This is a genomic window from Pseudorhodobacter sp. W20_MBD10_FR17, from assembly GCF_052119765.1.
Lineage (GTDB): Bacteria > Pseudomonadota > Alphaproteobacteria > Rhodobacterales > Rhodobacteraceae > Pseudorhodobacter.
Genome location: NZ_JBGQOQ010000005.1, coordinates 1 through 171,604, shown reverse-complemented (window position 1 = coordinate 171,604; position 171,604 = coordinate 1). Strand labels below are relative to the sequence as shown.

General features: G+C 58.4%; 167 protein-coding genes, 1 tRNA gene and 1 pseudogene. 78 read left to right on the top strand and 91 right to left on the bottom strand.

What is annotated here, in order from left to right; all coding sequences use genetic code 11:
* From ACEN2J_RS05455 to ACEN2J_RS05430, 6 genes are all read left to right on the top strand, one after another.
* A partial coding sequence (locus ACEN2J_RS05455; RefSeq protein ID WP_082525877.1) for a hypothetical protein occupies window positions 1-81 on the top strand: 81 nt, incomplete at its 5' end.
* A gap of 79 nt (window positions 82-160) precedes the next feature.
* Window positions 161-469 carry a 30S ribosomal protein S10 gene (rpsJ, locus tag ACEN2J_RS05450; protein ID WP_050521166.1) on the top strand — a complete coding sequence of 103 codons (309 nt, stop codon included), beginning with the start codon at window positions 161-163 and terminating at the stop codon, window positions 467-469.
* Window positions 470-480: 11 nt separating this feature from the next.
* Window positions 481-1,326, top strand: coding sequence for a 50S ribosomal protein L3 (gene rplC / locus ACEN2J_RS05445; protein ID WP_442103930.1), 846 nt, complete (start codon window positions 481-483; stop codon window positions 1,324-1,326).
* Entirely contained in the window at window positions 1,316-1,936 is a 621-nt protein-coding gene (gene rplD, locus ACEN2J_RS05440) for a 50S ribosomal protein L4 (protein ID WP_442103919.1), read from the top strand. Before rplC ends, rplD begins: the two co-directional genes overlap by 11 nt.
* Window positions 1,933-2,229, top strand: coding sequence for a 50S ribosomal protein L23 (locus tag ACEN2J_RS05435; RefSeq protein ID WP_137192966.1), 297 nt, complete (start codon window positions 1,933-1,935; stop codon window positions 2,227-2,229). The genes rplD and ACEN2J_RS05435 overlap by 4 nt, the downstream gene beginning before the upstream one ends.
* Before the next feature lie 401 nt (window positions 2,230-2,630).
* On the top strand, window positions 2,631-3,131 hold the full coding sequence (locus tag ACEN2J_RS05430) for a YbjN domain-containing protein (protein ID WP_442103918.1): 501 nt from the start codon (window positions 2,631-2,633) through the stop codon (window positions 3,129-3,131).
* Window positions 3,132-3,328: 197 nt separating this feature from the next.
* On the opposite strand, the gene ACEN2J_RS05425 is transcribed toward ACEN2J_RS05430, so the two are convergent.
* Complete coding sequence (locus ACEN2J_RS05425; protein ID WP_442103917.1) at window positions 3,329-4,357, bottom strand: NADP-dependent oxidoreductase; 1,029 nt, start codon at window positions 4,355-4,357, stop codon at window positions 3,329-3,331.
* A gap of 150 nt (window positions 4,358-4,507) precedes the next feature.
* Here ACEN2J_RS05425 and proC point away from each other — a divergent pair, with 150 nt between their 5' ends.
* The 4 genes from proC to ACEN2J_RS05405 all read left to right on the top strand — a co-directional run bounded on the left by proC (window position 4,508) and on the right by ACEN2J_RS05405 (window position 7,396).
* On the top strand, window positions 4,508-5,311 hold the full coding sequence (gene proC / locus ACEN2J_RS05420; protein WP_442103915.1) for a pyrroline-5-carboxylate reductase: 804 nt from the start codon (window positions 4,508-4,510) through the stop codon (window positions 5,309-5,311).
* Window positions 5,308-5,640 carry a tRNA-binding protein gene (locus ACEN2J_RS05415; RefSeq protein WP_442103914.1) on the top strand — a complete coding sequence of 111 codons (333 nt, stop codon included), beginning with the start codon at window positions 5,308-5,310 and terminating at the stop codon, window positions 5,638-5,640. Before proC ends, ACEN2J_RS05415 begins: the two co-directional genes overlap by 4 nt.
* Before the next feature lie 26 nt (window positions 5,641-5,666).
* Window positions 5,667-6,590, top strand: a complete 924-nt coding sequence (locus ACEN2J_RS05410) for a 2-hydroxyacid dehydrogenase (RefSeq protein ID WP_442103928.1) — start codon at window positions 5,667-5,669, stop codon at window positions 6,588-6,590.
* 131 nt (window positions 6,591-6,721) lie between these two features.
* Window positions 6,722-7,396, top strand: coding sequence for a sulfotransferase family 2 domain-containing protein (locus ACEN2J_RS05405; protein ID WP_442103912.1), 675 nt, complete (start codon window positions 6,722-6,724; stop codon window positions 7,394-7,396).
* 30 nt (window positions 7,397-7,426) lie between these two features.
* Here ACEN2J_RS05405 and ACEN2J_RS05400 read toward each other — a convergent pair whose 3' ends face one another.
* The 9 genes from ACEN2J_RS05400 to ACEN2J_RS05360 all read right to left on the bottom strand — a co-directional run bounded on the left by ACEN2J_RS05400 (window position 7,427) and on the right by ACEN2J_RS05360 (window position 15,850).
* Window positions 7,427-9,628, bottom strand: a complete 2,202-nt coding sequence (locus tag ACEN2J_RS05400) for an FAD-dependent oxidoreductase (RefSeq protein WP_442103910.1) — start codon at window positions 9,626-9,628, stop codon at window positions 7,427-7,429.
* Window positions 9,625-10,092: a hypothetical protein gene (locus ACEN2J_RS05395; protein ID WP_442103908.1), complete on the bottom strand. Its 468-nt coding sequence runs from the start codon at window positions 10,090-10,092 to the stop codon at window positions 9,625-9,627. The genes ACEN2J_RS05400 and ACEN2J_RS05395 overlap by 4 nt, the downstream gene beginning before the upstream one ends.
* Before the next feature lie 62 nt (window positions 10,093-10,154).
* Window positions 10,155-10,625, bottom strand: coding sequence for a cupin domain-containing protein (locus ACEN2J_RS05390; protein WP_442103906.1), 471 nt, complete (start codon window positions 10,623-10,625; stop codon window positions 10,155-10,157).
* Between the two features lie 21 nt (window positions 10,626-10,646).
* Complete coding sequence (locus ACEN2J_RS05385; RefSeq protein ID WP_442103904.1) at window positions 10,647-11,858, bottom strand: acetyl-CoA C-acetyltransferase; 1,212 nt, start codon at window positions 11,856-11,858, stop codon at window positions 10,647-10,649.
* Between the two features lie 71 nt (window positions 11,859-11,929).
* Window positions 11,930-12,565 (bottom strand): glutathione S-transferase family protein, encoded by a 636-nt coding sequence (locus ACEN2J_RS05380; protein WP_442103902.1) that lies wholly within the window; start codon window positions 12,563-12,565, stop codon window positions 11,930-11,932.
* 275 nt (window positions 12,566-12,840) lie between these two features.
* On the bottom strand, window positions 12,841-13,053 hold the full coding sequence (locus tag ACEN2J_RS05375) for a hypothetical protein (RefSeq protein WP_442103901.1): 213 nt from the start codon (window positions 13,051-13,053) through the stop codon (window positions 12,841-12,843).
* 59 nt (window positions 13,054-13,112) lie between these two features.
* Window positions 13,113-14,888 carry an acyl-CoA dehydrogenase C-terminal domain-containing protein gene (locus ACEN2J_RS05370; protein ID WP_442103899.1) on the bottom strand — a complete coding sequence of 592 codons (1,776 nt, stop codon included), beginning with the start codon at window positions 14,886-14,888 and terminating at the stop codon, window positions 13,113-13,115.
* A gap of 35 nt (window positions 14,889-14,923) precedes the next feature.
* Window positions 14,924-15,340 carry a MerR family transcriptional regulator gene (locus ACEN2J_RS05365; protein ID WP_442103897.1) on the bottom strand — a complete coding sequence of 139 codons (417 nt, stop codon included), beginning with the start codon at window positions 15,338-15,340 and terminating at the stop codon, window positions 14,924-14,926.
* A 144-nt stretch (window positions 15,341-15,484) separates the two neighbouring features.
* Window positions 15,485-15,850, bottom strand: coding sequence for a MerR family transcriptional regulator (locus tag ACEN2J_RS05360; RefSeq protein WP_442103895.1), 366 nt, complete (start codon window positions 15,848-15,850; stop codon window positions 15,485-15,487).
* 131 nt (window positions 15,851-15,981) lie between these two features.
* On the opposite strand from ACEN2J_RS05360, the gene ACEN2J_RS05355 reads away from it, so the two are divergent.
* From ACEN2J_RS05355 to ACEN2J_RS05345, 3 genes are read left to right on the top strand one after another with little or no spacing between them, the layout of a single operon-like run.
* Complete coding sequence (locus tag ACEN2J_RS05355; RefSeq protein WP_442103894.1) at window positions 15,982-16,416, top strand: PaaI family thioesterase; 435 nt, start codon at window positions 15,982-15,984, stop codon at window positions 16,414-16,416.
* A complete protein-coding gene (locus ACEN2J_RS05350; protein WP_442103893.1) occupies window positions 16,413-16,967 on the top strand; it encodes a PaaI family thioesterase in 555 nt (184 codons plus the stop codon). The genes ACEN2J_RS05355 and ACEN2J_RS05350 overlap by 4 nt, the downstream gene beginning before the upstream one ends.
* A 4-nt stretch (window positions 16,968-16,971) precedes the next feature.
* Window positions 16,972-18,303 carry an MATE family efflux transporter gene (locus tag ACEN2J_RS05345; protein ID WP_442103891.1) on the top strand — a complete coding sequence of 444 codons (1,332 nt, stop codon included), beginning with the start codon at window positions 16,972-16,974 and terminating at the stop codon, window positions 18,301-18,303.
* Here the strand turns inward: ACEN2J_RS05345 and ACEN2J_RS05340 are convergent.
* The 11 genes from ACEN2J_RS05340 to uraH all read right to left on the bottom strand — a co-directional run bounded on the left by ACEN2J_RS05340 (window position 18,289) and on the right by uraH (window position 27,816).
* Window positions 18,289-19,068 carry a TIGR02186 family protein gene (locus tag ACEN2J_RS05340; protein ID WP_442103890.1) on the bottom strand — a complete coding sequence of 260 codons (780 nt, stop codon included), beginning with the start codon at window positions 19,066-19,068 and terminating at the stop codon, window positions 18,289-18,291. The genes ACEN2J_RS05345 and ACEN2J_RS05340 overlap by 15 nt on opposite strands.
* Window positions 19,065-19,985, bottom strand: a complete 921-nt coding sequence (locus ACEN2J_RS05335; RefSeq protein WP_442103889.1) for a sulfite exporter TauE/SafE family protein — start codon at window positions 19,983-19,985, stop codon at window positions 19,065-19,067. The genes ACEN2J_RS05340 and ACEN2J_RS05335 overlap by 4 nt, the downstream gene beginning before the upstream one ends.
* A gap of 172 nt (window positions 19,986-20,157) precedes the next feature.
* Complete coding sequence (locus ACEN2J_RS05330; RefSeq protein WP_442103888.1) at window positions 20,158-20,964, bottom strand: purine-nucleoside phosphorylase; 807 nt, start codon at window positions 20,962-20,964, stop codon at window positions 20,158-20,160.
* On the bottom strand, window positions 20,948-21,913 hold the full coding sequence (locus ACEN2J_RS05325) for an ABC transporter permease (RefSeq protein ID WP_442103886.1): 966 nt from the start codon (window positions 21,911-21,913) through the stop codon (window positions 20,948-20,950). Before ACEN2J_RS05325 ends, ACEN2J_RS05330 begins: the two co-directional genes overlap by 17 nt.
* Window positions 21,913-23,007 carry an ABC transporter permease gene (locus ACEN2J_RS05320; RefSeq protein ID WP_442103885.1) on the bottom strand — a complete coding sequence of 365 codons (1,095 nt, stop codon included), beginning with the start codon at window positions 23,005-23,007 and terminating at the stop codon, window positions 21,913-21,915. Before ACEN2J_RS05320 ends, ACEN2J_RS05325 begins: the two co-directional genes overlap by 1 nt.
* Window positions 23,004-24,572: an ABC transporter ATP-binding protein gene (locus ACEN2J_RS05315; protein WP_442103883.1), complete on the bottom strand. Its 1,569-nt coding sequence runs from the start codon at window positions 24,570-24,572 to the stop codon at window positions 23,004-23,006. The genes ACEN2J_RS05320 and ACEN2J_RS05315 overlap by 4 nt, the downstream gene beginning before the upstream one ends.
* Complete coding sequence (locus tag ACEN2J_RS05310) at window positions 24,573-25,568, bottom strand: BMP family lipoprotein (protein ID WP_442103882.1); 996 nt, start codon at window positions 25,566-25,568, stop codon at window positions 24,573-24,575.
* A gap of 176 nt (window positions 25,569-25,744) precedes the next feature.
* A complete protein-coding gene (locus tag ACEN2J_RS05305; RefSeq protein WP_442103880.1) occupies window positions 25,745-26,167 on the bottom strand; it encodes a GNAT family N-acetyltransferase in 423 nt (140 codons plus the stop codon).
* Window positions 26,164-26,832 carry a tRNA (adenosine(37)-N6)-threonylcarbamoyltransferase complex dimerization subunit type 1 TsaB gene (gene tsaB / locus ACEN2J_RS05300; RefSeq protein ID WP_442103878.1) on the bottom strand — a complete coding sequence of 223 codons (669 nt, stop codon included), beginning with the start codon at window positions 26,830-26,832 and terminating at the stop codon, window positions 26,164-26,166. Before tsaB ends, ACEN2J_RS05305 begins: the two co-directional genes overlap by 4 nt.
* Window positions 26,822-27,382, bottom strand: a complete 561-nt coding sequence (locus ACEN2J_RS05295; protein WP_442103877.1) for a NifU family protein — start codon at window positions 27,380-27,382, stop codon at window positions 26,822-26,824. Before ACEN2J_RS05295 ends, tsaB begins: the two co-directional genes overlap by 11 nt.
* Before the next feature lie 74 nt (window positions 27,383-27,456).
* Window positions 27,457-27,816: a hydroxyisourate hydrolase gene (uraH, locus tag ACEN2J_RS05290; RefSeq protein WP_442103876.1), complete on the bottom strand. Its 360-nt coding sequence runs from the start codon at window positions 27,814-27,816 to the stop codon at window positions 27,457-27,459.
* Between the two features lie 152 nt (window positions 27,817-27,968).
* On the opposite strand from uraH, the gene puuE reads away from it, so the two are divergent.
* The 4 genes from puuE to ACEN2J_RS05270 all read left to right on the top strand — a co-directional run bounded on the left by puuE (window position 27,969) and on the right by ACEN2J_RS05270 (window position 32,394).
* Window positions 27,969-29,384, top strand: coding sequence for an allantoinase PuuE (puuE, locus tag ACEN2J_RS05285; protein WP_442103875.1), 1,416 nt, complete (start codon window positions 27,969-27,971; stop codon window positions 29,382-29,384).
* Window positions 29,381-30,214 (top strand): bifunctional allantoicase/(S)-ureidoglycine aminohydrolase, encoded by an 834-nt coding sequence (locus ACEN2J_RS05280; protein WP_442103874.1) that lies wholly within the window; start codon window positions 29,381-29,383, stop codon window positions 30,212-30,214. Before puuE ends, ACEN2J_RS05280 begins: the two co-directional genes overlap by 4 nt.
* An 82-nt stretch (window positions 30,215-30,296) precedes the next feature.
* Entirely contained in the window at window positions 30,297-30,821 is a 525-nt protein-coding gene (locus tag ACEN2J_RS05275; protein WP_442103872.1) for an ureidoglycolate lyase, read from the top strand.
* An 85-nt stretch (window positions 30,822-30,906) separates the two neighbouring features.
* A complete protein-coding gene (locus ACEN2J_RS05270; protein WP_442103871.1) occupies window positions 30,907-32,394 on the top strand; it encodes a nucleobase:cation symporter-2 family protein in 1,488 nt (495 codons plus the stop codon).
* 172 nt (window positions 32,395-32,566) lie between these two features.
* Here the strand turns inward: ACEN2J_RS05270 and ACEN2J_RS05265 are convergent, their stop codons facing one another.
* Both ACEN2J_RS05265 and ACEN2J_RS05260 read right to left on the bottom strand, forming a co-directional pair.
* Entirely contained in the window at window positions 32,567-32,869 is a 303-nt protein-coding gene (locus tag ACEN2J_RS05265; RefSeq protein ID WP_442103870.1) for an AzlD family protein, read from the bottom strand.
* Window positions 32,862-33,539, bottom strand: a complete 678-nt coding sequence (locus tag ACEN2J_RS05260; protein WP_442103868.1) for an AzlC family ABC transporter permease — start codon at window positions 33,537-33,539, stop codon at window positions 32,862-32,864. Before ACEN2J_RS05260 ends, ACEN2J_RS05265 begins: the two co-directional genes overlap by 8 nt.
* Before the next feature lie 79 nt (window positions 33,540-33,618).
* Here ACEN2J_RS05260 and ACEN2J_RS05255 point away from each other — a divergent pair, with 79 nt between their 5' ends.
* Both ACEN2J_RS05255 and metG read left to right on the top strand, forming a co-directional pair.
* Window positions 33,619-34,179 carry a helix-turn-helix domain-containing protein gene (locus ACEN2J_RS05255; protein ID WP_442103866.1) on the top strand — a complete coding sequence of 187 codons (561 nt, stop codon included), beginning with the start codon at window positions 33,619-33,621 and terminating at the stop codon, window positions 34,177-34,179.
* 73 nt (window positions 34,180-34,252) lie between these two features.
* Window positions 34,253-35,962, top strand: coding sequence for a methionine--tRNA ligase (gene metG / locus ACEN2J_RS05250; RefSeq protein ID WP_442103865.1), 1,710 nt, complete (start codon window positions 34,253-34,255; stop codon window positions 35,960-35,962).
* 37 nt (window positions 35,963-35,999) lie between these two features.
* On the opposite strand, the gene mnmH is transcribed toward metG, so the two are convergent.
* The 4 genes from mnmH to ACEN2J_RS05230 form a co-directional block, all read right to left on the bottom strand.
* Window positions 36,000-37,055: a tRNA 2-selenouridine(34) synthase MnmH gene (gene mnmH / locus ACEN2J_RS05245; protein WP_442103864.1), complete on the bottom strand. Its 1,056-nt coding sequence runs from the start codon at window positions 37,053-37,055 to the stop codon at window positions 36,000-36,002.
* Between the two features lie 202 nt (window positions 37,056-37,257).
* Window positions 37,258-38,412: an acetylornithine deacetylase gene (gene argE, locus ACEN2J_RS05240; RefSeq protein WP_442103862.1), complete on the bottom strand. Its 1,155-nt coding sequence runs from the start codon at window positions 38,410-38,412 to the stop codon at window positions 37,258-37,260.
* A 67-nt stretch (window positions 38,413-38,479) separates the two neighbouring features.
* Window positions 38,480-40,999: an ABC transporter permease gene (locus ACEN2J_RS05235; protein WP_442103861.1), complete on the bottom strand. Its 2,520-nt coding sequence runs from the start codon at window positions 40,997-40,999 to the stop codon at window positions 38,480-38,482.
* A complete protein-coding gene (locus ACEN2J_RS05230) occupies window positions 40,996-41,688 on the bottom strand; it encodes an ABC transporter ATP-binding protein (protein ID WP_442103859.1) in 693 nt (230 codons plus the stop codon). The genes ACEN2J_RS05235 and ACEN2J_RS05230 overlap by 4 nt, the downstream gene beginning before the upstream one ends.
* On the opposite strand from ACEN2J_RS05230, the gene ACEN2J_RS05225 reads away from it, so the two are divergent.
* Both ACEN2J_RS05225 and ACEN2J_RS05220 read left to right on the top strand, forming a co-directional pair.
* Entirely contained in the window at window positions 41,687-42,379 is a 693-nt protein-coding gene (locus tag ACEN2J_RS05225; RefSeq protein ID WP_442103858.1) for an arylesterase, read from the top strand. The two genes, ACEN2J_RS05230 and ACEN2J_RS05225, sit on opposite strands and share 2 nt — an antisense overlap.
* 78 nt (window positions 42,380-42,457) lie before the next feature.
* Window positions 42,458-43,873, top strand: a complete 1,416-nt coding sequence (locus tag ACEN2J_RS05220) for an FAD-binding oxidoreductase (protein WP_442103857.1) — start codon at window positions 42,458-42,460, stop codon at window positions 43,871-43,873.
* Here the strand turns inward: ACEN2J_RS05220 and ACEN2J_RS05215 are convergent.
* Window positions 43,870-44,595, bottom strand: a complete 726-nt coding sequence (locus tag ACEN2J_RS05215; protein WP_442103855.1) for a serine/threonine protein phosphatase — start codon at window positions 44,593-44,595, stop codon at window positions 43,870-43,872. The two genes, ACEN2J_RS05220 and ACEN2J_RS05215, sit on opposite strands and share 4 nt — an antisense overlap.
* Window positions 44,582-45,538 (bottom strand): hydroxymethylbilane synthase, encoded by a 957-nt coding sequence (hemC, locus tag ACEN2J_RS05210; protein WP_442103853.1) that lies wholly within the window; start codon window positions 45,536-45,538, stop codon window positions 44,582-44,584. Before hemC ends, ACEN2J_RS05215 begins: the two co-directional genes overlap by 14 nt.
* A 110-nt stretch (window positions 45,539-45,648) precedes the next feature.
* On the opposite strand from hemC, the gene hemE reads away from it, so the two are divergent.
* The 3 genes from hemE to ACEN2J_RS05195 all read left to right on the top strand — a co-directional run bounded on the left by hemE (window position 45,649) and on the right by ACEN2J_RS05195 (window position 49,123).
* On the top strand, window positions 45,649-46,680 hold the full coding sequence (hemE, locus tag ACEN2J_RS05205; protein ID WP_442103851.1) for a uroporphyrinogen decarboxylase: 1,032 nt from the start codon (window positions 45,649-45,651) through the stop codon (window positions 46,678-46,680).
* Between the two features lie 80 nt (window positions 46,681-46,760).
* A complete protein-coding gene (locus ACEN2J_RS05200; RefSeq protein ID WP_442103850.1) occupies window positions 46,761-47,456 on the top strand; it encodes a YoaK family protein in 696 nt (231 codons plus the stop codon).
* Window positions 47,457-47,530: 74 nt separating this feature from the next.
* Complete coding sequence (locus ACEN2J_RS05195) at window positions 47,531-49,123, top strand: alpha-amylase family glycosyl hydrolase (RefSeq protein WP_442103848.1); 1,593 nt, start codon at window positions 47,531-47,533, stop codon at window positions 49,121-49,123.
* A 65-nt stretch (window positions 49,124-49,188) separates the two neighbouring features.
* On the opposite strand, the gene cueR is transcribed toward ACEN2J_RS05195, so the two are convergent.
* Window positions 49,189-49,578: a Cu(I)-responsive transcriptional regulator gene (cueR, locus tag ACEN2J_RS05190; RefSeq protein ID WP_442103846.1), complete on the bottom strand. Its 390-nt coding sequence runs from the start codon at window positions 49,576-49,578 to the stop codon at window positions 49,189-49,191.
* Complete coding sequence (locus tag ACEN2J_RS05185) at window positions 49,575-52,016, bottom strand: heavy metal translocating P-type ATPase (RefSeq protein WP_442103844.1); 2,442 nt, start codon at window positions 52,014-52,016, stop codon at window positions 49,575-49,577. Before ACEN2J_RS05185 ends, cueR begins: the two co-directional genes overlap by 4 nt.
* Window positions 52,017-52,148: 132 nt before the next feature.
* On the opposite strand from ACEN2J_RS05185, the gene ACEN2J_RS05180 reads away from it, so the two are divergent.
* Together ACEN2J_RS05180 and ACEN2J_RS05175 are read left to right on the top strand one after the other, a co-directional pair.
* The gene (locus ACEN2J_RS05180) at window positions 52,149-52,346 is read left to right on the top strand and encodes a heavy-metal-associated domain-containing protein (protein ID WP_442103843.1); all 198 of its coding nucleotides are present in this window, start codon (window positions 52,149-52,151) and stop codon (window positions 52,344-52,346) included.
* Between the two features lie 87 nt (window positions 52,347-52,433).
* Window positions 52,434-53,819, top strand: coding sequence for a bifunctional enoyl-CoA hydratase/phosphate acetyltransferase (locus tag ACEN2J_RS05175; RefSeq protein WP_442103841.1), 1,386 nt, complete (start codon window positions 52,434-52,436; stop codon window positions 53,817-53,819).
* A gap of 192 nt (window positions 53,820-54,011) precedes the next feature.
* Here the strand turns inward: ACEN2J_RS05175 and ACEN2J_RS05170 are convergent.
* Window positions 54,012-54,110, bottom strand: a pseudogene (locus ACEN2J_RS05170) (phosphate acetyltransferase); the annotation flags it as partial.
* Between the two features lie 202 nt (window positions 54,111-54,312).
* Between ACEN2J_RS05170 and ACEN2J_RS05165 the strand changes: the two are divergent.
* The 6 genes from ACEN2J_RS05165 to ACEN2J_RS05140 all read left to right on the top strand — a co-directional run bounded on the left by ACEN2J_RS05165 (window position 54,313) and on the right by ACEN2J_RS05140 (window position 58,922).
* Complete coding sequence (locus ACEN2J_RS05165) at window positions 54,313-55,302, top strand: type I glyceraldehyde-3-phosphate dehydrogenase (protein WP_442103840.1); 990 nt, start codon at window positions 54,313-54,315, stop codon at window positions 55,300-55,302.
* On the top strand, window positions 55,299-55,901 hold the full coding sequence (locus ACEN2J_RS05160; RefSeq protein WP_442103839.1) for a nucleoside triphosphate hydrolase: 603 nt from the start codon (window positions 55,299-55,301) through the stop codon (window positions 55,899-55,901). The genes ACEN2J_RS05165 and ACEN2J_RS05160 overlap by 4 nt, the downstream gene beginning before the upstream one ends.
* A gap of 100 nt (window positions 55,902-56,001) precedes the next feature.
* Window positions 56,002-57,045 carry an aldo/keto reductase gene (locus tag ACEN2J_RS05155; protein ID WP_442103837.1) on the top strand — a complete coding sequence of 348 codons (1,044 nt, stop codon included), beginning with the start codon at window positions 56,002-56,004 and terminating at the stop codon, window positions 57,043-57,045.
* Between the two features lies 1 nt (window position 57,046).
* On the top strand, window positions 57,047-57,541 hold the full coding sequence (locus ACEN2J_RS05150; protein WP_442103836.1) for a hypothetical protein: 495 nt from the start codon (window positions 57,047-57,049) through the stop codon (window positions 57,539-57,541).
* On the top strand, window positions 57,529-58,020 hold the full coding sequence (locus ACEN2J_RS05145; protein ID WP_442103834.1) for a lipocalin family protein: 492 nt from the start codon (window positions 57,529-57,531) through the stop codon (window positions 58,018-58,020). The genes ACEN2J_RS05150 and ACEN2J_RS05145 overlap by 13 nt, the downstream gene beginning before the upstream one ends.
* A gap of 2 nt (window positions 58,021-58,022) precedes the next feature.
* Window positions 58,023-58,922, top strand: a complete 900-nt coding sequence (locus ACEN2J_RS05140) for a DMT family transporter (RefSeq protein ID WP_442103832.1) — start codon at window positions 58,023-58,025, stop codon at window positions 58,920-58,922.
* Here the strand turns inward: ACEN2J_RS05140 and ACEN2J_RS05135 are convergent.
* Both ACEN2J_RS05135 and ACEN2J_RS05130 read right to left on the bottom strand, forming a co-directional pair.
* The gene (locus ACEN2J_RS05135) at window positions 58,919-59,614 is read right to left on the bottom strand and encodes a DNA mismatch repair protein MutT (protein WP_442103831.1); all 696 of its coding nucleotides are present in this window, start codon (window positions 59,612-59,614) and stop codon (window positions 58,919-58,921) included. The genes ACEN2J_RS05140 and ACEN2J_RS05135 overlap by 4 nt on opposite strands.
* Complete coding sequence (locus ACEN2J_RS05130) at window positions 59,607-59,999, bottom strand: DUF983 domain-containing protein (protein WP_442103829.1); 393 nt, start codon at window positions 59,997-59,999, stop codon at window positions 59,607-59,609. The genes ACEN2J_RS05135 and ACEN2J_RS05130 overlap by 8 nt, the downstream gene beginning before the upstream one ends.
* Window positions 60,000-60,212: 213 nt before the next feature.
* Between ACEN2J_RS05130 and ACEN2J_RS05125 the strand changes: the two genes are divergently transcribed.
* From ACEN2J_RS05125 to ACEN2J_RS05110, 4 genes are all read left to right on the top strand, one after another.
* Complete coding sequence (locus tag ACEN2J_RS05125) at window positions 60,213-60,863, top strand: EF-hand domain-containing protein (RefSeq protein WP_442103828.1); 651 nt, start codon at window positions 60,213-60,215, stop codon at window positions 60,861-60,863.
* 78 nt (window positions 60,864-60,941) lie between these two features.
* Window positions 60,942-61,541, top strand: a complete 600-nt coding sequence (locus ACEN2J_RS05120; protein WP_442103826.1) for an RNA polymerase sigma factor — start codon at window positions 60,942-60,944, stop codon at window positions 61,539-61,541.
* Between the two features lies 1 nt (window position 61,542).
* Window positions 61,543-61,896: a dihydroorotate dehydrogenase gene (locus tag ACEN2J_RS05115; RefSeq protein WP_442103825.1), complete on the top strand. Its 354-nt coding sequence runs from the start codon at window positions 61,543-61,545 to the stop codon at window positions 61,894-61,896.
* 3 nt (window positions 61,897-61,899) lie between these two features.
* Window positions 61,900-62,418 (top strand): periplasmic heavy metal sensor, encoded by a 519-nt coding sequence (locus tag ACEN2J_RS05110; protein ID WP_442103823.1) that lies wholly within the window; start codon window positions 61,900-61,902, stop codon window positions 62,416-62,418.
* 16 nt (window positions 62,419-62,434) lie between these two features.
* Here ACEN2J_RS05110 and ACEN2J_RS05105 read toward each other — a convergent pair whose 3' ends face one another.
* On the bottom strand, window positions 62,435-63,820 hold the full coding sequence (locus ACEN2J_RS05105) for a diguanylate cyclase (protein WP_442103822.1): 1,386 nt from the start codon (window positions 63,818-63,820) through the stop codon (window positions 62,435-62,437).
* 142 nt (window positions 63,821-63,962) lie between these two features.
* On the opposite strand from ACEN2J_RS05105, the gene ACEN2J_RS05100 reads away from it, so the two are divergent.
* The 4 genes from ACEN2J_RS05100 to ACEN2J_RS05085 all read left to right on the top strand — a co-directional run bounded on the left by ACEN2J_RS05100 (window position 63,963) and on the right by ACEN2J_RS05085 (window position 68,222).
* Window positions 63,963-64,244: a DUF3572 domain-containing protein gene (locus tag ACEN2J_RS05100; RefSeq protein WP_442103820.1), complete on the top strand. Its 282-nt coding sequence runs from the start codon at window positions 63,963-63,965 to the stop codon at window positions 64,242-64,244.
* A gap of 52 nt (window positions 64,245-64,296) precedes the next feature.
* Window positions 64,297-64,995 (top strand): HAD family hydrolase, encoded by a 699-nt coding sequence (locus ACEN2J_RS05095; protein ID WP_442103819.1) that lies wholly within the window; start codon window positions 64,297-64,299, stop codon window positions 64,993-64,995.
* Between the two features lie 104 nt (window positions 64,996-65,099).
* Window positions 65,100-66,641 carry a trimethylamine methyltransferase family protein gene (locus tag ACEN2J_RS05090; RefSeq protein ID WP_442103818.1) on the top strand — a complete coding sequence of 514 codons (1,542 nt, stop codon included), beginning with the start codon at window positions 65,100-65,102 and terminating at the stop codon, window positions 66,639-66,641.
* A gap of 138 nt (window positions 66,642-66,779) precedes the next feature.
* Window positions 66,780-68,222: a DUF6880 family protein gene (locus ACEN2J_RS05085; RefSeq protein WP_442103817.1), complete on the top strand. Its 1,443-nt coding sequence runs from the start codon at window positions 66,780-66,782 to the stop codon at window positions 68,220-68,222.
* A gap of 30 nt (window positions 68,223-68,252) precedes the next feature.
* Here the strand turns inward: ACEN2J_RS05085 and ACEN2J_RS05080 are convergent, their stop codons facing one another.
* The 7 genes from ACEN2J_RS05080 to ACEN2J_RS05050 all read right to left on the bottom strand — a co-directional run bounded on the left by ACEN2J_RS05080 (window position 68,253) and on the right by ACEN2J_RS05050 (window position 74,703).
* Window positions 68,253-68,525: a hypothetical protein gene (locus ACEN2J_RS05080; RefSeq protein ID WP_442103815.1), complete on the bottom strand. Its 273-nt coding sequence runs from the start codon at window positions 68,523-68,525 to the stop codon at window positions 68,253-68,255.
* 56 nt (window positions 68,526-68,581) lie between these two features.
* Complete coding sequence (locus ACEN2J_RS05075; protein WP_442103813.1) at window positions 68,582-69,253, bottom strand: PspA/IM30 family protein; 672 nt, start codon at window positions 69,251-69,253, stop codon at window positions 68,582-68,584.
* A 96-nt stretch (window positions 69,254-69,349) separates the two neighbouring features.
* Window positions 69,350-69,985 (bottom strand): TetR/AcrR family transcriptional regulator, encoded by a 636-nt coding sequence (locus tag ACEN2J_RS05070; RefSeq protein WP_442103811.1) that lies wholly within the window; start codon window positions 69,983-69,985, stop codon window positions 69,350-69,352.
* 80 nt (window positions 69,986-70,065) lie between these two features.
* On the bottom strand, window positions 70,066-71,298 hold the full coding sequence (locus tag ACEN2J_RS05065) for a mandelate racemase/muconate lactonizing enzyme family protein (protein WP_442103809.1): 1,233 nt from the start codon (window positions 71,296-71,298) through the stop codon (window positions 70,066-70,068).
* A 95-nt stretch (window positions 71,299-71,393) separates the two neighbouring features.
* Window positions 71,394-72,617: a TCR/Tet family MFS transporter gene (locus tag ACEN2J_RS05060; RefSeq protein ID WP_442103807.1), complete on the bottom strand. Its 1,224-nt coding sequence runs from the start codon at window positions 72,615-72,617 to the stop codon at window positions 71,394-71,396.
* A complete protein-coding gene (locus ACEN2J_RS05055; RefSeq protein WP_442103805.1) occupies window positions 72,614-73,408 on the bottom strand; it encodes an alpha/beta fold hydrolase in 795 nt (264 codons plus the stop codon). Before ACEN2J_RS05055 ends, ACEN2J_RS05060 begins: the two co-directional genes overlap by 4 nt.
* A gap of 314 nt (window positions 73,409-73,722) precedes the next feature.
* Entirely contained in the window at window positions 73,723-74,703 is a 981-nt protein-coding gene (locus ACEN2J_RS05050) for a threonine ammonia-lyase (protein ID WP_442103803.1), read from the bottom strand.
* Window positions 74,704-74,824: 121 nt separating this feature from the next.
* Between ACEN2J_RS05050 and ACEN2J_RS05045 the strand changes: the two genes are divergently transcribed.
* Window positions 74,825-75,523, top strand: a complete 699-nt coding sequence (locus ACEN2J_RS05045; protein WP_442103802.1) for a hypothetical protein — start codon at window positions 74,825-74,827, stop codon at window positions 75,521-75,523.
* Here the strand turns inward: ACEN2J_RS05045 and ACEN2J_RS05040 are convergent.
* Together ACEN2J_RS05040 and ACEN2J_RS05035 are read right to left on the bottom strand one after the other, a co-directional pair.
* Window positions 75,495-76,340, bottom strand: coding sequence for an alpha/beta fold hydrolase (locus ACEN2J_RS05040; protein WP_442103801.1), 846 nt, complete (start codon window positions 76,338-76,340; stop codon window positions 75,495-75,497). The two genes, ACEN2J_RS05045 and ACEN2J_RS05040, sit on opposite strands and share 29 nt — an antisense overlap.
* Window positions 76,337-77,023, bottom strand: coding sequence for a haloacid dehalogenase type II (locus ACEN2J_RS05035; protein WP_442103799.1), 687 nt, complete (start codon window positions 77,021-77,023; stop codon window positions 76,337-76,339). Before ACEN2J_RS05035 ends, ACEN2J_RS05040 begins: the two co-directional genes overlap by 4 nt.
* A 132-nt stretch (window positions 77,024-77,155) precedes the next feature.
* Between ACEN2J_RS05035 and ACEN2J_RS05030 the strand changes: the two genes are divergently transcribed.
* The 3 genes from ACEN2J_RS05030 (at window position 77,156) to ACEN2J_RS05020 (ending at window position 81,590) form a co-directional block, all read left to right on the top strand.
* Window positions 77,156-78,940, top strand: coding sequence for an ABC transporter transmembrane domain-containing protein (locus tag ACEN2J_RS05030; RefSeq protein WP_442103797.1), 1,785 nt, complete (start codon window positions 77,156-77,158; stop codon window positions 78,938-78,940).
* Window positions 78,941-79,084: 144 nt separating this feature from the next.
* Window positions 79,085-79,525 carry a peptidoglycan-binding protein LysM gene (gene lysM / locus ACEN2J_RS05025; RefSeq protein WP_442103796.1) on the top strand — a complete coding sequence of 147 codons (441 nt, stop codon included), beginning with the start codon at window positions 79,085-79,087 and terminating at the stop codon, window positions 79,523-79,525.
* A gap of 169 nt (window positions 79,526-79,694) precedes the next feature.
* Window positions 79,695-81,590, top strand: coding sequence for an acyl-CoA synthetase (locus ACEN2J_RS05020; protein ID WP_442103794.1), 1,896 nt, complete (start codon window positions 79,695-79,697; stop codon window positions 81,588-81,590).
* A gap of 81 nt (window positions 81,591-81,671) precedes the next feature.
* Here ACEN2J_RS05020 and dtd read toward each other — a convergent pair whose 3' ends face one another.
* From dtd to ACEN2J_RS04975, 9 genes are all read right to left on the bottom strand, one after another.
* A complete protein-coding gene (dtd, locus tag ACEN2J_RS05015) occupies window positions 81,672-82,115 on the bottom strand; it encodes a D-aminoacyl-tRNA deacylase (protein WP_442103792.1) in 444 nt (147 codons plus the stop codon).
* Window positions 82,112-83,032, bottom strand: a complete 921-nt coding sequence (locus ACEN2J_RS05010; protein WP_442103791.1) for a carbohydrate kinase family protein — start codon at window positions 83,030-83,032, stop codon at window positions 82,112-82,114. The genes dtd and ACEN2J_RS05010 overlap by 4 nt, the downstream gene beginning before the upstream one ends.
* A gap of 71 nt (window positions 83,033-83,103) precedes the next feature.
* Complete coding sequence (locus tag ACEN2J_RS05005; RefSeq protein ID WP_442103790.1) at window positions 83,104-84,060, bottom strand: phosphoribosylaminoimidazolesuccinocarboxamide synthase; 957 nt, start codon at window positions 84,058-84,060, stop codon at window positions 83,104-83,106.
* A 203-nt stretch (window positions 84,061-84,263) separates the two neighbouring features.
* Complete coding sequence (locus ACEN2J_RS05000; protein ID WP_442103789.1) at window positions 84,264-85,370, bottom strand: primosomal protein N' (replication factor Y) - superfamily II helicase; 1,107 nt, start codon at window positions 85,368-85,370, stop codon at window positions 84,264-84,266.
* 3 nt (window positions 85,371-85,373) lie between these two features.
* Window positions 85,374-86,483, bottom strand: coding sequence for an SPFH domain-containing protein (locus tag ACEN2J_RS04995; RefSeq protein WP_442103788.1), 1,110 nt, complete (start codon window positions 86,481-86,483; stop codon window positions 85,374-85,376).
* Window positions 86,484-86,492: 9 nt separating this feature from the next.
* On the bottom strand, window positions 86,493-87,545 hold the full coding sequence (locus tag ACEN2J_RS04990; protein ID WP_442103787.1) for a DUF2927 domain-containing protein: 1,053 nt from the start codon (window positions 87,543-87,545) through the stop codon (window positions 86,493-86,495).
* Window positions 87,511-88,695 (bottom strand): toxic anion resistance protein, encoded by a 1,185-nt coding sequence (locus tag ACEN2J_RS04985; protein WP_442103785.1) that lies wholly within the window; start codon window positions 88,693-88,695, stop codon window positions 87,511-87,513. Before ACEN2J_RS04985 ends, ACEN2J_RS04990 begins: the two co-directional genes overlap by 35 nt.
* Window positions 88,696-88,731: 36 nt before the next feature.
* Window positions 88,732-89,607: a 5-bromo-4-chloroindolyl phosphate hydrolysis family protein gene (locus ACEN2J_RS04980; protein ID WP_442103784.1), complete on the bottom strand. Its 876-nt coding sequence runs from the start codon at window positions 89,605-89,607 to the stop codon at window positions 88,732-88,734.
* A gap of 237 nt (window positions 89,608-89,844) precedes the next feature.
* Window positions 89,845-90,927 (bottom strand): pseudouridine synthase, encoded by a 1,083-nt coding sequence (locus ACEN2J_RS04975; protein ID WP_442103782.1) that lies wholly within the window; start codon window positions 90,925-90,927, stop codon window positions 89,845-89,847.
* Window positions 90,928-91,072: 145 nt separating this feature from the next.
* On the opposite strand from ACEN2J_RS04975, the gene ACEN2J_RS04970 reads away from it, so the two are divergent.
* Window positions 91,073-91,525, top strand: a complete 453-nt coding sequence (locus ACEN2J_RS04970; protein WP_442103780.1) for a nucleoside deaminase — start codon at window positions 91,073-91,075, stop codon at window positions 91,523-91,525.
* A 227-nt stretch (window positions 91,526-91,752) separates the two neighbouring features.
* On the opposite strand, the gene ACEN2J_RS04965 is transcribed toward ACEN2J_RS04970, so the two are convergent.
* Window positions 91,753-92,445 carry a metal-dependent hydrolase gene (locus tag ACEN2J_RS04965; protein WP_442103778.1) on the bottom strand — a complete coding sequence of 231 codons (693 nt, stop codon included), beginning with the start codon at window positions 92,443-92,445 and terminating at the stop codon, window positions 91,753-91,755.
* A gap of 144 nt (window positions 92,446-92,589) precedes the next feature.
* The gene (locus ACEN2J_RS04960; protein WP_442103777.1) at window positions 92,590-93,501 is read right to left on the bottom strand and encodes a pirin family protein; all 912 of its coding nucleotides are present in this window, start codon (window positions 93,499-93,501) and stop codon (window positions 92,590-92,592) included.
* Window positions 93,502-93,672: 171 nt separating this feature from the next.
* Here ACEN2J_RS04960 and ACEN2J_RS04955 point away from each other — a divergent pair, with 171 nt between their 5' ends.
* Window positions 93,673-94,167, top strand: coding sequence for a hypothetical protein (locus tag ACEN2J_RS04955; protein WP_442103776.1), 495 nt, complete (start codon window positions 93,673-93,675; stop codon window positions 94,165-94,167).
* Between the two features lie 71 nt (window positions 94,168-94,238).
* Here ACEN2J_RS04955 and ACEN2J_RS04950 read toward each other — a convergent pair whose 3' ends face one another.
* From ACEN2J_RS04950 to ACEN2J_RS04940, 3 genes are read right to left on the bottom strand one after another with little or no spacing between them, the layout of a single operon-like run.
* Entirely contained in the window at window positions 94,239-94,802 is a 564-nt protein-coding gene (locus ACEN2J_RS04950) for a TadE/TadG family type IV pilus assembly protein (RefSeq protein ID WP_442103775.1), read from the bottom strand.
* 11 nt (window positions 94,803-94,813) lie between these two features.
* Window positions 94,814-95,380 carry a TadE/TadG family type IV pilus assembly protein gene (locus ACEN2J_RS04945; protein ID WP_442103774.1) on the bottom strand — a complete coding sequence of 189 codons (567 nt, stop codon included), beginning with the start codon at window positions 95,378-95,380 and terminating at the stop codon, window positions 94,814-94,816.
* Window positions 95,377-96,984, bottom strand: a complete 1,608-nt coding sequence (locus ACEN2J_RS04940; protein ID WP_442103773.1) for a VWA domain-containing protein — start codon at window positions 96,982-96,984, stop codon at window positions 95,377-95,379. Before ACEN2J_RS04940 ends, ACEN2J_RS04945 begins: the two co-directional genes overlap by 4 nt.
* A gap of 472 nt (window positions 96,985-97,456) precedes the next feature.
* Here ACEN2J_RS04940 and ACEN2J_RS04935 point away from each other — a divergent pair, with 472 nt between their 5' ends.
* The gene (locus ACEN2J_RS04935) at window positions 97,457-98,887 is read left to right on the top strand and encodes a Glu/Leu/Phe/Val family dehydrogenase (RefSeq protein ID WP_442103771.1); all 1,431 of its coding nucleotides are present in this window, start codon (window positions 97,457-97,459) and stop codon (window positions 98,885-98,887) included.
* Between the two features lie 66 nt (window positions 98,888-98,953).
* On the opposite strand, the gene msrB is transcribed toward ACEN2J_RS04935, so the two are convergent.
* Window positions 98,954-99,439: a peptide-methionine (R)-S-oxide reductase MsrB gene (gene msrB / locus ACEN2J_RS04930; RefSeq protein WP_442103769.1), complete on the bottom strand. Its 486-nt coding sequence runs from the start codon at window positions 99,437-99,439 to the stop codon at window positions 98,954-98,956.
* 171 nt (window positions 99,440-99,610) lie between these two features.
* Between msrB and ACEN2J_RS04925 the strand changes: the two genes are divergently transcribed.
* The 7 genes from ACEN2J_RS04925 to rpoD all read left to right on the top strand — a co-directional run bounded on the left by ACEN2J_RS04925 (window position 99,611) and on the right by rpoD (window position 110,029).
* Window positions 99,611-100,861 carry a sarcosine oxidase subunit beta family protein gene (locus tag ACEN2J_RS04925; RefSeq protein WP_442103767.1) on the top strand — a complete coding sequence of 417 codons (1,251 nt, stop codon included), beginning with the start codon at window positions 99,611-99,613 and terminating at the stop codon, window positions 100,859-100,861.
* Window positions 100,862-100,881: 20 nt separating this feature from the next.
* Entirely contained in the window at window positions 100,882-101,181 is a 300-nt protein-coding gene (locus ACEN2J_RS04920) for a sarcosine oxidase subunit delta (RefSeq protein ID WP_442103766.1), read from the top strand.
* The gene (locus ACEN2J_RS04915; protein WP_442103764.1) at window positions 101,178-104,087 is read left to right on the top strand and encodes a sarcosine oxidase subunit alpha family protein; all 2,910 of its coding nucleotides are present in this window, start codon (window positions 101,178-101,180) and stop codon (window positions 104,085-104,087) included. The genes ACEN2J_RS04920 and ACEN2J_RS04915 overlap by 4 nt, the downstream gene beginning before the upstream one ends.
* On the top strand, window positions 104,080-104,580 hold the full coding sequence (locus ACEN2J_RS04910; RefSeq protein ID WP_442103762.1) for a sarcosine oxidase subunit gamma: 501 nt from the start codon (window positions 104,080-104,082) through the stop codon (window positions 104,578-104,580). Before ACEN2J_RS04915 ends, ACEN2J_RS04910 begins: the two co-directional genes overlap by 8 nt.
* The gene (locus ACEN2J_RS04905) at window positions 104,574-105,728 is read left to right on the top strand and encodes an amidohydrolase (RefSeq protein WP_442103760.1); all 1,155 of its coding nucleotides are present in this window, start codon (window positions 104,574-104,576) and stop codon (window positions 105,726-105,728) included. The genes ACEN2J_RS04910 and ACEN2J_RS04905 overlap by 7 nt, the downstream gene beginning before the upstream one ends.
* 140 nt (window positions 105,729-105,868) lie before the next feature.
* The gene (gene dnaG / locus ACEN2J_RS04900; RefSeq protein WP_442103758.1) at window positions 105,869-107,839 is read left to right on the top strand and encodes a DNA primase; all 1,971 of its coding nucleotides are present in this window, start codon (window positions 105,869-105,871) and stop codon (window positions 107,837-107,839) included.
* A gap of 201 nt (window positions 107,840-108,040) precedes the next feature.
* Complete coding sequence (gene rpoD / locus ACEN2J_RS04895) at window positions 108,041-110,029, top strand: RNA polymerase sigma factor RpoD (RefSeq protein WP_442103757.1); 1,989 nt, start codon at window positions 108,041-108,043, stop codon at window positions 110,027-110,029.
* Between the two features lie 416 nt (window positions 110,030-110,445).
* On the opposite strand, the gene ACEN2J_RS04890 is transcribed toward rpoD, so the two are convergent.
* Window positions 110,446-111,021 carry a DedA family protein gene (locus ACEN2J_RS04890; protein ID WP_442103756.1) on the bottom strand — a complete coding sequence of 192 codons (576 nt, stop codon included), beginning with the start codon at window positions 111,019-111,021 and terminating at the stop codon, window positions 110,446-110,448.
* 89 nt (window positions 111,022-111,110) lie between these two features.
* Between ACEN2J_RS04890 and ACEN2J_RS04885 the strand changes: the two genes are divergently transcribed.
* Window positions 111,111-111,527, top strand: a complete 417-nt coding sequence (locus tag ACEN2J_RS04885) for a secondary thiamine-phosphate synthase enzyme YjbQ (RefSeq protein WP_442103754.1) — start codon at window positions 111,111-111,113, stop codon at window positions 111,525-111,527.
* A gap of 3 nt (window positions 111,528-111,530) precedes the next feature.
* Here ACEN2J_RS04885 and yghX read toward each other — a convergent pair whose 3' ends face one another.
* On the bottom strand, window positions 111,531-112,418 hold the full coding sequence (yghX, locus tag ACEN2J_RS04880; protein ID WP_442103752.1) for a YghX family hydrolase: 888 nt from the start codon (window positions 112,416-112,418) through the stop codon (window positions 111,531-111,533).
* Between the two features lie 264 nt (window positions 112,419-112,682).
* Between yghX and nrdR the strand changes: the two genes are divergently transcribed.
* From nrdR to ACEN2J_RS04860, 4 genes are all read left to right on the top strand, one after another.
* Window positions 112,683-113,150, top strand: a complete 468-nt coding sequence (gene nrdR, locus ACEN2J_RS04875) for a transcriptional regulator NrdR (protein WP_442103750.1) — start codon at window positions 112,683-112,685, stop codon at window positions 113,148-113,150.
* Window positions 113,147-114,229, top strand: a complete 1,083-nt coding sequence (gene ribD / locus ACEN2J_RS04870) for a bifunctional diaminohydroxyphosphoribosylaminopyrimidine deaminase/5-amino-6-(5-phosphoribosylamino)uracil reductase RibD (RefSeq protein WP_442103749.1) — start codon at window positions 113,147-113,149, stop codon at window positions 114,227-114,229. Before nrdR ends, ribD begins: the two co-directional genes overlap by 4 nt.
* 108 nt (window positions 114,230-114,337) lie before the next feature.
* Complete coding sequence (locus ACEN2J_RS04865) at window positions 114,338-115,672, top strand: 8-oxoguanine deaminase (RefSeq protein ID WP_442103747.1); 1,335 nt, start codon at window positions 114,338-114,340, stop codon at window positions 115,670-115,672.
* Window positions 115,673-115,747: 75 nt separating this feature from the next.
* Entirely contained in the window at window positions 115,748-116,068 is a 321-nt protein-coding gene (locus ACEN2J_RS04860; RefSeq protein ID WP_442103746.1) for a ribonuclease E inhibitor RraB, read from the top strand.
* Window positions 116,069-116,178: 110 nt separating this feature from the next.
* On the opposite strand, the gene guaD is transcribed toward ACEN2J_RS04860, so the two are convergent.
* The gene (gene guaD / locus ACEN2J_RS04855) at window positions 116,179-117,459 is read right to left on the bottom strand and encodes a guanine deaminase (protein WP_442103745.1); all 1,281 of its coding nucleotides are present in this window, start codon (window positions 117,457-117,459) and stop codon (window positions 116,179-116,181) included.
* Between the two features lie 129 nt (window positions 117,460-117,588).
* Between guaD and mgtE the strand changes: the two genes are divergently transcribed.
* Window positions 117,589-118,959: a magnesium transporter gene (gene mgtE, locus ACEN2J_RS04850; RefSeq protein ID WP_442103743.1), complete on the top strand. Its 1,371-nt coding sequence runs from the start codon at window positions 117,589-117,591 to the stop codon at window positions 118,957-118,959.
* Window positions 118,941-119,489, top strand: a complete 549-nt coding sequence (locus tag ACEN2J_RS04845) for a 5-formyltetrahydrofolate cyclo-ligase (RefSeq protein WP_442103926.1) — start codon at window positions 118,941-118,943, stop codon at window positions 119,487-119,489. Before mgtE ends, ACEN2J_RS04845 begins: the two co-directional genes overlap by 19 nt.
* A gap of 41 nt (window positions 119,490-119,530) precedes the next feature.
* On the opposite strand, the gene ACEN2J_RS04840 is transcribed toward ACEN2J_RS04845, so the two are convergent.
* From ACEN2J_RS04840 to ACEN2J_RS04780, 13 genes are all read right to left on the bottom strand, one after another.
* Window positions 119,531-120,847, bottom strand: a complete 1,317-nt coding sequence (locus ACEN2J_RS04840) for an ATPase (protein WP_442103742.1) — start codon at window positions 120,845-120,847, stop codon at window positions 119,531-119,533.
* A 69-nt stretch (window positions 120,848-120,916) separates the two neighbouring features.
* A complete protein-coding gene (locus tag ACEN2J_RS04835; RefSeq protein WP_442103740.1) occupies window positions 120,917-121,402 on the bottom strand; it encodes a prepilin peptidase in 486 nt (161 codons plus the stop codon).
* Window positions 121,402-122,256, bottom strand: a complete 855-nt coding sequence (locus tag ACEN2J_RS04830; protein WP_442103739.1) for a tetratricopeptide repeat protein — start codon at window positions 122,254-122,256, stop codon at window positions 121,402-121,404. The genes ACEN2J_RS04835 and ACEN2J_RS04830 overlap by 1 nt, the downstream gene beginning before the upstream one ends.
* 35 nt (window positions 122,257-122,291) lie before the next feature.
* A complete protein-coding gene (locus ACEN2J_RS04825) occupies window positions 122,292-122,858 on the bottom strand; it encodes a tetratricopeptide repeat protein (protein ID WP_442103737.1) in 567 nt (188 codons plus the stop codon).
* A 37-nt stretch (window positions 122,859-122,895) separates the two neighbouring features.
* Window positions 122,896-123,870 carry a type II secretion system F family protein gene (locus ACEN2J_RS04820; RefSeq protein ID WP_442103735.1) on the bottom strand — a complete coding sequence of 325 codons (975 nt, stop codon included), beginning with the start codon at window positions 123,868-123,870 and terminating at the stop codon, window positions 122,896-122,898.
* 13 nt (window positions 123,871-123,883) lie between these two features.
* On the bottom strand, window positions 123,884-124,852 hold the full coding sequence (locus ACEN2J_RS04815) for a type II secretion system F family protein (protein WP_442103733.1): 969 nt from the start codon (window positions 124,850-124,852) through the stop codon (window positions 123,884-123,886).
* A 9-nt stretch (window positions 124,853-124,861) separates the two neighbouring features.
* Complete coding sequence (locus ACEN2J_RS04810; RefSeq protein ID WP_442103731.1) at window positions 124,862-126,322, bottom strand: CpaF family protein; 1,461 nt, start codon at window positions 126,320-126,322, stop codon at window positions 124,862-124,864.
* A gap of 35 nt (window positions 126,323-126,357) precedes the next feature.
* Window positions 126,358-127,644 carry an AAA family ATPase gene (locus ACEN2J_RS04805; protein WP_442103729.1) on the bottom strand — a complete coding sequence of 429 codons (1,287 nt, stop codon included), beginning with the start codon at window positions 127,642-127,644 and terminating at the stop codon, window positions 126,358-126,360.
* Window positions 127,645-127,928: 284 nt separating this feature from the next.
* A complete protein-coding gene (locus ACEN2J_RS04800) occupies window positions 127,929-128,567 on the bottom strand; it encodes an OmpA family protein (protein WP_442103727.1) in 639 nt (212 codons plus the stop codon).
* 4 nt (window positions 128,568-128,571) lie between these two features.
* Window positions 128,572-129,993: a type II and III secretion system protein family protein gene (locus tag ACEN2J_RS04795; RefSeq protein WP_442103725.1), complete on the bottom strand. Its 1,422-nt coding sequence runs from the start codon at window positions 129,991-129,993 to the stop codon at window positions 128,572-128,574.
* Between the two features lie 204 nt (window positions 129,994-130,197).
* Entirely contained in the window at window positions 130,198-131,046 is an 849-nt protein-coding gene (gene cpaB / locus ACEN2J_RS04790) for a Flp pilus assembly protein CpaB (protein WP_442103723.1), read from the bottom strand.
* 34 nt (window positions 131,047-131,080) lie between these two features.
* Window positions 131,081-131,275 carry a Flp family type IVb pilin gene (locus ACEN2J_RS04785; protein ID WP_442103721.1) on the bottom strand — a complete coding sequence of 65 codons (195 nt, stop codon included), beginning with the start codon at window positions 131,273-131,275 and terminating at the stop codon, window positions 131,081-131,083.
* Window positions 131,276-131,548: 273 nt separating this feature from the next.
* Window positions 131,549-131,761, bottom strand: coding sequence for a Flp family type IVb pilin (locus ACEN2J_RS04780; protein WP_442103719.1), 213 nt, complete (start codon window positions 131,759-131,761; stop codon window positions 131,549-131,551).
* A 379-nt stretch (window positions 131,762-132,140) separates the two neighbouring features.
* On the opposite strand from ACEN2J_RS04780, the gene ACEN2J_RS04775 reads away from it, so the two are divergent.
* Complete coding sequence (locus tag ACEN2J_RS04775) at window positions 132,141-133,013, top strand: lytic transglycosylase domain-containing protein (protein WP_442103718.1); 873 nt, start codon at window positions 132,141-132,143, stop codon at window positions 133,011-133,013.
* A 177-nt stretch (window positions 133,014-133,190) separates the two neighbouring features.
* Here the strand turns inward: ACEN2J_RS04775 and ACEN2J_RS04770 are convergent, their stop codons facing one another.
* Both ACEN2J_RS04770 and ACEN2J_RS04765 read right to left on the bottom strand, forming a co-directional pair.
* Window positions 133,191-133,820, bottom strand: coding sequence for a 3-oxoacid CoA-transferase subunit B (locus ACEN2J_RS04770; protein ID WP_442103717.1), 630 nt, complete (start codon window positions 133,818-133,820; stop codon window positions 133,191-133,193).
* A gap of 2 nt (window positions 133,821-133,822) precedes the next feature.
* Entirely contained in the window at window positions 133,823-134,539 is a 717-nt protein-coding gene (locus ACEN2J_RS04765) for a CoA transferase subunit A (RefSeq protein ID WP_442103716.1), read from the bottom strand.
* A gap of 278 nt (window positions 134,540-134,817) precedes the next feature.
* Here ACEN2J_RS04765 and ACEN2J_RS04760 point away from each other — a divergent pair.
* The 13 genes from ACEN2J_RS04760 to ACEN2J_RS04700 all read left to right on the top strand — a co-directional run bounded on the left by ACEN2J_RS04760 (window position 134,818) and on the right by ACEN2J_RS04700 (window position 149,672).
* Window positions 134,818-134,904: transfer RNA gene (locus tag ACEN2J_RS04760), tRNA-Leu, on the top strand.
* A 346-nt stretch (window positions 134,905-135,250) separates the two neighbouring features.
* Complete coding sequence (locus ACEN2J_RS04755; RefSeq protein WP_442103925.1) at window positions 135,251-136,489, top strand: imelysin family protein; 1,239 nt, start codon at window positions 135,251-135,253, stop codon at window positions 136,487-136,489.
* Between the two features lie 87 nt (window positions 136,490-136,576).
* Window positions 136,577-138,085 (top strand): di-heme oxidoreductase family protein, encoded by a 1,509-nt coding sequence (locus ACEN2J_RS04750; protein WP_442103715.1) that lies wholly within the window; start codon window positions 136,577-136,579, stop codon window positions 138,083-138,085.
* A gap of 1 nt (window position 138,086) precedes the next feature.
* Complete coding sequence (locus ACEN2J_RS04745; protein ID WP_442103713.1) at window positions 138,087-139,061, top strand: imelysin family protein; 975 nt, start codon at window positions 138,087-138,089, stop codon at window positions 139,059-139,061.
* A gap of 1 nt (window position 139,062) precedes the next feature.
* On the top strand, window positions 139,063-140,106 hold the full coding sequence (locus ACEN2J_RS04740) for a DUF1513 domain-containing protein (protein ID WP_442103923.1): 1,044 nt from the start codon (window positions 139,063-139,065) through the stop codon (window positions 140,104-140,106).
* A gap of 104 nt (window positions 140,107-140,210) precedes the next feature.
* Window positions 140,211-141,524 (top strand): acetylornithine deacetylase/succinyl-diaminopimelate desuccinylase family protein, encoded by a 1,314-nt coding sequence (locus ACEN2J_RS04735; protein ID WP_442103712.1) that lies wholly within the window; start codon window positions 140,211-140,213, stop codon window positions 141,522-141,524.
* Complete coding sequence (locus tag ACEN2J_RS04730) at window positions 141,525-143,000, top strand: ABC transporter substrate-binding protein (protein WP_442103711.1); 1,476 nt, start codon at window positions 141,525-141,527, stop codon at window positions 142,998-143,000.
* Window positions 143,001-143,104: 104 nt separating this feature from the next.
* Complete coding sequence (locus ACEN2J_RS04725) at window positions 143,105-144,052, top strand: ABC transporter permease (RefSeq protein WP_442103921.1); 948 nt, start codon at window positions 143,105-143,107, stop codon at window positions 144,050-144,052.
* Window positions 144,049-144,870 (top strand): ABC transporter permease, encoded by an 822-nt coding sequence (locus ACEN2J_RS04720; protein WP_442103709.1) that lies wholly within the window; start codon window positions 144,049-144,051, stop codon window positions 144,868-144,870. Before ACEN2J_RS04725 ends, ACEN2J_RS04720 begins: the two co-directional genes overlap by 4 nt.
* A complete protein-coding gene (locus tag ACEN2J_RS04715) occupies window positions 144,867-146,477 on the top strand; it encodes an ABC transporter ATP-binding protein (RefSeq protein WP_442103708.1) in 1,611 nt (536 codons plus the stop codon). Before ACEN2J_RS04720 ends, ACEN2J_RS04715 begins: the two co-directional genes overlap by 4 nt.
* The gene (locus ACEN2J_RS04710; protein WP_442103706.1) at window positions 146,467-147,915 is read left to right on the top strand and encodes an aldehyde dehydrogenase family protein; all 1,449 of its coding nucleotides are present in this window, start codon (window positions 146,467-146,469) and stop codon (window positions 147,913-147,915) included. The genes ACEN2J_RS04715 and ACEN2J_RS04710 overlap by 11 nt, the downstream gene beginning before the upstream one ends.
* 4 nt (window positions 147,916-147,919) lie before the next feature.
* Window positions 147,920-148,657, top strand: coding sequence for a glucose 1-dehydrogenase (locus ACEN2J_RS04705; RefSeq protein ID WP_442103704.1), 738 nt, complete (start codon window positions 147,920-147,922; stop codon window positions 148,655-148,657).
* Complete coding sequence (locus ACEN2J_RS04700; RefSeq protein WP_442103703.1) at window positions 148,641-149,672, top strand: P1 family peptidase; 1,032 nt, start codon at window positions 148,641-148,643, stop codon at window positions 149,670-149,672. Before ACEN2J_RS04705 ends, ACEN2J_RS04700 begins: the two co-directional genes overlap by 17 nt.
* Here the strand turns inward: ACEN2J_RS04700 and ACEN2J_RS04695 are convergent.
* The 11 genes from ACEN2J_RS04695 to ACEN2J_RS04645 form a co-directional block, all read right to left on the bottom strand.
* A complete protein-coding gene (locus ACEN2J_RS04695) occupies window positions 149,644-150,879 on the bottom strand; it encodes an NAD(P)/FAD-dependent oxidoreductase (protein WP_442103702.1) in 1,236 nt (411 codons plus the stop codon). The genes ACEN2J_RS04700 and ACEN2J_RS04695 overlap by 29 nt on opposite strands.
* A 9-nt stretch (window positions 150,880-150,888) precedes the next feature.
* Complete coding sequence (locus ACEN2J_RS04690) at window positions 150,889-152,049, bottom strand: iron-containing alcohol dehydrogenase (protein ID WP_442103700.1); 1,161 nt, start codon at window positions 152,047-152,049, stop codon at window positions 150,889-150,891.
* Window positions 152,046-153,434 carry an aldehyde dehydrogenase family protein gene (locus ACEN2J_RS04685; RefSeq protein WP_442103698.1) on the bottom strand — a complete coding sequence of 463 codons (1,389 nt, stop codon included), beginning with the start codon at window positions 153,432-153,434 and terminating at the stop codon, window positions 152,046-152,048. Before ACEN2J_RS04685 ends, ACEN2J_RS04690 begins: the two co-directional genes overlap by 4 nt.
* 84 nt (window positions 153,435-153,518) lie before the next feature.
* Window positions 153,519-154,898 carry a glutamine synthetase family protein gene (locus ACEN2J_RS04680; RefSeq protein WP_442103697.1) on the bottom strand — a complete coding sequence of 460 codons (1,380 nt, stop codon included), beginning with the start codon at window positions 154,896-154,898 and terminating at the stop codon, window positions 153,519-153,521.
* Between the two features lie 145 nt (window positions 154,899-155,043).
* Window positions 155,044-155,976 (bottom strand): 2-hydroxyacid dehydrogenase, encoded by a 933-nt coding sequence (locus ACEN2J_RS04675; protein ID WP_442103696.1) that lies wholly within the window; start codon window positions 155,974-155,976, stop codon window positions 155,044-155,046.
* 131 nt (window positions 155,977-156,107) lie between these two features.
* On the bottom strand, window positions 156,108-157,247 hold the full coding sequence (rodA, locus tag ACEN2J_RS04670; protein WP_442103695.1) for a rod shape-determining protein RodA: 1,140 nt from the start codon (window positions 157,245-157,247) through the stop codon (window positions 156,108-156,110).
* Window positions 157,244-159,184 carry a penicillin-binding protein 2 gene (gene mrdA, locus ACEN2J_RS04665; protein WP_442103694.1) on the bottom strand — a complete coding sequence of 647 codons (1,941 nt, stop codon included), beginning with the start codon at window positions 159,182-159,184 and terminating at the stop codon, window positions 157,244-157,246. The genes rodA and mrdA overlap by 4 nt, the downstream gene beginning before the upstream one ends.
* Entirely contained in the window at window positions 159,181-159,720 is a 540-nt protein-coding gene (locus ACEN2J_RS04660; protein ID WP_442103693.1) for a rod shape-determining protein MreD, read from the bottom strand. The genes mrdA and ACEN2J_RS04660 overlap by 4 nt, the downstream gene beginning before the upstream one ends.
* On the bottom strand, window positions 159,720-160,631 hold the full coding sequence (gene mreC / locus ACEN2J_RS04655; RefSeq protein ID WP_442103692.1) for a rod shape-determining protein MreC: 912 nt from the start codon (window positions 160,629-160,631) through the stop codon (window positions 159,720-159,722). Before mreC ends, ACEN2J_RS04660 begins: the two co-directional genes overlap by 1 nt.
* Window positions 160,632-160,692: 61 nt before the next feature.
* A complete protein-coding gene (locus tag ACEN2J_RS04650; protein WP_442103690.1) occupies window positions 160,693-161,730 on the bottom strand; it encodes a rod shape-determining protein in 1,038 nt (345 codons plus the stop codon).
* 269 nt (window positions 161,731-161,999) lie between these two features.
* Window positions 162,000-163,577: a 2-isopropylmalate synthase gene (locus ACEN2J_RS04645; RefSeq protein ID WP_442103689.1), complete on the bottom strand. Its 1,578-nt coding sequence runs from the start codon at window positions 163,575-163,577 to the stop codon at window positions 162,000-162,002.
* A 297-nt stretch (window positions 163,578-163,874) separates the two neighbouring features.
* On the opposite strand from ACEN2J_RS04645, the gene ACEN2J_RS04640 reads away from it, so the two are divergent.
* Window positions 163,875-164,540, top strand: a complete 666-nt coding sequence (locus ACEN2J_RS04640; RefSeq protein WP_442103688.1) for an SDR family NAD(P)-dependent oxidoreductase — start codon at window positions 163,875-163,877, stop codon at window positions 164,538-164,540.
* A 10-nt stretch (window positions 164,541-164,550) separates the two neighbouring features.
* On the opposite strand, the gene ACEN2J_RS04635 is transcribed toward ACEN2J_RS04640, so the two are convergent.
* Window positions 164,551-165,975, bottom strand: coding sequence for a 2-isopropylmalate synthase (locus ACEN2J_RS04635; protein ID WP_442103686.1), 1,425 nt, complete (start codon window positions 165,973-165,975; stop codon window positions 164,551-164,553).
* A gap of 169 nt (window positions 165,976-166,144) precedes the next feature.
* On the opposite strand from ACEN2J_RS04635, the gene ACEN2J_RS04630 reads away from it, so the two are divergent.
* The gene (locus ACEN2J_RS04630; RefSeq protein WP_442103685.1) at window positions 166,145-167,803 is read left to right on the top strand and encodes an NAD+ synthase; all 1,659 of its coding nucleotides are present in this window, start codon (window positions 166,145-166,147) and stop codon (window positions 167,801-167,803) included.
* A gap of 23 nt (window positions 167,804-167,826) precedes the next feature.
* Here ACEN2J_RS04630 and ACEN2J_RS04625 read toward each other — a convergent pair whose 3' ends face one another.
* Together ACEN2J_RS04625 and ACEN2J_RS04620 are read right to left on the bottom strand one after the other, a co-directional pair.
* Window positions 167,827-168,783: a 1-phosphofructokinase family hexose kinase gene (locus tag ACEN2J_RS04625; protein WP_442103683.1), complete on the bottom strand. Its 957-nt coding sequence runs from the start codon at window positions 168,781-168,783 to the stop codon at window positions 167,827-167,829.
* A gap of 137 nt (window positions 168,784-168,920) precedes the next feature.
* On the bottom strand, window positions 168,921-169,844 hold the full coding sequence (locus ACEN2J_RS04620) for an MBL fold metallo-hydrolase (RefSeq protein ID WP_442103681.1): 924 nt from the start codon (window positions 169,842-169,844) through the stop codon (window positions 168,921-168,923).
* A 159-nt stretch (window positions 169,845-170,003) separates the two neighbouring features.
* Here ACEN2J_RS04620 and gltX point away from each other — a divergent pair, with 159 nt between their 5' ends.
* A complete protein-coding gene (gltX, locus tag ACEN2J_RS04615; RefSeq protein WP_442103679.1) occupies window positions 170,004-171,338 on the top strand; it encodes a glutamate--tRNA ligase in 1,335 nt (444 codons plus the stop codon).
* The last annotated feature ends 266 nt before the right edge of the window (window positions 171,339-171,604 follow it).

The following is a 171,604-nucleotide window of genomic DNA, read 5'->3' as shown; positions in this document are numbered from 1 at the left end:
ATGGAAGAAAAACTGCGCTTCGCCATCCGTGAAGGCGGCCGTACCGTCGGCGCTGGCGTGGTATCGAAAATTATCGCTTAATTATACTGGCAGAGGGGTCGGGCCCGGTGTTGCAAAACATCGGGCCTGATTTCCCGCCAAGCCTAAAGGGCACATAACTATGTCAAGTCAAACGATCCGTATCAGGCTGAAAGCCTTCGATTACCGGGTGCTGGATGCCTCCACACAGGAAATCGTAAACACTGCGAAACGCACTGGCGCCACCGTGCGCGGTCCGATTCCACTGCCAAACAAAATTGAGAAATTCACGGTTCTCCGTGGTCCACACATCGACAAAAAGTCGCGTGACCAGTGGGAAATCCGGACGCACAAGCGTCTTCTCGATATTGTCGACCCGACACCACAGACCGTGGACGCGCTGATGAAGCTCGACCTCGCTGCTGGCGTTGACGTCGAAATTAAAGTATAAGGGGGCATCAGATTATGCGCTCTGGCGTTATTGCAAAGAAGCTGGGCATGACCCGGCTGTTCCTCGAAGACGGCAAACAGATTCCTGTAACCGTTCTTCAACTCGACAACCTGCAGGTTGTGGCACAGCGCACAGCTGATCGCGACGGTTATACCGCCGTTCAGTTGGGTGCTGGTTTGGCCAAAGCCAAGCGGACCACTGCTGCGATGCGCGGCCATTTTGCCAAGGCTAACGTTGAGCCGAAGCGTAAAATTGCTGAATTCCGCGTCACACCGGACTGCATGCTGGACGTGGGCGAAGAGATCATTGCTGACCACTACTTTGAAGGTCAGTACGTCGATGTCTCGGGCACCTCGATCGGTAAGGGTTTCCAAGGTGCTATGAAGCGTCACAACTTTGGGGGTCTTCGGGCGTCTCACGGTGTGTCGGTTTCGCACCGTTCGCACGGCTCTACGGGCCAGTGTCAGGATCCTGGCAAGGTTTTCAAAGGTAAGAAAATGGCGGGCCACATGGGTTCGGCACGTATTACCACGCAAAACCTGCAAGTTATCAAGACTGACAGCGACCGTGGGATCATCATGGTACGGGGCGCTGTGCCCGGTTCCAAAGGTGGTTGGGTCACGATCAAGGACGCGGTAAAGAAAGCCGTTTCCGAGAACGCGATTTTCCCGGCGGCGTTGCGTTCGGCAGCAGCAGTAGCAAAGGCTGCGGCTGAAGCAGCAGCAAATGCAGCAGCTGAAGAAGAAGCAGTACGCGCAGCAGCTTTGGCAGCAGAAGCGGCAGCAGCCGAAGAAGCAGCGGAAGCAGCAGCAGCAACGGATGCTCCAGCTGAAGGAGGCGACAACAATGAAGGCTGATGTCATCAAGCTGGACGGCGGCACTGCCGGTTCCATCGATCTGAATGATGCGCTGTTTGGTCTTGAGCCACGCGCCGATATCTTGCACCGTGTTGTGCGTTGGCAGCGGGCCCGTGCCCAAGCTGGCACACACTCGACGCTGGGTCGTTCGGACGTAAGCTACTCGACCAAGAAGATTTACCGCCAAAAAGGCACCGGTGGCGCACGTCACGGTGACAAAGGCGCGCCAATCTTCCGTCACGGTGGTATCTACAAGGGCCCGACACCGCGCAGCCATGCGCATGATCTGCCCAAGAAGTTCCGTGCGCTTGGTTTGCGTCACGCGCTGTCGGCCAAGGCCAAAGCGGGTGAGCTGATCATTCTCGACACTGCCACGATGACAGATTCCAAAACATCTTCGCTTGCCAAAATGGCGAAGGAGTTGGGTTGGAAGCGTGTTTTGATCATCGACGGTGCCGAAATCGACGGTAACTTCGCTCTTGCAGCGCGCAACATTGACTCGATCGATGTTCTGCCAAGCATGGGTGCAAACGTCTATGATATCCTGAAACGTGATCAGCTGGTGATCACCAAAGCAGGTATCGAAGCACTGGAGGCTCGTTTGAAATGAGCGTGAAAGCAAACCACTACGACGTGATCCGCAAGCCGATCATCACTGAAAAAGCAACCTTGGCTTCTGAAGCCAATGCGGTTGTTTTCCAAGTGGCGATGGACGCAACCAAGCCGATGATCAAAGAAGCTGTTGAAGCTGTCTTTGGCGTTAAAGTGAAGGCCGTGAATACGACCATCACCAAAGGCAAGGTAAAGCGGTTCAAAGGACGCCCAGGCGTTCGTTCCGACAAGAAAAAAGCCTATGTGACGCTTGAAGAAGGCAACACGATCGACGTATCGACCGGCCTTTGATTGCCATAGACTGACACTAGAAAGGCCCTGCATTTGCGGGGCCTTTTGCTTTGGGGCGCGCGCGCTCGCCTCCTGACAGAACGCACCTAGATGTTCCACCTAGGCGCGAGTTGCCTCTAAGGGGTGAGGCTGACGGCGCGGTTTTATTGTCCTCAAAAACGCGCTGGCGAAATGTCGGCTTTCAAGCCTTGAAAAGCTGCGTGGCGCGCCACGGCATAACAATTCTGACTTGTCCACAGAAGAATTGCTAAAATTTCCTTTACAGGGTTTCGTTCTTCAAACACTATATCTAGTAAGAGGCCTGTTGGCAAAACGCTGTTCCTTGCCAAACACCCAGCTTCTTGTGGCAGGCCTTTGTATTGCGGGCATTGCGGCGAGGGGTATAAAAAACGAGGCAGAGCATGTCGCTTTCAGAAGACTATAACGCAGACGATGTCCACCCTATCGACATCGTAGAAACGCTTGCCGAGCACCACGCTTGGGAGTTTGACCGCGTTACCGATGATCAAATCGCTATGGCGGTTGAGGGACAGTGGCGCACCTATTCTCTGACGTTGGCATGGTCGGCACAGGATGAAACCCTGCGCCTGATCTGCACGTTTGAGATGGAACCACCTGCAAACCGGATGTCCGAGCTTTATGACGTTATGAACCGCTGCAATGATATGGTTTGGACCGGCGCGTTTACGTGGTGGGGCGACCAAAAACTGATGGTCTGGCGCTATGGGCTGTGCCTTGCGGGCGGGCAAATTGCCGGACCGGAACAGATCGATCGCCTGATTTCCAGCGCTGTCATGGCGGCAGAGCGGTTTTACCCCGCGTTCCAATTGGTCACATGGGCCGACCACACCCCCGAAGCCGCGATGAAAGTCGCGATTGCCGAAGCATACGGGCGGGCCTAACGGCTTAAGCGTGCTCTGCCTGACGGGTGCGTGTTGGTACGTTTCTTTGTAAGCAACAACAGGCTGCGCAGCGCCTTTTGTCGCCCAACAAAATCTTCAACAACATGTTCCGTTTTGAACGGGGTTTGTGGAACCGCCGCTCTATACAAATTTTAAACAGCGTGCAGTGCCCCGTTGCACGCCACGCCGTAGCAGCCCTACAACCGCACCACCCGCTTGCCAAAGCTGCGCCCGTCCAGCAGGCCGTAAAGCCCTTCGGCGGCGTTTTCCAGACCGTCGATCACCTCTTCGGTATAGTGGATGTCGCCTGCCTCTAACCACCCCGTCATATCGCGCACAAACTCGGCATAAAGGCTGCGGGGAAAGCTGTCGAAGATGATAAAGCCTTGCACTTTTACCTTCATCCGCAGGATGGTGCCCATAATTGCAGGGCCCATATCGGGGCCATCGGGCAGGCTGGGCAGGTTGTACCACGACACCACGCCACACACCGGCATACGGGCAAAGGCGTTCAGCAGCGGCAGCACGGCATAAAGCACCTTGCCGCCCACGTTTTCGAAATACACATCAATCCCCATAGGGCAGGCGGCGCGCAGTTGCTCGGCAAAATCGGGGGCTTTGTGGTCGATGCAGGCGTCAAAGCCCAGCACATCCACCACATGGGCGCATTTCTCAGGCCCGCCCGCAATGCCCACCACACGGCAGCCCTTGAGCCGCGCAATCTGCCCCACCGTGGCCCCAACTGGCCCCGAGGCCGCAGCAACGACCACCGTTTCGCCCGGCTTTGGGTCGCCTATCGTTAGCAGCCCCGCGTAAGCAGTATAGCCGGGCATCCCCATGATCCCCAGCGACCACGACGGCCGCGCGGGCGTTGGCCCAAGGTTCAGCACCTCTGCCCCGTCAGACAGGGCGTAATCTTGCCAACCACTGCCCGCCAAAACATGATCGCCCGGCGCAAAGGCGTCTAGGTTCGACAGCACCACCTCGGCCACCACTTGCCCCGTCATCACCCCACCTAAGGCCACCGGCGTGGCATAGGATTTCGCATCATTCATTCGCCCACGCATATAGGGATCAAGCGACAAAAACACCGACCGCAACAGCATTTGCCCCGGCCCAGGCGTTGGAATAGCGCCCTCCTCTAACCGCAATGTATTGGCATCGGGGGCACCCTTGGGGCGTTGGGCCAGCACGACACGGCGGTTGATCTGATCATTTTGCGGCATGGGGCGTCCTTTGGTGTGATGGATTTCCAGCAGCATAGGGCGGATTGAGCGCGGAAAACAGGGGGGGCACGTAATCGCCCCTGCGCATAAAAAAGGGATACAGCTTTCTGATTTTACAGGCTAACCTTAACCCAAATCGCAGGGGGTTATATGAATTTGGACGAAATCAACACGCGTGGGCTGGTCTTACTGGGCTGTGGCAAAATGGGTTCGGCGATGCTGCAAGGCTGGCTGGAAACCGGCATCGCGGCGCAAAGTGTTTGGGTGAATGACCCCAACCCAAGTGATTGGCTAAAGGCCACAGGCGTGCATTTAAACGCAGGCCTGCCCGTCGATCCGGCGATCGTTTTGGTGGCGGTAAAGCCGCAGATGATGGGTGCAGCCTTGCCCAGCCTTGTCGCTTTGGGCAATGGAACGACCCTGTTCCTCTCGGTCGCCGCGGGTGTGACGCTTGCGCATTATGCGCAGGTTTTGGGGGCGCAAACGCCGATTATCCGCGCGATGCCAAATACCCCTGCTGCCGTGTCACGCGGCATCACGGCGATGTGCCACAACCTCCATGCAACCGAGGCGCATCTGCAACTGGCCGAGGCCCTGCTGGGTGCGGTGGGGCAGGTGGTGCGGCTGGAAGGCGAGCATCAGATGGATGCAGTCACCGGCCTGTCCGGCTCTGGCCCCGCCTATGTGTTCCACATGATCGAGGCGATGGCGCAAGCGGGTGAGGCCGTCGGTCTTGCGCCCGACTTGGCGATGACATTGGCGCGCGCGACCGTTTGCGGCGCCGGCGAGTTGGCCCACCAAGCGCCCGAAACGGCGGCCCAGTTGCGCATCAACGTCACGTCTCCGGGAGGCACAACGGCGGCAGGGTTGGCCGTACTGATGGCGGAATTGCCCGACCTGATGACCCGTACCGTCACCGCAGCATGTGACCGCAGCAAAGAGCTGGGCGAATGATCACCTATGATGACTTTGCCGCCGTTGATATCCGTGTTGGCACCATAACCCGCGCCGAACCCTTCCCCGAGGCCCGCAAGCCTGCGTATAAGCTTTGGGTCGATTTCGGGGGCGACCTCGGCGAAAAACGCTCTTCCGCGCAGATCACTGCACATTACACGCCCGAAGCGTTGATCGGGCGGCAAGTGCTGGCCGTCGTCAACTTTCCACCGCGCCAAATCGGCAAAGTGATGTCCGAAGTGCTGGTGTTGGGCGTGCCCGATGCCGCTGGCGAAGTTGTGCTTATCGGCCCCAGCCACGACGTCCCACTAGGGGGGAAACTGTTTTGAAACCCGAAGTCTTCATCACCCGCCCGATGCCCGATAAAGTGATCACCGAGGCCATCCGCCATTTTTCGTTGACAATCCGAGAAGATACCACGCCCTTGTCACCGCAAGCCTGCATCGATTGCCTGCACCAATATGACGCGGTTCTGCCGACACTGGGCGACCCCTTCACGGCCGATGTCTTTGCCCAAAGCCACGCCGCCCGCTGCCGCCTTTTGGCGAATTTTGGCGTGGGATATAATCATATCGACGTCGCTGCCGCCAAGGCCGCCGGTATCCTTGTCACCAATACGCCGGGCGCGGTGACCGATGCCACCGCCGATATCGCCCTAACCTTGATGCTGATGACGGCCCGCCGCGCTGGCGAAGGCGAACGGATGCTGCGGGCAGGCGACTGGCAAGGCTGGCATCCGACGCAACTGCTCGGCACCCATATGAGCGGAAAAACCCTTGGCATCATCGGGATGGGCCGCATCGGCAAAGCCATCGCAAAGCGGGCGCATTATGGCTTTGATATGAACGTGCGCTTTTTCAACCGTTCGCCTGTGCCCAACCCGGGCGCGCCCGCCGAACAAGTCGATTTCGCGCAGGCTCTTGGTGCCGATTTCGTGGTTATCGCTGTACCCGCAAACCTCGACACCTATCACCTGATCGATGCCGCGGCGCTGTCACAGATGCAGCCCACCGCCTTTCTGATCAACATCGCCCGTGGTGATATCGTTGACGAAAACGCGCTGGTTACAGCCCTGAAAACCAAGGTGATTGCAGGTGCTGGCTTGGACGTTTACGAGCATGAACCCCAAATCGCACCCGAGTTGATCGCCATGCAAAACACAACCCTATTGCCCCATCTCGGCACGGCCGCCCTCGCGGTGCGTGAAGATATGGGTCTGATGGCCGTCTCCAACCTGCTTGCGTTTTTTGAGGGTAAACCCCTTCCAAATCTTGTCTAGGCCATGGCTTTCTGTTCGGTCCAAATATCCTCGCCGAAGGCCCTGACCTATGTGCCAACCCGCCCTTGCAGGCGAGCGCCCCCACGCTACGGCTGGGGGCTCAATGCCCCCAATCGTGGCGCGCGCCTAAGATGATTATGTCGCGCGGGCGCAACTACGTTTTTGTGCATATCCCCAAGACCGGCGGCACGGCGTTGACGCTTGCCCTCGAAGCAAGAGCGATGAAAGACGATATTTTGATAGGCGATACGCCGAAAGCGCAGGCGCGCAAAGGGCGGCTGCGCGGCCTTAATACGGCGGGGCGGCTTTGGAAGCATTCAACCCTCGCCGATATTGACGGGCTGGTCACGCCCAACGATCTCGCCGCCATGTTCACGCTGACACTGGTGCGCAACCCTTGGGATCGCGCGGTCAGCTATTACCATTGGCTGCGCCACCAAGCCTTTGCTCACCCTGCCGTGACGCTGTCTAAGGTTTTGAACTTTAGTGATTTCTTGAATCACCAGCAAACCCAATCCGCTTTCAAATCATGGCCCGCCAGCGCCTATATGCGCGATGCCGGGGGGCAAGAGCGGTGCTCATTATATCTACGGCTGGAACATATTGAGGATGATATCGCGCCGTTTGAGGCGCATCTTGGATTTGCCTTAACCCCATTGGCGCGGGCGAATGCGTCAACGCGCGATGCCGATTGGCGCAGATATTATTCTGATGCTGATGCAGGCCTGTTGGCGACGCTTTGCGCCGAGGATATTGCGCGCTTTGACTATGGGTTCGATGATAAGGTAAAGGGCAGCCCCCGCTAAAGGGCTGCCCTTGCTCTACCAAAACGCGTTTCAGGCCGCCTTCTTTTGCGGGGCAAAGCGGCTGTAGAAACCGTCACCTTTGGCCGCCATATCACGCAGCAGGGCAGGCGCCTTAAACCGCTCACCAAACTCGGCCGTCAGCGCATCGCAAATCTCAACCGCGCGGGGTGCGCCGATCATATCCAGCCAAGACAGCGGCCCCCCAGACCATGGCGCAAAGCCCCAGCCTAGAATGGCGCCCACATCGCCTTCGCGGATGTCCATCAGCACGCCATCTTCCAATGCGCGCACGGCCTCCAGCACTTGGGCCATCAGCAGGCGGTGTTGCACCAGCGTCAATTCGGGTTGCTCCTCGGTCACCGGATAGGCGGCTTCCAAGCCGTCCCAAAGCCCTGCGCGCTTGCCTTTGTCGTCATAGCTATAAAAGCCGGCGTTGGATTTTTTGCCCAAACGCCCTTGGTCGGCCATGGCAAACAGCACCTCATCCACCGCGCCGTCAGGATAGGCATCGCCCATCGCCAACCGCGTGGCCTTGGCGATTTTCACGCCCAAATCGATCGAGGTTTCATCGACCAATTGCAGCGGCCCCAGCGGCATACCCACCAGTTTCGCGGCGTTTTCGATCAGCACGGGTTCAACCCCTTCGGCAACCATGCGGATGCCTTCGTTGATATAGGGGATGATGCAGCGGTTCGCATAAAAGAAGCGTGCATCATTGACCACAATCGGCGTCTTGCGGATTTGCCGAATGAAATCAAGCGCCTTGGCAACGGCGCGGTCGCCCGTCGCCTTGCCGCGAATAACCTCGACCAGCAGCATCTTATCAACAGGTGAAAAGAAATGGATGCCGATAAACTGATCCGGGCGCGCGCTGGCATGGGCCAAGTCGGTAATCGGCAAAGTGGATGTGTTGGTCGCGAAAATGCAGTCAGGGCCAACAATCGCTTCAACCTTTTTTGTCACCTCGGCCTTTACGCCCATATCTTCAAACACCGCCTCGACGATCAGATCACAACCTGCAAGCGCTGCATAATCGGTGGTGGCGGTGATGCGGGCCAGCACTTCGGCCTTTTTCTCTTCGGTCACCTTTTTGCGGCTGATGCCTTTGTCCAAAATTCCCGCAGAATAGGCTTTGCCATGGTTCGCAGACTCTTGCTTGGCATCAATCAGCACGACCTCAATACCCGCATTGGCCGCGACATATGCAATGCCTGCGCCCATCATGCCCGCGCCAATAACACCAACCTTTTTAATGGTTTGGTCGGGTTGTGCGGGCCGAACCGCGCCCTTTTCCAGCGCCTCTTTGTTGATGAACAGGCTGCGGATCATCGCACTGGACGATGGGTTCATCAGCACCGAGGTAAACCACCGCGCCTCAATTTTCAGGGCGGTATCAAACGGCACCATTGCGCCTTCATACACCGCCGACAGCAGCGCCTTGGCGGCGGGGTAAACGCCCATGGTTTTGCTGTGCACCATCGCCGAGGCGCCGACAAAGGTCATAAATCCAGCCGGGCTGTAGGGCGCGCCGCCGGGCATTTTATAGCCCTTGGCATCCCACGGTTTTACCAAATCGGCATCCGATGCGCCCAAAACCCATTCTTTGGCGCGGGCCAGAAGCGCGTCGGGGGCGACGACCTCATCAATCAGCCCTGCATTTTTGGCGGCTTTGGGGTCTGACAGCTTACCTTCCAGCAAAAAGGGGGCCGCCATCATCGCGCCCATTTTGCGCACAAGCCGCGTTGTGCCACCCGCACCGGGGAAAATGCCAACCATGATTTCAGGCAGGCCGATCTTGGCCTTGGGGTTATCGGCCGCAATTATGCGGTGACACGACAGCGGAATTTCCAACCCAATCCCGAGCGCTGTGCCCGGCAAGGCCGCGACAATCGGCTTGCCCCCTTTCAGGGTTTTTGGGTCCATGCCCGCGCGTTCAATCTTGCGCAGAATGGCGTGCATGCCCATGACACCGTCGAACACCGATTGTGCAGGGTTATCGCCGCCGTCCTCTTTCATCTTGGCGATCACGTTCAAATCCATCCCGCCTGCGAAATCCTTTTTCGCCGAGGTGATGATGATGCCTTTAACCGCCGTATCGCCAAGTGCGCGATCGACAAATCCGTCCAGCTGCATGAACGCCTCTTGCGACATCACGTTCATCGATTTTCCAACGGTGTCCCAGCTTATCGTCGCCACGCCGTCTGCATCTTGGGCATAGGTAAAGTCGCTCATTCTATCGGTCCTTCGTTCGGGGATATTTCGGCTGTGGGGTCTGTCTCGGCGACTTGAATGCCAACAAAGGGCCAGCGTGAATTTGCCAGCGAATTGGTGATAGAGACGGCGCGCCAAACGCCGCCGTGTCGCCGCAGCGTCATTTGTGAGGTATAGGGTGGCAGGATCCGGTGTGCGCCTGCCATCAGATGCGAAACATAGCGGCCGGTAATCAGATCTTGGTCAAGCCGTTTGGCTGTTTCGACCAATCGGACGTAATGGGTCACCTTTTGCATCTGCAAGGTTTGACAAAACGCTTCAAACCCCGCGCGCAGCTCTTCGGGGGTTGCGACGTTGATGTTTGCGGTATGGGTGATCAGTTGCAGCGGCAGCATGATCTTGCCTTGATAGGCCTCCCAATCTTGGGCCATCACCGCATCCGAGATAACGTCGAGGTATTCCTGAAGGATTTCATCCGCGTCCATTTATGCCTCCTGTTCGTTTGGGCATTTGCGCAGGCTTTGTACCGGGGGCGGGCTTTGTCGGGTCATTTGGGGCCCGACCAATCTGTGCCGTCCTTATGGGTAAACCGGGCGGTGCCGGCATCTAGGCGGACAACCATATCAATATCACTATAGGTGGCCACCTCATGCCGGGCCTTGGTGCCGACAACTAAAAAACGGACCTCGGCGTCGGTGTGGTTGATGAAATGATGGCCATCGGTACTGCCCGCCGGAAAGGCCGCGCAATCGCCCACTGTCATTGGGGTTTCACCAGCATCTTGCACAAGCGTGCAGGCGCCCTTTGTGATCATCACAAACTCGTCTTCATGCAGGTGCCAGTGGCGCAGACTTGATTTCGCGCCGGGGGCCAAGATAACCAAATTGGCCCCGAATTGCGTCAGCCCACCTGCATCGGCCAACCGCAGGCTAGACCGCCCCGTCATCTGGCTTGCATAGGGTTCAGGATAGATCGAACCGGTTTTGACCGGCACTTTGGTCAGATCAAGTTTTGGCATTCTGCACCTCTGTTTCTGGTTTTAAACCCGCTCAATAATCGTTGCGGCCCCCATGCCCGACGCGATGCACAGCGTGGCAAGGCCGACTTCTTTATCTGCGCGCTCCAGCTCATCCAAAAGCGTGCCGATGATGATAGCGCCAGTGGCCCCCAAAGGGTGGCCCATCGCGATAGAGCCGCCGTTGACGTTGACGATCGCGGGATCGACGTTAAACGCCTGCTGAAACCGCAAGACGACGGCAGCAAAGGCTTCATTCACCTCAAACAAATCAATGTCGGAAATGGCCATCCCGTGATCGGCGAGGATCTTTTGCGTCACAGGCACGGGGCCGGTTAGCATGATCGTCGGGTCTGTGCCGATTTTCGCCGTGGCCCGAATGCGGGCGCGGGGTTTCAACCCGTAGCGTTCGCCAAATTCCTTATTGCCGATCAGCACGGCAGCCGCGCCGTCAACAATACCGCTGGAATTGCCGGCGTGGTGGATATGGTTGATCTGCGCCAGATGCGGGTATTTCATCATGGCAATTTTGTCGAAACCGGGCATCACCTCACCCATATCCTTGAACGCAGGCTTCAGGCCGCCAAGGCTTTGCATATCGGTGGCGGGGCGCATGTATTCGTCACGGTCCAGAATGGTCAGGCCGTTCTGATCCTTGATCTCAATTATTGATTTGGCAAAGCGGCCCTCGGCCCAAGCCTGCGCTGCGCGCCATTGGCTTTCAACCGCCAAAGCATCGGCCATTTCACGGGTAAAGCCGTATTCAGTAGCGATAATATCCGCGGAAACACCTTGTGGAACGAAATAGGTTTTCATGGCAAGGCTGGGGTCGACGGCAATCGCCGCCCCGTCACTGCCCATCGCCACTCGGCCCATCATTTCCACGCCGCCGGCGATATACCCCATACCAGCTCCGCCACGAATTTGGTTGGCGGCAAGGTTCACCGCCTCCATGCCGCTTGCACAAAAGCGGTTGATCGCAAGGCCGGGGATGCTTTGGTCCAGATCCGAGGCCAACACAGCCGAGCGCGCAAGGCAGCCACCCTGTTCGCCGACTTGGGTCACATTGCCCCAAATCACATCCTCAACCGCGTGGCCCTCTAAACCGTTGCGCGCCTTTACCGCATTCAGCACCTTGGCCGATAGCGCGACCGAGGTTACTTCGTGCAAACTTCCATCGGCACGGCCCTTGCCACGGGGCGAGCGAACGGCGTCATAAATATAGGCTTCGGTCATATGGGTTTCTCCCGGTCGTAGACTGTATAGGTCACCTGTTTGGTGGCCGCAGCATTGCGTTGAGGTTAGGATCAGGCGCGGTCAGACGGATTGCCGGGCATCATGTCATAGGGGTGTTTCCAGCCCGGCAGCGCCGCAATTTGATCAAGCCAGCGGTCGATATTGGGCCAGTCGGCGCGATCAAAGCCAAAAGGCTCTTTGTAAAACAGGTAGCCGCAGCACGAGAGGTCGGCGATCGTAACCTGATCCCCAACGATCCAATCGGACTTGGCCAGATGGTCGTTTAAAATGCCATAGGCTGCCTTTAGCCGCCCTTGGTTAAACGCGATCACTGCCTCGGGCCGCTTATCCGCGGGCAGGAAGTTCATCAAGAACCGCGTGGCACCGGCCACGCCCGAAAGCTTGTGATTGTCCCAAAACAACCAGCGCAAAACCTCGCGCCGCTCGGCCGCAGAACGCCCGCCCAGCTTGCCAGTTTTGGAACTTATGTAATCTAGGATGACGCCCGACTGCGACAGGGTGACATCGCCATCGATCAGTACAGGCACTTCGCCCATTTCATTGATCGCACGAAAGGCAGGGGTTCGGCTTTCGCCATTGAAAAAGTCGACATAGACGGGGTCCCATTCCATATCGGCCAAGGTGAGGGCGAGTGCCGCCTTGTAAGCGTTGCCGCTTTCGCCAAAGCAATAGAGTTTCGCAGACATAGGTTCAGTCTCCTTTTGATGGGGCGGACGGGGGTTTCACACCCCCGCACCCCCGTGAGGTATTTGCGCCAAGATGAATAACGAATTGTTAACCATGGCGCGATAGCGTTGTTTTTGCGGTACAGGCTGAGGAGCCGATGACCGCCCAAGGTGAAGTCGCCCCGGTCTTGATGTGAAGAACTCACCGACGCTGGACCGATCCCCTGAACCGGGGCGCATTCTTGGGTATTTCATCTTGGCTCAAATACCTAAAAACGGTTGCCCCATGCCAAGCGTTATTTTTTGCGGGCCTCCAGCTCTGAGTTGAACAAGCGCATGCGGTGGGTCAGCGTATTATGGTCGATCACCGAGTTGAAATTTTCAAATAGAAACGACAGCGCTTCGCCTTCATCCAGCCCCGCCTCATTTGCGAATTTCTTGAGCCGACGATAGCCATCTTCGGTCATGGCGACCGGAAAACGGCGGGTCAGACGAAAGCGTTTGGGCATAGAGAACTCCAATATCGGCAGGCCGTAGGGGGTGCTTTAGCGCACCGCACTACCTTACCTTAGAACGCCTCGGCGGCCAGCGCCATTACAGGTTCGGCACCAGATTCTATGCGGGCCAGATGCATAGCGGTCGCGGGCAATTGGCGTGCCATATAGTAGCGGCCCGTGGCGATTTTGGCCGCCAAGAAGCCTGCGTCGCCGGTGCCTGCATCTTGCGCGGCAAAAGCAGCTTTGGCCATCCGCGACCACATGAACCCAAGGCAGACATGCCCCATCAGGTGCATGAAGTCATAGGACCCCGACAGGGCATTGTTCGGGTTTTTTACGCCATTTTGCATGAAATACATCGCCGCGGCCTGCATGTCTTTGGACCCTGATTTCAGCGCATCGGTGAACGGCTGCATCCGCGCATCATCTTGGTTTTCCTTGATAAAGCCTTTGATCATCTCAAAGAAGGCCATCACATGCTTGCCGCCGTCCTGCGCCAGTTTGCGGCCCACAAGGTCAAGCGACTGAATGCCGTTCGCGCCTTCATAGATTTGCGCAATACGGGCATCGCGGACAAACTGGCTCATGCCGTTTTCCTCAACATACCCATGCCCGCCCCAAACCTGTTGCGCTTGCACGGCCATCTCAAACCCTTTGTCGGTTTGGAAGCCTTTGATCACCGGTGTCAGCAAGGAAATCAACCCTTCGGCCTTTTCGTCGCCCATGCGCACCGAGCGGTCGATCAGATGCGCGCCCCAGAAGGTAAAGGCCCGCGCGCCTTCAACAAAGCTTTTCTGATCCATCAGGTTGCGGCGAATGTCGGGGTGTACGATCAGCGGATCGGCAGGGCCGCTGGGGTTTTCAACGCCCGTTACCGCACGGCCTTGCAGGCGGTCATGTGCATAGGCCACGGCGTTTTGATAGGCGGCTTCGGCCACGGCATAGCCTTGCAGGCCCACGCCCAAACGCGCCTCGTTCATCATGGTGAACATGGCCTTCATGCCTTTGTGCAGGTCGCCCAACAGCCAGCCTTTGGCCCCGTCATAGTTCATCACGCAGGTCGCGTTGGCGTGGATGCCCATCTTATGTTCAATCGAGCCGACAGACACGCCGTTGCGCTCGCCCAAGCTGCCGTCGTCATTCACCAAAAACTTGGGCACGATGAACAGCGACACGCCTTTAATGCCATCCGGCCCACCAGCCGCGCGGGCCAACACCAAGTGGATGATGTTTTCCGCCAAGTCATGCTCACCCGCCGAGATGAATATCTTTTGCCCTGTGATCGCATAAGACCCATCGTCTTGCGGGTCGGCCTTGGTGCGCATCAGGCCCAGATCGGTGCCGCAATGCGGCTCGGTCAGGTTCATCGTGCCGGTCCATTCGCAGGATACCATTTTGGGCAGATATTTGGCTTTTTGATCATCCGTGCCATGCACGTGGATCGCCGAATAGGCGCCATGCGTCAGGCCTTGGTACATGTTGAACGCCATGTTGGCCGAGACGAAAATCTCGCCCACCGCAGTTCCCATCAGATAGGGCAGGCCTTGGCCACCATAGTTCGGGTCACAATCCAGCGCGGTCCAACCGCCGTCTTTCATCGCCTTGAACGCCGCGTCAAACCCCTTGGGCGTGGTCACAACACCGTTTTCCAGCGTGCAGCCCTCTTGGTCGCCCGACAGGTTCAGGGGCGCCAGCACATCGCGGGCTACTTTGCCTGCCTCTTCCAATACCGCGCTGGTGAAATCGGCTTCCAGCTCTTCATACCCCGGCACGCCAGAGTCTGTGACGTGCAAAACATCTTGCAACACAAACTGAATGTCTTGGACGGGGGCATTATAGATCGGCATCGGACTCTCCATAGGTATCTTTTGGATGCGGCCGCCTAGGCCGCAGATTTTGTCTGCGGTGCGGGCGGGGTGGAATAGCTGTGGAACATCTCGGCTCCGTTGGCCAATTCGGTTTTCAACTCGGCAATCGCCTCGGTCAGCTCATCGCGTTGCTGTTCCATCTGCGCCAATCGCTCTTGGGCCAGTGTATAGGTGCGCAAATATTGCGACCGTTCCGACCCTTCGAGGTCATACAGATCAAGCAACTTGCGGATATCTTCGAGGCTAAAGCCAAAACGCTTGCCGCGCAGGATCAGTTTCAGGCGCACACGGTCGCGTCGGCTAAACAGCCGTTTTGTTCCCTCACGTTTCGGGAAAATCAGTTCTTTTGCTTCATAGAACCGCAGCGTGCGCGGCGTTACGTCAAACGCATCACACATTTCGCGGATGGTCATTTCTTCAATCACGGTCATCGTCTCTCTCACATTTGCCTAGGGAAATGGATTCCCTTCCTCTAGGTCACATGGGATTATTCAGATGATGTTACCAGACTAATTGACGTTAACGTCACCATAACGTGACGTCAATTTTGTAGTGACGTGGTGTCAGCCCTGAAATTACAGTTCTTTGGCGGCGGTTTCACGCAAAGCGCGTAAATCGCTTAGCGTCAAATCGAGCTCGACGCGTTGGCGTTCAAGCTCGGCCAATTGGCGGTCGGCAAGGTCAACCCATGCCTGCAACTGCGGTTTATTACCCTTTTGGCGGTAAATCATCAGCCATTGGCGAATTTCTTCAAGGCTGAACCCAAACCGCCGGCCGCGCAAAATAAGCGTCATGCGCGCCACTTCACGCGAGCCGTACCAACGCGAGCGGCCATCTTTTTCCGGCTCTAGCAGCTCAATATATTCGTAATACCGCAATGTGCGCGGCGTTACATCAAACTTTCCGCACATTTCTTTAAAGCTGAGGCGTGTGTCGGTCATTTGCTCTCTCCCGTTAGGTATAGGATAGGCCGATGCGGGGGCCAGTGCAATTGCCCGAACGCGACGTTTCGGCGGGGGCTTGCAGCTTTTGGCCCAATCGGGAACAAAGGCATGAAATAAGGGCGGGCCGCATGACAGATAGTGAACAATTCGCGCAACAGTTTATTCAAGCCTTGCCGCATTCGCGCGCCTTGGGGATGGAGCTTGAGTCGCTGAAAGACGGCGTTGCTGTGATTTCCATGCCCTATGACACGCGGTTTATCGGTGACCCTGCGACGGGGGTTATCCACGGCGGCGCGGTATCGGCTCTGATGGATACGGCCTCGGGGGCGGCGGTGATGTGCCACCCGTCGCATCCCAGATCTACAGCGACGCTTGATCTGCGCGTCGATTACATGCGCCCCGCCACGCCAAACCAACGCATCACCGCGCGGGCCGAATGCTATCACGTCACGCGCTCTGTTGCCTTTGTGCGCGTCACCACCACGGATGAGGATACGACCCGCCCCGTGGCCACGGCAACCGGTGCCTTTACCATAGACCTCGGCAAAGGAGAGCCAGCATGACCCCCCGTATGCCTGACCGCGCCCGCCCCGAACCTGTCCAAGTGGTGAAACAGCGCCGAGATGCCGCCCTGCGCCGCCTTGTGACCGGTGTGCCTTATATCCAGTTTCTCGGCATCCAGTTTGATCGCCGCGGGGATGAGCTAACGGCCGTGCTGCCCTTTGATGAAAAGCTGATCGGCAACCCGATGCTGCCCGCCATCCACGGGGGCGCTACGGCGGCTTTCCTAGAGGTGGCGGCGATTATCGAGCTGAGCTGGTCAACCCTGTGGGAAGATATGGAGCAGGGCCGTTTCGATGTGGCCGAGACCGAGGTTCACAGCCCAATGCGCCTGCCGAAAACCATTGATTTCACGGTTGATTTCTTGCGCTCTGGCCTGCCGCGTGATGCCTATGCGCGGGCGCGGATCAACCGGTCGGGCAGGCGTTATGCCTCGGTGCATGTCGAAGCATGGCAAGACAATCGCAGCCGGTTGTTTGCCCAAGCCACGGGCCATTTCCTGATGCCCGACCTACAAGCCGAAGGCGCTGCGACTGCGCTAATGGCCACCTGACCCGATGGTTGAAATCAGCCACGCCCGCGTTTTGAAACTGGCTGTGCCGATTGTGCTGGCGAATGTGACCGTGCCGCTTTTGGGCGCGGTTGATACGGCCGTTGTCGGGCAAATCGGGCTGCCTGCGCCCATCGGCGCGGTGGGGCTGGGGGCGATTATCCTGTCCTCGGTCTATTGGATTTTCGGCTTTTTGCGCATGGGCACCACGGGCCTTACCTCACAGGCCTTTGGCGCGGGCAACACTGCCGAGGGCACAGCGATTTTGCTGCGGGCGCTGATTATCGGCGGGGCCGCAGGCGTATTTTTTATCATTGCGCAAATCCCGCTGTTTTGGGCCGCACTTTGGCTGTCGCCCGGCAGCGAGGCGGTTGAAAGCCTTGCCCAAGACTACCTGACCCTGCGCATCTGGGGCGCGCCTGCCACGATTGCGCTTTATGCCGTCACGGGTTGGCTGATCGCGACCGAACGGACGCATTCGGTGTTGGCCCTGCAATTGCTGATAAACGGCACCAATATCGCGTTGGACCTGTGGTTTGTGCTGGGCCTTGGCTGGGGTGTCGAAGGTGTTGCGATTGCGACACTCATCGCGGAATGGGCGGGCCTCGGCTTTGGCCTGTGGCTGTGCCGCGCAGCCTTTGGCGCGGCTTTGGCCCCAGCGTTGGCGCGGCTGCGCGATGCAAAGGCGCTGGCCGAAATGGCCGTTGTGAACGGCGATATCATGATCCGTTCGATCTTGTTGCAAGTTAGCTTTACCAGCTTTCTGTTTCTTGGCGCGGGGCAGGGTGATGTAACCTTGGCCGCCAACCAAGTGCTGATGCAGTTCCTAACGATTGCCGCCTTTTTCCTCGACGGTTTCGCCTTTGCAGCCGAGGCGCTGGTGGGCAAAGCCGTCGGTGCAGGCTCGGTTTCGGGCGCGCGCCGGGCATCTGTTGTCAGCACGCAATGGGGTGTGGCTGCGGTGGCCTGTCTGTCGCTGTGCTTTCTGGTCGGGGGGCCTGCGCTGATTGACCTGATGACCACAGCCCCCAACGTTCGCCTTGTTGCGCGTGACTATCTGCCGTGGCTGGTCGCCGCGCCTATCGTCGGTGTGTGGGCGTGGATGCTGGATGGCATCTTTATTGGCGCCACCTTAACCCGTGAAATGCGCCAAACCATGCTTGTGTCTGTGCTGGCCTATGCCGCCGCCCTGATGGTGCTGATCCCGCTGTGGGGCAACCACGGGCTTTGGGCGGGTTTGATGGTTCTGAATATCATGCGCGGCATCGCCATGTGGCGCAAATGGCCAATGGTCGAGGCCAAAGCCCGCGCCGCCAAAGACCGCCTAGCGCCGCAGTAACCCAAAGGCCGCCGAGGCCCCCCAACCCGCCACAACCGCCAAGAAAAGGGCCAGCAGCCCGTAAATCAACGAATGTTCATGCGCGAGGTTAAAGATCCAGCGCTCCAGCCCGTCTTTGTTGACGGTGATACTTTCTTCGTGCACATCAACGACCGCACCATCGCGGGTAATGAACAGCCGCACCTTATACTCGCCTTCGGTCAGGTTGGCGGGCAGGGCCACATCGGCCCGAAACAGCGTCGATTCCAAAAGCTTGACCGAGTTCTCGCTCAGAACATAGTCGTGGCTTTCTGTGCGCAGGCGGATCAAGGATTCCAAGAACACAGGCGCATCCGGAGCCTCGGCTGCAATGCCAACTGCGCGAATGGCGCTGGGAATTGTGACCTGATAGCGCAGGTTTTCCGTTTCAGACAACGCCTGCGCCAATGGCGCTGACGATGCAATCGCGTAAAAGCTGGGCGCGCGGGCAATGTTGACCGAGTCCACATTCATCCAAATGCCAAAACGCCGTTCCTTGCGGCGCACGGTCAGCGGGCCAGATGGCCCTTGGATCGTTGCAATCACCTCAAGCGGGGCACCGGCCGGAATGGCCTGTTCGCGCTTTACCGCGCCATAAATCAGAATTTCTGATCCGGTAAAATTGGTGGTAATCGACACAAGGTTCTGGCTAAGGCCAGCGACGATCGTTTCACCCGTCGGGGTTTTGGCCTCTTGCGCCTGCAAGGGCATGGCCAAGGCGATAAGGCACAAAAGCGCGCGGATCATGGGAACCTCCCCGGCGCGATGGAATACAGCTCATCCGGGGTCAATAGCAGGCCAAGCCCAATGCGCAGACATACGGCCAGCACCATCAGCGCCAACAAAATCCGCAACTGTTCTGCCCGCAGCATCAGCCCGATTTTAGACCCGATTTGCGCCCCGATAACGCCGCCGATAATCAGCAGCAGCGCCAAGACCATATCGACGGTCTGGCTGGAAACGGCGTGCATCACCGTTGTAAACGCGCTGACAAAAATGATCTGCAACAGCGAGGTGCCAACCACAACCTTGGTAGGCATACCAAGCAGGTAAATCATCACGGGCACCATGATGAAGCCGCCGCCAACGCCCATAATAGCTGATAAAAACCCGACGGCCGCCCCAGCCATCATCGGCGGGATCACGGAAATATACAGGCCAGAGGCACGGAATTTCATCTTGAACGGCAGTTTATGTACCGAATAATGCACATGCGAACGCCGGATCGGCCCGCCGGGCTTGCGCGACCGTAGCAAGGCACCAAGGCTTTCCTTGAACATCATCGCACCGACGACACCCAAAAACAGCACATAAGACAGCTGCACAAATAGATCAATCTGGCCCAAGGTTGTCAGCCAAGCAAACACCACGATGCCCGCACCAGACCCCATAAGGCCGCCAATCATCAAGATCATGCCCATGCGGAAATCGACGGCTTTGCGTTTTAGCTGTGCCAGAACCCCCGAAACGGACGAGGCCACAACCAGATTGGCCCCTGTGGCGACCGCAACCGCCGGCGGGATGCCCATAAAAAACAACAAAGGGGTGATGATGAACCCACCGCCAACCCCGAACATCCCAGATAATATGCCCACAATGCCGCCCAAGCCAAGCAATGCTAAGGCGTTTACGGAAAGTTCAGCAATTGGCAGGTAAAGCTGCATATCAGGGCAATCAATATGGAGTTTTAATCAATTCAGCAAAGGAGCAAGTCACAATGCAACGGGCGGGATGATAGGCAGGTCATATCTTAACGATTGCGCCGCTTGGTCGGGGATGTCAAACGCTCTGGGGTGATTATTGCGCAAAAGGTTTGAAATTTTTTCGGGTGTTGCTTTAAGCCATATATCGCAGCATCGCCCGTAAAATCTTCTCCAGCTTGGCCGCGCCCAGTGGTGCCATCGCCTTGGTATGCTCATGGCTGATGTTTTCATCCGACAGACCCGCCGCCATATTGGTGATGGTTGAGATCGCCGCAACCTTTAGCCCCAAGAACCGCGCCAAAATAACCTCGGGCACCGTGCTCATCCCAACGGCATCGCCGCCTAAAATCTTAATTGCGCGAATTTCGGCAGGGGTTTCAAAGCTGGGGCCGGAGTACCACGCATAAACGCCCTCGGGCAGGGGGATGCCTTGGGTCACGGCTGCCGCTGTAAGCGCCGCCCGCAACGCAGGGTCATGCGCGTCTTTCATCGGCACAAACCGCGCATCGGTTTTCTCACCGATCAGCGGATTCAGGCCGGAGAAGTTGATGTGATCGGACAGTAGCATCAAATCGCCGGGCTGAATATCCGACCGCAGCGACCCCGCCGCATTGGTCGCGATCAGGGCCTTGGCCCCCAGCGCGCGCAGCACCTCTAATGGCAGGCGCATCGCCGCCGGATCGCCGCTTTCATAGTAATGCGCCCGTCCGCCAAAAACGGCCACGCGCACGCCCTCTAGATCGCCAATTACCAAATTCGGGTTGTGCCCCGATACGCCCGCATGGGGAAATCCGGGCAGGTCGGTATAGGGAATGGCCACGCCATCCACCGCGCCCGCCAAATGCCCAAGGCCCGACCCAAGGATCAGCCCCATCTGCACCGGCGCATCGCCCGCCTTTTCGCGGATCAGCGCCGAAAGGTCATTAACGTTCTTTGACATAGGGTTCCCCGCCTGCGCGTGGTGGCCGCGCCTTGCCGATAAAGCCGGCGAGGATAACCACGGTGATGATATACGGCAGCGCCTGCACGAACTGCGATGGGATCGCGATCGGCCCCAACTCGATCGTGGGGAAACGGTTGCCGACGGCCTCAAGAAAGCCAAACAGCATCGTCGCGCCCAGTGCATACCACGGCCGCCATTTCGCAAAGATCAACGCCGCCAGCGCGATGAACCCGCGCCCTGCCGTCATTTCCTTGCCAAAACCGGCCGCCAGCCCTAGGGCCAGATAGGCCCCCGCAAGCCCGCACAGCACGCCGCAAATCGCCACTGCGCTATAGCGGATGCCGATAACTGAGATGCCCGCCGTATCAACCGCCGCCGGATTTTCACCCACGGCCCGCAGCCGCAATCCAAAGCGCGTACGGTACAACAGCCAAGCCGAGGCCGGGACACAGGCAAACCCCAGATAAACCAGCGCCGAATGGCCAGAAATTAGTTCAGCATAGATCGGGCCAATAAACGGAAGTGGCGCAATGGCATCGGCAAAGGGCAGGGTGATCGTTTCAAACCGTCCATCACCCGTTAGTGGCGGCGTGCGCCCCCCAAGTCCAAACCACTTTTGCCCCAGCAGCACAGTCAGCCCCGAGGCCAGAAAGTTAATCGCCACGCCCGAAATCAACTGGTTGCCACGGAACGTAATCGCCGCCAGCCCGTGAATGCCCGACAGCAGCAATGACGCAAATATCCCCGCTAAAACGCCCAGCCAAACCGAGCCGGTTACCGCCGCAACCGAGGCTGACAGGAAAGCTGCAGCCAACATCTTGCCTTCCAGCCCGATGTCAAACACGCCCGCGCGTTCGGAAAACAGGCCCGCAAGGCAGGCAAACAGCAACGGTGTGGCCAGCCGAACGGTACTGTCCAAAATCTGAATAAGGGTCGCGAAATCCATTACGCCTTCCCCTTTTGCAGCATTAAGAACAAGCTTTCCACCGGCTTGCGCACCATATTATCCATCGCACCCGTGAACAAAATCACCAGCGCCTGGATAACGATAATCAGCTCGCGCGGGATCGTCGTCCAGAGCGCCAGTTCCGCCCCGCCTTGGTACAAAAAGCCAAACAAAATGGCCGCCAGCAGCACACCAACCGGATGGCTGCGGCCCATAAGCGCCACGGCAATTCCGATAAACCCGGCCCCTTCGACCGAGTTAAGCAGCAGGCGCTGCGCCTCGCCCATCACGGTGTTAATCGCCATCATCCCCGACAACCCGCCCGAGATCAGCATTGCATACATCGTGATACGTACAGGGTTTATGCCTGCGTAAACGCTGGCTTTTTCCGATTTACCAAAGGCGCGCAACTGATAGCCCAAGCGCGTGCGCCACATCAAAAACCACACACCCACACAGGCGACAAGCGCAATCAGCAGGCTAATATTGGCGGGGTTGCGGTTGTTGAATGGAATGCCAACCAGCCCCAAAATGTCACCCAAACGCGGCAGCTTTAGCGACGGGTCAAACCGTGCCGAAGCGGTGTCCATCGCGCCCATTGGCCGCAGCACAGTGACCAAAACATAGATCATCAGGGCCGAAGCGATATAGTTGAACATGATCGTGGTAATTACCACATGGCTGCCGCGTTTGGCCTGCAAATAGGCCGGAATGGCCGCCCATGCCGCGCCAAACAGCGCCGCCATCACCGAGGCGCCAATCAGCGCCAGCGACCAATGCGGCCACGGCACGAACAGGCAGGCAAGGGCCACGCCAAGGCCGCCAAGGCTCGCTTGCCCCTCACCGCCGATATTGAACAATCCAGCCTGAAACGCGACCGAAACCGCCAGCCCGGTAAAGATAAAATTGGTCGAGTAATACAGCGTATAGCCCCAGCCATAGGTTGACCCCAAAGCCCCCGTGACCATCAGTTTCATAGCGGCGACAGGGTCTTCGCCAATCGCCAAAATCACGAGGCCCGAGATCACAAACGCGATCACCAAGCTGATAAGTGGCACCAAGACCGCATCGGCCCATTTCGGCATTGCGGTCATTTTACTACTCCTGCCATCAACAGGCCCAATTCGCGTTCATCCGTGGTTTCGGGGTCGCGCTCGCCCATAATCTGGCCATCAAACATAACGGCAATCCGGTCGGACAGGCTCATAATCTCATCCAATTCGACCGAGACCAGCAACACCGCTTTGCCCGCATCGCGCAGGGCGATGATCTGTTTGTGAATAAATTCGATCGCGCCAATATCCACGCCGCGCGTGGGCTGGCCCACCAGCAGCAGGTCTGGGTTGCGGTCCATCTCGCGGGCCACGACGATCTTTTGCTGGTTTCCTCCCGAGAAACTTTTAGCCGCCAAAGTCGGGATTGGCGGGCGCACGTCATACCGTTCCATCTTGGAAACTGTGTCGGCGCGGATGGCGTCATTATCCATCAGTAGGGCCGATTTTTGGTATTCCGGCGCGTGGTGATAGCCAAAGGCCACATTTTCCCACGCGGTAAAATCCATAATCAAACCAAGGTGCTGGCGGTCTTCTGGCACATGTGCAATGCCACGCGCACGGCGGCTTTGGCCATCGGCGGCTGCGGTCAACGCGATCTCTTGGCCGTTCATCCGCACGGTGCCGGTGCCGCGGGCAATGCCGCCCAATACTTCCAACAGTTCGGATTGGCCATTGCCGGCAACGCCCGCAATTCCCAAAATCTCACCCGCGCGGATGGTCAGCGACACGCCTTTCAGACGTTCGACCCCAAGTTCATCACGCACTCGCAGGTTTTCCACCTCAAGCACCATGTCGCCGGGCGTCGCTGGTTTTTTCTCAACATGCAGAAGCACCTTGCGGCCCACCATCAGCTCGGCCAATTCCTCAGGGCTGCTCTCAACGGTTTTCACCGTTGCCGTCATCTGCCCGCGCCGCATTACAGACACGGTATCGGTGATTTCCATAATCTCACGCAGTTTATGGGTGATCAGGATCACGGTTTTACCCTGATCGCGCAACCCGTTCAAAATACGGAACAATTGGTCGGCTTCGGCAGGGGTAAGCACGCCCGTCGGCTCATCCAAAATCAAAATATCGGCTTGGCGGTAGAGCGCTTTTAAAATCTCAACCCGCTGCTGGTGGCCGACCGACAGGTCCTCGACCACCGCATCAGGGTCAACATCCAGTTCATACTCGCGCGCCAGATCGGTCAGGGATTTGCGCGCGGATGCCATGGCCCCACGCAGCATCGCCCCACCTTCGGCGCCTAAAATCACGTTTTCCAAAACGGTAAAGTTCTGGACCAGCTTGAAATGCTGAAACACCATCCCGATGCCCGCGCGAATGGCGCTTTGGCTATCCGGGATCGGGGTCAGATTGCCCGAGATATAAATCTCGCCAGCATCAGCTTTGTAGAACCCGTAAAGGATCGACATCAACGTGGATTTACCGGCCCCGTTTTCGCCGATAATGCCGTGGATGGACCCTTTGGCAACTTGGATAGAGATGTCTTTATTGGCCTGCACCGGACCAAAAGATTTGGAAATTCCGCGCAGCTCGATAGCCAGCGGGGCTGCTGCTGGGGCGGCAGTTTCCTGCCGCCCCAAAGTATCATTGCCCGTCATTTAGAACGAAAGCGCAGGGCAGGTTTCATCTGACATATAGTCGTGCACTTTCAACGTGCCCGAAGCGATCAGCTTGCCTGCCTTTTCCAGCTGGTCCTGCATCGCAGGCGAGAGCAGGTCTTTGTTGTTGTCGTCCACAGCATAGCCAACGCCGCCAGCTGCAAAGTCCATCACGCTGATGCCGGGCGCCATTTCGGTGCCTGCTTTAAAGATGTCATAAACGGCGTTATCAACGCGTTTTGTCATCGAGGTCAGCACTTTACCTGGGTGCAGATAGTTCTGGTTGCTGTCAACGCCGATCGACAGAATGCCTTCATCCGCAGCGGCCTGAAGCACACCAAGACCGGTGCCACCAGCCGCGGCATAGATCACATCAGCGCCTTGGGATTTTTGCGCCTTGGCCAATTCGCCACCCTTAACCGGGTCATTCCATGCAGCAGGGGTGCTGCCGGTCATGTTGGCGATCACTTTTGCATCTGGGTTCACGGCCATAACACCTTGGGCATAGCCACAAGCGAATTTACGGATCAGCGGAATATCCATGCCGCCAACGAAACCAACGGTGCCGGTTTTCGATGCCATCGCAGCGGCCATACCGACGAGGTATGAGCCTTGCTCTTCGGTAAAGACCACCGATTTCACGTTTGGCTGGTCAACGACCATGTCGATGATCGCAAATTTGGTGTCTGGGAAGTCTGGCGCAACTTGGTTCAACACGTCACCAAAGGCAAAGCCGGTCATGACAACAGGGTTCGCGCCCGATTCAGCCAAACGGCGCAGGGCCTGCTCACGCTGGGCTTCGGATTGCATTTCAAGCTCTTTGTAGGAACCGCCGGTTTCTTTGGCCCAACGTTGCGCGCCTTCATAGGCGGCCTCGTTAAAGGATTTGTCGAACTTGCCGCCAAGGTCAAAGATTAGCGCAGGATCAGCGGCTGCCATACCGGCAGTCAGCGCGATCGTCGCAGTCGCAGCTGCGAAATGTTTCATGAGGCTCATACTATCGTCTCCCGATTGCTTTTTTTGCCACCGCAAGAATCCCCCCGTTGGGGGTGGTGGTGCGTATGCAAATTAGGGCGGTTTTGGCCATAAGGGTCAATAGGTATTTCGAAGTTCCCGCGCGGGTTTCGGCCATTTGGTCAAGTTTTAGCCGATATTGCCGTGCTGACCCAACGTTAACTGTTGGGCAAAAGCGATTTGGTCATAATCAGGGCATCCAGACGTTTGTGATCGGGCGCCTCGAAATACTCGCGCCTGCGCCCACCCACCGTGTAACCCAGTGAAAGATAAAGGCCTATTGCCGCCGCATTGTCCTCGGCCACTTCAAGAAACGCGGTTTCGGCGGCGTTCTGTTCGGCCTTGCGTGCGAAATCCAGCATAAGCTGGCGGGCGATCCCTTGCCTGCGCCATTCGGGGGCTACGGCAAGGGTTAAAACCTCGGCCTCACCTGCGATTGCGCGGCCTAAGATAAACCCTTTTGGGCTGCCGATAAGGAACACGCCGGCCATGTCCAAAAGGCCCGTGAACGCGTCGGCCGACCACGGGCGCGGCGTGGTAAAGGCCTGTTTGTGCAGCGTGGCAAGGTCCGTTGGCGTCACGAAAGCGGGTCCAGAATGACCGGCGGCGGGTCGCTGGGAGGGGCTGCATCGGCGGCGCGCAGGTAAAACGGCGCAGGTGGGGATGGGTTTTGCGCCGCGCGTGTGGCCCCGATGATCGCAATCGCACGTACCCGCGCTATTGGATCGGGGCGCAGCACGGTGCGGTCCGTTTCGGGCCAATCGCCGATCAGTTGGCGCTTGGGTTCGGGCCAGAAACCGGCAACATCAGGATGCGCCTCGCGCATCTCTGTGCTGGGGCTGCCACCGTCAAACTCTTGTAAATACAGGGCCCCGCGCGACGACGGGGTCGCCACGCAAATCGCCCCTTCGCCGTACTGCGCAAGGGCCTCTGGCCCCGTCACACCCACCGCAGGCACACCAAGCCCAAGGGCCAGACCGCGTGCGGCGGCCACCGAAATCCGGATGCCGGTAAAGTTTCCAGGCCCTACGCCTACCGCAATCGCACCCAAATCACGCCAAGTGAGCCTTGCTTTGACCAGCATTTCTTCGATCAACGGCATCAAGCGTTCGGCTTGGCCTTTGGCCATTTCCTCACGTGCCTCGGCGATGATTTTGCCATGCAATAGCAAAGCGGCCGCGCAATGCGCGGCCGATGTGTCAAAGGCCAAAAGGGGCGTGTCGTCCGAAAAAGCTTTAGGCGGCAACGGGCCGAACCTCCAGCACCTCGGGGATGTAATGGCGCAACAGGTTCTCAATCCCCATTTTTAACGTAAGCGTTGACGATGGGCAACCGGCACAGGCACCCTGCATATGCAGGTAAACAATACCGCGGTCAAAGCCGTGGAACGTGATGTCGCCGCCATCTTGGGCCACTGCAGGGCGCACGCGCGTATCCAACAATTCTTTGATTTGCGCAACAATATCGCCATCTTCGCCGGTGTGTTCGGCATGGCCCGAGGCGGCTTGTTCGCCCTCAATCACGGCGGCACCCGATTGGTAATGCTCCATAATCGCGCCCAAGATTGCAGGCTTGATATGGTCCCACTCGGCGCTCTCGGCCTTGGTGACGGTCACGAAATCATTGCCAAAGAACACGCCTGCCACGTCACCCACCGCAAAAATGCGTTTGGCGAGCGGCGATTTGCCTGCCGCATCCGCATTCGGAAAATCGGCAGTGCCCATATCCAGCACAGTCTGGCCGGGCAAAAATTTCAACGTAGCGGGGTTCGGCGTAGATTCTGTCTGGATGAACATTTTATATCTCCGACTGTTCTACTCGGATATGCGCCTGCAGGCCCGATAAGTCAAGGTTTGGAATGGTTCTAAACCTAGCTGCCGCGATAGGTTGAATAGGCGAAGGGCGAGATCAGCAGCGGCACATGGTAATGGGCGCTCGCATCCGGCACACCAAATCGAATCGGGATTTCATCCAAAAATAGCACATCCCCCTGTGCCTGCCCGCTGGCGCGCAGATAAGAGCCTGCAGAAAATACCAACTCATAGCTGCCAACGGTCAGCGCCGCGCCCAACAGCATCGGTGCATCCGTGCGGCCGTCAGCATTTGTCACCGTCTCGGCCAGCTTTTCATGCCCCGCTGCCGTAACCCGAAATAGCGTGATTTTCACCCCTGCTGCAGGCTTGCCCAAGGCTGTATCCAGAACATGGGTCGTCAATTTTCCGCCGCTCATTTTTCTCTCCATGTGCAAAACTTGGCACAAGTTTGCCTGATATGTGCGCAATGTGCGACCTTCATCTTACAGGGAAAGTCCTTTCGGTTTTATTTGTTAATCCTGTCCCGCTATTCGTAATATACAAGGCAACAGTCGATAAGGGGCTTTTTGTGAACAGATATCCGCGCAACATGACCGGCTATGGCCAAAACCCGCCAAATGCGGCTTGGCCCAACGGTGCCAAAATCGCCATTTCGCTGGTTTTGAACTATGAAGAGGGCGGCGAAAACAACGTGTTGCACAATGATGCCGCGTCCGAGGCGTTTTTGTCCGACATCGCGGGGGCAGCCCCTTGGCCGGGAAAACGTCATTGGAACATGGAATCGCTGTATGAATACGGCGCGCGCGCGGGGTTTTGGCGTCTGCACCGGCTGTTCACCACGCGCGATATTCCTGTTACGATTTACGGCGTTGCCACCGCTTTGGCCCGCAACCCTGAACAAGTCGCCGCGATGAAATCGGCAGGCTGGGAAATCGCCAGCCACGGTTTGAAATGGGTCGAACACCGCGACATGCCCGAGGCTGAGGAGCGCGCCGCCATCGCCGAGGCCGTGCGCCTGCACACCGAAGTTGTGGGCACCCGTCCGCGCGGCTGGTACACGGGCCGCTGTTCCGAAAACACCGTGCGCTTGGTGAGCGAGGAGGGCGGTTTCGACTGGATTTCAGACACCTACGACGACGACTTGCCCTATTGGATCGAGGTGGGCGAACGCGACCAACTCATCATCCCCTACACGCTCGAGGCAAACGATATGCGGTTCGCTACTGCCCCCGGCTACATTGAGGGCGAGCAGTTTTTCCAATACCTTAAAGACAGTTTCGATGTGCTTTATGCCGAAGGGCAGGCGGGTGCGGCCAAGATGTTCTCGATCGGCCTTCATTGCCGTCTGATTGGCCGTCCCGGAAAAATTGCTGGCCTGATGCGCTTTCTCGACTACGCCGCAAGCCATGAAGGTGTGTGGTTTCCGCGCCGTATGGATATCGCCGCCCATTGGGCCGCGACCCAGCCGCATCAGCGCGTTGATCGCCCCAGCCTGATGGATGAGGCGGGCTTCACCGCCAAATTCGGCTCTATCTTTGAACACTCGCCTTGGATCGCCCGCCGCGCCCACGCGCTTGAACTTGGTCCCGCGCATGACAGCGCCATCGGCCTACACAATGCGCTGGCCCGCATGTTCCGCTCGGCCAGCCATGCCGAGCGTCTCGGCGTGCTGACCGCCCACCCCGACCTTGCAGGCAAACTGGCCGCCGCCAAGCGCCTGACGGCCGAAAGCACGGCCGAACAGGCCAGCGCCGCGCTGGATGCTCTGACGGATGCCGAGCGTGCAGAGTTCGAGAGCCTCAACACCGCCTACGTGGCCAAACACAGCTTTCCCTTCATCATCGCCGTGCGTGACAATACCAAAGACAGCATCCTTGCCGCCTTTAAAACCCGCCTGAACAACGACACCACAACCGAATTCACTACCGCCTGCGCCCAAGTTGAACGTATTGCGGAATTGCGCCTAAAGGATATGCTGCCATGACCAGCTATTACGCCCCCAAAGGCGGCCTGCCTCCGCAAACCCAACTGATGACGGGCCGCGCGGTGTTCACTGATGCCTATGCGTTCATCCCCAAGGGCGTGTTTTCCGACATCGTCACCAGCTACCTGCCCGGTTGGGATAAAACCCGCCTTTGGCTGATCGCCCGCCCGATGACCGGCTTTTCCGAAACCTTTAGCCAATATGTGATGGAGGTCGCCCCCGGTGGCGGCTCGGACACCCCTGAAAACGACGCAGGCGCACAGTCGGTGCTGTTCCTGACAGAAGGTGAGGTCTGGCTGTCCATTGATGGCACCGAGCATGATCTCGGCCCCGGCGGCTATGCCTACATCCCCGCAGGCAGTAAATGGCGGCTGAAAAACGCGCATAAAACCCCAGCCCGCTTTCACTGGATCCGCAAACTCTATGAACCCGCAGCCGGTATCCCCGCGCCCCGCGCCTTTGTGACCAGCGACAAGGATGTGAAGCCGACGCCAATGCCCGACACAAACGGCGCTTGGGCCACTACCCGCTTTGTCGATACGACCGACCTGTCCCACGACATGCACGTCACCATCGTGACATTCCAACCCGGTGGCGTGATCCCGTTTGAAGAAACCCACGTCATGGAACATGGCCTTTACGTGCTGGAAGGCAAGGCCGTCTATAAACTCAACCAAGACTGGGTTGAGGTTGAGGCTGGCGATTTCATGTGGCTCCGCGCCTTTTGCCCCCAAGCTTGCTATGCCGCAGGCCCCGGCCCATTCCGCTACCTTCTTTACAAAGACGTCAATCGCCACGCCAACCTGCGCGGCCCCCTAAACCCGCGCTGAACTCATCATCTTGGCAAAAATACCTCTCGGGGGGCCGGGGGTGTGAAACCCCCGGCTATCAGCCACCAACAAACCGGTATACATGACGCGCAACATCGAAACTGAACCGCTAACGGCATCCGCCTTCGCCCCCTTCGGCGATGTGCTCGACGCGTCCGGTAGCCCAGATAAGATCATCAACCAAGGTCTCTGCGGCCGCTTTCATGATCGCGCCAAGCTCGATTTCGGCGATGCCAATTTCGATGAGGCTCGCGCCGGTATTTCCATCTTTCAGGCGCAACCCCGCAGCTTGCCCTACATCCTTGATCTGGTGGAACGACACCCCGAGGGCTCGCAGGCCTTCATTCCGATGTCGCAGCACCCGTTTCTTGTGATTGTCACCACCGACCCAGCAGCCACGCCCCGCGCTTTCCTGACGAACGGCGCGCAAGGCATCAACCTGCATCGCGGCATCTGGCATGGCGTGCTGACGCCGTTGCACGCCCCCGGCCTTTTTGCCGTGGTCGATCGCATTGGCCCCACGCCCAACCTCGAAGAACACAACTTTTCCCAGCCTTGGACCATCTACCCCCAAGGCCACTCCCCCGCAAAGGCAGAAAAGGGATAACCCGCCCTTTGCGATGACGGACGGGCCATGTGCGATAGGGGCGCATCTGGCTTGAAATGATAACCCCGGACAGAGAGGACGTAACGTGACCGATCAAGTGAAACCGGTAGACGAAATTCTACCCACCCCCCAGCTGTTTACGCTGGGGCTTCAGCATGTGCTGGTGATGTATGCGGGCGCGATTGCCGTGCCGCTGATCATCGGCCGCGTGCTGAAACTCGAACCCCAAGATGTTGCCTTCCTGATCTCTGCCGACCTGTTTGTCTGCGGCATCGTGACCATCATTCAATCGCTTGGCGTGACCCGCTATTTCGGCGTGCAAATGCCTGTGATGATGGGCGTGACCTTTGCATCCGTAGGCCCGATGATCGCGATCGGCCTGTCCAACCCTGGCTATGACGGCGCGCGTATGATCTTTGGTTCGATCATCGGTGCGGGCATTATTGCCATGCTCATCGCGCCATTGGTGTCAAAAATGCTGCGGTTTTTCCCGCCAGTTGTGACCGGCACCATCATTCTGGTCATCGGTGTCAGTTTGATGCGGATCGGCATCAACTGGATCTTTGGCCTGCCACTTGGCCCAACCGCGCCCAAAACAGTCAGCCCCGAGCATGTTGAATGGTTGAAGCAAATCACTGATCTGGCAGCCGCCACTGGTTCCAGCTTGCCAGCCATCCCCAAAGGTTTGGGCCTTGCGCCATCTATCAATAACCCGGCCTATGCGTCGCTGCCGAATATGGCGATCTCGGCTGTGGTTTTGGTCGCCATTCTGGCCTTTGCCAAATACGGCAAAGGCTTTGTCGCCAATATCGCGGTGCTTTTGGGCATTGTGGTTGGTGGCGTGTTGGCGGCGGTTTTGGGCATGATGCATTTCGACAAAGTCGGAAATGCAGAATGGTTCGCGCTGATCAAGCCGTTCCACTTTGGCATGCCGATCTTTGATCCGGTGATGATTATCACCATGGTTCTGGTGATGATTGTTGTGATGATCGAATCTACCGGCATGTTCCTTGCGCTGGGCGATATGACCGGCCGTAAAATAACCCAGCCGCGCCTTGCCGCTGGTCTGCGGACCGATGGATTGGGCACGCTGATCGGTGGTATTTTCAACACCTTCCCCTATACCAGTTTTTCGCAAAACGTAGGTCTTGTGGGCGTGACGGGTATCAAAAGCCGCTATATCGCGGTTGCCGGTGGCGCGATTTTGATCGTCCTCGGCCTTATCCCCAAAATGGCGGCCTTGGTTGAGGCGCTGCCAACAGCCGTGCTTGGCGGTGCTGGTCTGGTCATGTTCGGCATGGTTGCGGCCACGGGTATCCGCATTCTGGCCAGCGGCGTTGATTTCGCCAATAACCGGTTCAACCTGTTCATCGTCGCCGTCTCGCTTGGCTTTGGGATGATCCCGCTGATCGCGCCCGATTTCAAAATGTGGTTGCCCCATGCGATCCACCCGCTGATCGAAAGCGGCATTTTACTGACCACGATTTCGGCGGTGCTGCTGAACCTGTTCTTTAATGGCGCCAAAGGTACCGAAGAAGAGCTGCGCAAAGCTGCAGCGCAAGCCGACCACTGATCACTAATTCTAAACACTATAAACGGGGGGCCTCGGCCCCTCGTTTTGCATTTCGGCGGCGGGGTGGCGGGGCAAAGGTTGGACTGTGCCGTGTAAAATCGCCCAAGGGGGGCGTGGTTCGTCCTTGGATGCGGCTGCAAGACTGGCCATCTGTGGGGGGGGTGAATTCAGGTCAGGCCCAATGGCGCAAGGCGTAAATTGCAAGGATGCCTGCGGCCATGGTCAGCGGTAGGCTGCGGCTGACCACAGCCACGGCCAGCGCGATTGCTGCCGCGATCCATTCATTCACGCCGCCGTGCATCAATTGCAGTGTCACCAGTGCCGTGATCAACGTACCCGGCAGAGCCTTTAGTCCGCGCGTCCAAGGGCCGGTTTGGGGCAGTGCCGCACCAAGGTAATAGCCACCTAAGCGGATGATTAGGTTGGCAATGCCAAGGCCTATGATGACGGCGGTGAAGGGCAGGGCGTCAGACATGTTTGCCCCCGATTGCGGCGGTTATTGCGCCGGTGATACCGCCGATGACAAGGGCCCATGAGGGCTCAAGCGGGGTGAGGGTAAGGCCCGCGACGGTGCCCGCGGCGATGGCCCAAGGTAGCAAATCGCGTTTGCCACCCCACATGCCACGCAAGATGGCGATGAATGCGGCAGTAAAGGCAAAATCGATGCCCAAGGCGCGGGGGGCGGGCAGGGCGCTTGCAAAGCTGTAGCCTGCAAGGGTCGAGGCCAGCCAAAACACCCACATGCCTGCGCCCGCGCCGACCAGATACCAATAGCTGGTAGGGCGGCCTTTGGCGCGGGCGGCATGAAACAGCGCCCAGCTTTCATCCGTCGTCATATGCACGCCAAGGATTTTTTGCCACAGCGGGCGGTCGGCCAAAACATCGCGCAATGAGGCCGTCATCAGCAGGATGCGCAGGTTCAGGGCGATGCCCGCGATAAGCGCCGTCAACGCACCAGCCCCCGCCGCAAGACGCTCAACCACAATGAACTGCGCCGAGCCAGAGAAAACGAGGCCCCCCATCAGGCCGGTTTGCAAGCCCGACATGCCAGCTTGGGCCGCGAGCAAGCCAAAGGCGGTGCCATAAAGGGCGGCGCCAAGTGCAAGGGGCACAATATCACGAAGGCCGGATTTAAAGGGGTACATGGGTTTGGCCTGTTATATTGGTTGTATGGTTGATATATTGAACGATAACTTACGTCAAGCCGAACGATTGGTTTATATAATGAACAAAGCCGTATCACCGAATGATCTGATTGCCGAGGCTGTGCAGCGCGAACGACTGCGCGCGGGGCTAAGCCTGTCTGCGCTAGCCGAGGCTGCGGGTGTGGCAAAATCAACCCTTTCGCAACTAGAGGCGCGCAAGGGCAACCCGAGCATCGAGACGCTATGGGCGATTGCAGCCGCGCTGGGCGTGCCATTCGCGCAGTTCTTTGAGGTATCAGCGCCGGATGTAGTGGTCATCCGCGCGGGCGAAGGCGATGCTGTCGCGGCCGAAACCTCGGGCGACGTGGTGGTGTTGCTGGCGAATTGCCCGCTGGGGGTGCGGCGTGATTTGTACCGCATGGCCTTGATGCAAGGCGCAGGGCGGCGGGCGGCGGCGCATCCGGCTGGCACGGTGGAACACGCGTTTGTCTGTGCGGGCCGTGTACGGATTGGGCCAGAGGCACGTGTGATTGAGGCAGGGCCGGGCGATTATTACCGCTATCCCGCCGATGGGCCACATTGGTATGAGGCGCTGGGCGGCGATGCGTTGGTCTTGGTAGTAATGGAAAGCCCGCGATAAGTGCATCCTGCTGCTGGCTTTGGGCGCTGGCTTGGGGTAAATGGGCGTAAGTTTATTCGAAAAGGGCGCCCCAATGGCCAGACATCTGATCACCTCTGCAATTCCTTATATCAACGGAATCAAGCATTTGGGAAACCTTGTGGGCAGTCAGCTGCCTGCTGATCTGTATGCGCGGTACCTGCGGGCACGCGGCCATGAGGTGCTGTTTCTCTGCGCCACCGATGAACACGGCACCCCAGCCGAGCTGGCAGCGGCCAAAGCGGGCAAGCCGGTGGGCGACTATTGCACCGAGATGCACGCCGTTCAGGCCGAAATTGCGCGCGGCTTTGCCCTGTCGTTTGATCATTTCGGGCGCTCGTCCAGTGCGGAAAACAAGGTGCTGACGCAGCATTTCGCCAAGCAACTGGCCAGCGAAGGCTTGATCCGCGAAGTCACGGAAAAGCAGATGTATTCGGTCGCCGATGGCCGCTTTTTGCCAGATCGCTATATTGAGGGCACGTGCCCGAACTGCGGGTTTGAGTCGGCACGCGGCGACCAATGCGACAATTGCACCAAACAGCTGGACCCGGTGGATCTGATTAACCCGCGCTCTACCGTTTCGGGGTCGACTGATCTGGAGTTGCGAGAGACCAAGCACCTGTATCTAAAGCAATCCGACATGCGCCAAAAGCTGCAAGACTGGATTGACAGCAAGCATGACTGGCCGGTTTTGACCACATCGATTGCCAAGAAATGGCTGAACGATGGCGACGGTTTGCAAGACCGCGGCATCACCCGCGACCTGAAATGGGGCGTGCCTGCGCAGTTTGAGGGTGCCCCTTGGGCGGGCATGGACGGCAAAGTTTTCTACGTCTGGTTTGACGCGCCGATCGAATATATCGCCTGCGCGCAAGAATGGGCGGCGGCCACGGGCGGCGATTGGGAACGCTGGTGGCGCACCGATAAAGGCGCGGATGACGTGACCTATACCCAATTTATGGGCAAAGATAACGTTCCATTCCATACGCTTAGCTTTCCGGCTACGATACTTGGGTCAAATGAGCCGTGGAAGCTGGTCGATTATATCAAGTCGTTCAACTACCTGAATTATGATGGCGGCCAGTTCTCTACCTCGCGCGGTCGCGGTGTGTTTATGGACCAAGCGCTGTCGCTGTTGCCCGCCGATTACTGGCGCTGGTGGTTGCTGTCGCACGCGCCCGAAAGCTCGGATGCCGAGTTTACATGGGAGAATTTCCAGCAGTCCGCCAATAAGGATTTGGCAGATGTGTTGGGCAACCTTGTGTCGCGCGTCACCAAATTCTGTCGGTCAAAATTTGGCGAGGCCGTGCCCGAAGGCGGCACATGGGGGCCAACTGAGGACGCGCTAATTGCCGAGATTGAGGGCCGTCTGCGCGCCTATGAAGGCTTTATGGAATCGATGGATGTGCGCAAAGCCGCGATTGAGCTGCGCAGCATTTGGGTCGCAGGCAACGAATACCTGCAAGCCTCGGCCCCGTGGACCGTGGTGAAAACCGACCCTGAACAGGCCGCCGCACAGATCCGCCTCGCGCTTAACCTGATCCGCGTTTATGCGGTTATTTCGCAACCGTTTATCCCAACGGCGGCAGGTTCGATGATGGCGGGCATGAAGACGGATGATTGGTCATGGCCAACCGATCTGCGCGCGGCGCTGAACGCGCTGCCCGTGGGCCATGTGTTCGAAGTGCCTGAAGTCCTGTTCCGCAAAATCACCGATGATGAACGGGTGGACTGGCAAGAGCGGTTTGCAGGCGTGCGGGGCTAACGCCCCGAATGAAATCATTGGCTGCGCGTTTAAGGCTTCAGGGCGCGCGGCCATTCACATGTTCGGCCAGCTGATTTGCCAGCCTATCCAGCGCCGCATCGCCCAAATCATCGACAGCAAACGTCTCGACCCCATGCTCTAACCTTGCACGATGCCGAGCATAGCGGGGGTCGTAATGTTCAGCCATCAGGCTTGCGGCGAGGGGTTCAAATGCGCCTGATGCGGCCAGCACTTGCCACGTGTCGATTTGCTCGGCAGAGTGGCCGCTTCTCAGCAGGTCAATCACGCCCGCCAGCCGTGCAGTGTCGGCGACCAGATCCGCGTAGGCGGTGACCAGATAGCGCGCACGGGCCGTCACTGGGGCCACCACTTCGAGCCGCTTTGCTGCTGCCATCGCTTTCCACAGCATCGGCGGCAGCCGGCAATTGCCAACCTTCGAGCTTTCGGCCTCGACCACCACCACGCGTGTGGGGTCTAGCTGGCTGATCGCGCCTGCCAAGGCGGATTCGAATGCTTTTTGGCTGGGCTGCCCGCCCGGCATTGCACCAAACAGACTGCCACGATGATGCGCAAGCCCTTCCAGATCAAGCACTTGAACGCCCCGCGCCACCAGCCGGTGCAGCAATTCGGTTTTCGCCGATCCTGTGTTGCCATCCAGCAAAATCACAGGGCAGGGAAAAGGCTGGTCATAAAGCGCCTGCACCACCAAACCGCGATAGGCCTTGTAGCCGCCCGAAACCAGGTCCACCCGCCAGCCGATTTGGGCAAGGATCGAGGCAAAAGACCCCGAGCGCTGCCCCCCGCGCCAGCAATAGACCAGCGGCTGCCAGCCCCCCGGCTTGTCGGCCAGCGGCCCTTGCAAATGCTTTGCCGCATTGGCCGCAACCAGTGCGGCGCCGATTTTACGGGCGCGAAACGGGCTGTCTTGTTTGTAAATCGTGCCGACTTCGGCGCGCTGTGCATCATCCAAAACGGGCAGGTTGATCGCGCCGGGAATATGGTCTTCGGCAAATTCAGCAGGGCTGCGAACATCAATGATGTCGTCAAAGCCAAGCCGGGCCAGTTGCGCAAAAGATGTCAGGGTCAATGCCATAAGCATAGGCATAGCGCATGGCGGGGCGGGCGCAATGGAATTGTTTGCCAGAGTGGGGTTGGGCATGAAGCACGCGTTTGCACTTTGCGCGCCGCCCCATCCCTAAAACAGCGATCAAACGGGCGAAAACCTTAAGTGACCCTTAACATCATCTTGGCAAAAATACCTCCGCCGGAGGCATCCGCCGCCAGCACAAACCCCGTCAGAAGCCCGCTTCACACCGCGCCAGCAACGCGTCCATCATCGCCTCGCAGCGCTGCAATTGGGCAATTTCGATAAATTCATCCGGCATATGGCCCTGTGCCATCGCGCCTGGCCCACAGACCACCGTGGGCAGGCCCAAACGCTGCGCAAACATCCCGCCCTCGGTGCCATAGGCCACCTTAACATGCGCGTTGCCGCCGGTCAGTTTTTTGATAAATGTCACGACATCCGCATCTGCATCGGTCCCTAATCCGGGATAATCCCACAGCCGCTCAATCGTAATTGACGCTTCGGGGAAATCACCGCGCAAGGGGGCCACAACGGCCTCGGAAATGGCCTCTAATCGCGCAATCAACGCCAGCGGGTCATCCTCGGCCAGCGAGCGGATCTCCATATCAATCACGCAAGTATGTGCGACTACATTCACCTGTACACCGCCGCTGATCTTGCCCATGTGCAGCGTGGTATAGGGTACGTCATACTCGGCATCAAAGGGGCCCGCGTTCGCGATTTCGGCTTGTAACGTCCGCACACCAGCCCCAAAATCCATCGCCATATGGATCGCGTTCAGCGCCAAGGGCGCCAGTGACGAATGCCCCGAACGGCCGGTACAGGTGATCCGCAGGGCGACCTTGCCTTTGTGGCCAGTCGCGGCTTCCATGCTCGTCGGTTCGCCCACGATGCACAGGCGCGGCGGCACGGGCCAGTCGGCAATCGCGTCGATCATCGACCCCACGCCACGGCACCCGATTTCTTCGTCATAAGACAGCGCCAAAATCAGTGGCACCTGCAAATCGCGCTTGGCCGCAGCCAACATGCACGCAATCGCACAGGCATCAAAGCCTTTCATATCGGTCGTCCCGCGCCCGTACAGGCGGCTGCCTTCCTGCGTCACCTCAAAGGCGGGGCGCGTCCAAGCTTGCCCCTCGACCGGTACCACATCGACATGGCCCGAAAGGATTACCCCCGGCACATCGGCAGGCCCCACGCGTGCCCATAGATTGGCCTTCTCACCAGTCTCATCCATGATCAGCGTGCTGGGTATTCCCGCCTCGGCCAGTAGCCCCTCTACAAAGCGCATGAGCGGCAGGTTGGTCATATGGCTGACGGTCTCAAACGCGATCAGACGGTCAAGGATGGCACGCATGTCCATGGAAAAACTCCGGTTCTTTCCAGCCTATCATAGTGTAAGGGGGCACCCTGTGGCACCCCCCAAACGTTTATTCTTGGGCCCGCAACACTTGCGCAGGCCGCGCGGCCAAGGGTCGCCACACGAAGGCCAACCCCGCCAAAAGCGTGGCCAGAACCCCACCAATCACGATTGCCAGCGCCGAGACGGGTTCAAACACAAACGCAGTATCCATCACGAAATGCATGACAGCCCAAGCCGCCAAGCCGCCAGCGAAAATCGCCACCACACCCGCCGCAGCCCCCGTCAGGGCCGCGCGTAACGCGAAACTGCCCATGATCTGCGCCCGACTGGCGCCGAGCGTTTTCAATATCGCCGCCTCATAAATACGGACGCGTTCACCCGCTGCTGCCGCGCCGATCAGTACCACAAAGCCGGTTAGCAAAGTCGCACCAGCCGCCCAAGCCGTGGCTGTGGCGATGGCCGACAGGGCATCTGACACACGGTTGATCGCATCGCGCACCCGCACCGCCGTGATGTTGGGATAGGCCCCCGCCACATCGCGCAGCAGTTTCGCCTCAGACGCGTCATCCGAATAGACGGTCGCGATGAACGTATGCGGCGCACCCGCTACAGCGGCAGGGTTCAGCATCATCACAAACCCCATCCCGCCGGTCGAAAAGTCAACTTTGCGAAAGCTGGTAATCTCGGCCTCAATATCTCGGCCTAGGATGTTTACGGTGACTTTGTCACCCAGCATTAGGCCAATCTCATCCGCCTCTTCTTGGGCGAAGGACAGCTGCGGCGGGCCGGTGTAATCAGCAGGCCAAAACGTGCCGCCGGTCAACTCAGTGCCTTCGGGCAGGGTGGCGGCATAGGTCACACCACGGTCACCGCGCACGACCCAGTGTTCGCCCGCAACCTGCCGTGCATCGACGCCGTTAATCTTGGTCACCACGCCGCGCAACATCGCCGCATCATCCACGCGCGTCACGCCGGGGTCGGCCTTGGTGCGGGCCAAAAAGCCATCAATCTGGTCGTTCTGGATGTCGACAAAGAAATAGCTGGGGGCGATTGCTGGCAGATCACGGGTAATAGCCGCGCGCAGGTTCGCATCGATTTGCCCGACCGAGGCCAGAACGGTCAACCCAAGCCCCAGCGATAAAATCACCGAGGCCGCCTCATCCCTTGGCCCACCAATCGCCGCCAGTGCCGCCCGCAGACCAACGCGGCCCCGCGCCAAACCTGACCGCGCCAAGGCCCGCGCTGCACGGCGCAGCCCGTAGGCGGTGGCCCATAAAATACCCAGCGCCACCACAATCCCCGCCGCCGCCCACAGCGCTAAAAGCGCAAGGCCCGACAGCCACGCCGCCCCGCCGATCAGCAAAATCACCAAGCCAATCAGTGAAACCCAATGCACCCAGTTTGGCCAAGCCACACGGCCATCGCCGCCGCGATACAGCACCGCCGCCCGCACATTTTGAACGCGGGCCAGCGGCCACAGTGTGAACAGCAGCGCGGTCACCACGCCGTAAAACGCAGCCTCAAGCAGAGGGGCAGGGTAGAGGCCAAACGCCACCGGAAACGGCAATGATGCCTTTATCAACGGCGACAGCGCCAATGGCACGCCCGCGCCCAAAATCAGCCCCATGGTGACGCCCAAAACCGTCAACGCCCCGATTTGCAACAGATAGGTTTGAAAGATCAGCCGCCCGCTTGCGCCCAGCGTTTTCAGCGTGGCAATCGTGGCAATTTTTCCATCCAAATAGGCGCGCACAGCGGCCGAAACCCCGACGCCGCCCACAGCAAGACCGGCAAGCCCGACCAGCACAAGGAACGACCCGATCCGTTCGACGAACCGCGCGACACCCGGTGTGGCGCGGCGGCTATCCGACCAGCGCAAGCCTTTGTCACGAAGGGCGTCTTCGGCGCTTGTTTTCGCGGCCTCTAGGTCGGTTTCTGGCGGCAAAACCAGCCGATATTGTGATTCAAACAGACTGCCCGCAGTGATAAGGCCGGAGCCGTTTAGGGCACTGGTCAGCACAATCGTGCGCGGGCCAAGGCCAAAGCCGCCCGTAGCACTATCGGGTTCCTTAACCAGTACCGCCGAAAGACGAAAGCTTTGTGTGCCCATCTTGAATTGGTCGCCCAAGGCAAGACCCAAACGATCAACCAAAACGCGGTCCATCACCGCACCGGGCAGGCCGTTTTCCACCGCCAAGGCCTGTGCCAGCGGGATCGCGGGGGCCAATTCGACCGCGCCGACCAAGGGATAGGCGCTGTCGACAGATTTCACCTGCGTTAAAGCGCGGTCTTCGCCTACCACGGCCATAGAGCGGAAATCGATCACTTCGGACGTGGCCACGGCCATCGCAACCATAAAGGCGCGTTCGTCATCGGTCGCGGTGCGATAAGTAAACTCCATTTGCGCATCGCCGCCCAGCAGGGCCGAACCTTGCGCGGCCAAACCGCCCTCAATCGCGGCGCGGACCATGCCTACGGCGGCAATTGCCGCGACACCCAGCGCCAAACAGGCCAGAAAGACCCGAAAGCCCTTTAATCCACCACGAAGTTCGCGCCGTGCCAGCTTGGCGGCTAACCGCAGGCTCATGCTGCGCCCTCCAGCGCGTCGGTATCAATTACACCGTCTTTCAGGCGGATAATGCGCGAGCACCGCTGCGCCAGTTCCGGCGCGTGGGTGACCATGATCAGCGTCGCCTCATGCCGGTCGCGCAGGCCAAACAGCAGGTCCATGATCGCGGCGCCGTTTTTGCCATCAAGGTTGCCGGTCGGTTCATCCGCCAACAAAATCGCAGGGCGTGGGGCTGCGGCACGGGCAAGCGCCACACGCTGCTGCTCGCCCCCTGACATCTGGCTGGGGTAATGGTCCATGCGGGCACCCAAACCTACGGCGTTCAACTCGGCCTCGGCGCGGCCAAAGGCATCTTGCACCCCGCCCAGTTCCAGCGGCAGCGCCACGTTTTCCAACGCAGTCATTGTCGGAATAAGGTGGAAAGATTGAAACACCACCCCCATATGATCTCTACGAAAGCGCGCGAGGCTGTCTTCGTCCATCGCTGTCAGGTCATTGTCCAAGGCGCGGACAGACCCGGATGTCGCCCGTTCCAGCCCGCCCATGACCATAAGGAGAGACGATTTGCCCGACCCCGACGGCCCGATAAGCCCCAAACTTTCGCCACGCTGGACGTTCAGCGTAATGCCGCGCAAAATGGAAACTGGGCCTGCATTGCCCGCAAGCGTCAGCGCTACGTTGTCTAGCGCCAGAATAGGTGTCGTCATGAAATCTGCCTTTCGGTCTTGCCTTACCCCTCCATATGGGGCGGTGCGCGGTATCCGCAACATTGTTTATACGATGATTTTAGGGTTTTCCGTCACAGGTTCGGCACTGGCTGCCGATATGCCCAAAGTTTTGGCACTGGGCGATAGTTTGACCGCTGGCTATGGCTTGCTGCCCGAAGATGGGTTTGTGCCGCAAATGACAGCTTGGCTGGCGGCGCATGGGTCGCAGGCCGATGTGGTGAATGCGGGCGTTTCGGGCGATACCACGGCGGGCGGGGCGGCGCGGTTGGAATGGTCTTTGTCCGAAGGCGCAGATGCGATGATCGTGAACCTTGGCGGCAATGATATGCTGCGGGGGCTACCCCCCGCTGAGGCTCGCGCAAATTTGACCAAGATTATGGAGGCCGCACAGGCAAAAGGCTTGCCTGTCTTGCTTGTTGGCTTGCTTGCCCCCGGCAATTACGGTCCTGACTACAAGGTCGAGTTTGATGCGATTTATCCGGATTTGGCCGCGCAATTCGGGGCGCTGCTGCTGCCGCTTTATTTCGCGCCGATTGCCACGCCCGAAGGCGGGCTTGATCCTGCCTTTATGCAAGCCGACGGCATTCACCCCAACCGTGACGGCGTGGCGCGGATTGTCGCGGCGATGGGGCCCGCGGTGCAAGAGCTGTTGGCGCAGGTGAAACCTTAACTGCACTTGCCCTTGATTGTGCGTTGCGCAACAACGGGGCAACGCAAGATGCGCGTAGCGCAAATAGGGGGGCTGCATATGACATTGATCGCCGATCTTACGCAGGCTTTGGGTGCTGCCCACGTGCTTACCGGCGCTGACCGCGCAGGCCACATCGGCGATTGGACGGGCAGCTATACTGCCGATCCGGTGGCCGTTGTCCGCCCTGCCAATACCGCCGAGGTTTCCAGCTGCCTGCGCCTTGCGGCAAAGCACGGCGTGGCGGTGGTGCCGATTTCGGGCCGCACAGGGTTGGTCGGCGGCGCGATGACGCGCGGCGGTTTGATGATCTCGGTCGAGCGGCTGAACCGCATCCGCGACATCCGCCCACAAGCGCGGATTGCCGTGGTCGAGGCGGGCGTGATCCTTGACAGCTTGCATCAGGCCGCCGAGGCCGAGGGCCTGTACTTTCCGCTATGGTTTGGCGCGCGCGGCTCGGCGATGATTGGTGGCGTGCTCTCGACCAATGCAGGCGGGTCTAACGTGCTGCGCTATGGCTCGACCCGCGCTTTGTGCTTGGGGTTAGAGGTGGTGCTGGCCGATGGTCAGGTGCTGAACCTGATGTCTGAATTGCACAAGGATAACTCGGGCTATGACCTGCGCAATCTGTTCATCGGGGCCGAGGGCACGCTGGGCATTATCACGGCGGCAGTGATGAAACTGGTGCCACGTCCGCGCGCCTATGCCACAGCGACGCTTGCCGCAAAGTCACTTCCCGATGCGCTGACCCTGCTGAACCGCCTGCGCAACGAGACCGGCGGCGCGGTTGAGGCGTTTGAGTATATGCCCGAAAGCTATATGCGCCGACTGCATGAGGCCCGCCCCGATATTCGCCAGCCGTTCACTCCGCGCCAGCAGGTGAATATTCTGGTTGAACTGGGCGCCGTAGCCCCGCGAGATGCCACCCCCGATGATGCGGGCGAGGTGCCGGTGGTGGCGCTGTTGACCCAAATTTTGGCCGATATGATGGAAGAGGGCACCGTGCTTGATGCCGAAATCGCCCAGAACGAGGCGCAGCGCCGCGCCATGTGGGAACGCCGCGAGTTGGCCGCCGAGATTACCTTTGCCCGCAAACCTGCAATCGATACCGACATCGCGGTGCCGGTCGATCAGGTTGATACGTTCTTGCGCCGTATGGCCGCGCGCCTGCCGACATTGGACAAGGGTGCCGAGGATATTTGCGTCGCCCATCTGGGGGATGGGAACGTGCATTATACCGTGTTCCCGACGCGTGATGACCCGGCGCTCTATGATAAAGTGGTCGAGGCGGTCGAGGATGAAGTCCAAGCCCTGCATGGCAGTTTTTCGGCCGAGCATGGCGTGGGCTTGTCAAAACGCGCATCAATGGCGCGGCGCAAAGACCCTGTGGCGTTGGCGGTGATGCGGTCGGTCAAGGCCGTACTCGACCCCGACAACCGCATGAACCCTGGCAAGGTTATTCCCGATCTGGCCTAAAGATTTTGCCGGAACAGCGCCAGCGTAGGCCCAATCGCTTGCCATTCGCGGGTGTCCGGCTTTAGCCGCGATACCGGCCCCAGCCACCGCAGCCAGCCTGCCGTTACCCCCGCTTGCGCCCAAATCCCCGGTGCCAGCGCGCGGTAGGCGGTAAAGGCGGCGTTTTGCAATGGCTGGGCGGTACCGGCGGGGGCTTTTAGGCCGTCTGCAATCAGGCTATGGGCAAAGATCATCAGATCAATGGCCAACCCGCGCGGATCGGATTTCACGTCAGAAAACCGTTCCAGATCAATGAAATGCACCGCCCGCCCATCCCAACACAAATCGCGTATGGCGGGGCGGCCGTGGCGGTAGCTGGCCAAATGCAGTTTTGCAAGCGCGGTCCCTGCGGCGGCAAAAATGGCGGTATTGCCGACCGAAGGCTCCCACATCAAACGCCGCAAGGTTTGCCCTAAATCCGGGCTGACAAACCAATCTGGCCCCTCGGCTAGAATGGGGGCCACTGGCAGGCCCAAGCCGCCCAACAGGTGCAGTCCACCCCATTCGCGGGCAAAGCCTTTCATGCCGCTGCCCTTTTGCAACCGCATCCGGCCCGTCAGACGCTCGGCCCGTTTCAGCCAAACTTTGCGGCCATCGGGGAGCGTCAAAGGCATGACGCGGGCGTAAGGCCCAGCCAAAGCCGCCGCAACTGCCGCGTATAGCGGCGTATCAACGCCAGTCAAAGAAACCTGCGGGCGCGCGGGCTAGCAATCGTTGGGCCAATGCTTGGCCAAGGGCCACGCCATCGGCCGCCGCCCCACGAATATCATCGGCCAAAGATTCCGATCCGTCAGGGCGCAAAATCTCGCCGCGCAGCCAGATCTGGTCGTCTTCAAGCAGCGCCAGCGCCGCAATAGGGGTTTCACAAGACCCGTCCATCGCGCGCAAAAACGCGCGCTCGGCATTTACGCGCAACCCCGTGGGCGTGCAGTGGATCGCATCCAGCAGCGCCCGTACCCGCGCATCATCGCAGCTTTGCTCAATGCCAATTGCGCCTTGGGCCACTGCGGGCAGCATTTCCTCGGGTTCAATCGCGCAGCGCGCCATATCGGCCATGCCCAAACGGTTCAAACCCGCCATAGCAAGGAACGTTGCCGAGGCAGCGCCATCTTGCAGCTTTTGCATCCGCGTTTGCACGTTGCCGCGAAATTCGACCAGCTTTAGGTCGGGCCTACGCAGTGCCAGTTGTGCACGCCGCCGCAAACTGGACGACCCCACCACAGCGCCCTGCGGCAAATCCGCCAGCCCAGCTGCAACCGGCGATAAAAATCCGTCGCGTACGTCTTGGCGTGGCAAATAGCACTCCAGCACCAAACCCTCGGGCTGTTCGGTCGGCATGTCTTTCATCGAATGCACAGCGATGTCGATGCTGCCATCCAGCAAAGCATCCTCAATCTCGCGCGTGAACAGGCCTTTGTTGCCGATTTCCTTTAGCGGGCGATCTGCGGCAATCATGCTGCGATTGTCGCCACTTACCTTGATGACAACCACCTCAAAGGCAGCGTCAGGCAGGTTATGCGCTTGCATCAAACAGCGCCGCACCTCATGCGCCTGCCACAGGGCAAGCGGCGAGCCACGGGTACCAATGCGCAACGGCTGGGCGGGGGATGGGGGTGCGTTTTTCATGGCCCCTTCCTAGCGTTCCGCAGCAGAGCTTTCAACTGGCGATGATGTGTCATATTGACAAGCGCCCCACATCTTGGAACTCAGGGGGCCAAGTAGAAATGGAGAGCCCGATGACCGACAAAACCATCCTGCGTGCGCTGCGCGGCGAAACCCTGCCCACGCCCCCGATCTGGATGATGCGTCAGGCGGGCCGCTATTTGCCTGAATATCGCGCCACGCGGGCACAGGCGGGCGATTTTCTAAAGCTGTGCTATAACCCCGATCTGGCGGCCGAGGTGACGTTGCAACCGATCCGCCGTTACGGTTTTGACGCTGCCATTTTGTTTGCAGATATTTTGCTGTTGCCGCAAGCACTTGGCGCGGATTTGTGGTTTGTCACGGGTGAGGGGCCTCGCCTTTCGACTATCACCGATATGGCGGGTGTTATGGCGTTGCGCCCTACCGCCGATATCCACGAAACCCTGTCGCCGATCTATGAGACGGTGAAAATTCTGGCGCGCGAATTGCCGCCTGAAACCACGCTGATCGGCTTTGCCGGTGCGCCGTGGACGGTGGCCACCTATATGATTGCAGGCCGTGGCACCCCCGACCAAGCCCCCGCGCATAAGCTGAAAGACACCGACCGCGCGGCCTTTGTCGCGTTGATCGACCGGATTACAGACGGCACAATCGAATATCTAGATGCCCAAGTGCAAGCGGGTGCCGAGGTGGTCAAGCTGTTTGATTCTTGGGCCGGCAGCCTGAAAGGCGCGGATTTCCATGATTTCGCCCTGCTGCCTGCCAAGCGCATCATTGCCGAGCTGAAACGGCGCCATCCGACCCTGCCGATCATCGCCTTTCCGCGTGAGGGCGGCGATGGCTATATAGGGTTTGCAAAGGCGACGGGTGCGGATTGCGTGGCACTGGACAATTCTGTCACGCCCGAATGGGGTGCGGCAAATGTGCAAGTTGATGGCTGCGTGCAAGGCAACCTTGCGTCGCACCACATGGTCACCGGCGGCCAAGCCCTGATTGATGAAACCCGCCATATCGTCAAGGCTTTTTCAGGCGGGCCGCATATCTTTAACCTGGGCCATGGCATTACGCCCGATGCTGACCCTGACAACGTGTCACGCATGATCGAGGCCGTGCGCGGGGGCTAAGGGCGGATTAGGTATTTGGGCCAAGATGAAATGGCGGGTCGGACCTGCCGGTTTGCAACGCTAGGTAAAGGGGCCCCGATATGCTGATCCGAGTGGGCGACGCGCGTACTGCGAGCATAGACCTTGCCCTTGCGGGGCTGCTGTCGTCGGTGGCGGGGGCGCTGAATGCGGTGGGGTTTATGGTGGCGGGGTCGTTTACCGCCAATATGACTGGCAATATCTCGGCCTTTGCGGACCATTTGGCCAACGGCACCACGCTGCTCGCGCTTTCGTTTGCGGGGCTGGTTCTTGCCTTTGTTTGCGGGGCTGGTGTGACGGCACTGGCCATTCAAACGGGCGAGAGATACCGGCTGCGGTCGGTGTTTGCTTTGGCGATTGCGGCCGAGGGCGTGGTTGTTTTGGCTCTGGGGGCAGGGTTTATTCTGGCACCTGCCGCTATTCCCGAGACGGTTTTGCTGATTGTACTAAGCTTTGTCATGGGGCTTCAAAACGCCACCACCACGATGATTTCGCGCGCGCGGGTGCGGACGACGCATGTATCAGGCATGGCAACCGATGTTGGGATAGAACTGGCGGCCTTGGCGGGCGGTGCCGATTTGCGGCGTGAGGCGGTGCCAAAGCTGAAGTTGCACAGCCTGACCTTGGCATGTTTTGCGGCGGGCGGGGTGTGCGGGGTGCTGTTGCTGGGGCTTGTCGGGTACTGGTTGCTGGTTTTGGCAGCAGTCTTGCTTCTGCTGATCGCCTTGCCTGAGGTGTTCCGCGCCCACAGCGCGTGATTGCGGGCAAAATACCTGCTTGCACCCCGCGCGGCTTTGGGGTCGTCTGTCTTGGGAAACAAGGGGCGGTAAGCATGCAAGACTGGTGGCGCAATTCGGTAACATATCAAATCTATCCCCGCTCGTTTCAGGACAGTTCCGGCGATGGGATCGGTGATATTGCGGGCATCACCGCGCGCCTAGACTATGTGGCCAGCCTTGGGGTGGATGCGATTTGGCTCTCGCCGATCTTTACCTCGCCGATGGGGGATATGGGCTATGACGTATCTGATTATACTGGGATTGACCCGCTCTTCGGCACGATGGACGATTTTGACACGATGTTGGCAAAGGCACACGAACTTGGGCTGAAAGTGATCATAGATCAGGTGATCAGCCATTCGTCCGACCAACACCCGCATTTTGTGGAAAGCCGGTCCAGCCGCGATAACCCGCGCGCCGATTGGTATGTTTGGGTAGACCCGATGCCCGATGGCACCCCGCCCAATAACTGGGTTTCGGTCTTTGGCGGCTCAGCTTGGGAATGGGATTCGCGCCGCCGTCAGTATTATCTGCACAACTTCCTAACCTCGCAGCCTGATTTCAATTTTCATAATCCGGATGTGCAGGACTGGCTCCTATCCACTATGCGCTTTTGGTTGGAACGTGGGGTCGACGGCTTTCGGCTGGATACGGTCAACTTTTATTTCCACGACCAAAAGCTGCGCTCGAACCCGCCCGATCCGCGCAATACGGCGGCGCCCAAGGTCAATCCCTATGACATGCAAGACCACCTCTATTCCAAAAACCGCCCCGAAAATCTGGCGTTTCTGGAACGTTTACGCGCCCTGACGGATGAGTTTGGGGATCGCGCGATGGTGGGGGAAGTCGGTGAATCCCGCCGCGCGGGCGAGATTATGGCCCAATACACCGCAGGCACTACCCGCCTGCATATGGCATATTCTTTCGATATGCTCGGCCCCGAATTCACCGCCGAACACTTTCGCCAAAAGATTGAAGGCTTTTATGCCGCCGCCCCCAATGGCTGCCCCTGCTGGGCATTTTCCAACCATGACGTTGCCCGCCATGTGACGCGCTGGGCCGACTATGGCGCCCCAGATGCGCTGGCAAAACAGGCGATTGCAATGCTGGCCGGTTTTGAAGGCTCGCTCTGCCTCTATCAAGCCGAGGAGCTGGGCCAGACAGAAACCGACATCCTTTATTCCGAGCTAACCGACCCGCCAGGGTTCAAATTCTGGCCCGATTACAAAGGCCGCGATGGCTGCCGCACGCCGATGGCCTGGGATAACAGCGATCAGGCGGGCTTTACCACGGGTACGCCGTGGCTGCCGATCAAACCACCGCAAAAATCCCGCAATGTGGCCAGCCAAGGCGCAGGCTCGGTACTGGAAAGCTATCGCGAAACGCTCGCTTTCCGCAAAAACACCCCCGCGCTGAAACAGGGCAAAACCATTTTTCTGAATGTGCCCGACCCGCTGCTATGCTTTCTGCGCGACGATCTGATGTGCCTTTACAACCTGTCGCCAAACAGCGCCACTCTGATGGTGAACGGCGAACCCACTCTCCAAGGCCCCTCGCAAAACGCGGATCTGGCAGGCAATACCCTGACCCTTGGCGCGAATGGCTTTGCTTTCCTGACAGGGGCGACAACCGCAAAATCGCAATAACGGCTTTCTGTTTGGCTTAAATATCCCCGCCGGAGGCAAGGGTCTGATTTTTCGACGAAAAATCGTTACTCCGGCGGGGCAAGATCGGCCAGAATTGGGCAGTCGGGGCGGTCATCACCGTGGCAACAGGCTACAAGGTGCGTCAGCGTGTTTTGCATTGCCTGCAATCCTGCGATTTTGTCTGAAATCTGGGTAAGGTGCTTTTGCGCCAAGGCTTTTACATCCGCACTCGCGCGGCTTTGGTCTTCATAAAGCGATAACAACACGCGGCAATCTTCAATCGTAAAGCCAAGCGCCCGCGCGCGCCCCAAAAATCCCAGCTTATGCACATCACTTTCGCGAAACGCGCGGTAGCCATTGCTGTCACGCAAGGGCCGGATCAGCCCGACTTCCTCATAATATCGGATGGTTTTGGCGGGCAGTCCGGCCCGCCCGCCCGCCTCTTTGATGTTCATTTTCGTGCCGCCGTTCTTGTCCCGGCAACCCAGCGCAACCGCAGCGCGTTGGTCAGAACAAACACCGAAGACATCGCCATCGCCCCCGCCGCCAAGACGGGCGACAGTTGTACCCCCCAAACAGGGTACAAAATTCCCGCCGCGACAGGGATCAGCGCTGCGTTATAGCCAAAGGCCCAAAACAGGTTTTGTTTGATGTTGCGCATCGTCGCGCGGCTGACGGCCAGTGCCGAAACCACGCCGCGCAAATCGCCCGACATCAGCACCACATCTGCCGCTTCAATCGCCACATCCGTCCCTGTGCCAATCGCGATGCCCACATCGGCCAGTGCCAGCGCAGGCGCATCATTGATGCCATCGCCCACAAAGGCCACCCGCAAGCCTTGATCGCGAAAGCCTTGCACCGCCGCAACTTTACCATCCGGCAACACCTCGGCGATCACGTCCTTGATGCCCAAACCACCGGCAATCACCCGCGCAGTCTCGGCCGTATCGCCCGAGATCATGACCAGCCGCAGCCCCATTGCCTGCAACGCTGCAATGGCCTCAGGAGTGCCGGTTTTCACAGGGTCAGCCACGCCAATTACCGCGGCGATCTGACCGTGCAGGGCGGCATAAAGCGGTGTTTTGCCATCTGTAGCCAGCGTGCTGCCCGCTTTGGCCAAGTCGCCAATGTCTATACCCTGCTGTGCCATAAACCGGGCCGAGCCGACCAGCACCCGCTGCCCCGCCACATGCCCAGCAATGCCAAAACCGGTGTGCGAGACAAAATCAAAGGCCGGCGGCACCTCTAGCCCCCGTTCGGTTGCCGCACGCAAAATCGCTTGGGCTATGGGGTGTTCGGATTTGGCCTCGAGTGCGGCCACGCGGGCCAGCACCACTTGGCTGTTAAAGCCTTGCGCCAGCACCAAGTCTGTCATCTCGGGGCGCCCCGCCGTCAGCGTGCCGGTTTTATCCAAGGCCACAACATCAACCGATTGCAAGGCTTGCAGAGCCGCCCCTTTGCGAAACAGAACCCCCAGTTCCGCCGCGCGTCCCGTGCCGACCATAATAGACACAGGCACCGCCAGCCCCATCGCGCAAGGGCAGGCGATAATCAGCACAGCCACCCCCGCCACAAGCGCGTGCGTCAGCGCAGGCGTTGGCCCAAAAGCCAGCCAGATCAGCACCGTCAGCGCGGCCGCCGCCAACACAGCGGGCACAAACCAGCCGGTGATCTTGTTCACAACATCCTGCACCGGCAGCCGCGCGCCCTGTGCCTGTGCCACCATGCGGATAATCTGCGCCAGCATCGTATCTGCGCCCACCCGCAGCGCGCGGTATTGTAAAGCCCCCGTGCCGTTGACCGTGCCGCCTGTGACCATAGCACCAGGGGCCTTTTCTACCGGCGCAGGTTCGCCCGTAATCATGCTTTCATCGACATAGCTGCGCCCGTCGATCACCTCTCCATCTACAGCGATTTTTTCACCAGGGCGCAGGTGCAAAATGTCACCGACGACAACGGCGTCTAGTGCGATTTCTTGCACCGCGCCGCCACGTTCGACCCGTGCCGTTTGCGGCGCAAGGCCAACCAGCCGCGCAATTGCCGCACCTGTGCGCCCCTTGGCGCGTGCCTCTAGCCAGCGGCCCAGCAGGATCAGCGTTACAATCACCGCTGCCGCCTCATAATACACGGCCCGCGCCGTGCTGGGCAGCAGATCGGGCGCAAAGGTGGCGATGACAGAAAAGCCATAGGCCGCTGCCGTGCCAATCATCACCAGCGCGTTCATGTCGGGCGCAAGGTGGCGCATTGCGGCCCAACCGCGCGTGTAAAACACCCGCCCCGGCCCGATCAGCACCAGTGAGGTTAGCGCGAATTGCACCAGCCAACTGTTTTGCGTGCCAATGGTTTGTGCGATCCAATGATGAAACGCAGGCACCATATGCCCGCCCATTTCCAGAACGAAGACCGGCAAGGCCAGCGCAATTGCGATGAGCAACTGCCGTTGCAGCGCCAGAATTTCCTTGGCTTTGTGGTCATCCGAGGCCGCAGCCACTTGCACTTTTGCAACATAGCCAAGGTCTGCTATTGTGGAAATTAAGGTCTCTGCCCCCAGCGCACCCGCCAAAAATCGAACTTCGGCGGTCTCATTCGCAAGGTTCACCTGAGCCGAAACCACGCCCGGCACGGCCGCCAATCCACGTTCCACCCGCCCGACACAAGACGCGCAGGTCATGCCTGTAACCGCCAAAGTGATCTGCGATTGCCGCGCGCCAAAGCCTGCGTTTTTCAAAGCCAATGCAAGGGCAGGGGCAGCACCGCCTTTCACGCTGGCCGTGCCATTTGCAAGGTTGGCCTCGGCATGGTCAACACCGTCTATAGCGGTCAAAATCCGTTCAACGCGGCCCACGCAGGCACCACAGGTCATTCCTTCGACCTCAAACATAATCTCGGCCATAGTGCCCTCACTTTCATGGCACACATAGGGGTTCTAGTTACTGGAAGGTCAAGGCCCCATTCTGCAAATTATCTGTCTTGACCTTCCCCCAACTGGAACCTCACAAATTCCGGAAAACCCAAAGGAGCATCCATGACAACGTTTTCCATCCCTGATATGAGCTGCGGCCACTGCAAATCTTCGGTTGAGGCAGCAATCCAGAAACTGGACCCAGCAGCCACCGTGCTGGTTGATCTGGTCACCCGCCGCGCCGAAATCACCTCATCCCACCCCGAGGCGGCGCTTGTTGCGGCCCTTGCTGCCGTAGGGTTTCCGGCGCAATCCATCTAACGGACCTTGCCCCTGTTACACGACACCGTCACAAAGGGGGGCGGAGGGCCAACGCGCCTGACTATGGCGCAGACTACGGAGTGTGACATGATCCTTGAGAACCGTTTGTTCGAGACGCTGAAATTGGGTGATACCGCAAGCGCCACCCGGCTTTGTAGCGCCGATGACCTGTTCATTTTTGCGTCGGCCACGGGCAACTATAACCCGCTGTACTTGCCCGGCCTTGATGGTGACGGCGACGGGCAGGCCGAGGCGATGGTGCCTTCTGCCTTTGCGGCGTCGCTTGTGGCGGCGCTGCTTGGCTCGCATCTGCCGGGGCCGGGCATTATGACCCTGTCGCAAAACTATAGCTTTCACACGCGCGCCAAAGCCGATGACGAATTGGTCACCAAAGTCACCGTCACTGGCCTTGATGACGGCGTCGTCACCCTTGCGGCCGAAGTAACCCGTGAAATGGACGGCACGCTTATCCTGTCCGGCACGGTACGTGTGCAAGCGCCAGCCCGCCCTTACCGCGTTGACGGGTCTACGCTGCCGGGCCTGACAGTTCGCCGTCACCGCCATTTTGAGGCGATCTTGGCCCGCGCCGAACCCTTGCCTCTGCTGCGAACCGCCGTGATTTGCCCCGAAAACGCCGCATCATTGGGTGGTGCTATTCTGGCAATGAAACATACCATCATCACCCCGATCCTGATCGGCCACCTTGGCAAAATCCAAGCAGCAGCGGTAGAGCTTGGCGCCGATCTGACAGGCATTGAAATCATAGACGAGCCGCAGCACGCCAATGCTGCCGCCCGCGCTGTGGCCTTGGTGCATGAGGGACGCGCCGATGCGTTGATGAAGGGCAATCTGCACACTGATGACATGCTGCGCCCGATGGTTGACCGTGAAAAAGGCCTGCGCATTGGCCGCCGCCTGACGCATATTTTCGTGATGGATGTGCCCGGTTTGGACCACCCACTGCTGGTATCGGACGCCGCGATCAATATCGCCCCCGACCTCGCCACCAAAGTTGATATCGTGCAGAACGCTATTGATTTGGCGATTTCGATCGGCATCGCGCAACCCCGCGTTGGCGTACTGTCAGCCGTGGAAACCGTGAACCCCGATATCCCATCGTCGCTGGATGCAGCGCTTTTGTCGAAAATGGCGGAACGTGGCCAGATTATGGGTGGCTTTGTGGATGGCCCGTTGGCGATGGATAACGCGGTTTCTATGGCCGCGGCCCGCATCAAAGGCATCAAATCCGAGGTTGCAGGACGCGCCGAGGTGCTGATTGTACCGGGCATCGACGCGGGCAATATGCTGGCCAAACAGCTTGCTTATATCAGCCACGCCGAGGCGGCAGGCTTGGTCATGGGCGCACGGGTGCCGGTTATCCTGAACTCGCGGTCTGACAGCTCTATGGCGCGGCTGGCGTCTTGCGCGGTTGCCGCAATTCACCACGCGCGTATGCATCAGGCGACCGAATAAAACCTGTTTTAGGCGCAGCTTTATGCCTTGATAGGCTGGCCCTGCACCGCGTTTTCGCAAACTGATCTGACAGGCATTTTGAATGAGGTGCTGATTGGCGGCCATATTCAGCTTGATGACATGCAAGCGGTGCAGTTTCCGCGTGAGACTTGGTTTTTGAGCAGCGCTACGACCGTCATCCCGATCACCGATGCAAGTTGGCAGCCGTGCCATAGAGCTGTCAGACCGCGAGTTCAGGGTAACAGGCACCCGTGCGCCCATGACCAAGCCTGCCGCCTCGGCGTGGCTAATCTTGCTGCTGGGCAGCATGGCGATCAAAGGCTTGGTGCGGATGAAACTTCTGGCTCTTAAGGGGTGATTTCGTCATAGCCTGCGGTTTCGCAGGCTGGGCGCGCAAGCCCATTGTTTTGTGACTGGTACAAAATTCATGCCGCGCTGTGCTTGAACCCAAACCCGTGCCATGATCTGACTTGCCAAAATGAAAGGCGGCAAAATGCGGATCTTTATCAACGGGTTTGGCCGGATCGGGCGGTCGGTTTTGCGCGCCTTTTTGCAATCACCCGACCGTTGGCCGGGCTTGGAAGTGGTCGGTGTGAACGATATCGCCGCCGCCGATATGTGCGCCTATTTGTTCGAATATGACAGTATTTTTGGCCCGTGGCGCGGCACAACGGCCCAAGAAGGTTCGGATTTGATAATCGACGGTCGGCGCATTCCGCTGCACCGTGCGTCCGATATCTCAACGCTAGATCTGCGCGGGGTCGATTTGGTGATGGAATGTACTGGCCGCGCCGATGGCCGCGAAATGGCGGCGCGTGGATTGCGGGCAGGGGCCGCGCGGGTGCTGGTGTCGGGCCCCTCAAAGGCGGCGGATTACACGGTCGTTCTGGGCGCGAATGCGGCAGGGCTAAACCTGCACGATCATCGCATCCTGTCAAACGCCTCCTGTACCACCAACGCGCTTGCCCCGCTTGTGGCGCTGCTGGATGCCGAATGGGGGATTGAGACTGGCTCGATGACCACAATCCATTGCTATACCGGCAGCCAACCGACCGTTGATGCCCCCGCTGCCGATTTTGCCCGCAGTCGTGCCGCCGCGGTTTCAATGGTGCCGACGACCACCTCGGCGCAGCGCCTGCTGGATGAGGTGTTGCCCGCGCTTGCTGGTCGGATCGAAGGATCGGCCGTGCGGGTGCCGGTTGTCAGCGTTTCGGCGGTTGATCTGGCCGTGATGACCAAGCGGCCCGCAACAGTTGAGGCGGTGAATGCCGCCTTTCGGGCGGCTGGCGGGGTGATCGGCGCGACCGAACGCGCGCTGGTATCCACCGATATGCGGGCGCGGCGCGAAAGCATTGTCATGGCATGCCCCGAAACCCGCATCACGCGCGGTGGTATGTTGCGGGTTTTCGGGTGGTATGATAATGAGTGGGGATTCTCTAACCGGATGTTGGATGTGGCCCTATTGATGGAACAAGCCCAATGAAGGCAGCAATAGACGCCATTACTGCAGCGAGCCGCGCCACCACGGGCCGTGTTCTGGTGGCGATTGCTGGCGCACCGGGGGCGGGCAAATCCACCCTGGCCGAGGCTTTGGCCGAGCAGATTGCAGGCGCTGCCGTGGTGCCGATGGACGGGTTTCATCTGGACAATCGGGTGCTGGAGCAACGCGGTTTGCTGGCCCGCAAAGGTGCGCCGGAAAGCTTTGATGCGGCGGGCTTTGTGAACATGATCGCGCGGCTGCGGCGCGGCGAAGAGGTGGTGATCCCCGTGTTTGACCGCCCCCGTGATATTGCCATTGCAGGCGCGCGGGTTATCGGGCCAGATCAGCGCGTGCTGCTGATTGAAGGCAACTATCTGCTGCTGAACGCACAGCCTTGGGCCGCGCTGGCCGGTTTTTGGGACCTGACAATCGGTATTGAGGTGCCCTTGGAGGTGCTCGAGTCGCGGCTGGTGCAACGGTGGCGCGACCACGGGTTGGACGGTGCAGCAGCGGTTGCGCGTGCGATGGGTAATGACATTCCCAATGCGCGGCGTGTGGTTGAAGGCTCGGCCCTCGCGGATGTTGTGATCCGGCAAGGCTAGCAACGGTCGTGCAGCCGCTTGCGTCACGGCAAAAACAATGCAACTTTGCGGCAAAACAGGCGGCGACACGTCGCTGCGGCGCATTTTGAAAGGCATCACCATGAAGCAAATTCCTCTTGGATCCTCGGGCATTATGGTATCAGAATTCTGCCTTGGCACGATGACGTGGGGCCGCCAAAATTCCGAGCGTGAGGCCCATGACCAAATCGCAATGGCCATGGAACATGGCGTGAATTTTTGGGATACCGCCGAGATGTACCCGACCAACCCTGTGCGAAAAGAAACCATTGGCGGTACGGAAAAGATTATCGGCAATTGGTTTGGCCGCAATGGCGGGCGTGAAAAAGTGGTGCTTGCCACCAAAATCGTTGGCGAAGGCACCAGCTATGTGCGCGACGGCGCGCCGATCACGGGGGCCAGCCTGCGCACGGCGGTCGAGGCCTCGTTACGCCGCCTGCAAACCGATTATATTGATTTGTTTCAGCTGCATTGGCCAAATCGCGGCTCCTACCACTTCCGCAAAATCTGGAACTATGCGCCGCCGACCACGCCCCCGGCCGAGATTTTTGCCGATATGACGGACATCTTGCAATCGGCCTCAAAACTGGTTGCTGAAGGTAAAATCCGCGCGATCGGCCTGTCGAATGAAAGCGTGTGGGGGGCGGCAAATTTTGTGCGCTTGGCGCAGGCGATGGGGTTGCCGCGCATGGCAAGTGTGCAAAATGAATACTCGCTGCTGTGCCGCCAGTTTGATAGCGATTGGGCCGAGTTTTCGGCGATGGAAAACATGCCGCTGCTGGCATTTTCGCCATTGGCCGCGGGATTGCTAAGCGGGAAATACGCGGGCGGGGTGGTGCCGGATGGCACGCGGCGGGTGAATACCCCCGATTTGGGCGGCCGCGTAACTCCGCAAGTGTTTGAGGCAATTGCCGCCTATTTGGGCATTGCCGCGCGTCACGGGCTGAACCCGAACAAAATGGCGCTGTCTTTTGTGCGCAATCGGCCGTTTCCTGTGATCCCGATCATTGGGGCGTCAAACCTTGATCAGTTGCGGACAAATATCGGCGCGGCAGATTTGGTGCTGTCCGAGGACGTGCTGGCCGAGATTGATGCGGCGCACCGTGCCTTTCCGCAGCCGTTTTAGGATGCAACAGTTTTGGGCCATTGGCCGGATGGCTGTGCTGGCGCTTGCCGTTGCGGGGTGTCAGTTTGGCAGCTTGGGCGGCGGGGATGCGCCTGCATCGGATGTTGCAGCACCAACGGCATTGCAAGGGCCTGCGGTTGAGGTGACAGCGCTGGCGCCGATGGGCCAAGCGGCACCTTTGGCCGAGCCTGTACAGGCGCAAGAGCCCGCAGAAAAACCGGCAGAACCTGTTGCCCCGCCCGTTTCCCTCGTGGTCAAATCGGCTGGGCAGATTGCCTGTGAAAAAAAGGGAGGCCGTTTTGCGGCCTTGCCAAATACAGGGGCGATGACGTGCCAAATGACAACCCGTGATGCCGGTAAACAATGCCGCCGTGAAAGCGATTGTGACGGTGTTTGTCTCGCCAGATCAAATAGTTGTGCGCCTGTAAAGCCTTTGTTGGGCTGCCAGGATATCTTGCAAAATGATGGGCGGCGGGTTGAATTATGTATCGACTGATTGCACTGTTTTTTTTGGCCGCTTGCGTGGCCAAGACCCCCGCGACGGTGACAGGATACCGCAAGCCGGATACGCAGATTTATTCCAACGCGGTGTTGGAAAACGACAGGCTGGTTGGCCAATGGGTGCAAGTGGCCGAGTTTGCGCCGCATGACGCGCCTGCCTGCTCAAAGGGCGGTGCTGATATTTCGCGCAGTGCTGCGGGCTTGGCGATTGTGGCGCGGCTGTGCCTTGGGGGCGTGTCTACAGCGTTCTCGGGGCCGTTGGCAGTAGCAGGGCCGGGCCGTTTTACCCCGCCTGTGGGCGAGGCATGGTGGGTGGTTTGGGCCGATGTTGGCTATCGCACGCTGGTTATCGGCACGCCTTCGGGGCGGTTTGGTTTTATCCTGAACAGGGGCGGTGACCTGCCCGGAGACCGGATGCACGCCGCGCGTGAGGTGTTGGACTGGAACGGCTACGATCTGGCACGGTTGCGATAGGCATGGAACTTTGGGTCATCGCCACGATTGCCGCGGCCGCCGTGCAGACCGTCCGCTTTATGCTGCAAAAGCGGCTAAAGGGGATTGGCCTGTCGACCGGGGGCGCCACGTTTTCGCGGTTTTTGTTTGCGGTGCCGCTGGCTTGTCTTGGCGTGGCGGTCTTGATGGGCCTGAACGGCTATAGCATCCCGCCGCTGGATGCGCGGTTTTGGGCCTTTGCCGTGGCGGGCGGCGTTGGCCAAATTATCGCGACCTTTTGCACCGTTGCCCTGTTTTCCGAGCGCAGCTTTGCCGTGGGCATTGCCTTTACCAAAACCGAAACCGTGCAGGTTGCGTTGTTCTCGGCTGTGTTTCTGGCCGAGGCCGTATCAGGCCTTGGGGTGGTGGCGATTTTAATCGGGCTAGCGGGGGTTTTGCTGCTGTCGCGCCCGCCGCAAGGCTGGATTGCGGGCAAGATTTTGAACCGCGCCACAATGCTTGGCCTGCTGGCAGGGGCGTTTTTCGGAATGTCGGCGATTGGGTATCGTGGGGCTACTATGGAAATTGCGAACCCTGACCCGCTGTTTCGCGCTATGTTGGCCTTGGCCTGCGTGACGGCGTTTCAATCGGTTTCGATGGCGCTGTGGCTGCGCTGGCGCGAGGTGGGTGAGGTCACTCGCGTGCTGGGGGCGTGGCGTGCGACCTTACCTGTTGGGGTGACGGGCGTGCTGGGGTCTTTGGGCTGGTTCACCGCATTTGCATTGCAAAACGCGGCCTATGTACGGTCGGTCGGGCAGGTCGAGCTAATCTTTTCGCTGCTTGTGTCGATGCTTGTCTTTGGCGAGAGGCCCAACCGGCGCGAGGTGGCGGGCATGGGCTTGCTTGCCGTGTCGATCATTATGATCGTGGCGCTGGCGGCCTAAAGCAGCCTGCGAAACAGCGGGCGCGGGCCGGAATTGTCAAAAAACGGTACACCTGCAGGGGCGGGGCCGGATTTCAGCACCTCTGCAACCTCGGCCAGAACAACCTCGGTGATAAACGGCAAATCAAGGCTGCGGGTGGCGGTAAGGTTGATCCAGTGCAGATGCGACAGCTCATCCGAGGCGGCGCTGAAATCATCAACATCGCCTGCGATATGTGCTGCGGGCACCAGAAAGAACCGCGCGTCAAAGCGGCGAGGGCGGCCGAGAGGGGTGATGGCGCGAAAGATGAACTCCATCCCTTGGGCCGAGGGGATGAGGCCGCGCGCGGCAAAACCTGCCCAATCATGGCCGTCATCGGCGGGGGGGCTGGCCCAAGTGCCTTTGACCCCAAGGGCAAGGCCGGTTTCTTCCCACAGCTCGCGGATCGCGGCGGCGGCAAGCGTGTCGGGGTGGAGATTGGCGTCACAGGCCAGCCGTGCCGCGCAGGCTGCAGGCAGGCCAACGGCCAGCGCCACATCGGCATCGGCGGCATCAACCGCGCCACCGGGGAAGACGTATTTTGACGGCATGAAGGCGGCCTGCGCGCCGCGCTGCCCCATTAAAACCTGCGCCACCCCGTTTGGACCCGTGCGCCATAAAACCACCGTTGCCGCATGGCGAATGGCGGTTTTATCAATCGCCGGGTTAGGCATTATTGCCAAACCCGTGCATCCGTTTGGCCCATTGCATCGCAACCACCGCCCCCTTTAGGCGCGGCAACAAGAACAGCGACAGCGCAACCGTGCCGACCGAGAAGACCGAGGCCAGCACCCACGGATCAGGGCGATAGGTGGTGAAGACCCACAAAATCATTGGTGCCATCAGATGCCCAACAATCAGAATGGTCAGATAGGCCGGCCCATCATCGGCGCGGTGATGCGACAGGTCTTCGTTACACACAGGGCAACTGTCGCGCACAGTCAGATAGCCGCGCAGCATCGGTCCAGACCCGCAATTGGGGCAACGGCAGCGCCAGCCGCGGCGCAATGCTTGGCCTACAGGGCGTTCTTCTTCCATCGGCAAGGCTTGGTCGGTCATGGGGCTGTCCTGAAATCTGTTGCCCTATATCGGACATTTTGCGGCAAGGCCCAGTCTTAACCTGTCTTGGAATAAAAGTAGAGTGTAAGATGCGTGTTGCGACGGGATGTCGCAAAAAACTTATCGAAACTGCGACGGAAACCCCGCGGGCCTGCGTTTGACTGTACATGAAGGCAGGCGACAGAGCTTGTCAGAGCAGACCGGAGATAGAGCATGAAAACGAAAACAATCCTGAGCGCAGTGACTTTGGCCGCCTTGGTTGCGGCAAGCTTTTCCACCGTTGCGAATGCCCAAAGTGGTGGGCGCGAAGGTGGCAATGGCCCACAAATGTTTGTGTTTGAAGATATGGATGCAAACGGCGATGGTCAAGTGACCAAAGACGAGGTTACCGCATTTCATGCCGCGCAAGTTGCGGCAATGGATACCGACAAAGACGGCAACCTTTCGGCAGCCGAGCTGATCGCAGCGCAAAAAATCCGCCAAGCTGAACGTGAAGCGGACCGTGAAGCCAAAATGGCCGAGCGCATGATTGCAAAGCGTGACACCAACAAAGACGGCGTTTTGTCGTTGGACGAAATGGCGCCCAAGGGCGACCGTGGCGACAAGATGTTTGACCGCGTTGACACTGACGGCGACGGTGCGATTTCCAAAGCCGAAGCTGATGCGATGAAAGCCAAGATGGAAGCACGCGGCGACCGTGATGGTGAGCGTGGCGGGCCTGATGGCGAGCGCGGTGATCGTGGCGGCAAAGATGGCGACCATAAAGGCCAAAAAGGCAAGCATGGCGACCATGACGGCAAACACAAAGGCAAAAAAGGCAAGCATTTGCCGATGCCTGGCGATGATGACGAAGACAACGGCTGATAAACTTGCTCCTCCACTCTGTCTATGGGTGGGGGAGCGGGATTGAAATTGTGATGACCGGCACGTATTGCTGTTAGGATGACAATGCCCTTCGACCAAGCCTCTGATGCGCCCGATGAGGCCCTGTTGGTGCTCTATGCCAACGGGGATCCTGCGGCCGCGCGTGAATTGGCGGCACGGCATTTGCCAAGGGTCATGGGCTTTGCCGCACGCATGTTGGGCGGTGATCGGGCCGAAGCCGAAGATGTGGCGCAAGAGGCCATGTTGCGACTGTGGCGGATAGCCCCCGACTGGCGGCAAGGTGAGGCGAAGGTTTCTACATGGCTTTACCGTGTGGTGACAAACCTTTGCACAGACCGGCTGCGCGGACGAAAACGTCGCCGCGCCGTCGGGTTGGATGATGCACCCGATGTCGCCGATGACGCGCGTAGCGTTGAGGCGACCTTGGTTGAGAATGATCGTGTGGCCGCCCTGAACGCCGCGTTAGAGACTTTGCCCGACCGCCAGCGCCAAGCCGTGGTGCTGCGCCATATCGAAGGGTTAACAAATCCCGAGATTGCCGAGGTGATGGAAATCGGGGTTGAGGCGGTTGAAAGCCTGACAGCGCGCGGCAAGCGGTCCTTGACGGCAGCGATGGCCGGACGGCGGGCGGAATTGGGATATGAGGAAGGAAGCTGAGATGGATAACAGCGATCTGGACGATCTTTTTGCAGCGGTTCGGCAGCAGCCAGTTGCGGTGTCAGACGGGCTTATGGCTCGGGTGCTGGATGACGCTTTGGCGCATCAGCCTGCGACCGTTGCAATGGTAAAACCAAAGCGCAGCAAAGGGTTTTGGATGGGGCTATTCGCCGCGATTGGCGGGGCAGGCGGGCTTGCCGGCCTATCCACGGCCGCGATTGCCGGTGTTTGGTTTGGCTTTGCGCAGCCTGCGGCGCTGACGACTGTGACGGATAGCTATTGGGGAACCACCGAAACTGTGTCTGAGACGGTTGATATTCTGCCCGGTTTCTATGACTATCTTGGCGAAGGATAAATGATGAACGACCCAAAAACCACCAAGCTTAAATCGCCTGTTCCCAAACGGCCTGTTCGTTGGGGGCGTGTGGCGCTGATCGTGTCTTTGGCGCTGAACCTCGCCGTTGCGGGTGTGGTGGGCGGGGCAATTTTGGGCCGCGGCGGGCCAGCCCGCAATGATCTTATTGCGCGCGATGTCAGCTTTGGGTTCTTCAATGACGCCTTTTCCGAGAAGGATCGCAAAGAGCTGCGGCGGGCCTATGCAGATGCCAACCCGAATATCCGCGCCGACCGTCAACAGATGCGTGATGATTTGCAGACCATTCTAGCCGCTTTGCGTGCCGAGCCGTTTGATGCGGACGCGTTGCGCGCGGCATTGGAAACCGGGGCAACCCGCATTGAGATGCGCCAAACGCAAGGTCAGGCGCTTGTGCTAGAGCATTTGACGAAAATGTCGGGGGTGGACCGTGCCGAGGTTGCCAATCGGCTGGAAAACGCGTTGAAACGCGGACCGCGCGGTCCAAAACCACCACCGCAATAACCTACATAACCTGCCGCTACGCGGCCGTCTTGCTAATAGTCACTTGGTTGCGTCCACCGGATTTCGCAACCATCAAGGCTTGATCGGCGCGATTAATGACCCGCGATACCGGCTCATCAGGTCGGCACAGGCGCCCGTCACAGACCGCGAGTCCGATCGAGGCGGTTAGCGCCAGCGGTGCAAAGCCAGGAATGGCGAACGGCGTGTCATGGACGGCATTGCAAAGCCGCTCGGCTATGAGTTTGGCATCTTTCAAATCGGCACCAGGCAGTGCGATCAGGAATTCTTCGCCTCCGATGCGGGCCAACAGGTCTTGGTGGCGAATGTTTATGGCCAAACGGCGCGCCACTTCGGTTAAAACCGTATCGCCGGCCGCATGTCCGAAATGATCATTCACATTTTTAAACAGATCCAGATCGAGCACCATCACCGAAAATGGCTGAGCGGCCTCGCGGGCTTTGGCGGCGATAACACCCAGTTGGCTTACGGCATAGCGCCGGTTGAACAGCCCTGTGAGCGGGTCAATCACGGCCATGCGCAACCCGTCTCGGACGGATGTGCGTAGCTTGTCCGCCGCGCGTTTGCGCTGCAACAGGCGGGCCACACGCACACTGAATTCGCGCGGGTCCACGCTGGCGGGCACAACATCATTCGCCCCAAGATCAAAGGCTATCGCGCTTTCCCCTCCGATCCTGTCCTTTTTGACGATGCAAATGGCGGAATGGCGGGTTTGTGGCCGGCTGCGCAACTCGGACATCAGCCGCAGCCCGCCAATCGGGTCTGCCAGATCATACTCAATGACAAATACATCGGGCACAGGTGACAAAGCCGCACCCGAAAGGGCCGTCTCACGCGAGATCATCATCATCTTATCGGACATATTTGCCCCAAGTTCGCGTCGCCAGCGCAGCGCGGTTTCTGGCAGGTGGGTGACCAGCGCAATTGTGCCGGGCATCTCAAACCCGGCCTTTGGTTCGGCAAAGCCAAGCGCGCGGATCGGGGCGCCGCCATTTTCCAGCTCGGTGATTTCCTCACGCTCGCGCAGTAAATTGCGCAGACGTGCCAGCAACGTTTGGTCATCCGTGGATTTTGCCAAATAATCATCGGCCCCTGCAGAAAACGCCGCCAACCGTGAGCGGCAATCTTCCTCGGCCGAAAAGACGACAACAGGAATGGCAGCCGTTTCAGGATCGGCACGCAAACGGCGCAGAACCTCGGCCCCGCACATGTCGGGCAAGATCAGGTCCAATAAGATAAGGTCGGGCTTGGCCTGTCGCGCTATCGCAAGACAGCTTTCGCCATTGGCCGCCAGAATAGGGGTGTAGCAGGCCGCGCCAAGTTTGACTTTGAAGACGATGCGATTGGTCGCAACATCATCGACAATTAGAATTTTACCAGACATTTCGGTAACACCTACAGACGATCACTAAACGATGTGTTCATCTTTCCGTCCATTTGGTTAAGAAATCCTTTCCAGTTTTAAGACAATACGTACAAAGCTGTGATCAACCTGCAAAATGCGTTGAAATAGAGAGAATGGCCTAATGATTAAGCAAGAAAACGCTGAAACAATTGCATTGCAGGCCTTGGGGTGGCTGGTGGGCAACGAAGATTTGCTGCCGGTTTTTCTGGGGGCAACGGGGGCTTCGACAGATGAACTGGCTAAAAATGCCAAACAGCCGGCATTTTTGGGTTCGGTTCTGGATTTTTTGGTGATGGATGATGCTTGGGTGATCGCATTTTGTGACAGCGTTAACCTGCCATATCAGGCCCCGATGCAAGCGCGGGCCGCCTTGCCGGGCGGCGAACAGATGAATTGGACTTAAGATTGCAATTCCCTGATGATACGGCCATCGTGCAAAAAAATGGGGGCGCGCAATGATAGACGGTGTGGTGTTTGACAAGGACGGGACGCTGTTTGATTTCCGGGCAAGCTGGGGCGTGTGGACCGCGCAGCTTTTACAGCAATTGGCCAAAGATCAGGCCCATGTAGACGCGCTTGCTGCGGCCATCGGGTACTACCCTGATCTGCAAGATTTTCACCCCGACAGCCCGGTGATTGCCGCCACAGCCGAGGAAATTTCTGCAGCGCTTTTGCCGCATCTGCCGGGCCATAGCCAACCCGAGCTGGCCGCGCGGTTGAATGCATTGGCACAGCATGCGGTCATGGCGCCTGCTGTGCCGCTGCGCCCCGTGCTGGGCGCGTTACGCGATCGGGGGTTGAAAATCGGCCTTGCGACCAATGACACCGAGGCCCCGGCGCGCGCGCATTTAACCGCGCATGGGGTGCTGGATTTGTTCGATTTTGTCGCAGGGTACGATTCCGGTCATGGGCCAAAGCCGGGGCCGGGCATGTGTTTGGCCTTTGCGCGGGCGGTTGGAATTGACCCCACGCGCGCGGTGATGGTGGGCGACAGTACCCATGATTTGATTGCAGGGCGGGCGGCGGGGATGCGCTGTGTAGCGGTGCTGACCGGCATTGCCAAAGCCGAGGAATTGCGCCCCCATGCAGACGTGGTTTTGCCAGATATCGCGGGTTTGGGCGCGTGGATTGACGGGTTAACAGATGCCTCGTAACCGAGGGCGCGTAAAAACGACCGAATTTTGTCGTGGACGAGGTGCGCACCCTTTGCGCGCGTGGTCCATTCTGGTCTGACTGGGATGTATCACGGAGCGTTGCCATGACTGATGACGTAGGGCGCAGGGCTGGGGCTGACCATAAACCGCGTGTTGGACGGGCGGTTGATCAAATGCCGTGGCGGCAGCCTGTGAACCCCGATCGGCCTGTCGCGCCTTTGGATGCCGAGGGCGTGCAGGCGATCCACAAGACCGCCATGCGGATTTTGTCCGAGATCGGGATAGAGTTTTTGAACCCTGATGCGGTGGCAATCTTGGCGCGTGCTGGCTGTAAGGTGGTTGGCGAGACTGTCCGGATGGGCGAAGATTTCGTGATGGAAATGCTGGGCCATGCGCCCGCAAGCTTTGCCCTGACCCCGCGCAACCCTGACCACGCGGTGACAATCGGTGGCAAGCATATGGCGTTTGTCAACGTGTCCAGCCCGCAGAATTCTTGGGATATGGAGCGCGGCAAACGGCCCGGCGATTTTGCGACGTTCAAAGAGTTTATCAAGCTAACGCAGCACTTTAACTGCATCCATATCGCGGGCGGTTATCCGGTTGAGCCGGTTGATATTCCCCCCTCGGTGCGGCATCTGGATTGCCTGCATGCGATGCTGACGCTGACCGATAAGGTGGTACATGCCTATGCGCTGGGGGCAGAGCGCGTTGAAGACGGGATGGAGATGACCCGCCTTGCGGGGGGGCTGTCGCAGGCCGAGTTTGACGCCAAGCCGAGGATGTACACCAATATCAACTCGGTGTCGCCGTTAAAGCATGATGGCCTGATGCTGGACGGGGCGATGCGCTTGGCGCGGCGGGGGCAGCCGGTGGTGGTGACGCCGTTTACGCTGGCGGGGGCGACGGCACCGGTGACGCTTGCGGGGGCGGTCGCGTTAAGCATAGCTGAAGCCTTGGCCGCGATTGCCCTGCTTCAATATATCAACCCCGGCTGTCCCGCAGCGCTTGGCGCGTTCACCAGTACCGTTGATTTGAAATCGGGCACTCCGGCTTACGGGACGCCAGAGTATATGCGGGCCACGCAGATGATAGGGCAGATGGCGCGGTTTTACGGGCTGCCTTTGCGCTCTAGCGGGGTATGCACGGCGCATGTGCCGGACGGGCAAGCGATGTGGGAGACCTCAAACAGCCTGTGGGCGGCGGTGCAGAGCGGGACGAATATGGTCTATCATGCGGCAGGCTGGCTGGACGGGGGACTGATTGCAAGCCCCGAAAAGTTTATTATGGATTGCGAAGTCTTGCAGATGATCCAGCGCTATTTTGAAGAGGCGACTTTTGCTGCGCATGAGGTGGATTTGGCGTTTGAAACGATAAAAGAGGTCGGCGCGGGTGGGCACTTTTCTGGCTGCCAGCATAGGCAAGATCGTTCTAAATCGGCATTTTATGCGCCGATCGTTTCGGATTTACGGAGTTATGAAGCGTGGCAGCAGGATGGAGAGATGTGGACCCATGAGCGCGCGCATGGCGTCTTCAAGCAGATTATGGCCGATTTTGAAGCGCCGGACATGAATGGCGATCACCAAGAGGCATTGGCGCGGTTTGTTGCACTGCGAAAGCAAGAGGGTGGGGCCTCTTCGGATATTTGAGCAGCGGCTGATGTTTGAATCTGGGGGCAGGGTTTTATGTCTGTTCCAAGCCGCATGGGCAGGCTCCGCGTTTTGCGGGGTGCAATGGGGGGCTTGGGTTGATAGCCTGTGGGGGTATGATTTGGAGGCCTCTGCGCTGTGTCTAAAACCTCATTAACCAAAAAGAACCTTGTGCCTTTGGGGGCCGAGCGGTTGGCGGATTTGCTGTTGGAGGTGACCAAGGGCAGTGCGGCATTGCAGCGCCGTGTGCGGTTGGAGCTTAGTGCTAATCAAGGCGCGGAAGAGGTGGTGCTGGACCTGCGCAAGCGCTATGGGGCGCTGCGCCGTGCGACTGGGCGGGTCTCTTGGCGCAAGCGGCGGGTTCTGGCCAAAGAGTTGGGTGATCTGATTGGCTTGATTGAGGCGCATGTCGTGCCCGAGGCCCCCGATGATGCTTTTGAATTGCTTTGGGAATTTCTGCATTTGGCGCCCGGAATCCATGAGCGTACCGATGATAGCAGCGGCCATATTACCGAGGTGATGCGGCGGGCTATGGCGGCGGTTCAGGCGCTGGCGCCGCGTTTGGAAATCGGGGCGAACGTGCTTGCCGAACGGGTGTTTGAGGCGTTGCAGGACAATGGCTACGCGGCCTTTGACGGGGTGATTTTTGCCCTGGCCGAAGCCCTGGGGCCGGATGGGTTAGAGCATCTAAAAGGCTTGGCGCAAGCGGCCGAGGCGGCACCGCTGACGGCTGCTGAACTGGCGCGCTATGCGTTCGTGCGCGACACAGTGCGGCAAACGAAAATGGCGCAAGAGGCGCGGGGCCTGAGCTATGGCATCATGCTGAAAGATATTGCCGATCTGCAAAACGATGTGGATGCCTATATGGCGAGGTATTCGGCCGAGCAGCTGACCTATAGCACCATTGCCCCCGATATTGCGGCGCGCCTGCTGGCGGCAGGGCGGGCAGATGAGGCGCTGGCTGTGGTTGAAGGGGCACGCGCGCGGCGGGGCGGCAAAGAGGTGTTTTATGACGACGAGGCGCTGGATGCGGCCTATTTGGCGTGCCTTGGTGCTTTGGGGCGCCATGAGGCGGCGCAAGCGTATTTGTGGGATAGTTTTTGCCAAGGGCTGAACGCGGATCATCTACGCAAGCATTTGAAAGCCTTGCCAGATTTTGACGATATCGAGGCCGAAGATCGCGCGATGGAACTTGTGGCCGCCCATCCAGATTTAAACGCGGCGCTGGCGTTTTTTGTGAATTGGCCCGCGTTGGACCATGCGGCGCGGCTGGTGTTGGCACGGCCCGAGGCGCTGGATGGGGGGCGGTATGAGCTGCTGTCGCCTGCGGCGGAGGCCTTGGACGCGCGTGCGCCGCTTGCGGCAAGCCTGATACGGCGGGCGATGATTTCTTGGACCTTGGCGCAGGGGCGCAGCAAACGCTATGGTTATGCCGCCGAACATTTGGCCCAATGTTTTGAAGCCGATGCGCGGATAGAGGATTACGCCAGCCACCCAAGCCACACTGCGTATTTGCGCGGGCTTGAGGCCGCGTTTCCGCGCAAGGCAGGCTTTTGGAATTTGGTCCGAAACGGGGACTAGGCCAAGGGTACATGCCCCTGGCCCTTTGGCTTATTTCTCGCCGATATACTCCGCCATCAGCTTTTCGTTTTTGGCGTCCTCAAGCCGGGCAATCCGGTCTTCGGCGATTTTGGCGTCAAAGCGGTATTTGACGAAATTTACCAAGGACAGGGTCAGCAGCAGGATGCCGAGGCCCCAATAGCCTTTGGTGGAAAGGTCAATGGGGGCCAGCCAGATAGACAGAGCAAGCATGAAATAGGCAACGGCCACACCAACGCCGTTAAAGAACATGATGGTCGAGGTGTCGGATTTCTTGTCGGACATTTTGGAATTCCTTGAATGAGGGGGATGCCCAGTGATTAGGGCGGTTTAGGATTGGGTTACGAATTTGATTTCAGGCGGGCCAGAACGTCGGCGGCAGTGACGCGGGTGGCGGGGCCAAAGCCTGCATCAGCCATGCGGTCGGCCAGCCCGTCATGCGACAGCTCGCGGTTTATGCCGCGCAGGATGTCTGACCGTTCAAAGGGGTCGTCGGCGTTGGTAACGCGCGAGATCAGGGCCTCGGCCTCTTCGATCGCCGAAGCCTCGCCGTTGGGCAGCTTTTTGATCAGCGACTGTTCGCGGCGGATAGCGCGGGCGGTGGTGGCGCCTTGTTTCAGGTCTATAATCCGGCGGTGTCCGGCTTCAACCGATTGGCGCAGGCGGATGGTTTTGGTTTCTAACCGCAGCACGGTTTCGGCCCGCAGCACGCGCTCATTTTCCATCTGCGCCAATGCGTCGGCGGCCTGATTGGCCAGATCGTCACGGCCAGAGGCAAGGGCGTCGGTGGCGCGGCGGGTCATGTCATTGATGCGCTGGTCAAGGGTGGCGAGCAGGCGCTCCTCGGTGCGGTGGCGTTGGATCAGGCTGGCGAGTGTGCCTTTGGCGGCGCGCAGGCCTTCATCGGCTTCGCGGATTTTTTGATCAATCAGTTCAATGGCATATGTGTCGCGTAGGGTGTCTTCGGCACGGGCGTTGGCACCAAGGATCAGAGTTTTGAGAGTGGTAAACATCTTGCGTTCCTTTTTGGCAGTGGCTCATGTGAACCTTGTTCATGAATTGAACATACCAATATATGAACGCTGTTCAAGTAATATTTTGAACGATGTTCAGATTTTTACTTGTGACGTAACGTTCGACAGCAAAATCGCGATCATTTCCTCGATTTTATCTAGGGGAACACCGGAGATTCGCTTTTGCAGGCCCAAAAGAACGATGCCATGCACCGAAGAAAACAGCGCGCGGGTCATCAATTCCAATTCATGGTGGGTGTGAGCGGGAAAGAGTCGCGCCAGCGGGTCGGCGATGAGGGCAAAAAGTTTGCCCAGCTCGGCCAGATACCATTGGGGCACGTCCATCTCGGTGGACATGTCCAAATCAAACAGCGCGCGCCAGAGGTTGGTGTTTTCGGCGGCAAAGGCAAGGTAGGCATGAGACATCGTAATCAGCTCATCTTGCGGCTTATCGGGGGCGCAGTCTGCGACCGAGGCGGCGACAGCGGTGCCCAGCGTGTGAAACGTGCGGCCGTTGACCGCCATAATCAGGCCATTCAGGTCGGAAAATACGTTATAGATGGCCCCCACAGCGCAGTCTGCCTCGCGCGCCAGATCGCGGGCCTTGATCGCTTGCAGGCCATCGCTGCGGATGCGGGTCTCGGCAATGTCAATCAGACGGGCGCGCAGCTCTTGGCGGCGCAGATCGGCTTTGCTCAGTTTGGGGCTGAGCTTGGGGCTGGGTGTGGGCATAGTCTGAACCTCATTGAACGAGGTTCAGACTATAATGTGCCGGCTGAAATAGAAAGTGAGGTCGCCGTTTATGTCGCCGTTTATTCTGTGGGCGCGCCGCCTTGGAAGCGGTTGCCGTTGGTGTAGTCGCAAGGGGCCTCTTGCATTTCCAAATGCAGGCCTGTGCCGGTGTAGGGGTGGGCGCGGGCAACTTCTTCGTCGAAGTCGATGCCGAGGCCGGGGGCTTCGGGCGGAATGACATAGCCGTTTTCCCATTTGATCGAGTTTTTGATCAGTTTTTGGTGAAAGCTGCCGCCGGTTTCAATCGTTTCCACCAGCAAAAGATTGGGGATAGAGGCGGCGAGATGCAGGTTGGCGGCCCATTCCACGGGCCCTGCATAAAGGTGCGGGGCCATTTCGGCGTTATAGACCTCGGCCATAGCTGCGATCTTTTTGGCTTCCCAGATGCCACCAACGCGGCCCAAGGCGGGTTGCAAGATTTTGACACCGCCGTGACGCAGCAGCGCGCCGAACTCGGCCTTGGTGGTCATGCGCTCACCTGTGGCCAGCGGGATGCGGACGTGGTTTGCAACATTGGCAAACTCGGCAAGGTTGTCTGGCGGGATGGGCTCTTCGTACCACAGCGGCAGGTAGGGCTCGATCGCTTGGCCCAAGCGGATCGCGCCGGGGGTAGAGAACTGGCCGTGGGTGCCAAACAGCAGGTCGGCGCGGTCGCCCACCGCCTCACGAATTGCTTTGCAGAAGGCAACGGAGCGGGTGATGTCGGTCATCGCAGGCATGTGGCCACCGCGGATGGTATAGGGGCCTGCGGGGTCGAATTTGACGGCTGTGAAGCCCATATCGACAAACCGAATTGCAGCCTCGGCTGCGGCATCGGGCGAGACCCAGAACTCGGGGGATTCCTGTCCTGGGGCAGGGTAGAGATAGGTATAAGAGCGCAAGCGTTCGTTCATCTTACCGCCCAAAAGCGCCCAGACCGGACGGCCCCGCGCCTTGCCCAGAATATCCCAACAGGCTATTTCCAGCCCTGAAAACGCGCCCATGACAGTTAGGTCGGGGCGCTGGGTGAAGCCCGAAGAATAGGCGCGGCGGAACATCAGCTCGATGTTTTCGGGGTTTTCGCCTTCCATGTGGCGCGCGAAGACATCCTCGATCACCGCATGCATGGCTTTGGGGCCGACGGTAGAGGCGTAAACCTCGCCGTATCCGACAATGCCGCAGGCCGTGGTGAGTTTGGTGAAGATCCAGTAGCGACCACCCCAACCGGGCGAAGGCGGGGCTACGGTGAAGATTTCGAGCGATTGTAGGCGCATTTTTGGGCTTTCGGGTTGGGGTCGGTTTTTGGGGCCGGCGCTGGGGGGCTTCACGCCCCCCAGACCCCCCGTGGGATATTTTTCAACAGATGATGTTAGGGGCGGGTTTTGGATTGGTCTAGGGGGGATTTGAAATGGAGGGCAATGGCGGCGAGCATGAGGAGGGCTGCGAGCAAGAAGGGTGCGCCCGGGGCGAAGATTGTGGCAGACGGTGCGGTGAAATGGGCGAAGGTGGCGGTCATCGCCAAGGGGGCCGTGATCATCGCGATGGCGTTGAGTGAGGCGAGGACGCCTTGGAGCTCGCCTTGGGCGTTGTCAGGGGTGTCGCGTGACAGGATGGCTTGGAGTGCTGGCGTGACGACGCCGCCGAGGGCTGTGATAGGGGTCAGCATCAGCGCGGCGGTGCCAGAGGTGATAAGGCCGAGGGCGGTTAGCGAGGCCACATCGACCCACATGCCGTAAAATGCGGCGCGGTGTTCGCCGAAACGCTTGATGAGGGGGCCGACCAGCAAGGCCTGACCGATGCCGTAGCTGAGACCGTAGATGCCGAGCGAGAGACCGATCATTTTTGTATCCCAGTCAAAGCGGGCTTTGCCAAAGAACGCCCAGATCGACGGGTAGACGTTCATCGCTATGGCGATGAGAAGAAAGGTCAGCAGCGGGCGTTTGAGGCCGGGGAGTTGGGCTAGGTTGCGCAGGGCGCCGATCGGATTGCCGCGTGCCCATGCAAAGGCGCGGCGGGTGCGGTCTGTCACGGTTTCGGGCAGCACAATCAGGCCGAGGGTAAGGTTGGCCAGCGCCATAATTGCGGCGGCGTAAAACGGCGCGCGGGTATCAAGCCCTGCGATAAGCCCACCGAGGAGAGGGCCGAGCACGAAGCCGATCCCAAAACAGGCCCCGATGAGGCCGAAGCGGCGGCCTCGGTCAGCCGCTGGGGTGATATCGGCGATAAAAGCAGTGGCGGTGGATTGCGTGGCCGAGGTGATGCCTGCAAGCAGGCGGGCGGCCAGCAAGAGCCAGATCGTCGGGGCCAGCGCCATGCCGAGGTAGGCCAGTGACATGGCCGCAAGGGACACAAGCAGCACAGGGCGGCGGCCGAAGTGATCGGAGAGCGAGCCGATGACGGGGCCAAAGACAAACTGCATGACCGCGAAAGACGTGGCAAGGATGCCAGCCCAGAGCGCCTCGGTCGCGATGGTGCCAGAGGTGACCGAAGCGATAAGGTCGGGCATGACCGGGAAGATCAGGCCAATGCCGATGGCATCCAGCGTGACCGTGATGAGGATGAAGCTGAGCGCGAGGCGGGGTGTGGAGGTCATTCGCAGTGGCCGATAGCGGCGAGAAAGGCCGTGAGCGCGCTGGCAAAGGCGATGGGCTGTTCGATCATCGGGAAGTGGCCTGATTTGGGGATAAGCTGGAAGGTAGCGCCCGGTATGAGGCTTGCCATTTCGCGTGCCATATCGGCGGGGGTGATTGCGTCATTGGCGCTGGCGATCACAAGGGTGGCAAGGCGTAGGCTGGCGGTGGTGGTGTAGAAATCCGTACCGGCGATGGCGGCAGCGCAACTAAGGAGACCTTGGGGGGGGTGCGCGTGAAGGCGTGTTTTCCATAGGTTGGCGTCCGCGGTTTTGCGGAAGGCAGGCGAAAAGCTTTGGCTGAAGTCGGTGGCGAGGTACTGTTCGAGGCCTCGGGCCTCAACCTGCGTGATCAGGCGTGCCCATGTGTCTTTGGTGCCGCGTTTGGTGGCGGTGTTGGCCAGCACCAGGGCACGGATTTGATCGAGCCGTTTGACCGCAAGACCTTGGGCCACCATGCCGCCAAGCGAGGAGCCGGTGAACACGCAATCACGGATGTTTAGCTGATCAAGCAGGGTTTCGGCATCGCGGATCAGCGCGCCCATGGCATAGGGGCCGGGGGGTGTTGAAGAGTTGCCATGGCCGCGCAAATCGTAGCGGATGATGCGCAGGCTTGGCGGCAAAAGCGGCAGGATAGGGTCCCACTGGCGGCTGTCCATCCCCATGGCATGGGCCAGAACGAGGGCGGGGCCATCGGTCGGGCCTTGGGTATAATAGGCGATGCGGGTGTCGCCGCATTGGGCATAGTGGGGCATTGGGCGTCCATCGGTTGATGGCGCTTTTGTCGGTCAATGCTGGGCGGGCTGCAAGGGATATCGGGCTTTGGTTGTCAGTTGCTTGCCAGCACCCGCCCTGCTACAGCCCCGCTGGCACCACCAAGGGCAATAAGAATGGGGGTGCGTATGTGAATGGGTCCGATTGTACGCTGAAATTGCGAGATGTCAGCAATAAGAAGGGTTTCGTTAACGAACACCTGTTAACACCTAAATTATAGCTGCACCCCAGAAAAGATCGGAGCGTCTGAACGGATTACAAACCCAATCACATCACAAGATACTGTCGCCAAAGCTTAGTCTTCGGCCAAAGTGGCGAGGGCGCGGGCAAAGATGTCAGGGTCGACATTCCCACCTGAAACCACACATATCACATCGGTCGAGGAAATCTGTTCTCCATGGAACAGCGCGGCCGCCAGCGACACCGCCCCACCGGGTTCCAGCACTATTTTCAGCCGCAACCATGCAAGAGCGATTGCGTGCAGGGCCTCATCATCTGTGACCACAATGCCGGGGCCGCACAGCCGCTTCATGATCGGCAGGGTTATCTGGCCGGGTGTGGGGGTGACAATTGCATCACAGATCGAGCCGGAAAGGGCCGCATTTCTTTCATGTTGTCCGCTGACAAGGCTGCGGGTGACATCATCAAAGCCTGCAGGCTCAACCGGGCGGGCGCGCAGGTTTTGGCCGCGGGCGTCTAGGGCCAGTGCGATGCCGGAGGTCAGGCCGCCGCCGCCGCAGCAGACCAGAACATCGGCATCTTTGATGCCCTGTTCAGCAGCTTGTTCAACGATTTCAAGGCCAGTTGTGGCTTGGCCCGCAATCACCATGTCATTATCATACGGTTTAATCAGGGTCAGGCCGCGTTCGGATGCAAGGCGGGCACCGATGGCATCACGATCCTCTGTCGCGCGGTCATAGAGCACGACTTCGGCACCAAGTGCGCGGGTATTGGCGATTTTCAGACGCGGCGCATCGGCGGGCATGATGATCACGGCTGGGGCGCCATGCTGTTTTGCTGCCAATGCGACGCCTTGGGCGTGATTGCCCGACGAAAACGCGATTACGCCTTTGGCGCGGATAGCAGGGTCTAACGCGGAAAGCGCCGACCACGCGCCGCGAAACTTGAATGATCCCGTATGTTGCAGGCACTCGGCTTTCACAAAAACCCGCCGGCCTGCGATTTCATTTAAAAAGGGCGAGGACAACAGAGGCGTGCGGCAGGCGTGGCCTTGCAAGCGGTGTGCGGCGGCGTCGATATCGGCGATTGTGGGCATAGGGCATTCCTTGGCTGCGTTGGCTATTGCTGGCCTCTGCAGGCGAAACAGTCAATCTTTAGCGATTTTATTTACGCTCTGTTAATCCATTTTGCGGCATCTTGGCCCGATGGAGGGCCCGATGGATGGCATTGTGATGCGTTGGTTTTTGGCGGTTTTGCTCTGTTGGGTTTCGGTGCTCAGTGCGGAAAAGGCGCAGGCTGGCGCATGGCCACGCGATAAGGGGCAGTTTTTCGTAGCGCTTTCTGCCGATCAACTGCGGAGCCAGATTTATGCTGAATATGGTTTTGGCAAGGATTGGACCTTGGGCAACGAGGTGTCGATGCCACAGGGGCGACGCTTGCCGGATGTTAGCCAGTTTATCCAGCACCCGGTTTGGCGCGGCAAGGGAGGGGCGATTCTATCGGCTGGGGTGGCGGCCGAGTTGCGCGAAACCACGGCAGCAACAGCCTTTCCGGCCCTGAAAGGTGTGTCTGAAATCGCCGTGCGTGCTGGGCTGTTTTGGGGCAAAGGGTTTGAGTCACGGTTTGGGAACGGCTGGGCCACGGTTGATGCGCAGGTTGAGCATATCGTGACAACCGATTGGTTGGGCCAAGGTCTGGCTTATAAATTGGATATGGGCATGGGCGTACAGCCGACGGAGCGGCTGAAGCTGATGGCGCAGGCGCAGTATTGGCGGCGCGGGACTGCCCAAACTATGCGGTTGGAAGCCAGTGCCGCACTGGCTTTGGGCCCAACGCAGGTGGTCGTTTCGCCGTCAATCGGGGTTATTGGTGCCAAAAGCCCGCGGGTTAAGCTGGGGCTGTGGGTGGAATTTTAACAGATTCCAGATAGCTGTGGAGGATGGCCACGGCCTCCGGTTCATCAAGAAAGGGAATATGAGCGCGGTCGGGGACATTGGCAAAACCCATATCCGGGCGGCGGCGACGCATTTCATCGGCGCAAGCCTGGGTCAGCAGGTCGGAATTGCCGCCGCGGATAAGCGCGAGGGGAAGGCCCGCGCAGGCATCAAACAGCGGCCAAAGGTCAACTTCGGGGCCTTTGAACGCGTTGAGAAAGCTTTCGCGCAGGGCGGGGTCATAGGTGATGCGCAGGCCTTGGGGCGTTTCGGTGTAATGCAGGCGGGCCTCGCTTAACCAGCGGCTGTGGGGCACGTTGGCAAAGCCGGGCATGTTGTCGGGCAGGGCCTCGGCCAATGCGCCATGTGTTTTGACACGGGGGTTGCGGCCGACATAATCCATAATGCGTTCCAGCCCCGGTTTGTGGATTTCGGGGCCGATATCGTTGAAGCAGATGCCAAGCAGGCGGTCGCGCGCGGTGGCTGCAAGGACCATCGCGATAAGCCCGCCACGCGAAGTGCCGAGAAGGGCCGCTTGTTTGATGCCAAGATGGTCTAGCAATTCCAGCGCGTCTTTGGCCTCTTGCGGAACGGTATAGCTTGCCGCCCCCGTCCATTGGCTGGCGCCGCGCCCGCGATAATCCATGCGGATCACGCGGCAGGGCGGCAGGTGCGGGACCATATAGTCGAAATCCCCTATCGTGCGGGTCAGGCCTGCAAGGCACAAAAGCGGTGTACCGCTGCCTTGGTCGGTGTAGGCAATGTGGGTGCCGTCGGATGTGGTAAAAAAACGTGTCATTTGGCGCCTGCGATCTCGGGGATTTTGGTAAGGTCGGATAGGACATGGTCGGGCTGCGCAGGTAGCCTGTCCATCGGTAGGCCTGCACGGTTGACCCAAGCCGTGGCAAAGCCGAAACCGGCGGCCGAGCAAACATCCCAGCCGTTGGAAGACACGAAGAGGACTTGATCTGGCGCGGTGCCGAAATGGCTGCCGACGAGTTCGTAAACGCGGTGCGAGGGTTTGAAAATGCCCACGGATTCGACGGAAAGCACCGCATCCAGTTCGGCAGAAATACCTGCTGTTGTGGTGGCCGAGGCCAGCATGTCGTGGCTGCCGTTAGACAGGATAGCTGTGGCAAAGCCTTGGGACTTCAGAGTTTTTAGCATGGATGGCACTTCGGCATAAGCGGGAAGCGCATCGTATAGGGCCATCAAACGCGCGCGCAGATCGGTGTTATCAAGGCCTTGTGCCTCGAGCGCCCAATCAAGCCCGTCGGCGGTGACTTGGCGAAAATCGCAATGGTTACCTGTGATGGCACGCAGCCACGTGTATTCCAACTGCTTGCGCCGCCAATCCTCGGCCAGCTGGGGCCATAGGGTGGCAAGCATCTCTTGGCCCGGTTCGTTTGCGGCTTGGCGGGCAGCGCCTGCCACGTCAAACAGCGTGCCGTAGGCATCAAAAACGCAGGTGGTTATGGTCATTTGGTGGTCCCCCATTTTGGGCAAAGGTGGCACAGGCGAACGCCTTAGGAAAGGGGGCGCGGCAATTCGGATGCTTGCGAGCCGCGGGCGCAAGGCCTAAAGGGAAGTGGTGTAATTATAGGCGGAATAAGCATGGCGCGAAATACGACAGTGCTGGAAGAGCGCGAGAAATCGAAAAAGATGGGTGCGTTGCGCGGGCTGGTCCCGTTCTTGATGCCCTATCGCAAGCTGGTGATCGGGGCGATTTTGGCCTTGATTACGACGGCTTGTGTTTCGCTTGCGCTGCCGCTTGCGGTGCGGCGGGTGATTGACGGGTTCTCCTCTGAAAACACCAGCCTTTTGGACCAGTATTTCGGTGCGGCGCTGGCGATTGCGGTGTTGTTGGCGCTGGGCACGGGCGCGCGCTATTACCTTGTTACGCGTTTGGGCGAACGGGTGGTCGCCGATATTCGCAAAGCGCTGTTCGACAAGGTGATGGGGATGAGCCCCGCGTTTTTCGAACGCTTGATGACGGGTGAGGTGCTGAGCCGTCTGACCACCGACACCACACTTATTTTGTCGGTTATCGGGTCTTCGGTCTCGATTGCGCTGCGCAATATGCTGCTGTTTTTGGGTGGCATGGTCGCGCTACTGCTGACCTCGGCCAAGCTGACAGGTTTGGTTTTGTTGATCGTGCCGGGGGTGGTTATTCCGATCATCGTGCTGGGGCGGCGTTTGCGCACCCTTAGCCGTGAGAACCAAGACCTGATCGCCGCCAGCTCGGGCAACGCGTCCGAGGCGCTGTTGTCGGTGCAAACCGTGCAGGCCTTTACACATGAGGCACCGACGCGGGCGACCTTTGCCGATTTGACCGAGAAATCCTATGCCTCGGCCCAAACGCGGATTGGCACGCGGGCGGTGATGACCGTGATCGTGATTTTCTTGATTTTCACGGGCGTTGTTGGTGTTTTGTGGATCGGTGCGCGCGATGTGCGGGAAGGCGTGATGAGCGCGGGTGAGCTGATTCAATTCCTGATTTACTCGGTCATGGTGGCGGGTGCCGTTGGTGCGCTGTCCGAGATTTGGGGCGAATTGCAGCGGGCTGCGGGTGCCACGGAACGGCTGGTAGAGCTGTTGGTCGCCAAAGACAGTGTGACTGACCCCGCCAAACCGCTGGCGCTGCCTGCGCCTGTGCGCGGTGCGATCACTTTGGAAGGCGTACATTTCCAATACCCTGCGCGGCCTGAAATTTCTGCGCTGGATGGTGTGGATTTGTCTGTGGCTGCGGGCGAGACGGTTGCGCTTGTTGGCCCGTCAGGCGCGGGTAAGACAACGATTTTGCAACTGATTTTGCGGTTCTATGATCCGCAGCAAGGCCGCGTGTTACTGGACGGCGTGAACCTGCAAGATATGACGCGGGCCGAGTATCGCCATGCGATTGCCCTTGTGCCGCAAGACCCTGTTATCTTTGGCACAACCGCGCGGGAAAACATCCGGTTTGGCCGCCCCGAGGCAAGCGATGCCGAGATTGAAGCCGCCGCCACAGCCGCCGCTGCGCATGACTTTTTGACAGCCTTGCCGCAGGGCTATGACACTTTTGTCGGCGAGCGTGGGGTGATGCTGTCGGGCGGGCAAAAGCAGCGGATTGCGATTGCGCGGGCGATTTTGCGCGATGCACCAGTGCTGCTGCTGGATGAGGCAACAAGTGCGCTGGACGCTGAATCGGAACGCGCTGTGCAGGCGGCCGTGGATGAGCTGGCCAAAACCCGCACGACGATTGTTGTGGCGCACCGGCTGGCCACCGTGAAAAAGGCCGACCGGATTGTGGTGTTTGACGAAGGCCGCATTGTGGCGATGGGCACCCACGACGAGCTGGTGGCGCAAGACGGGCTTTATGCGCGGTTGGCGCGGTTGCAGTTTACCGACGGGCAGGCCTAAACACGGGCCGATTTAACCCAAAGCCGGGGGAATTTTTCGGAACTTTCCCCCGGCTTTGGTGAATTGCGCCATTGCGCCGAGGCCACCCTGCGCCATAATGCGCGGGCAAGGGGCAAAGGCCCTCTATAAAAAGGGAAGTGTACAATGGGTGTTTGGAGTTTTGTGAAAGACGCGGGCAAGTCGCTGTTTGGTGGCAAGGCTGACGCTGCTGAGGCGCCGAAAGAAGACGCTTTGAAGCAAGAGGTCAAGGATCTTGGGCTGGACACGACCGGTCTGGATATCAAGGTTGCCGATGATGGCAAGGTTATCGTTTCGGGCAATGCTGTTAGCCAAGAAATGAAGGAAAAGGTGATTTTGGCCGTTGGCAACGTCGCAGGCGTTGGCGAAGTGCAAGATGACGTGCCAGATGCGGGCGCGGCCCCAGTGTTTCACGAAGTTGCCAAAGGCGACATGCTGTCTGCGATTGCCAAGAAAACCTTGGGCAATGCCAACCGCTACAATGAGATTTTTGAAGCGAACCGCCCAATGCTCAGCCATCCGGATAAGATTTACCCAGGCCAAAAGCTGCGCATTCCTGCGAAATAAGCTGACTAACAGGCTTGATGAAAGGGGCGCTTTTGGCGCCTCTTTTGCGTTGCAGGCCATGACGTTGCGTTTTCTTTGCCGGTCTTTGCTTGCGACACTGCCTAAAAAACAGCATTCTTTAACGAAAATGCCCCACAGTCGAAATGCGGGCGCTAGGGGAGGACTTTGGATGAAAGCGTTTGTGTCGGTTGCGGACCGCGATGCGATTGAGATGGAAAAACCGTGGGAAGAGCGTGATGTTGCGCGGTCTATCTATCAATTTCTGAGCCGGACGCGCGAGGCGCATGGTGCTAAAAATGCCATTAGCTTTCAGCTGCAATCCGGCCCAACCGATAGCGCCGAGACGCTGACATGGGCGCAGTATCATGGCCAAGTGACGCAGGCCGCGAACATGTTTCGTAGCCTTGGTATTGGGCCAAGCGATGTGGTGGCCTTTGTGCTGCCCAATTGCGTTGAGACAGCGGTGACGGTGCTTGGCGGGTCTGTCGCGGGCATTGTGAACCCGATCAACCCGCTGCTGGATGCTGACCAAATCAGCTCGATCTTGCGCGAGACCAAGGCCAAGGTTGTGGTGACGCTGAAGGCATTCCCCAAGACGGAAGTAGCGCAAAGGGTGGCCGAAGCGGTGCGCCATGCACCCGAGGTGAAAACGGTGCTTGAGATTGATCTAAAGCGCTATCTGAGCCCGCCCAAAAGCTGGATTGTGCCACTGGTGAGGCCCAAGAATCCTGTGACCCACAATGCCAGAGTGTTGAATTTTAATGCTGAACTGGCACGCCATCCGGCGGACCGACTGGTTTTCGAAGATGTGTTGGATGACCGCGTTGCCGCCTATTTCCACACGGGCGGGACGACTGGTATGCCCAAGGTTGCGCAGCATAAAGTCTCGGGGATGGTGTATAACGGCTGGCTGGGATCACAGTTGATTTTTGATAAATCGGATGTGGTGATTTGCCCGTTGCCGATGTTTCACGTCTTTGCGATCTACCCTATCTTGATGTCGATGATCGGTAGCGGGGCGCATGTAGTGTTTCCGACCCCTGCTGGCTATCGCGGTGACGGGGTATTTGATAATTTCTGGAAATTGGTCGAGCGCTGGCAGATCACCTATATGATCACCGTGCCAACCGCGCTTTCGGCGCTGATGCAACGGCCGATTGATGCGAATGTCAGCAGCTTGCGCGGGGCGTTTTCGGGCTCGGCGCCATTGCCGTTGGAGCTGTTTAAACGGTTTGAGAAAGCGACCGGCGTGCAGATTATCGAAGGCTATGGTCTGACGGAATGCACCTGTCTGGTATCGTGTAACCCACCGCAGGGGAAAAAGAAAATCGGCTCGGTCGGTATTCCTTTGCCCTATACGCATGTGCGGATTTTGCATCACTCGGCCGATGGTGTGATTGACTGCGGCGTGGATCAGGTGGGTGAGATTTGTGTCTCAAACCCCGGTGTGTTCCCCGGCTCGACCTATACCGAGATAGACAAAAACCATGATTTATTTGCCGAAGGGCTGTATTTGCGCACCGGCGATTTGGGGAGGATGGATGCGGACGGGTATTTGTTTATCACGGGGCGGGCCAAGGACCTGATCATTCGGGGTGGCCACAACATTGACCCGGCTGAGATTGAAGAGGCGCTGGCTGGACATGAGGCCGTGGCGATGGTTGGTGCGATTGGCCAGCCGGATGCACATGCGGGCGAAATTCCATGTGCGTATGTTGAGCTGGTCCAAGGGGCCGAGGTGTCGCAAGACGAACTGATGGCCTTTGCCCGCAAGCATATTCACGAGCGTGCCGCTGTGCCAAAGCTGATTGAGATATTGTCTGAGTTGCCAAAAACCGCCGTTGGTAAGGTGTTTAAACCTGGTCTGCGCAGGCTCGCGATTACGCGTGTGTATAATGAAGCATTGGCTGCTGCGGGCGTGCCGGTTCAGGTGACCTCGGTCGTGGAAGATACGAAACGGGGTTTGGTGGCGCATGTATCACGTGCCGAGGGCGTTGATGAGATGGCTGTGACGGCCGTTTTGGGGCAGTTCGTGCGGCCTTGGGAATGGGTTGACGAGGAATGAAGGGCAGGGGGCATTCTGCCCCCTCTTTTCCTAAAGGAAAATTCACCCCCTGAGGATATTTTTGCCGAAAAGAAAGCGGTTTTAGTTGGCTGTATCGAGCCAAATTGTTACCGGGCCTGCGTTGGTGAGGCTGACATCCATGTCGGCCCCGAACTGGCCGTTGGCGATGGTGATGCCTAGGTTTTGCATTTGTTTTGAGAAATAGTCATAGAGATGGCGGCCGGTTTCTGGCGGGGCCGCTGTTGAAAAGCCGGGCCGGTTGCCGCGCGAGGTATCGGCGGCAAGGGTGAATTGGCTGACGATTAAGGCGGCACCACTGGTATCTTTTAACGAAAGATTCATCTTGCCGGCGGTATCTTTGAAGATGCGCAGTTTGGTGATCTTGGCGGTCAGGAGGTCGGCCTCGGCCTCAGTGTCGCCCTGCATTGCGCAAAGCAGGATAAGAAGACCGGGGCCGATTTCACCTATGGTTTTGCCGTCAACCGAAACAGAGGCGGTATTAACGCGTTGCAGTAGTGCCCTCACAGCTCATGCGCCCAAGGTGGGTTGGCGCCGGGACGGGAGACGGTGATGGCGGCTGCGCGGTTTCCAAGCGAGAGGGCCGCGTCCAGCGTGGCATCGGGCAGCGATTGCAGGGCGGTTTTGTTCAGGGCGTTCGCCGTGTTAAGGGCGGCGAGGGCGCCGGCATTAAATGTGTCTCCCGCACCGACGGTGTCGGCAACGGTGACCTTTTGGCCAGCGACAAAGCGGTTTTGCGTGGCGGTGATGGCGCGTGCGCCCGATGCGCCTTCGGTCAGAAAGACCAGCTTGGGACCGCGTGCCAAAAGGCCGTGCGCAAGGGTCGTCAGATCGCCCGCCCCTTCGAGCCAATGCAGATCTTCATCGCTGATTTTAATGATGTCGGCATAGGCGACCATAGCATTCATGCGGCTGCGATAGGCGGCTTGGTCAGTGATGAAGCTGGGGCGAATATTGGGGTCGATCATGGTCACACGGGTTGGTGCTTCGCGTGCCTGGAGGGCCGCGTAGGCGGAAGCCGCAGGGTCATTGACCAACGAGATGCCGCCAAAAAACAGGGTCGAAATCTCAGCCGGAAGCGTTGGCAGGTCGTCGATAGACAGCAAGCGGCCTGCGGTATTTTCGTCATAGAACGCATATGTTGCTTGGCCATTGACCAGCTTTACAAACGCCAAGGTTGTGGGTCGTGCCGAGCGTGCAGCATAGGTTGCATCGACCTTTGAGGCGGCAAGCGTATTTGCCAAAATCTCGCCAAAGAGATCAGTCGAGAGACCAGAGAAAAAGCTGGTTTTGACCCCGAGGCGGCCCGCTGCAATGGCGGTGTTAAATACTGCGCCGCCAGCGTAGGGGGCAAAAGCAGCCTCATCCGCCGTGGTTTGGCGGGGTAACATGTCGATCAGGGCTTCGCCGCAACAAAGGAGCATCACATCATTCCTGTTTGAAAAGTTGTGTTAGTTTAGCAAATTGCCGATGTTAGCGCAAACATCTTTGTTGTTTAGATGAAGTAAGGTGCCAGATTTTTGCGCACGCGGTCCAGCGGAGTGGCACCCGTGGTATCGGGCACAAAAGGCTGACCCGTAATTGCCTGAAACGCGTTGATATAGACCTGCGCAGTGGCAGCGATCATTTCAGGCGGAATTTCGGGGATCGGATCGGTATAGGGATCGCAGCGCGCCGCGACCCAAGACCGGATGACATCTTTGTCAAACGAGGGCGGGCGCGTTCCGTTTTCAAGCGCGTCAGGATAGCCATCCGCCAGCCAATAGCGCGAGCTGTCGGGGGTGTGGATTTCATCTGCGAGGATGATTTGACCGTCAGTGTCGGTGCCGAATTCGTATTTTGTATCGACTAGAATCAGGCCGCGTTTCGCCGCCATTTCCTGACCACGGGCAAAAAGCGCGAGGGCGACAGCCGAGATGCGATCCCATTGCGCCTGCGTCAGCAGCCCTTGGGACAGGATTTCGGCAGCCGTCAGAGGTTCATCATGGCCGCCGTCAAATGCCTTGGACGTGGGGGTAATAATGGGGGCCGGTAGGGCCTGATTATCACGCAACCCGTCTGGCAGGCTGTGGCCATACATCTCGCGTTGACCCTTTTTGTATAAGGTCAGGATAGAGGTGCCTGTGGTCCCCGCAAGGTACCCGCGTACGACGATTTCGACAGGAAGGATGGTCAGCTTTTTGCCAATCACAACGTTTGGGTCGGGGTAGGCCAATACATGATTGGGGCAGATATCGGCGGTGTGATCGAACCAAAAGCGGGCGGTTTGGGTCAGAACCTGACCCTTGAACGGGATCGCGGCAAGGATGCGGTCAAAGGCGGATATCCGGTCTGACGAGATCAGGATGCGGCGGTCATCGGGCAAGTCATAGCAATCGCGGACTTTGCCGAAATAAGGGTTCGGAAGTTCTGGAATATGGGCTTGATCGAGGATGCGGGTCAAATCGGTCATCAGGGCCTCCTATCGGTTGCAGCCCTTTTATGCGGGGTTGGGCGAGAGTCAATCTTTGCTGTGTTTTGGAGGCGCTCATTTTTTGTGGCCTAGGCTTTTGGCATAGGCTTTTGGCATAGGGTGGTGCGGCTGTTTTGACCGGAAATAAAGCCGAGCTGGGCGCAGGGGGGCTGAATATCGCCCAAGCTCGGTGCTGTTTTGGGTTATTGCTGTTGGCTGATATAGGCAATTGCACCGATGACGATTGCGGCTGCAACAACAGCAAAGGCGATTTTCCATGCGGAATAGGGGCGCTCACCTTGGACTTTGCCAGTTTGGCCGTTCACAACAAAGCGGTAGGTTTTGCTGTTGTATTTATAGGCCGCCATCCAGACAGGCAGCAAGATATGCTTGAACGTTTCCCGACTGTGATCGGTCTCAACCCGGTTGATCCGCTGCTCATCGCCACCGATATCGCGGCGCACGTCTTGGGCGATCACTTGGGCCATTTTATCATGCCCAATCGCATTGCCGTCGCCCAAGCCCACTGTGTACCCCTCGGCCACAAACCCTGCGAGGTAGTCGGGCCGGTAAGGTTGCAGGGCCGCCAGATCCCACGGCTCTAACCCTTCGGTATAATCGCGGGGCAGGCTTTGAGAGGCCAGCACCAGCACATCATCAAATTGCCGCGCAACTTGCCCCGAAGCAGGGTACCAACGGGTTTTGCGGACTTGCTCTTGGCGCTGTTCCATTTTGCCATTGACCTGCACGTTCACGGTGCGGGTTTCATAGTAATACACACCGCGCTGGCCGGAATAGGCCGAGCGGGTCGCGGCGTCAAAGGTCCAATACGGGACATAAATACCTGAAAGCGCACGGCCTTTGCGGGCGTATTCGACCAGCCCGTTAGGGGCGAACCACAGCCCCCCCAGCCATTTGCCCATAGCATCGCGTGCAGTCCGTTCATCCAGTTGAAACGGTACGAGCGCTTGCGGTTTTATCTGGCGGTTTGTGCCGGTACCGATAACCACAGGCGTTGCACAAAACGGACATTTGGCGGCGTGATGCGCCCCCGTAAATTCAACCAATGCACCACAATTCGGACATGGGGTCGTTTGCGGCGCTTCCATAGCCGAGTTTGGCAGGTCGTCACGCAGCCCGCGCGCAAGATCATGTTCGCCAAGCGCGGTGGTTAACCCGCTTTGGGCCGCTTGTGGAATTTGTTGCACATTGCCGCAATGGTCGCAGACCAATTCTGTTTGGCCCGGCGCAAACCGCAGGTCGGCCCCGCAACTGTCGCAGGGCCAATGGTGTTCTTGCTCGGCGGTCACGTTTTACACCCCAGGAGGGGGTGGCGGTGCCACGGTGAAAAGCTGCGCCAATTCGGCGATCTCGCCCGCAGGTTTCCAACCGTCTTGGCCCGCGGTCCAGACCAATGTGCCACGGGCAAAGCTGCCTTCGGTAATCATGCGGCCAAGGTGGCTGCGTGAGAAGGGGCCTGCAGTGGCGCCATTTTCGGCCGTGTGCCACAGCGTTTCGGGTGCTGGCGGTGGTGGCGGTGGTGGGGTTTGCACGGGCGCGGTGGCGGTTGGCATAGCGCCCCATGGTCCCGTATTTTGTGCCATGGCCATCCCCATTCCTGCACCCATGCCAGCCCCCATCGCGGCGCCCATAGCCGAGCCGGGTTGCGCCATCGCTTCGGCGGCGCTGAATTGGGTGTAGCGGTTCAAATCGCCAACAATCCCGATTGAGGTGCGCTTATCCAGCGCCTTTTCAACCTCTTCGGGCAGCGAGATGTTTTCGATATAGAGTTCAGGCAGCGACAGCCCGTATTCTGCGATTTGCGGGTTGATCGCGGTGGCGACCAGCTTGCCCAGATCGGCGGTATTCGCGGCCATATCCAAAACAGGGATTTTAGAGGCCGCCAAAGCGCGGCTCATTTCTTGCAAGATCACGTTTCGGATTTGGAAGCTGATCTCATCGGCGGTGAATTCACCATCGGTGCCGACGATTTCATGCATGAATTTCGCAGGGTCGGTGACACGCATCGAATAGGTGCCAAAGGCGCGGATGCGCACAGGGCCAAATTCGGGATCGCGCGTCATGATCGGGTTTTTGGTGCCCCATTTCATATCGTTGAAACGCGTGGTGTTGATGAAATAAATCTCGGATTTAAACGGGCTTTGAAAGCCGTGGTCCCAATGTTGCAGCGCCGTCATGATCGGCATGTTGTTGGTTTCCAACATGTACATGCCTGGTCCAAATACATCGGCCATCTGGCCTTCGTGAATGAAAACAGCGGCTTGGCCTTCGCGGACGGTCAGCTTGGCCCCGTATTTGATTTCATTGCCGTGGCGTTCAAACCGCCAAACCATGGTATCGCGGGTGTCATCCGTCCAAGCGATGACGTCGATGAACTGGCCTTTGAGAAAGTCGAAAACCATTTTTGGCTCCTAGCTGTCGCCGCCGACAAGTTGTTGGGCGAGTTGGTCAATGATGGGGCGTGCCTGTGTGATAGACATGCCGGGCGTCAGGCGTTTGTCATAGAGCATACGTAACATCATCTCATCCATCGGGGTGAGAAGGGCAAATTCCTGATCATCGTTAAAGATCGAGGGGCGTGCCTGTGGGCTGTCATTTGGCAGGCCGAGGCCTTGGGTGATTTCTTCGTGCAGGCAGGATAGATGCAGCAAGTCGGGGTGTTCCGCGCGGATAATGGCAAAGGCGCGCTCGATCAGATTGGTGGCATCATCAATCGAATAGGTTACCTGACAATAGGTCGATTCGGGCATGTTGATGATCGAGTCCAGCTCTGGTGCGCCCACGTTGGGGTCAGCGCGGCGAACGGTAGGGCCGATGGTCTGAATTTCATCGGTGTTAAGGATTTGCAGGTGAAAGTTTATGTCGCTATCGGCCAGTTTGATGGAATGGCCGGTCAGCCGCTCCAACCGCGCCAGAAAAGACGCGACGCGCGCCCGTTCAGTCGCACGGGTGCTTTGTGGCACCGAGTTGCCAAAGGCGAGGCCCACGCGCACGGGTTTATCCCAGCGGCGCAGACGTTTTTCAGTGGCGCGCGCAACCAGCCTGCCAGAAGAGCTGTCGAATTCATCAAAAAACGCGATGCGTATAAAGTTGGTCGCCAACATCCGGGCATTAAAAGGTGCGTCACTTGCGCCGGTATCAGTGCGCATCAGCCCTTGTGACAACAGCTCGGCCTGCACGCCGGCGTAGTATTTGCGCAGGTTTTCGCTGGCGGCCGACTGCGGGGGCGGTGTTTGGGTTTCGGTCCCGCGCGGTTGCGGCGGCAGCGTGGCCCGCCCGGTCATCGGTGGGGTGGTCAGCGCACAGCACGCCAAAAGCGCCGCAGAGGCGGCAAAATATGCCGCCCCTTTCAAGGCCTTAACGGTGCGGAGCAGAGTGTTTGGCATGCGCGCCACCACGGTTTGCATAGCTGTGCTTTCTGTTGTCGACTTACGCTTTGACACCAACGGTATCGCCCAAACCATCTTTGCGCGCCTTGGCCGAGGCAAGGGTGTCGCGCAGATCATGCTCCATCTTCACCAGTTCAACCTCGGCTGCGGCACGTTTGGCTTTGCCTTCGTCCGCGATTGCAAGGCTTTCGTTGATCGTGGCGATCAGAGTCGCATTGGCCTTTTTCACCGCTTCAATATCAAACACGCCGCGTTCCATTTCAGTGCGCACGATGCGGTTGGTCTGTTGCAGGTTTTCGGCGTTCGAGGTCAGCAAGTCATTCGTCAGATCATTGGCCGCGCGGATGCTTTCGGCGGCTTCGCGCGACCGCTGAATGGTCACGGCTTGGGCCAGCTGGGTTTCCCACAAAGGCACGGTGTTCACCAAGGTGGAGTTGATCTTGGTAACCAAAGATTTGTCGTTTTCCTGTACCAACCGGATCGAAGGCAGCGATTGCATGGTGACCTGACGGGTCAGTTTCAGGTCATGTAAGCGGCGTTCCAGATCATCACGGGCGGCGCGCAGATCGCGCAGTTCCTGCGCCTTCATCACTTGCTTCTCTTCGGCAACGGCGGCGACTTCGGCTTCTTTTGCCGGAATATCTTTGGCATCCAGATCTTTGATCTTGGCTTCGCCTGCTGCGATGTACAGTGCCAACTCATCATAGAACGTCAGGGTTTTGTCATACAAAACGTCCAGCGATTTGATGTCTTTCAGCAAAGTATGTTCATGGCCCAGCAGGGTTTCGGTGATGCTGTCAATCTGGCCTTGGACGTTTTCAAATTTGGCCACGAAATTGGCAAAAGGTGCCGCGCGGCCCAACAGTTTTTCCCACCAAGTGCGTTGGCGGCGCACGTCAAGTTCCGAGACCGAAAAGCCGCGGATGGTGCTGACCATATTGCGCAGGCTGTCACCGGCGGGGCCGACATCTTTGTTTTTCACATCTGCCAGCATCGCTTGCGAAATCACTTGCAATTCGACCTGCGCCGACGATCCGAAGGAAATGATCGACTGGGTGTTGCCCATATCAATTTCCGCCATCCGTTTTTGGATTTCGGCGGCATGGGCGGGTGTGGCGGCGTCAAGTGTTACCAAGTCGCGGCCCGGTTCGGGCAGCACAACGGCGGTGACGGCTTCTACTTCGGCTAGGGCGGCGGCGGCTTGTTGTTGGATGGATTCGGCCATGGGACTATTCTCACTCTTTTGCGCTAGAGGCGCAGATTAACGGTTTTCAAAGGCCAGGCGTTCCCGCAGCACTTCGATTTCGACATTCAGGTCGGTATGATTGTCAGCCAGAAGCGCGGTGGTGCGACTGGCGAAGTTGGTGTCAAGGTCGGTCAGCAGCGCGTCATAATCCGCGCGCATTTTCGCATCACGGCTTTGGGCGTAAAGATCGACGAACTTGACCGTCGCCTCACGCGCGCCTTGCAGGTAGATGCCAAGGTATTTGCGGGCGGCAGTCAGGTCGCGGGGGTCATTTTCAACCGTGCGAAACAGGGCGCGGGCGGTATCTGCAAAATGATCGACGCGGCCTTCAAGCTGGCGGTCGCGGGCACGCAAAATCGCGTCTTTCATCGCTTTCAGATGCGCCTCGCCGGTATCTACGGCCTTGGCCACGCGGTCGGTTTGGAAATCATCAAGGCCGTCGACGCCCTTATTTGCCAGCGGGTCAAATCCGAAAGCGCCGAGGTGCAAGAACGTGGCAAGCGTTGCAAGGGCCGCTGCGATGACGCTGCCTTGCCCCGACATCAGAACACCACAGCCGAGGCCTGCACCAATCAGCATCGCGCCGATAACTTTGCGCGGCAGGGCAGGGCGCCGGGCGATGCTGCGCGCCTCATACGCCTCTTGGGCGAACAGGCCTTCGCGGGTCATCCATGCGCCCAAAAGCATAAGTGCGGCCGCAAATAGGCCGAGGATAAGCGTGACAGGGTCGCCAAAAAATGCCTTCCACAGAAAAGGGATCGGCAGAAAAAACAACAGGTTTGACCGAAACCCCGCCTTGGTGGGGCGTTTGGAGTGAAAGCTGTTTTTATCAGGCGCGGGCGCCGAAGGGGCACCGGTCGGGCTGAATTTGCCGCCAAAGCGTTGTGCCATCAGACGGCCCCCAAGCTTGCGATGTAAAAGGTCAGCGCCACCAGAAGGAAGAAGGATAGCGTTTTCAACCCGTTTGAAGACATGTACAGCCCCTTTATTCAGACAAGCGCGGCCCAGTGCCTTTCGGCAAGCCGCCGCGCAAACGGCCCGTTTCACGCCCTAACTATAGGTATTGCGGGCTGGTCATACTAGCGGGATAAGCGGGGAAAAGCCGAGTTTATTCCCCGCTTTCGCGTTTCATGGGCGACGATTTGCCGGTTTGCCCTTATTTGCAGCGGGCTGTGCGGCGTTGCGCGACGGCGCTGTGCGTTTGACCGGTGGCTTTGCGCGTTTCGGTTTTTCGACGACCTGCGCGTCTGCGGCTGGGATGCGGACCTTGTTAAAACGCGGCTTTGGCGCGGGGCCGGGCTTGGCGGCATCAACAGGTTTTGGGCCGCGTTTAAAAGTTGGTTCTGCCAACGGTTTTGTGCCGATCTTTGCACTGGGCCTTGCATCGGGCCTTGCACCAAGCTTTGCGCCGGGTTTCGAAATGCGCGGGCCTTTGGCGCGGGGGCTGGGGGCCACGGCGTCTTCGGGCAGCTCACGTTGGCCCAGCTGGTCGCGCAGCACGCGGCCTTTGACTTCGGTCACCTCGTTCGGGGTCATTTCACCCAGCCGGAACGGGCCATAGCTGACACGGATCAAGCGGTTTACGGTTAGGTTGATGGCCATCATCGCGCGACGGATTTCGCGGTTTTTGCCTTCGCGCAGGCCGACAGTCAGCCAAGCATTCGCGCCTTGGATACGGTCAAGGACGACGATCATCGGCTGGAATTTTTCACCTTCAACCGTGATGCCACGGCGCAGGGGTTCCAGATCGACATCGGTAGGGTTGCCGTTAATGCGGACGCGGTATTTGCGCAGCCAGCCGGTGGAGGGCAGCTCCAACTTACGTTTCAACCCGCCGTCATTGGTCAGCAGCAAAAGCCCTTCGGAGTTAAGATCGAGGCGTCCGATGGTCATGACGCGCGGAAGGTCCTCGGGCAGGTGATCAAAAATCGTGTCGCGGCCTTTTTCATCGTTGTTCGAGGTAACGAGGCCGTCGGGTTTGTAATAGAGCCAGAGACGCGCGGGTTCGGGTTGGCCAATGGGCTGGCCATCAACCGTGATGCGGTCGCTTGGGGTGACGTTAAGGGCGGGGCTGTCGATGATTTTGCCGTTTACGGCAACTTGGCCAAGTTCGATCATCCGCTCTGCTTCGCGGCGTGATGCCACGCCTGCACGCGAGAGAACTTTGGCGATACGGTCGCCTTCTGGGGTTTTTTCAGGAGGGTTGGTCATTAGGGTCGGCCTTTTCTGGCGACGTCATCGCGACGTGGCAAAGCGCCGGGGGTTTTCCATCCCCGGAAACCAGAGGGTATTTTCAAATAGAGGGAGGGGCAAGGGAGGGATTGAATTTTATTAGGGGGTGAGGCAAGGCTGCGCCATGGTTGGATTTACCTCATATATGGAGATCGCGCTGGAAGAGGCGCGGGCGGCAGGTGCGCGTGGAGAGGTGCCTGTGGGTGCTGTTGTGGTTGGGCCGGATGGCGTGGTTGCGCGGGCCGGCAATCGGGTGCGCGAATTGTGCGATCCGACGGCACATGCCGAGGTTTTGGTGATCCGCGCGGCGTGTCGGGCGCTGGGGACCGAGCGGTTGGGCGGGCATGACCTATATGTCACGCTGGAGCCGTGCCCGATGTGTGCGGCGGCAATTTCGGGGGCGCGGATTGCGCGGTTGTACTACGGCGCATCTGACCCGAAATCGGGTGGGGTAGAGGTTGGCGCGCGTGTATTTTCGCACCCCCAGTGCCATCATGTGCCCGAGGTTTATGAGGGAATTGCGGCTGAGGAATCGAGCGCAATGTTGCGGAGATTTTTTGCAAGCAAACGATTGTAAAGCGTTGCCCCGCCGTCTGTGTGGAGCGGCGGGGTGTTGGTAATACAGGCCGGGCAGGAATTGGGTATAGCTACGGGTGCCGAAATAGCAGCGAAAACAGGTAGAATCGCATGAAGCCATGCTGAATGTTGCTCGGGGTGCCCTGATGTATGGAGTAGGATGCAGCAACCTGTGAAACGTGGCCGCGAGACCGGCAAGCTAAACAGACGGATCGTTGTAAACTGTGGCTAGATGGTGATGGGTTGCATCACTTGCGGTTCAATCACATCCACGCCGGGCAGGCCGTCAATCAACGCCTGCGCCGACTGTTCCAAAATCGGGAAGGTGCGGTAGTGGCAGGGGATCACGGTTTTGAAATTGAAATAGCGTTTGGCGGCATAGGCGGCGCGCTTCATGTCCATCGTGTAATGCCCGCCTGCGCAAAGGATGCCAATATCGGGTTTGTGATAATCGCCCATCCAGTCCATATCGGCCATGATGTCGGTATCGCCTGAAACATAAATCGTGTGGCCTTCGCCTGCGATCATAAAGCCTGCCTCAGAGCCTGCGGCGCTTGGTGCACCGCCTTTGAAATCGATAGTTGAGGAGTGCGAGGCGTTGACCATAGTCACCTTGGCACCGCCCATATCTATGGTGCCGCCTTTTCCAAAGCCGATGGTTTGCGCCCCCTCAGCACCAAGGATTTTCGAGAGTTCATGGATGCAGGCGATTGGAATATTTGACGTTTTGGCAATATCGAGGGCGTTGGCGGCGTGGTCGCCATGGCCGTGGGTCAGCAGGATATGCGTTGCGCCTGCGATTGCCGCCTCGGTTTGGGCTTCGGGGAACATCGGGTTGCCCGTTAGCCACGGGTCGATCAGCAGGGTGGCGTTTTCAATTTCCAAGCGAAAGCTGGAGTGGCCGAGCCAAGTGAGTTGCATGATGGTCTCCTGCTTTGGTGCTGACTGGTTTTTTGGTGCCGACTGGTTTTGATAGGGGGAGTTTGCGGCGGGTCGCGTTCAAGTGCAAGAGACGTGGCGGTGGCCTTCGAATTTTCGACGAAAATTCGAAGGCGTTTGCGGGGATTAGTGGGCTGGTTTGATGAAGGTATTGTTGCGCAGATCGCTGAGGGCTTGTCTGATTTCGGCCTGCGTATTCATCACGATGGGGCCGTGCCACGCCACAGGTTCTCGCAAAGGTGCGCCCGAGATCAGTAGAAAGCGGACGCCTTGTTCGCCCGCCTGCACGGTCACTTCATCCCCTGAACCGAACTGAACCAATGTGCGGTTGCCGGACATGTCGCGGATGTTCACCTCTTGGCCGCGCACCTCTTTTTCCAGCAGAACACCGCGTGGGTGGCTGGCGTCTCGGAAGTTTCCTTTCCCTTCAAACACATAAGCGAAGGCGGATTTCCGTGTGTCGATTTTAAAGGTTTTCTTAAGGCCTGCTGGCACCGAAATATCAAGGTATTGCGGATCGGCGGCGATACCATCAACCGGCCCTGACTTACCCCAGAAATTGCCCACGATCACACGCACGGCGGTGCCGTCATCGTCGATGATTTCGGGGATGTCGCTACTGGTAACATCTTGATAACGCGGTTGAGTCATCTTGAGATGGGCTGGCAGGTTCGCCCAAAGCTGGAAGCCGTGCATTTGGCCCGCAGTGTTCCCATGCGGCATTTCTTGGTGCAGGATGCCTGATCCGGCAGTCATCCATTGCACATCGCCTGCGCCCAAGCTGCCGGTATTGCCCAAGCTGTCGGCGTGATCGACGGTGCCAGCCAGCACATAGGTGATGGTTTCAATGCCGCGGTGCGGGTGCCACGGAAAGCCCTTGTTATAGTCGTTTGGGTTGTCATTGCGGAAGTCGTCGAACATCAAGAACGGGTCCATCTGCTCGGGGTTGTGAAATCCGAACGCGCGGTGCAGGTGGACGCCTGCGCCTTCGGTTGTTGCCTCTGCAAGGGTTTCGGATGTGACGGGGCGAATGGACATTTTGGCCTCCTTGGGTTGCTTTGTTGCGTGAAAGCTAGGGGGTGTTTCGGGGTGAGACAACTGCGCAGGCATGCAGGGCGCCTGTGCGCGGTGGCACATTAGGGGGTTGGGTGGCTGGATATGCCTGCGCAACCTGCTATAGCGATTGGGCAGCACGCAGGAGGGCATGGAATGACAGATCAAGTGGTTGAGGCCGAGCAGGTATTGGCGCGGTTGGACCCGTCGCAGCCCCGTCGGGTGATGGGGGTTGTGGTGCAGATTGCGCTGGGCTGTGTGTTGATCAGCCTTGCACTGGGGTTTCCGCGCGAACAAATGGTGTTGCGCCTGATGTTGATGGCGCTTGGCGGCGCGGTATTTTTTGGCACCTATTTGACATGGCGGGCGACGGCCACGGGATTGGTTTTAACGACGAGCGGGTTGCGCGATGATGCGGGGCGGCTGCTGGCCGAGATGTCGAATGTGCGTGAGGTTTCGCGTGGGGCCTTTGCGCTAAAGCCGTCGCACGGGTTTTCGTTGGTGTTGTATCAGCGCATGGGGTTTGCGTGGGTGCCGGGGCTTTGGTGGCGGACTGGCAAGCGTGTGGGCATCGGCGGCGTGACACCATCGCAGCCCGCGCGTTTTATGGCCGAGGTGGTTTCGGCCTTGATCGCAGAGCGCGGCCAGTAAACCTAACCCGTTAACCGCGCAAACGCCCGCCGATTAGGCGGGCGTTTCGGGTTTGCGTGCCGTCGAGCAGATCAGCAGGCAAAACTGACGTGACAAAGCTTTGAGACAAAGCGTGGTCGTGTCACAATAAATTGTTTTATTGTTGTTGGTTCCAGTCCGTAGGCCACTGGGGGCGTATACGCAACCTCTACCTCAAGTAAAACAGCGCTGTCGCCATCGGACATGATGGGCAAGCGGTCGGTCATCGTTGCCAGATTAGTGTTGGTAAGCGCAGTCATTGCACTATCGGGCGACCGCGAAAAGATCACCTCATAGCGCGTGTTCGACTCGCTCCATTTATACGATGTTACGCGGATTTTGCTTGTTTGATCGGTGTCGATCATTGTGTTCAGGGTCGTGCGCATGCCGGAAAGATAGGCATCATTAATGCCGAGCACTTCTTGGCTGCGCGATAGCAGGTCCGAGATTGTATAGCTGGCCTTTTGCACTGTGTTGATCGTGCGATAGCTATCCCAATAGGCGAACAAGCCGACATATCCCCAGACGAGAACCGGCAAAAGCAAGACCGCGTCAACCAAAATGGTGCCGCTTTCATCATGAAAGAACCGCCGGGATATACGTTTAAGAAATGACATTGTTAAAGTCCTCATGGCTCGTTCACAAAGGCAGAGGTGGTAATGAGCCCATAGCCTCCTTTTGCGTCTTTTGGCAGGTTTAGGCCGATGCCGGTGCTTGGAAACACGGCGTCTTGGATGACGCAGACGCGCACCATCATGATTTCATGTGCCGCACCAGGGTTATAGGTGAGGGCCGGGCTGATATTATTTGACCGATCAACACAGCCGGCTTCGCGTGATGGAAAAGCCCATGTTGTTTGGTCGATAGGTTCAAGCGCGATGGTGATATTCGCCTCGCAATCCTCCAAGATCGTCGAGCGGTCACAAATCTCGGCTTTCAAAAAGTCCGAGGTTGGGTTGGGGTATTCGCCCAGCCGCAGGTTGCGCATAACGATATCAACCGATCGTTCCAGCAAGAGGAATCTGGTCATCAGCACACCCGATTCAATCGACGCGATGAAAATCGTCATGATCACAGGAATGCAAAGCACGAAATCAATCGTGGCGGTGCCTTCTTCGCTTGCGAATACCCGACGCATAGGCGCGGTAAGCCGCGCCATCCAAGACCGGTTTTTTGTGATGTTAAGCTGGGTCATTGGGTCAACCTCAACTGGGTAATGTTATTGGCAATGGCACGAAAAGCGGTGGAGATTTCCAGGCCGCTTGCATCAAAGTAATGGGCTGTCGATGACGCGCAGTTGCGCACTTGGGTTCGGCCATCGTCAGGGGCCTCAAATCCGATGCCATAAATCACGATGTTCTGGCTTTTGGCGGCGGTACATATATCCTGCAATTGCGTGTCTTTGTCGTAATAGTTCCAGCTTCTGAACTGACCTTCCCAATAGCTGGAGCTGCCACTGACTGCGTTAGAGTAGAAATACTTTGCCACATATTCGACGGGGTATTTGGCCCAAACCTCTGGCCATGTAAGCTGGTTGTAGTCGCTCATCGTTTGGGTGCTGCCATCCAAGGTGCTTTTGAACTTGTCAGAGCTGACCCAGTACCAATCTTTGTTGCCGCTTTGGTTGAAATAGACAGTCACCGCGCCCGATTTTTTGTTGACATAGATATTTGACAAACCAGAGTTATAGGGATCGTTGATGACGTAGTCAGAGGTGTTTTGGCCATCGGTCATAACAATAAGAACCTTCAGCACGTCCTCGGTCAGCGGGTCCATCGGGCGGTCTGAAAAACCATCAATAACTTTTTTAGCTGTGACCAAGTTTTTAATAACGGCATTGGCGTTGTGGTTCAGCAGATAGGCGCCCCATTTCACCCCGATGTTAATCGAGGTGTTGCCGCCCACGACCATGTTGTTGATGGCATTGTGCAGCGTGGTTTCATTGTTGTTGACCGCCGTTACGGTATTTCCACTTTCGGGCGAGCAGTTGAACGAAGTGGCGGATGAGTAGTAGTAGTAGCTGGAATAGGGGTCAAAATGCGCGTTATGGACCATCTTGGTGGTGGTTGAGATGTCGTTGCTCAAATAGGCGGAAGTCGGCAGCTGGATGCAATACGACGAGGTGTGGTTATCATCCACATTGAACGAGTCCATGATCGATTTGCCAACGTTAACCTGCGCGTTATAGGGCACGATCGAAATCGACACATGCCCCGGTTCCGCCGCCGCGAGGACGGTCGTAATGAATTCGCGCGCCGCAGGGCGCAATTTGTCGATTCTCGAACCATACATGGAGCCGGAAATATCAAGGACCATCGACACTTCGATGTTAGACACGCGCTGCTCGGCCACGGCGTCGCCATCGGCTTCGATCTCTTTGATGCCGATCATATGCATGAAATAGGTATCAAGTTTGGAAGACGCCGTGGCGGTGACGATGCGGTAGTTATCGCCTTTGTCCATATCGACGTAATCCAGTGTGTCGGACAAACCAGCCTTGGCAAAATAATCGGTTACGACGGCTTGGCCCGTCAGCTTTTGTGACATGGCAGCACCCGCAAGAACCGAGCGGTCGAGCGTTTGCTGCAACAGTGTGCGGCGTTGTTCATAGCGCATGAGGTCGATCGCAAGACCGCCCATCATTGACATGATTACAAACAGCATCAGGCCCAAGATAAGCAGTGACCCGTCTTCGCGTTTTGCAAAGCCAAGACCTGACGGTCTGCGCCCTGGCGCTTGGCGGCTCTGGCAATGCAACCGGCCTTTCCGCGCCGTCGGCAGCTTAAACTCGGGTTTCATTTCTCATCCTTTACCAAATGTGCCCGGTCGATCTCGGCAACGTCTGCCAAAAGGAGTCGGTCCGGACACAACACACCTTTTCCCACCGGCCAATTGACCAGTGATATCGGGCGGAAATGTGGCTTTTTCTGTGGGAAATAAGGTATAATCAGGGTGATTGGAAACGCTGGGGCCTATCAGCAAGGATTGTTCACAGAACGTTTGTAAACAGGTGCCAAGGGCGGCGATGTGGGGCTGAATTTGATCATTATGCTAACAGACTAGGGCTAAAACAAGGCGCTCGAATCGGGGAATCTGGCGGAAAATCCTGCGCAGCTGCGGTTTTGTTGCGTTAAGCTTAGGCGCAAGGCATGGCTTACGACGATTTGCCTTTTCTGCGGGAAAAGTTTTTTTTGTGGTGAGTTTTCAGGCATCGCGGGCTAGCGTGGAAAGGTAAACCGCCCAGTGTTTGGGGGGTATCAGGGAGAGATACATGCACATTACGGGTGAGCCGAGCTTTCGCGACTCTGTTGATCTTATGTTCAACAGGGCGACGTCTCTGATGGATCTGAGCCCCGGCTTGGAGCAGAAAATCAAGGTTTGCAATTCGACCTATACGGTGCGGTTTGGCGTGCGGCTGCGTGGCAAAATTGAGACGTTCACCGGCTACCGCTCTGTCCATTCCGAGCATATGGAGCCGGTCAAAGGCGGGATACGTTACGCGCTGTCGGTCAACCAGAATGAGGTTGAGGCGCTGGCAGCGTTGATGACCTATAAATGCGCCTTGGTGGAAACGCCGTTTGGTGGCTCAAAGGGTGGCCTGTGCATCGATCCCCGCGCGTGGGAGCCGCATGAGCTGGAATCCATCACGCGCCGTTTCGCCTATGAGCTGATTAAGCGCGACCTGATCAACCCCGCCCAAAACGTACCCGCCCCCGATATGGGCACGGGTGAACGTGAGATGGCGTGGATCGCTGACCAATACGCGCGGATGAACACGGCCGATATTAACGCCAAAGCCTGTGTGACCGGCAAGCCACCGCATGCGGGCGGTATTCAAGGCCGCGTCGAGGCGACGGGTCGCGGTGTGCAATACGCGTTGCACGAATTTTTCCGCTATGACGAAGACAAAAAGATGGCCGGCCTTACGGGCGATCTTGACGGCAAAAAGGTGATCGTGCAGGGCCTCGGCAATGTGGGCTATCACGCAGCCAAGTTTTTGACCGAGGAAGACGGGTCGATTGTAACCGCCGTGATCGAGTGGGACGGCGCGATTGTGAACGATGATGGCATCAACATTGAGGATCTGCGCCAGTGGATCGTCAAGCAGGGGTCTATCAAAGGCTATCCGCAGGGCGCCTATGTGGCCGATGGCGCGGCGGTGTTGGAAAAGGAATGCGACATCCTGATACCGGCTGCGCTGGAAGGGGTGATCAACCTGAACAATGCCGACCGCATCAAGGCAAACCTGATTATCGAGGCGGCGAATGGCCCGATCACCTTTGGCGCGGATGAGGTTTTGCGCAAAAAGGGCGTTGTGATTATTCCCGATATGTATGCCAATGCGGGCGGTGTGACGGTGTCATATTTCGAATGGGTCAAGAATCTGTCGCATATCCGCTTTGGCCGGATGCAGCGCCGGGCCGAAGAGGCGCGGCATATTTTGCTGGTGAATGAGCTGGAAAAGCTGTCGGCAGATAAGGGCCTTGGTTGGACCATGTCACCGAATTTCAAGAGCAAGTACCTGAAAGGCGCGGGCGAGTTGGAGCTGGTGCGCTCGGGCCTCGATGACACGATGCGCACGGCCTATCAGGCGATGCGCGAAGTGTGGCACGGGCGCGGCGATGTCGAGGATCTGCGCGTGGCGGCCTATATTGTGTCGATCAGCCGGGTTGCGGCGACCTATCAGTCCAAGGGGCTTTGAAGGTTTGAAAATGACAAAAGGGGCCGGATATTCCGGCCCCTTTTACTTCAGCTTGGTTCGATTTCGTCAAGCGGCGGTAAAGTTCATCGCCAAACCGTTGATGCAGTGGCGCTTGCCTGTGGGCTTTGGTCCGTCGTTGAACACATGCCCCAAATGCCCACCGCAGCGGCGGCAATGCAGTTCTGTACGTTTTGAAAACAGGGTGTTGTCTTCTTTGGTGGCAACATTGCCTTTGACGGCATCATAAAAGCTGGGCCAGCCGGTGCCGCTGTCGAATTTGGTTTCCGAGCTGTAAACAGGCAAATCGCAGCCCGCGCAGGTATAAGTGCCTTTGCGCGCCTCTTTCAGCAGAGGCGAGCTTTCGCCTTTCAGACTGTTGGAAAACGGCTTTTCCGTCGCCTCTTGTCGCAAGACGGCGAAGCGCGCAGGCGACAGACGCTTTTGCCATTCGGCATCTGTAAAGGTGATTTCAAACTCGGCGGCCCAAGCGGGAAGGGCGGCTGCCCCTGCGGCGGCAAGTGTTGTGGCCATGAAAGTACGACGGTTCAGCATGGGGTTCTCCTTTTTACCTGCTGAACATACGGGCAAACGTGCCGATAGTTTCATCACAATGCTGACAGGGGCCCGTGAGGGTGGGGCAGGTGCGACACTATACTGTCGCAGACATGCTTGTCTTTGCGGCAAAAGACGGGTTCTTTGGTGGTGATGCGAAAGGGTGAGCATATGCGGTATTCTGGGCTTAAGGTCATAACCCAAGGGCTTTTGGGCAATAAGGGCTGGGGCCCTGTGTGGCGCGATCCTGCACCCAAGGCCGAATATGATGCGATTATTATTGGCGGCGGCGGGCACGGGCTGTCGACGGCATATTATTTGGCGAAGAACCACGGGCTGACCAATATTGCCGTTTTGGAAAAAGGCTATATCGGGTCGGGGAATGTGGGGCGCAACACGACGATCGTGCGGGCGAACTACTTTTTGCCGGGCAATTCAGAGTTTTACAGCCATTCCTTAAAGCTGTGGGAAGGGCTGGAGGCCGAGCTGAACTATAATGTGATGCACAGCCAGCGCGGCTTGATCAACCTGTTTCACAGTGATGGCCAGCGCGATGCCTTTGTGCGGCGCGGCAATGCGATGATGAACCAAGGCGATGATGCGGTTTTGTTGGATCGAGAGGGCGTGCGTGCGCATCTGCCGTATTTGGATTTCGAACAAACCCGCTTTCCGATTTATGGCGGGTTGTTGCATCCGCGCGGTGGCACGGCACGGCATGATGCGGTGGCTTGGGGCTATGCGCGCGGTGCCGATCAGCGCGGTGTGGATTTGATCCAGAACTGCGAAGTCACGGGGATTGATATTGAAGGCGGCCGTGTGGTGGGTGTTCAAACCACTCGCGGCGCGATTAAGGCGCGCAAGGTTGGCATGGTGGTGGCGGGCCGTTCGGGGCAGGTGGCTGCAATGGCGGGGATGCGCCTGCCAATTGAAAGCCATGTGTTGCAGGCCTTTGTGACCGAGGGGCTAAAGCCGGTGATCGACCATGTTGTCAGTTTCGGGATGGGGCATTTTTATATCAGCCAGTCGGATAAGGGCGGTTTGGTCTTTGGCGGTGACATCGATTTTTACGCGTCTTATGCCAGCCGCGGCAACCTGCCGATGGTCGAGCATGTGATGGAGGCGGGCATGACCCTGATGCCGATGATCGGGCGGGCAAAGGTTTTGCGGTCTTGGGGCGGAATCATGGACATGACGCCAGATGGTTCGCCCATCATCGATAAGACGCCGGTGGAGGGGCTGTTTGTCGATGCGGGCTGGAACTATGGCGGCTTTAAAGCGGTGCCTGCATCCGGCTGGTGCATGGCGCATTTGATGGCGACGGGTGAGGCGCACGCCGTTGCCCAAAGGTTCCGTTTGGACCGCTTTAAGACCGGCCATTTGTTGGATGAAGAAGGCACTGGGTCACAGCACAACTTGCACTGAATTTAGACTGAGAGAACATTATGCGTATCACCTGCCCCCTCTGTGGCCCCCGCGATCGGCGTGAGTTTTATTATTACGGATCAGAGGATTATCTGATGCGGCCCGCGGGTGAGGATTTCGACGCAATCGATGCGCATTTGCACTTACGCGACAATGTGGCGGGGGTGGCGCGCGATCTTTGGTATCATGAGATGGGCTGTGCGGCGTGGCTGTCTGTCACGCGCAACACGGTGACGCATGAGGTGTTGGGCGTGGCACTGGTCGCTGATGGTGGGGTAGGTATTTTGGCCAAGATGAAGCCTGAAGAGGGTGCGCTATGAGGATTGAGGGCAAAGGGCGGGTTGATCGTTTGGCCCCGATCCGGTTTCGCTTTGACGGGGTCGAATATCGCGGGTTTGCGGGGGACACGCTGGCCTCGGCCTTGTTGGCCAATGGGGTGCGGTTGTTTGGGCGCAGCTTTAAATATCACAGGCCGCGCGGGGTTTTGACGGCAGGGTCGGAAGAGCCGAACGCGCTGGTCGAGGTGATTGAAAACCGCCAGCAGACGCCGAATGTGCGCGCGACCGTGCAAGAAATTTATGAAGGGTTGGAGGCGAAAAGTCAGAACCGTTGGCCGAGCTTGAAATATGACGTGATGGCGGTGAACGACCGAGTCTCGCGCTTTCTAAGCGCAGGTTTTTATTACAAAACATTCATGTGGCCGCGCAAGTTTTGGGAGCGGCTCTATGAGCCGCTGATCCGGCGGGCGGCGGGGCTTGGCAGCTTGTCGGGGCGCCATGATGAGGCGGCGTATGAAAAGGCCTTTGCCTTTTGCGACCTGCTGGTGATTGGCGCGGGGCCTGCGGGTTTGGCGGCGGCCTTGCAGGCGGCGCGGGCGGGGGCGGATGTGATTTTGGCCGATGAGGCAGCCCAGATGGGTGGGCGATTGCTGTCGGACACGGCCGAGATTGACGGCAAGCCTGCGATGGACTGGGTGGCGGCAGTTTTGGCCGAGTTGGAGGCCGCCCCTAATGTGCGCCTTATGGGCCGCACTACGGTGACGGGCGCCTATGACGGCGGGACCTATGGAGCGCTGGAACGCGTGGGCCTGCATGTGGCGGCACGGCCCGACCTGCCGCGCGAGTGTTTCTGGCGGATTGTCGCGGGGCAGGCGGTTTTGGCGGCAGGCGCGCAGGAACGCATGATCGCCTTTGCTGACAATGACCGACCGGGGATTATGACGGCGTCGAGTTTGCGGACCTATTTGAACCAATACGGCGTCGCGGCGGGCAAGCGGGTGACGCTCTTTGCCAATAATGATGACGCCCGCCAGACCGCGCGGGATTTGATAGCGGCAGGGGTGAACGTGGCCGCAATTATTGATGCGCGGCCCGATGCAAGTGTGGCCGAGGATTGCCCTGTTTATACGGGGGCCGAGGTCATCGCCACCAAGGGTCGGCACGGTTTAACGGGTGTTACCCTGCGCTATCATGGTGGAGAGATTCAGATTGAGACGGATTGTTTAGGGGTTTCGGGCGGTTGGAACCCTTTGGTGCATTTGACCTGCCATATGAACGGGCGGCCTGTGTGGGATGGTGCAATTGCGGCGTTTGTGCCGCAGGCGGGGGCCGTGCCGGGGCTGCATGTGGCAGGGGCTGCAGCCGGGGTCTTTTCCTTGGGGCATTGCCTTGCGCATGGGGCCGAGGTGGCCGTGCAGGCGCTGGGCGTATTGGGCCAAAAAACGGCGCCAATGGCTGTGCCGCTGGCCGATGAGGCGGGCTATGACATCATGCCATTGTGGGAGGTGAAGGGCGCAGGCCGCGCATGGCTCGATTTTGCTAATGACGTGACGACCAAGGACGTGCGCCAGGCGGCGCAGGAAGGTTTTGCCAGCGTCGAGCATATGAAACGCTATACCACCCAAGGCATGGCGCCGGATCAGGGAAAAAACTCGAATATCGGGGCCTTGGCGGTGTTGGCCGATTCAACAGGGCGCGGCATTGCGCAGACTGGGGTGACAACATATCGCCCGCCGTTCAGTCCGGTCTCTATCGCCGCGATGGGGGCGGGTGGACGCGGGATAGGCTTTGCACCGCAGCGGTTTATGACCTCACATTCCGCGAGCGTTGAACGCGGGGCGCCGATGATTGAGGCGGGGCTGTGGTATCGGCCCAGCTATTTCCCTCGTCCGGCTGAGGTAACATGGCGGCAGGCCTGCGACCGCGAGGTGGCGATGGTGCGCAATACGGTGGGCGTGGCCGATGTGTCCAGCTTGGGCAAGATCGATATTCAGGGCCGTGATGCCGCGCAGTTTTTGGATTTGATCTATACGAATGTGTTTTCCACGCTGCCTGTGGGGCGGGTGCGGTACGGGTTGATGCTGCGCGCCGATGGGCATGTGCTGGATGATGGCACCACAGCGCGGTTGTCCGACACCCATTTTGTGATGACCACGACCACGGCGGCGGCGGGCCTTGTGCTGCGGCATTTGGAGTTTGTGGCGCAGGCCTATTGCACGGGTTGGGATGTGCGGTTTATTTCCGTGACCGAGCAATGGGCGCAGTTTGCCGTGGCGGGGCCACTGGCAAAAACGCTGGTGGATACGCTGGCGCAAGTTGATTTGCCGTTTATGGGCTGTGCGGCGGTAAAGATCGGTGATGTGGGTGCGAGGCTGTTTCGGATCTCATTTTCTGGCGAGCAGGGGTATGAGGTCGCGGTGCCCGCGCGGTTTGGTGAGGCCCTGTTTCGTGATTTACTGGCTCGGGCGGAAACGCTGGGCGGTGGCCCCTATGGCATGGAAGCGCTGAATGTTTTGCGCATTGAGAAAGGGTTTATCACCCATTCCGAAATTCACGGGCGGGTCACGGCGTTTGATATTGGCATGGCCAAGATGATTTCAGCCAAGAAGGATTGCATCGGCAAAGGGGCCGCTTTGCGGCCCGGCTTGCTGGAGGGGCGCGATCAGCTGGTCGGCCTGCGGCCAGTCAATGACGCGCCGATCACCGCAGGGGCGCATTTGTTTGCACCGGGTCAGGAGGTGCGGCGCGAGACTGATCAGGGCTATGTGACCAGCGTGTGTTACTCACCCACGTTGGGCGGCTATCTGGGGTTGGCGTTTTTGCAAGACGGGCGGGCGCGGCATGGCGAAATGGTGCGCTTGGTCGATCATATGCGTGGCATCGACCTGCTGTGTGAGGTAAGCGCGCCTGTGTTTTATGACAAAGAGGGGGTGATGCTGCGTGGTTAACCTTATCGCAAAAACGCCTCTTTGGGGGCACACGCCTATTGCTTTGGCGGGTGTAACGCTGGCCGAGTTGGATTTGGGGCAAGTGACCTCGGTTGCGCCATTTGGGGCCGTGCAGGGGTTTCCTGCGCCGAATTGCGTGCTGGCCTGCGGGGACGCACGGCTGGTCTGGGCAGGGCGCGGGCAGGCGTTTTTGATTGGCGGGTCGCCCGCAGCATGGGCCGACAAGGCAGCGCTGACCGATCAAGGCGATGCTTGGGCCTGCCTGTCTGTCACTGGCGCGGGTGCAGTCGATGTGCTGGCGCGGCTGGTACCGATTGATCTGCGCACAATGGGGAGTGGCGGCTGCGCGCGGTCGTGCTTGGGGCATATGGCCGCCATTTTCATCGCTGTGTCCGGCGGGTTTGAGGTGATGGTGCCTCGCTCCATGGCGAAAACCGCGTGGCATGAAGTAGAGGCCGCAATGCGGATGCGGTCGGCGCGGTTGCTATGCTGAGCAACGCCGATATCATAGAGCTGACGGCATTTCGCCGCGATTTGCACCGCCACCCTGAACTGTCGGGCCAAGAGGGCGAAACGGCGGCGCGGGTTGTGCAGGCACTGGGCAGCGCACCCGATGCAATGGTCACCGGCCTTGGCGGCCACGGCGTCGCGGCGGTGTTTGACAGCGGTGTAGCGGGACCTTGCGTGTTGTTTCGCTGTGAATTGGACGCCTTGCCGATCCATGAGGTTTCAGACGCACCACATCGCTCAACGGTCGATGGCAAGGGCCATCTGTGCGGCCATGACGGGCATATGGCCATCATGCTGGGGCTCGCACGGCTGTTGTCACGCAAACGGCCTGCATCGGGCCGCGTAATCTTGATTTTTCAACCGGCCGAGGAAGATGGGTCGGGGGCGGCGGCGGTGATCGCAGAGCCGCGTTACGCGGATTTGCGCCCCGATTGGGCATTTTCGCTGCACAATTGGCCGGGGTGCAAGCTGGGCGAGTGTTGGCTTGCAGAAGGCGCCGTCAATTGCGCGTCAGTGGGCATGAAAATCACGCTTGAAGGCAAGACCAGCCACGCAGCACAGCCGGAATTTGGGGTGTCGCCGGGGCTGGCCTTGGCGCAGCTGATTCCGGGTTTGGCGGCCTTGGGGTCGGGCGGGGCGCTGGGCCCTGATTACCGTTTGGCCACGGTAACACACGCCGTGATGGGCGAGCCAAGTTTTGGCGTGTCACCCGCGCGGGCGCAAATTTGGGTGACTCTGCGAACCATGCTCGACGCGCCAATGGCGGCACTGCGCGATCAGGCCGAGGCCTTGGTGGCAGATCAAGCAGTCGCACATGGGTTGGCTTTAACCATCAGCTACCACGATGATTTTTCGGCAAGTGTGAATGACCCCGAGGCAACACTCCGGATGGCGGCGGCCTTGGACGCGCTGGGCATTGCCCATACGCGCGGACCTTTGCCTGAAAGTGCGTCGGAGGATTTTGGTCGTTTTGGCGCAGAGCCTGGCACCAAAGGCGCGATGGTGTTTCTGGGCGCAGGCCGTGCCCACGCCGCATTGCACAACCCCGATTACGACTTTCCAGATGACCTCATCCCTATAGGAACCAAACTGTTTGATGCAATTGCGCGCGATATTTTGGGTAGTCCGTAAACCGCTTCGCTTTCTGTTCGGTAAAAATATCCTCGGGGGTGAATTGGCCTTCAGGCCAAGGGGGGGCAGACAGCCCCCCGCTATCCTTTGCCGCAATCGCACCGCTTGCCTATCGCGCCCATCAGGCCGATATATAGAGCATGAGTCTGCCACCCGGTTTCCTTGATGAATTGCGCACCCGCGTATCCTTGTCCCAAGTTGTTGGGCGCAAGGTGGTTTGGGATATGCGCAAATCAAACCAAGGCAAAGGCGATATGTGGGCGCCTTGCCCCTTCCATCAGGAAAAATCCGCCAGCTTTCACGTCGATGATCGCAAAGGCTTTTATTACTGTTTCGGTTGCCAGGCCAAAGGCGATGCGTTGGGCTTTATCATGGAATCCGAAAACCTTGGATTTATGGAGGCGGTTGAGCTGTTGTCGCGTGAGGCAGGGATGCCGATGCCTGCCCGCGACCCGCAAGCGGCGCAAAAGGCCGATCGGCGCAGCCAGTTGGCCGAGGTAATGGAGGAAGCTGTCAAGTTTTGCCGCCTTCAGCTGAAAACCAGCGCCGGACAGGTGGCGCGTGACTATCTGGAACGCCGCGGCCTAAAGGCCGACGCACAAGAGCGGTGGGATATCGGCTGGTCACCCGAGGGGCGGCAAGCTGTGTTTGCGGCGATGAAGGCCAAAGGCTTTGCGCCAGACCTGATCCTCGACAGCGGCGTTTGCGCGGTTTCCGACCATAATGATGCGCCCTATGATCGGTTTCGCGCGCGGATTATCTTTCCGATTCGCGATGCCCGGGGTCGGGCTATCAGCCTTGGCGGGCGGTCCTTGGACCCGAACGCGCGGGCGAAATACCTGAACGGGCCAGAGACCGAGCTGTTCGACAAAGGCCGCAATCTGTTCAACCTCGCCCCCGCACGAGAGGCGGCGGGCAAAGGCGCGCCGCTGGTCGTGGCCGAAGGTTATATGGACGTGATCGCGCTAAGTGAGGCGGGGTTTAAGGCCACTGTGGCCCCTCTGGGGACTGCTGTGACCGAAGATCAGTTGCGCCTGATGTGGCGCGTCAGTCCTGAACCTGTGATTGCGCTGGATGGCGATGCGGCAGGGCTGCGGGCGGCCTTGCGGGTGATCGATTTGGCGCTGCCGCTGCTAGAGGCGGGGCAAGGTTTGCGCTTTGCGATGCTGCCGGCGGGCCTCGACCCCGATGATTTGCTAAAGGCGCAAGGGGCGGGCGCGATGCAGGCGGTGCTGGATGCCGCACAGCCCATGGTCAACCTGCTGTGGAAGCGCGAAACCGAGGGTCGCGTTTTCGATAGCCCTGAACGCAAGGCCGCGCTGGATAAAACCCTGCGCACCGCCTTGATGCGGATTAAAGACGGGTCCATCCGTGGCCATTATGGCGAAGAAATCAAACGCCTGCGGTGGGAGCTGTTTGGCCAATCGCGTGGAGGTGGGCCGAAAAAGGAATGGACGCCGCGCAAGGAGTGGGTGCCGGGGGGCAAAGGTGCGTGGAAGCCAAAGCTGCCGCCGATGATCTCGACCAAATCCTCGGCCCTTGCGCTGGGGAATAGTGATGAGCGGCTGCTGGAACAGATCATTCTTGCCGCGATTTTGACCCATCCCAGCCTGATCGCCGAGTTTGAGCCGGTGCTGGACCGGATGGAATTTTCCGACCCAGATGAGGACAGGCTGCGCGTTGCCTTGCTGCATCTGGGTACGGATGCCGCAGCGATAGAAAAACTGCGCAACACCCACCGCGCGGTGGTTGAAAGCTTGCTTCACCAAAACCATGTCATCACAGCACCACCTATTCTAAAGACCGAAGACCCCGAGTTTGCCAAGATTTGCGTCGGGGATATGTTGCGTAAACTACGCTCGGAGCGCGGTGGCCGGCGTGAGGTGAATGAGGCGGTTGAGGATTTGGACGGGCTGGTGGATGAAGGCCTGACATGGCGGTTGGCACAGGCCAATGAGGCCAGATTTTTGGCCGCTAAGGGGCCAGAGGCCGTGAAGGGCGAAGGTTTCGTCGCCGAAAATGGGGTGGAAATGGACCGTGAAGAACTAGAAGAGGCACGCAGCCTGTGGGAGCGAATCGATTTTGGCCGCAATGGCCGCTCTAAGACATAGGGGGCGATGGGCGCGTGGGGCCGCCAAGATAACAAATCCGCAGGTCAGGCCTTTTAACTTCTACAAAAAAGCTGATAAACGAGCTAATCATGGGAAAATAAGGGCGAAAGCCTTTTATGCCCCGTGATTCGCGCTAATGATTCGTACATTCGACCGAGTGATTCGGTTTTGCACACCGACCATCCGGCCAAAGGAGCATCCATGGCAGCCAAAGATACCGACGACAGCAAGCAAAACGACTCTGAAACCGACGGCTCGTTGGATCTGAGCCAAGCTGCCATCAAAAAGATGATCGCGGATGCGCGCGAGCGTGGCTACATCACTTACGATCAGCTGAACGCGGTTTTGCCGCCCGAGCAGGTGTCTTCGGACCAGATCGAAGACGTTATGTCGATGCTGTCCGAAATGGGCATTCAGGTCACCGAAGAAGACGAGATGGAAGACAGCGCGCAAGGGGGCGAGCTGGTTGCAGCCACCACCGGCCCGCGCGAAATGGCGCTGTCGGGTGCTGCGGCCGAGGCGCTTGACCGCACCGATGACCCCGTGCGGATGTATTTGCGCGAAATGGGCTCGGTTGAGCTGCTGTCGCGTGAAGGCGAAATTGCGATTGCCAAACGGATTGAAGCCGGCCGCAACACGATGATCGCGGGCTTGTGTGAAAGCCCGCTGACCTTTCAGGCGATCACGATCTGGCGCGACGAACTTTTGTCCGAAGATATTTTGCTGCGCGATGTGATCGATCTTGAATCGACTTTTGACCGTGGGATGGATGGCGAAGGCGAAGAGGGTCTGGTCGGCGGCCTTGGTGAGGGCGTCGAGGGCGCCCCCAAGCGTGAAACCGATACCGGCCCCGAACTAGATGCCGATGGCAACCCGTTGTCGCGCAACGACGACGACGATGAGGATGACGAAGCCTCGAATATGTCGCTTGCTGCGATGGAGGCCGCGCTGAAGCCGCGCGTGCTGGAAACGCTGGAAGTGATTGCGCATGACTATGCCGAGCTTGCCGAAATGCAAGAGCTGCGGATGTCGGCAACGATGAACAAAAAAGACCGCTTCAGCACAAATGAAGAAGATGCTTATCAAAAGCTGCGGTCTGAAATTGTGTTGTTGGTCAATGAGTTGCACCTGCATAACAACCGTATCGAAGCGCTGATTGACCAGCTTTATGGTATTAACCGGCGTATTATGGCGATCAACTCGGGCATGGTAAAGCTAGCCGATCAGGCCCGTATCAACCGTCGTGAGTTTATCGAAGAATATCAAGGCTATGAGCTGGACCCAACATGGGTTGACCGGATGGCTGCCAAGGATGGTCGCGGCTGGCAGGCCCTGATGGAGAAAAGTCGCGACAAGGTAGAAGAACTGCGCGAAGAGATGGCGCAAGTTGGATCCTATGTTGGCGTTGATATTTCCGAATTCCGCCGCATCGTGAACCAAGTGCAGAAGGGCGAAAAAGAAGCCCGTCAGGCCAAGAAAGAAATGGTCGAAGCGAACCTTCGCTTGGTTATCTCTATTGCCAAAAAATACACGAACCGCGGCCTGCAATTCCTTGATCTTATTCAAGAAGGTAACATTGGCCTGATGAAGGCCGTGGATAAGTTTGAATATCGTCGTGGCTATAAGTTTAGCACTTATGCAACATGGTGGATCCGTCAGGCAATTACGCGCTCGATTGCAGACCAAGCCCGCACGATCCGTATTCCGGTGCATATGATTGAGACGATCAACAAGCTGGTCCGTACCGGTCGTCAGATGTTGCACGAAATTGGCCGCGAACCGACGCCAGAGGAATTGGCTGAAAAGCTGCAAATGCCTTTGGAAAAAGTGCGCAAGGTGATGAAAATCGCCAAAGAGCCGATTTCCTTGGAAACCCCGATTGGCGACGAAGAAGACAGCCAGCTTGGCGACTTCATCGAAGACAAGAACGCTGTGCTGCCGTTGGATTCCGCTATTCAGGAGAACCTGAAAGAAACCACAACCCGAGTTCTGGCATCGCTGACACCTCGTGAAGAACGGGTTCTGCGGATGCGTTTTGGCATCGGCATGAACACCGACCACACGCTGGAAGAGGTGGGGCAACAGTTCTCGGTGACCCGCGAACGTATTCGCCAGATTGAGGCGAAAGCGCTGCGGAAGTTGAAGCACCCAAGCCGGTCGCGAAAACTACGGTCGTTCTTGGATCAGTAAAGAAAAGCGCCCTACGGGGCGCTTTTTCATTTTAAGGAGTTATCTTTGAGATCAATTTTATACGCTGTGCTGTCGGGTTTGACTGCTATTTTCTTTGCACTTTCGACGGGTGTTGTAGCCTTTGGTACCGCAGTTAGCGGTGCATAGGTGTTTGGCCCTATTGCCGCGATCATGGGTTTTCTATTTCACCGTGCGAGAAAAAACGGAAATTTGAGCGGCGCGATTATTTCAAAAGAAGATGCGGATCGAATTGTGGCAGTAATTCCAGAAATTAGATAGCTTCATGTGAAAACTATCGCTCGAACAGGAGTTTTTAAGGATAAGTGCGCTACTATCTTTAAGCAAACAAAGAAAGCAATTCTTCGGAAGTGGCATGCCTAATCAAGTACAGTAGGCTTAATCAGGTTTCGAAGCCCTCACGCCCCCGGCACCCGTTTGCGCCATTTGCGGATTGCAAATACAGTTAGCACCACAACAATCGCCACGGGAATCCCGATCTCCATCCATTCGGAGCCATCGAAGTTTTCGAACAGGTGCGCCAGAATATGGCTGGCTTGTTGGCCGACGTGTACCAGACTGAAAGACCACAAAAACGCAGCTATGCCGGTTAGCACGGTATAGCGCAGGGGCGTGATTGGGGTAGCAGTGGCCAGCGCCACTGGGCCAGCGGTGCGCACGCCGGGCATAAAGCGGATCGCGATGGCCAAAAGCATCGGGTAGGCCACGAAGATGTTGAAAAACCGCCATTTCCGCGCGGCCTCGACCCCGCGCACAGTGCGCGGGTGGTGGCGATAGCGCCGGGCGAGGTGATAGATCAGCAAGTCCGAAAACCAGCCCCCCGCCATGCCTGCAAAAATGACCGGCCAAAGGGGCAAAATGCCACGTTGTGCCAAAACCCCTGCAGTAACGACCGCAGCGTCGCCCTCAACGGCAGCGGTGCCGAATACGGCTAGCAAGCCGAATTGCGAAATAAGGTGTGAAGGGTCGAACATTTGGGCCTATACCTGTACTACCTCTGTCAGATAGGGCCTTGGGCGACAGCCGCAAGATGCTAATTGGGCGCAGGTGCGAAAGGTTGCCGATGAACACCCGTTTTCTCATTTCCACCAATGGCCCTGGCCTCTATGAATTTACCCCACAGGTGGCTGCTTGGGTGAAAACCTATAGGGGTGATGAGGGCGTTTTGACGCTGTTCATCCGTCATACCTCGGCCAGTTTGTTGATACAGGAAAATGCCGACCCCGAAGTGCAGGTGGATTTGCAGGCCTATTTTCACCGACTTGTGCCGCCAACGACCGACCCGTCGATGCGGTATTTGACCCACACTTATGAAGGAGCAGACGGTATGCCTGGGCATATCAAGGGGGCGTTACTGCAGGTAAGTTTGCAGTTTCCTGTCATTTCCGGGCGAGTGACTCTTGGAGATTGGCAAGGACTTTACCTTTTCGAACATCGCGACCGCCCACACCGGCCTGAGGTGGTCGCGATGCTGCGTTAGCCGTTAGGCGAGGTTTTTCTTGAAAAAGGCGATTGTGCGGTCCCATGCCAGCGTGGCCATCGCTTCGTCATAGCGGGGCGTGCTGTCATTGTGGAATCCGTGGTTCGCGCCTTCATAAAGATACGCCTCATAGGTGGTGCCTGCGGCATTGAGCGCGGCCTCATAGGCGGGCCAGCCTGCATTCACGCGCTCATCCAGCGCGCCGTAATGGATCAGCAAAGGCGCCTTGATTTTCGGTACATCGGCATCGGCGGGCTGGCGGCCATAGAACGGCACAGCGCCGGCCAGTTCGGGATAGGCGACAGCGGCCGCATTGGCGACCCCACCCCCATAGCAAAAGCCGGTAATGCCAACCTTGCCGGTCGATCCCTCATGCGCCATCATCCATTCGACAGCAGCAAAAAAATCGTTCATCAGCTTGGTGCCATCAACGGTTTGTTGCAGCTCGCGGCCTTGTTCGTCATTGCCGGGATAGCCGCCAACCGAGGTTAGCCCATCAGGCGCCAGCGCCATAAAGCCAGCCTTGGCCAGCCTGCGCGCAACGTCTTCGATATAGGGGTTCAGGCCACGGTTCTCATGTACCACAACAACCGAAGGCAACGGGCCTGTCGCACCTGCGGGGCGAACGAGATATCCGCGCACCTCACCATGGCCGTTGGGCGAGGGGTACATCACATATTCGCCTGTGATATCAGGGTCGTTAAAGGAAACCTGCTCGGCCAGCGCATAATCTGGGCTCATCATGCCCAGCACTGCAACGGCGGTCAGGCCCCCTACAGTAAAGCGACTGGCGCGGTCCAAAAACTGGCGTTTGGTGATTTTGCCATGGGCGTAAAAATCATAGAGTTCCAGCAATTCTGGGGCGAAATCCTTGGCGGTAAGGCGGGTCATGGATGTTCCTTTTCGGTTTATATTGTGCAAAGGTAGCACGGATTTTTGCAAATCAACCTGACATCGGCGTGATCTGGACTGCTTTCCGGCGCTGTGATTGGGGCAGATGATTGAGTCCCGCGCGCCACACATTGGCACTAAATCTGGCGTAGGCAAATATCCGCTACCCAAGACCTGTGCGCCTACCTATAGTCCTATGGATAAGCAGGGGGGCTAACCCCCGCATCTGAGGCAGTAAAAACAAGAAACGAGGGGGATCAGCCTATGCGCTGCCCATTTTGCGGGAATATCGACACTCAAGTCAAAGACAGCCGCCCGGCTGAAGACCATGTTTCCATTCGGCGTCGGCGGTTTTGCCCTGCGTGTGGCGGGCGTTTCACCACATATGAGCGCGTGCAGTTGCGCGATCTTGTGGTTATTAAATCCAATGGCAAGCGCGAAGATTTTGACCGGAATAAGCTGGAACGGTCGATGCGGATGGCGATGCAAAAGCGGCCAATCGACCCCGAGCGGATTGACCAGATGATATCTGGCATCGTGCGGCGGCTGGAAAGCTTGGGCGAAACCGACATCAATTCCAAAGTGATCGGTGAGATCGTTATGGAATCCCTCGCGCGGATTGATACGGTAGCTTATGTGCGTTTTGCTAGCGTTTACAAGAACTTCCAAGCGGCAGATGATTTCGATAAGTTCGTGTCCGAGCTGCGGCCAACCACGACTTCTGAGGAATGACCGACCACCACGCCCATATGCGCCACGCGTTGCAGCTCGCATCGCGTGGCCTTGGGCGTGTTTGGCCCAACCCTGCGGTGGGCTGCGTTTTGCTCAACGAAGGCCGCATAGTGGGCCGAGGTTGGACGCAGGTTGGCGGGCGGCCACATGCCGAACGCATGGCGCTTGATCAGGCGGGTGGGCTGGCGCGCGGGGCTACGGCCTATGTCACGCTTGAACCTTGCGCCCATCACGGTAAAACGCCGCCCTGTGCCAATGGCTTGAGCGAAGCCGGTGTTTCCCATGTTTTCAGCGCGGTAACAGACCCCGACCCGCGTGTTGCGGGCAAAGGCCATGCGATGCTGCGTGCGGCGGGCGTGGTGGTGGATGAGGGGCTGTGCGCCGAAGATGCGCAGATTTTGAACCGCGGGTTTTTCAAGCGCGTGACCCAAGGGCTGCCCTTGGTGACGCTGAAACTGGCGACAACATTGGACGGGAAAATCGCCACGGGAACGGGCGAAAGCCGTTGGATTACAGGGGCTTTCGCGCGTAGGGCTGTGCATCTGATGCGGATGACGCATGATGCTGTGATGGTGGGGTCGGGCACAGTTTTGGCCGACGATCCCGATTTGACGGTGCGCGATATGGGGCCGGTGCATCAGCCGGTGCGTGTGGTTGTGGACAGTGGCCTGCGAACTTGTCCCAAGGGCCGATTGGGGCAGACGGCGCGGCAAAATCCGGTCTGGATACTGCATGCTGCGGGCGCCGATGGGCATGATTGGGCTGCGGCGGAGGCCGAATTGCTGGCCGTGCCGCTGCGTGCGGGGCATCTGGACCTGCGCGCGGGGCTTGCCGCGCTGGCCAATAAAGGCGTTACACGGGTGTTTTGTGAAGGTGGTGCGGGGCTGGCGTCGGCGCTGATCGCAGCGGGACTGGTGGATGATCTGGTCACATTTACAGCCGGCGCGGTAATCGGCGCCGAAGGTTTGCCCGCCGTGGGGGCGCTGGGGCTGGCCGCGTTGGTGGATGCACCACGGTTGCGGTTGGTATCGCAAATGGCGGTCGGCGGTGATGTGCAAACCAATTGGCGGTTTGACTAACCGCCGGATTGGTTTAAATGGGGTTGCCTGCGCGAGTCCTTTATCCCCCTTCTGTCGTGCATTTTGGCCCGGTTTCACCGAAGGGGGTGGTGAACAGGGGCCTGTAAAATGAACGAAATTTTAATCAAAAACGCAGATGTTGTGGTGACGATGGACGGCGCACGGCGTGAGCTGGCGGGTGCCGATGTGCTTGTGCGTGGCGGTGTGATAGCGGCAGTGGCTGCGGGGCTGGCAACGACAGGCCGTGTGATTGATGCGCGGGGCTGTGTGGTGACACCGGGGCTGGTGAACACGCATCACCATTTGTACCAAACCCTGACGCGGGCGGTGCCGGGCGGGCAGGATGCGCTGCTGTTTGGCTGGTTAAAGACGCTGTACCCGATCTGGGCGCGCTTTGGGCCGGAAGAGATTTTCACCTCGGCGCAGGTTGGTTTGGCCGAGCTGGCCTTGACGGGGTGCAGCCTGACCTCGGACCATCTTTATATGTTTCCAAACGGTGCGCGGCTGGATGATACGATTGCGGCGGCTGGTGAGGTTGGCCTGCGCTTTCACCCCACGCGCGGCGCGATGAGCATTGGCGAAAGCGATGGTGGATTGCCGCCCGACGCGTTGGTCGAGCGTGAGGCCTCGATTTTGGAAGATTGTATTCGGGTGGTGGACCGGTTCCATGATGCCTCCGAAGGCGCCATGGTGCGGGTGGGCATCGCACCATGTTCGCCGTTTTCTGTAAGCCGCGATTTGATGCGCGATGCGGCGCTGCTGGCGCGTGATAAGGGCGTGATGCTGCACACGCATTTGGCCGAGAATGATGAAGACATCGCCTATAGTTTAGAGAAATTTGGCTGCCGCCCCGGGCAATATGCCGAAGATTTGGGCTGGGTGGGTGATGACGTGTGGCATGCGCATTGCGTAAAGCTGGACGGGCAAGAGATTGATTTGTTTGCACGAACCGGTACCGGCGTGGCCCATTGCCCCTGTTCGAATTGCAGGCTTGGGTCTGGGATAGCACCTGTGCGGGCCATGCGGGATGCCGGGGTAAAGGTGGGCCTTGGGGTTGATGGTTCGGCCAGCAATGATGCGGGGAATTTGGTGGCCGAAGCGCGGCAGGCGCTGCTGTTGCAACGGGTGGCAAATGGTGCCGATGCGATGAGCGCGCGCGAGGCGTTGGAGATTGCAACCTTGGGCGGGGCGCAGGTTTTGGGGCGGCACGATTGCGGGTCGCTAGAGGTTGGCAAGCGCGCGGATATTGCGATTTGGGATGTGTCTGGGGTCGAGGCGGCAGGGTCTTGGGACAGGGTTGCGTTTTTGCTGGCGGGGCCGATGCGGGTGCGGGATTTGATTGTCGAAGGGTGCGAGGTGGTGCGAGGTGGTGCGATGGTGACGATTGACCTTAGCGCAGTGATAGCCAAGCAAAATCGGCTGGCGCGGGCGTTAATGGGATAGGTGAACGCCAAAAAGGACTTGCGGGGCGGCATGGCTTTGGGCAGGAAAGGGGAAACCTGCACAAAGGATGCCGCCATGAGCCATGATTACAAAGCCCAGCAAGCCGAGACGTTTGAAACCTTTGTCGAGATTGGCAAGATTGACAGCTTGCCCAAGCGCGCCGTGGTGAATTTTCTGTTTTTGGCGGATGAAGTGGATGCGCCCTTTGCTGCGGCAGAGAAGGCGTTGAAAGCGTTGGGGTTTGTGACGCGTCAGGATGAAGACGGCGAGACGCTGGAGGCGCGGACGGGCGAGATGGAGATCTCGGCGGCGGCAATTTGGGCCGAAGAAAAGCGGGCGACCGAGGTTGCGCTGAAGTTTGGTTTTGAGCCGGATGGCTGGGAATTGGTGGAGTAGGGATTGGTTTAGTAGGGGGGGGCGTTGCCCCCCTTGGCCTGAAGGTCAGGTCGCATTGCCATGCAATGCAACTATCCCCCCCGAGATATTTTTGCCGAAAAGAAAGCGGGTTAGCGCTGTTTTCCGGCGATGTAGACGGCTTTTATAGCGCGGTCGTCGCCCATCATGATGGTTGGGAAAATCGATTGCCAGATAGTTTCTGCGCGGCGGGTGGCTTGTTCAATTGCTGCGGTTGAGGCGAGGTCAATGACGATCAGATCGGCCTCTAACCCTTTGGCAATATTTCCGATTTTTTGTTCGGCATGCAGCGCACGGGCTGATCCTTGGGTCGCCAGCCACCACAGTTGGGCAGGGTGCAGTGAGGTGCCGCGCAGTTGTGCCACCTCATAGGCTGCGGCCATGGTGCGCAGCATTGAAAACGACGAGCCGCCGCCGGTATCGGTGGCAAGGCCTACGCGCAACCCGCGTGCGACCATCGATTCCATATCGAACAGGCCAGAGCCGATGAAGGTGTTAGAGGTGGGGCAGTGGATCAGGCTTGCGCCGACCTCGGTCAAGCGGTCAACTTCGCGTGGTTCCAAATGAATGGCGTGGCCGTAGAGGCCGCCCATGCCCAAAAGGCCGTGTTGTTCGTATGTATCAAGGTAGTCGCGGGCCGTGGGGTAGAGGGTTTTGACCCATGCGATTTCGTCGGTTTGCTCGGACAAATGAGTTTGCATCAAGCATGTCTGATTGTCCGCCCAGAGCGCGCCGAGGGCGGAGAGCTGTTCGGGAGTTGAGGTGGGCGAAAAACGGGGGGTGATGACGTAGGACAGCCTGTCAATTCCGTGCCATTTTTCTAGCAGGCGCTTGCTATCATCATAGGCCGATTTTGCGGTGTCTTGCAGGCCCTTTGGCGCGTTGCGGTCCATGCAGGTTTTGCCCGCATAGGCGCGCAGGCCGCGGGTTTGCGCCTGCGTAAAGAACGCATCGACGCTTTCGGGATGAATCGTGGCATAGGAACACACGGTCGTGGTGCCATTGGCCAGCGTCAGGTCGAAATACCGCGCGGCGATCTCGGCGGCGTAGGCGGGGTCTGCAAAGCGCATTTCCTCGGGGAAGGTGTAAGTGTTGAGCCAGTCAATCAGCCGTTTGCCCCAGCTCGCGATGATGGCCGTTTGTGGGTAGTGGACGTGTGGATCAATAAAACCCGGCGAAATCAGGCAGTTGCCGTGATCGTTTATGGTGGCTTGGGGATAGGCTTTGCGCATTGCCTCGGCCGTGCCAGTGTCGATGATTTCGCCGCCCAGTATGACCACGCCGCCTTGGCGTTCTACGCGCACCGCTTCTGGCCCCAAAACAAAAGGATCGCCATGAAAGGAAAGGACTTGCCCGAGGATGATTTCAGTCATGTTGCGCGCCTGTTGTTGTGCTTTGTGCCACAGTAAGCCGTTTTGCTGGCTTAGTAAATTTACCTGTCACCCCTGTTTCTTTGAAGCACCTTATCGTAGGGTCGCGGTAATCATGCTTATGGGGGTCCTATGTCCGACGTCATCGAAGAATTGGAAGAAGATGTGCTGGATGCCCGTAGGGTAGAGGCTATTCAAGATGCAGTTGAGGCACAGGATGCTGCGCGGCTGGATGAGTTGCTGGACCCGCTTCACGCAGCCGATATCGCCGACCTTTTGGAACAGATCAGTGCGAGTGACCGACGCGATTTGTTGACGCTGTGGCCCGATGGGATTGACGGCGAAATCTTGTCGGAACTGGATGAAAACATCCGCGAAGAGGTGATTGGTCAGCTGTCGCCTGCGGTGTTGGCTGACGCTGTGCGAGAGCTGGACACCGACGATGTTGTCGACATTCTGGAAGACCTTGAGGAAGAAGATCACGACCGCATTCTAGGCGCGCTGGAGGCCGCTGACAGGGTCGCGGTTGAGCAGGCGATGGGCTATCCGGATTATTCCGCAGGCCGCTTGATGCAGCGCGAGGTTGTCGTGGCGCCGGAACATTGGAACGTCGGGCAAGCCATTGATTATATGCGATCCGATGCAAGCCTGCCGGACCAGTTTTACCATGTGATCTTGGTCGATCCGCGGATGAAGCCCAAGGGTTATGTAACGTTGGGGCGGGTGCTGTCATCGCGCCGTGAAGTGTTGCTGAAAGATATTGAGGAAGACAGCTTTCGCACGATTGAGGCGACCGAACCCGAGGCCGATGTGGCCTATATTTTTAATCAATATCACCTGATTTCTTGTCCTGTTGTCGATGAACATGATCGCTTGGTTGGTGTGATCACCATTGATGACGCGATGAACGTGCTGGACGAAGAGCACGAAGAAGACATGCTGCGGATGGCCGGTGTTGGCGATGAGGCGAGCCTGTCGGATACGATCTTTGAGGCCGCAAAGGGCCGCGCAGTTTGGTTGTTGGTGAACCTGTTTACCGCAATTTTGGCGTCGTTGGTGATTTCCGAGTTCGCGGATTCGATCAATCAGATGGTGGCTTTGGCGGTACTTATGCCGATTGTCGCCTCGATGGGGGGCAATGCAGGCACACAAACGATGACGGTGGCGGTGCGGGCGCTAGCAACGCGCGATTTGACCGCGCAAAACGCCTTTAGGGTTATTCGACGTGAGGCGGCGGTGGGTGCGATTAACGGCTGTGTGTTCGGCTTGCTAATGGCGTTGATCGCAGGCTTTTGGTTCGGACTGCCGATGTTGGCGCTGGTGATCGGAATCGCGATGGTGTTGACGCTGATTTCGGCGGCAGCGGGGGGGATTTTAATCCCGATGGCGCTGCAAAGGTTTGGCATTGACCCAGCCCTTGCCTCGGGGCCGTTTGTGACAACGGTAACAGATGTGGTCGGGTTCTTTGCATTCTTGGAGCTGGCATCTTGGATCTTGCTGTAAAAAAAGCCGCGCGTGCCAAAGGGTTTGCTGCGCGCAAGCGGGCCTTTGGCGCGGGGCAGGGACAAGCGGCCGAGATTTTGGCTGATTTTCTGGCGGCTCATCGCGGTCGCGCTTTGGCCGGCTATATGCCGATGCGCACCGAGATTGACCCGCTGCCCGCGATGGCCGCGCATCAAGGCGTCGTTTGCGTGCCGGTTATTATGGGGGCAGGGCAGGCTTTGCGATTTCGCGAATGGTCGCCGGGCTGCGCGATGGTGGCGGGCGAATTTGGCGCGTTGATCCCGGCTGAAGGCGGGTGGGTAGAGCCAGAGGTGCTGATCGTGCCTCTGGTTGGGTTTGACGCGCGTGGGTATCGGCTCGGCTATGGCGGCGGGTTTTATGACCGGACGCTAGAAGGCTTGCGGGCGCGTGGGCCTGTTTTGGCCATCGGATTTGCCTTTTCAGGGCAGGAAATGGATGCCGTGCCGATAGAGGCGACCGACCAAAAGCTGGACGTGATTGTGACGGAGAACGGTGTACGGATGCTGTGAGGGCGGGGCTTTTGTGGCCCCCGCCCATTGCTTGCATTGCATCAATGGGCGATCTTTTCTTCGCGCACGAACATGTTTCCCCAAGCCCGATCAATCAGTGCGGGCGTCATCTGATAGGGGATGTTTTCAAAGTCACAGATTGCCATAATCTGCTCGATCAAAAACTTTGGCATATAGTTGGCATAGACGTTTTGGATGGTCGGGAATTTCACCTTCATCAAATGCACCAAGGCGCTTTCATTCAGGGGCATCTTTTTTGCCCGTGCGACCATCGCGAAAATTTTGAGAAAATTTTCCTGATCCGGCCCATCGATTTTGATCTTAAAAAAGATACGCCGCAGCGCCGCGCCATCGAAAATCTCATTCGGGTGGAAGTTGGTTGAAAAGATAACCAGCGTATCAAACGGCACGGTAAACTTTTCGCCCGATTGCAGTGATAAAATATCCCTCGCCTCTTCAAGCGGAACAATCCAGCGGTTGACCAGCTTTTGCGGCGGTTCGGCTTGGCGGCCAAGGTCGTCGACGATGAAAATGCCACCGGTCGATTTGAGCTGCAACGGCGCCTGATAGGTGCGGGCGGTTGGATTATAGGTCAAATCCAACATATCGAGAGACAGCTCCCCCCCCGTGATAACCGTGGGGCGTTCGCAATAGACATAGCGGTTATCAAACCTGTTGGACGTGCGGCGCAGAGAATTGGGATCATCGACCGCTTCCTCTGCGGCGGAATGCACAATCGGGTCATACACCGTGATCACTTGACCCGCATATTCCAGCGCCCGCGGAACGTAAATCTTATCGCCCATCGCATCGCGAATCCCGTTTGAGATTGAGGATTTTCCATTGCCCGGCGGGCCGTACATCAGGATAGACCGGCCCGACGTGATGGCAGGCCCAAGGTTTCCGAGCAAATCCGGCGGCAGAATGAGATGTCCCATTGCCGCTAAAAGCTGTTCGCGCGTCAGGCGGATATTGCGCACGGATTGGCGCTGCACCTGCACGCGGTAATCGTCCAGCGGGATCGGCATCGCGCCGTAATATTCCGACTGAGACAGCGCATCCAAGGCACGGGCCTTGCCGGAATCGGTGAGCTGATAGCCCATTTCCGCGCTTGATGTGGCATGCATCGTGCCCGTTGCTTCAATCAAGCGCTGGGTGCGGGCAAGGTCAATCAACTCTTGCACTAGCGGCACCGGCAAGCAGACCGTGCGGGCGATGGAAGAGGTCAGGTCAAGGTTGGTCCGAAACATCGTTTTCAGCAAGATGTCCCGCATCATCACCAGCGAAATGCCGACCTCGGCCAGCGATTTGCAGGCGGGGGGCGCAAGGACATTTGGCGGCGAAGTCTGAGCGTTCATCGGGCGCACCTATGATTTGTGGTCGGTTGTACTATTGCCCTGTGGGCGTTTCAAAAGAATGAACAAGCGTTACCCAAGCAACGCGGCCAGCACAGGGTAAAAAATCAGCGTACCGGCAAGCGCAAGGCCCATCGGGAAATCTTTGTTCGTCCAGCTTTCCCAATCCGTAGTGGCTGCGCGGAAGGGGGGCAGACATTTCATCGCGCGGTGGCTGGCAAACGCGCCCAGAAGGCACGCCGCAAACAGCGCAAATACTATACGAATATCGGCTGTGGCGAAAAACGGTGCCATCGCAGCGGCAAATTTAGCATCCCCCGCGCCCATCAACCCTGCCGAGGTTGAGATGATCCCAATCAGCAGTAAAATGCCCGCCAGCGCCCAGCCCCAGCCGTATATCTTTAGCGGAAACACGATCAAACCGACGATAAGATACACGCCCAATAGCGCCAAGACCGCCTTGTTCGGGATTTTCATGAATTTCATATCCGACCACGCCACCCAAATTGCGATGGGCAGTGTGAAGGGCAGAAACCAAAGCAAAGCCTGCGCGCCCATCAGTTTGTCACCTTGGCATCAAGGGCCGACAATGATCGCTCGGCAGCCTCAAAATACTGCGGATGCGTGTTAATTGCCTCTTGCAGCAGGCCTTTGCCAATCTGCACATCGCCTTGCTTGATCGCGGTCAAGGCCATTGTATGCAGCAGTTGCGCCCGTTCAATCTGGGTCATTTTGATAACCGGAAGGTCATATTTGCGCTGTGCGCCACGGGCCAGAACAAGGTTGTTTTTGGCCGTGAACAATTGTGGGTCATAGGTCAGCGCATCATAGAAAAGCTTTTCAGCACCGGAATAATCGCCGCGCGTCAGCTTGGAGAAGCCCCAGTTGTTATAAACCCCTGCCGGCGTTGTCGTCATGCCAGCGGCGATTTCGTAGAAACTATCGGATTTTTTCCAGTTTTTCTTGCTGTCAGCAATCATGGCCTCCAGCTTATACCGTTCAAATGTTTCATGCGTGGGCGGCACTTTGTTCAATTCGGCCTCGGCGCGCGCCCATTCGTTTGAGCGGATCAACGCATCGGCATAGGCCACACGGTCATCATTGTTGGCCTCAGGGTGTGTGACAACTTGTGACCAAACGGCAGCTGCCTCTTGTGGTTTTTGGGCGCGGACCAGCGAGATCGCGAGGCCCCGTTTCACGTCGATGCGGTCGGGGTTCTCGGCCGATGTCTTGCGGAAATAGGCGACGGACTCATTCGGGTCGCCCACTGTCAGCATGATGTCGTTAAGGTTGGACTCGTCGATCACGTTCACCGACTTCATGGCGCGGCTAACTTCTTGATCCGAAGACTTTTGGCAGCCCATAAGGCCAACTGTGCCGAGGCACAGGACAAGTAACACTGGGTGGCGCATTTTGCGTCCTTTTTTACTGCTCGGTATGTCCGGTCTTAGAGCTGCGACAGCAAAACATATTGCCCTTCATCGCGGCGCACCAAGGAGAAGTCATGGCTTTGTGCCTCGCCATCATACACGGCGGCATTGGTTCGCGCGATAGCCAGCCGCAGATTTTCGCGAATTGAGTCTGAACTGCCACTATCTTGTGCAAAGGCCTGCTGAAACACGGCGCGCGCTTCGCCCAGTTTGTCGCGTTCCATCAACACTACGCCAAGGTTGTTCAAGGCGGGCACAGAGGTCGGGTCTGCCTTAACCGCTTGGCGCAGCAGGGTTTCTGCCTGCCCCAACCGGCCCAGTCGCAGGTTGGCAGATCCCAGCGCCGATAGCACGTCGGGCGTCATGCCTTGTTCGCCCGCTGCCCGCAAATAGGCCCGCAAGGCCAGCTCAGACTCGCCTGCTTCCATCAAACGGTGACCCACCAGCAGGCCATCGACGCCTTTTTCGCTGCCATCGGCGGCGAATGGCGCGTTGCGTGCCTTATCTTCAGCCGAAAGGCCGCCCGTCGATTGACAGGCGGCCATTAGGGCCAAGGCCATGATCGCAAAGGACAATCGTCCCATCATTTGTCTCTTTTATTCCTAGCCGTTTGGGCCGCGCTCAGCCCCCGTTCAGCGTTTTTGAGATGCCGTGTACCGAGGGGCCGATGAGGATGATCATCAAAGGCGGAACGGTAAACAACATCGTGCCTAGGGTTAGCTTGGTCGGCAAGGTATTTGCCTTTTCTTCGGCCCGCAACACGCGTTTGTCACGCATTTCGGCAGAATAGACACGCAGGGCCTCGGAAATTGACGTCCCAAAGGTGGCTGATTGCACCAAGGTTGTCACAAAAGACGAAACATCGGGAATGCCCACACGGTCGGACATATCCTTCAACACCGCGACCCGTTCTTTACCAGCCTTTACTTCATTGGCCACGGTATCAAACTCATCCGCCAGTGCCGGATAGCCAGAGCGGCTTTCCTTGGCGACCCGCATGATCGACTGGTCCAACGATTGCCCTGCCTCAACACAGACCAGCATCATATCCAGCGCATCGGGAAAGCCTGAAATGATTTCCTCTTGGCGTTCTTGCATGCGGCGTTGCACCCAGTATTGCGGCAAATAATAGCCCGCAGCCCCTGGCCCGATGGTGCACATAACCATCATCTGCGTTGTCACCTCGGCCTGAGATTGTGCATAGAGCGTGTAGACCACACCAAGCAGCAGCAGACCCATCCCCAAGGTCAGCTGGGCAAAGTGAAACAACTGCACCGCATTTTTCGCACGGTATCCCGCCCGGTGCATTTTCAGCCGCGAGGCCGACATTTCATCCGCATTTTGCGGTTCAAGAAAGGTTGAGAATTTTTGCAGCTTGTCGCTGGCGCCGCCTTTCCCGCCATTGCGCAGCTTTTGCGTTTTTGGGGTGCTGTGTTCAACGCGTTGGTTTTTAATCTTGTCAAACGGCTCGGGTGCCTTTTTCAACATGATTGGTAGGGTCAGAACGATAAGCAAAACCCCAAGCCCGCCGATAACAATCAGCGGCCCCATCGGGCCAAGCGCATCCACAAGCATTTGATTCATATAGGTAAACATACTTACTGACCCCCTAAACTTTGATATTTACCATGATCTTCATAAAGATCACGTTAATAACGAGAAGCACACCAACAACCAAGGCGGCAGGAATGAATTCTGGCGTGTCGATGACATCGTCATAATAATCCGGCTTTACCATCTGGATCATAACAACGGCACCAATCGGAAAGGCCGATAGAAACATGCCCGACCATTTTGCCTCGGCGGTAATGGCGCGCACCCGACGAAACAGTTTGAACCGCGCGCGGATAACCTGTGCCAGCCCGTGCAAAATCTCGGCCAAGTTGCCACCCGAGGTTTGCTGAATGGTCACCGCAACGGCCAAAAAGCGCAAATCCTGGCTGTCCATCCGTTCGGCAAACTCTTTCAGCGCCTCAGACACATCACGGCCATAGGCTGCCTCATCGGCAATCACGCCAAATTCCGTGCCAAGCGGGTCGGCCACCTCACGCGCAACAATGCCGATTGCCGAGGAAAACGGGTGCCCCACGCGCAAAGAACGTACCATCAGCTCGACAGCATCAGGCAGTTGCTCCTCCATCAAATCCATGCGTTTTTTGGCCTTGTTGGAAACCCAAACATAGACGCCGCCAACCCCCATCGCGATGGCGATCAACGCCCGCACGGCCGGCTCGGCGCCGGTGCCAATGGTTAACCCAACAAAGGAAAACGCAGACAGGCCAACCATAATCATAACCAATTGTTGCGGCGTAAAGGCGATGTTGGCCTTTTGCGCTTTGGTCGCCAGAATAGAATACAGCGGGATGCCGCGCGCCTTTAGGTGCTGGCCCATTTCCTTGCGAAGCTGTTCCAAAACCTGCTCGCGGCTGCCCGATTTTTCAAGCAGGGCAAGGCGGCGGCTGACGCGGTTGTTTAGGCTGATCGATTTGCCGAACACCGTTAGGTAGATCCCCTCGACCAGCACAAGAACCGCGACGAAGATCAGGATATAAATGATAGGCGCTGCAGAAAGTTGCATGGGATATCCTTACGCAATCGGTTCATAGATAGAGGCTGGCAAATCATAGCCCCACTGGCGGAAGCGCTCGGAGTAATGCGACCGCACGCCGGTTGCGTTAAAACGCCCGATAATCTTGCCATCCGGGGCAAGGCCAAGGCGTTCATACCGGAAAATTTCCTGCATCGAGATGACTTCGCCTTCCATCCCTGTGATTTCGGTGATCGAGGTCATGCGGCGCGACCCGTCTTGCAAACGGCTGGCCTGCACGACCAAGTTTACAGCCGAGGCGACCTGACTGCGCACCGCTTTTAGCGGCATTTCGATCCCGGCCATGGCGATCATGTTTTCCAGACGCGATACCGCATCACGGGCCGAGTTGGCGTGGATCGTGGTCATGGATCCGTCGTGGCCGGTGTTCATGGCCTGCAACATGTCGATAACTTCTTCGCCGCGGGTTTCGCCCACGATAATCCGGTCAGGCCGCATCCGCAGCGCGTTGCGCAAACAGTCGCGCTGGGTAACGGCGCCTTTGCCTTCGACGTTGGCAGGGCGGCTTTCCATCCGGCCCACGTGAATCTGTTGCAATTGCAGTTCGGCCGTATCTTCGATCGTCAAAACCCGCTCGGTGTTGTCGATGAAAGATGACAGCGCGTTCAGTGTGGTGGTTTTCCCAGACCCCGTACCGCCCGACACGATGATGTTCAGACGGGTCGAGACTGCAGCTTGCAAATAGGCGGCCATTTCTTCTGTAAAGGCACCGAAATTCACCAGATCGGGTATGCCCAATTTGTCTTTCTTGAACTTACGAATCGACACCAAGCTGCCATCAACGGCAACCGGTGGCACCATACAGTTGAAGCGGCTGCCATCGGCAAGCCGTGCATCGCAATAGGGGTTCGATTCGTCAACGCGGCGACCCACGGCCGAAACGATCTTGTCGATAATCCGCAGCAGGTGGCGCTCATCCTTAAAGGTGATGTCGGTCAGCGTCAGCTTGCCGTTGCGTTCAATAAAGATGCGCTTGGGGCCGTTCACCAGAATATCGTTAACCGTTTCATCCTTAAGCAAGGTTTCCAGCGGGCCAAGACCCATAACCTCGTCATACAGTTCTTGGTTCAGTGCGACGCGGTCATCCTTGTTTAGGGCGACCGACATCTCATCCAGCGTTTCCGAAACGATAGCCGCAATCTCGGCTTTTAGATTGGCTTCGGTCGCGGTTTCCAGCGCGGCAAGGTTCAGGTTTTCCAACAGCTTTTTGTGCAGTTCAACCTTCAGCTCCATCAACCGGTTTTTGCGCTTTTGCTCTTTGTCAGCGGTTACCGCTTCGGCCGAGGTCCGCTCTGGCGCAGCATGCGTCGGGCGCATGTGCACAACGGATTTCTTTTCCGCCACAGGCGCACGCTGGGCCGCAGCCGCATTGGCCGCAACACCCGCCGTAGGGGCGGGTTTTGGCGCGGCAGCGTTGGTTTTCTTATAACGCGAAAACATGAGTCATTACCCCTTAAGGTCAGTCGTATGCGGTCTTATTTATGTGCTGCGGCTTCGGATTTGTTTAAATCGTACAAAGACTTGGCAAGCTTTTGTATTTCTTTGCGCATCGGGTTCTTGACGTTGGATTCTGCAAGCGGCAGGCCATGGTCATTGGCTTGTGTGACCTGCGGGCCGCCATCGGGCAGCTGCACCTCGATGTCTATATCTAGGCTTTCGGCCATCCGCTTTACCCGGCTTTTGCCTGACAAATCGGTGAATTTTGGGGCGCGGTTCAGCACATAGCGCAGCTTTTCGGCAGGCAAGGCCTCGGCCTTTAGGGCCCGCACCAGCCGGAGCACGTTTTGCGCCGAGCGCAGATCCAGCTCCATCAGTGCGAAATACACATGCGCACGGTTCAGCACAGTCTCTGTCCAGCTGACGATGGTCGAAGGCATGTCGATGACCACAAAATCAAAATTCTGCTGTGCCATTTCGATCAAGCGGTCGATGTCTTCGCCCGCGACAATATCCAACGGCAGCATATCTGGCGGGGCCGTGAACACATGCAGCTTGTCGTTAAAGGTCAGCATGGATTTCAGAAACGATTCGCTATCGGCGCTCGCCGTGTCTTGCAAAATCTCAAACACAGCTTCGCGGCGCGGCAGGTCGAGGTTGGTCGAGATCGCGCCAAACTGGAAGTCAAAGTCCAATAGGCACACGCGCGGCCCATCGGTTTTGGCAATGGTTGCCAGTTCCCACGCCAGATTGCACGCAAAGGTTGATGCGCCAACGCCGCCCGACATGCCATGTACCGGCAAAACCACGCCCTCACGGTCGCCCTTGGCCTTAAACGTAGGCGAGCGCTGTTGCGGGCGGTCATCTTCAGCTTGTGGTGCAGCAGCTCGTGCCGGCTCGGGCTCGGCTGCGGTTGGGGGCTCGCGCAGGCGCGCTATGGCGTCATGCAGCGCGCCTTCGGGCAGCGGGTAGGGCACGAAATCATCGGCACCAAGCCGCAAAAGCTGATGCAATGCTACCGGGCTTACCTCATGCGCGATCAGCATCACCTTGATATCTTTAAGCTTTGCTTGCTTAATTAAATCAGTGATTGGTGCCACATTTACGGTGTCTTCACTGTCCACGGCAATGGCAACAAATTCCAGAGTCGACGCTTCGGGCTGTTCCAGAAAGATTGCCGCATCTTTAAACGACAAGTCGCCCCAGCTCTCACCCAGTTCAATTTCCATGTCATCGATCAACAGATCAAAATTCTGGACGTCACGCGAAATTGTGCATGCCACAATTGGCGCGGGTTCGGGGTGAAGATTTGTAACACTCGTCATCGTTATTATGCCCTTCAAAAGCGGGTAGATCCCGTGCCGCCCTTGCCGTTTTACCAAGGCATTCGGCGCGAAATCAAAAACCCTTGCACAGATCAAGCCTGCGCAACTGTTCTCACTAGCTGATAATATGACGGTGAATGGTGGCGAGATTGGGGCCTAAAAACCGCTATTCTTGGGTCTTTTACTGTCTGGTAGACAAAGCCGCACGAAGCTTAGGTTTGTTGCGAAGCCGAGAAACAATGAGGGCCGGAGAACCGGCCCTTTAATGCGCTTTGGGGGGGTGGTTAATTCCCGCTGGTCTGGGTTGCGATCACCTGGTTCGACGGATGTGCGCGTTCGGCCAGCACCAGATATTCACGATGAATCACGGCAGCATATTTGCCGTTCAGCAGGGCGGGGTGGTTTTTTACAAAACCAGACACTTCGGTCACGGTCCGGCGATTGCGTTCCTCGGGGGCGGGCGTTTGCACCACAGGGCGGGTTTCGCCGTATGACGCCATCGCCTCTAGCCGGTTTCGGCTGATGCCTTGGCTGGCGAAAAACGCCACCACGGCCTGTGCGCGACGCAGCCCCAGCGCTTGGTTCGACGCATTAGAGCCAACCAAATCGGTGTGGCCATAGACGCGAAAGCGCACCTCGGGGAAAGTCTTTATCCAATCAGCCTGTTGGCGCAGTGTGGCTACCGCGTTGCCATCCAGTTGGGATGAGTTAAAGGCAAAGGTAATCGTAGACGGCACTTCGCGGGCAAAACGGCCAGCCAATTGCATGGTATATTCTTTCTGACCCGATTGGATCAGCGTGTTGTTCATCGTGGCATTGCCAAACTCGCTGGTGTTATCCCCGCCGGTTTCGCGGTCGAACCCGTCTCCGCATGCCGATACAGCAAGCAGCGCACCACATAAGATTAATGTCGAGATCCGCATCTGCTTACTCCATCACATAGCCGTAAGAGCCGTTGAAGTCTTGGCGGGCAATCTCGCCGGCAGCGCCTTTGGGGGCGTTTTTGCCGGTGACCTTGCCGAACAAGAACAGCTCGCGCTCGGTAGGCAATTTCACGCGATCTGTGGGCAAGGCCAAGGCTTCACCGCGGGTAGGGGTCACGAGATGCGGCGTGACGATGATCACCAATTCAGACTGCGCGCGGGCATATTCAGCGCTGCGGAACAACGCGCCCAACACCGGAATATCGCCCAGCCACGGTACTTGACCGTTCAGGTTGCGAAAGTCATCTTGCAGCAAGCCCGCAATCGCAAAGCTTTCACCATCACGCATCTCGACTGTGGTCGAGGTCTCGCGACGTTTGAACGCGTTAATGGTAAAGCCGCCGGACTCTACAGTGACTGTACTGTCAATCGACGATACGGCAGCGTTAATTGTTAGGTTTATCAGATCGCCGTCCACCACAACCGGGGTAAAGTTCATCTCTACGCCAAAGGGCTTGTATTCGATGGTGACTGTATCGGTGCCGCTGGCGACCGGAATCGGGTATTCGCCGCCTGCCAAAAACTTGGCCTCTTGCCCCGAAAGGGCGGTCAGGTTTGGCTCGGCCAAGGTGCGTACAACGCCCTTGCTTTCCAGTGCTTCAAGCAGAACCGCAAACTGCAGGCTACCGGCGGAAAAGCCCAACGTCATTGCGCCATTGGTGCCCGTCGCAGGGGAATAGTCGCCGCCAGACAAGGCGGTTGATAGGGTGCTGCCATCCGCAAAGCTGTTTGAGCCACCTGAGGCCCCCAAATTGCTGCCGAAAACCGATCCGTTCACCCCAAGCGAGGCAGATAGGCTTTTGGAGACGGAACGTTGCATTTCGGCAAAACGTACCTTCAGCATAACCTGCTGCGTGCCGCCTACGCTCATCAAGTTTGAAATCCGTTCGGGGGCATAGCGGTTGGCCAAATCCAACGCGCGGTCCAGCTTGGCGGTACTGGAAACCGTGCCGGACAGCACAATGCCATCATTGGCCGTACGCACTTCGATTTGCTCACCGGGCAAAATTTGTAGCAGACGTTCTTTGAATTCGGCGATGTCGGGGGTGACATGCACCTCGACGTTTGAAATCAGGCGGCCATCGGCGCCAAGCAGGGTCATCGTTGTGCGCCCCGGCGCTTTGCCCAGCACATAAATTGACCTGTCAGACAAGGTAGAGATATCGGCAATGCCGGGGTTGGCAATCGACAGCTCTGCAAAGGCCACATCGCTTTCCACAACCACGGCGCGGTTCATGGGCACCTGAAGCGCACTTGACGGTGCACCAGTCATCACGCGCAGAGTTTGCGCCTCAACCTTGCTTGCGAAAGGCTGTAGCAGGGCCAGGCCAAACGCCGTTGCCCCGAGGAGGGTCCGCATTCTCATATCGCTGCCTTTCGATCACGCCTCAAAATGGGTCTAATTTGCCCATATTATCTGTCACTTTGCAGGGTTTCCGCTTTTATTGCAATAATCAAAACCTTAAAGGGCGTTCTTCATGTGGATAAGTTGCAACAGAATAAGATTCTGTCGCAACGTGTCGTGGGTCTTTGTGTCAAAGCCCTAGATGCTGTGTGCCAAAGCTTGCGTTTAGTTGGTGCAAGGGATCGGAATTTCTACCACTTCCGCGCCGCGACGCGTTTTAACGCTACATTGGCGTGCCTGTTCTACTTGGGCGGGGGCCTTCGGGGCCTGAATGCCCAACAACGCAGCGCTGTCCACCTCTACTGCGTCCACAACCGTTTCGTCGCCAGTCCCAACAAGCGACAATGCAAGGCGGCCGGTCGCTTGGGCTTGGGCCAGACGTGCAACCTGCTGTGGCGTGGCCTCAACTGTCACGGTGCGGGCAATCGTCGCCGATACGCCCCGATCACTGTTCGCGGCTTGGTCAACCGCAACCACCTTGATGACGGTTTCGATCATTTGGGTAAACTCATTGTTATTGCCTTGGGTCGAGCCGGTCCAATACACATCGACGTTGTCGCCAGGATGCACAAAGCCCGACACACCGGATGCCACGTCAACCTTTATTGCAAAGGCGCGTTTGCCTTTGGGCAGGCGCGAGGTCAGGCCAATATCTGCGCCGGGCTCGGTGATTTTTGACGCCAGCAGCGGCTCCATCTTTTCCAGTGGCACCATCACATAGCGCGGTTGGCTGTAGTCGCCAGGAAATAGGGCTGCCTCATCGACATACCCGCCAGGCGGCAGCGATTTCACAGGGAATGTCGCAAGCTCGACATCGTCCTTAGTGATCGGCGTGCCATAGGGCATAGGCTTGTTCACAACATAAACGTCAACAACTGCGCCCAGTTTCAGGCGTACTGCCTGTTCGCGGGCCAGATCTGCCTGAGCCTTACCGACATAGCCCTGAACCATCCAAACGGCAGCACCAGCAAGTGCCATCCCGACAACAAGAACAAGTCCAAAAACCATACGCATTACAATCACCTCGAAGTGTTGGCCATAGGCCGATTTATTTGGTCGCTTCGTAACCGACGTTTAAATTGCGGATTGTCACGGCTACCCCTTGCGCGCCCTCATCGGTCGTAAACCCGATCGGAACCAAAACCGCCATTCCCAAGCCGACGATAGCGGCCGTCAATACAACCCAATCGACCGTAACCGCGCCACTCTCGGATTTTAGAAAGCGAAGAAATTTGGTGATCACTTTAACAATCCTTTGTGCGTACGCGTTGGGGTTTTGACCTTAACAGTCACCTGAAGTTTAACTCTAAAGGTGGAATGTGGCCAAAATCGGGTTTTAATGTTGCAGTGTTGGGCCGAATAGCAAAAGGTTTTCTGAAGATTTGCGATGTGGGTGCCATGCCCCGGCTATCGCGTGCTCTTGGAAAAAAAAAGGCCACACCCTTTCAGATGCGGCCTTTTTATCTATATGCTTAGGTAAGGTTACCATATAGTTTTGATTATTTAGTCGCTTTTATCAATCAGGCGTCACTGCTTTAGTGTAGCCTACGGTCCCGTCTGCGCCCAACGCGGTGACAACATTGCTGCCCATTGTTTCGATACCGCCACCAACGGTAGACATGACAACCATGCCAAGGCCAACGATCGCTGCGGTCAAAACAACCCAGTCAACAGTTACAGCGCCAGATTCGTCGTTGAAGAATTTGTTGATGATGTTCTTAAGTGTCATGGTGAATTCCCTTTCAAGGAAGTGTTACAGTCAGATTTCAGTACTGCTTTGGGTCGTCTCGGTTGGGCCTCTGTTCCGTCCCGATCTCCATCGCGGCATGTCCTTGTTAAACACCCTGAATGTGGCGAGGAGTTGATGCGAATTGGGCATTTTTGGGCGCTATGTATTTTAAGGCGGAAATTTTCTAACACCCTGATAACATTGCTTTCTATTTAAACTTTGGTGCGATGCGCACCGTTTTTGTGCTGTTTAGGCTGTTGCATTCCGGCCAATTTGGGCAGTTTGGCCACAATTGAGGACCAAAATAGTGGCCAGATCGGCTGATTCCTGTAATGCTTCGAAATAGAAAAATAAAAGAGCAGCACATAGAATGCCGAAAATGGCACTTAGAGGCGCGGTTGTCGTTACCGCCATTGGTGGATTGCTGGCCGCAGAGGCCTGGAATCGGCCTTTGGCAGCCCAAACACCGCCATATCAAGGCGATTTCGCTGCCCGCCGGGTGGTTGTGGCGAAAAAACCAAACGGCCCACGCATAACGGTGCAGATTGATCCGGTTGAACAAGCCAAACGTTTGGCCGTAGCGCCCAAACCGGTTGTGCAAGATGCGCCAGATCAAACCGATGTTGCCATAAATGCCCCTATCGCGGCGGCATCGGCCGCCTATGGCTGGTATTGGGATAAGGTTCCAACGGCGCAAGGGGCCAAAGATGGCCGCTATGCCTTGGCAATGGCCAGCCTGTCGCAAGGGCCTGCTGGCGCCTCGGTGCGCGCGCCGCGTCTGCAACAGATGCAAGAAATGGCGGGGAAGTACGGCACGGAAATCCTAAAAGCGACAATTGGCACCAGTGTGTCGCCAGCGCTTGTTTTGGCCGTGATCGGTATTGAAAGCGCGGGCCAGCCCGAAGCTATCAGCTCGGCGGGGGCGCAAGGCCTTATGCAGCTTATCCCCGCCACGGCCGCGCGCTTTGGCGTAACCGATGCCACAGATCCTGTGCAGAATATCAAAGGTGGTGTGGCTTATCTGGATTGGCTGATGGATCAGTTTGACCGCGATCCGCTTATGGTGCTTGCCGCGTATAACGCGGGCGAGGGGGCGGTGCGGGCCAATGATGGCGTGCCACCTTATTCCGAGACGCGAGATTATGTGCCTAAAGTGTTGGCCGCGTGGCAGGTGGCGCAGGGGCTGTGTCTGACACCGCCAGAGCTGGTGAGCGACCCTTGTGTGTTTAAGGTGATCTCGGCAGGCGGGTGATTGGGTTTGACCGCAAACGCGGAGGAGTGACAAGGGGCCAGCGCCGGGGAGCCAGCCCCCCGGACCCCCCGGGATATTTGGGCCGAACAGAAAGTGGTGCGCATAAGACGGGCACATAAAAAACAGGCGCAGTCAGGACGGACCCTGCTGCGCCTGCATTCTTTTTGGTTTTTTGCGTTAGCCGACGATTGTCGCTTCGGTCGCGGCGCGCAGCTCGGCCTCGGTGACACCTGTCGCGCATTCAACAATTCTCAGGCCGCCTTCAACCACATCCAGCACGCCCAGATTGGTGATGATGCGGTCGACCACAGCTTTGCCTGTAAGCGGCAAGGTGCAAGCCTTGAGAACTTTGCTTTCGCCGTGTTTGGAAGTGTGGTCCATCACGACGACAACCCGGCCAACGCCTGCGACCAAGTCCATCGCGCCGCCCATGCCTTTGACCAGCTTGCCCGGGATCATCCAGTTTGCCAGATCGCCGTTTTCCGCCACTTCCATCGCGCCCAATATCGCCATTGCGATTTTGCCGCCCCGGATCATTGCAAAAGACTGCGCAGAATCGAAATAGGCGGTTTGCGGCAGTTCGGTGATGGTTTGCTTGCCTGCGTTGATCAGATCGGCGTCCTCGGTGCCCTCAATCGGGAAGGGGCCCATGCCGAGCATGCCGTTTTCCGATTGCAGCGTGACCTCAATCCCCTCGGGGATATAGTTGGATACCAGCGTCGGAATGCCGATGCCAAGGTTCACATACCAGCCGTCTTGCAGCTCTTGTGCCGCGCGTGCGGCCATTTGGTTCCGGTCCCAAGCCATGATCAAGACGCCTTTCTGACGGTGCGCTGTTCGATGCGTTTTTCGTGATCGCCTTGGATCAGGCGGTTCACATAGATGCCGGGCAGGTGGATTGTGTCGGGATCCAGCGAGCCGAGCGGCACGATCTCTTCGACTTCGGCCACGCAAATCTTGCCGCAGGTCGCGGCTGGCGGGTTAAAGTTGCGCGCGGTTTTGCGAAAGACGAGGTTGCCCGATGGGTCGGCCTTCCACGCCTTGACGATGGAAAGATCGGCGACGATGCCGGTTTCCATGATGTATTCTTGCCCGTCAAAGATTTTGACATCTTTGCCCTCGGCAATCACGGTGCCCACGCCGGTTTTGGTGTAAAAGCCGGGGATACCCGCGCCACCAGCCCGCATCCGTTCGGCCAAAGTGCCCTGCGGGTTGAATTCCAACTCCAACTCTCCGCTGAGGTACTGGCGCATAAACTCAGCGTTTTCACCGACATAGGATGAAATCATCTTTTTCACCTGCCGCGTTTCCAGCAGCATGCCAAGGCCAAACCCGTCAACACCTGCGTTGTTGGACGCAACCGTCAGCCCTTTGGTGCCCGCATCGCGAATAGCCGCGATCAGCAATTCCGGAATACCGCAGAGGCCAAAACCGCCCGCCGCAATCATCATGCCATCAAACAGCACGCCATCCAGCGCCGTCTGTGCATCTTTGTAAATCTTCTTCACGCAAGTTCCCCCCGCCATGTGATGCTATCGTTTTTGGCTGACCGCACCGCCCAAGTCAATCGCCGCGGCGCAGCGATGGGCCAAATCTGCGGTAAAATCCGGATCGCAGACGAAAACCCCTTGAAGCCGACGCAGGGCCGCGCTTATCAGAGGGGGCGTAGGCGGTTGCTGAAGCGGCTATTCGGGGCGGATTTAAAATCTCGACTTGGGCTTTTAGAAGCATATTGTTTACATAGCGTTAAGGCGCTAAGGATGTATTTGGGCCTAAATTAGACCCACCGACGACTACGCTCTGTGCGGGCGTGCTGGAATGGTAGACAGACCAGACTTAAAATCTGTTGGGGCTTGTCCCCGTGTGGGTTCGAGTCCCACCGCCCGCACCAATTTGCTTCAGTTCCCCCAAAACCTTATCGGTTCGTTGAAAAATAGGGTTAAACGTGGGCTGTACCAGCCCTGTGTCTGGGCGACGTCATTTCAATAAGAGCTTTCAGTGCCGGAGATTCTAAAGTTGCAGTGTGGCAGGGCTGTCGTAGCCCGGCTTTTCTGGTTGGCTTGGGCTGTTCTCGGGTCGCCACAATACCCTACTAAAAGAATCGGGTTTACATTTCATACTGAATTAGTCAGGTTATGCGGGAAGCCAGCCTGTGGGTCTATTTGCCTTGTCTGCTTGCTTGGTCTGACCTGATCTTAAACGCCGAAGTAAAAGGATATCTGATGCGCCTTTCTGTTATGTCTGCGCTTGCCATGACCACGTTTATTGCCCCCGCCTTTGCGGCCACGCCGGAACAGGTGGCCCAGACTTATGTTGATATTGCGGCAGCGGGATATGGCGACAGCTTGACCACGGCGCAGGCGTTGCAAGGGGCGGTCAAGGCGCTGATCGCAGCACCGACAGACGCAACTCTGGCTGCGGCCAAAGCCTCTTGGCTTGCGGCCCGCGTGCCGTATCAGCAGACCGAGGCCTACCGTTTTGGGAACCCGATTGTCGATGATTGGGAGGGCCGCGTGAACGCATGGCCGCTGGACGAAGGGCTGATTGATTACGTCGACAGCAGCTATGGCCAGTCGGAGGAAAACCCGTTTTCTACTTTGAATGTCATTGCCACGCCGAAATTCACCCTATCCGGCGTCGACGTGGACGCGACCAACCTGACCCCCGCCTTTATATCGAACACCCTGCAAGAGGTGGACGGGATCGAGGCCAATGTCGCCTCGGGCTATCACGCGATTGAATTTTTGCTGTGGGGTCAAGATCTGAACGGCACGGGGCCGGGGGCAGGGGCGCGTCCCGCCAGCGATTACGCCCAAGGTGACGCCTGCACAAACGGCAACTGCGACCGCCGCGCCGCCTATTTGCGGGCCGCCACCGACCTGCTGGTCAGCGATCTGGACGAGATGGTCACCGCGTGGGAAGGTGGTGCGGCGCGCGATACGATCTTGGCCGACCCGAATGCCGCACTCTCGGCGATGCTGACCGGTATGGGCAGCTTGTCTTATGGGGAATTGGCGGGGCAGCGGATGCGGCTTGGTGTGATGCTGAACGACCCCGAAGAAGAGCATGACTGCTTTTCCGACAACACCCATAACAGCAATTATTACGACGGTGTCGGCATCCGCAACGTCTATACTGGCAGCTATACCCGTGTTGATGGCAGCGTTGTGTCTGGGCCTTCCCTTTCGGAACTGGTGGCTGGCATAGACCCTGCAATTGATATCCAGTTGCGATCAGAGCTTGATGCCTCGGTCGCGGCGCTTGGTGCGGTGAAAACGGCGGCCGAGGGCGGCATGGCCTATGACCAAATGCTTGCCCCCGGCAATGACGCAGGCGAGGCGTTGATCATGGATGCTGTCGCGGCGCTTGTCACGCAAACCGCGTCGATCACCCGCGCTATGACGGCGCTTGGGGCAGCGGGGGGCGCGTTTGAAGGCTCGGACAGCTTGGACAACCCCGGCGCGGTGTTTCAGTGAAACGGTATGGCAGGGCAAGGTTGCACCAATATGTCGATTGAAACTGGTGAAAACTTTCGGCACTCAGGCGCGGTAAGGAGAGTTCACATGCTGCGCACCGCCCTGATGCTGACCTGCCTGTCGCTACCTGTGGCGGCGCAAACGCTTGGCGACCAACAGCTTAGCATCGTACCGCGCACGGTGGCCGAGGCTGCACGCATTGCCACCGTCACCGCGCCCACCAGTGATTTCACCAAACCCGAACCGTTTGAGGAAAAACCGGCAGGGGCGGCCACGGTGCGCGCGCGGCCCAATGCTGATGCGTTCTCGCAGTTTTCCGGCAATATGCCCTTTGCGCATCAGATGAACTTTCAGCTCGGCAACGCGCTGTTTACCAAAACATGGGTGGCGTCGCCGTCATCCACGCTTGCCTCTGATGGGTTGGGGCCGCTGTACAACGCGCGCGGCTGCCAAGATTGCCATTTGAAAGATGGTCGAGGCCATGCGCCCGAAGGGCCAGATGACCGCGCCGTGTCGATGTTTTTGCGCTTGTCCGTGCCCGCTGGCAGTAGTGCGCAGGACATTGAGGATTGGATCGCTACTGCGAATGAGCCGACCTATGGCGGCCAGTTGCAAGATTTCGCCAGCCCCGGCCAAGTGGCCGAAGGGCAGATGCAGATTACCTATACCGACCTGCCTGTCACGCTTGCTGGCGGCGAGGTCGTTACCCTGCGCGCGCCCAGCTACTCGGTCGGCGGTCTCGGCTATGGCCCGTTGGACTCTGCCACAATGCTGTCGCCGCGCGTGGCGCCGCAGATGATCGGGCTGGGGCTGCTAGAGGCAATTCCTGCCGATGACATCTTGGCGCAGGCTGACCCGGATGATGCCGATGGCGATGGCATTTCGGGCCGTCCATCGATCGTGCCAAGCGCCGAGTTCGGCACCCCGATGCTGGGCCGTTTTGGCTATAAAGGCGGGGCGGCCACGGTGCGTGACCAATCGGCCGCCGCGTTTTCCGGCGATATGGGCCTGTCGACGCCGCTGCACCCCGACCCATGGGGCGATTGTACGGCGGCCCAAACCGGCTGCATCACGGCCCCGCATGGCCAGGAACCCAAGAACCGAGACGGGCTAGAGGTGGATCACGCCTCACTGGATCTGGTCACATTCTACGCCCGAAACCTTGGCGTGCCGGAACGCCGGGATATTGGCGATGTGGGGGTGCTGCGCGGCAAGCAGATGTTTTATACGCTTGGCTGCACGGGCTGCCACACGCCCAAACACGTCACCCATCGCCTTGAAAAACAGCCCGAGCAAAGCTTTCAGCTGATCTGGCCCTATACTGATATGCTGCTGCATGACATGGGCGAAGGGCTGGCCGACAACCGCCCCGAAGGCCGCGCCACAGGCCGAGAGTGGAAAACCCCGCCGCTGTGGGGCATTGGCCTGACGCCCCAAGTCTCAGGCCACAGCCAATACCTGCATGATGGCCGCGCGCGTAACTTGCTAGAGGCGGTCTTGTGGCATGGCGGCGAGGCGCAAGCCGCGCGTGATGGCGTGGTGGGCTTGCCTGCAACAGACCGTGAAGACCTGATCAAATTTCTGGAAAGCCTTTGATATGATGCGTAAACTTGCCCTTACCCTGTCGCTTTGCGCGGCCACGCCCGCCCTTGCCGACTATCCGCAAGCGGTGACAGACCATATCCTGCCCGGCTATGCCCAGTTTGCAAATGCCACGCAAAGCCTTGCCGATCAGGCGCAGCAAACCTGCAAGGCGGATGCGTTGCGCCCTGCCTATAATGCGGCGTTTGATGCGTGGATGGGCGTGCAGCATTTGCGCTTTGGCCCCGTAGAGCAAGGCGGCCTTGGCCTTGCCATCGCTTTTTGGCCCGACCCAAAAGGCAGCGGCGCACGGGCACAAATGGGCTTGCTAAAGGGCGATGCAGCACAGCTAGAGCCCGCCAATTTCGCCAAGCAATCCATCGCCGCGCGGGGGCTGTTTGCGCTGGAACGCTTGCTCTACCCATCGGCTGATCTGCCCGCCGATCCGTGCCCCCTTATCCGCGCCACAGCCGCCGATCTTGCCCATACCGCCGCACAGGTGAATGACGCGTGGATCACCGATTATGCCAACACCGTGCTAACGGCGGGCGAGAATGGCAACATCACCTACCTGACCCGCCCCGAGGTGCGGCAAGTTCTGTTCACTGCGCTGGTATCATCGCTGGAATTTACAGATGATAACCGCCTTGGCCGCCCGTTGGGCAGCTTTACCACACCGCGCCCCGAACGTGCCGAGGCGTTGGCTTCTGGTCGCCCTTTGCGCAATATTATCCTGTCGTTACAGGCCGAAAAAGCACTGGTTGAGGCACTGACCCCCGATGCCCCGCGCACCATTGCCGCCTTTGACCATGCCTTGGGGGTGGCATCTGCGCTGAATGACCCCGATTTGGCAGGTGTCGCCCAGCCCGATACCCGCCTGAAGGTCGAAATTCTGCAACAAGCGATTGAGGCGTTGCGCGATACTGTTCTGGCCGAATTGGGGCCGGAACTGGATGTCGGTATAGGTTTTAACGCAGCCGATGGCGATTGATATCACCAGCCGTCGCGCCTTTCTGGCAGGGCTTGCCACGACCTGCCTGCCGCGCATGACATGGGCCGATGTCGGCAACCCTGCGTTTCTGGCGGCTGGTAAAACGGCGGGTGGCTTTGTGCTGCACGGGCTGTCGGGGCAGGGGCAAAGCCTGTTTCAAATTCCGCTGCCTGCGCGGGGCCATGCCGCCTGCGCCCACCCCAGCCGCGCGTTGGCCGTGGGGTTTGCGCGCCGCCCGGGCACCTTCGCGCTGGTACTCGATTGCGCCAGTGGGGCGGTGCTGCACCGGCTTGAACCGCCCGAGGGTCGGCAATTCAACGGGCATGGCGCGTTCTCGGCCGATGGGGCACTGCTGATGACATCCGAGGTGGTGGCTATTGGCTCGGCTGGCCGCATAGGGCTGTGGGAAACGCGCAATTTCCGCCGCATTGGCGAATGGAATAGCGGCGGCATTGGCCCGCATGACATTAAGCTGCTGCCCGATGGATGCTTGGTCGTGGCCAATGGTGGCATTGAAACCGACCCAAACGACCGCAACAAACTGAACATCGACAGCATGCGCCCGAATCTAACAATTTTGGCCGGTGGCGCGATTGTCGATCAAGTTGAACTGGCCACCGAGTACCGCCAAAACTCTATCCGCCACCTTGCTCTGCTGCCCGACAAAATCGCCTTTGCGATGCAGTGGCAGGGCGATGCAGCCGAGCCAGTGCCGCTGCTTGGCCTGTGGCAACCGGGCCAAGCGCCGCAACTGTGCCCAATGGATGAGGCGATGGGCTTGGCGATGAAGGGGTATGCGGGGTCGATAGCGGCGACACCTGACCGTATTGCTGTGACTTCGGCGCCCGGTGGCGTGGTGATGCAGTTTGATGGCGCGGGCCGCCCCCTGTCCAGCCACTTCCGCGCCGATCTGTCTGGTGTGGCCGCGATGGGCGGAGAATTTGTGGTGACCGATGGACAAGGGGCGGTTTGGCGGCTGGGGCAAGACTTGGCACTGCTGGAAAAGCAGCCCGTCGCATGGGACAACCACCTGATCGCGATTTGACGCAGTCTACAAAACGTACAGGGCAAATGCTTGCCCGAAAATACACCTGACGCCAATGTTTATACTGTATTGCCAATGCATTATCTATCGGCAATGCTGTGCCTATGAAACACATCCCTGCCGTATCCCCCCGCCTTGTCGCCGCGGTCAATGATCGCCACGACGACCTTATCGCGCTGACCCAAGATTTGATTCGTATCCCGACACTGAACCCGCCGGGCGATAACTATCTGGAGATCTGCGAATACCTTGATCGGCGCTTGCGCGGCGCAGGGTTCGAGACGCAACTCATTCGCGCGCATGGCACGCTGGGCGACAGCGATGCCTATCCGCGCTGGAACGTGGTTGCGCGACGCGCGGGGCGGGCAGGCGGCCCATGTGTGCATTTCACCAGCCATATTGATGTGGTTGAGGTGGGCAAAGGCTGGACGGTTGACCCCTTTGGCGGCCTTCTGCGGGATGGCAAAATCTATGGCCGCGGGGCCTGTGATATGAAGGGCGGGCTGGCCGCATCCATCATCGCGGCTGAGGCGTTTATCGCCACCCATCCCGAATTTTCCGGCGCGATAGAGATTTCGGGCACGGCGGATGAGGAATCGGGCGGCTATGGCGGCGTGGCCTATCTGGCCGAAAAGGGGTTCTTTTCGCCCGAGCGTGTGCAGCATGTCATCATCCCCGAGCCGCTGCAAAAAGACCGTGTGTGCCTTGGCCATCGCGGGGGTTGGTGGGCGGAAATTGAGACCTTTGGCGAAATTGCTCATGGCTCGATGCCGTTTCTTGGCGATTGTGCGGTGCGGCATATGGGGGCGGTCATTAACGCCTTTGAAACCTCGCTGTACCCCGCAATGGCCGCACGCCGCACCGATATGCCGGTGGTGCCCGAAGGGGCGCGGTCTTCGACCATGAATATCAATTCGATCCACGGCGGCCAGCCCGAACAGCCCATAGGGTCAACCGCGTTGCCATCGCATTGCGTGCCCGACAGTTGCCGTATCGTGATTGATCGGCGCTATTTGGTTGAGGAAAGCAAAGAGAGTGTGTCCGGCGAAATCCTTGATCTGCTAGAGGGTCTTAAACAAACCCGTCCGGATTTTGACTATGTGATCAAAGAGTTGAACCACGTCATCCCGTCGATGACCGACCGCGATGCGCCCGTGGCCAAAACCGTGGCAGATGCGATTAAGGCGGTGTTGGGCAAAGAGGCCGAATTTGTCGCCTCGCCCGGCAGCTATGACCAAAAACACATTGACCGCATTGGAAAGCTGAAAAATTGTGTGGCATATGGCCCCGGTTTGCTAGAACTTGCGCATAAGCCGGATGAATATGTCGGCGTGGATGACATGATTGATAGCGCGGTTGTTATGGCACACAGCCTTGCCACGCTGATGCTTGATGAAACGACCAACGGGGGAACATAAATGAAACAGATCGTCACACTTGCACTGGCCGGGGCCACGGCCGTTTTCGCTAGCGCCGCCTATGCGCAGCATACCGATATTCGCGTGGCTATGCAGCTAGAGCCGCCGAACCTTGACCCGACAGGTGGCGCCGCCCAAGCCATTGACTCGGTCGTCTATTCCAACATCTTTGAAGGCTTGACCCGCTTTATGTCGGATGGTTCGGTTGTGCCCGGACTGGCGAAAAGCTGGGATATTTCCGAGGATGGCACCACCTACACCTTTCATCTGCAGGACGGTGTGAAATTCCATGACGGCACCACAATGGACGCCGAAGATGTGAAGTTCAGCCTTGATCGCGCCCGCGCCGAGGGTAGCACCAACGCACAAAAGGGCCTGTTTTCAGGCATCACCGATGTAACAGTGGTTGATCCGCTGACCGTAAAGGTCACGCTGGCGCAGGCGAACGGGTCGTTCCTGTTTAACATGGCGTGGGGCGATGCGGTGATCGTGGCACCGGAAAGCATCACCGATATCGCGTCAAAGCCCATCGGCACTGGCGCGTTCAAGTTTGACAACTGGGTGCAGGGTGACCATCTGACGCTCGTCAAAAACCCTGATTATTGGGGCACGCCTGCCGCTTTGGAAACCGCCACATTCCGCTTTATTTCCGACCCGACAGCCGCTTTTGCGGCGATGATGGCCGAAGATATCGACGTTTATGTCGGCTTTCCCGCCCCCGAAAACTTGCCTCAGTTTGAGGCCGATCCTCGGTTCCAAGTGCTCGTCGGCAATACCGAGGGCGAGACGATTTTGGCGATGAACAACAAGCTGCCACCGTTTGATAACAAACTGGTTCGCGAGGCGGTTGCCCATGCCATTGATCGCAAGTCGATTATTGACGGCGCAATGTATGGCCTCGGCACGCCGATTGGCACACATTTTGCCCCGCATAACCCCGATTACGTCGATCTGACCGGGCTCTCGGCCTATGACCCCGAACTGTCGAAAAAGCTGTTGGCCGAGGCGGGATTTGCCGATGGCTTTACCACCACGCTGAAATTGCCGCCGCCATCCTACGCGCGGCGCGGCGGTGAAATTATCGCCGCCCAATTGCGCGCCGTGGGCATTACGGCTGAAATTGAGAACCAAGAATGGGCGCAATGGTTGGAAACCACCTTCAAAGGCAAAGATTTCGGCATGACGATCGTCAGCCATACCGAGCCGATGGATATCGGGATTTACGCCAAGCCCGACTATTATTTCCAATACGACAACCCCGCCTTCCAAGAGCTGATGAAAACGCTCGAGGCAACGAGTGATCCGGCCAAGCGGTCCGAGATGTTCAAGCAAGCGCAAACGATCATCTCGGAGGATTACGTCAACGCCTATCTGTTTGAACTGGCGATGCCGACCGTGGCGCGCGCAGGCATCACTGGCCTGTGGTTGAACCAACCCACCGCTGCCACCGATCTGACAGGCGTTACCTGGCCATAATGCTATAAACGGGCGGCGCAGCCTGTGCCGCCCGTTATTTTTACGCTGTCAAAGGCCCGTCCTATGTGCTGCCCGCCGCCCCATACCCAAGCCAATTTGCCCCGATGACGCGCTATGTTTTAGGTCGGCTTATCTCGCTTATCCTTAGCCTTACCGTGGCCTCGGTGGTGATCTTTTCCGTGGTTGAAATCGTTCCCGGCGACCCCGCTGCCTATATGCTGGGCATCAATGCGCGCCCTGATACATTGCTGGCGCTGCGGGTCGAGCTGGGATTAGATGCGCCGGTGCAAGAGCGTTACCTCAGTTGGGTAGCGGGTATGTTGCAGGGCGATTTCGGCATTTCCTACACCTACCGCACCCCGATTTCCGCGATGATCGCCGACCGTGTTTGGGTGTCGCTTCCACTGGCGCTTTACGCGCTGACGCTTTCGGTGCTGATCGCCTTTCCGGCGGGGGTATTTGCCGCCAGCAGGCGCGGGCGCGTGGGCGATCTGGGCGTCATGGGCACCACGCAGCTGGGCGTTGCGATTCCCAACTTTTGGTTCGCGATGATCCTTGTGATGATCTTTGCGATCAAGCTGCGCTGGTTTCCTGCAGGTGGCTTTGCGGGGTGGGATAAGGGGCTGTTGGCGGGCCTGAAATCGCTCACGCTGCCTGCCATCGCGCTGGCCTTGCCACAAGCGGCGATCTTGACCCGCGTCATGCGCTCGTCGCTACTCGATATGCTAGGCGAAGATTTCATCCGCACTGCCCGCGCCAAAGGCCTGAGCCGCCGCCAAGCGCTGTGGCGCCACGCCCTGCGCAATGCGCTTATTCCGGTGCTGACCATCATCGGTTTGCAGTTTTCATTTCTGTTGGCGGGTGGGATTGTGATTGAGCAAGTCTTCTTTCTTCCCGGTCTGGGCCGCATGATCTTTCAGGCCATTTCCGCCCGCGATCTGGTGGTGGTGGAAAGCGTGGTAATGCTGTTGGTGTTCCTTGTTATCATGGTAAATTTCGTCGTTGATCTGGCTTACGGCGCCGTCGACCCCCGCTTGCGGACCGCGCGATGAAATACTCTCGCAGCCTGATTATCGGGACGGTTTTAACGCTGGTTTTTCTGGCCGCCGCAGCACTTTCCTTTGTCTGGACGCCCTATGACATCACGCTGCTGGATATTCCGGCCAAGCTGCAAGGCCCGAACCTTGCGCATTGGATGGGCACCGACCAGCTGGGGCGCGATATCCTGTCGATGGTGATGATGGGTGCGCGTACATCCATCGCCGTGGCGTTTTTGGCGGTGGGTATCGGCATGGGCCTCGGTATTCCGCTGGGCTTGTTTGCCGCCGCCCGCCACGGGTCGCTGCTGGATGAGGTGATTATGCGCGGCAACGATCTGGTATTTGCCTTTCCCAGCCTTGTGATTGCCATTCTGATCACCGCGGTTTTCGGCCCGAGTGCAGCGAACGCGATCATCGCTATTGGTATCTTTAACATTCCGGTGTTTGCACGGCTGGCGCGGGCAGGGGCGCTGTCGCTCTGGTCGCGTGATTTCATCTTGGCCGCACGGGTTTCCGGTAAATCCTCGGCGCGCATTTCGGTGGAACATATCCTGCCCAATATCGGCAACCTGATGATCGTGCAGGGCACCATTCAATTCTCGCTGGGTATTTTGGCCGAGGCGGCGCTGTCCTATATCGGGCTTGGCGCGCAGCCCCCCACCGCCAGCTGGGGGCGGATGCTCGCCGATGCGCAAACGCTGGCCTCGATTGCTCCGCATGTGGCGCTGGTGCCGGGGTTGGTCATTGTTTTCATGGTGTTGGGGTTAAACCTGCTGGGGGATGGGTTGCGCGATTTGCTGGACCCGCGTGTCCGCGTGGTGCGCACATGACGTTGCTGTCTATCGAAAACCTAAGCCTGCGGATTGGCACCTATCCGATTTTGCATGATGTCTCCTTAACCGTAAACGCAGGCGAAATTGTCGCAATTACCGGCGAAAGCGGGTCTGGCAAATCAATGACGGCGATGGCCACGATGGGCCTGTGCCCCGATAAAACCACCACCACCGGCCGGATTTTTCTGGATGGAACGGATATTCTATCCACGCCAGAACCTGCGCTTTGCGCGATACGGGGCAACCAAATCGGCATGGTGTTTCAAGAGCCGATGACCGCGCTGAACCCCGTGCAACCTATCGGCACCCAAGTCGCCGAGACGATCCGCATCCATCATTCTGTACCCAAGGATGAGGCCCTGCGCCGCGCCGCCGCTATGCTGGAACGTGTTGGCCTGCCGCCAGATCGTTTTCCCCTGAACCGCTATCCGCATCAACTGTCGGGTGGCCAGCGGCAGCGCGTTGTCATCGCCATGGCCATCGCCCTGCGCCCGAAATTGCTGATCGCGGATGAGCCGACAACCGCGCTGGATGTCACCACCCAAGCGCATATCCTTGATCTGTTAAAGGGTCTTGCCCAAGAGTTCGGCATGGGTCTGTTGATGATCAGCCACGATCTTGCCGTGGTTGCCGATGTCGCCGATAAAATCGTGGTCATGCAACAGGGGCGGGTGGTCGAATCCGGCCCCACCCTGACCGTGCTGCGCGACCAAATCCACCCCTATACCCGTGCGCTGTTCGCGGCCTCCAAGCATCAGGTCAACTTGCCTGCGCCGCCTGCACCTGCGCCGCTGCTAAAGGTGGAAAACGTCACGCGCAGCTATGCCCAACCGCGCCGCAGCCTGTTTGGCCCGCGCTCCCAAACCGTGGCGGTGCGCGATGTGTCCTTTACCCTGAACCACGGCGAACGGCTGGGGTTGGTGGGCGAATCCGGTTGCGGCAAATCCACTCTGACGCGCGCGATTTTGGGGCTGGAACCGGTGCAGGCGGGGCAGATCACGCTGGATGGTGCGCCTGTTTGGACCGATCGCCATGCCAATCTGGCCGTGCGCCGCCAAATGCAGGTGGTGTTCCAAGATCCCTATGGCAGCTTTAACCCCCGCCACCGCGTCGAGCGCCTGATCACCGAGCCGTTTCACCTGCTGGATACCCCGCCGCAAGGTGCCGCGCGGGCGGCCAAAATCGCATCGGCTTTAACCGATGTTGGCCTGTCGCCCGCAGATGCCGATAAATACATCCACCAGTTTTCGGGTGGTCAGCGCCAACGCATCGCCATCGCCCGCGCCCTGATCAACGACCCCGCGCTGATTGTGTTTGATGAGGCGGTCTCGGCGCTGGATGTGTCTGTCCGCGCGCAAGTGCTTGATCTCTTGGCCGATCTTTGCCGTAAACGCCCGCTTGCCTATCTGTTCATCAGCCATGATCTGGCCGTTGTACGCAGCATCACCGACCGTGTGATGGTGATGCAGGCGGGCCAGATTGTCGAACAAGGCCCCACTGCGCAGGTGTTTGACGCGCCCAAGCACCCCTATACCCAAACGCTTTTGGCCGCCTCGCCAAAGCTGCCCGATTTTCCTGATAGGAGCCTGTCCCATGCCTCTTAGCGGCTTTGCAATCCCATCCGCCAGCCACCTGATCGCAGGGGAATGGACCTCGGCTGCCAGCACTCTGACGCTGACAAACCCGTCCGATGGCACGGACATCACCAGCATCGCGCGCGGCACCGCCGCCGATGTTGATGCCGCCGTCACTGCCGCCAAAACCGCCCTGACCGGCCCGTGGGGCCAAATGACGGCAACCGAGCGTGGCCGCATCCTCTCCCGCCTTGGTCAGCTTATCTTGACCCGCACCGAAGACCTTGCGCAGCTTGAGGCGCGTGATGTCGGCAAGCCGATCACCCAAGCCCGTGCCGACGCCGTGGCCCTTGCGCGCTATATGGAGTTCTACGGCGGCGCTGCCGATAAAATCATGGGCGAGACGATCCCCTATTTGCAGGGCTACACCGTTTATACCCTGCGCGAGCCGCATGGCGTGACCGGCCATATCATCCCGTGGAATTACCCGATGCAGATCATTGGCCGTTCGGTCGGTGCGGCCTTGGCGATGGGCAATGCCTGTGTGCTAAAACCGGCTGAGGAAGCCTGCCTGACGGCGCTGGCCTTTGCCGCCTTGGCGCAGGAGGCGGGCCTGCCTGCGGGCGCATTGAACGTGGTCACCGGTTTGGGGGCCGAGGCTGGGGCCGCACTGTCCGCGCATCCCGGTGTTAACCATCTGTCTTTTACCGGCTCGGTCGGGGTGGGGACGTTGATCCAAACCGCAGCGGCGCAAAACGTGGTGCCGGTTACGCTGGAACTTGGCGGGAAATCGCCGCAAATCGTGTTTGACGATGCCGATCTTGACCGCGCTTTGCCGTTTTTGGTGAACGCAGGGATTCAGAACGCGGGCCAAACCTGCTCGGCCTCATCGCGCATCCTCGTCCAGCGCGGGGTTTATGCCAAAGTGCGCGACCGTATGGCCGCCGCCTATACTGCGCTAACGGTTGGCCCCGCGCTGACTGACCCATCGGTCGGCCCACTCATCTCGGCGCGGCAAAAGCAAATCGTGGCTGGGTTTTTGGATCAAGGCCGTGACCTATCCATCGCCGCGCAGGGCAAAATCGTGGAAAATGCCCCCAGCGCGGGCCATTACATCGCGCCGACGCTGTTCGACAACGTGCCGCCAAATCACCCCTTGGCGCAGCAAGAAATCTTTGGCCCCGTGCAGGTTCTTATCCCCTTTGATACCGAAGAGGACGCCGTGGCGATTGCCAATGGCACCGAATTTGGCCTTGTCGCCGCTGTGTGGACGCGCGACGGCGCGCGCCAAATGCGGCTGTCAAAGGCGCTGCATGCGGGGCAGGTTTTCATCAATAATTACGGCGCAGGCGGCGGGGTGGAGCTGCCCTTTGGCGGCACCGGAAAATCCGGCCACGGCCGCGAAAAGGGGTTTGAGGCGCTTTATGGCTTTTCAACCCTGAAAACAGTAGCAACTTGGCATGGATAAGCACATGAGATTGAAAAACAAAATCGCAGTCGTCACCGGTGCAGGCCAAGGCTTTGGCGCTGGCATCGCCGCCAAATTCGCAGCCGAGGGCGCGCATGTGATTGTCGCCGATATCAATGCGGCCTCTGCCACAGAGGTCGCGCTGAAGATTGGCGGCACGGCCTTTGCCTGCGATATTTCCAAGCGCGATCAGGTCACCGCATTGTTTGAGAGGGCCGAGTCTATCGGCCCCGTCGATATCGTCGTCAACAACGCAGGCGTCACCCATCTGCCCGCCCCGGCCGAAACCATCTCGGACGCCGATTTTGACCGCATCCTCGCGATCAATATGAAGGCGATCTATTTGATAACCCAAGTCTTTGTGCCGGCGTTCAAGGCGCGAAAATCGGGCAATATCCTGAACATCGCATCCACCGCAGGCGTGTCGCCGCGGCCAAATCTAAGCTGGTATAACGCGTCCAAGGGTTGGGTTATCACCGCAACCCGCTCGTTGGCAGTTGAACTTGCCCCTTTCGGGATTCGCGTCAACGCGCTGAATCCGGTGGCGGGCGAGACCCCGCTGCTGAAGTCTTTTATGGGCCAAGATACCCCCGAAATCCGCGCCAAATTCTTGTCCACGATCCCCTTGGGCCGGTTTTCCACGCCCGAAGATATGGGCAATGCGGCCTGTTTTTTCTGCTCGGATGAGGCGTCGATGATCACCGGTGTCGCGATGGAGGTTGACGGTGGTCGCTGTATATAAAACCGGCCCGCGCAACCTGATCACCGATGTTGCGGGGCTAAAGGTTGGCAATGCGCAGGACGCAGACCTGAAGTCTGGCACGACGGTGCTGCTGGGCGATGCGCCGTTTACCGCCAGCGTGCATGTCATGGGCGGCGCGCCGGGTACGCGTGAAACCGATCTTTTGGCCCCCGATAAAACGGTGGCGCAAGTCGATGCGTTGGTGCTGTCGGGCGGATCGAGCTTTGGCCTTGATGCCTGTTCGGGCGTCACCTCGGGCCTGCGCGCGGCGGGGCGGGGGCTGCGGATTGGTGCGGCGCTTATCCCTTTGGTTCCGGGCGCAATTTTGTTTGATCTGCTGAATGGCGGCGAAAAGGATTGGGTAGAAAATCCCTATGCCGCGCTTGGCCGCCGCGCCTTGGATGCGGCGGGCGCGAGCTTTGATCTGGGCTCGGTCGGGGCTGGCACTGGGGCACTGACGGCGATGCACAAAGGCGGGCTTGGCTCGGCATCACTGGTGCTGACGGATGGGATCACTGTGGGCGCGCTGGTTGCGGCCAACCCTGTTGGGCATGTCACCACCACCGGTGGGCGGCATTTTTGGGCGGCCCCGTTTGAACTGAATAGCGAGTTTGGCGGGCTTGGCCCCGATCCTGCGGCAGGGCTGTGCGGCCCGCTTGTATCGGATAAAATTGCGGCAATGCTGGGCGCGCGGGCCAATACGACCATTGCCATCGTCGCCACAGATGCAACGCTGACCAAAGCGCAGTGCCACCGCCTGTCGGTCGCCGCACATGACGGGATTGCCCGCGCGGTTGTGCCTGCGCATACGCCGAATGATGGCGATTTGGTCTTTGCCCTATCGACCGGAAATGGCCCGCCCGCAACGGATGCGCAACTGGCGCAAATTGGCCATGCCGCAGCCCTGTGCCTGTCACGCGCTATCGCCCGCGCGGTGTATATGGCAACGCCTGCGACGGGCGATGTTTTGCCTTGCTATGAAGCGGCTAAAACCGTGACGGCAAGCAAGGCGTAATCGCCGCATCTGGCGTGCGCCCTGCCACCAAATCGGCGACCATCTGCGCCGTCACGGGGGCCATCGTCAGGCCCACATGGCCGTGGCCGTAAGCATGGAGCACATCATCCCCGCCGCGGCTTGGCCCGATCACGGGCAAGCTGTCGGGCATTGAGGGGCGAAAGCCCAACCACTTACGATCTGGCGGCCCGAGGTCGGGAAAGAATGCCCGCGCGCCCTCAACCAGCTTGGCAATGCGGTGCGCCGAGGCTGGAGCTGTGACACCGCCCAGCTCGACCGTGCCCGCCACCCGCAAACGCCCTTGCATCGGGCAAAAATAAAAGCCGCGCGATGTGGGGCAACAGGGGCGCGACAGGCGCGGAACCTCCATATCCCACTCGACATGATAGCCGCGCTCGGTTTCCAGCGGCACGCGGTCGCCCGCCGCCCGTGCAAGCGCCTTGGAATGCGCACCTGCCGCTATCACCACGCGCTTTGCCTGCAAATCGAGGCCCACGCCCGTTAGCTGCACTTGGCCAGCACTGCGAGTTAACCCATCAACCCGCGCTGTCACAAATTGCACGCCCGCCGCACGCGCAGCGGCTTCTAGCCTGCCAACCATTGCCCCCGGATCGGTGAAAAACACGGCCCTCGGGAAATACGCAGCCCCACCCTCAACGGGTGGCAGCCCTGGCTCCATCGCGGCCAGTTCGTCACCGTTCAGCATCTCAACCGACACGCCCAGACTGCGCCGAAAAGCAAGGTCGTTTTGCGCGCCGCGAAAGCCGGCCTGCGTTTCAAACAGATACATGCAGCCCTGCCGGCGCATCAAATCCTCGCCACCAATCTCGCTGGCCAGCGCGTCCCAACCGGGCAATGCCCCGGCCATAAGGTCGGCAATCGCCACCGCGTTGCGCCGCGCGGCACCGGGCAAGGATTGGCGCGCAAACCGCAGCAGCCACGGCGCCAAAGTCGGCAGCGCCGCGTGGCGAATAGACAGCGGAGAGTTGCGGTCAAACAGTAAAGACGGCAGGTTGCGCAGCACATCTGGCGTGCCCACGGGCTGAATCGCGTAATCGGCAATCGTGCCCGCGTTGCCATAAGACGCACCCGAGCCGGGCGGGGCAGGGTCGATAACTACCACCTCGCGCCCGTCTAGCGCGAGGCGATGGGCAATCGCCAGCCCGATCACCCCTGCGCCAATTACCGCAATTTCTGCCCCTGACACAGCCACGCCTTATATGCAGGCGTCAAACAACGCGCGGGTATTTTCGCGCGTCATTTCAACGGGGTTGCCACCACAAGACGGGTCTTCCAACGCCATTTCGGTCAGCTCGTCCAGCCGTGCAGCCTCGACCCCCATCGCCGACAGGTTTTCAGGGATGCTCAGGCTTTCGCGCAAGCCCATCACGGCGGCGAGGAAGCCGTCAAACCCGCCTTTAATGCCCAAATACCGCGCGGCAGCTTCGATTTTATCCTCGATCGCGTGGCGGTTAAATTCAAGGACCATCGGCATGACAACCGCGTTTGTGGTACCGTGATGTGTGCCATAAACGGCGCCAACAGGGTGGCTGAGGCTGTGAATTGCGCCCAAGCCCTTTTGGAACGCGACGGCCCCCATTGCCGCCGCCGACATCATATGCGCGCGGGCATCCAAGTTGTTCGGATCGGCGTAAACCAGTGGCAGGTTTTCAAAAACCAAGCGCATACCTTCCAGCGCAATCCCTTGACCCATCGGGTGGTAATGCGGGCTGCAATAGGCCTCTAGGCAATGCGCGAGCGCGTCCATGCCGGTGCCTGCGGTGATGAATTTCGGCATACCCACGGTCAGGGCGGGGTCACAAATCACCACTTTCGCCATCAGGCCGGGGTGCCAGATGATCTTTTTCTTATGCGTGGCCGAGTTGGTCAGCACGCTCGCCGCACCCACTTCGGAGCCGGTTCCCGCAGTCGTTGGCACGGCAATCGTTGGGTAGATTTTGCTGGCATCGGCGCGGGTCCACCAATCGCCAACATCCTCCATATCCCACACTTGCAGGCTGTCGCGCTGGTCGGCCATCAGGGCAATCATCTTGCCCAAATCCAGTGCCGAACCGCCACCAAAGCCGATGATGCCGTCATGGCCAGCGGCCTTGAATGCAGCGATCCCTGCGGCGAGGTTCGCCTCATTCGGGTTGGCATCGACATCGGAAAACACCGCGCGGCCAAGGCCGCCTGCGTCCAGAATATCCAGTGCTTGTGCCGTAATCGGCAGGCTTGCCAGCGCGCGGTCGGTCACCAGCAGCGGCTTTTTGATGCCAACAGCTTTGCATTGATCGGCCAGTTCGGCAATGCGGCCTACGCCGAATTTGATGGCAGTCGGGTAGGACCAGTTACGATTGGGGACAGAGTGGCTCATTTCGTCACCTTTTTCAGATGGTAAGATTTCGGGCGGGTTACGGAATAGAACCCGAGGTAAGAGAGAGAGCCGCCACGGCCGGTGTCTTTGCAACCGGTCCAGCAGAGCGCGGGGTCTAGGTAATCGCAGCGGTTCATGAACACGGTGCCGGTTTCAATCTGCGCGCCGATTTCGGCGGCGGCCTCGGCATCACTTGTCCAAATCGAACATGTCAGGCCGTAGGGGCTGTCATTCATAAGGCTTATCGCCTCTTCATCGCCGGAAACTTTCATAATTCCAACAACGGGGCCAAAGCTTTCCTCGGTCATCACCCGCATCGAGTGATCGACATTCACAAGGATCTGCGGCGCCAAATAGGCCCCGCCATCATCGGCCGGAAACAGGGTGGGGTCGATCAATGGCGTGGCGCCTGCGGCCACAGCCTCGGCCACTTGGTCGCGAACCACAGCGGCAAAGCGTTTATTGGCCATCGGCCCGATCGTGCTGGCTGCGTCGAACGGGTTGCCCAGCGTCAGGCCCTTAACCCAAGCCACCGATTTTTCGATAAACGCATCATAGAGGCTTTCATGCACGTAAATCCGTTCAATCCCGCAGCAGCACTGGCCTGCGTTGAACATCGCGCCATCCATCAGACTATCAACCGCCGCATCCAGATCGGCATCGGCGCGCACATAGCCGGGGTCTTTGCCGCCCAGTTCCAGCCCGAGGCCGGTAAACGTGCCTGCCGCAGCCTTTTCCATCGCCACACCACCCCCGACCGAGCCGGTGAAGTTTACGAAGTTAAACGCGCGGGTCGCGATGAGATGTTCGGTCGTCGCATGGTCTAGTACTGCGTTTTGGAACACATCTTCCGGCACGCCTGCGGCATGGAATGCCTCAGCCAGACGTTCGCCCACCAACAGTGTTTGGCTGGCGTGTTTCAGCACAACTGTGTTGCCCGCGATCAGGGCAGGGGCCAAAGTGTTGATCGTGGTCAGATAAGGATAGTTCCACGGGGCGACGATAAACACCACGCCCACCGCCTCACGCGCCAGCATCCGTTTGAACGTGGCGCTGTCCTCAATCACTTCAGGGGCCAAGGTTTTCTCGGCGATATCAGACATATAGTTCGTGCGGTCATGCACGCCGCCAAACTCACCGCCATAGCGGGTGGGGCGGCCCATTTGCCACGCCAGTTCTTCGACCAATGTGTCCTTTACCTTATCCAGCTCGGCGACACCTGCCTTAACCAAGGCCACACGTTCGGCCAGCGGCCGCGCGGCCCAAGCTTTTTGCGCATGGCGGGCACGGGCCGCAGCGGCCACCGCCGCCTCTTGGGTCAGGGGCGTGCGGGTGGCGTAGGTGCTGCCATCCACGGGCGAAATAAGGGAAATATCTTTGGTCATCTTATCCTCATAAACAGGTCGGCCTTTGGGGCCATTTGGTCTGATTTCTGCGCCGTGCGGCAGGCTTTGGCAATGCCGAAACGGTCAGGCACGTTCCATCAAGCGAGACAGCTCAAAATCGGTAACAACGCGGTTATGCTCGGCCACTTCCCACATCGCGGCGTGGTGGTAATGGTTGATCACATCGTCGCCAAAAGCCGCGCGCAGCATGGTTGATTTGTGCATCCGGCCAGCGGCCTCATCCAAGGTGGCGGGCAGGCTACGGGCATTGGCGGCTTGGTACATGTCGCCGGTCAGTTCGGGTTCCAGCGGCAGCTTGCGCTCAATCCCGTCCAGCCCCGCCGCCAAGAGTGCGGCCATCGCCATATAGGGGTTCAAATCGGCGCCACCAATCCGGCATTCGACGCGCACGGCCTTAGTGCCTTCGCCGCAAACGCGGAAACCGGCGGTGCGGTTGTCGCGGCTCCACACGGCTTTGGTCGGTGCGAACATGCCCACGGTAAAGCGCTTGTAGCTGTTCACGTAGGGCGCGAGGAACGCGGTGATATCGCCGATATGTTCCAGCTGGCCGGCCAGAAAATGCTTCATTACTGTCGACATGCCATGTTCATCGGAACTGTCCTGAAACGCCGGTTTGCCATCTGTCCAAAACGACTGATGCACATGGCTGGAAGATCCCGCGCGATTATGGTCATATTTCGCCATGAACGTCACCGAATGGCCTTTGGCCCACGCGATTTCTTTGGTGGCCTGCTTGGTGATCACATGGTTGTCGGCTGTATCCAGCGCGTCGGAATAGCGGATGTTGATCTCTTCTTGGCCTGCGTCGGCCTCGCCCTTGGAACATTCCACAGGGATGCCCGCAGCATAAAGCCCGTTGCGCAAGGCCCGCATCACGGCCTCTTCCTTGGTGGTTTGGAACAGCTGGTAATCTTCATTATGCGGCGAGATTGGCTGCAAATCGCGGATTTGCCCCGTTTTCTGAAACCCATCGCGCAAGGAATTGTACGAGTTTTCAAACAGATAAAACTCCAACTCGGTCGCCATCATCGCGTCAAAGCGCAAGGCCTTGGCTCGCGCGATCTGTCGCTGCAACACGGCACGCGGAGAATGCGGCACAGGTTTGTGGCTGTGGTGGTCCAGCAAATCGCACAGCACCAGCGCCGTGCCCTCAAGCCATGGCACGACCCGCAACGTGGCCATATCGGCCTTCATCACATAGTCGCCATAGCCCGCCTGCCATGAGGTTGATTTATAGCCCTGAACCGTATTCATTTCGATATCAGTGGCGATCAGATAGTTGCAGCAATGGGTTTCCTGCCACGCGCTATCCAGAAAATTTTGCACATGAAAGCGTTTGCCGACCAAACGGCCCTGCATATCGACGGCCGCGACCAAAACGGTGTCAATCTCACCCTTTGTGGCAGCAGTTTTTAACGCATCTAAGGTCAAATTTCCCGGCATGTCGCATCCCCAATTGGTCCAAATCTAAAAGTTAGGCGGCAAGCCCAGCCCGCGCCCGTTGGGCATTACCTAACCAGTTGGTCAAAAAGCTAACGCGCCGCTAACAGCAACGCTAGCCCCAATGTGAGCAATCGTCGAAATTCAATCAATAACCGCGGGTGCGGTCGACCAAATGCACAAAAGACAGGCCAGACTCACCGCGTTTGATGTTTTCAACCACCACTCGCGCGGCCGATGTGGGGCGGGTTTCAGCGGCGACATGTGGGGTGACTGTTACGCGGGGGTGGGCCCAAAACGCATGGTCTGCGGGCAAAGGCTCAACGCGAAACACGTCCAAAGTCGCATGGCCAATCGCGCCAGAATCAAGGGCTGCCAAAAGGGCGAAATCGTCAATCAAATGCCCGCGCCCGGGGTTCAGTATTACGGCGCCGCGTGCGGGCCAGGCCAAGCTCTCGGCATTCAGAATATTTTCTGTCTCGGTCGTTTTGGGCAGCAACAGAACCACAATCTCGGCCCCCGTCAGCGCGGTTTGCAAACCTTGGGGGCCATGAAATGTTTCCAGCCCCGCAACCGCTTTGGTCGTCCGGCTCCACCCACGCACCTTAAACCCGATGCCTTGCAACGCCGCTGCACAGGCCTGACCCAAAGCGCCCAAACCCAGCACCGTCATCGCGCGCTCGGCGGCGATAGGCGGGCAGGTCGGGTCCCAAATATGGCTTGGGTTGATGATGTGGCGGTCCATGCCCAAATGGTGCCGTAAGCTGTGCCCCACAACCCACTCGACCATCCCTGCTGTCATGGCGGGGTCGACCATCCGGCACAAAGGCTGGGTCAGGGTTGGGTTGCCGACAATCCGTTCAACCCCGGCCCAGAGGTTTAAAACCGCCTTGCAGCGGGTGAAGGGGGTGAAATCCTGCACCTCACCACCCGGTGCAAAGACGATGTAATCAATTTGGCTGGGATCTGCACACTCCGCACTCAGGCTGGCCTGAATGCCTGCATCTTGCAGCGCCGCGCGCAGGGGGTCTTGATATTTTGGCCAAAGGGCCTGACCGGCGGCAAAGTAGATATTGATCATCGCGCACTTCCTTGGCCTGTTCCCAGCCCGATCATAGTATAGGTATTTAGGCCAAGATGAAATAGAACCGCTTGTGCTTCATCTTGGTCCAAATACCTAAACCCGACAGGCGCAACCCGTGCTGCTTTTGGTTAGCGAGGGCGATGGATATGCGCGCTTTGCACCAAGCCAAAGGCGGCAAGCAGCACCAGCATCGACGACCCGCCATATGAGACCAATGGCAGTGGCACGCCGACAACAGGGGCAAGCCCCATCACCATCAACATATTGATCGCAAAATAGAAAAAGAACGTGGCAGCAATGCCGAGTGTGACAAGGCTGGCGAAGCGGTCTTTGTTCTGAATGGCACTGGAGATGCAAAAGGCCAACACGAGGGCGTATAGCACCAGCAAGGAAAATGCACCGATGAAGCCGAATTCCTCGGCCAAGGTCGTAAAGATAAAGTCGGTGTGCTTTTCCGGCAGAAAGTTCAGCCGGCTTTGCGTGCCTTGCATAAACCCGCGCCCGGCCCAGCCGCCCGACCCAAGCGCGATTTTGGCTTGCGAGATGTGATAGCCTGCGCCCAAAGGGTCGCTTGACGGGTCCAGGAAGGTATCAATCCGGCGGTATTGGTAATCTTTCAACAGCTGCCAGTCGGTGCCGCGCGAGGTGAATACCGCTGCAACCGCCCCCCCCAGTATCGCCGCAACAGCGCCAAAATAATACCAACTGACGCCCGCACAAAACATCACCACCGCGCCGCCCATCATCAGCAACAATGCAGTGCCAAGGTCGGGCTGCACCAATACCAGCGCTGTAGGAACCAAAATCAGGATCACCGGAATCAACACCCAAATCGGACGCGAGGTTTTACGGATATCCAACCAGTCGTAATAGGCTGCCAGCAGCATAACCAAGGTGATTTTCGACAGCTCGGACGGTTGTAACCGCAAGGGTCCCAGCTCAATCCAGCGCTGTGCCCCCATCCCGACCGAGCCGAACAGCTCGACCGCGATCAGCAGCATCAAAGAGCCGGCATAGGCAAGGGCCGCCATGTTGCGCCAAAACCAGATCGGCACAAAGCCGACCATCAGCATCACGCCTACGCCTGCGACAAACCGTTTGATCTGTGGCTCGGCCCACACTTCCATGCGGCCGCCAGCCACCGAATACAGCATCAAGAACCCGACCGATGCGATTGCAGTCAGCAAGATGACCAAGGCCCAGTTCACATACAGGATTTTAGCAGCGCCCGTGGGAACCGTCTTGAGCCGGTATTCTAAAAAGCTCATGCGCGGGTGCTTTCGGGTAGATTGCCATCGGCATCACGCAAAACCAAGCCGCGTTGCTGGGTGTCGATCCGGTTGCGCTGGGACGCGGGGTAGGCCGACAGTGGCGGCAACCCATCGCTCATCGCGCGCAGCAATGCGTCGCGCACAATTGGCCCTGCGACGGTAGAGCCGCCGCCGCCGTGTTCCACCACCACCGCCGCCGCATAGCGTGGCGCATCAAACGGCGCAAAGCCGACGAACAGCGCATGGTCACGCCGGATCCACGGCAGGTTATTGTTGCTGATAACGCCGCTGGCGCGTTCGGCGGTGCTGATGTTGCGCACCTGACTGGTGCCCGACTTGCCCGCCATCCGCAGTGCTTTGTCTTCGATGCGGGCGGAATAGCCTGTGCCGCGCTGGCTGTTGCTGACCGCATACATGCCTTGCCGCACGGCGTTCAGCATACTGGCATCCAACCCAAGACTTGCGCCGGGGTCTTCGGGCTGTGCGACACCGCTGATGCTGTGAATAAGCCGCGGCGACACCGCCCGCCCGCTGGCAATCCGCGCCGTCATGACCGCCAGTTGCAAAGGCGAGGCCAAAACAAAGCCCTGCCCAATCGAGGCGTTCACGGTATCGCCAATCACCCATTCGCGCTTATACCGCTCTTGCTTCCACGCCTTATCCGGCATCAAACCATCGGTAATCGCCGACATCGGGATATCATGCCGCTCGCCCAGACCAAGTTTGCGGCCCATCTCGGCGATTTTGTCGATGCCGACCCGCATCGCGATGTCATAGAAAAACACATCGCAGCTTTCGGCCAAGGCGCGGTCAAGGCTTACCTTGCCATGCCCACCGCGCCGCCAGCAGTGAAACTTGCGCCCGCCAACATCATAATGGCCGGGGCAATTCACTGAGGTCGCGGTCGTGATCGACCCGGCCTCCAGCGCCGCCAGCGCCGTTACCATCTTAAAGGTTGAGCCGGGGGGGTAGGCCCCTGCCACCGATTTATTTGCCAAGGGGCGGTGGTCGTTTTCGGTCAACAGGTTGTAATCGGTATGCGAGATTCCGCGCACAAACAGGTTCGGGTCAAAGGATGGTGCCGAGGCAATCGCGAGAATGTCCCCGTTTTGCACATCCATAACCACGGCCGCTGCCGACTCGTCTCCAAGCCGCGCCTGCACAAAGTTCTGCACATCGGCGTCAATCGTCAGGCGAATATCGGCGCCGGCCACACCTTCTTGGCGCCCCAATTCGCGCATCACGCGGCCAACGGCATTCACCTCGACACGGCGGTTGCCAGCCTTGCCGCGCAAATCGTCTTCCATCCAGGTTTCCACCCCGATCTTGCCGATCTGAAACTTGGGTGTCTGCAGCAGCGGGTCGGGCTCATCCAGTCGGGCCAAATCGCGGTCACTTACGGGGCCAACATAGCCGATGATATGCGCAAAATCGAAATCGCGCGGGTAAATACGGCTAAGGCCCACCTCGGGCGACACGCCGGGCAGGGCAGGGGCGTTGATCGCTACCTTGGACACATCATCCCAGTTCAGGCGATCCGACACGATAATCGGCAAGGGGCTGCGCTTGCGCGCCTCTTTCAAGGCGCGCTCGAAATCCTCAGCCGAGATTGGCAAAATCCCCGACAACCGGTTCAAAACATCTTCGACATTGCCCGCATCATCGCGGCTGATGACCACGCGATAGTTCTGCTCATTCCCCGCCAAAATCTTGCCGTTGCGATCGTGGATCAACCCGCGCGCAGGCGGGATCAGCCGGATGGAAATGCGGTTATCCTCGGCCAGCAGGCGAAATTCTTCGGCTTGGTCAACCTGCATATGGCGCATCCGCGCGCCCAAAACGGCAATGACAGCCGCCATTGATCCGCCCAAAAACAACCCGCGCCGGGTGACTTTGGCGGCACTTTCGTCGGTGTCGCGGGCTGAACGTCTCATATCCGTCTCCCTTTCGCGTCAACTTCTCCGGCGCCGGGTTTGCGCAAACGCAACACAACGCGCATCCCCCAAACAACCGCAGGGTACATTAAAACAGACCCGATTGTCTGGGCAAAAGCAAAGCCAAACCCCGGTTGGGCCAAAAACGCTATGGCAAAGGCAAGGCGGTAAGCCAAAAGCATTGCAACCATCACGCCCGAGATCAGCAACCATTCAGTAACAAACCCCAGCTCCCGTGTTAGCGCCGAACGTGCCCGCAAAAACTCGGTCGCCAACACGACAATCGCTGCCCAAAGCCCCGGTGGCCGCATCAAAACCATATCTTCGACCAAGACGACCAGCGCGATTAACCAAGTTGGCAATTGGTCTGGGCGCTGTGTCACCCATGCCAGCATCAGGCACAGCAAGAAATCGGGCCGTGGCCAATCGCCCGCAATGCTGCCCAAGGGCAGCAGGCGCAAAAACAGCAGCACCAGCGCAATCGCGACAAAGCCTGCGCGGTACAGCCAAACGCTGTGTCGAGCCCCGGATAACATTACTGCCCCACCGGCGTGGGTGCTTCGGTTTGCACCGATGGCGCTTGTGATGCGGGCAGGGCAATTAGGCTGCCTGCATCGGTAATCGGCTCTTGTGCGTGGCTGCGCAACACGCGCAAAAATTCCAGCCGTTCATAGTCGGCGGACAAGGTCACGCGCAGGCGGCGGTCCGTGCCTTGGACCGCAGTTCCGACCAACAGCCCCGCCGGAAACACCCCGCCATCGCCCGAGGTCACAACCTGATCGCCGGGGCGCACAAGGTCTGGCTTTTCGACAAAGTCCAGCGGCGGGCGGGCGGTATTATCGCCCGACAGCAAGCCGCGCTGACCCGAAGGCTGCACCGTCACCGGAATGCGGCTGTTGCTGTCGGTCAGCAAAATCACCCGTGCGGTGCGTTGGCCCACGCCCGAAATACGCCCAACCAGCCCGATGCCATCCATTGTGGCCCAGCCATCCTGAATGCCATCGCGCGCGCCCACATTCAGCAAAACCGATTGCCTAAACGGGCTGCCGCTGTCGGCCATCACAACGCCGGTCACATGGGTCAGCTTGGGGTCTAGCCGCACTTGGTTCAGGTCCATCAGCCGCGCGTTCTTTTGCTCTAGCTGCAACGCCGCTTCTTTCCAGGCCTTCATCTGCTGCAACTCGCGCCGCAGTTCTTGGTTCTGATCATAGAGGTTTGCGTAGGATTGAAAGCTGTTGAACATATCAACGCTTTTGGTCACCGGTACCAAAGCCCATTCAAAACTTGGGACAAAGGTATCGACCAGCGCGGTGCGAAACCTCTCAACCCGTGGGCTGTCGATGCGCCACAGCAAAAACAATGCAAGCAGCGCAAACACCAGCACCCCCACCAAAATGCGGCGCAGGGGGCGGGTGTATTCATCGGGTGATGTGCGGTTCTTTGCCACCACAGCCTCGCGTCAAAGGGCGGGCCGCAGCGTGGCCCAGTGCTATGTATTCCGTTTGGTCTTAGCTTTCATAATCAATGACATGCCGAAGTTGCTTTTCGTACTCCAGCGCCTTGCCAGTGCCAAGGGCCACGCAGTTCAAAGATTCGTTAGCGACCGAGATCGACAGGCCGGTTTGCTCTCGCAGGGCCAAGTCCAGATCGCCCAACAACGCGCCGCCACCTGTTAGCATTACGCCACGGTCCACAATATCCGCCGCCAAATCGGGCGGAGTTGCTTCTAGCGCCTGCATCACCGCATCGCAGATTTGCTGCACCGGTTCGGCCAAAGCCTCTGCCACTTGCGCCTGATTGATTTCGGTTTCTTTCGGCACACCGTTCAGCAGGTCACGCCCGCGAATGGTCATCGAGGCGCCGCGCCCATCGTCTGGCATCCGCGCTGTGCCGATGCTGGTTTTAATCCGCTCGGCTGTGGATTCGCCGATCAACAGGTTCTGATGGCGGCGCAGATAACTGACAATCGCCTCATCCATCCGGTCACCACCCACCCGAACCGAGCGCGCGTACACAATATCGCCCAGCGACAAAACCGCCACTTCGGTCGTACCACCACCGATATCAACCACCATGTTGCCGGTGGGATCGGTGATCGGCATCCCTGCGCCAATCGCCGCTGCAATCGGTTCGGCAATCAGGCCCGCACGTCGCGCGCCAGCCGACAGTACCGACTGCCGGATCGCCCGCTTTTCAACGGGGGTAGCACCATGCGGCACACAAACGATGATCTTTGGTTTGCTAAAGGTGGTCCGCTTATGCACTTTGCGGATGAAATGTTTAATCATCTCTTCCGCTGTGTCAAAATCGGCGATCACCCCGTCGCGCATCGGGCGAATGGCCTCAATGCTGCCCGGTGTGCGCCCCAGCATCAGCTTGGCATCTTCACCCACGGCCAGAACCTGCTTTTTGCCGTCCTTAACGTGATAGGCCACCACCGAAGGCTCGTTCAGCACAATGCCTTTGCCGCGCACATAGATAAGCGTGTTCGCCGTGCCAAGGTCGATCGCCATGTCAGACGAGAACAGACCCGAAAAAAACCACATGCTGAAGCAATCCTTTTAGTAAACCGAAAAACCCCACGACTCAGTGTTCTGAGGCAGGCGCCTTCTTATAGGAAGCCACGCTAACAAGGGAAAGAGCCATGCAAAGCGCAATGCGCGTCTTCCCGCCACTTGGCCCCAATCAGCGCATGGCCGGAAAATCGATAAAGTTGCAATACTGCAAATAGCTCCGCTAAAACACCCATTGGCGGCGCAATTTACGCCGCCAATGTTTGATTTGTGCAATTTTAACAAAACACGAAAAATTGTGCTCAGGATTGGTCGCGGTAACTGATCCCTTTGGTGTCATAGCCCATTTCGGCCTTTTCGCGCCGTACGATCAGTCGGTTCAATGCGTTCACATAGGCCCGCACCGATGCCACAATCGTATCGGTATCGGCTGATTGGCCTGTGGAAATGTTGCCATCTTCCTCAAGTCGCACCGAAACCGTTGCCTGCGCATCTGTGCCTTCGGTCACGGCTTGCACCTGATACAGCTGCAACCGCGCCTTGTGGGGGTAGAGCATTTTCACGGCATTAAAGGCCGCATCGACAGGGCCGTCACCAGTGGCATCAATCGAATGATCCACGCCTTCAATCGACAGCGTAAGCTCGGCCTCTTGCGGGCCGTCTGTGCCACAGACCACACGCAAGCGTTTCACCTGCAACGTGTCATGCGCCGCTGCCGTGGCGCTGTCATGGATCAATGCGATCAGGTCGTCGTCGAACACTTCTTTCTTGCGATCGGCCAGCGCCTTGAACCGCACAAAGGCGTCGTTCAGCTGGTTGTCGGCCATATCATAGCCCAGATCTTTCAGCTTGGCCCGCAGCGCCGCGCGGCCCGAGTGTTTACCCAAAGGCAGCGACGTACCCGACAGGCCGACATCCTCGGGGCGCATCACCTCAAACGTCTCGCGGTTTTTCAGCATCCCGTCTTGGTGAATGCCGGATTCGTGCGCAAAGGCGTTCTTGCCAACGATGGCTTTGTTAAACTGCACGGCAAAGCCGGAAACCGTGGCCACACGGCGGCTGATCGCCATGATTTTGGTGGTGTCGATGTCGGTTTGGTAAGGCATGATATCATTGCGCACCTTCAGCGCCATCACAACCTCTTCCAGCGCGGTATTGCCCGCGCGTTCGCCCAAGCCGTTAATGGTGCATTCAATTTGTCGCGCGCCCGCCTCAACCGCGGCCAGCGAGTTGGCGGTCGCCATGCCCAGATCATTGTGGCAATGGGTGGCAAAGATTATGTTGTCCGCCCCCGGCACGCGTTCCAGCAACATGCGGATCAATGCGGCACTTTCGCGCGGGGCGGTATAGCCAACGGTGTCGGGGATGTTAATCGTCGTCGCCCCCGCCTTGATCGCAATTTCCACGGTGCGGCACAGATAGTCATGCTCGGTCCGCGTGGCATCCATCGGCGACCATTGCACGTTGTCGCACAGGTTGCGCGCGTGGGTCACGGTTTCGTGGATACGCTCGGCCATTTGGTCCATGGTCAGGTTCGGAATAGCGCGGTGCAGCGGCGAGGTGCCGATAAACGTATGAATACGCGGACGTTTGGCGTGTTTCACGGCCTCCCAGCAGCGGTCGATATCTTTGAAGTTCGCCCGCGCCAAACCGCAAATCTGCGCCGTTTTTGCCAGCCGTGCAATTTCCGACACCGCCGCGAAATCGCCTTCCGAGGCAATCGGAAAACCGGCCTCGATAATATCGACGCCCATTTCGTCCAGACTGGCAGCGATCTCCAGCTTTTCGTCATGTGTCATCGTTGCACCAGGGCTTTGCTCGCCATCGCGCAGGGTGGTGTCAAAAATCAGAACACGGGGTTGCGTGCTTTTATCAGTCATTTGAAAATCTCTCAAAAAGTTCCGTTAGCCTTTGCGTTTCGGGCGCTTGTCATCTCTGAGCGGTCGCACCCGAAGGCACGCTCAGCGAAGGCTAAGGAGGAGAAGCGCACAGGAAATCAGGGCGCAATGCGCCACAGAGGTCGTGGATATGATCGTTTCCTGTACCATGCTGGCGACTATACCCAAGCTTTTGTGAATGGAAACCCCAAAATTGGGCAGGCCGTGCGTTTTCATCTGGTCGGGCTTGCGCTGCGCCCTAGCTGTGCTGTGTGGTTTGGCAACGCGAAAGGGGCAATGATGACAAAAGCATTGATTGTAGGGGCTTCGGGGGGAATTGGCGCCGCGATTGCTGACGCGCTTGAGGTCGCTGGCCAGCAGGTCACACGCCTGTCGCGCCGCACGCACGGTCTGGACATCACAGATGAGGCAATCGTCGCGGCCTGCATGGCCCAATTGCAAGGCCCGTTCGATACGGTTTTCATTGCCACGGGTGCGTTGGAAATCGGTCCGCATCTGCCAGAAAAATCCTTGCGATCCGTTACCGCCGAAGGGCTGTTGGCGCAGTTTCAAACCAACGCCATAGGGCCGGTTTTGGTGCTTAAGCATCTTATACAGCATTTGCCGCGCGATTTGCCTGCGCGTGTGGGCGTTTTGTCGGCGCGGGTTGGGTCTATCGGCGATAACGGTTTGGGGGGCTGGCATTCTTACCGCACGGCCAAGGCGGCGTTGAACCAGCTGGTCCACACCGCCGCCATTGAATTGGCCCGCAGTCACAAACAGGCCGTTCTGGCCTTGCTGCACCCCGGCACAGTGGCCACCGATTTCACCGTCAAATATGCGGGCCACCACCCGACCGTGCCACCGCATGAGGCCGCGCAAAACCTGATGTCGGTGCTGGGTTCTCTTGGCCCTGCGGAAACTGGCGGGTTTTATGATTGGGCGGGGCAGCGCGTGCCGTGGTAGGCTGCCGCGCTTAATTCCCCGCAGGTGCAGCCGCTTCACTGGCCTGTGCAGGGCCGGTCAAAATGCCATTCGTCCACTCGCCCGCCGTTTCTTGGCCGGTGCTGTATTTCAAAACGCCTTGCCCTTGGCGTTTGCCGGCAACAAAGGCCCCGGCATAAGTATCGCCGTTGGGATAGGTCGCAAAGCCCAAACCCTCGATCATGCCTGCCTTCCAATCGCCCTCATATTCAAAGCCGTCAGCCATGATGACCTTGCCTTTGCCGTTGCGCGCGCCTGCCGTAAAGCTGCCGGTATAGACGCTACCGTCAGGATAGGTTGCCACGCCCTCGCCATCGCGCAAACCGGCCTTCCAGTTGCCTTCATAACGATAGCCGTCGGGGTAGCTCATTACACCTTGGCCCTGATACTGCGCAGCCGCAAAATCGCCCTCATATACCTGCCCGTTGGCATAGGTCACGCGGCCATTGCCCTCAATCACGCCCGCAACCCAAGCGCCGTTATAGGTAGAGCCGTCGGGATATGTCAGCTTGCCGATGCCATCGGGCAGGTCGTTTTTAAAACGGCCGGTATAAACCCCGCCATCCGGGTAGGTGACAGTGCCGTTGCCCTCAATAATGCCGTCCCGCCAGTCGCCATCATAGGTGTAGCCGTCGGGGCCGTGAAAAACGCCCTTGCCCTGCCGCTGATCGGCAGCAAAATCGCCTTCATAGCGGTCGCCATTGGCGTATGTCATGCTGCCTTTGCCAACCCGTTGGCCATTGGTAAAGTTGCCCTCATAGATGTCGCCATTCGGTTGGGTCAGCTTGCCGGTGCCGTTGATCTGGCCGTCTCTCCATTCACCGGAATAGACCAGCCCGTCTGGCATCGTCAAAACGCCAAGCCCTTGGCGCGCGCCTTGCACGAGATCACCGTCATAGGTCGTGCCATCCGGATAGGTGACCTTGCCGCGCCCTTGCTTTTCGCCCGTGACCCAATCACCCTCATATCGGTAGCCGGTCGCATCCTCTAACACGCCCTTGCCATTATGCACGGCATTGACGAATGCGCCGGTATAAACCGACCCATCGGCATAGCGCGCTACGCCGTTGCCGGTCATGCTGCCTGCTGTCCAGTCGCCTTCATAGGTGCCACCATCGGGATAGGTGATCTTGCCACGACCTTCGGGTTTGCCCGCGATAAAGCCGCCCTCATAGATGGAGCCGTTCGGAAAATGCGCCACCCCGTTGCCGCGAATTTCACCGGATACCCATTCGCCGGTATAGGTATAGCCATTGGGCAAAGTATAGGTGCCGGTGCCATGCTGACGGCCATCCTTAAAGGTGCCCTCATAAACAGATCCGTCATCGTATTGTTTGCTGATGACGCTGTCTTGGGCAAGGCTGGGGGTGGCAAGCATGGCTGCAACGATGGCCAATTCCAAAACTGTCTTGCGCATGATGCAGTCCTTTTTCCGGCGGCCCCATGTTTCAGTGGCCTTGTTGCCCAAAGCCTAGCCTTCTGCCCACGCCCTGACAAGTTGCCAAACCAAGCCATAGGCATAGATCCCCTTTCCCTCGCGCATCAGTCTGCTAAACCTATGGCGGACAGAGGATAAGGGACCGCGCATGGCCAACACTTTTCGCCTGACTTTGGCACAGCTAAATCCAACCGTTGGCGCGCTCGCCGCAAATGCCGATGCTGCGCGGCAGGCGTGGCAGGTGGGGCGTGATGCGGGGGCGCAAATGGTCGCATTGCCCGAGATGTTTATCACCGGCTACCAAATCCAAGATCTGGTGCAGCGCCCGCGCTTTATCGACGATTGCATTGCCGCGATTGAAGGGCTGGCCCTTGCCTGTGCCGATGGGCCTGCGCTGGGCATCGGTGGGCCGATTTTTCAGGCGGGGCGGCTGTATAACGCTTATTTCATTCTGCAAGATGGTAAGATTTCGGCAACCGTGCTGAAACACCACCTGCCCAATGACAGTGTTTTTGATGAAAAGCGGCTGTATTCCTCGGCCGATGTGAATGGCCCGTATCGTGTGGGGCCGCTGCGTATTGGCTCGCCTATTTGCGAAGATAGTTGGTATGCCGATGTTGCCGAAACTCTTGCGGAATCGGGGGCCGAGATTTTATTGGTGCCAAATGGCTCGCCCTATTACCGCGAGAAACTGGCGGTGCGGCAAAACATTATGGTCGCCCGTGTGGTGGAAACGGGCTTGCCGCTGGTCTATCTGAACATGGTCGGCGGGCAGGATGATCAGGTGTTTGATGGCGCGTCTTTTGTGCTGAACCCCGGTGGCAAGCTGGCGGTGCAGATGCCCGCGTTCGAGTCCGCGATCACCCATGTTGATTTTGTGGAAACCCCCGAGGGCTGGCGCGCCGAGCAAGGCGAACGGGTAAAGCAGCCCGACGCGTGGGAGGCAGATTATCACGCGATGGTGCTGTCTTTGCGCGACTATCTGGGCAAGACGGGGTTCAAGCGCGTGCTACTGGGCATGTCAGGGGGCATCGATTCGGCAATTGTCGCCACCATCGCCGCCGATGCGATCGGGCCCGAAAATGTGCGCTGTGTGATGCTGCCATCGGAATATACGTCACCGTCCAGCCTTGAGGACGCCAAAGATTGCGCCACCCGTTTGGGCTGTGCCTATGATTTTGTGCCGATTGCCGAAGGGCGCGATGCGATCACCAACACGCTTGCGCCGCTGTTCGCAGGGCGCGCGGCTGACCTGACCGAGGAAAACATCCAGTCACGTTTGCGCGGGCTGTTGCTGATGGCGATGTCGAATAAGTTTGGTGAAATGCTGCTGACCACGGGCAATAAATCCGAGGTGGCCGTGGGCTATTGCACGATTTATGGCGATATGGCGGGCGGCTATAACCCGATCAAAGACCTCTATAAAACCCGCGTGTTTGAAACCTGCCGCTGGCGCAATGCCAATCACCGCGATTGGATGATGGGCGTGGCGGGTGAGGTGATCCCCCCACGGATTATCGACAAGCCGCCTTCGGCCGAGCTGCGCCCTGACCAAAAAGACGAAGACAGTCTGCCGCCATACCCCGTGCTGGATGCTATTCTAGAAGGGCTGGTGGATAATGACGTGTCCGTCAGTGATTTGGTGGCTGCGGGCTATGATCGTGACACCGTGAAAAAGGTGGAGAAGCTGGTTTATCTATCTGAATATAAACGCTTTCAAGCGGCCCCCGGTACACGGCTAACGCGCCGCGCCTTTTGGCTGGATCGGCGCTATCCGATTGTGAACCGCTGGCGGGATGAAAGCTAAAGTCTTTCGCGGCAAACCTTGCTTTAGCACGGTGTTGCTGGGCATTGCCCCAGCAATGCGACCACATCTTCGGCGCGACACAGCGCAGTTGCAGGCGTCATCACCGCAGCCGAGGCCGCAGCGACGCCATGAACAAGCGCCTCGGCGTCGGTTTTCCCCTGCGCCAGTGCCAGCACAAACCCCGCGACAAAGCTGTCGCCCGCGCCGATTTTGCTGACCACCGGCACTTTGGCCGCAGCACAAAACCAACGCTCGGTCGGGGTGGCCATGACCGATCCTTCGGCCCCGCGCGCGATGACAACGCGTTTTGCCACCCCGCGCCGCGCCAAGGTTTGGGCGAAATCGGCGCTGTCTTGGCGGTGGGTCAACGCGGTCTTTGCCACAGCATCCGCCTCTTCGCCGTCCATGCGCAGTACGTCAAGCTTGGCATGTCCTGTGTGCGCAACTGCCATCAAAGGCCCACCCGATGTATCCGCGACCAAGCGTGCTGTTTGGGGCAGCGCAGCCGACAGCTGTGCGATGAAATCATCCGGAAAACCGGGGGGCTGGCTGCCGCTATAGACGATATACCCCGTCTTTGGCGCCGCCGAAACGATTGCCTGCAATGCCGTGCTGACCTGTGTTTGCGACCATATCGGGCCGGGCAACACAAAGCGGTATTGCTCACTGCTGGCTTGGTCCGTTACCGAAAAGCTAAGCCGTGTTTCGCCCGGCGATTGCAGTCGAGACAGGACAATGCCTTGCGCGGCCAGCAACTCGGCCAGTTGTTCGCCTATAGCCCCGCCTAGCGCCACAAAGGCCGTGGTGTGCCCGCCCAGTGTTGCAATCGCGCGGCTGATGTTTATGCCGCCGCCGCCGGGGTCATATCTTGGGGGGGCACAGCGCAGCTTTATCTCGGGTCGCACCGCATCAACACCGGTACTTATATCAAGCGCAGGGTTCAAGGTTGCGGTCATAATGGGAAGCTGTGTATCGCCCATGCATTGCCCCTGTGTCTAACAAACTGTCTGTGAAATCAAAGACTCACAGGCAGGATGCCAGAATACGGCTTTGCTTGCAACGCATGGGCGAATTGAAACGCGGGTGTAAGGTGCTCCGGTTTCGGGTTAATGCTGGCTTACAGCATCATCTGATAGCTGCTTGGCACATAACGGAAGCCTTCGTCGCGGGTTTCGACATAGCCCAGCGCGGGGAAGGGCATGTGATAGCCGATAAACGGAGTGCGGTCAGCCGCCAGCATCCCCAGTGTTTTGCGGCGCGAGGCTGCGGCGGCGGTTTTGTCCATGTCAAAGCGTACTTCCCAATCGGGATAGGCCAGCGACCAGACATAGTGGTTCGCCAGATCGACGATCAGCATCAACTGCGCGCCGTCACTGTCGAGCATAAAGCCCATATGGCCCGGCGTGTGGCCATAGGTTGCCATAGCGGTAATGCCGCCTGTCACCGCGCCGCCATCGTCCAAAAAGCTGATCTTGTCGTTCAAAGGCCGCACGTTTTTGTCAAAGCCTTCGTTGCCAGCAGCCATCCAGTGGTTATGCTCAACCGCGCCGGTCACATATTTGGCGTTGGCAAAGGTTGGCGTGCCTTCGTTCATCAAACCGCCGATATGGTCGCCGTGCATGTGGGTGATGACAACCGTGTCGATCTGGTCGGGCGTGTAACCTGCCGCTGCCAAAGCGCCGGTGATGCCTTCGGCGTTCAAGCCGGTATCAAACAGAACCAGCTCGGACCCGGTGTTCACAACGGTGGGTGTGAAAAAGAATTGCGCTTTGTCGGTGGGGATGAACGCCGCCTTTGACACGGCTTCGAATTCTGCCGGATCGGCGTTCAGGCCGAAAATCTCGGTCGGTTTTTCAACGGTGCGGGTGCCGGCCAACAGCGATGTTACCTCAAACCCGCCCAGTTTGATGCGGTTGAATTGGTGGACAGAGGCGCCTTTCATCTCTGCGCTGGCATGGGCCATGCCCGAAAGTGCAGGCGTAAAGGGCAGGGCGGCTGCACCCAAAAGGGCGTGGCGGCGGGAAAGCATAGGTGTCTTCATCCGGTTTCTCCAAGTTGTGTGGTTTTCAATGTAAGGCGCTGTGACAATCTGTCTAGGTTAGCGGGGAATGAATTTGGCTTTCTCGCCCCGCTTTCAGGCCGCGATATGGACAAACGCAAGGCTATGTGACAGATCAGCGGGGATCAGGAGAGCCATAATATGACCACGCGTCCCACTATTACACGTTTCGCCCCGTCGCCGACCGGATTTATCCACGTTGGCAACCTTCGCACGGCTTTGATGAACTGGATGATCGCCCGTAAATCGGGTGGCACGTTCATCTTGCGTCTGGATGACACCGATCAAGAACGCTCTAAGCAGGAATATGCTGACGGGTTGATGGAAGATCTGGAATGGCTGGGCCTGACATGGGACCGCGTTGAAAAGCAATCCTTGCGGATCGAGCGTTACCGCGAAGCTGCCGAAGAGTTGAAAGCCGCAGGTCGGTTTTACGAGTGCTTCGAGTCGCCCACCGATCTGGACCTGAAGCGCAAGAAATTGCTGAACATGCACAAGCCGCCGGTCTATGACCGCGCCTCGATGCACCTGTCGGACGCCGAGAAAGACGCGCTGCGCGAAACCAACCCCGGTTACTGGCGGTTCAAGCTGGACCTAGAGCGGATTGAATGGCCAGACGGCATTTTGGGGCCGGTGTCGATTGATGCCTGTTCGGTGTCTGACCCGGTTTTGATCCGCGCGGATGGGCAGGTTTTGTATACTTTTGCATCCTCGGTTGATGATATCGATATGGGTGTTACCTTTATCGTACGCGGCGCCGATCACGTTACCAACACAGCAACGCAGATTCAGATTATGCGGGCGATGGGCGGCACGGCCCCCGATTTCGCCCACCATTCGCTGCTGACCGGCCCGCAGGGCGAGGCGCTGTCAAAACGCCTTGGCACGCTGTCGCTGCGCGATTTGCGGGCGCAGGGTGTGGAACCGCTGGCCTTGCTGTCATTGATGGCGCGCTTGGGGTCGTCGAAACCGATTGAGATGGCAGGCAGCCATCAGGAATTGATGGACGGGTTCGATATCGGCAGCTTTGGCGCCGCACCGACCAAGTTTGACAAAGAAGACCTGTTCCCGCTAACCCGTTCATATGTTCAAGGCCTGCCATTTGATGCGGTTGCCGAACGCATCGCAGCACTTGGCGTACCTGAAGAGTTGCGTGAGGGGTTCTGGCGCGTGGCCAAAGAAAACATCACGGTTTTGAACGACCTTGAAGGCTGGTGGACGTTGTTCCGTGACGGGGCAGAGCCGCTGATCGATGACGAGGACCGTGAGTTTATTGCACAAGCCGTTGGCATGTTGCCTGAAATGCCGTTCGGGCCGGACACGTGGAAAGACTGGACTACGGCGGTAAAAGAAGCGACGGGCCGTAAAGGCAAAGGGCTTTTCATGCCGCTGCGCAAGGCGCTGACGGGCCAAGCCCACGGGCCGGAAATGGCCGAAGTGATGCCTTTGTTGCAGGTTATCCGCGCCAAGGGATAAGTCAGATAAACGCGCGGTTCACACCTGTGGATCACGCGCTTTTTGATTGGATAGGGCGCGGGGCATTCAGGGTGTTGCGAGACATTTGAGCCTGATGCGCCGCGCTTGTCTAACATCAAAGCCTGCCGCCAGAGCTTGTGCATAGGCCTAAATCATCCAGACGTGATTGGTCGTGTGCCAAGATTTCTGCTAGGGCCTGTGGACAATCAGGATTCCCATTGGGTTTGATTTCTGATTCAAACTTCCCAAATGGAGGTTTGAATGAA

Coding starts and splice junctions, on each gene's coding strand:
- rpsJ (WP_050521166.1), top strand. CDS start 161: ATGTCAAGTCAAACGATCCGTATCAGGCTGAAAGCCTTCGATTACCGG.
- rplD (WP_442103919.1), top strand. CDS start 1,316: ATGAAGGCTGATGTCATCAAGCTGGACGGCGGCACTGCCGGTTCCATC.
- ACEN2J_RS05435 (WP_137192966.1), top strand. CDS start 1,933: ATGAGCGTGAAAGCAAACCACTACGACGTGATCCGCAAGCCGATCATC.
- ACEN2J_RS05430 (WP_442103918.1), top strand. CDS start 2,631: ATGTCGCTTTCAGAAGACTATAACGCAGACGATGTCCACCCTATCGAC.
- ACEN2J_RS05425 (WP_442103917.1), bottom strand. CDS start 4,357: ATGCCGCAAAATGATCAGATCAACCGCCGTGTCGTGCTGGCCCAACGC.
- proC (WP_442103915.1), top strand. CDS start 4,508: ATGAATTTGGACGAAATCAACACGCGTGGGCTGGTCTTACTGGGCTGT.
- ACEN2J_RS05415 (WP_442103914.1), top strand. CDS start 5,308: ATGATCACCTATGATGACTTTGCCGCCGTTGATATCCGTGTTGGCACC.
- ACEN2J_RS05410 (WP_442103928.1), top strand. CDS start 5,667: ATGCCCGATAAAGTGATCACCGAGGCCATCCGCCATTTTTCGTTGACA.
- ACEN2J_RS05405 (WP_442103912.1), top strand. CDS start 6,722: ATGATTATGTCGCGCGGGCGCAACTACGTTTTTGTGCATATCCCCAAG.
- ACEN2J_RS05400 (WP_442103910.1), bottom strand. CDS start 9,628: ATGAGCGACTTTACCTATGCCCAAGATGCAGACGGCGTGGCGACGATA.
- ACEN2J_RS05395 (WP_442103908.1), bottom strand. CDS start 10,092: ATGGACGCGGATGAAATCCTTCAGGAATACCTCGACGTTATCTCGGAT.
- ACEN2J_RS05390 (WP_442103906.1), bottom strand. CDS start 10,625: ATGCCAAAACTTGATCTGACCAAAGTGCCGGTCAAAACCGGTTCGATC.
- ACEN2J_RS05385 (WP_442103904.1), bottom strand. CDS start 11,858: ATGACCGAAGCCTATATTTATGACGCCGTTCGCTCGCCCCGTGGCAAG.
- ACEN2J_RS05380 (WP_442103902.1), bottom strand. CDS start 12,565: ATGTCTGCGAAACTCTATTGCTTTGGCGAAAGCGGCAACGCTTACAAG.
- ACEN2J_RS05375 (WP_442103901.1), bottom strand. CDS start 13,053: ATGCCCAAACGCTTTCGTCTGACCCGCCGTTTTCCGGTCGCCATGACC.
- ACEN2J_RS05370 (WP_442103899.1), bottom strand. CDS start 14,888: ATGCCGATCTATAATGCCCCCGTCCAAGACATTCAGTTTGTGTTGCAA.
- ACEN2J_RS05365 (WP_442103897.1), bottom strand. CDS start 15,340: ATGACCGTGATTGAAGAAATGACCATCCGCGAAATGTGTGATGCGTTT.
- ACEN2J_RS05360 (WP_442103895.1), bottom strand. CDS start 15,850: ATGACCGACACACGCCTCAGCTTTAAAGAAATGTGCGGAAAGTTTGAT.
- ACEN2J_RS05355 (WP_442103894.1), top strand. CDS start 15,982: ATGACAGATAGTGAACAATTCGCGCAACAGTTTATTCAAGCCTTGCCG.
- ACEN2J_RS05350 (WP_442103893.1), top strand. CDS start 16,413: ATGACCCCCCGTATGCCTGACCGCGCCCGCCCCGAACCTGTCCAAGTG.
- ACEN2J_RS05345 (WP_442103891.1), top strand. CDS start 16,972: ATGGTTGAAATCAGCCACGCCCGCGTTTTGAAACTGGCTGTGCCGATT.
- ACEN2J_RS05340 (WP_442103890.1), bottom strand. CDS start 19,068: ATGATCCGCGCGCTTTTGTGCCTTATCGCCTTGGCCATGCCCTTGCAG.
- ACEN2J_RS05335 (WP_442103889.1), bottom strand. CDS start 19,985: ATGCAGCTTTACCTGCCAATTGCTGAACTTTCCGTAAACGCCTTAGCA.
- ACEN2J_RS05330 (WP_442103888.1), bottom strand. CDS start 20,964: ATGTCAAAGAACGTTAATGACCTTTCGGCGCTGATCCGCGAAAAGGCG.
- ACEN2J_RS05325 (WP_442103886.1), bottom strand. CDS start 21,913: ATGGATTTCGCGACCCTTATTCAGATTTTGGACAGTACCGTTCGGCTG.
- ACEN2J_RS05320 (WP_442103885.1), bottom strand. CDS start 23,007: ATGACCGCAATGCCGAAATGGGCCGATGCGGTCTTGGTGCCACTTATC.
- ACEN2J_RS05315 (WP_442103883.1), bottom strand. CDS start 24,572: ATGACGGGCAATGATACTTTGGGGCGGCAGGAAACTGCCGCCCCAGCA.
- ACEN2J_RS05310 (WP_442103882.1), bottom strand. CDS start 25,568: ATGAGCCTCATGAAACATTTCGCAGCTGCGACTGCGACGATCGCGCTG.
- ACEN2J_RS05295 (WP_442103877.1), bottom strand. CDS start 27,382: ATGTTCATCCAGACAGAATCTACGCCGAACCCCGCTACGTTGAAATTT.
- uraH (WP_442103876.1), bottom strand. CDS start 27,816: ATGAGCGGCGGAAAATTGACGACCCATGTTCTGGATACAGCCTTGGGC.
- ACEN2J_RS05280 (WP_442103874.1), top strand. CDS start 29,381: ATGACCAGCTATTACGCCCCCAAAGGCGGCCTGCCTCCGCAAACCCAA.
- ACEN2J_RS05275 (WP_442103872.1), top strand. CDS start 30,297: ATGACGCGCAACATCGAAACTGAACCGCTAACGGCATCCGCCTTCGCC.
- ACEN2J_RS05265 (WP_442103870.1), bottom strand. CDS start 32,869: ATGTCTGACGCCCTGCCCTTCACCGCCGTCATCATAGGCCTTGGCATT.
- ACEN2J_RS05260 (WP_442103868.1), bottom strand. CDS start 33,539: ATGTACCCCTTTAAATCCGGCCTTCGTGATATTGTGCCCCTTGCACTT.
- ACEN2J_RS05255 (WP_442103866.1), top strand. CDS start 33,619: ATGAACAAAGCCGTATCACCGAATGATCTGATTGCCGAGGCTGTGCAG.
- metG (WP_442103865.1), top strand. CDS start 34,253: ATGGCCAGACATCTGATCACCTCTGCAATTCCTTATATCAACGGAATC.
- mnmH (WP_442103864.1), bottom strand. CDS start 37,055: ATGGCATTGACCCTGACATCTTTTGCGCAACTGGCCCGGCTTGGCTTT.
- argE (WP_442103862.1), bottom strand. CDS start 38,412: ATGGACATGCGTGCCATCCTTGACCGTCTGATCGCGTTTGAGACCGTC.
- ACEN2J_RS05235 (WP_442103861.1), bottom strand. CDS start 40,999: ATGAGCCTGCGGTTAGCCGCCAAGCTGGCACGGCGCGAACTTCGTGGT.
- ACEN2J_RS05225 (WP_442103858.1), top strand. CDS start 41,687: ATGAAATCTGCCTTTCGGTCTTGCCTTACCCCTCCATATGGGGCGGTG.
- ACEN2J_RS05230 (WP_442103859.1), bottom strand. CDS start 41,688: ATGACGACACCTATTCTGGCGCTAGACAACGTAGCGCTGACGCTTGCG.
- ACEN2J_RS05220 (WP_442103857.1), top strand. CDS start 42,458: ATGACATTGATCGCCGATCTTACGCAGGCTTTGGGTGCTGCCCACGTG.
- hemC (WP_442103853.1), bottom strand. CDS start 45,538: ATGAAAAACGCACCCCCATCCCCCGCCCAGCCGTTGCGCATTGGTACC.
- hemE (WP_442103851.1), top strand. CDS start 45,649: ATGACCGACAAAACCATCCTGCGTGCGCTGCGCGGCGAAACCCTGCCC.
- ACEN2J_RS05200 (WP_442103850.1), top strand. CDS start 46,761: ATGCTGATCCGAGTGGGCGACGCGCGTACTGCGAGCATAGACCTTGCC.
- ACEN2J_RS05195 (WP_442103848.1), top strand. CDS start 47,531: ATGCAAGACTGGTGGCGCAATTCGGTAACATATCAAATCTATCCCCGC.
- cueR (WP_442103846.1), bottom strand. CDS start 49,578: ATGAACATCAAAGAGGCGGGCGGGCGGGCCGGACTGCCCGCCAAAACC.
- ACEN2J_RS05185 (WP_442103844.1), bottom strand. CDS start 52,016: ATGGCCGAGATTATGTTTGAGGTCGAAGGAATGACCTGTGGTGCCTGC.
- ACEN2J_RS05180 (WP_442103843.1), top strand. CDS start 52,149: ATGACAACGTTTTCCATCCCTGATATGAGCTGCGGCCACTGCAAATCT.
- ACEN2J_RS05175 (WP_442103841.1), top strand. CDS start 52,434: ATGATCCTTGAGAACCGTTTGTTCGAGACGCTGAAATTGGGTGATACC.
- ACEN2J_RS05165 (WP_442103840.1), top strand. CDS start 54,313: ATGCGGATCTTTATCAACGGGTTTGGCCGGATCGGGCGGTCGGTTTTG.
- ACEN2J_RS05160 (WP_442103839.1), top strand. CDS start 55,299: ATGAAGGCAGCAATAGACGCCATTACTGCAGCGAGCCGCGCCACCACG.
- ACEN2J_RS05155 (WP_442103837.1), top strand. CDS start 56,002: ATGAAGCAAATTCCTCTTGGATCCTCGGGCATTATGGTATCAGAATTC.
- ACEN2J_RS05150 (WP_442103836.1), top strand. CDS start 57,047: ATGCAACAGTTTTGGGCCATTGGCCGGATGGCTGTGCTGGCGCTTGCC.
- ACEN2J_RS05145 (WP_442103834.1), top strand. CDS start 57,529: ATGTATCGACTGATTGCACTGTTTTTTTTGGCCGCTTGCGTGGCCAAG.
- ACEN2J_RS05140 (WP_442103832.1), top strand. CDS start 58,023: ATGGAACTTTGGGTCATCGCCACGATTGCCGCGGCCGCCGTGCAGACC.
- ACEN2J_RS05135 (WP_442103831.1), bottom strand. CDS start 59,614: ATGCCTAACCCGGCGATTGATAAAACCGCCATTCGCCATGCGGCAACG.
- ACEN2J_RS05130 (WP_442103829.1), bottom strand. CDS start 59,999: ATGACCGACCAAGCCTTGCCGATGGAAGAAGAACGCCCTGTAGGCCAA.
- ACEN2J_RS05125 (WP_442103828.1), top strand. CDS start 60,213: ATGAAAACGAAAACAATCCTGAGCGCAGTGACTTTGGCCGCCTTGGTT.
- ACEN2J_RS05120 (WP_442103826.1), top strand. CDS start 60,942: ATGACAATGCCCTTCGACCAAGCCTCTGATGCGCCCGATGAGGCCCTG.
- ACEN2J_RS05115 (WP_442103825.1), top strand. CDS start 61,543: ATGGATAACAGCGATCTGGACGATCTTTTTGCAGCGGTTCGGCAGCAG.
- ACEN2J_RS05110 (WP_442103823.1), top strand. CDS start 61,900: ATGAACGACCCAAAAACCACCAAGCTTAAATCGCCTGTTCCCAAACGG.
- ACEN2J_RS05105 (WP_442103822.1), bottom strand. CDS start 63,820: ATGTCTGGTAAAATTCTAATTGTCGATGATGTTGCGACCAATCGCATC.
- ACEN2J_RS05100 (WP_442103820.1), top strand. CDS start 63,963: ATGATTAAGCAAGAAAACGCTGAAACAATTGCATTGCAGGCCTTGGGG.
- ACEN2J_RS05095 (WP_442103819.1), top strand. CDS start 64,297: ATGATAGACGGTGTGGTGTTTGACAAGGACGGGACGCTGTTTGATTTC.
- ACEN2J_RS05090 (WP_442103818.1), top strand. CDS start 65,100: ATGACTGATGACGTAGGGCGCAGGGCTGGGGCTGACCATAAACCGCGT.
- ACEN2J_RS05080 (WP_442103815.1), bottom strand. CDS start 68,525: ATGTCCGACAAGAAATCCGACACCTCGACCATCATGTTCTTTAACGGC.
- ACEN2J_RS05075 (WP_442103813.1), bottom strand. CDS start 69,253: ATGTTTACCACTCTCAAAACTCTGATCCTTGGTGCCAACGCCCGTGCC.
- ACEN2J_RS05070 (WP_442103811.1), bottom strand. CDS start 69,985: ATGCCCACACCCAGCCCCAAGCTCAGCCCCAAACTGAGCAAAGCCGAT.
- ACEN2J_RS05065 (WP_442103809.1), bottom strand. CDS start 71,298: ATGCGCCTACAATCGCTCGAAATCTTCACCGTAGCCCCGCCTTCGCCC.
- ACEN2J_RS05060 (WP_442103807.1), bottom strand. CDS start 72,617: ATGACCTCCACACCCCGCCTCGCGCTCAGCTTCATCCTCATCACGGTC.
- ACEN2J_RS05055 (WP_442103805.1), bottom strand. CDS start 73,408: ATGCCCCACTATGCCCAATGCGGCGACACCCGCATCGCCTATTATACC.
- ACEN2J_RS05050 (WP_442103803.1), bottom strand. CDS start 74,703: ATGCCCACAATCGCCGATATCGACGCCGCCGCACACCGCTTGCAAGGC.
- ACEN2J_RS05045 (WP_442103802.1), top strand. CDS start 74,825: ATGGATGGCATTGTGATGCGTTGGTTTTTGGCGGTTTTGCTCTGTTGG.
- ACEN2J_RS05040 (WP_442103801.1), bottom strand. CDS start 76,340: ATGACACGTTTTTTTACCACATCCGACGGCACCCACATTGCCTACACC.
- ACEN2J_RS05035 (WP_442103799.1), bottom strand. CDS start 77,023: ATGACCATAACCACCTGCGTTTTTGATGCCTACGGCACGCTGTTTGAC.
- ACEN2J_RS05030 (WP_442103797.1), top strand. CDS start 77,156: ATGGCGCGAAATACGACAGTGCTGGAAGAGCGCGAGAAATCGAAAAAG.
- lysM (WP_442103796.1), top strand. CDS start 79,085: ATGGGTGTTTGGAGTTTTGTGAAAGACGCGGGCAAGTCGCTGTTTGGT.
- ACEN2J_RS05020 (WP_442103794.1), top strand. CDS start 79,695: ATGAAAGCGTTTGTGTCGGTTGCGGACCGCGATGCGATTGAGATGGAA.
- ACEN2J_RS05010 (WP_442103791.1), bottom strand. CDS start 83,032: ATGCTCCTTTGTTGCGGCGAAGCCCTGATCGACATGTTACCCCGCCAA.
- ACEN2J_RS05005 (WP_442103790.1), bottom strand. CDS start 84,060: ATGACCGATTTGACCCGCATCCTCGATCAAGCCCATATTCCAGAACTT.
- ACEN2J_RS04995 (WP_442103788.1), bottom strand. CDS start 86,483: ATGGTTTTCGACTTTCTCAAAGGCCAGTTCATCGACGTCATCGCTTGG.
- ACEN2J_RS04990 (WP_442103787.1), bottom strand. CDS start 87,545: ATGGTTTGGGCGATACCGTTGGTGTCAAAGCGTAAGTCGACAACAGAA.
- ACEN2J_RS04985 (WP_442103785.1), bottom strand. CDS start 88,695: ATGGCCGAATCCATCCAACAACAAGCCGCCGCCGCCCTAGCCGAAGTA.
- ACEN2J_RS04980 (WP_442103784.1), bottom strand. CDS start 89,607: ATGGCACAACGCTTTGGCGGCAAATTCAGCCCGACCGGTGCCCCTTCG.
- ACEN2J_RS04975 (WP_442103782.1), bottom strand. CDS start 90,927: ATGACCAACCCTCCTGAAAAAACCCCAGAAGGCGACCGTATCGCCAAA.
- ACEN2J_RS04970 (WP_442103780.1), top strand. CDS start 91,073: ATGGTTGGATTTACCTCATATATGGAGATCGCGCTGGAAGAGGCGCGG.
- ACEN2J_RS04965 (WP_442103778.1), bottom strand. CDS start 92,445: ATGCAACTCACTTGGCTCGGCCACTCCAGCTTTCGCTTGGAAATTGAA.
- ACEN2J_RS04960 (WP_442103777.1), bottom strand. CDS start 93,501: ATGTCCATTCGCCCCGTCACATCCGAAACCCTTGCAGAGGCAACAACC.
- ACEN2J_RS04955 (WP_442103776.1), top strand. CDS start 93,673: ATGACAGATCAAGTGGTTGAGGCCGAGCAGGTATTGGCGCGGTTGGAC.
- ACEN2J_RS04950 (WP_442103775.1), bottom strand. CDS start 94,802: ATGTCATTTCTTAAACGTATATCCCGGCGGTTCTTTCATGATGAAAGC.
- ACEN2J_RS04945 (WP_442103774.1), bottom strand. CDS start 95,380: ATGACCCAGCTTAACATCACAAAAAACCGGTCTTGGATGGCGCGGCTT.
- ACEN2J_RS04940 (WP_442103773.1), bottom strand. CDS start 96,984: ATGAAACCCGAGTTTAAGCTGCCGACGGCGCGGAAAGGCCGGTTGCAT.
- ACEN2J_RS04935 (WP_442103771.1), top strand. CDS start 97,457: ATGCACATTACGGGTGAGCCGAGCTTTCGCGACTCTGTTGATCTTATG.
- msrB (WP_442103769.1), bottom strand. CDS start 99,439: ATGCTGAACCGTCGTACTTTCATGGCCACAACACTTGCCGCCGCAGGG.
- ACEN2J_RS04925 (WP_442103767.1), top strand. CDS start 99,611: ATGCGGTATTCTGGGCTTAAGGTCATAACCCAAGGGCTTTTGGGCAAT.
- ACEN2J_RS04920 (WP_442103766.1), top strand. CDS start 100,882: ATGCGTATCACCTGCCCCCTCTGTGGCCCCCGCGATCGGCGTGAGTTT.
- ACEN2J_RS04915 (WP_442103764.1), top strand. CDS start 101,178: ATGAGGATTGAGGGCAAAGGGCGGGTTGATCGTTTGGCCCCGATCCGG.
- ACEN2J_RS04905 (WP_442103760.1), top strand. CDS start 104,574: ATGCTGAGCAACGCCGATATCATAGAGCTGACGGCATTTCGCCGCGAT.
- dnaG (WP_442103758.1), top strand. CDS start 105,869: ATGAGTCTGCCACCCGGTTTCCTTGATGAATTGCGCACCCGCGTATCC.
- rpoD (WP_442103757.1), top strand. CDS start 108,041: ATGGCAGCCAAAGATACCGACGACAGCAAGCAAAACGACTCTGAAACC.
- ACEN2J_RS04890 (WP_442103756.1), bottom strand. CDS start 111,021: ATGTTCGACCCTTCACACCTTATTTCGCAATTCGGCTTGCTAGCCGTA.
- ACEN2J_RS04885 (WP_442103754.1), top strand. CDS start 111,111: ATGAACACCCGTTTTCTCATTTCCACCAATGGCCCTGGCCTCTATGAA.
- yghX (WP_442103752.1), bottom strand. CDS start 112,418: ATGACCCGCCTTACCGCCAAGGATTTCGCCCCAGAATTGCTGGAACTC.
- nrdR (WP_442103750.1), top strand. CDS start 112,683: ATGCGCTGCCCATTTTGCGGGAATATCGACACTCAAGTCAAAGACAGC.
- ribD (WP_442103749.1), top strand. CDS start 113,147: ATGACCGACCACCACGCCCATATGCGCCACGCGTTGCAGCTCGCATCG.
- ACEN2J_RS04865 (WP_442103747.1), top strand. CDS start 114,338: ATGAACGAAATTTTAATCAAAAACGCAGATGTTGTGGTGACGATGGAC.
- ACEN2J_RS04860 (WP_442103746.1), top strand. CDS start 115,748: ATGAGCCATGATTACAAAGCCCAGCAAGCCGAGACGTTTGAAACCTTT.
- guaD (WP_442103745.1), bottom strand. CDS start 117,459: ATGACTGAAATCATCCTCGGGCAAGTCCTTTCCTTTCATGGCGATCCT.
- mgtE (WP_442103743.1), top strand. CDS start 117,589: ATGTCCGACGTCATCGAAGAATTGGAAGAAGATGTGCTGGATGCCCGT.
- ACEN2J_RS04840 (WP_442103742.1), bottom strand. CDS start 120,847: ATGAACGCTCAGACTTCGCCGCCAAATGTCCTTGCGCCCCCCGCCTGC.
- ACEN2J_RS04835 (WP_442103740.1), bottom strand. CDS start 121,402: ATGGGCGCGCAGGCTTTGCTTTGGTTTCTGCCCTTCACACTGCCCATC.
- ACEN2J_RS04830 (WP_442103739.1), bottom strand. CDS start 122,256: ATGCGCCACCCAGTGTTACTTGTCCTGTGCCTCGGCACAGTTGGCCTT.
- ACEN2J_RS04825 (WP_442103737.1), bottom strand. CDS start 122,858: ATGGGACGATTGTCCTTTGCGATCATGGCCTTGGCCCTAATGGCCGCC.
- ACEN2J_RS04820 (WP_442103735.1), bottom strand. CDS start 123,870: ATGTTTACCTATATGAATCAAATGCTTGTGGATGCGCTTGGCCCGATG.
- ACEN2J_RS04815 (WP_442103733.1), bottom strand. CDS start 124,852: ATGCAACTTTCTGCAGCGCCTATCATTTATATCCTGATCTTCGTCGCG.
- ACEN2J_RS04810 (WP_442103731.1), bottom strand. CDS start 126,322: ATGTTTTCGCGTTATAAGAAAACCAACGCTGCCGCGCCAAAACCCGCC.
- ACEN2J_RS04805 (WP_442103729.1), bottom strand. CDS start 127,644: ATGACGAGTGTTACAAATCTTCACCCCGAACCCGCGCCAATTGTGGCA.
- ACEN2J_RS04800 (WP_442103727.1), bottom strand. CDS start 128,567: ATGCGGATCTCGACATTAATCTTATGTGGTGCGCTGCTTGCTGTATCG.
- ACEN2J_RS04795 (WP_442103725.1), bottom strand. CDS start 129,993: ATGAGAATGCGGACCCTCCTCGGGGCAACGGCGTTTGGCCTGGCCCTG.
- cpaB (WP_442103723.1), bottom strand. CDS start 131,046: ATGCGTATGGTTTTTGGACTTGTTCTTGTTGTCGGGATGGCACTTGCT.
- ACEN2J_RS04780 (WP_442103719.1), bottom strand. CDS start 131,761: ATGACACTTAAGAACATCATCAACAAATTCTTCAACGACGAATCTGGC.
- ACEN2J_RS04775 (WP_442103718.1), top strand. CDS start 132,141: ATGGCACTTAGAGGCGCGGTTGTCGTTACCGCCATTGGTGGATTGCTG.
- ACEN2J_RS04770 (WP_442103717.1), bottom strand. CDS start 133,820: ATGGCTTGGGACCGGAACCAAATGGCCGCACGCGCGGCACAAGAGCTG.
- ACEN2J_RS04765 (WP_442103716.1), bottom strand. CDS start 134,539: ATGGCGGGGGGAACTTGCGTGAAGAAGATTTACAAAGATGCACAGACG.
- ACEN2J_RS04755 (WP_442103925.1), top strand. CDS start 135,251: ATGTCTGCGCTTGCCATGACCACGTTTATTGCCCCCGCCTTTGCGGCC.
- ACEN2J_RS04750 (WP_442103715.1), top strand. CDS start 136,577: ATGCTGCGCACCGCCCTGATGCTGACCTGCCTGTCGCTACCTGTGGCG.
- ACEN2J_RS04745 (WP_442103713.1), top strand. CDS start 138,087: ATGATGCGTAAACTTGCCCTTACCCTGTCGCTTTGCGCGGCCACGCCC.
- ACEN2J_RS04735 (WP_442103712.1), top strand. CDS start 140,211: ATGAAACACATCCCTGCCGTATCCCCCCGCCTTGTCGCCGCGGTCAAT.
- ACEN2J_RS04730 (WP_442103711.1), top strand. CDS start 141,525: ATGAAACAGATCGTCACACTTGCACTGGCCGGGGCCACGGCCGTTTTC.
- ACEN2J_RS04725 (WP_442103921.1), top strand. CDS start 143,105: ATGACGCGCTATGTTTTAGGTCGGCTTATCTCGCTTATCCTTAGCCTT.
- ACEN2J_RS04720 (WP_442103709.1), top strand. CDS start 144,049: ATGAAATACTCTCGCAGCCTGATTATCGGGACGGTTTTAACGCTGGTT.
- ACEN2J_RS04715 (WP_442103708.1), top strand. CDS start 144,867: ATGACGTTGCTGTCTATCGAAAACCTAAGCCTGCGGATTGGCACCTAT.
- ACEN2J_RS04710 (WP_442103706.1), top strand. CDS start 146,467: ATGCCTCTTAGCGGCTTTGCAATCCCATCCGCCAGCCACCTGATCGCA.
- ACEN2J_RS04705 (WP_442103704.1), top strand. CDS start 147,920: ATGAGATTGAAAAACAAAATCGCAGTCGTCACCGGTGCAGGCCAAGGC.
- ACEN2J_RS04690 (WP_442103700.1), bottom strand. CDS start 152,049: ATGAGCCACTCTGTCCCCAATCGTAACTGGTCCTACCCGACTGCCATC.
- ACEN2J_RS04685 (WP_442103698.1), bottom strand. CDS start 153,434: ATGACCAAAGATATTTCCCTTATTTCGCCCGTGGATGGCAGCACCTAC.
- ACEN2J_RS04680 (WP_442103697.1), bottom strand. CDS start 154,898: ATGCCGGGAAATTTGACCTTAGATGCGTTAAAAACTGCTGCCACAAAG.
- ACEN2J_RS04675 (WP_442103696.1), bottom strand. CDS start 155,976: ATGATCAATATCTACTTTGCCGCCGGTCAGGCCCTTTGGCCAAAATAT.
- rodA (WP_442103695.1), bottom strand. CDS start 157,247: ATGAGCTTTTTAGAATACCGGCTCAAGACGGTTCCCACGGGCGCTGCT.
- mrdA (WP_442103694.1), bottom strand. CDS start 159,184: ATGAGACGTTCAGCCCGCGACACCGACGAAAGTGCCGCCAAAGTCACC.
- ACEN2J_RS04660 (WP_442103693.1), bottom strand. CDS start 159,720: ATGTTATCCGGGGCTCGACACAGCGTTTGGCTGTACCGCGCAGGCTTT.
- ACEN2J_RS04650 (WP_442103690.1), bottom strand. CDS start 161,730: ATGTGGTTTTTTTCGGGTCTGTTCTCGTCTGACATGGCGATCGACCTT.
- ACEN2J_RS04645 (WP_442103689.1), bottom strand. CDS start 163,577: ATGACTGATAAAAGCACGCAACCCCGTGTTCTGATTTTTGACACCACC.
- ACEN2J_RS04640 (WP_442103688.1), top strand. CDS start 163,875: ATGACAAAAGCATTGATTGTAGGGGCTTCGGGGGGAATTGGCGCCGCG.
- ACEN2J_RS04635 (WP_442103686.1), bottom strand. CDS start 165,975: ATGCGCAAGACAGTTTTGGAATTGGCCATCGTTGCAGCCATGCTTGCC.
- ACEN2J_RS04630 (WP_442103685.1), top strand. CDS start 166,145: ATGGCCAACACTTTTCGCCTGACTTTGGCACAGCTAAATCCAACCGTT.
- ACEN2J_RS04625 (WP_442103683.1), bottom strand. CDS start 168,783: ATGGGCGATACACAGCTTCCCATTATGACCGCAACCTTGAACCCTGCG.
- ACEN2J_RS04620 (WP_442103681.1), bottom strand. CDS start 169,844: ATGAAGACACCTATGCTTTCCCGCCGCCACGCCCTTTTGGGTGCAGCC.
- gltX (WP_442103679.1), top strand. CDS start 170,004: ATGACCACGCGTCCCACTATTACACGTTTCGCCCCGTCGCCGACCGGA.